We start from the raw sequence: 226,123 nt of genomic DNA on the forward strand, positions 1-226,123 counted from the left end.
CCAGCCGCACCAGCCAGGGCCCGAGTGCCAGCGCGAAATTGGCGATCAGCAGCGCCGGGATCGCCAGGCGCGCGGAGCGGAGGGGGACGGCCATTGGCGCTGACCGGCCCTAATAGCCGGCGATCATCGCCGCGCGGCGAAGAAGATATTTGTTATATTCACGCGCCAGCGCCGCCAGCCCGGGCTCGCCATGCACGCCATCGGGCAGGATCGCGATGTCGCGGCCCAGCACGCGCGTCAGCTCCAGCCGGGCGCGCCGCATGTGCCAGTCCGCGGTCACCAGCCGGATCGAATGGTAGCCGTTGTCCGCGATCCACGCCGCGGCCTCATCGGCGTTGGTGCGCGTATCGACCGCGCCACGGCCGAGATCTACGCGCGCCATCAGCACGTTCGGCACATGATAGGTGCGTGCGATCGCCTTGGCGCTGACCCGCGGATCGACCCCCGAGATCAGCAGCCGATCGGCCTTCTCCGCCTTCAGGATGCGCAGGCCCCGCGCCAGCCGCCCGGGGCCGCCGGTCAGCACGATGATGCCGTCGGTGCGGCGATCGTCGGCGGGCGGCGGGGTGGCGGTGACGAACAGCGCGAACCCCAGCGCCCAGGCGAGCGCGAGCAGGGCGATCAGCCGCAGCATCAGGCGGCCTTCGCCAGCCGGGCCATCACCACGACGCGCGTCATCGCCACGGCGGCGGCGCTCAGCAGCAGCGGGATCGCCGCCAGCACCGCCCAGTCGCCGAAGTGGAGGCTCGTTCCCGTCACTTGCCCCTTATCGAGGCCCTGGAGCTTCGCGGCAATGAACAGGATCGCGCCGCCGCCCATCAATGATCCGAGTACCGCGCCCGCCAGAGCCTCAAAGCCGATCCGCCGTTCCAGCAGCCGCGAAAGCTGGCGATCGGTCGCGCCGAGCGCGTGGAGAATATCCGCCGCCGCCTCGTGCGCGGCGAGCGCGGCGTGCGCGGCCAGCCCGCTCGCCAGCAGCGCCGATACTGCCGCGACCAACGCCACGCCCAGCGCGACATGATCGAGCGCCTCCAGCACCGCGGCCAGCGGCGCCAGCGTCTGCGCCTGGGGGAGCAAGCGCACGCCCGGAATGGGGAGAAGCTGGGCTGTGAGCGCATCGGCCGAAACGCCGGGCCGCAGCGTAACATCGATCAGCGTGGGCAGTTCCAGGCCGTCCTCGGCATCGGCGCCCAGTTGTTCGGCCAGCCGCGCGACCTCCGCTTGGCTCACAGGGGTCGCTGCGACAATCTCGGGGCGGCCGCGCAACAGCCGGAGCGCCGCCTCGGCATGACGCTCGCGCTCCACCGGATCGTCCGAACTCACCTCCACCGTCGCGCGGCCTGCGAGCGAGCCCGCCAGCGATCGCGCGCCATGATCGAGCGTCAATGCCGTCGCGCTCGCCAGCGTCGCAATCAAACAGATCGCGGCGATCACCCAGGCGAGCGGGCCGAGCAGGCGGCGTTGCGCGAGCAGATCGGGAGCAAGCCCGGTCATGGATAAGGCGCCTGGCGCGCGGGGGGATGGCGCAGCGCCCCGGTCGGATCGTCGAGCGTCCCCCGGTTGAGGCGCATCATCGCCGCCTGCGGAGCGCGGCCGATCAGGTGGATGTCGTGCGTGGCGATCAGCACCGTCGTGCCGAGCCGGTTGAGGCTTTCGAGCAGGTGGAAAATCCGCCCCGCCATCTCGGGATCGACATTGCCGGTGGGCTCGTCCGCCACGATCAGATCGGGCCGCGTGACCACCGCACGGGCGATCGCCACCCTCTGTTGCTCGCCGCCGGAGAGCATCGAGGGCAGCGCCCGCGCCCGCGCGTCGAGCCCGACCCAGGCGAGCAGCTCGGTGACGCTCGCGTCGATCTCATTGGGATGCGCGCCGACGATCCGCAAAGGCAGCGCGACATTCTCGAACACCGAGATCGAGGGAATCAGCCGGAAATCCTGATAGACGATCCCGATCCGCCGCCTGAAGGCGGGCAGGCGGGCACGATCGATCGTCACCACATCCTCGCCGAACAGCCGGATCAGCCCCCGGCTCGGCCGCCGCGCTAGCGTGATCAGGCTGAGCAAAGAACTCTTGCCCGCCCCCGATGGCCCGGTGAGGAGGTGAAACGAGCCGCGCTCCAGCACGAAATCGAGATCGGACAGCGTTTCGGCGCCACGCCCGTAGCGCAGCCCCACCTTCTGGAATTCCACGATCCCCGCCATGCCTGCCGCACGGCATCGCACGGGCGCCCCTTTGTCGACAAGCGCCGCTTGCGGGAAAGGCGAAGGGGGCGCTAGGTCTGCGATCGATGCGGATCGTCTGCCCCAATTGCGCCACCGGCTATGAGGTCGCGGAGACCGCGATCGGCCCCAACGGCCGCAAGGTCCGCTGCCGCGCATGCGACACGAGCTGGATCGAGCCGCCGCGATCGGTGCCGCAGCCGGTTGCCCCCGCGCCGATGCCCGCCGAAGACGTGCCGCCTGTGGTGGCGACCGAGCCTGCTGCGATAGCGCCCTCGGCCGAGGTCGGGGAGGTCTATGAGAAGGCGCGTCCGCGTCGCTCGATCGGGCGCTTCTTCCGCGGTCCGTTGGTGCTGGGCGGTCTCGCTCTGCTGGTCATCCTGCTCGGCCTGGCGATCGCCTTCGCCGCTTACGGGCCCAAGCAGGTGGCGAGCACCTTCGGCATCGGGCGGGGCAGGGTGCCGCTCGGCATCGCGATCACGCGGCAGCCCGATTGGCGGATGATCGCGGGTGGCAGTGAGCTGTTCGCGGTCACGGGCCGGATCTGGAACCCCACCGATCAGGTGCAGCCGATCCCGGACATCAAGGCCGAACTCAAGGATGCTGGCGGCAAGACCGTCTATGCCTGGACGATCGCCCGCCCGCAGGCCCAGCTCGCGCCCAAGGCGAGCGTCGATTTCGATGGCGCCGCGGTCGATGTCCCGCGAAGCTCGCAGCGCATCGCCGTGAGTCTCGCGACGGAGAAGGATTGATCGACCCACACCTGTTGCGGCCCTGAAAACTCCCTGCTAGGGGCACCCGCCTACCGGCGCCTCGGCTCTTTTCCGAGGCTCTCTTCGATGTGCGGTCGTGGCGGAATTGGTAGACGCGCAGCCTTGAGGTGGCTGTTCCCGAAAGGGAGTGGAAGTTCGAGTCTTCTCGACCGCACCAAGCTATCGAATTGAGACCGACGGTAGATCGTTCTATCAGCTACCGTGCCGTCCGATCAGCATTCCACCGCGAGCGCGCAGTCGCCATTCGTGTCTGTCTCGATCTGGATCGTCGAGTGCTGGATGCCGAAGCTCTTCTGGAGCGCGGTTGCGATATTGGCGGTGAAGGCATCGCCCTGAAATCCCGAGGGCGTCACCAGATGGACGGTCAAAGCAGTCTCCGTCGTGCTCATCGGCCAGACGTGCAGGTCGTGAATCGCCGCCACCTTGTCCTGGGCGAGCAGAAACGTGCCGATCCGATCCGGGTCCAGTCCCTCTGGTGCAGCCTGCAGACTGAGGTTCACCGAATCGCGCAGCAGCCCCCATGTGCCGGCGGCGATGATCGCGACCAGGATCAGGCTTGTCACCGGATCGATCCACGACCAGCCGGTGAGCAACACCAGCAGACCGGCCACGACCACGCCCGCCGAGATCAAGGCATCGGCCGCCATATGCGCGAAGGCCGCGCGCAGGTTCAGATCATGCTCGCGCCCGCGCATGAAGAGCAGGGCGGTGGTGCCGTTGATGGCGATGCCGATCGCCGCGACGATCATCATCGTCGTGCCCGAAACGGGCGCCGGTTCGAACAGCCGCCGGATCGCCTCGACCGCGATGATCCCCAGCGTGAACACCAGCATCAAGGCGTTGAGCAGCGCCGCGACGATCGATGAGCTTCTGAGGCCATAGGTGTAACGCCCGCCCGGACTGCGTCCGGCGAGAATGGCCGCCCCCCAGGCGATCAACAGGCCGAGCGCATCCCCGAAATTGTGCCCGGCATCGGCCATCAACGCGACCGATCCGCTCAACACGCCATAGATGGCTTCGACGATCACGAAGCCCAGGTTGAGCGTCGTACCGACCGCGAAGGCGAAGCCGAAGCTGCGTGGCGCATGGCTGTGGCCGTGTCCATGATGATGGCCATGGCCATGCGCGTGATCATGATCTGCGTGGTCATGGTCATGGTGATCGTGGGGCATGGCGGTATCTCAGGTCAGATAAGCGTGGACGATGGCGACGAGTTCTTCGCTGGCCTGGGTGCGGGGATCGTCGGCGCCTGCTGCCGGATCGATCATATGTTCGCGGATATGATCCTCGATCACCTCGGCGATGAACCCGTCCAAGGCGCCGCGACAGGCGGTCGCCTGCTGGAGGACGCGGGCGCATTCCGCGTCCGCCTCCACCGCGCGCTCGATCGCTTCCAGCTGGCCTTTCAGCCGCTTGAGACGGTTGAGCAATTTCTGCTTTTCCTTGGCGACGTGACTCACGGACGACCCTTGCTTGATACCATACCCCTATAGGGTATAGGCGCGGGTGTCGAGTCGCCGTCTCCAGCGGCTCGACGATGTCACCAGAGCGACTTTGACGGTTGATACCGGCAATCGACCTGCGGATGACCTGCGAGCCTGCCAGCGAGACGTGACATGAGCCCCGAGAGATTTTCCAATCGCGTGCTGCCGCCCTTCTCGCGGATGCTGCAGCTCACCCGCCCCAACAAAGCGGACGCGATCGCGTTCGTCATCTTGGCGGCATTGGCGCTGCTGGTGTTCCGCGGCGCCGAAGGGACGGTGCAGCCACTGGCCACGCTGCACCTTGAGCCGGTGACACTCGATCCCGCGTGGCTGCCTTATTATGCGCTGCGCACCGTGATGCGGATGTTCGCGGCGCTGGTCGCCTCGACCGTTTTCACCCTGATCGTCGCAACTGCCGCGGCGCGGAGCCGCCACGCCGGCCAGCTCATCGTGCCGGCGCTCGATATCCTGCAATCGGTTCCGATCCTCGGCTTCCTGACCTTTACCGTAACCTTCTTCATGGGGCTGTTTCCCGGCAATGTGCTGGGCGTCGAGCTGGCGGCGATCTTCGCGATCTTCACCAGCCAGGCCTGGAACATGGCGTTCAGTTTCTACCAGTCGCTGCGCTCGATCCCCGCGGATCTCGAAGAAGTTGCCCAGGGCTTCCACCTCTCGCCGATCCGCCGTTTCCTGAAACTGGACCTGCCCTTCGCCACCCCGGCGCTGGTGTGGAACGCGATGATGTCGATGTCGGGCGGCTGGTTCTTCGTCGTCGCCGCGGAAGCGATCACCGTCGGCAACACGACCGTGACGCTGCCCGGCATCGGATCGTGGCTGGCGATCGCGATCGAAAAGCAGGATTTTCGCGCGATCGGGATGGCGGTCGGGATGATGGCCGTGGTCATCCTGATCTACGATCAGCTCTTCTTCCGCCCGATCGTCGCCTGGGCCGATCGCTTTCGGTTCGAACAGACTGCCAGCGGTGACGGGCCGCAGAGCTGGGCCTACGATCTGCTCCGCCGCACCCGGCTGCTGCCGCTGGCGCTGGCGCCGCTGCAGGCGATCGGCCGGCTCCTGCTGCTGGCGTTCGATCGCGTCGTGACCGCGCCCAAGCCGAAGCGGGAGATCAGCGACAATCCGTGGATCGAGCGGCTCTATCGGGCACTGGTATTCGCCGCGCTGCTCGCCGCCGTCTGGTTCTCCGCGCGCTATGTGCTGGCGTCGCTGGGCCTGCGCGATATCGGCGAGGCGTTCGGGCTTGCGACGCTGACGATGCTCCGCGTCATCATCCTGATCGCGCTGGCGAGCATCGTCTGGGTGCCGATCGGGGTGTGGATCGGCCTGCATCCTGTCTGGGCCGAGCGGCTGCAGCCGGTCGCGCAGTTTCTCGCCGCCTTTCCGGCCAACGTGCTGTTTCCCTTCGCGGTGATCGTCATCGTCCACTGGAATCTGAGCCCGGATATCTGGCTGTCGCCACTGATGATCCTCGGCACGCAATGGTACATCTTGTTCAACATCATCGCCGGCGCGAGCGCGATCCCGAACGATCTGCGGGAGGTCGCCGATATGTTCGGGGTGCGGGGGTGGCAGTGGTGGCGCCAAGTCGCGCTGCCCGGCGTCTTTCCCTATTATGTCACGGGAGCACTGACCGCGAGCGGCGGATCGTGGAACGCCTCGATCGTCGCCGAGGCGGTGTCATGGGGAAATCGCCGCCTCGAAGCGCACGGCCTCGGCACCTATATCGCCAAGGCGACCGCGGCGGGCGACTACCCGCGTGTCGCGCTGGGTATTGCGGTGATGTCGATGTTCGTGCTGGGCTTCAACCGCCTGGTCTGGCGGCCGATGTACGCCTTCGCCGAACGCCGCCTTCGCCTCGCCTGATCTGGAGCCTCATCATGGCAACGCTCGCACCCGCCCGTCCCCTGGTCGAAATCCAGAGCCTTCGCCATTTCTACGGCGCACCGCCCGGCGGCCATCTCGTGCTCGATGATGTCAATATGACCTTGGTCGAAAATGAGGTGGTCGGCCTGCTCGGCCGTTCGGGCTCGGGCAAATCCACATTGCTGCGCTCGATCGCCGGACTGATCCGGCCGCGCGAGGGCGAAGTCCGCTTCCTTCCCAACGAGGATTGCCTCGATCCCAGCGTCGCGATGGTGTTCCAGACCTTCGCGCTTTTTCCCTGGCTGACTGTGCTCCAGAATGTCGAACTCGGGCTGGAGGCGCAGAAAGTGCCGGCCGACGAGCGCCGCACCCGCGCATTGGCCGCGATCGACCTGATCGGTCTCGATGGCTTCGAGAACGCCTATCCCAAGGAGCTTTCGGGCGGGATGCGCCAGCGCGTCGGGCTGGCGCGGGCATTGGTCGTCAATCCATCGCTGCTGCTGATGGACGAGCCTTTCTCGGCGCTCGATGTGCTGACGGCGGAGACGCTGCGCTCCGATCTGCTCGATCTCTGGTCGGAAGGGCGGATGCCGATCAAGTCGATCCTCATCGTCACGCACAATATCGAGGAAGCCGTGCTGATGTGCGACCGCATCCTGGTCTTCTCCTCCAATCCCGGGCGCGTCGTCGCGGAGATCAAGGTCGATCTGCCGCAGCCGCGCGATCGGCTCGATCCGTCGTTCCGCGCCCTGGTCGATGATATCTATGCGCGGATGACGGCGCGCGCGACCGCCGCGCAGGCGACGCGGGACGGCCTGTTTCCGGGTACGGGCACCGCCATGGTGCTGCCGCCCAAGGTCTCGACCAACAGCCTCGCCGGCCTGATCGAGGAGGTGGATGCCGCCCCGTTCGAGGGCCGCGCCAGCATGGCCGAGCTGGCGGACTCACTCCAGCTGGAGGCCGATGAGCTGTTCCCGATGGCCGAGACGCTACAGCTGCTGCGCTTTGCCGAACTGCGTGGCGCCGAGATGATCCTGACCCCGCTCGCGCGCCGCTATGCCCAGGGCGACGTCGATCAGCGCAAGGCGATCTTCGCGCAGGCGCTGCTCGCCCACGTCCCGCTCGCCCAGCATATCCGCCGTATCCTCGACGAGCGGTCCAGCCATTCCTGTCCCGCTCGCCGGTTCCGCGACGAACTCGAAGACCATATGTCGCCGGATTATGCCGACGAAACCCTGCGCACAGTAACCCACTGGGGGCGCTACGCGGAGGTCTTCACCTACGACGAGGATGCCGATCAGTTCAGCCTCGACAATCCCGAATGATCGCGGTCGTCGGGCATCGCGCCTAGAAGAACGATCCCCTGACGCCGATCCGGCCGATCAGATCATGATAGCCGTTCCGCGTCTCGTACGTGCCCGATGCGATGAACTTGAAATAATCGTTGCCGAACGTGGTGCGCACCGTGCCCACATAGCCGCTGGAGCGATCCTCACCATCGATCGTAAAGGGGTTGCCGCCGGCGAACTGCGCGGTGGTGGCGCCGACGTTGCTGCTCAGGATTTCGCGGCGTCCACCCTCCACTTCGAAGCGAGCGACGAGCGATTCGGGCAGCACCTGCTTGCCGAACTGCACGCCCAGCGCGATCTGGCCCGTCGCCGCGGTCTCGGTGCTCGTCCGGCGATCGACGCTGAGATCGAACGCCGCCCCCGCGTCGGTTTCGTTGTAGGCGTTCTCGCGCAGACGGAAGTAGGTCACCGATCCGTTCGGGCGAAGATAGACCGGGCCGAGGTGCGCTTCGTAGCTGCCCTTGGCGATCGCCGACAGCAGCAGCCCATGCCAATGCCCGTTGGTGCTGTAGAGCTGCGTGGTGGCCACCGCGCTGGTCAGATAGCGGCTCTCGGAGGCGGTGAGATAACCCGCCGCGCCGCTGGCGGAGAGATCGAGCCCACCCCAATGCCCGGTCCAATACGGCCCCACCTGGAAGACATTGGTGCGGACCTGATTATCAGTGCTGCCCTCGGTCAGCGTGCCGAACAGATAGCCGATCGAGACGCCGAGGCGCCCGAATACGCCGAGGCCATAATCCGCGCCTGCCGAAAGCCCCCAGCCGCTGCCCTTGTAGCCCGGCGTATTGTCGCTGTCCTGATGGACGGCGCTATAGGCCTGCTGCGCCCAGAGGCTGAGCCCGCCGGCATTGGCCAGCCGCTGCGCGCCTTCGCCCGGCGCGATCAGCCGAGAGAGGCTGGTGGTGAGATCGAACACGCCGCCGGCATGATCGGGCAGCATCTGCCGCAGCCGCAGCAAGGTGTTGGCGCGATCGGTGAAGCCCAGGAACAGCGTCGAGAGCGCGGAATTGCTGCCGATCTGCGCATAGAGCGCGTCATAGGCCTGCGCTTCGGATCGGACGAGGCCGATTGCCGCGGCCGATTTGCGCGCGATCGTCACGCTCACCGCGCCTGCGGCATCGCTGGCGTTGAGTGATCCGGTCAGCAGATAGGGCAGGGTGGTCGTCGTCAGGCTGAGGTTGCTGCTGCCCGTCAGTGTGCCGCTGGTCAGCACCGTGTAGGTGCCGGTCTGGAAGCCGATGTTGGCCAGCGTCGCGGCCAGCGTGGTGGCGCCGGTGATCGTGGTCGCGCCGGCAACATTGATCAGCGTGGCGGTGCCGGCCTGCGGATTGATCTGCACCCCCAGCGTACCGCCGCTGATCGCCAGGCTGGCGAGCGGGACGGCGCCGGTGTTGGTCAGGCTGAGCGTGCCGCCGGAGAGAGTGACCGCCAGGTTGGCCGCGCTGTTGGCGATCTGGCCGGAGAAGACCGCCGATCCCGAAAGGCTCAGGCGATCCGCGCCGCTGCCGGTGTTCAGCGTGCCGGAATAGCTGCTGGTGTCGGCCATGGTGATCGTGTCGTTGCCCGCGCCCGTCGTCACCGCGCCGGTCAACACCGCCGTGCCGCTGAGCGCGACCGTGTTGTTGCCCGCGCCGAGCGCGACGGCCGAGGTGATCGTGCCGCCCGATGCGATGATGGCATCATTGCCGCTGCCGGTCAGGATCGTGCCCGCGATCGTGCCGGCGGTCTGCGTCAGCGTGAACCCGCTGGTGTTCGCCGAGGCATCGATCGCGCGCGCGGTCGTCGTGCCGGCGTCATAGGAGGTGATCGTGCCTGAGTTGGTCAGTGAGGCGAGCGTGCCCGAAGCATCGGCGATGGCCGCCGCGGTGCCGCTGCCAACGGTGACAGTGGCTGAGATCGTGCCGCTGTTGGTGATCGCGGGCAGGGTGGCGCCCGCCGCGATGGTGATGCCCTGCGCCGATCCGCCCGCGGTCGTCGTCGATGCGCCGCTGATGCCGCCGCTGTTGGTGAGGCTGGCGACATTCGCGCCGCTGCCGATCAGGATACCCACGGCATTGCCGCCGTTAGCCGTCGCGCGTACCGCGCCGGTCACGTCCGCACCGCCGCTGACGGTCACCGTGCCGCCGAGACCGCCGAGCTGCATGCCCGTCGCATTGACGCCCGCATAGACGCCAGACCCAAGGACGGTGCCGTCGATCTCGATGCCATAGGTGCCGTTGGCGATCGGTCCGAGGGCGATCGGGTTGGTCGCCGAACCGACGATCAGCGCGGGGGCCGCGCCATAGGTGGTCAGCGTACCCGCGCCCTGGCCGACATCGGGCTGGCCATCGGCATCGGTATCCGCCGTCGTGTCCGTGGTCGTGGTCAGCGAAGCGCCGACGCGGATGCCGCCAGCGACATTGCCGCTCACCGCCAGCGCCGATCCGCCCTGGAGCAGATTGTCCGAGGTCAACGATGTCAGCGCGGTGGGAAGCGTGGTGGCGGTGTAGCCCGTGGTGGTGACCGTGCCATGGACCACCACCGATCCGCCGACATCGCCGGTCAGCGCATAGCCGACCGAATTGGCGCCGGTGACTGTGTTGGTGCCGCCGATCGCCACCGCACCGGTAACCGCGCCAAGATACACACCGTAATTGTTGTTGCCGGTGACGGTGATCGTGCCCGTGTTGGTGAAGGTGCCGCCGATCGGTGTGGAAACGGAGATGCCCGCCGAATTGTTGCCTTTCACCGTAATCGTGCCGCCGACATTGCCGACGTTGCCGGTGAAGGTGCCCGCGCCGTTGACGAGAATGCCGTAGCGGTCCGTGCCCTGCGCGAAGGCGCCATCGACCACGCCGTCGCCGTTGGTATCGGTCTGCGTATAGCTTTCGGTGGCGCTGATCGTGCCCGAGTTGGTGATGCCGCTGGCGAAGCCGCCCGTGCCCGCGATGCCGCGCACCGAGCTGATATCGGTGAAGGTGATCGATCCCGCGTTGCTGACCGTGTTGCTGCTGTTGATCGTGATCGCCGTGCCACCCGCCGGAGCGATCGAACCGGTGGAGGAGACGATGATATTGTCGGCCGCGCCGCCGTTGACCGTGGCGGTGGCGACGTTGCTCGTGGTGCTCGTGCCGATCGTGGTGTCGGCGATGGCGGAGGTAGCGAACGCCAGTGGGGCAAGGGCGGTGGTGGCAAGAAGGATACGGCGCATAGAGCTCCCCGGAGATTTTGGGGCGCTGTGGGCGCGGCGCCTTGCGGCTTTGTGTCCGGCTCTTTGCAGGCGATCGGCTGCGTTACGGTGCTGTAATCTTGGCGTGGCGGCCGTTTGGCGCTGCCTCCTCCTGAGGCTTGCCGCTGACGCGGGTTTCGCTTATAGCGCGCCGGTCCCGTGGGCGGTGCCCGCGGAGGATGGCGCGGATGGCGGGTTCCCAGGGAAACGCCGACGCGCCCTTTTCGCATTGGCGCTAAGCAACCTCCGCGTGATCGTACAGGGGATGCCGCATGGGCATTCGGCCTTTGCGGCGGATCGGCTGAAGACCTCCGGAGACAACCGGACGGCCGGACAAATGCACTGAAGGATTACCCCTGTTTATGGCCACTACGGCTTTTCCCTCACGCGATGATTTCGCGGCTCTCCTCAATGATACGCTCGGCGGCGAAAACAACGGCTTCGAAGGCCGCGTCGTCAAGGGCACGGTCACCGCGATCGAGAATGATGTTGCCGTCATCGATGTGGGCTTGAAGTCCGAAGGCCGCGTGGCGCTGCGCGAATTCGCGCCCGCGCCCGGCCAGAAGGCCGATCTCAAGGTGGGCGACGAGGTCGAGGTGTTCGTCGATCGCGTCGAGAACAGCCAGGGCGAAGCGATGCTCAGCCGCGATCGCGCCCGCCGTGAAGCCGCCTGGGACACGCTGGAGCATGAATTCGCCGCCGGCAGCCGTGTCGATGGCGTGATCTTCGGCCGCGTGAAGGGTGGCTTTACCGTCGATCTCAACGGCGCCGTCGCCTTCCTGCCCGGTTCGCAGGTCGATATCCGCCCGGTCCGCGACGTGCAGCCGCTGATGGATATTCCGCAGCCCTTCCAGATCCTCAAGATGGATCGCCGCCGCGGCAACATCGTCGTGTCGCGCCGTGCCGTTCTCGAAGAGACCCGCGCCGAGCAGCGCACCGGCCTGATCCAGAGCCTCGCCGAGGGTCAGATCGTCGACGGCGTCGTCAAGAACATCACGGATTACGGCGCGTTCGTGGATCTGGGCGGCATCGATGGCCTGCTCCACGTCACCGACATCAGCTACAAGCGCGTCAATCACCCGAGCGAGGCGATCAACATCGGCGATACCGTCCGTGTCCAGATCGTCCGCATCAACCGCGATACGCAGCGCATCAGCCTCGGCATGAAGCAGCTCGAGAGCGATCCGTGGGAAGGCGCATCGGCCAAATATCCGATCGGCGCCAAATTCTCGGGCCGCGTCACGAACATCACCGAATATGGTGCCTTCGTCGAGCTGGAGAGCGGGATCGAGGGCCTCGTCCACGTTTCCGAAATGAGCTGGACCAAGAAGAACGTCCATCCGGGCAAGATCGTCTCGACGTCTCAGGAAGTCGAAGTCGTCATTCTGGAAGTCGATGAGGACAAGCGCCGCATCAGCCTCGGCCTCAAGCAGGCCCAGAACAACCCGTGGGATGCTTTCGCCGAGACCCACCCCGTCGGCTCGACCGTTGAGGGCGAAGTCAAGAACGCCACCGAATTCGGCCTGTTCATCGGCCTCGACAACGATATCGACGGCATGGTCCACATGTCCGACATCGCCTGGGGCGTGACCGGCGAGGAAGCGCTGGCGCTGCACCACAAGGGTGAGACGATCAAGGCGCAAGTCCTGGCCGTTGAGCCCGACAAGGAGCGCATCAGCCTCGGCATCAAGCAGCTCGAGCGCGGCGGTGTTTCCGCCACGGCGGGCGGCACGGCTTCGGCGGGCGGAGTCAACAAGGGCCAGACCGTCACGGTCACCGTGCTCTCGGTTGGCGATGGCGGCCTCGATGTGCAGATCGGGGATGATGGCATCACCGGCTTCGTCAAGCGCGCCGATCTCGGCCGCGACCGCGATGAGCAGCGTCCGGAGCGTTTCCAGCCCGGCCAGAAGTTCGATGCGATGGTCACCGGCTTCGATCGCTCCAAGAAGCCGACTTTCTCCGTCAAGGCTTTGCAGATGGCCGAGGAGAAGCAGGCCGTTCAGCAATATGGCTCGTCCGATTCGGGCGCGTCGCTGGGCGACATTCTCGGCGCGGCTCTCAAGGCCCGCAACGAAGACGCCTAACCCTTTTACCAACCCGGCCTTCTTGTCTTTTTGGGCAGGAGGGCCGGGTCGGCATTGATCCATGTTGATAAAGTCGGCATAGCGTATCGTGATGATCGGATCGTAGGCGTAACGGTTTGCGGTCCTGGCTTGCGGATAAGGGGATAGGGGTTGATCAGGTCGGAGCTCGTCGCCGCCATCGGTCGCGATCACCCTGATCTTTCGCTCGCCGAAGTCGAGCGGATCGTCACCTGCATCTTCGATGCGATCAGCGAGCGGCTGGCCGAAAATGGCCGGGTCGAGCTGCGCGGCTTCGGCACATTCACCACCCGCGCCCGCGATGGCCGCACGGGCCGCAACCCGCGCACGGGTGAGCCCGTGGACGTTCAGCCCAAGCGCGTACCATACTTCAAGCCGGGCAAGGAAATGCGCGCCCGGCTGAACGTCAGCGACTCCTGACCGCCGTCACGTCGCGCGCCATCGCCCGAATTTAACCGGGCCGATCCACAGCAATATTGACCCACGCGGTCTTCCGGCGGAAAGCGTTCATGTGTGCGGACGTGGCGGAACGGTAGACGCTAGCGACTTAAAATCGCTTTCCTTCGGGAGTGCGGGTTCGAGTCCCGCCGTCCGCACCAATCAGCGGACAGGGGCCGCAGTCAGGCGGACCGGCGATCGGCCCGCGCGGCGATCGTTTCGAGCAAAGTTTCCAGCACCGCGCGCCAGGCGGGGATCATCCGCGCATCGGCCGCAGCCCCCAGTAGATCGCGCAATGCCCCGGCCAGCGCATCGCTCATCGAAGGGAGCCCAGTGCGAATCTGTTCGGCGCTGAGGTGTTGGGCAAAACGGACCGGTGTTTCGGCGGCGGAGAGCACAGCCTCGATCAGCGAATAGGGGCGGCCCTCAGCCCAGAACGGCTCGAACAGCAGCAGGCGCGCGTCGTCGTCGCTGGCGAGATGATGCCAGATCCGCAGCGTGATCGCGGCGCCCTGGGTACGAAGGAGGGGCGCCGTTCCGGCGAGAATCGCCGTCTGAGCCGTGTCGTCAGCGTTCAATTGTTTGGCTTTTACCGAGGAGCGTCGAGAGCGATTCACTCGTTCGACCGAGCATTCCCTATGCGTGCACTGCAGCAATGTCTTTGCGCTGCGACAATCTCGCGCGGCACGATGCCCGATTGTCGGACAGTCAGCGCATCCGCGTCGCGGAGAGGATGCGGACACGATGCACCAAAGTCTGGCCCATTGTCTCGGCCGAAAGCCCGCCCGGATAGGTGGGCATGACGAGGATGCGGCGGACGATCTCAATCCCGCTCACGACATGGCCGAAGGCGGCATAGCCGGGATAGCCAGGCGAGGCGTCGAGCGTCTCGGACGGCCCTAAGCAGATGAAGAAATCCCCCATCGCCGATCCGACATCGTGCCGCGCCATCGAGATCACGCCATCGCCATGATGGATGCCGGTGAGGCTGGTCGGCTCATGCTTGATCGGGAAGAAACTGTCCGAAATCTTGCTGTCGATCCCGCCCTGGACCAGGCCGACGCCGGGCCGCGTCTTGCTCCGCGCGGCGCGGTAGAAGGTCTTGCCATCGAACTTGTGGGCGTCGACATAGCGCAGGAAATTGCCGGCCGTGATCGGCGCGTGCTTGGTATCCACCGCGACGACGATCGGCCCCAATTCGGTCTTGAGCACCACCTTGACCAGGCCGGGGGCGGGCAGGGCGGCGGACGCGGGCGTGATCAGCAGCAGCAACAGCGCCGCGAACAATCGCCCGATCATCGATCGCCGTCATTGGCGGCCGGGTGCAGCGCGCGTTCGACGAGCAGGATCGCCGCCGCCACCGCTTCCTCGATGCCGAGCGCCGAGGTATCGAGCAGGCGCGCATCATCGGCCATGCGCAGCGGCGCCGCCGATCGCGCGCTATCCCGCTCGTCGCGGGCGCGGATGTCGGTCAGGACATGATCGCGCTCGACCGCGAGGCCGGCGCCAACAAGCTCCCGCCAGCGCCGATCGGCGCGGACTTCGGGCGTGGCGGTGACGAACAATTTGGCGGGGGCATGCGGGGCGATCACCGTGCCGATGTCGCGCCCGTCGAGCACCGCGCCGCCGGGCTGCGCGGCGAAATCCTGTTGCCGCGTGAACAAGGCCGCGCGCACTTCTGGATGCGCCGAGACGATCGATGCCGCCTTGCCCGCGGCTTCCGATTTGAGCTGCGGATCATGGAGCATCGCCTCCCCGAAGCCGCAGGCCGCCAGCGCCTCCGCCGGCACCGAAGGATCGCCGCCGGCGCGCAGCACGCCAATCCCGACCGCGCGATAGAGCAGCCCGGTATCGAGATGGGGAAGGCCGTAATGCGCCGCCAGCCGCCGCGCGATCGTCCCCTTGCCCGATGCCGCGGGCCCGTCCACGGCGATGATCATGCCGGCTTGCCCCCGCGCAGCGCTTTGATCAGCCCGAAGGCGGCGATCAGCCCCCAAGCGATCTCCAGCACCATCGAGGCGAGATTGAAATGCACCAGCAGCGATACGATCAGCAGCAGCGCGCCCAACAGGTTGATCGCATTGAACAGGCGGAAATCGATCGTCTTGGCAATATTGCTGTAAAGATAGCCGGCGATGAACACGGCGCTGCCGATCAGGCCGATTGCATCCGCCAGCGGTCCGCTCATCATGCCGCCGTCTCCGCGCCCAGCGACCGGAGCAGATCGGCGAAACCCGGGAAGCTGGTGTCGACCGGGCTCATATCGTCAACCGCGATGCCGTCGCGCGACGCGAAGCTGGCGATCGTGAAGCTCATCGCGATGCGGTGATCGAGATCGGCGGCGATTATTGGCCTATCGTTGGAGACGAACGGCGCCCCATCGCGGCCCTCGATCACCAGCCCATCCGCCCGCTCCTCGACAATGACTCCGCAGCGGGCAAGACCGCGCGCCATCAAAGCCAGCCGATCGCTTTCCTTGACGCGCAACTCCTCCAGCCCGCGCGTCACCGTCCGGCCCTTGGCCATAGCGGCAGCGACGAACAGGACGGGGAATTCGTCGATCATGCTCGGCGCGATCTCCGGAGGCACCTCGATGCCGGTGAGGTTGGATGCCTTAACGCGGAGATCGGCGACGGGTTCGCCGCCGACCTCGCGCCTCTTCTCCTCAAAGATCGATCCGCCCATCGCGCGCAGCATATCGAACAAAGCGGCGCGCGTCGGATTGAGGCCGACATTCTCGACCACGATCTCCGATCCGGGCACCAGCAGCGCGGCCACCACCGGGAAGGCGGCGGAGGAGGGGTCGCCGGGCACGACGATCTGCTGCGGCCGCAACTCGGCCTCGCCGCGGATGCTGATAATACGCGGGCCCTCTTCATAGCTGATCTCAAGATCGGCACCGAAACCCTTGAGCATCCGCTCGCTATGATCGCGCGTCGGCACCGGCTCGATCACCCGCGTGATGCCCGGCGCGTTGAGCCCCGCGAGCAGGATGGCGGACTTCACCTGCGCCGAAGCGACCGGCAGGCGATAGGCGATCGGCACCGCCGGGCAGAGCCCGCGCACCATCAGCGGCAGGGTGCCGCCCGGGCTCGCCGTGAAGTCCGCACCCATCAGCGAGAGCGGATCGATGACGCGCTTCATCGGCCGCCGGGAGAGCGAGGCATCGCCGATGAAGGTGGCGGTGATCGGATGGCTGGCGATCAGGCCCAGCAGCAGCCGCGTCGAGGTCCCCGAATTGCCCATATCGAGCGCGGTCGCCGGCTGCAGCAGCCCGCCAACGCCGACGCCATTGACCGTCCACGCGCCATCGCCGCCGCGCTCAATGCTGGCCCCCATCGCGCGCAGCGCGGCGGCGGTGGCGAGCACATCCTCGCCCTCAAGCAGCCCCTCGATCCGGCTGGTGCCCACCGCCAGCGCGGCCAGCATCAGCGAACGGTGCGAGATGCTCTTGTCGCCGGGCACGCGGACGCGGCCGGCAAGCGGGCGCGGGGCCTTGAAGACCGGAGGGTTCGTGCGCATCTCAAGCATAAGCGGCGGCTTTGACAGCGGCTCCTCCGTCTGGCAAGGCGCCCGCCACATCGTGGCCGGTCGCTCGCGCGCCAAGCCGCAATCTATCTTTATCGGAGCTTTGAAACCGTGGTGAAACCTGAGTGGGGCGCCAAGCGCACCTGTCCGAAATGCGGCACCCGCTTCTATGATCTCGGCAAGGAGGATCCTATCTCCTGCGTCGAATGCGGCACCAATTTCATGCCGGAAACGGTGCTGAAATCGAAGCAGCCGCTGCCGTTCGAAGCGGCGCAGCCGATCGCCAAGAAGGAAAAGGAAGGCGAGGATCTCGCCGATGAACTGTCCGGCGTCGAAGACGAGGAGCCCAATGCCGACGATGACGTCGATCTGGGCGATGATGACGATATCGGCGTCGCCACCGGCGCGGACGAAGACGAACATTGATCAACGGGCGGTGATCGCCCGTTGATCGCCGCGCAGTGATTTTTTGGGCGCGCCCCGGCTTGCAGGCTTAGCCCTGCTGCATTAGAGGGCGCGCTCCGCCACCGGCTCCCAGGCCGCGGCGATCAGGGAATGGGGCCGTAGCTCAGCTGGGAGAGCGTCGCGATGGCATTGCGAAGGTCTGGGGTTCGATCCCCCACGGCTCCACCAACCTTTCAAAGCCCGCCATCCGGCGGGTTTTTTTATTGGCTGAAGATTAGGGCTTGAGACCGTAGCCGACGAAGGTTTCGTCGATCTTGGAATTCGCGAGGCGCGCGGCGGCAAGATCGCTCTTGGCTTCATCGGCCTTGCCAAGATGCGTTTCGGCGATGCCCCGCCCGAAACGGCTCGTGTTTAGCTGAGGCATCTTGGCTAACGCCGCGTCATAATCGCTGATTGCTGCCGCCCATTCTCCGCGCTGGAGATGGACAAGGCCGCGGCTGTCAAAAAAGCCGCCTTCGGGCTGGAGTGATATAGCAGCATCGCAATCGATCATGGCTTTATCGAGCTCAATATTTTTTGTCGCGCGCGCCCAGCAGGCGTTGTTACGGAGGATCGCGTCCTTTGGGTGCGCCTCGATCGCCTGGGCGAAGCGTGCCATGCCGCGATCGCCATGACCAAAGCTGCTGTCCATATCGGCAGCGACTGAGATGAGCGATGCAGTCCATTCCGGATGTGCAGCGATGGCCTTGTCATAGGCAGATGAGAGTTGCTGATAAGCCAGTGGATCCTGTGCCAGGCTTTTAAATACTTTAGATGGGATCGGCTGGTTGGGCTCATGATCGATAATCCAGAGCACGGCGGAAAGCCTGGTCTTCTGGTCAGAGATCAGGTTGTGACTCAACTGGAGAAAATAGGCGGGCACATTGGGTGGATCGCATTCGATCGTTGGAGTTCGGTATAGGCATCCGAGTTTCGATTCATGGTAGCCAAGACCTGGCCGCGCAGCCAATGTGCTTGCGCGCTTTCAGGCGCGATTTTCAAAAGGTCGTCAGCCTGTTGAAGTGCTTCGTCGAACCGTTTGAAATGCAACAAGAGGTTGATCGCCAGGTTTCGAGCGTCGGGCCTATCCGGCAGCTTGCTCGTCGCGAGGAGAGCATCGGCGAGGGCGGGTTCAGGCCGATTCATCTGGTTTTTGAGCCTGGAGCGGAGGAGATATGGATCGCCCTGATCGGGGTAGATCAGCACAAGCCGATCCAAAAGAATCATAGCGTCGTCGTTCCGGTTGCGCCGTAGAAGAAGATTTACCTTGCCGAGAATGGCGAAATAGGATCGGCCATCCATCGCAAGAGCTTCGTCCAACAAGGCGTCGGCGTCGTCGGCCTTATTCAGCTGGGCAAGGATGCTCGCCTTCGTAGCGAGCAGCTGAGCAGTCTTCCCATATTTTGCCATGTGTGCATCAAGTGCAGCGATCGCCTCCGGGTTCTTTCGGTCCTGCATAAGGCTGGAGATCGCGGCAAGGCTCGCCTCCGGACCTTCCTTCTTTATCGGATTCTGCGCGCCTTCCTGAGCAGTGGGAGTGTAGTTCGATGGCAAATGGACATAGAGATTCTTGTTGAAAATCTCCGTCGCCTTTTCGTCAGCAGCCTTGGCGTCGGCCAGCGATAGTTCCTCCGCCTTGTTGCGTGTGGTGGCCATCATGGTGAAGGCGCCCTCCCGGATCGTGGCGGTGCGCTGATAATGGATGCCGCCTTCGGTGCGGTCGATCGCTTCTCCATCCACGTAGAACCCAGCGCCTTTGTTGGGCAGCAGGATCGTCTGGTGCGTCACCGTGTAGGTTTCGCCGACCTGTACGGGCGCCGCCGGCTCATCCGGGCTTCGTTGGGGAGCGACCAGCGTGCCTAGGAACGCCTTGTTGGCCTGGTAGCGATAACTGGCGTCGGCGCCCTTGGTGTTCCAGTCCATCTTGCCCGTGCCGGTGAAGCCGATCCGCACCTCGCCGCTCTTGTCGTCCACCGCATAGGTAACGGCCTTGATCTCCAACCAATCGTGGCGCTCGCTCCAGAGCTTGGTGAGCACTTGATCGCGCTGCGCGGGCGATAGGAAACTCATCATGGTGCGGAAGCCGCTCGCGCCATCGCCGCGGAGGATGCCGATGCCGGTGGCTTTCGCGGGCAGCGAGATGCCATCGCGCGCATCCAGGTCCAGCGTCCATTCCTCGGTCGGCCGCGCGGGTTCAGTCGCTATCAGCGGCACCAGCGCGCTGCCGGCGGCGGTGAGCGGCAGCGCCCATTGAAAGGCGGGCACGGCGAGGCTGTCGAGATCGCGATCGCCGATGCGCGTGCCATCGAGCCAATAGGCCTTACCCGCGATCGTGGCGCGCACGATGACATGATTGAAGCGGCCCGCGACCGGCAATGTCTTGTCGAGCCCGTCGCCGAGTTGGGTCGAGACCAGCGCAGGTTCGGCATCGATTCCCAGCCCGCGCAGGATCGCCGTGAGGAGTGCGGTCTTGCCTTTGCAATCGCCCGCCCGCTGCTTCCAGACATCATCTGCGGAGGCGGGCTGATAGCTGCCAAGCCCATCGAGGCGGGCAAGATAGCGTATCTGAGTCTGGACGAGCGCGAGCGCGGCCGACGCCCGCGCCTTGGGCTCGCTGGAGGCGGCGGCGATCCGTGCCACTTCCGCGCGCACCGGCGAATCAGGGGCGAGCGTGGCCGCTTTATCGAACAGGCCGGCAAACAGACGCGAGAGGCTCTGCCAATCGGGAAAATCCGTGACCGTCAATCGATTGGCATCGATGTAGCGGCTTGGCGCCAGCGGCGCGAGATAGTTACTCCGATCGATCGTGATCGCCGTGATGCCGTCTGCATTGGTTATGATCGGTCGCGGTAGCCCGTTCCCCACCAGCCAGTGCATCGGCAAGCTCTTCGCCCAACTGTGCCGCACAATCATGCGATCCAGCGGCAGCGCGCGGACCAGGGTGCTATCGCCTTCGAGATGACCGGCGAGGACCGGATTGAGGCTGTCGATCGTGTAAGCCAGTTCGATCTCGTCCCCGACGCGCAGGTCGGGAAGGGGCAGGGTTGCCGTTAGCCGGCCGTCGATCGTTGCGGCTTCCAGCCCTGCCTCGCGTCGGATGACCTGAATACCCGAACCATCCTTGAGCGCGTCGATCTCGGTGCCGTCACGGCGAATGCTGATCCGATGAAATGTCAGCTTGTCCGTCGCGGGCTGCCAGACCGCCCCGACCGTACCGAACGCCTGCACGGCCTGTGGTTGGAGCACGCGGACGATTTGGTGAGCATATTGATGCACTCCTTGCGTATCGTAGCGCGTCTGAATCTCGACCAAGCGTAGATCGGCGGCATTATCGCTGGCGACGATTGGGAGCGGCTGATTGGCGATCACCCAAGCGGCAGGGGGTGCAATCTTGAAATCCGCACTCCACGCGGCGCTGCTCAACACCAGCGCCAACAAACCCGTCTTTCGCATTCTCGCCGTGCCCCTTACCCTAAGGATTAGCCTACCGGGCGGTTTCAGAAAGGCAATTCGAGCGGCGACATTATCGGCGATACCGCATCCGCCCCCGCGGTTGACGCTTCGCCCCCGTCCGGCCAAAGAGCCCTTGCTTCGCAGTCTCGCGAATCCCCGGGCCTTTGTGCGCATTCTCCGGCACTTCGGCTGCCCTCCCAAAGGGCGGCCTCGATCGCGTCGGAGGCGGCGCTGTCATCTGTGGCCGTAGTAGGAGAAGGTCTTTGGCAAAGGTTGCCATCAACGGTTTCGGTCGCATCGGTCGCCTGGTGGCGCGCGCGATCCTCAAGAATCCCGATTGCGGGCTCGAACTCGTGGCGATCAACGATCTCGCCGACGCCAAGCATAACGCTTTGCTGTTCAAGCGCGATTCGGTCCACGGCGCCTGGGCGGGCGAGGTGAAGGCCGAGGGTGACAAGCTGATCATCGATGGCAAGGCGATCACCGTCACCGCCGAGCGCGATCCCGCCAACCTGCCGCACAAGGCTCTGGGCGTGGACATCGCGCTGGAATGCACCGGTTTCTTCACCGATCGCGCCTCCGCCGAAAAGCATATCGCCGCGGGCGCGAAGAAGGTGCTGATCTCGGCGCCCGCCAAAGGCCCGGACCTGACGGTGGTCTTCGGCGTAAATGACGACAAGCTGACCGCCGAGCACAACATCGTCTCGAACGCCTCCTGCACCACCAACTGCCTGGCGCCGATCGCCAAGGTGCTGAACGACAGCGTCGGCATCGAGCGCGGCCTGATGACCACGATCCACAGCTACACCAACGATCAGCGCATCCTCGATCAGATCCATTCGGACATGCGCCGCGCGCGCGCTGCCGCTATGAGCATGATTCCGACCACCACGGGCGCGGCCCGCGCGGTGGGCGAGGTGCTGCCGGAGCTCAAGGGCAAGCTCGACGGTTCCTCGATCCGCGTGCCGACGCCGGATGTCTCGGTGGTCGATCTCACCTTCACACCGAAGCGGGACACGACCGTCGAGGAGGTTAACAGCCTGCTCAAGGCGGCGTCCGAGAGCGGTCCGCTCAAGGGTATCCTCGAATATGTCGATGAGCCGCTTGTCTCGATCGATTTCCTCGGCAATCCGCACTCCTCGTCGGTCGATAGCCTCGAGACCGCTGTGATCGAGGGCAAGCTGGTCCGCGTGCTCAGCTGGTACGATAACGAATGGGGCTTCTCGAACCGGATGGTCGATACCGCCGGCGCGATGGCGAAGTTTCTGTAAAGCAGGCATTATCTAAGCGGCCGCTTCCCTAGGGGAGCGGCCGTTTTGCTGTAGGGGTAGCAATGAGCTTCAAGACGCTGGACGATATGGGCGATGTGCGCGGCAAGCGCGTGCTGGTGCGCGAGGATTTGAACGTGCCGATGGACGGCGCGCGCGTCACCGACGACACCCGCCTGCGCGCCGCCGCGCCGACGATCGCCGAGCTTTCGGACAAGGGCGCGATCGTGCTCGTCCTCGCGCACTTCGGCCGGCCCAAAGGCGAGCGTCATCCGGACATGAGCTTGGCGCTGGTCACCAACCCGCTGAGCGACGTGCTCGGCCGCGAGGTGCGCTTCATCGACGATTGCCAGGGCGCGGAGGCGGAGGCGGCGGTCGCCTCGCTGCAGCCGGGCGACATCGCGGTGCTGGAGAATACTCGCTTTCATAAGGGCGAAGAAACTAATGATACGGCCCTCGTCGATGCGATGGCCAAGCTTGGAGACCTCTACGTCAACGATGCTTTCTCCGCCGCGCATCGTGCCCACGCCTCCACTGAAGGGCTGGCGCATAAGCTGCCCGCTTATGCGGGGCGATCGATGGAAGCCGAACTCAAGGCGCTCGAAAAGGCGCTCGGTGTGCCCGAGCATCCGGTGATGGCGGTGGTCGGCGGTGCCAAGGTCTCGACCAAGCTTGATGTGCTGACCCAGATGGTAACCCAGGTCGATCATCTCGTGATCGGCGGCGGCATGGCCAACACCTTCCTCGCCGCGCGGGGCGTCGATGTCGGCAAATCGCTGTGCGAGCATGATCTCAAGGAGACGGCGCTGGCGATCCTGGATGCCGCCGACAAGGCCGATTGCACCGTGCATCTGCCCTACGATGTCGTGGTCTCGAAGGAGTTCAAGGCCAACCCGCCGACGCGCACTGTCAACGTCCACGAGGTGGCGGCGGACGAGATGATCCTCGACTGTGGCCCCGCCGCCAGCGAAGCGATCGCCGACGCGCTCAAGACTTGCAAGACGCTCGTCTGGAACGGCCCGCTCGGCGCGTTCGAAATACCGCCGTTCGATACCGCGACGATGGCGCTGGCGCATATGGCGGCGGCGCTGACCAAGTCCGGCGGCCTCGTTTCGGTAGCGGGTGGCGGCGATACGGTCGCGGCCGTGAATGTCGCCGGCGTCGCCGACGATCTGACCTTCGTCTCGACGGCGGGTGGCGCGTTTCTGGAGTGGATGGAAGGCAAGGAGCTGCCCGGCGTCGCAGCGTTGGAGAATTGAGGATTGCCGAAAGTGGGTTGAGCAAATCATTGCTGTCCGCGATGGTAATAAAGATGGCGCCGCAGGAAAACGGCGCCGAGGAACCGGACCGATGGCTCGATACGGCAAGCCTTTCAAAATTCGATTGCCCGAGGCGGCGGAGGATCGGGTGAGAGCGCTTGCGGCTCAAAAGGGCGTAACCGTCAGCCACCTCGTCCGATCGATCCTGGCCGAGCGGCTTGCATACCTTGTCCAAAGTTCTTCAAGCGGACATGGGGAGCAATCCGGATCATAAAGCTGTCGGCAAGCTTGGCCTGTAATCGCTAGCGTTTGGCTACGGACGCGCGGCTGGGTCGCTGGCTCGAACTCAAACCTAAGTTATTTCAAGCAGGGAAACATCATGGCTTCGATCGATCCGAACACGACCGCGAAGGTGCGAGCGGGCAAGGGCTTTATCGCCGCGCTAGATCAATCCGGCGGCTCCACGCCCAAGGCGCTGCAGGGCTATGGCATCGAGCCGTCCGAATATTCGGGCGACGAGGCGATGTTCGCCAAGATCCACGAGATGCGCGTGCGGATCATCACCTCGCCATCGTTCGCCAAAGGCAAGGTGCTGGGCGCGATCCTGTTCGAGAAGACGATGGACGGCCAGGCCGATGGCAAGCCCGTGCCGCAGGCGCTGATCGATCGCGGCGTGATCCCGTTCATCAAAGTCGACAAGGGCCTTGAGGACGAGAAGGACGGCGTGCAGCTGATGAAGCCGATGCCGGAGCTCGACGCGCTTGTCGCGCGCGCCAAGGCGCTGGGTGTGTACGGCACCAAGGAGCGTTCGGTGATCAACCTCGCCAATCCGGCGGGCATCGCGGCGATCGTCAAGCAGCAGTTCGAAGTGGGCGCCCAGATCCTCGCCGGCGGCCTGATGCCGATCCTCGAGCCCGAGGTGAACATCAAGAGCCCCGAGCGCGCCGAGGCCGACCAGATCCTGATGGACGAGATCCTGAAGGCGCTGGATGCGCTGCCTGGCGGCGACCAGGTGATGCTCAAGATGAGCCTGCCCAAGAACCATGGCCTGTTCCAGCCTCTGGTCGATCACTCCAAGGTGGTGAAGGTCGTGGCGCTGTCGGGCGGCTACAAGCGCCCCGAGGCCTGCATCCAGCTCGCCAAGAACCCCGGCATCATCGCCAGCTTCAGCCGCGCGCTGCTGGAGGATCTGCGCTACCAGATGAGCGATGCCGAGTTCGATCAGTTCCTGGGCGACGCGATCGACGAGATCTACGCGGCCTCGGTCGAAAAGGCGGCGTGAGCCGGACGATTTCGACCGGCTCGTAGGGATCAGGAAGAAAAATCTCGTCTCGTAACAAGCGCGTAAGCGGTTGGCTCTTTGGGGCGAGGCGCCTGGGAGGTCAGCGGCGCAACCCTTCCGCTTTTCTATCGTTGGAGGACCGTCATAAATGGAGAGTCCGATGAAAAAGCTCGCAATTGCCCTGCTGGCTGCCGCGGTTGCGGCGCCCGCCATCACCACCCCGGCCTTCGCCGATCATAATTACACCTACCGCGGCAGCGATGGCCGCTATTACCAACACTGCAAGAAGAGCAGCGGCACGACGGGCGCGGTCGCCGGCGGCGTCGGCGGTGCTGTGGTCGGTAATGCGATCGGTGGCGGCGTGCTCGGCACGGTCGCGGGTGGCGTCGGCGGCGCCCTGCTAGGCAAGCATCTCGACAAGAAGCATGACGCTGCGCAGAATCGCCGCAACGGCTGCTGATCGCTATAGATTTCGCCTTGGAGGCCCGGCTCGACGAACAGGTTGAGCCGGGCCTTTTCATTTGGGCCAATAACGGCGCGATTATTACTGCGCTTGTTCCCGGCGATCCATGATCCAGGTATGATTTTCCTCGATCTGCGAAACGACCGGATGCCCGCTGGGATCGTGCGACGGCTCAAACCGGAAGCGCTTTTCGATCAGCGCACATGTGACCTGATCGAGCGCCGCCGATCCGCTTGACGAGGTCACACTGCAATGGCTCGCCCGGCCATCGACATTGACTACATAGCGTACGCCGACATTGCCCTGCACGCCCGCCTCCCGCAGCTCATGTGGAACCGCGGAATAATCGAGTGAGCCTTTGATATGCTCGGGCGCCGTATAGCCGCCGCCGTCCCCATCGCCTGCGCCGCCGCTGCCTGTGCCATTGCCTTGTCCGCCCGCGCCGGTGCCCGGTCCCGGACGATCGGAAGCACCGGCGAGAGGTGCAAGGCCAAGCCCTGCGATCGGCGCTGCGCGCAGCTTGACGGGCGGGGGTGGCGTCAGCGGCTTTGGCGCGACGACCTCGCTCGGCGTGTTGCGTAGGTTGCGCGCCGAGGCCTTGCCCGCCTTGGCGCGCGATTTGGGCTCAGGGACGATATGCTCCTTTGGCGGCGGGGGCGTATCGACGGTCAGCAGCAAAGGCGTATCGATCTGCGGCAACCCGCGCCGCACGATCAGCCCGGCCAGCAGCGCATATCCCAGCAGCACCATCACCAGCGCCGTCCCGATCCCAGCCACGATGCGATCCCGCGCGGGTGTCTGATAGGTCGAAGCCATGGGGGAGCAACGCATGGGGCGATAGGGAGTGCCCTTGGCCGTATTTAGCGGCGCACGGTTAGCTCGGCAGCGATTTCGGCGAGTGCCTTGGCGATCCGTCCCGCGGCCTTGCCATCACCATAAGGAAAGACGGGCCGGGCGCGGCGGGCATATTCGTCCGGATCGTCGAGCAGCCGCCGCGCCTCGTCCACAATCCGCGCCGGATCGGTGCCGACCAGCGTAACGATCCCCGTCGCCAGCGCCTCGGGCCGCTCGGTCGTCTCGCGCATCACCAGCACGGGCTTGCCCAGCGCGGGCGCTTCCTCCTGGATGCCGCCGCTGTCGGTGAGGATCAGTTTGGCGCGCCGCATCAGCCAGACCATCTCGAAATAGTCCACGGGATCGATCAGCCGGATGTTGGGATGTCCGCCCAACCGCGCCTTCACCACGCCGCGCACCTCCGGATTGAGGTGGACGGGATAGACCATGCGGACATCGCCCCGCGCGGCAATCGCGCGCAGTCCGTCGCAGATACTTTGGAAACCCTTGCCGAAACTCTCGCGGCGGTGGCCGGTGACCAGCACCAGCGGCACGGCCTCATCGGCGAGCTCGGGATGCCGCACCGCGATCGACATGGTCCGCTCGGGCGACCGATCGAGCGTCTCGGCGGCAATCATCAGCGCATCGATACCCGTGTTGCCCGTGACGAAGATGCAGCTGCTGCGATTATATTCGTTTTCCAGATGGGCGCGCGCTCCTTCTGTCGGCGCAAACCTGTAATCGGCGATGCTGTCGATCGTGACGCGATTGAACTCCTCTGGCCATGGCTGCGTCAGATCGCCCGACCGCAAGCCCGCCTCAACATGGCCGATCCGAACCCCCGTATAGAAGGCCGCCATCGCCGCCGCCATGGCGCTGGTCGTGTCGCCATGGACCAGCACGATATCCGGCTTGAGGTCGGCATAGACGGCGGTCATCCGCTCCAGAACGGTCCTGGTGAGGGCAGGCAGCGACTGGCCGGGGGTCATGATCGCGAGATCATGATCCGCGCGCTCGCCGAACGCCTCGAACACCTGATCCAGCATTTCCCGATGCTGCCCGGTCGTCACGGAAATGAGCTCAAGCCCGGGCTTGGCGCGGATCGCCCGCATCACGGGGATCATCTTAATCGCTTCCGGCCGCGTGCCGACGATTGCCATAATGCGGGTAGCGGACCGATTCACCGCAACAGCATGGCACGCCTCACCTGCGGGATCACTCACCCATGATTGCCAATATGTTAGGTGGTGCCGCCTACAGGACTCGAACCTGTGACCCCCGCATTACGAATGCGATGCTCTACCAGCTGAGCTAAGGCGGCGTGGGCGTGGCCGTTAGCAGCGGTGGCGGCGCGGGACAAGCGCCTCGCGATTTACCATTCGTCAATCATAGCGGTTTAGTCCGTTCCGGGATGGATCGGGGAGGTCGCAGAGTCGCCATGGATGTGCATCAGGCTTCTGCAGGCCCCGCTTTATCGACGGATCGGCTCGATCCCGCATTGGAAACGCCCCCGGGCGCCGCGGCGGAGAGGCGGCTGCACGGGCGGGCGCATGCTTATTGGCGATCTTTGCTGGGCAGGACGCGCTTCCCGCTGATCGAAGATCTGGATCTGGCCGGCGTGCCGCGGCTGGCCGAGACGTCCTTGCTGTTCGGTGTCGATACCACCGAGGGCGAGCTTGAGATCAACCTCGTCGGCGCCTCGATCCGTGCCGCGTGGGAGGGGCCTGAGAGCGCGATGGCGCGGCTGATCGCGCAGGTGCGGCTGCGCCTGCCGGTGCTGACGGCGCACGGCAAGCCGATCGGCTTCGAGGCGGAACTGGCGGTCAGCGAGCGTGGCGATACCGCCTATCGCGGCATCCTGCTTCCGTTCGGACGGAGCGGGAACACGGTCGATTATGTACTGATGGTGGTCAGCTGGAAGGAGCGCGCCGATACGGTGCGCGATCCGGCTTTGCTTGCCGCCGGCCTTTATGCGGCGGAGAAAACGCCGGGCAACTTTACTCAAACACCTTGGGAAGCGGGCCAGCGGGTTGCAAATCCTTTGCCGCCCGCACCGCTCGAACAGAAACTGACCGCGGCGCGAACCTGGGCGGCGCTGGCGCGGACCGAGGCTGGCGCCAGCCACGAACGGCGCAACAAGGCCAGCGCCGCCGCTTACGCCTGCCTGCTCGACGACGCTCGCGCGACTCCGCTGGCCATGGTCGACAGCGTGTTCGGCGCCGATCTGCCGCGCCGCTGGCGCTGCGATCATGCCGCGACGCTGCGCTATGCGCGGCGGCTCTGCCTGTCACCCGCGCTGCTGCAGGAACTGCTCGACGATCTGGGCGGCGTGCCGGAAGTAGCGGCGATGGACCGGCGGGTACGCCGCGCACGATCCGATATTCGGTCGCCGCGCGGCGATCATTTCCGGCTGACCGAGCCGGTTCAGGCCGAGGATCGCTCCTTTTCGCCATGGCGCGGCCGCGATGCCGAGCCGATCGCGGTGGAGCATGTCATGCCACGGGCCCAGGCCGCGAAGGATTGAGCCGATTACCCCTGCGCGTTAAAGGGGGCGATACAAAAAGCGCAGACCGCGCTAAAAAACGATAAGAGCGGCTGAACGGGCCGCGCAGGAGCTGGAACCCATGCAAAGCGATACGCTCGCTCCGCCCCCCGCGGATTCCGGGGATATGCGTCTGACGCAGGCCTTCGCTGCGGCGCTGAAGACCGGCGCGCTGCCCGGCGAACTCGATGGCCTGGATGATGAGGCGCTGACGGCGGCGGCGGCTTTCGTGCTGGATACGGCGCAGGTGCGCCCGGCGGGTGCGCCTTCGGTGCGGCTGGAATCGCTCGGCGGGGATGGCGTGCGCCGGCGGATGCGGCTGGCGATCGTCAATGATGACATGCCCTTCCTGGTCGATTCGATCGCGGGCGCGCTGGCGGCGGCGGGGATCGGCATCCATCGCCTGCTGCACCCGGTGGTCGCCGCGCGGCGGGACGGCGATGGCCGGCTGACCACACTTTTGCCGAGCGATGCCAGCGGCGAGCGCCGCGAATCGGTGATCTATATCGAGGCGGACCGCGTCGATGCGCGCGAACGCCGCGCGATCGATGGCGAGCTCGGCCAAATTCTCGCCGACGTTCGCGCCGCCGTTACGGATTATCCGCGGCTCAAGGCCGGCCTGGGTGAGGCGGCGTCTCGTTTGCCCGACGGCGAAGGCGCCGCGCTGATGCGCTGGTTCCAGGACAATCATTTGACGATGCTGGGCAGGCATGTCGAGCAGCGCGATGGCACTGCCGCCGAGGGGCTGGGTATTCTGCGGGCCGCTGGCGAACCTTTATGGCCAGCCTCCGCGCGGGAAGCGGCGTGGCGCTGGTTCGAGGATGGCGGCGAGGCGCCGCTGCTGCTGAAAAGCGATCGCGTCGCCACGGTCCATCGCCGGGCCGCGCTCGATATGATCGTCGTGCCCGTGCGCGCCGAAGGCAAGGTCGCCGCGCTGGAGCTGCATGTCGGTCTGTGGACGAGCGCCGCATTGCGCGCGCCGTCGGCGCGCGTGCCCGTGCTGCGGACGCGGCTCGCCGCGATCGAGGAGCGCTACGGCTTCGATCCCGCCGCGCACGCCGGCAAGGCGCTGCATCACGTTCTTTCCGCGCTGCCGCATGATCTGCTGGCATCGCTTTCGGGCAGCGGGCTGGAGGAGGTGGCGCTCACCGCCATGTCGCTGGTCGATCGGCCGCGATCCAAGTTCATCGTGGTGCCGGGGCCGCTCGGCCGCCACCTGTTCGCTTTCGTCTGGCTGCCGCGCGAGGCGGTGACCACGGCGCGCCGCGAGGCGATACGGGAGATGCTGGAGCAGGCTTCGGGCGCCACCATATCGGGCTGGGCGCTGGATCTGGGCGAGGGCGATCTGGCGCTGCTGCGCTTCGTGCTCAACGCCGCGCCGGGGTGCCCGGTGCCCGATGTCACCGTGCTCGACGATGTGCTGGAGCGGATGCTGCGCGGCTGGGTGCCGGCGGTGGAGGCGGCGCTGTCGCGATCGCAAAACGCCACGCGCGCCGCGCGTCTTGCGCTCGATTGGGCGGAAAGCTTTCCCGCGACCTACCGCACCCATGGTGATCCCGAAGAGGCCGCGCGCGATATCATCCGCCTATGCGCGCTCGAGGGCGATGAGGATCGCGCGGTTCGCCTGTATCGCGCGGAGGAAGATGGTGCGCTCAGCCTGCGTGTGAAAATCTATCGGCTCGGCGCGCTGATCCCGCTTTCCGCCGCCGTACCGGTGTTCGAGAATTTCGGCTTCAGCGTTCTCGAGGAAATCCCGACCGCGCTCAGTGACGACCACGGCTATGTCCACGAATTCCTGCTCGAGGTGGGCGAGGGGACGGACATCGCGGCGTTGGCCGCGCGTGCCGAGGTGATCGAGCAGGCGATCGCCGGGACGCTCAAGGGCACTGCCGAAAATGATGCGTTCAACGCGCTGATCGTCCGCGTCGGCCTAGACGAGCGTGGCGCTTTGCTGTTCCGCGCCTGGTTTCGCTATCTCCGCCAGACGGGCTTCGTTTACGGGCTGCAGACGGTCGCCGATGCGCTGGCCCGTGCACCCGATGTCACCGCCGGCCTGATCGCTTTGTTCGATGCGCGGCTGGGCGGGAAGGGGGACGAGGGCGGCGCGCTCGCCTCGGTCGATGCCGCGCTCGCCGCCGTCGCGTCGATCGAGGACGATCGCATCCTTCGCCGCCTGCGCGGGCTGGTGCTGGCGATCCTGCGCACCAATCTCTTCACCCCCGCCGCCAGCGAGGCGCTGGCGTTCAAGCTCGACAGCGCCGAGGTGCCGGGTCTGCCCAAGCCGCTGCCGTGGCGCGAGATCTGGGTCTATTCTCCGCGCGTCGAAGGCATCCATCTGCGCGGCGGCCCGATCGCGCGCGGCGGGCTGCGCTGGTCCGATCGGCGCGACGATTTCCGCATCGAGATCCTCGGCCTGATGAAGGCGCAGGTCGTCAAGAATGCCGTCATCGTGCCCACCGGCGCCAAAGGCGGCTTCTATCCCAAGCAGCTGCCGTCACCCGCGACCAACCGCGATGCCTGGCTGGCCGAGGGCACGGAAAGCTATCGCGTCTTCATCCGCGCCCTGCTGTCGGTCACGGACAATGTCGTCGAGGGTGCGGTGGTGCATCCGCAGGGCGTGGCGATCCGCGACGGTGACGATCCCTATTTCGTCGTCGCCGCCGACAAGGGCACGGCGACTTTCTCCGACGTTGCCAACGCCATTTCGATCGAGCGCGGCTTCTGGCTGGGCGATGCTTTCGCCAGCGGCGGCAGCCAGGGCTATGACCATAAGGCGATGGGAATCACCGCACGCGGTGCCTGGGTCTCGGTCCAGCGCCACTTCGCCGAAATGGGCGTCGATGTGCAGAACGATCCCTTCACCGTCGTCGGCTGCGGCGATATGTCGGGCGATGTCTTCGGCAACGGCATGCTGCTGTCGAAGAGCTTGCGCCTGGTCGCGGCCTTCGATCATCGCCACATCTTCCTCGATCCCAACCCGGATGCGGCCAAGAGTTGGGCCGAACGCGCGCGGATGTTCGCCCTGCCGCGCTCGTCCTGGGCCGATTATGACGCGGGCCTGATCTCGGCCGGCGGTGGCGTCTTTCCGCGCACGCAGAAGGTCATTCCGCTTTCGCCCGAGATCCGCGCCGTGCTCGGCATCGCGGAAGAGGCGATCGATCCTTCGGGGCTGATCACCGCGATCCTCAAGGCCCCGGCCGATCTGCTGTGGTTCGGCGGCATCGGCACCTATGTGAAGTCTGCTGCCGAGAGCAATCTCGACGCCGGCGACGCCGCCAACGACGCCCACCGCGTTAATGGCGAGGAATTGCGCGTCCGCGTAATCGGCGAGGGTGCCAATTTGGGCGTCACTCAGGCGGGCCGCATTGCCTTCGCCGAGGCGAGCGGGCGCATCAATACCGACTTCATCGACAATTCAGCCGGCGTCGATTGCTCGGACAATGAGGTCAACATCAAGATCGCGCTCAACCGCGAGATGAACGAGGGCCGCTTGCCGTTCCAGGCGCGCAACGAATTGCTCGTCTCGATGACCGACGATGTCGCGGCCTTGGTGTTGGAGGACAACCGCCTCCAGACGCTCGGCCTGTCGCTCGCCGAGCGCGGCGGGGCGGAGGCACTGCCGGGCCAGGTCCGCGTCGTCGGCATCCTCGAAGCCTCGGGCCGCGTCGATCGCGCCGTCGACGGCATCGAATCCGATGAGGCGCTGCTGCGCCGCGGTCGCGAGGGCAGGGGCCTGACCCGTCCCGAACTCGCGATCCTGCTCAGCCACGGCAAGCTCGCGTTGCAGGCGGCGATCGAGGCGAGCGACGTCGCGTCCGATCCTCTGCTCGATCCCTTGCTCCACGCAGCGTTCCCGCAAGCGATGCAGCAGGGCTATGCCGCCGCGATCGAGGCGCACCGCCTGCGCGGCGAGATCATCGCCACCAAGATGGCCAACCGCATCGTCAACCGCATGGGCCTGGTCGCGCCGTTCGAGCTGGCCGAGGAGGAAGGCGCCAGCCTCGCGCAGATCGCCGCCGGCTATTTCGCGATCGATTCCCTGTTCGGGCTCGAGCCGCTGTTCCGCGCAATCGAAGCCGCACCGATGCTGGAGACGGGTCGCCTCGCGCTGTTGAGCGCCGCGGGCGCGGGCACACGCCTGCACCTCGCGGGCCTGATCCGCGCGCTGCCCGGCGATCATGCGCCCTCCCAGATTGCCGACGAACTTGCCGCGGGCATCGAGCGCCTGCGGGATGGACTCGATTCGCTGTTGCTTGCCGAAGCGCGCGCGCAATCGGCGGCGATGCGCGTGGGGCTTACCGCCACCGGCGCCGATCCGGCGCTGATCGATCAGGTCATCCGCCTGCACGAGCTCGACGGAGCGATCGGCAGCGCCGCGCTCGCCCATCGGCTCGGCGCCGAAGAGCTGGCGGTGACCGAGGCCTATGTCCGCCTCGGCGAAGCGCTGGGGCTCGATTGGGCCAAGGCGGCGGCGGCGCGCTTCGCGACGGTCGATCCCTGGGAGCGGTTGCTCGCCTCGGGCCTCGTCCGCGATTTCGAGCAACTTCGCCTCGAATTCATCGCGCGCCACGGCGGCACCGATCCGCTCGGCGAGGTCGATCGCTGGATCGCGGCGCAGGATCAGCGCGTCGCCCAGTTCCGGCGGATGCTGGATCGCGCGCGGCTGGCGCCGCACGTCAGCGCGGCGATGCTGGCCCAGGTCGCCGCGCAGGCGCGGGTGCTGCTGGGGCGGTAATGCCAACACGCTCTCCGTTTGTGTCGAGCGAAGTCGAGACACGTTCAGCTTTCGCACCTTGGGCACGTCCCTCGACTACGCTCGGGACGAACGGCATTTGAGACTGTTGCCCTAAATCTTCGGGAACTTCAGCCCGCCCGGCATCGGCGGCAGGCCGACTTCATTGTCGTCCACCTCCAGCGGCCGCCAGCCGCTCGGCGCCAGCCGTTCGATCGGGCGGAACTTGGTCTTATACTGCATCCGCGCCGAGCCCTTCACCCAATAGCCGAGATAGACATAGGGCAGGCGGTTGGCGCGGGCGCGCTGGATGTGATCGAGGATGATCAATGTGCCGAGCCCGCCGCGCGCGCTCTCCGGATCATAGAAACTGTAGACCATCGATAGCCCATCGGACTGGCGATCGGTGAGGCAGGCGCCGATCAGCTTGCCGGGCAGGCCGTTGTGCGAAGGCTCGCGATATTCGATGATGTAGGTGGTGACGGGTGTCTGCTCCACCATGTCGGCGAAATCATATTCGTCCATCTCGGCCATGCCGCCGCCGGGGTGGCGCGCGGCGAGATAGCGGCGGAGCAGGTCATATTGCTCCTCGGTCGTCCAGGGTTTGCAGGCGGTGATTTCAACATCGGCGTTGCGGCGCGTCAGCTTGCGCTGCGTGGCGTTGGCCTCGAACCGGCTCGCCACGACCCGCACCGAGACGCAGGCCTGGCATTCGATGCAGCTCGGCCGATAAGCAACGCTCTGGCTGCGGCGGAATCCTATGCGGCCCAGCGCTTCATTAAGCTCGCCGGCATGCGCGCCCGCCAGCTCCGTGAACACCTTCCGCTCGCTCCGGCCCGGAAGATACGGGCAAGGCGCCGGCGTCGTCACGAAGAAACGCGGAAATCTGAATTGCGCGCTCACGCTTTTCCCACACCCTTTCAGGTGAATTGCCCTGGGGGACTATGCCGATGCACGGGCCCCATGAAAAGCGCTTTTGCCGCTTAGGTGTTACGGTAAGGATAATAGCGCCCCAGCCAGTCTCGTCATCCTCCCCCGCCAGGGGGAGGTGGCTCCGAAGGAGACGGAGGGGGAGGATGCGGTTAACTATCGATGTTTCGCGTCCGCCCCCTCCGTCAGCTGCGCTGACACCTCCCCCTGGCGGGGGAGGATAAGAGATTAGGCCAGCTCCACCGGCGTCACTTCATAGCCCTCGGCCTCCAGCGCCCGCATCAGCCGATCGAGATGCGCCGCATCGCGGGTTTCGCATTCGATATCGGTGATCAGCCCCTTGGCCGGCAGCGTCGAGAAGATGCGCTGGTGATAGACTTCGATAATGTTGACCTGTTCCTGATCGAAGACCTTGGCAACATGGTAAAGCGCCCCGGGCCGGTCCTGCAGCTTGATCCGCAGCCGCGCCAGCCGCCCCGATCGCGCCAGATTGCGCAGCAGCACGTTGGCGAGCAGGCGCGGATCGATATTGCCGCCGCACAGCGGGATGCCCACCGTCCTGCCCGCGAAACGCTCCGGATAGGCCAGCATCGCGGCGAGCCCGGCGGCGCCCGCGCCTTCCACCACGGTCTTCTCGATCTGTAGCAGCAGCGCCACCGCTTCTTCCAGATAGCGTTCCGAGACCAGCACGATATCGTCGACCACGTCGGCGATGATCGCGGCGGTGATCGATCCCGGCTCCTTCACCGCGATGCCCTCGGCCAGCGTATCGCCATGGCAGGGCAAAGCGGTGCCGTTCATGCGGTTGTACATCGAAGGATACAGTTCGGCCTCGACGCCGATCACTTCGATCGCGCGATCCTGCGCCGTGGCCACCGTGCCGCAGCCCGAAATCAGCCCTCCGCCGCCGATCGGCACGATGAACGTATCGATCGCGGGCACGTCCTCCAGCATTTCGATCGCCACCGTACCCTGGCCGGCGATGACGTCGGGATCGTTGAAGGGGTGGACGATCGTCAGCCCCTGCTCGGCGGCAAGCTCGCGGGCATAGGCGAGCGCGTCATCCACCTGCTCGCCATGGAGGATAATCCGGGCGCCATGCCCCTCGGTCTGGCTGACCTTAACCGATGGCGTGTGGCGCGGCATCACGATGGTCACCGGGATCCCCAGCCGCGCGGCATGGTAGGCGAGGCCCTGCGCATGATTGCCCGCCGATGCCGCAATCACGCCGCGCGCCCGCGCCGCCTCATCGAGCTGCAGCAGCTTGTTGAGCGCGCCGCGCTCCTTGTAGGCGGCAGTGAACTGGAGATTCTCGAACTTGAGATAGACGGTCGCTCCCGTCAGCTGGCTGAGCGTTCGGCTGAGCAAGGTGGGGGTGCGCACGATGGACGGCTGCACCCGAATCGCGGCTGCGCGGACATCGTCCAGCGTGACGAGAGGCGTGGTTTCGGGTTTCGTGAGCGTAGCCATGGTGGCCCCCTACGCGCGTAGCAGCGGATTTAGAACCTGAAATCCTCCCCGGTACGGGGAGGGGGACCATGCGTAGCATGGTGGAGGGGGCTCCCAATCAAGTGCAGCGCTCGTGGAGAGCCCCCTCCGTCAGCCTCCGGCTGCCACCTCCCCGCGCCGGGGAGGATTGAGAAGCACGCACAGCGCCACTACACGCCGCTCATGGCAAAAATCGCATATATCGGGATGGGCGTGATGGGAGCGCCGATGGCGCGCCACCTCGCCTCGGCGGGACACACGCTGACGGTCTACAACCGCACCGAAGAGAAGGCGCAGGCCTGGGTGCAGGCCAACGGCGGAAAATCCGCCCCGACACCCGCCGCCGCCGCTGAAGAGGCGGACGCGGTATTCACATGCGTCGGCGCGGACCATGATCTCGAAGAGGTAACGCTCGGCGATCAGGGGGTCTTCCGGGCGATGCGCGAGGGCGCATTGTTCGTCGATCACACCACGGTTTCCGCCAATATCGCGCGCCGCTTGGCCGATGAGGGGCACGCGCGGGGGCTGCTGGTAGTCGATGCGCCGGTTTCGGGCGGACAGGCGGGCGCGGAAAATGGCAAGCTTTCCATCATGTGCGGCGGCACGATCGAGGCGCTGGCGCGCGCGCATCCGCTGATGGAGGCCTATGCCGCCAAGATCGTCCATGTCGGCCCGGCGGGCGCGGGGCAGCAGACCAAGATGTGCAACCAGATCGCCATCGCCGGCGTGATCCAGGGGGTGGCCGAGGCGCTGCGCTTCGCCCAGGCTTCGGGGCTGGAGACCGATAAGGTGTTCGAGGCGATCTCGGCAGGGGCGGCGGGCAGCTGGCAGATGCAGAACCGCTGGGCGACAATGGCCGCCGACAGTTTCGATTTCGGCTTTGCGGTCAATTGGATGCGCAAGGATCTTGGCCTGGCGCTCGAAGAAGCGCGCGGCAACGGCGCGACGATCCCGGTCGCGGCGCTGGTCGATCAATTCTATGCCGAGGTGCAGCACATGGGCGGCGGGCGGCAAGACACCAGCTCGATCGTGCGAAGGCTGGGCCGGTGACCCGCCTTGGTCGTGCTCCGGCGAAGGCCGGAGCGTTGAAAGTTCGAGTGCTGCGCTTCGCCGTCATCGCTCCGGCCTTCGGGCACCCAGCAAAGTATTACTTTGCTGGGACCCTCGCCGGAGCACTCCTATTTTCCGGATCAGCTCAAGCCCGCCGCGCCCCACCGCCCCCCGAAATTCCCCTCGCCGAACAGGGTCTGGTGGATAACGTCAACGGCTACACGATCGACTCGTCCGGCCAGCTCGATCATTTCACCGGCCTGCTGATCGATCGCCAGGGCAAGGTCGCCAAGCTCCTCCACGAAGGCGACGCCCGGCCGCAACGCCCCGATTTCCGCCTCGATGGCCAGCACAAAACATTGCTCCCCGGCCTGTTCGATGCGCACGGCCATATCTCGGACCTCGGGCTTCAGGCGCTCAGCCTCGATCTCACCGGCACCACCAGCCTCGCCGACGCGCAATCGAAGCTCGCCGCCTATAGCCAGCGCAACACCAAGACCGCGTGGATCCGTGGCGGCGGCTGGAATCAGGAGCTGTGGAAGCTCGGCCGCTATCCCACCGCCGCCGATCTCGATGCCGCGGTCAGGGATCGCCCTGTGCTGCTGGAGCGTGTCGATGGTCATGCCGTGCTCGCCAATTCGGCGGCGATGGCGGCGGCGGGGATCAGCGCGAAGACCCCCAACCCCACCGATGGCCGCATCGAGCGCGACGCCAAGGGCAACCCCACCGGCCTGTTCATCGATGGCGCGCGCCGCCTGATCGAGCGTGCCGCGCCGCCGATCCTGCCGCGCGAGCGCGACGAGGCCTTTGCCAAGGCGCAGGACATCCTGCTCTCGGATGGCGTCACCGCCACCTGCGACATGACCACCACGGTCGAGGATTGGGAGGCGATGCGCCGCGCCGGCGATCTCGGCCGTCTGCAAATTCGCGTCGTCAGCTATGCCAAGGGGCTCGAGCCTCTGCTTGCCATCGCCGGCAGCGGGCCGACGCCGTGGCTTTATGGCGGGCATCTGCGCATGGTCGGCGTCAAATTCTTCGCCGATGGCGCGCTGGGTTCGCGCGGCGCGTGGCTCAAGGCGCCCTATGCCGACGCCCCCGGCCAGCGCGGCACGCCCTTCCACGGCGATACCGAGCTCAAGAACCTCATGAGCCGCGCCGCGATGGACGATTTCCAGATCGCCGTCCACGCGATCGGTGACGCCGCCAACGCGCAGGTGCTGGACGCGATCGAGGAGCTTTCGGGCACCTACAAGGGCGATCGCCGCTGGCGGATCGAACATGCCCAGATCGTCGATCCCAAGGATCTGCCGCGCTTCGCCAAATATGGCACGATCGCCTCGATGCAGCCGACCCACGCGACCAGCGATCACGTCATGGCGGTCGCCCGGCTCGGGCCCGGGCGGTTGGTCGGCGCTTATGCCTGGAAGACGATGCTGGATGAGCACGTCCCGCTGGCGTTCGGCAGCGATTATCCGGTCGAAAGCCCGAACCCCTTTCCCGGCATGGCCGATGCGGTGACGCGGCAGGACGACCACGGCGATCCCCCTGGCGGCTTCACGCCCGATCAGCGCATCACGCTCCAACAGGCCTTCGCCGCCTTCACAACCGGCGCGGCCTACGCCGCCAAGGCCGAAGACCGCCTCGGCACGCTGGAGCCGGGGCATATGGCGGACTTCATCCTCCTCGACCGCGATCCCTTTCAAGTGGACCCGCAGGCCTTGCGCGGGACCAAAGTGCTGGAGACCTGGATCGGCGGGCAGAGGGCGTGGGTGCGGAAGGATTCGCAGCGTTAGCTCCTAGCCGAGGTGTCCCGCCGCTTGGTGCCTGGGGCGATGGTCATGCACCATGTCCTCCCCCGCCAGGGGGAGGTGGCGCCGAAGGCGACGGAGGGGGAGGACAGCGGTATCTCGGCGATTCTGCACTGCGCTCAACGGCCACCGCCATGATTCCAACCAAAACGCCATCCAAGTTCGTCAATATGTCGGAGGCGGAATAGCGGAGGACCATCAACCCCTGCGACGCCAGCCACCCATCGCGCTGCGCGTCCCTCTGAGGCCGATCGCCGAAATCATGCGCCTCACCGTCGACCTCGATTACCAACTGCGCCGGCGCACAATAGAAATCCAGAATATAATATCCTGCCGCATGTTGACGGCGGAACCGCAAACTCGCGGGGTTGCGCCGCAACGCCATCCAGAGCGCGATTTCGGGCGGTGTCATCTCACGCCGAAGTCGCCCGGCTAACGCGCGGGCATTGTTCGAGCCTGTTAGGCGCATCGCCGTCCTCCCCCTCCGTCACGCTGGCGCGTGCCACCTCCCCCTGGCGGGGGAGGATTTTCAAGCCAATCCCGCCAGCAATCCCGGCGTCAGCACCTGTGGCAATTCCCTCGGTTCGCCGCCGCCCGCAGGATAGAAGAGATAGAAGGGCACCCCCGATCGCCCGTGCGCGGCGAGGAAGCGGGTGATGGTGGGGTCGCCGCGGGTCCAGTCGCCGACCATCACGGCGACTTTCTTGGCGGCGAAGGCCTGGGTGACTTCGGATCGTTCGATCGCGGTCTTCTCATTGACTTTACAGGTCAGGCACCAGTCCGCTGTAAAGTATAGCAAAATAGGCCGCCCCTCCTGCCGCAAGGAGGCGAGGCGGGTTTCGTTGAAAGGTATGTTGCCGCCTTCCGCTACGGTCGCGGCTTGCGTCGGCCCGGCTTGCGGGACGAGGGCGACGAGCAGCCCCGCGACGATCAGCGCGGGCGCCACCGGCCACCAAGCACCCGGCTTCATCGCGGACTGCCGCCGGCCGACCCACCACAGGCCCAGCGCCAGCAGCAGCGCAGCGAGCAGGCCGATCGTCATGCCGTCCACCGCCGATTGCCGCCCCAGCACCCAGGCAAGGCCGAGCCCGGTCAGCAGCATCGGCACCGATAGGATGCGCCTGAGCGTATCCATCCACGCGCCGGGCTTCGGCAGCGCGCGGCGCAGCGCGGGGATGAAACCGAGCGCCAGGAAGGGCAGGGCAAGGCCGAGGCCGAGCCCCGCGAACACCGCCAGCCCCTCGGCGACGGGCAGCACCAGCGCCGCACCCAGGGCGATGCCGAGGAACGGTCCGGCGCAGGGCGTTGCGACGAAGGCGGCGAGCGCGCCCGTCCAGAAGGCGCCGCCGACGCCGCCCTGCTGTGCCAGCCCGCTGCCCGTCGAGATCACCGGCAGCTCGAACAACCCGGCCAGATTGAGCCCGATCGCCAAAACCAGCAGCATCAGCCCGGCGATCACCTTCGGGTTCTGCAGCTGGAACGCCCAGCCCACGCTGCTTCCCGCCGCGCGCAGCGCGAGGATCGCCACGCCGAGCGCGAGGCAGACCAGCACCACGCCCGCCGTATAGGCCAGCGCCTCCGATCGGGCATGGCTCTCCGTGCCCCCGGCGCGGGCGAGGCTCAGCGCCTTCAAACTGAGGATCGGGAAAACGCAGGGCATGATGTTGAGCAGCAGTCCGCCGAGCAGCGCGCCGCCCATCGCGAGCAGGAAGCCGCCCGCGCCATCGCCGCCCGATCGGCCCGCAGCGCCCGCGCCCGCCACGGCGGCGGCTACCTTGCCCGGCGTCGCGGTGAAGGACACGCCGCTGTCCGGCCCGATCTTGAGCACGCCGTCCAGCGTATCGAACTTGCCCGCCTGCGCATGCAGCGCGGTCTCGATCACGATCCGATCGCCATCGCGCGTGATCGTCTGCGGCGCGGCATAGTCGATCGTCTTGTCGGTGGCGGGGAAGAGATAGGGCTTATCCACCCCGGCGGCCGCGGGCAGGGGCAGCGCGATCCGGATGCGCTTGCCCGTCACTTCATAATGGCCGGGCGCGCCCAGCGGACGCGGCAGTGCCGCGCGCCATCTATCGAAATCGGCCACCCGCGCGGGATCGGGCGCGCCGTCGCCCACCGTCAGCGTGATGGCCAGCGTCGCCGTTTCGGGCACGCAGGTCGAAGGGTTGCACGCCAGCCAATCGAGCTTGACGCTGATCGGCAGCTTGGTTCCCGGTGCGAGCCCGGCGGGCACGTCCACCGTGACCAGCTCGCCATAATCGGCCTCGTAGACATAGTTCATCAGGCCCGAGAGCAGCAGGGTGCCCGGCACCGGATATTGGATCGGCCCGAAGACGAGGCCCTTGGGCGCCTCCCACGCGACGCGCGTCTCCAGGCCCGCATCGCCAGGATTCTTCCAATAGCCGTGCCAGGTCGGCGCCGGGTGCATCGCGAAGGCGAGCGTCGTCCGCGCGCCGGCCTTGGGCGTCAGGCTCTCGGCGACCAGGGTCGGCGTGATGTGGTTGGCCGCGCCCAGCGATTCGGCGGCCGCGGGTGCTGCCATGAGCAGGGCGAGGAGCAGACGGATAAAAGCCATGCCCGGCCGCGTAGCACGGCGCGGGGCAAGTCCGAAGAATGGCGTGGGCATATCGTCCTTACTCTCGGCCGAGGGGGGACAAAGCAGGTATGCCGTCGAATCCCACTTTTCACCCTCAATCTTCGCGCCGGGGCAATTTTGTGGGATCGATTGACAGCCGCGCGTTGCCGAGCCAGCGGGCGGCCATGTCCCTGCCGCGCTTCGCCCTGATCCTCGCCGCGCTCGCCGCGATGCCTGCGCGGGCCGAAGAGCAGAGCTGGGCGATCCATGGCCAGGCGACGGTCGTGCTGCAGGGCACGCCCGGCTTCCACGATCCCTATCAGGGCGCCAACAGCCTCACGCCCGATCAGCGCAAGGAAACCTTCGACGCCACCGCCTATATCGGCCTGCGCGGCTGGAAGGGGCTGGAACTGGGGGTGAACCCCGAGATCGATCAGGGCTTCGGGCTTTCCGATACGCTGGGCGTCGCCGGCTTCCCGAGTGCCGAGGCCTATAAGGTCGGCAAGAAGCATCCGTACTTTCGGCTGCAAAGGGCGTTCCTGCGCCAGACGATCGATCTTGGTGGTGACGATCAGGCGCTGGAAAGCGCCGTCAACCAGCTCGGCGGCCACCGCACCACCGATGCGCTGATCGTCACGATCGGCAAGTTCGGTGTCAACGATGTGTTCGATACCAACAAATATGCCCATGATGCCCGACACGACGTACTCAACTGGGCGCTCGTCGACGCCGGCAGCTTCGATTACGCCGCCGATGCCTGGGGCTATTCGACCGGCGCCTCGGCCGAACTCTACCGGGGCGACTGGACGCTGCGGCTGGGCGGCTTCAACCTCTCAAAAATCCCCAATGGCGAGGTACTCGAGCGCGGTTTCGGTCAGTATCAGATCGATGCCGAGGTGGAGCATCGCCATAAGATCGGCGGGCGCGATGGTGCGATGCGTGTCACCATCTTCCGCAACCGGGGCCAGTTTGGCCGCTTCGACGATGCGCTGGCGCTGGCGGCGATAACGGGCGCGGCGCCCGATACATCGCTGGTGCGGCGGCGGATGACGCGGGTGGGCGTCTCTCTCAATCTCGAGCAGGCGGTGAGCGATGCGATCGGTATATTTGCCCGCGCGGGCATCAACGATGGCGCGATCGAGCCCTATGATTTCACCGACGTCGATCGCACCGTCTCGGCGGGCGCGGCGATCGACGGCAAGGGCTGGGGCCGGGCGGGCGATACGATCGGCATCGCCTTCGTCGTCAACGGCATCGCGGCCGCGCACCAGCGCTATCTCGCGGCCGGCGGCACCGGCGTGCTGGTTGGTGACGGCAAGCTGCCGCATCCCGGCGCGGAGGCGATCGGCGAAGCTTATTATGCCTGGAAGCCGCTGAAGCCGATCGCGGTGACGCTGGATTATCAGCTGATCGGCAATCCGGGCTACAACCGCGATCGCGGGCCGGCCAATATCTTTGCGCTGCGGCTGCATGGCGAATTCTGAGAGGGAAATATGAATTTCGACGTCCTGATCGTGGGGGCCGGCCATGGCGGCGCGCAGGCAGCGATCGCGCTGCGCCAAGCCAAATATGAAGGCACGATCGCGATGATCGGCGACGAGCCCGAGCTGCCCTACGAACGACCGCCGCTGAGCAAGGAATATCTCGCCGGCGACAAGAGCTTCGAGCGGATCATGATCCGCCCCGCCGCTTTCTGGGTGGAGCGCAAGATCACCACCCTGCTCGGCAAGCGCGTCGTCGCGGTCGATGCCGAGGCGAAGCTGGTCCGCACGGCCGAGGGCGAGGAGATCGGCTATGGCGCGCTCGTCTGGGCGACCGGCGGCCCGCCGCGCGAATTGCCGGGCGAGGATCACAGCGTCTTCGGCCTCCACACCGTCCGCACCCGCGCGGACGCCGATCGCATGATGGCCGAACTGCCGGAGGTTAGCTGCGCGGTGGTGATCGGCGGCGGCTATATCGGGCTGGAGGCGGCCGCCGTGCTCGCCAAGTTCGGCAAGCATGTCACCGTGCTGGAGGCGCAGGATCGCGTCCTGGCCCGTGTTGCCGGTGAGGCGCTATCCCGCTTTTACGAAGCCGAGCATCGCGCGCACGGTGTCGATGTACGGGTGGAGGCGAAGGTCGATCGGATCGTCAACGAGACCGGCCGCGTCACCGGCGTACGCCTCCACGATGGTGAGGTGCTCCCGTGCGAGATGGTGATCGTCGGTATCGGCATCATTCCCGCGGTCGAGCCGCTGATCGCGGTGGGCGCGGCGGGGGGCAACGGCGTCAAGGTCGATCGCCAGTGCCGCACCAGCCTGCCCAACATCTATGCGATCGGCGATTGCGCGCTGCATGTGAATGACTTTGCTGATGGCGCCGAGATGCGCGTCGAATCGGTGCAGAATGCCAACGATCAGGCCAATGTCGTCGCCAAGGTGATTACGGGCGCGCCGGTCGATTATCATGCCGTGCCCTGGTTCTGGTCCAACCAATATGATCTGCGGCTGCAGACTGTCGGGCTGTCGGTGGGCTACGATCAGGCGATCACGCGCGGCGATCCGGCGGCGCGGAGCTTCTCGGTGGTCTATCTCAAGCAGGGCAAGGTCATCGCGCTCGATTGCGTCAACGCGACCAAGGATTATGTCCAGGGCAGGGCGCTCGTGGTGGATGGGGCGAGGCCGGATGTGGCGCGGCTGGCCGATGCTTCGGTGCCCTTGAAGGAAGTGATGGCTTAAATCCCTCTCCCGCTTTCGCGGGAGAGGGCTCAAAAGCTAGCGCACCGCCCCCTTCACAATCAGCCGTGGCAGCAACGCCATCGCCCCCAAAATCGGGAACCGCCGCTGCCAGGGCTTGATCGCCACCGGCTGCCCCGAATGGCGGCTGATCTTCCACGCCAGATAATCGATCCCGCCCGCATAAGTCGCACTCGCCTTGGCCAGCCGCGCCAGCGTGAGCGCCTTGCCCTCGCGCCGCCGCCGCCGCCAATCCCGCACGCCCTGCTTGCGTTCGGAATCGGAAAGCGGGCGATCGAAGGTCAGGTGATCGTCGTTGACATGCGCCGCGATCCCCGCCGAGGCGAGCGCGGGCAAAGTGAAGCGGCGGTAGCGGTCCGGATCGGCATCGACGACCGATGTGGCGCGCCCCTTGCGCTCGGCGCGCAGCTCCGCCGAATAGGTCAGCGCGAACGCCTGCCGCCACATGTCCAGCGGCGCGATCACGTCGGGCAGCGAGGCGCGGGCGGCACAGAGCAAGGCAGGGGCCGCGTGCGCCACGCCGGTCACGGCGGTCTCGATCGCGCGCTTGTCGGCGCTCCACACCAGGCGCGACGGTTGCGCGAACCGCGCCCAGACCGAGACGTTGCGCGTCTTTCTAGAGGCCAGCCGGGCGAAGTCCTTCTCGCTCAGCACGGCATATTTGGCGACCAGTCCCTCATGCTCGAACGGGAAAACGTTGGGCGGCAGCAAGCGGTTCGCCGCCGCCAGCCAGCGCGGCCCGAAAGCCTGGGAATAGTCACCGACGATCAGGTAGAAATCGAGCATCAGCCCATCGAGCTGCTGCTCGCGCAGACAGGAGCCATAGAAGAGCACCGCGCGCGCCGTGCGGTGGCGGGAGGCGATCGCCGCCGCCATCGCCGCAACCTCCGCCAGCACGGGCTGCTGCAGTTCCGCTTCGACCAGCGCCAACAGATCGGCCGTCGGCGCGGCCATGGCGATCAGGCAGCGAGACGGAGGAAGGCGAGGGGGCTGGTCTGGCGCAACACGATCGCCTGGCCTTTGCGCGCCTGAAAGATCTCACCATCGAGGATCACGCTGGACCGTTCGCCCTCGATCCGGATTTCGTCACCGCGCTCGACCTGCATGCCCGCGACCTTGCCCTTGCCAAGCTTCCCGGACGCCATCGCCAAGGCGGCGCGAACCAGCGACATCGGCTTTTGATCGACGACCATCAGCTGCAGCGCGCCGAGATTGCCCGTGCCGCCGAGCACATTGGCGCCCATCAGCATCTTCTTGAGCGTGGTGACGATCAGCAGCGAGAAGACGCCCTGGATCTGGCCTTCGCGGATCAGCGATACCTTCACCGCCGAAGGCTTGGGCGGCAGGAATGCGGCGCGCATCCCGAAGACGAGGCTGAGGAACAGCGCGAACAAGGTCAGCACATGGCTCAGCCCATTGGAGAGGCCGAGCGGATAGACCTTGTTGCGGCAATAGAGCATCGCATCAGCAAGCCCCGCGCCGCCCAGGAACATGCCCAGCACCGGCGCGACGCTGTCGTCGCCACTGGACAGCGCGATCAGCTCACGCTGGACGATATGGTCGGTCAATCCATTGCGGGCGAGTTCGAGCACGCGCTCCAGCGCGACGATCGGATCGCCGACCGCCCCTAGATCGAGCGCGATCAGATTGGTCTTGCCATTGGGCAGCACCGCCACGGGCGGCGGCGTCTCGCCAAAGCTGCGGCCATGGTAGAGCTGGGTCAGGATGGTCTGGACGGTGCCGTCACCGCCATTGATGACCAGTACCTGCGGGCGGACGCGCGCGATCGTGCGCAGTGCGGCGCCGATCTGATCGACATCCTCCACCTCATAATGGAAAATCTCGCTGTGCTGGGCGCAGAAGCTGCGGATCCGCGGCAGGATGGCGCGATTGCCCGTCGACCGCGGATTGGAAAGAAGCGCGACCCTGGTCATTTCGTTTCGGTAACGCCCGAAGACGCGATCGGACGCAGCTGGCCACCTTCGACATAATTCATCGTCACCGAAACATGCGCGACGCCGCTGACCTTCACCTGAACCTCGCCCGCCGGCGGCTTGCGCTTGAACATCGCGTCCATCAGCGACATGTTCGGATTGCCCGAAAAGCCCGCGCCATCGTTCATCGAAAACGCGCCGCCGCGTGAGTGGCGAACCGAGACGGCATAGAGGCCCGGCTTGGGCACAGGCAGGCACACTTCGATCGTATGCGCGGCGGGCGGCACGTCGACGCGCTCCAGATAGGCGCCCTTCTCGAACCACCCGGCGGGATCGCCGCCATAGGATTGGACGCGGACGAAGCCCTCGTGGCTCTTGAGGCCGACGATCTTCACCAGCATGCCGTTCTTGCCCGATCCCTCGGCGCAATCACCGGCATGCGGCCCCATCGCGGCCTGGGCCGCGCCGGCGAAAGCAAGCGGCGCCAGCAACACGAACAGAGCAACGGACGTTTTCAACATGACCTCGGCGCCTTCGGGGGCTATAGCCCGGCCCGCAATCGCGTGGTCGGCGGAAATTCCGCCCCCTTGTACCTCCGCAAATCGGGGGGGATTGCGGCCAGATGATGGTGATGGGGCGTCGGCAATTTGAATTCCGCTAAACTGGTAGACCGTTACCTCGCCCGCTTGATTGCCGTGCCGCTTGCTGCGTCGATGGTGATCGCGGCGATGCTGCTGTTGCTCGAGAAGATGCTCAATCTGTTCGATTTCGTCGCGCAGGAGGGCGGGCCGGTCAGCGTTGTGTGGCGGATGCTGGCGAACCTGATCCCGGAATATCTCAGCCTCGGCATCCCGATCGGGCTGATGCTGGGCATCCTGCTCGCTTTCCGCCGGCTGGCGGTCTCGTCGGAGCTGGACGTGCTGCTGGCGACGGGGTTCAGCTATCGCCGCCTGCTGCGCGTGCCCTATTTCTATGCGATCGGCCTCGCCCTGCTCAACCTGCTGATCGTCGGCTTCCTCAGCCCTTATTCCCGCTACGCCTATGAAGGCCTGCGCTATGAGCTGCGCACCGGCGCGCTGGGCAGTTCGATCAAGGTTGGGGAGTTCACCCATCTCGGCAAGGATATGACGCTCAGGGTCGAGCGCAGCGAGGATAGCGGTCGTGCGCTTTCGGGTATTTTTGTGATGGCCGAGCGGGACGGTGGGCGAAAACTCGCCGTCACCGCCGAGCATGGCCGCTTCATGGCGACCGACGATCCCAACACGATCATCCTGCGGCTGCGCAACGGCAGCCTGGTCCATGATCAGCCGAGCTTTTCGGCGCCGCGCGTCCTCACCTTCGCCAACCATGATCTGCCGATCGATCTTCCCAAGGAAGAAGCGTTTCGCATGCGCGGCGACAAGAATGCGGAGATGACGATACCCGAACTGGCGGTCTCCGGACATACCGACACGGTGGACAAGAAGACTAGGCGCAAGAGCCGCGCGGAGATGCATTTCCGGCTGACCGAAGTGGCGATGATGCTGCTACTGCCGCTGCTCGGCGTCGCGCTGGCGGTGCCGCCCAAAAGATCATCCTCAGCGGTCGGGGTCTTCCTCTCGGTAGTGATGATCGTCGCCTATTATAAAGTGAACGAATATATGGAGGCGCTCGGCGGGCGCGGCGGGGTCAGCCCCTTCTTCGCCTTGTGGGTGCCGTTCGCGCTGTTCGGCGCCTTGATCTGGTGGATGTACCGCACCCTGGCGCACAAGCCCGGCGGCCAGCCGATCGGCGCGCTCGAACGGCAGGCGAGCAAGATCGGCGGCGTCTTCCGCCGCTGGATGAAGAAGCGCAATCTGGGGGCGTCGGCATGAGGCCAAGCCTGAACTTCTTCGCCTCGCGCACCGTCAGCTGGTATATGGCGCGTACCTTCATCAGCCGCACCTTCGCGGTGCTGGCGGGGTTGGTGGTGATCCTGATGTCGCTCGATCTGCTCGGGGAGAGCGGTGACATTCTGGCGCAGCCCGGCAACGGCCAGGCGGCGATCTGGCATTATGTCTCGCTCCGGCTGCCGCAGATCATTCAGCGCTTCGTGCCTTTCGCCGCCTTGCTCGGCACTTTGGTGACGCTGGTGCGGATGAACCAGAACAGCGAGATCATCTCGATGAAGGCGGCGGGAATTTCGGCGCACCAGATCCTGGCCCCCTTGGTCGTCGCCAGCCTGGGCATCGCGGTTCTGAACTTCTGGTTCAACGATCATGTCGTCACGCGCGCCACCGCCGCGCTCAGCGCCTGGCAGGATGTGCAATATGGTCCGATTCCGGCCGAAAAGAGCCTGGTCAGCAATATCTGGGTGCGCTTCGGCGACGATCTCATCCATGTCGATGAGGTGACGGGCAAGGGCCGAGCGGCGGTGCTGCACAATGTCGCTTATTATGACCGCGAGAAGGATCGGCTGGTCGCCATCGCCAACGCCGCGACCGGCGTGCCCGCAGGCGATCGCTGGAAGCTGATCAACGTCAAACGCTTCGACGTTGCGACCGGTAACACCACGCAGCTCGACGCCGTGCTGATCGCGCAGGGGCTCGATCCCAGCCGCTTCACGCTGGCCAACGTCAACGGCGACAATCTCTCGTTCGGCGCGCTGGCGCATACGATCGAGCAGCTCCAGGCGGCGGGGCGGCCGACCACCGCGCTCCGCACGCAACTCTGGCACAAGATTTCCGGGCCCCTGTCGATCATCCTGATGCCGTTGCTGGCGGGGATTGCAGGCTTCGGTCTGGCGCGATCAGGGCGGCTGTTCATCCGCGTCATCGTCGGCATGGCACTGGGCTTCACCTATTTCGTGGCCGATAATTTCGCGCTGGCGATGGGCAATATCGGCGCCTACCCGCCCTTGCTCGCCGCCTGGGCACCGATGCTGCTGTTCCTGCTGATCGGCGAGGCGGTGCTCGTCCGCACCGAGGAGTGAGTGAAGCGGCGGACGCCGCGAGACGCAAGGCGGCCAAGGGCGCGTCTTCGGTAGCCCTGTCCAGGCTCGGCAATGTCATCGAGGTGGTGAGCCAACCAGCCTACACCTGGATGTTCGGGCTGGCGACGTATGGCCTCTACCAAGTGCTGTGGAGCCTGGTGAACATCGCCGAGAATATCTTCGATCTCGGTGTCACCAGCGGCCTGCAGCGCATCCTGCCGCGGCAGGAGACGATCGAGGACAAGGCACGGGCGGTCCGCGCTGCGCTGTTGCTGGGATTGCTGCCGAACGTAGCGGTGGCGGCGATCGCCTTCCTTGCGGCACCGTCGATCGCCGCGCATCTCAATGTCGCCGCGCAGGATCAGGGGCGGCTGGTGACGGCGGTGCGCGTCTTCGTGTTCGCTTTGCCTCTGTGGGCGGTGATCGAGGTTTCGACCTCGGCGGTGCGCGCCTCCCATGCGTTCGGGCCAGAGGTGCGGCTGCGGCTGATGTGGGAGCAGGTCGCGCGCCTGATTGCGGCGGCGGTGATGTGGGCCGCAGGTGTCCACACGCTCGGCTTGCTGATCGCCCACTTGGTTTCGCTGAGCATCACCGCCGCGGCCGCGTTGCGCCTGCTCAATCGCTACGTACCGTTGCGCGACATCATCGCCGTCCGCGCTGGCAAGGCGATGACGCGGGATATGCTGCTGTCCGGTCTGTCGGTGCTGCCCGCGAATATCCTCGGCCGCGTGTTCAGCGATGTCGCAACCGTGGCGGCGAACCTGCTCGCGCCGGGCGCGGCGGGGGCCAAGGCGTCGGCGATCTATGCCATCGCGCGCAAGGTGGCGAGCATCCCGCAGATCGTCCGCCAGACCTTCGGCTACGTGCTCGGCCCGATCGCCGCGGCGCAAAAGCGCGGCGACAAGGCGACGATCCAGGCGCTCTACGATTTCTCGGTCCGGCTCTCGCTGCTGCTCGCCGTTCCGACCTGCGCCGCGCTGATCGCCGCAGGGCCGGCGCTGCTCGGCCTGTTCAGCAAGGGTGCGGAGGCTGGGTTGCCGATCCTCGCTATCCTGACGATCGCGCGCGGGATCGAGGCGACGGTCGGCCCCGCGCCATCGATCCAGCAGGTGATCGGCCGCCGCTTCCTGCCTTTGCTCAACAGCCTGATCGCGGTGATGGCGGCGGCGGGGGTGCTGCTGCTGTTCGTCCGTGTCGCACCCGGCATCGCCATCGCGCTGGGTGTGGCGACGGGGCAGGTGGTCGTGGTGGTGCTCTCGATCGGTCAGCTGGCGCGGGAGGAGGGACTCCACGCCTTCCGCTGGCCGTTCCCGATTACCTTCGGCGTGGCCATTGCGGCGAGCGCGCTGCTGATCGCGGTCGGCTTCCTGACGCGCGGCGCACCCTATTGGGTGCAGGGCGTTGCGGTGCTGATCGCCTGGGCCGCCGCGCTCTGGACAACGATCCGCCTCGGCCTGCCGCGCGAGGATAAATTGGCGCTGGGCAAGCTGGGGCGGACGTTGCGCTTCGTTTGAACTTGCTCGGCTGACTCCAGCCCACCCGCTTGCCCTGAGCTTGTCGAAGGGCCGTCCTTCCTTACGCGGAAGAAGGACGGTGCTTCGACAAGCTCAGCACGAGCGGGTCGGTTAATTGAGCCTAGAACTTCCAGCCGAGCGTACCGCCCCAGGTTCGCGGCTCGCCGAGGAAGGCGCCGAATAGTTGGGTCGAACTCGAGCCAAACCGGCTCACCGCAGTCGCGGTGCCGGGCAGGCCGCCCGATCCGCCGCCCTGCAACGGCTCGCTGAACCCGACCTGCAGGTAATTTGTGTTGAACAGATTCTGCGCCCAGAATTCCAGCGACCAGCGCCGCCCTTCCAGCCCGATCCGCGCGTTCACCGTCGCGAAGGCCGCCTGTTCCTTTTCAACGAGGAGATCGGAGCCGGTGTTGAAGCGGCTCTGCCAACGGACGTCGGCGTAGAACAGGGCGCGCAGATCGTCGCTGACTGCGGGGTTCCAGCGTACCGATCCGGTGGCGGTATAAGCTGGCGCGTTAGAGAGATGCGAGCCGGGCAAGCGGAAGAGCACGACGGAGAGCGAGTTGTTGCCGGTCAGCGCATCGGGCGATCCGACGATATCGCCCCGGTAGCGCGTATCGGCATAGGTGAAGCCCGCGGTGAGGGTCACGTCGCCGACGGGACGCAGCGCAGCCTCCAGCTCGACGCCCTTCGAGACGACGCCGCTCTTGAGCGAGGAACAGGCGCTGTTGTTGCCGATGTTATCGCTATCGGTCGCGCCGAGCCCGGTGGTGCAGCCCTCGACGTTCGAGACGATGAAGTTGGTGCCCGTGTAGCTGTTGAGCTGGAAGTTGCGAAAGACCTGGTGGAACAGGGCGATATCGAGATCGAAGGCGCGGCGGTGGAGCTTGGCGCCGAGCTCGAAAGCATCGACTGTCTCGGGCTTGAAGTGCAGCGAATCGGTCGGAAGCTGGGTGAGCGCACCGCTATTGAATAGGGCGGCACGATCGAGATTGAAGCCGCCCGCCTTATAGCCACGCGACCAGCTCGCGTACGTTTCGACGTCCTGCGTCACGCGATACGAAAGCGCGGCGGTGCCCGATCCATTGTTCTCGACATGCGTGTCGCGGAAATTGCCGCTGACGCTGTTGATGTTGCACGGATAGCCCGCCAGCGGCGCGAGGATGCTATTGGCCAGCGTCGTCGCGGCGGCGGTGCCGAGCGCGCGTAGCCGGGCGATGTCGGCGACATAGATGCCGCAGCTGCTGGAGGAGGCGAGATCGGCGTTCAGGCTCTTGCGGTCCCGCGTCCAGCGTGCACCCAAAGTCAACGAAAGGCGATCGGTCAGGTGAACGATATCGTGCGTGAACAGCGCGACATTGGTATCGTGCTGGCGGAAACGATCGAGTTCGCCGGTGCCGGTGATCGGCACATTCTGCACCGCCGCCGCCACGGTTGGGCCGCCGAACGCATTGGCGAAGCCGTTGAGGTTGGCGAAGCCGTAGGTGGGGAAGGCGGCGAAGTTGCCGCCGAGCGCACCGATCCGCGCCGAGGCGAAGCGATCGTAATCGGCGCCGTAGCGCATGTTGTCCTGTAAGGTCAGATGCTCATCGCCGACATAGCCGCCGACCAGCCAATCCAAGCGATCGCGCAACGCCTTGCCGCGCAGCCGCACTTCCTGGCTGAAATTGCGGAAGCGGATGAAGCCGCTGCCGTCGCTCGCCCGCTCGATCAGATCGAGGCTGGAGAAATCGGCGTCCTGGCCCTTGATGAAGCGGTTGCCGCGCCAGGCGGTGATCGCGCTCAGCGTGATGCCGCCGAAGCTCTTCTCCACGTCCAGCGAAAGGCCGCCGTCGTGCACGTCCTGACGGAAGCTCTGGCCGGGGCTCAGCGCCACCTTGCGGGCATAGGGATTGGCGTCGAGCACCTGCCCGCCCTGCGCGCGGATCAGCGCGGCGATGGAAGACGGCGCGCCGATGATCGATCCGCCTGCCACGCCCGGCGTGCTGCTCTTGAGATCCTGCGTCGGCAGATAGACGCCCGCGCAGCATTCCTCCTTCCGGCGCTGGATATCGCCGATGAGGGTCGCCGAAAGCGTGTCGTCCGGCTTCCAAAGCAGTTTGCCGCGCACCAGCCAGCGATCGCGATTGTTGATGTGGCGGCCGGAGGTGACGTCCTCCATGAAGCCGCGCCGCTTCGAATACACCCCGTCGATCCGGAAGGCGAGGTTCGGCGCGATCGGCCCCGTGAGCCCGGCGTCGATCCGCTTCGCCGCATAATTGCCGAGGGTCAGATCGGCATAGCCGCCGGTGGTGAAACGGGGCGCGGGCGTGGTGATGCTGATCAGCCCGGCCGAGGCATTGCGTCCGAACAAAGTGCCCTGCGGCCCGCGCAGCACCTCGATCTGATCGACCGCGCCGAGCTCGGTCAGCGCCACCGCGGCGCGGGCGCGATAGACGCCGTCGACATAGGTCGCGACCGAGCTTTCCAGCCCGGCATTGTCCCCCACGGTGCCGATACCGCGAATGCGCGCGCCGCCTCCGCCCGCCTCGTTCGAGGAAGAGGAGACAAGCAGCGAGGGGACGAGCTGGCTGAGCTGGCGGATGTCGCTGGCGCCACTGTCGTGAAGGTCGGCGGCATCTTTCGCGGTGATCGCCAGCGGCACCTGGTCGATCGGCGTGGCGCGCTTGGTCGCGGTGACGACAATCGCGTGGGAATCGCTGTCGGTGGAAGCAGGCGCGAGGGCGGCAACCGCCAGACCCACGAGGGTAACGCCGATCATGAAAATCCCCTTGTCTTATATTCGTCCCGGCGCGAGGGGCCGAGCCGCCGCGTTCGGGCGGCGCGGCGGCTCCTTTCCACCGCCCCGGCGCGCATGCAAATGTGAATTTGCGAAATTGCGAACATCGTTTTTGCAGATTGGGATCCAGTTTATTGACGTCCGCTTTCCTTTCCAACGGTGGTGGATGTTGGGGCCGGCCAAGCAATTCTAGGGCAGCGTCGGTTGCGATGGCCAACATGCCTGTCTAGAGCCGGGCGCTTCCGAGTATCGCTAACGAGAATCCTGCATGTCCGCGCACGCCACCATCGCTCCGCTCGAGCCGACCGCCAGCCTGTCGGTGGAAAAAGTGCTGAGCGTGACGCACTGGAACGAGCATCTGTTCAGCTTCCGCATCGCGCGACCGGCGAGCTTCCGTTTCCGCTCGGGCGAGTTCGTGATGATTGGGCTGATGGGCGACAACGGCAAGCCGTTGCTCCGCGCTTACTCTGTCGCGTCTCCCGCCTGGGACGAGGAATTGGAATTCCTGTCGATCAAGGTGCCCGATGGCCCGCTGACTTCCAAGCTGCAGCAGATCAAGGTCGGCGACGAAATCTATCTCGGCCGCAAGCCGACCGGCACCTTGGTGGCCGATGCGCTGCTGCCGGGCCGCCGCTTGTTCCTGCTCGGCACGGGCACGGGTCTGGCGCCCTGGATGAGCCTGATCCGCGATCCCGATATCTACAGCCTGTTCGAAGAAGTGATCGTCGTGCATTCGGTGCGCCGGGTCAGCGATCTCGCCTATCGCGAGGTGCTCGAAAGCCTGCTCGCCGACGATCCATTGGTGGCCGAGGAGGCTGCTGCCAAGCTCACCTATGTGCCGACCGTGACGCGCGAGGATTTCCACACCACGGTGCGGATCGAAGGGCTGATCGAAAGCGGCAAATTGTTCGAAGGCGGCAGCGCCACGCCGCCGCATTTCGATCCCGATCATGATCGGGTGATGCTCTGCGGCAGCATGGCGATGATCAAGGAAACCGCCGAGATGCTGGAAGCGCGCGGCTTCACCGAAGGATCGAACGCCAAGCCCGGCGAATATGTGATCGAGCGAGCGTTCGTGGGGTGAGTTAAAGCCCCTCCCCTTCAGGGGAGGGGGTGGGGTGGGGGAGTCTTCTAATAAGCGTCAGGATGACTATCTGGCGGCAGTCCCCACCCCAACCCCTCCCCTGAAGGGGAGGGGCTATTTGCCTCCCATCCACAGCTTTCGTCGCAGCGCCGCTTGAAAAGCCCCGGGGCGACGGGCAACGCTATCATCCGTGGTATCCCTGCGTTTTCTCCTCGATCGAACCGCCATCCTGTTCCTCGGCATCGCTGCCGGGGTGGCGATCGGCTATGCGTTCGGCACGGGGAACGAGCAGAAGCAGGCGGTGGTGCTCGCCCCCGAAGCCGCGCCGATCCAGGCTGCCGGCCCCGCGGTAGCCCCGCCACCGCCGACCGCACCTGCCGCCGCCGACGCCAAGCCCGAGGCGCTCGCTACCCAGCCCAAGACCGAAGCGCCGATCATCGACGAACAGCCCAGGCCGGCGCTGGTCGAGGGCGTCAAGAACGGACGGGCGATCCGCGTCGGCGTGTTCGGGGACAGCTTCGGCGATGGCGTCTGGTCGGCACTTTACCGGCTGCTGCCGGCCTCGGCGGGGTTTCAGGTCACCAAGTTCAGCCAGGCCTCGACCGGCTTCACCCGCTACCGCAGCCTCAATCTCGAAGAGCATGACAGCGCCCAGATCGCCGATGCGCCGATCGACATCGCGGTGATCTCGTTCGGGGCCAACGATGCGCAGGGCGTGTGCGACGGCGGGCATTGCGGCGCCTTGATGAGCGCGTACTGGCAGAAGGTTATTTCGGCGCGCGTCGAAAGCTATGTGGCGATGCTGCGGCGGCATGGCGCGGCGATCTATTGGGTCGGCCTGCCGGTGATGCGCGATACCGGCTTCGACAGCGACGCGCGCGCGATGAACAGCTTTTACAAAGCGCTGATGGATCGGCTGGGGGTGCCTTTCGTCGACGTCCGCCCGCTGACCACCGCCGGTTCCGGCGGCTATGAGGCTTATTATCAGGACGCCGACGGCAGCCAGAAGCTGCTCCGCGCCAATGACGGCATCCACATGTCGATGAACGGCTATCTCCACATCTCGCGCGGGCTGGCCGCGCGGATCCGCTCCAGTGTCAGTGAGGCGAAAGTACAGCCCGCGCCATCTCCTGCTGCGTTCGATAACAGCACTGCGGCCCCGGATCCGGACAACAGCCAATGATCGTGCTTGCCGCTCTGGCGATGGCCGCGGCCTGCCCGCAAGGCCTGTGCAACGCCACCGCGCTGCGCCCCTATCTCGCCAAGCTCGCCGCGGCGCGGGGGCGGGACGGGCGGCCGGTCCACATCCTCCAGATCGGGGACAGCCACACCGCGGGCGATGCGATCAGCGGCGCGTGGCGCGATCTGCTCCAGACGCGGTACGGCAGCGGGGGCAGGGGCGTGCTGCCTCCGGGGCGGCCTTACGACGGCTATATCACCCATGGCGTGACGGTGACGGCATCTTCCGGCTGGGACGTCGCCGCCGATTTCGGGCGTGCCTCGGCCGATCCCAAGCCGCTTGGTCTCTCCGCCTACAGCCTCACCGCTTATGCGCCGGGCGCGACGATGGCGCTGGATGCCGAGCCGCAGGAGCGGTTCGATCGCGTCGTCGTCTGCGCTCTGTCGCGCCCGGGCGCGGGCAGCATCGTGATCCGCGCGGGCGAGAAGATCGAGCGGGTGGCGCTCAATTCGCCCACCGATCGGCCAGAGTGCGAAACGGTCAAGCTCGGTGCACCGGCACAGCATGTCGATCTCGCCACCGAAGATGGCCCGGTGACGATCACGTCTTGGGCCACCTTCCTCGATAATGGCGGCGTCGCGCTGTCCAATCTCGGCGTCGTCGGATCGCAATTGATCCATTTCTCGCGCACCGACGATATGGTGCTGGCCGAGGAACTGCGCGCCTATCAGCCCGATCTGATCGTCATTGCCTTCGGTACGAACGAAGGCTTTTCGCCCCGTTTCGCCGGGTTCGATTATGAAATCCTGCTCCGCAGCCAGATCGCGCGCATGCGGCGGCTGGCGGGGAATGTGCCGATCCTGCTGTTGGGTGCGCCCGATGCGCTGAGCCGGCGTCCCGATCTCAAGGCCAATGGCGCGGGCGATGCCTCGGCCTGTTCGGACAATCTCCCGCCGCTGACCCCACCACCCGCGCCGGTCGCGACCGAGGGCACGGGTTTCGCGGCGACGATGGCCAAGATCGGACAGTTCCTGGGCGTGACGGCGACAGGCGAGGCCAGCAACGCAGGGCCTGCCACCACCGGGCCTTCCTCGGCGACCAGCTATGCACCGATGCCCTCCAACGCGCCGCCGCCGGGCAAGCTAGCGCTGTTTCCGCCGCCGGCGCTGGATGCGGTGCGCGAGGTGCAGGCGCGCGTGGCGACTTCGCTCCACACGGGCTTTTGGGATTGGCAATATCGGATGGGCGGGCGCTGCACCGCGCTGCGCTGGGTCCGCGCCGCGCCGCCGCTGATGCGCGGCGATTACGTCCATTACACCAGCGCGGGCGGCCGCGAGATCGCGCAACGCCTGCAAGCGGACCTCGACGCCGCGGCAGCGAAGTGAGGGGGGAACCCTTGCTCCCTCTCCCGCAAGCGGGAGAGGGTTGGGGTGAGGGGCGAGGCGAAGCCGAGCATTCCGTCGTCAAAAAGAAGAAGGCCCTCATCCAACCCTTTCCCGCTGGCGGGAGTGGGCTAAGCGGTGGGGAGGGGCTTTAGATAATGCTCTTCCCAACCCTCACCTTCGGGCTGTTCTTCCTCGCCACGTTCGCGCTGATCTGGTCGGTCCGCGACAATGAATGGCGCAAGATCCTGCTGCTGCTGGCGAGCTGGGTCTTTTATGGCGCGTGGGATTGGCGGTTCGTGGCCCTGCTGATCGGCTCCGCGATCCTCAATTGGGGTGCGGCGCAGCTCATCGCCCATACGCCGGAAGAAGAGGAGGGCCGCCGCAAGGCGCTGTTGACGATCGGCGTGATCGCCAATCTCTGTATCCTCGGCGTCTTCAAATATTATGATTTCTTCCTGGAGCAGCTGGGCGTGCTGCTCGCCCAGGCCGGGATCGCACGCGATTTGCCGCTGATGCAGATCGTGCTGCCGGTCGGCGTGTCCTTCTTCACCTTCCAGGCGATGTCCTATCTCGTTGACGTCGCCAAAAAGCGGATCGCCGCCGCCGATCTGCTCGACGTGACGCTGCTGATGTCCTTCTTCCCCCACCTCGTCGCCGGGCCGATCGTGCGCGGATCGGATCTGCTGCCCCAGTTCCGCCAGCGCCCGGTGCTGACCCGCGACGCCGCGACGATGGGACTGGTGCTGATCGTCTGGGGCCTGTTCAAGAAAGCAGTGATCGCATCCGAGCTTTCGACGGGCCTGGTCGATCCGGTCTTCTTCGATCCGGCGGGCCATAGCCGCATCGATCTGATCGCCGCAGCTTATGGCTATGCGGTGCAGATCTACTGCGATTTCTCGGCCTATTCGGATATGGCGATCGGGCTTGCGGCGCTGCTCGGCTACCGCTTCCCGCTCAATTTCAACCAGCCCTATCGCGCCACAAGCCTGCAGGATTTCTGGCGGCGCTGGCACATCAGCCTTTCGAGCTGGCTGCGCGATTATCTCTACATCGATGCGCTCGGCGGCAATCGGAAGGGGTTCGCGCGCCAGTGCGCCAATCTGATGACCACCATGCTGCTCGGCGGCCTGTGGCATGGCGCCAAATGGACCTTCGTGATCTGGGGTGGGCTGCACGGCGGGGTGCTGGCGATCGAGCGTATCTGGGATCGCTGCCGGCCCGAAGGCTGGCCGCGCCTGCCGGCCTGGCTGGGGCTGGTGATCACCTTCCACATCGTCGTGCTCGGCTGGATCTTCTTCCGGGCCGAAAGCTTCGCGCAGGCGACCGCTTATCTTGGTGGTCTGTTCGCGGGCGGCGCGGGGCCGGGGCTGCCGCTACAGGTCACCCCGCTTACGGTGGTGCTGATTGTGTTCGGTGTTGCCATCCACGCCGCCCCGCATGATCTCGGCCAGCGGCTGGCGCTTCGGCTGCGTTTATTGCCATGGTGGGCGCTGGGGTTGATGCTCGGGCTGACGATCCTGATCGTCGATGCGATGCGTTTCGAAGGGGTTGCACCCTTCATCTACTATCAATTTTAGGGAAGAGGACGATGCCCCGCGAAACGCCATCCCCGATCGATCTCCCTGCCGAACCCATCTGGATGCCCGGTCTCGGCTGGACGAGCGGCGTCCTCGCGCTTGCATCGCTGGTCCTGCTCGCCTGCAACGCGGTCTCGCTGCGCGATTGGGCCGAAAGCCTGACGCCGGGGCCAAACCAGGCCCGTTTCGCCGAAATCACCGAACAATGGGCCGATCTCACCGATCGCGCCGGCATCGGCCTCGCCCGCGCCTGGCTGCACGCGCGCTGGAAAGCGGCGGAGGCGGCGCGGTTCGGCGGTCAGCCCGCCAAATAGTCCGCGGGATTAACGCCAAGCTCGCGCAACCGTTCTTCCCACCGCTCCAGCGCGTCATAATAATAATCGAAGATGCAGGGGGAACAGCCGCGTTCGCAGCATTCATAAGGCTCGGGCTTTTGCGGCGGGACCGGGAAGGGCGGCTCAGTCATCCGGACCGCATGAAATTTGGAGGCCCGAGCCGGAATCGAACCGGCGTGCAAGGATTTGCAGTCCTCTGCGTAACCACTCCGCCATCGGGCCTCGGAAGCGGGAGGCGGGCGATTGCGCGACTTTGCCGCTGACGTCAACCGGGCCGCTCATCACGACCTTCGATCTTATCCGGCCGGGGAGTGCTCGGCGATGGCGATATGGTGCCGCTCGGCCGCAACATCATGGAGAAGATGGGCGAGCCGGGCCGAAAGCAGGCGGCTCATCCTGTGCCCATCGATCAGATCGAGCGAACGGCGAAGCAGAATCTCACACTCGGCCAAAACGGCATCATTGTCGGGAAAGGTCACGCTCCAGGTCCACTAGCTCGAACCACCCCATCGGCCTTGTTCGCCGATTGTGGCACGGGGTCGATCCCGGATATCTACGGATGAGCAGATATCCGCCGTATCCGTACTTGGCGCTGGGACAGCCGCACGATAGATGTTGCACCTGGCGCAGGTGTATTGTAGCACTAGAACACTAATGAGAGATCAGGGCGTGACCGAGCAGAATTTCGATCAGATGCGCGCGGCGATGGTGGCCAGCCAGCTGCGCACCACGGGCGTTGATGATCCGCGTGTGCTTGGCGCGATGGCGGCGGTGCCGCGCGAGCGGTTTGTGCCCGGCGATCGGCGCGCGCTCGCTTATGCCGATGTTGCGACTCCGCTCGGGCAAGGCCGCGCGATGGCCGCACCCGCGGTGCTCGGTCGTCTGTTGACAGAGGCGCGGGTGCGCATCGGCGAGCATGTGCTCGTGATCGGCGCAGGGCCTGGTTATTCCGCGGCGGTGCTGGCGGCGCTCGGCTGCGACGTGATCGCGCTCGAAACGGCGGACGGGCCGGGTGCCGAAGCGCATCCCGCAGGCGTAACCGCCGTGAGCGGTGCGCTCGATGCCGGTTGGCCAGCTTCGGCGCCTTACAGCCTCATCCTATTCGATGGCGCGATCGAGCTTGTGCCGCAGGCGATCGTCGATCAGCTCGCCGAAGGCGGCCGTATCGCGGCGCCGTTGATCGAGCGCGGTGTCAGCCGTTTGGCGATTGGCATCAAGGCGGCAGGTGTGATCGGCTGGCGGCGGATCATCGAAGCCGCCGCACCCGCGCTCCCCGGCTTCGCGGCGCCAGCAACCTTCCGATTCTGATCAGGATGCTGATGCCCTGGACCAAGTGCGCCTTATTCGGAGGCGTTGCCCTGCTGCTCGCGCCCGCCGCGCAGGCCGATACGTTGCGCGAGGCGCTGCTGCAGGCCTATACGACCAGCCCGGTGCTGGCCCAGGCGCGTGCGCAGCTGCGCGGCGTCGACGAAGGCGTGCCGATCGCCAAGGCGAACAGCCGCCTGCAAGTGTCCGGTACGCTGGGCCTTACTCAGAGCGCCGACGGCATCACCAGCTATCAACACGGCGCGCGCACGCTGACCGGTGGCGTCAATTTGTCCTATCCGCTGTTCCAGGGCGGGCGGGTCAAAAATGCGATCAATGCCGCAGAGGCGCGCGTCATCGCCGGCCGCGCCGATCTGCGTACCACCGAGGGCAATTTCTTCACCGACGCGGTCACCGCTTATATGGACGTGATCCGCGATCAATCGGTGGTCGAGCTCAACGCCGGCAACGTCCGCGTGCTGGAAACCAATCTCCGCGCCTCGCGCGACCGTTTCCAGGTCGGCGATCTGACCCGCACCGATGTCGCGCAATCCGAAGCACGTCTCAGCATTGCGCGTAGCCAGCTCGCCAGCGCGCAGGGCAATCTGGTGCGCAGCCGCGAGACCTATCGCCGCGTGATCGGTGTGTGGCCGACCAATCTCCAGCCGCCGCCCGAACTGCCCAAGCTGCCCGCGACGCCGGACGAGGCGGTGGAAATCGCGCTCGGCAACAGTCCGTCGCTCGCGTCGGTGGCGGCCAACACCAAGGCCGCCGACTACGATATCAATTCAGCGCGCGCGCTGCGGATGCCGACGCTCTCGGCGGTCGGTGGGCCGAGCTATAGCGATTACCTCGGGACGCGCGCACAGGCGTCGGGACTACCGAGCAGCCAAAATTACCTGTTCAGCCAAACCGTGCAGCAATCCTCGGCGGGCCTGTCTCTGACCGTGCCGCTGTATCAGGGCGGCGGTGTCTCGGCGAAGGTGCGGCAGGCGCAGGCCAACCAGAATGCGGTGGTCGAGCAGGGTATCGATATTGAACGCCAGGTGATCGCCAACGCTCGCGCCGCCTACGCCATCTTCATCGCCGCCGGGCAGGCGATCGGCGCCTATGAGCAGGCGGCATCGGCCAACAAGCTCGCGCTGGAGGGCACGCGCGCGGAAAATAGCGCGGGATCGCGCACCGTGATCGAAGTGCTGAACGCCGAGCAGGAATATCTCAACGCGCAGGTCCAGCTCGTCACCGCCGAGCATGATCAATACGTCGCGGGCTTCAGTCTCCTGAACGCGATGGGCGTGGCGGAGGCGAGCAATCTCAATCTGGAGGGCGGCGCGCTCTACGATCCGGTCGCCAACTATAAGCGCGTCCGCAACCGCTTCGGCGACTGGAGCGACAACCCCAGATATCAATCCGTGTCGACTCGCACGACTGGCCCGACCCCGCGGGACGAGGACACGCAGCCGCTGCCGCCTGATCCCTTGCTCGGCAATGATACGCCGGGCCCGCAACTGCCCGGATCGCTGGTGCCAAGCCCTTCGAACCGTGATAAACCTCGGGACAAATGAGCGACCAGCCAATCCCGCCGATGGAAGAGATACTGGCCTCGATCCGCAAGATCATCGCTGAGGATAAGCCGATTGCGGCTCCGGCGATTGCGGAGAGTGAGGCGGAGGAGGATGTTCTGGAGCTGGGCGAGGCACCTGCGGAGCCAGCCCCGACCTATTTTCCGCCACCGCCCGTCGCCGTTTCTCCGCCGCCCGCTTCGCCTCTGATGTCCGGGGAGGCGGCGGCAGCGAGCCGCAAGGCTTTGTCCGCGCTCTCAAGCCTAAAGCTCGATCCCGATGCGCCTGCGGATACGCTCGACGGGCTGGTGCGCGAGATGCTGCGCCCGATGCTCAAGCAATGGCTCGATGCAAACCTGCCCGAGCTGGTGGAGCGCGTCGTCGCCCGCGAAATCGCCCGGCTGGGTGCGCGTTAGGCGTTAAGCCGACCGTCACCCCGGACATGTTCCGGGGTCCACCCCACCACCAAATCCGGAGCCGGAGGATAGGTGGATGCCGGAACAAGTCCGGCATGACGATTGGAGCGTTTGCCGCTAGGTCGCGTCCCATGAACACCAATCTCACCACCGATCGCCCCACCTTCGTCACGCACCTCGAATGCTCGATGACGGGCGAGCGCTATGAGGCGGACCAGCTTCACAATCTCTCGCGCGTCGGCCGGCCTCTGCTCGTCCGCTACGATCTCGATGGTGTGAAAGCCGCCGTCTCGCGCGATACGATCGCCGCGCGCGAAACCGATCTCTGGCGCTGGCGCGAGCTGCTGCCCGTTCGCAAGAGCGCCAGCATCGTCTCGCTGGGCGAGATCGAGACGCCGCTGGTGCCGATCCCGGCGTCCGGCGGCGCTAATGTGCTCGTCAAAGACGAAGGCCGTCTGCCCACTGGATCGTTCAAGGCGCGCGGGCTCGTCATGGCGGTGGCGATGGCGCGCGAGCTTGGTGTCACCCGGATCGCCATGCCCACCAACGGCAACGCCGGCGCGGCGCTCGCCGCTTATGCCAGCCGCTGCGGGATCGAGACGATCATCCTCGCGCCGCAGGAGACGCCTGAGATCAATATCCGGGAAATGGCGTTGCAGGGCGCGCGAGTCTATCGCGTCAACGGCCAGATCGACGATTGCGGCGCGATCGTCGGCAAGGGCGCCGCCGAAGGCCGCTGGTTCGATTTTTCGACGCTGAAGGAGCCCTACCGAATAGAGGGCAAGAAGACGATGGGACTGGAGCTCGCCGCGCAGATGGGCTGGGAGCTGCCCGACGCGATCTTCTATCCCACTGGCGGCGGCACCGGCCTGATCGGCATGTGGAAGGCGTTCGACGAACTGGAAAAGCTCGGCTGGATCGGCGCCAAGCGGCCGCGGATGTTTGCCGTGCAGGCAACTGGTTGCGCGCCGATCGTTCGCGCGTTCGAGAAGGGAGTAGACCATGCCGAGCGGTGGGAGAATGCGGCGACGGTGGCGGCGGGGATCCGCGTGCCGCGGGCGGTCGGTGACTTCCTGATCCTGCGCGCGGTGCGCGAAAGCGGGGGCACGGCGCTTGCGGTCGACGATGACGCGATCCTCGCGGCGGTGGATGCCTGCGCGAAACGGGATGGTGTGCTGATATGCCCTGAGGGCGGGGCGACGCTGGCGGCCTATCGCAAGGCGCTGGGGGAGGGGCTCGTCGATGCCGAGGAGCGCGTCATATTGTTCAACTGCGCGACGGGGCTCAAATATCCGATGCCCGCAGCGGGTGAGATGCTGGATCGCAATGCAGAGATTGATCTGGCCTCTCTCTAATTCCGTTTGCCCTGAGCCTGTCGAAGGGCTGCTCTTCTTCTCGACTGGGTAAAAAGAAAAGCAGTGCTTCGACAGGCTCAGCAAGACCGGTTTTGTCGGAGTTATGCCCCCAAAAACCGCACCGGCAGCGGCGTCTCGCTATACCCTGTCGGCGTCCGCACCAGCCGATAGGCGCCGGAGGTCTTCTTTCCCGAAACGATCTCCACCAGCTCCGTGCCATGATAGAGCACGCCGACATCCTGATCGAGCGCGATGCCCGGGCTATCGATCCCGCCGCTCGCGATCAGTTCGCGGTAGCGCGTCTTGCGATCGGGGCGGATTTCGTAGTGCGGGTTGGCTGATCCCGGCAGGAAGCCGGTGCCTTTCACCGCGCCCAACACCTTGGGATAGCTGTCGGTCAGTCCCGATTGGAACCAGCAGATCAGCCCTGCGCTGCCTCCTGTCATCACCACGCCGTTCTGCCAGGCCTGGTGCAGCGCCTTGTCGAACTCCCACTCGCGCCACAGCGCCATCAGGTTCTTGGTCGATCCACCGCCGACCATGATGATGTCCATGCTCATCAGATAATCGAGGAAATCGAGCGTCGCGGGCTGGTAGATATTGAAATGGTAGGTCGAACAATCGTGCGCCTGCCAGCCCTGCACGAAGCTCTCGAAACTATTGCTGTTTTCACCCGATGCCGCCCCAAGCCAGCAGATCTTGGGCGATTTCACCGGCGACAGTCCCAGCGCATATTCGGGGAAATACGAGGGCTGCCACGCTTGCGGAAACCAGCCGCCGCCGGTGGCGAAGATCGTCGGCTGCTTGGCCCGCGGTCGCGTCGCCGCACCCCCGGCGGCGGAGCTCGCCGCGACGGTCGTCATCGCCGCCGCGCCCAGCCCCGCACCGATCATCCCGCGCCGGCTAATTCCCGATTTTTCCGCCATTGTCTGTCCCCCACCGATCTGACGAGAGTGCGCTTTTGTGCGCGGGTGTCAATTGTCCTCCGTCACTCCGGACTTGTTCCGGGAGTCACGCCGCTACGAAGTCCGAGACTTGAGGACGGGTGGATGCCGAAACACGTCCGGCATGACAGCGGAGAGCTAGGCTACCGTCACGAAACTATCCAGCACGCGCTTGCGTCCCGCCTGCTCGAAATCGATTTCCAGCTTGTTGCCCTCGATCTCCGCCACCGCGCCATAGCCGAACTTGGTGTGGAAGACGCGCTGGCCGAGGGCGATGTCGCCACGCGGCTTGGCGGCGAAGCTGGCGGCGCTGTTCTTCACCTCGGTCAACCGCTGCGGCGACATGTCGAGCGGCTTGACCGCAGCGCGTTGCCAGCCGGGGCCGCGCTGCGCCGCGCGCGTGGCGTTGGCAGCGGCAAGATGGGCGAAGGGATCGCCTTGCTCGCTCCATTGCGCGCGCCAGAGCGATTCACCGCCGGTCATCGTCGTCTCGGTGGCCGTATGCTCGGGCGGGAGCTCGTTGACGAAGCGCGAGGGGATCGAGCTTGTCCACTGGCCGTAGATGCGGCGATTGGCGGCGTGGAAGATCACCGCCTGACGCCGGGCGCGCGTGATCGCGACATAGGCGAGGCGGCGCTCTTCCTCCAGGCTGGCGGTGCCGCCCTCGTCGAGCGCGCGCTGGGAAGGGAACAGGCCTTCTTCCCAGCCCGCGAGGAATACGGTGTCGAACTCCAGCCCCTTGGCGGCATGGATCGTCATGATCGTCACCTTGGCCTCATCGGCGTTGGCTTCGTTGTCCATGACCAGGCTGACATGTTCGAGGAAGGCGCCGAGCGTCTCATATTCCTCCATCGCGCGCGCCAGTTCGGTAAGGTTTTCGAGCCGGCCCGATGCTTCGGTCGATCGCTCGGCCTGGAGCATGGCGGTATAGCCGCTCTCGTCGAGCATCAGCCGCGCCAGCTCGGCATGGGGCAGTTCGCTGAGCTTGCCCCGCCAGCGCGCGATATCGCCGATCAGATTGCCCAAGGACCGGCGCGCCTGCGACGTCAGCTCATCGGTATCGAGCATCCGCGCGGCGGCGGCGGTGAGGGGCAGGCCCTCGGCGCGCGCCAGCTGGTGGATTTTGGCCACTGCCTTGTCGCCCAGACCGCGTTTGGGGACGTTGACGATGCGCTCGAACGCCAGATCGTCGGCGGGCTGGGCGATGACGCGGAGATAGGCGAGCGCGTCGCGGATTTCGGCGCGCTCGTAGAAACGGAAGCCGCCGACGATGCGATAGGGCATGCCGATCGCGATGAAGCGGTCCTCGAACTCGCGCGTCTGATGCTGGGCGCGGACGAGGATGGCGACATTGTCGATCCGCCCGCCCTTGTGCTGAAAGCTCTCGATCTCCTCGCCGACGCGGCGCGCCTCTTCGGGCCCATCCCAGACGCCGATTACCTTGACCTTCTCGCCCGCATCCTTGTCGGTCCACAAGGTTTTGCCGAGACGGCCGCCATTGTTGGCGATTACCCCGGAGGCGGCGGCGAGGATGTGCGGGGTGGATCGGTAATTCTGCTCCAGCCGGATCGTCTTGGCGCCGGGAAAATCGCGCTCGAAGCGGAGGATGTTCGCCACCTCGGCGCCACGCCACGAATAGATGCTCTGATCGTCATCGCCGACACAGCAGATGTTCTTGCGCTCCTGCGCGAGCAGCCGCAGCCAGAGATACTGGCTGGCGTTGGTATCCTGATATTCGTCGACCAGGATGTAGCGGAAGCGCTTCTGATAATCGGCGAGCACGTCGCAGTGCGTCTTCAGGATCACCAGCATGTGCAGCAACAGGTCGCCGAAATCGCAGGCGTTCACCGCCTTGAGGCGCGCCTGATAGGCGGCATAAAGTTCCTGGCCGCGCCCGCTGGCGAAAGCCTCGCTCTCGCCCGCGTCCACTTCCGCAGGCGTCCAGCCGCGATTTTTCCAGCGGTCGATCAGCCCGGCCAACGCGCGTGCCGTCCAGCGTTTCTCATCAATCTCAGCAGCTTGGATCAATTGCTTGAGGAGTCGTAGCTGATCGTCGGTATCGAGAATGGTGAAATTGCTCTGCAGCCCGACCAGCTCGGCATGCCGGCGGAGCATGCGCGCCGCAACCGAATGGAAAGTGCCGAGCCACGGCATCCCCTCCACCGCATCGCCGATCATCCGCCCGACGCGCTCGCGCATCTCGCGCGCCGCCTTGTTGGTGAAGGTGACGGCGAGCAACTCGCTCGGCCAGGCGCGGCGCGTTGCGATCAGGTGTGCCAGCCTTGCGGTGAGCGCCGCCGTTTTGCCCGTGCCGGCGCCCGCAAGCACCAATACGGGGCCATCGGTGGTCAGCACAGCCTCACGTTGCGGCGCATTTAATCCTCGCAAATAGGGCGGATCGTCGAGAGAGGGCGATAAGTCAGGGCTCACACCCGAACAGGTAGGGAACGCCGGCGTCCGGGGCAACCTTTGCGGCGGCGGCGGCGTTTCGGATACGCAACCAGTGCAACGCTTTTGCGTTCGGGCGGTGCGGAGCCGCTCCGGTGTGCTCGGTCAACGAAGGAGATCAAGATGAAAAAGACACTTCTGATGCTGGCATCGCTGGCTATCGGCACTGCCGCCATTGGGCAGACCACGCCGATGCAGAGCGCGCCCGCCACTACCAATACGCCTGCATCCACGCCCGACATGGCCCCCCAGACGACGCCCCCGGCTACGGATACGGCAACGCCGCCGGCGGCACCGGCCGCTCCGGCGCCTGATGCCAGCGCGATGCCGGCGCCGGCCACCACCTCGACGCCCGACGCATCGGCCATGGCGGCGCCCGCTCCTGCCGACACCAGCAACTATCCGGTCTGTTCGCGCACCGTCACTGACAAGTGCGTCCAGAAGGGCGCGACGAAGAAGATGCACCACAAGTAAGCGGTCGGCGAAAGCCCCGCTCAGCTCAGGCCGGTGTCTCCAATGGAGGCGCCGGCCTTCGCGCATAAAGGCCGAATGCGGCAATCACCGCATAGCATAGCGCGGGCACGCTTAGTGCCGTCCCGAGCCCAACGCGATCCGCCGCCGCGCCCGTGATCAGCGGCACAATCGCGCCGCCGACGATCGCCATGCAGATCAACCCCGATCCTTCGGCGGCGCGTTCGCCCAGCCGCTCGCTCGCAAGGGAGAAGATTGTCGGGAATTGGATCGCATTCATCGTGCCGACCAAAAGCAGCGCCCAGCCTGCGATCGGGCCGGAGAGATTGGCGGAGAGCAGCAGCAGGATGATGGCGGCGCTGGCCACTGTGGTCAGCACCACCGGCGGCCGCGCCTTCTGCAACACTGCCGCGCCTACGAAACGGCCGATCATCGCGCCGCCCCAATAATAAGAGATATATTTGCCCGCCGTCTCGGGATCGAAACCCATCGTGCGTGGCTGCATCAAATAACTGGCGAGCAGACTGCCGATCGAGACCTCGGCGCCGACGTAGAGAAAGATGCAAACCGACCCAAAGGCGAAGCGCCGGCGTTTAAGCAGACCGATGGCCTCACCGAGTTTGGCCGCCGGCCCTCTACCGCCGGCATAGGCATTGCGCCCGATCCAGATCGCGCCCGCCACCATCAGCAGCACGATGGCGATGCCGACATAGGCGTGGCCGATGATGTGCGCTTCGGCCGCTCGGAAAATGGCCAGAGCGCCGGGCTCGGAAGGCGGTGCCGCTTTGCTGATCGATCCCAGGATCAAGCTCGCGCCGATCCAGGGCATGATCGTCGTCCCCAGCGAATTGAACGCCTGCGCGAAGGTAAGGCGACTGGAGGCGGTCTCGGGTTTGCCCAGCGCCGATATGAGGGGATTGGCGACGACCTGGACGATGGTGATGCCCGCCGCGACCACGAACAGCGCGCCAAGGAAAGTGGGAAAGGCGCCCGAGGCCGAAGCGGGCACGAACAGCAAACAGCCCGCTGCCATCGTCGCCAATCCGACGACGGCCGCGCGCAAATAGCCGATGCGCTGCACCAGCAGACCCGCCGGAAAACTGACGATGAAATAGGCGCCGAAGAAGGCTGATTGCACCAGCATCGCCTCTCGGTAATCGAGCGAAAAGAGCCCTTTGAGCTTGGGGATCAGCACATCGTTGAGGCTGGTGATCCCGCCGAACAGGAAGAACAGCACGAGCACCGCGATCCGCAACCCCGCGATATTGCGGCCTTCGCCCGCCGTTTCCTCCACTGCGGGCGCGCTTTCAAAAGCCATCCTCGTCCTTTCCGTCTTTCCGCATGCTTGCGCGAAGCCCATGCTGGGATCAAGAGCAGGGGAGGAGGAGCAGAAATGGGGGCAATTTCGATGCAGGCACCATCGACACGGCGCGTCCTCGCGGCCAGCCTCGTCGGCACGAGCATCGAATTCTACGATTTCTACGTTTACACAACGGCTGCGGCGCTGGTTTTCGGCAAGCTCTTCTTTCCCGCGGCATCTCCCACCGCCCAGCAGCTTGCTGCCTTCGCCACGATCGGCGTCGCCTTCATCGCCCGGCCTTTGGGATCGCTCTTCTTCGGCCATTTCGGCGATCGCATCGGCCGCAAGTCGACTTTGGTCGCATCGCTCCTGACGATGGGCCTTTCGACGACCCTCGTCGCCTTTCTGCCGACCTACGCCACGATCGGCTGGGCCGCCGCGCTTCTGCTCTGCGTGCTGCGCTTCGGCCAGGGCTTCGGCCTCGGGGGCGAGTGGGGCGGAGCGGCCTTGCTGGCGGTGGAGCATGCGCCGCCGGGTTGGCGCGCGCGCTTCGGCATGTTCCCACAATTGGGCGCCCCGGTGGGGTTCATCGCCGCCAACGGGCTGTTCCTGTTGCTGGGCGTTGTACTGACGCCTGCGCAATTCTCCGATTGGGGTTGGCGCATTCCATTTCTGATCAGTGCGGTGCTGGTGATCTTCGGCCTGTGGATCCGGCTCAAGCTCGCCGAGACGCCGGAATTCTGCGCGTCTATCGAGGATGCGCCGCCGCCGCTCATCCCGTTCGCGGAGCTGATTGGGCAGCATTTCGGCAAATTGGTGGTGGGGACGTTCGGCGGCATCGCCTGCTTCGCGCTTTATTATGTCAGCACCGCTTTCGCGTTGGGCTATGGCGTCAAGACGCTCGGCTATCCGATGGCCGATTTTCTTGCCGTGCAGCTCGGCGCGATCCTGTTCATGGCGCTGGGAATCGTCGTCTCGGCCTATGGTGCCGATCGCCACTGGGATGAGCGGCGGGTGCTGATGGGCGGCTGCGTCGCCACGATCCTCTGCGGCTTCCTGATGGCGCCGCTGATGGGATCGGGGTCGCTCGCGCTTGTGTTCGCCTATCTCGCGCTGTCGCTGTTGTGCATGGGCTTTGTTTACGGGCCCCTCGGGGCGTGGCTACCGAGCCTGTTTCCGGCGCGCGTCCGCTACACAGGGGCCTCAATGACCTTCAACCTTGCGGGCGTGCTGGGCGGCGCGCTCACGCCGATCGCGGCGCAGGCGCTGGCGGCGAGGGGCGGGCTCGCACCGGTCGGCCTCTATGCCAGCGCCGCCGCGGCGATCAGTCTGGTGACGCTGACGGTTGCCGGGCGAGCACGGTGAGCCGCGCCTTGCCGTAGGTGCGTGTCGCATCGATATTCCAACCGCCCGCGCTGACTTCTTCATTCGCCGCCGTCTCGATCGCCGCCCAGGCGGACGGCGATGCCCACCCGAGCCGGGTCATCTTTTCCAGCAACGCGCCCGCACCGCCGCTGCCGTAGGGTGGATCGAAAAACAGGATATCGCATTCCGAGCGTGCCTTGCCGATCAGGGAAACCGCAATCGGCAAAATATCCCCGCTCGCTCCGAATGTGGCGACATTTCTGCGGATCGCGGCGATCGCATGGATATCGTGATCGATGAAAATAGCATGCGCCGCGCCCCGCGATTGCGCCTCCAGTCCCAAGGCGCCGGTCCCGGCAAAGACGTCGGCGATACGCAAATCCTCGAAGCTGCCGATGCGGCTGGTCAGCATCGAAAACAACGCTTCCCGAGTCCGATCGCTGGTCGGCCGCGTCGTCGCCCCCAACGGTGCGGCGAGAACGCGCCCACGCCACTTCCCCGCGATGATCCTCACTAAAACTGCTCCCCGGGACGGTGGCGTATCATTTCAGCGTTTTCCTGAACACCACCAGATCGTGCTGGCGCACTTCATCCACCCCTCCGACCGGCAGATCGGCGAGGACGAACGGGCCATAAGCGGTGCGGATCAGGCGGCTGACCTTGAGACCGAGATGTTCGAGCACGCGGCGCACCTCGCGGTTCTTGCCCTCGGTCAGCTTCATCTCGATCCAGGTATTGGCGCCGGTGCGCCGTTCGAGATTGGCATCGATCGATCCATAGCGCACGCCCTCGATCTCGATCCCTTCGATCAGATTCTCGAGCTGTTCCTGGCTGACGTTCCCATACGCCCGCGCACGATAGGTGCGGGTGACGCCGGTCGCGGGCAATTCGAGCTGGCGCTTCAATTCGCCATCGGTGGTCAGCAGCAGCAGCCCCTCCGTATTGAGATCGAGGCGGCCGACTGGCACCACGCGCGGCAGCTCCGGGGGCAATTTGTCGTAGATCGTCGGGCGGCCCTTGGGATCGCGCTCGGTGGTCAGCAGCCCGCTCGGCTTGTGGAACAGGAACAGGCGGGCAGGGGCGGGCTCCTTGACCGGCTTGCCGTCGACGGTGACGCCGCGCAGCGAGGTGAGGATCGTCGCGGGGGTTTCCAGCGGTACGCCATCGAGCGCGATCCGCCGTTCCTCGATCATCCGCTCGATCTCACGCCGGCTGGCGATACCCGCGCGGGCGAGCAGCTTGGCGATGCGGTCCCCGGTCTTGGGTGTGCTCTCATGGCGGATGCCCTGGGGCTCGACCCGCGGCTTGGCGGTCACCCGATGAAAGGCGCGTCGGTCTTTGGCGGCGGCGGGCTTCTTGGGAGCGTTCATGCTTCCCGCGCTACCGTCACCACGGGGATCGGTCCATCGCCCAGCACGCCCTCCCACTTGGCGACGACGCTCGCCGCCACCGCATTGCCGATCACGCTGGTCGCGGAGCGTCCCATGTCGAGGAAGTGATCGACCGCCAGGATCAGCAGCAGGCCGCCTTCGGGGATGTGAAAGAAGCTCAATGTCGAGGCGATCACCACCAGGCTGGCGCGGGGGACGCCCGCCACGCCCTTCGATGTCACCATCAGCACGAGCAGCATCACCACCTGCTGGCCGATGCTGATATCGATGCCATAGGCCTGCGCGATGAACATCGTGGCGAAGGTGCAGTAGAGCATCGTGCCATCGAGGTTGAACGAATAGCCGAGCGGCAGCACGAAGCCTGCCACCCGCTCGGGCACGCCAAACCGTTCCAGCGCCTCCAGCGTCCGCGGGAAGGCGCTTTCGGACGACGCGGTGGTGAAGGCGACGAGGAAGGGCTCGCGCAGATAGCCGAACAGCCGCTTGGTGGAGGGGCCGACGATCAGCCACGAGACGCCGAACAGCAACGCCAGCAGGATCGCGATCGCTATATAGAAGCCGATGATGAAGAAGCCGAAGGTGGCGAGGATGCCGATGCCCTGCTTGGCCACCGCGCTGGACGCTGCCGCGAACACCGCGACCGGCGCGAATCGCATCACATAGCCCGTCACCTTGAGCATCACCGCCGACAGCGCCTCGACGCCCTTCAGGATCGGCGCCCCCGCCTCACCGATCGCCGCCAGCCCAACGCCGAAGAACAAGGCAAAGATCACGATCGGCAGAATGTCGTTCTTCGCCATCGCATCCACCACCGAGGCGGGGACGATGTGCGTGAAGAAATCATGCAGCGAGAAAGCTGCGGTGGAAACGCCGGTCGCGGCGCTGGCGGCAGGCAGCCGCAGGTTGAGCCCCACACCCGGCTTCAGGATGTTGACCACGATCAGGCCCAGCGTCAGCGACACCAGGCTGGCGAGGATGAACCACCCGATCGTCCGCCCGCCGATCCGTCCCAAAGCCGCCGTATCGCCCATATGCGCGACGCCCGCGACCAGCGTTGCGAACACCAGAGGCGCGATGATCATCTTTATCAGCCGCAGGAACATATCGGTCAGGATCGAAAGATCATCGGTGATCGTTACGAGGGCAGCAGGATCGGCTATCAACCGATTCAAAGCGAACCCGACCGCGATGCCGATGAGCAGCGCAAGGAGGATGAAAAGGGTCAGTCGCCTGGCCACGCGGCACTCCGGTACGAGGAGGGCCGGTGGTCGGGGAGAAGTGTGAGGTCGTCAACCCCGGGCCGATCCCGGCAGATTGGAAGCGTGAAGACGGAAATGCTGTTCGCCAAGCGTGCCCGCAAGATCCACCGCATCCTCATCGTCGAGGATGAGCCGCTGGTGGCGTTCGACAACGAACATTTCCTGCGGGATGCGGGCTATGAGATCGTCGCGACCGTCGATACCGTGCCGGAAGCCGCCGCGCATATCGCCGCGCACAAGCCCGATCTGGTACTGGCCGACGTCAGCCTGTCGGATGGCGGCAACGGCCTGGACATCGCGCGCGCCGCCAAAGCCAAGAAGATACCGGTGATCTTCGTTACCGGCTCCAATCTGGACGGCGAAGCCAAGCTGGCGATGGGCGTGCTCGCCAAACCCTACAATCAGCGCGATCTGCTCGCGACGATCGAGGCGGTGGACGCCAAGCTCGGCGGCGGGAAACCCAAGCGCGTGCCGAAGGGCCTCACGCTCTTCGATTAAGCCGATGAGAGTTCAGCCGGGCCCGCGCCGATAATCCTCGTCGCTAACCTTTTCCATCCAATCGACCATCCTGCCGTCGATGCCCTCCTGAATGGCGATATGGGTCATCGCCGTGGTCGGGGTTGCGCCGTGCCAGTGGCGGTGGCCGGGCGGGCACCAGACGACGTCGCCGGCACGGATTGCCACGATCGGCTCGCCTTCGCACTGCGTCCAGCCGCTGCCCGCGGTGACGACCAGAGTCTGGCCGAGCGGATGCGTGTGCCATGCGGTGCGCGCGCCAGGCTCGAACGTCACCGCGGCGCAGGCGTGGCGGGCAGGGGCGGGCGCGGTGTTGAGCGGATCGATCCGGACGGCGCCGGTGAACCATTCCGCAGGGCCGACTTGCGACGGCTGCGATCCGGCGGGCTTGAGGATCATAGTATCGTCCTTTCGGGATCAGCGGTTAACGTGGCGGTTGTAGCTGGCAGCGTACCGCTCGCCCTGCACTTCGATACCGCCCAACGCTTGCTCGATTGCGTCCAAGTCCGCTGCCGAAAGCGTGATCTCCGCAGCGCCGAGATTTTCATCGAGACGGCTGAGCTTGGTCGTGCCGGGGATTGGGGCGATCCATGGCTTCTGTGCGAGAAGCCAGGCAATCGCGATCTGCGCGCGGGTCGCGCGCTTGCCATCGGCAATGGCCCCCAAAGCGTCGACGATCCGCTGGTTGGCGTTGCGCGCGTCCTTGGCAAAGCGCGGAACCGTGTTGCGGAAATCGCCGGCCTCGAACTTCGTGTCCGCGGTAATCGCGCCGGTGAGAAAGCCCTTGCCCAGCGGGCTGAACGGCACAAAGCCGATGCCGAGCTCGTCCAGCGCTGACAGGATTTTCTGCTCTGGCTCCCGCCACCAAAGGCTATATTCGCTCTGCAGCGCCGCGACCGGCTGCACGGCATGGGCGCGCCGAATCGTTTCGACGCCTGCTTCGGACAGGCCGAAATATTTGACCTTGCCCTCTTTGATCAGGTCGCGAACCGTGCCCGCCACATCCTCGATCGGTACGGCCGGGTCGACGCGGTGCTGATAGAGAATATCGATAAAATCGGTGCCGAGCCGCTTGAGCGACGCCTCGGTGACAGCGCGGATATGCTCGGGCCGGCTGTCGACGCCCTCGGTCGGCACGCCATTCTTGAACCCGAACTTGGTGGCGATCACCACCTTGTCGCGAATCGGCGCCAGCGCTTCGCCAACGAGGTCCTCATTGACGTTGGGACCGTAAGCCTCGGCGGTATCGAAAAAGGTTACGCCGCGATCGTAAGCTGCACGGATCAGCGCGATGCCTTCGTCCTTGCCTATGCCCGAACCCAGCCCGAAGCTGATGCCCATACAGCCAAGCCCAATCGCCGAAACCTCGAGCCCGCTTTTGCCCAACTGCCGCTTTTCCATGAGTATCTCCTTATCGTTCGAGGCGGGAGATAAGAGCGGAACACTTGCCGGATTAGGCGCAAAGTGCTGCATGAGCTTATGAAGGCTGTTCATGAATAGCGGTTTACGGCGTGAGGATCTTGGCGATCTCACAGCCTTTCTCACCGTGGCGGAGGGAGGGGAGCTTCACCCGAGCCGCGGCGAGGCTCAATGTCTCCCAATCGGCTCTGAGCCACACGATGCTGCGGCTGGAAACACGCCTCGGCCTTCGCTTGCTGATGCGCACCACACGCAACGTCTCGCCGACCGAAGCGGGGGCGCGGTTGATCGAAACGCTTGGCCCGGCAATCGATGATATCCGGGCGCGGCTGGCAGCGATCACCGAGCTGCGCGAAAAGCCCTCCGGCACGGTGCGAATAACCACCTCCGATCACGCCGCACGCACCATTCTCTGGCCCGCGGCGCGGCGATTGTTGCCACTCTATCCAGACATCACGATCGAAATATCGGCCGAGTCCGCCCTCACGGACATTGTCGCCGAACGCTTCGATGCCGGCATCCGTCTTGGCGAGAATGTCGCCAAGGATATGATCGCGGTGCCGGTCGGGCCGCAGTTGCGAATGGCGGCAGTCGCCAGCCCCGCCTATCTCGCGCAGGCTTGTACTCCACTGACGCCGCAGGATTTAGCTCATCACAATTGCATCAACCTGCGGCTGTCGCGGGCGCGCGGTCTCTATTCCTGGGAATTCGAGAAGGACGGGCGCGAGCTGCGCGTGCGGGTCGAGGGGCAGCTCATCGTTAACCGATCTGATCTGGGCATCCAGGCGGCCATTGACGGACTGGGCATCTTCTTCGGTGTTGAAGATGAGGCACTGGAGCCGATCGCCGAGGGGCGGCTGGTTCGCTTCCTCGAAGATTGGACGCCGCCGTTCGCGGGCTATTATCTCTATTATCCAAGCCGCCGCCAGCCGACACCCGCTTTCACGATTCTGCTGGAGGCGCTCCGGTATCGATCCTGATGCCAAGAGGCGCTCAGGCTAGGTCGGCTTCCATACGGCGGCTGCGGCGCAATGCCGTGCCCACGAGCCCGAACCCACCGATCATCATCGCCCAGGTCGCGGGCTCCGGCACGGGGGCCGTGGTGATACGCACATTATCGATGCCAACATCGGCATCACCGCTGGATGCTGAACCGACGAAGGTCAATGTGCCGGTGGTGCTGTTCGCTCTGAACGTGGGCGTAGTGTAAGTCGACCAAATCGTACTGGTGATATCGTAGGAGCCGATTTGTGAACCGCCTACGGATACGGTGAAAGGATTGTCGCTATAGCCGCCGGGACGCGCCGCGCCGGCAAACACGATCTGATAGACCTGACCGACGGTAAGACCGGTTAGAGCAAAATCGATCTGTCCGATGTAGCTCGACGTGCTCTGAATGAAGGCCGTCTGCGTGCCATCGGGCGCATCGGCAAAGGCCCAGGCGCTGCCGTTATGCTGTACGCCGGATCCGGCATTGAAGGTGACCCCGGTCACCGTGGGATTGTAGACAAAGGAGCTTGTAGCCGGCGTCTCGAAAGATCCATCCGGAATGACCACGGCCTGAGCCGCGGTGCCGAGCATGACAATAGCCGCTGCCGTCAATAACCTGTTAATCATCTAGCAAACCTTAAATACTCGTACCGTTCATCCGCAGTATCAGACAAGCGAGCGAACACAAGGCACGCAGATCCTAAAACGCTTGTTGTTAACATTTGTTCACATAGGATTTGGTATTTTCACCTGGTAAACCATAAAAATTTGTTAACTATCGAAGTGATTGCGCGGATCGAGCTTGCTCACTCTTAATTCAAATCCGCTATTCCAATTTTCATCCGGCGGTTTTGGCTTGTTTCGGCGGTATTTGCTTTGCAGCTACAGCGAGGTTCTGGAACCGACTGACCTGCTGGACTTGAACCTGGTGAGGGATCAAGATCATTAGCGACGTGATTTTGAGGGGTAGCTTGTTGAGGACGGTGAAGGGGGAGCAAGGACACAAGCGGCGCACCATCGCGATACTGGGTGAATTGCGCCGTCCCAAAATCGCGACGATGCTGGCGCTGGGCTTTTCCTCGGGCCTGCCGTTCATGCTGGTCGGCAATACATTCGGCTTCTGGCTGCGCGATGAGGGCATCGGCCTGACGACGATCGGCTTCCTGTCCTGGGTCGGGCTCGCTTATTCGCTCAAGGTCTTCTGGTCGCCGATCATCGATCGGACGGACGTGCCGCTGCTCGGGCGCCTCGGGCGCAGGCGCGGCTGGATGCTTTTGACGCAGCTGACCGTCGCCATCGGGCTGCTGGGCATGGCGGTGACCGGGCCGAAGGGCGGCTTGACCGCGGTTGCGGTGATGTCGCTGATCACCGCCTTCGCAGCGGCGAGCCAGGATGTCGTGATCGATGCGTGGCGGATCGAGATTGCCGACAATGATGGCGAAATCGGACTGCTGACCTCCGCCTCCGCGCTTGGCTACCGTATCGCTTTGCTGATCACCGATGCGCTGATCATATCGCTGGCCGGCCATCTCGGCTGGCCGATCTCCTATACTCTGATGGCGATCCTGATGGTCGTCGGCATCGGCGCCACGCTGTTCGCGGCGGAGCCGGAACGCGCCGACACGGTGCTAGAGGCCAAGGCGCCGCTCTGGACCGCGCGCGGGTTTGGCGATGCGATCGTCGGCCCGTTCATCGCTTTCTTCTCGAAATACAAGGCGTTGGCCGCGTTGATCCTCGCCGCCGTCGCTTTCTATCGGCTGCCCGATTTCATCATGGGGCCGATGTACAACCCTTATTATCACGATCTCGGCATTTCCAAGGATATGGTCGGCGGGATGCGTAGCACGGTCGGTCTGATCGCGGCTGTGGTGGGCACCGCATTCGGCGGCGTCTCGTCGGTTCGCTTTGGCGTGATGCCGAGCTTGATTGCCGGGGCGGTGCTGCAGGGGCTCGGGACGGCGGCCTTCGCGCTGCTCGCGATCGATCATGGCCCGCTCACGTTCGGCGCGGTGATGGCGTTCGATAATCTGGCGCAAGGCTATGCCGGCGTCGTCCTGATCGCCTACATGTCGAGCCTGACGAGCCTCGGCTACACCGCCACCCAATATGCCCTGCTGTCATCGACCTACGCGCTGCCGGGGAAATTCTTCAAAGGCTTCTCGGGCGCCGCGGTTGAAGGGCTGCAGCCTACGCACGGCCTGATCGGCGCCTATTCCTTCGCCTTCATCGGTGCAGGGCTGATCGCGCTGCCGTCGCTGGTCCTGTTCCTGCTGCTCAAGCGCCTCAGCCCCGCAACCTCAGATCCTCCCCGGCACGGGGAGGGGGACGGTGCGTAGCACGATCAAGGGGCCGTCCACCGATACTGCGCTGGATTGTGAGCCCCCTCCGTCATCGCTGCGCGATGCCACCTCCCGTGCCGGGGAGGATCAGGACTGAAACACCCGATCGAAGATCGTATCGACCTGCTTGAAATGATAGCCGAGATCGAACAGCGCCTCGAGCTCCGCATCCGATAGCGTCAACTCATCGTCGCCCTTGAGCAGTTCGAGCAAAGACAATTCGCCGTCGCTCTCCCAAACCTGCATCGCATTGCGCTGGACCAGCCGGTACGAATCCTCGCGGCTGACCCCGGCCTGCGTCAGCGCCAGCAGCACGCGCTGCGAATGGACGAGGCCGCCCATGCGATCGAGGTTCTTCTGCATCCGGGCCGGATAGACGACGAGCTTGTCCATCACACCCGTCAGCCGCGCGAGCGCGAAATCAAGCGTGATCGTCGCATCCGGCCCGATGTAGCGCTCCACGGACGAATGACTGATGTCCCGCTCATGCCACAGCGCGACATTCTCCATTGCGGGGATGGTCGCGCTCCGCACCATGCGCGCGAGACCGGTGAGGTTCTCGGTCAGCACCGGATTGCGCTTGTGCGGCATCGCCGAGGAGCCTTTCTGCCCCGGCGAGAAATATTCCTCCGCTTCCAACACTTCGGTGCGCTGCAGGTGGCGCACCTCGATCGCCAGCCGCTCGATCGAGGAGGCGATCACGCCCAGCGTTGCGAAGAACATCGCGTGCCGATCGCGCGGGATCACCTGCGTCGAAACCGGCTCGATCGCGAGCCCGAGCTTCTCCGCGACGTGCGCCTCCACCCGCGGATCGATATTGGCGAAGGTGCCCACCGCGCCCGAAATCGCGCAGGTCGCGATATCCTCACGCGCCGCCACCAGCCGCTTCCGCGCGCGGGCGAACTCGGCATAGGCCTCGGCCAGCTTGAGGCCGAAGGTGACGGGTTCGGCATGGATGCCGTGGCTGCGGCCGATCGTTGGGGTCAATTTATGTTGGAACGCGCGGCGTTTGAGCACCTCCAGCAGCGCATCGAGATCGGCGAGCAAGATGTCCGAGGCCCGCGCCAGCTGCACCGCGAGGCAGGTATCGAGCACATCGCTGCTGGTCATGCCCTGGTGCATGAACCGCGCCTCGTCGCCGACATTCTCGGCCACCCAGGTGAGGAAAGCGATCACATCATGCTTGGTCACCGCCTCGATCGCATCGATCCGCGCGACATCGATCACCGGCTTGGTTGCCCACCAGTCCCACAGTGCCTTGGCCGCACTCCGGGGCACCACGCCCAGCTCGGCGAGCGCGTCGGTGGCGTGCGCCTCGATCTCGAACCAGATCGCGAAGCGCGTCTCGGGCGCCCACAGCGAGACCATCTCGGGGCGGGAATAGCGGGGGATCATGGGCCGGGCCTTCGGACGGGAGGGAGTGCTGCCGCTAGCAGCGGTCCAGCGTTCGCCGCAAGCGCGCGATTCTGCGCCGCTTGGGCCTTGAGCGCCGCCTGTGGAGGCCGTAACGACCGCTGCTCAAGGGCAAGCGGGGCGCGGCGTGAACAATGAAGCGGAGCTCATCGGGCGGATTGCGGCGCTGCGCCAGGAGCATCGCGATCTGGATGCCGCGATCGACGCGCTGACCTTCGCGCCGGCCTCCGATCAGCTCCAGATCGCGCGGCTGAAGAAACGCAAGCTCGCGCTGAAGGACGAGATCGCGCACCTCGAAGATCAGCTCATCCCCGACATCATCGCCTGATAGCAAAACGCCCCCACTCCGCGAGGAGCAGGGGCGTCCGCTCTCGCCGCGATGGGCGAGGAAGGCTGCTTAGGCGGCCTTGCGATCGTTGACCGCTTCGAGCGTCGGCTGCTGGCCGTCGATCGCGATCGTGCGCGGTTTCTTGTGCTCGGGCACTTCGCGGACCAGCTCGATGTTGAGCAGACCGTCGGCATAGCCGGCGCCGGTCACGCGGATCGTGTCGGCGAGCTGGAAGCGGCGCTCGAACGCGCGCTTGCCGATCCCGCGGTGCAAAAACTCGCGACCGGGCTCACCTTCGCTGGGCTCGGCGCGGCCCGTGACGATCAGAACATTGTCCTGCGCGGTCAGCTCCAGCTCGTCGCGGGTGAAACCGGCGGTGGCCATCGAGATGCGATAGGCGTCTTCGCCGACCTTCTCGATGTTGTAAGGCGGATAGCTGTCGCCTTCGCCGCGAGTAGCGAGATCGACGAGGCGGTTGATATTCTCGAAACCGATCGAGCTGCGGAGCAGTGGGGCAAAATCGAACGTACGCATAAAGTCTCCAATCCTTCGTATAAGCGATTGAAACAGCCGGTGGCAGCGCCCCCGGTCGTGCCGCGCCCGCCCCATGAGGCGACGGGGTCGGCGGCGTAGAGATAGGGCGGGCAAAACCGGCTTCAAGATACCTTGCGGAGCGACCGCATCGATCCGACGTTAGGGGTCGACGCCGCTCGGCCTGCAAGGATAGGGCGGGGCGGTAATCAAGACAGGATGTGCACGCATGGCCCAATATGACGTCGACCTTTTCGTGATCGGCGCCGGATCGGGCGGGACGCGCGCCAGCCGGATTGCGGCGGCGCACGGCGCGAAGGTGGCGGTGGCGGAGGAATATCGCGTCGGCGGCACGTGCGTGATCCGCGGCTGTGTGCCAAAGAAGCTGCTCGTCTACGGGGCGCACTTCGCCGAGGATCTCGCCGATGCGCGCCGCTTCGGCTGGAACGTACCCGATTGCGATTTCGAATGGACCACGTTGCGCGACAATGTGCTGAACGAGGTCAAGCGGCTCGAGGGCGTCTATGGCGAGACTTTGGTCAACAATAAGGTCGAGGTGATCCGCGAGCGCGCGGAGATCACCGGGCCGCACGGCATCCGGCTGGCGAGCGGGCGCGAGCTAACTGCCAAATATATTCTCGTTGCCACCGGCGCGACGCCGGATATTCCGACATGCCCCGGCCACCAATATGGAATCACCTCCAACGAGGCGTTCGATCTCGACGCCGTGCCCAGGCGCATCGTGATCGCCGGCGCGGGTTATATCGCCAACGAATTCGCCGGCATCTTCCACCAGTTCGGTAGCCATGTGACGATGGTCAACCGCACCGACGTGATCCTGCGCGGCTATGACGAACAGATCCGCGATCGCTTGATCCAGATCGCAACAACGAAGGGCATTACCTTCAAATTCCACGCGGCTTTCGAGAAAGTGGTGAAGCAGGAGGATGGCTCCTTGCTCGTGCATGTCACCGGCGATCATGAGCCGATCGCGTGTGATGTGCTGATGTTTGCGACCGGCCGCCGGCCCTTGACCGATGGCCTTGGTCTCGAGAGCGCGGGCATCACGCTGGATGAGAGAGGCGCGATCCCGGTCGATGAGGATAGCAAAACCAGCTGCGATAGCATCTATGCGGTCGGCGATGTCACCAACCGCGTCCAGCTCACCCCGGTCGCGATCCGCGAAGGCCAAGCCTTTGCCGATACCGTTTTCGGCAACAAGCCGCACCGCGTCGATTACGATTGCATTCCAAGCGCGGTCTTCAGCCATCCGCCGATCGGAGCGGTCGGCCTGACCGAAGCGCAGGGACGGAATAAATATGGCTCGGTAAAGACTTATACGTCAGACTTCAGGCCGATGAAGAATGTGCTGGCCGGTCGCAACGAGCGCTCGCTCTATAAATTGGTCGTCCATGCCGAGACCGATGTGGTGCTGGGCATTCATATGATCGGCCCTGACGCGCCGGAAATTCTTCAGGCGGCGGCGATCGCCGTGAAGGCCGGGCTGACCAAGGCGCAGTTCGATGAGACGGTGGCCTTGCACCCTAGCATGGCCGAAGAACTGGTGCTGATGCGGTAGTAGGCCCCACCGCTGGAAGAGGCTTACTTCCCCCGGTTCTTCCGATGCTCGGCCATGTCGAGAACGGTATTCTCGCCCTCGGGCAACAGGCCCAGCCGCCGCGCGATTTCCTGATAGGCTTCGACCTCGCCGCCGAGATCCTGGCGGAAGCGATCCTTGTCGAGCTTTTCGTTGGTGGTCATGTCCCACAGGCGGCAGCCGTCGGGGCTGATCTCGTCGGCCAGGATGATGCGGCTGTAATCATTGTCGTAAACGCGGCCGAATTCGAGCTTGAAGTCCACGAGCCGCACGTTGACCCCCGCAAACAGCCCGCTCATGAAATCGTTCACGCGGATCGCCATATCGGCGATGTCGTGCATCTCCTCTTGGCTGGCCCAGCCGAAGCAGGCGATATGCTCCTCGCTCACCAGTGGATCGCCGAGCGCATCGTCCTTGTAATAATATTCTATGATCGTGCGCGGAAGCTGCAGACCTTCCTCAAGCCCCAGCCGCTTGGCGAGGCTGCCCGCCGCGACGTTGCGGATCACGACCTCGATAGGCACGATCTCAACCTGGCGGATCAGCTGCTCGCGCATGTTGAGGCGGCGGATGAAATGGGTCGGCACGCCGATATTGCCGAGCAGGGTGAAGACATGCTCGCTGATGCGATTGTTGAGCACGCCCTTGCCGCTGATCGTGCCCTTCTTCTGGGCGTTGAACGCGGTGGCGTCGTCCTTGAAATATTGGATCAACGTGCCCGGTTCGGGGCCCTCATAGAGAATCTTGGCTTTGCCTTCGTAGATCTGGCGGCGGCGGGTCATCGCGCTCTCCGGACGTGGCCCGATCGGGCCGAAAGAGAAAAACCCCGGCGCGCTGGGCCAAACCGGCGGCGCGTTCGGGGTGTGTTGCCGGGCCTATACGGGATCGCCGGCCCATCCGCAACGGAAAGGCCCGCCGCCCTTTGGAGGCGGGCCTTTCACATCGGGCCAAGCGGGAATCAGGCCGCAGCCATCGCCTTTTCGAGATTCTGGACGATCGCTTCGAAGAATTGTTCGGTGGTCATCCACGCCTGATCGGGGCCGATCAGGATGGCGAGATCCTTGGTCATCTTGCCCTCTTCCACGGTCTGGATGCAGGCGCGCTCCAGCACCTCGGCGAACCTGGTGACCTCGGGCGTGTCATCGAACTTGCCGCGGAACTTGAGGCCGCCGGTCCAGGCGAAGATCGAGGCGATCGGGTTGGTCGATGTCGCCTTGCCCTGCTGGAACTGGCGATAGTGGCGCGTCACCGTGCCGTGCGCGGCTTCGGCCTCGATCGTCTTGCCGTCGGGCGTCATCAGCACGGAGGTCATAAGGCCGAGGCTGCCAAAGCCCTGCGCCACCTGATCGGACTGAACGTCGCCATCATAATTTTTGCAGGCCCAGACGAACTTGCCGCTCCACTTGAGCGCCGAGGCAACCATGTCATCGATCAGGCGATGCTCATAGATGATGCCCGCAGCGGTGAACTTGTCCTTGAATTCCTTCTCATAAACCTCGGCGAACAGATCCTTGAAGCGGCCGTCATAGGCCTTGAGGATCGTATTCTTGGTCGAGAGGTAGAGCGGCCAGCGGCGATCCAGCGCATAGTTCATGCTGGCGCGCGCGAAATCGGCGATCGAATCGTCGAGATTGTACATGCCCATCGTCACGCCCGACGAAGGGAAGTCGAACACCTCCTTCTCGATCGTCTTGCCGTCGGTGCCGGTCCAGACCATCTTGAGCTTGCCGGGGCCGGGTACGAGGAAATCGGTGGCGCGATACTGATCGCCATAGGCATGACGGCCGACTACGATAGGATCGGTCCAGCCCGGAATCAGTCGGGGCACATTCTTGATGACGATCGGCTCGCGGAAGATCGTGCCGCCCAAGATGTTGCGGATCGTGCCGTTCGGCGATTTCCACATGCTCTTGAGCTTGAATTCCTCGACGCGCTGTTCGTCGGGGGTGATCGTCGCGCATTTCACGCCGACGCCATATTGTTTGATCGCGTTGGCGCTGTCGATCGTGATCTGATCGTTGGTCTCGTCGCGCTTCTCGACCGAAAGGTCGTAATATTTCAGATCGATATCGAGGTAGGGGAGGATCAGGCGCTCGCGGATCCATTGCCAGATGATCCGCGTCATCTCGTCCCCGTCGAGCTCCACGACCGGGGTCTTCACCTTGATCTTCGCCATGCGTCTGCTTTCCAATGTGGGAGGTTTGGGCGCCTCCTAAGACGCAGGGGCGGGGGTTTCAACCGCGACGGTTGCGACAGCCGTGTTGATATAAGGGGACGCCTGCCCGTAGAGAGGAGCGATGAGCTCCCTCGAAAAACGTCCGGAAACCACGCCAACCGTCGAATGGCGCTTCCCCTCGGTCCATCCCGAAGGGCGCAAGTTTGCGCTGATATCGGCAGGCATCACCTTGGTGATGTTCCTGTTCGTCTCGCACTTCCTCGGCTGGATCATGGTCGGCATCACCGCCTGGGTCGCCGCTTTCTTCCGTGATCCGATCCGCGCGGTGCCGCAGGGGCAGGGGGTTATCGTGGCCCCCGCCGATGGGCTGATCACCTTGATCCAGCAGGTTTCGCCGCCGCGCGAACTGATGGGCGAGGATGGGCTCGGGCCGGAGCCGCTGATCCGCGTCTCGATCTTCATGAGCGTGTTCGACGTCCACATCAATCGATCGCCGATCGCGGGGGTAATCCGCCGCGTGGTCTATATTTCGGGCAAATTCGTCAACGCCAGCCTTGATAAGGCGAGCGAGGAGAATGAACGCCAGCACCTGCTGGTCGAGGGGCCGGACGGCACGAAGATCGGCTTCACCCAGATTGCGGGCCTCGTCGCGCGGCGGATCATGCCGTTCGTCAAGCCCGGCGATACGGTGGCGGCGGGGCAGCGCATCGGCCTGATCCGCTTCGGCAGCCGCGTCGACGTCTATCTGCCCGCGGGCGCCGCGCCCAAGGTGGCCTTGGGTCAACGCTCGATCGCCGGCGAAACGGTGCTGGCGCGATTGGGCGAGACCGAAGCCGCGCGGGCTGTGCCGCTCTGAGGATCGCATCCTGCCCATAAACCGCCCCATCCGCATGCGGCGCGAGCTCGCGCTCCGCACCATTCCGCCCAACGCGATCACCGCGCTGGCGCTCTGCTTCGGCCTGACCGGGGTGCGCTTCGCAATCACCGGCGAATGGCAGAATGCGGTCGGCGCAATCCTGGTCTCGGCAGTGCTGGATGCACTCGATGGCCGGATCGCGCGGATGCTGCGCGCGGACAGCCGCTTCGGCGCCGAGCTCGATTCGCTTTCGGACGTGATCGCCTTCGGGGTCTCGCCTGCGATCATCCTTTTCCTGTGGTCGCTATCGTTCGTGCCCAAATATGGCTGGGTGATCGCGCTGACCCATGCGGTGTGCTGCGCCTCGCGGCTGGCGCGCTTCAACTCGCAGCTCGATGCGGGCAATCCCAAGAAGTCCGCCGGCTATTTCACCGGGACGCCCGCGCCCGCCGGTGCCGCTTTGGCACTGCTGCCGCTGATCCTATGGCTCTCAACCGGGATGGAGATTTTCCAGCGGACCTACGTCGTCGCTCCCTGGACGATCATCGTCGCGTTACTGATGATTTCGGATCTGCCGACCTACGGCTGGACCAGCTTCCGCCTGCGCAAGGGCTGGCGGCAGACCGCGCTGTTACTCATCGCACTGGTCGGTACGTCGCTCTTCATCGCGCCCTGGCCGACACTGAGCGCGCTGATCATTCTTTATGCGGTGATGATCCCGTTCGCCTCGCGCAGCTACGCGAAAGTCACGCGGCGCGTCGCAGCGGAGTCGCTTCCATCCTGACATAGGTCGCGCGGCGCGAATTGACGCGATAGCGCGGCGGCAGGGGCGTGAACTCGCTGGGTGCTTTACCGAACCCAAGCGCGCCGACAACCGCATGCCAATCCTGGGCCAAGACCCGTGCGATCAGCAGAACAGCGCCGATCGCGATGGCGGTAAAGGCAAGGGTAGCAAAGGCTTGCATCATACTACTGACTCCCGCTCGCGGCACCTTCACGAACGGAAGGGAAACCGACTTTGTAGACCTCGGTTCCCATGTTCCACCGATGTTCCTACCGGTCAAGCACATATTCGCCCTATGTTCCGTTTCGCGTGCCTTGATATTGCCGCGCGGCGGCTGTAATGGGCGGCACATTCCACATGTGGGGCATCCATACCGGTGCTGCTCGGGGTTCTCCTCAAGCGGTTCCTGCCCTGCAGAGGTTCAACCGGGTTAGGAGACTTATCATGGCGGCACCGTCCGTTTCCATGCAGGCGTTGCTCGACGCGGGCGCGCATTTCGGACACCAGACTCACCGCTGGAATCCGAAGATGAAGCCTTACATTTTCGGCGATCGCAACGGCATCCACATCATCGATCTCTCGCAGACCGTGCCGCTAATGGCGCGCGCGCTGGAGTTCATCAGTTCCACGGTCGGCGCGGGTGGCAAGGTGCTGTTCGTCGGCACCAAGCGCCAGGCGCAGGATCCGATCGCGGATGCGGCGCGCGCTTCGGGTCAGCATTTCGTCAATCATCGCTGGCTGGGCGGCATGCTCACCAACTGGAAGACGATCTCGGGCTCGATCAAGCGCTTCAAGGCGCTGGAAGAGCAGCTTTCGGGCGACACGCACGGCCTCACCAAGAAGGAAGTGCTGCAGCTCACCCGTGAGCGCGACAAGCTTGAGCTCAGCCTCGGTGGCATCAAGGACATGGGCGGCGTTCCCGACATCATGTTCGTGATCGACGCCAACAAGGAAGAGCTGGCGATCAAGGAAGCCAACACGCTGGGCATCCCGGTCGTCGCGATCCTCGATTCGAACGTCTCGCCCGATGGTATCGCCTTCCCGATCCCGGCGAATGACGATGCCAGCCGCGCGATCCGCCTCTATTGCGATGCCGTCGCCACAGCAGCGACGCGCGGCAACGCCCAGGGCCGTCGCGACAGCGGCGAGGATCTCGGCGCCGCTGAGGCTCCGCCGGCTGAGGAAGCGCTGGCTTAAGACACCCGCGGCCCGTTCGTCCCGAGCAAAGTCGAGGGACGTTCGCGCTGTCATCAACGTGTCTCGACTTCGCTCGACACGAACGGTCAGGGGAAGGTGCGCCTTCCCCGCCGAACACTTGAAAGGATAGCAAAATGGCGGACATTACCGCTGCTGCCGTGAAGGACCTGCGCGAGCGCTCGGGCGCCGGCATGATGGATTGCAAGAAGGCGCTGACCGAAACCAACGGCGATCAGGAAGCCGCGATCGATTGGCTGCGTACCAAAGGCCTCGCCACCGCCGCCAAGAAGAGCGGCCGTACCGCGGCCGAGGGCCTCGTCGGCGTTGTCGTCGAGGGCAAGAAGGGCGCGGCCGTCGAGGTCAACTCCGAGACCGATTTCGTCGCCAAGAACGAACAGTTCCAGGATTTCGTCCGTACCGCCACCAAGCTGGCGCTGACCACGGGCGACAGCATCGACGCGCTCGCCGCGGCCGCCTATCCCGGCGGCGGTACGGTGCAGGAGAAGCTGACCGCCAACATCGCCACGATCGGCGAAAATCAGCAGCTCCGTCGCGCCAAGCTCGTTTCGGTGAACGAGGGCGCAGTCGTCTCCTACGTCCATAACGCTGCCGGCACCGGTATCGGCAAGATCGGCGTGCTGGTCGCCCTCGAGGGTTCGGCTCCGGTCGAGAAGATCGAGGCGCTGGGCAAGAGCCTCGCGATGCACATCGCCGCCGCCAATCCGCAAGCGCTGCACGAAGAGGGCCTCGACGAGGCGCTCGTCGAGCGTGAGCGTGCGATCGCGATGGAAAAGGCCTCCACCAGCGGCAAGCCGCAGAACATCATCGAGAAGATGGTGGACGGCGCCATCGCCAAGTTCCGCAAGGAGAATGCGCTGCTCAGCCAGGTCTTCGTGATAGACAATAAGACGCCGATCAAGGACGTGATCGCAGCGGCGGCCAAGGACGCCGGCGGCTCGATCGCGCTGACCGATTATGTCCGCTTTCAGCTGGGCGAGGGCATCGAGAAGGAAACGTCGGACTTCGCCGCCGAAGTCGCTGCCGCCTCGGGCGTCCCGCAGCCGGTCGCTTAATGCCTAATCCTCCTCTGCCAGGGGGAGGTGTCGGGCGCAGCCTGACGGAAGGGGAGGACGCGGCGCGCTATCTGGTTCACCGCCGTCCTCCCCCTCCGACGCCTTCGGCGCCACCTCCCCCTGGCGGGGGAGGAATTTTGTTACCGCAATTCGCCCTCTGGGGAGGGTTTTCAGGAACGGCGCCCCCCTCTAAGGTGGGCGCCGTTTCCACATCAGGATCGGGTTTCCAGCCGCATGCCGCAGCCGCCGTACAAGCGCATCCTCTTGAAGCTGTCCGGCGAAGTGCTGATGGGCCAGAGCGGCCTGTCGATCGATCCAGCGGTCACCGCGCGCGTTGCCGATGAGATCGCCAACGCCAAGACGATGGGCTTCGAACTGTGCGTCGTGGTCGGCGGCGGCAACATCTTCCGGGGCATGGCGGGCGCTGCGCGCGGCATGGAGCGCGCCACCGGCGATTATATGGGTATGCTGGCGACGGTAATGAACGCGCTCGCCGTGCAGAATGCACTGGAGCAGATCGGGGTAGAGACCCGCGTCCAGTCCGCCATTCCTATGTCTTCGGTGGCTGAGCCGTTCATCCGCCGCCGGGCGCTGCGGCACCTTGAGAAGGGCCGGGTGGTGATTTTCGCGGCCGGAGTCGGCAGCCCTTTCTTCACGACCGACACGGGTGCCGCGCTGCGCGCCGCCGAAATGGGCTGCGATGCCTTGTTCAAGGGCACTTCGGTGGATGGCGTCTACGATGCCGATCCGAAACTGGTGCCGACGGCAAAGCGTTATGAAACAGTCACCTTCAGCCGGGTGCTCTCGGATAATCTGAAGGTGATGGATGCATCCGCGGTTGCCTTGTGCCGCGATAACAATATTCCGATCGTCGTTTTCAACATACGCGAGCAAGGCAATCTCGCGCAGGTGTTGTCGGGCCACGGCGTCGCGACGATCGTACAGAATGAGGGAGAGTAGAAATGCCCGCCTATAACAAGGCCGATCTGGAGCGCCGCATGGCCGGCGCGATCGAGGCACTGAAGCATGATTTGCAGGGGCTGCGCACCGGCCGCGCCTCGACCAGCCTGCTCGATACCATCACCTGCGAAGTGTACGGGTCGCACATGCCGCTCAACCAGGTCGCCACCGTCTCGACACCGGATTCGCGGATGCTGGCGGTGCAGGTGTGGGACAAGGGCAATGTCGGCGTGGTCGATAAGGCGATCCGTTCGGCAGGGCTGGGGCTCAATCCTATCGTCGACGGGCAGAACCTTCGCATTCCGATTCCGGACCTGACCGAAGACCGCCGCAAGGAACTCGCCAAGCTCGCCGGTTCTTATTCGGAAAAGGCCAAGATCGCGGTCCGCAACGTCCGCCGGGACGGCATGGACGCGCTCAAGACCGACGAGAAGAAGGGCGAGATCAGCGAAGACGAGCGCAAGCGCCTGGAAGCCGAGGTCCAGAAGCTGACCGACAGCGCCGTCGCCGATCTCGATGCCGCCACCGCCGCGAAGGAAAAGGAAATCCTCGCCAAGTGAGCACGCAGGCCGCCAGTCCGGTCGTCGCGTCGGGAGGCGTCGCCGTGGGCGGCGCGCGCCATGTCGCGATCATCATGGACGGCAACGGCCGCTGGGCGAAGAAGCGCTTTCTGCCCCGCCTCGCGGGCCATCGTGCCGGCATCGAGGCGGTGCGCCGGACGATCACCGCCGCCGGCGAAATCGGGCTGCAGGCGCTGACCCTCTACGCTTTCTCCTCGGAGAATTGGCGCCGGCCCGCGACCGAGGTTTCGGACCTGATGGGGCTGCTGGGCCATTATCTGCGCCGCGAGATCGATGCGCTCGACCGCAACAATGTTCAGTTGCGGCTGATCGGCGAGTGGCGGAAGTTCGAGGCCGATCTGGTCAACCAACTGCTAGAGGCGTGCGAGCGGCTGTCCAAGAACGACGGCCTGATCGTGACATTGGCGCTCAACTACGGCGCGCAGGACGAGCTGGTCCGTGCGATGCGCAAGCTGGCCGAGGAAGCGCGGGCCGGGGCGATCGATCCGGAGACAATCGACACGCAGGCGATCGAGGCCCGTCTCGATACCGCCGATCTGCCGCCGCTCGATCTGGTCATCCGCACCTCGGGCGAGAGCCGGCTGTCCAATTTTCTGCTGTGGCAGGCCGCTTACGCCGAGCTGTTGTTCACCGAGACTTTGTGGCCCGATTTCGATCGCGCGGCGCTGGAGAGCGCGCTGGAATGCTTCGTACAGCGCGAGCGCCGGTTCGGCGGGCTGTGAGCGGGATGGGCGATCTCAAGCTTCGGGCGACGGTCGGCGTCGGCCTCGCCGCGGTGGCGATCCTCGCACTGGTGCTCGGCGGCATCGCCTGGTGGGTCCTGGCGGCGCTGATGGGGTTGGGTATGCTCGCCGAATGGTGCGGCCTCGCCAAGGCCAGCGCGCCGCGGCTGACTGTCGCGCTGGCCGGCATGGCGGCGGGTCTAGCGCTGGCCTTTCCGCTATGGTGGGGCGCCGATCGTTCCACGGTGGCGGCGTTCGTGGGGCTGGCGCTGGTCGTCGGCCTGCTCACCAACAGCGGACGGATCGGCACGGGGCTTTGCTATGCGGGCTTTCCGATCGTGGCGTTGCTGTTCCTGCGCGATGGGCAGCACGGGATCGCGGTGACTTTGTGGACGCTGCTGATCGTCTGGGCGACCGACATCGGCGCCTATTTCGCGGGCCGTTCGATCGGCGGGCCGCTGCTCGCGCCCAAGCTCAGCCCCAAGAAGACATGGGCCGGGCTTGGCGGCGGCGTGATCGCGGCGCTGGTGATCGGGGCACTGGTCGCGTTCGGCGTGCGGCTCGGCCTGGCTTATTATTGGCTGGGTGCGCCGCTTGCGGTGGTGGCGCAGCTGGGCGATATCTATGAAAGTGCTTTGAAAAGGCGTGCCGAGGTCAAGGATTCGGGGCGTTTGCTGCCGGGGCATGGCGGGTTGCTCGATCGCTTGGATGGGCTGGTGCCCGTCGCCGTGGTGGTCGGTGCGCTGGTCGCCAACGGCAATCTCGCGGGGTAGGTGTTTGAGCGTTCGCAGTATCACGATCCTGGGGGCGACCGGCTCGATCGGCACCTCGACGCTCGACCTGATCGAGCGCGAGCCCGAACGCTTTCAGGTCCGCGCGCTGACCGCGCACCGCGACGTCGCAAAGCTCGCCGCCGCCGCGATCCGCACCAATGCCGAGATTGCGGTGGTCGCCGACGAGACCTGCCTGCCCGCGCTGCGCGAGGCGCTCGCAGGGACGGGGATCGCAACTGCGGGCGGTGACGATGCCGTGATCGAGGCGGCAGCACGCGGCGCCGACTGGACGATGGGCGCGATCGTCGGCTGCACCGGGCTCAAGCCGATCATGGCGGCGATCGCCGGCGGCAAGACCGTGGTGCTGGCCAACAAGGAGCCGCTGGTGGCGGCGGGCGATATCGTGCTCGCGGCAGCAAAGGCGCATGGTGCGACATTGCTGCCCGCCGATTCCGAACATAACGCCATCTTCCAATGCTTCGATTTCGCGCGGCCGGAACGGGTGCGGCGAATCATCCTCACCGCCAGCGGCGGCCCGTTCCGGGACAGCACGCTGGAGCAGATGCGCCACGTCACGCGGGCCGAGGCCGTCGCGCATCCCAATTGGACGATGGGCGCCAAGATCTCGGTCGATAGCGCGACGATGATGAACAAGGGGCTCGAGATCATCGAGGCGGCGCGGCTGTTCCCGATCCCGCACGATCGGATCGAGGTGCTGATTCACCGCCAATCGATCATCCATTCGATCGTCGATTATATCGATGGATCGATGCTTGCCCAGCTTGGTCCGTCCGACATGCGCGTGCCGATCGCGCACACGCTGGCGTGGCCCGATCGCATGGCGACGCCGATGGCGCCGCTCGATCTTGCCCGCGTCGGCCGTCTCGATTTCGAGGAGCCCGATCTCGATCGTTTCCCCGCGCTCCGCCTCGCGATGGATGCGCTGGAGGCGGGGGGCGCCGATCCCGCCGTGCTCAACGCCGCCAATGAGGTGGCGGTCGACGCCTTCCTCAACGATCGCGCGCGCTTTCTCGATATCCCCTTAATCGTCGGGAAAGTGCTCGAAGCCTATAGGCCGGTCGCGCCCGACACGATCGATGACGTGCTGGCGATCGACAGCGAGGCGCGGATTCGCGCGCGCGAGCGGGTGGAGATGGTGACGGCATGATCCTTCTGGCGCTCTTCGGCTTCCTGATCGTGATCGGGCCTTTGGTCTTCGTGCATGAGCTTGGCCATTATTGGGTGGGCAGGCTGTTCGGAATCAAGGCCGAGGTCTTCTCGATCGGCATGGGCCGCGAGATCACCGGCTGGAACGACAAGCGCGGCACGCGCTGGAAGCTATCGATGCTGCCGATCGGCGGCTATGTGAAGTTCGCGGGCGACATGGGGCCTTCGGGCCGCAGCGATCCTGCCTGGCTGCGCTTGCCGCCGGCAGAGCGCGCGCAGACCTTCCAGGCCAAGCCTTTGTGGCAGCGTTTTCTTGTCGTCGCGGCGGGGCCGGTAACCAACTTCCTGCTCGCCATCGCGATCTTCGCGGGCTTCTTTGCCGCATTCGGTGTGCCGCGCACGCCGGCGGTGATCCGCATCGTCCTGCCGCATTCGGCGGCGGAAAGGGCCGGGCTGCACGTGGGTGACCGCATCACGCGCGTCGGCGATCGGGAGGTCGATCGGTTCGAGGATATCGCGCAGTTCGTCGCCTTCCGTCCCGGCGAGGCGATGACGATCGAGGCGATGCGCGGCGGCAGGCTGATCACGCTCTCGGCAGTCGCGGGCACGGATAAGCAGACCGATCGCTTCGGCAACGTCATGGAGCGCGGGCTGCTGGGGATCGCGCCCGGTCCGGCGGAGATCGCGCCCGCCGGCCCGATCGAGATTGCCAGGGCGTCGGCCGATCACACCTTCGGGATCGTCCGCACGATGGTGGACGTGATCGGCCAGATCGTCACCGGACGGCGATCGGCCAAGGAATTGGGCGGCCCGATCCAGATCGCCAAATTCTCCGGCGAGCAGGTTTCGATGGGCCCGCTGGCGGTGATCGAGTTCATGGCGATGATCTCGATTAATCTCGGCTTCATCAACCTCTTGCCAATCCCCATGCTGGATGGTGGGCACCTTTTCTTCTATCTGTTCGAGGGCGTCCGGCGGCGGCCATTGCCCGAATGGGTGCAGGAATGGGCATTTCGTTCAGGCTTGGTGCTGCTGCTCGGCTTCATGGCCTTCGTGACGCTCAACGATCTGGGCTCGCTTGGTCTCTGGCAAAAGCTTGCCGGCTTGATCGGTTGAAGAGGATGGGGCAGGGCGGCACCGCCGGACCGGGGCCCCGGTAAAGACTTAATCAAAAGGCTGACGGGTGATCTTTTCGTACAAGACCGGCGGATTCCGCCATCGGCAGCGCCTAGCCGCCATGCTGTTGATCGGCACGACGCTGGGCGGCCTGCCCGCCGAATCGATCGCCGCGCCCAAGAAACCCGCCAAGGCGGAAGCGGTTCCCGTACCCGCACCCGCCGACGTGCCGCCGACGCCGAGCGTCACCGGCAACGGCATCGTCCGATCGATTTCGGTGCAGGGCGCCCAGCGCCTCGAGCCCGACACGGTACGCTCGTACATCAAACTCGCGCCTGGCCAGCCTTACACGCGCGAACAGCTCGATCAGGCGATCAAGGATCTTTACGGTTCCGAACTGTTCGCCGATGCCTTCATCTCGGGCGCCGATACCGGCGATCTGGTGATCCACGTCCGCGAAAATCCGGTGGTCAACCGCATCGTGCTGGAGGGCAACAAGCGGGTCAAAGAGGATAAGATCCGGCCCGAGATCAAGCTTGCGCCGCGCCAGATCTTCACGCGCTCCAAGGTTCGCGCCGATGTCGCCCGGATCATCGAGCTCTATCGCCGCCAGGGCCGCTTCGCCGCCAATGTCGATCCCAAGATGGTTCTGCTCGATCAGAACCGCGTCGACATCGTGTTTGAGATCCACGAGGGCGCCAAGAGCCGCGTCCGCAAGATCAACATCATCGGCAACGAGCATTTCTCGGACGGCCGCCTGCGCAGCGAGATGGCGACCAAGCAGACCGGGATCACCAAGATCTTCTCGTCGGGCACCAGCTACGATCCCGATCGTCTCGCTTATGATCAGCAGAAGATGCGTCAGTTCTATCTGACCAACGGCTATGCCGATTTCCATGTCGTCTCGGCGGTCGCCGAGCTGACGCCGGACAAGCGCGATTTCATCATCACTTATGTGGTAGAAGAGGGGAAGCGCTATCATTTCGGCGATCTCAACGTGGATAGCCAGATCCGCGATCTCAAATCCGATCGCCTCAAATATCTGATCCATTTCAAGAAGGGCGATTGGTACAACGCCAAGGCGGTCGAGGATACCGTCGATACGATGAATGAGACGGCGGGCCTGCTCGGCTACGCTTTTGCCGACACGCGCCCCAACTTTCAGCGCGACAAGGAAACGCTCACGATGAGCGTGACCTTCCAGATCGCGGACGCGCCGCGCGTCTATGTCGAGCGGATCGACATCAACGGCAACACGATCACCCGCGACAAGGTCGTCCGCCGCGAATTCCGCCTGGCGGAGGGCGATGCGTTTAACGGCTTCCGCGTCAAGCGCTCGCGCGATCGCATCCAGAGCCTCGGCTATTTCCAGGATAAGCTCGAAGTCGAGCAGAAGCCCGGCTCCGCGCCTGATCGCGTGATCCTCGAGACCAATCTCGAGGAAAAGCCGACCGGGCAGCTCCAGGTCTCGGCGGGCTATTCCAGCCTCGAGAAATTCATCCTCTCGGGTTCGATCACCCAGTCCAACTTCATGGGCAAGGGGCAGGAAGTCCGTACCAGCGCCGATTATTCGATCTATTCGAAATCGGTCAGCGTCGGCTTCACCGAACCCTATCTGTTCGATCGCAGCATCGCGGTGGGCGGCGATATCTTCCGCCGCGAATTAAATTCGTTCAATTATACCGACGAATCGCGCAAATCGACCTATGATCAGACCACGGTCGGCTTCCAGATCCGCGCGGGTCTGCCGCTGACCGAATTCTGGAGCCTCGCGCTGCGCTACGGCCTCAGCCAGGACAAGATCGGCCTCGATAAGAGCACTTATTATTCGGACTATGATCCGGCGACGGGCCTTGAGAATCCTACCGGGGCGCTGGCCTGCGATCCCTTGTTGGCTGGCCGCTATCTTTGTGACGCGATCGGCAACCGCACGACCTCGTCGGTCGGCTACAGTTTGGTCTATGACAATCTCAACGATCGCCGCCACCCGAGTTCGGGCCGAAAATTCGTGTTCAGCCAGGATTTCGCGGGGCTGGGCGGCAGCGTGCGCTATATCCGCACCAAGGCCGAAGGGCATCAATATTATCAGCCGCTCAAGGGCTTCATCCTCTCGCTGAACGGCGAGGGCGGCTATATCAAAACGCTGGAAAAGCAGCGCGTGCCCGGTGAGGATCCGGTGCGGCTGACCGATCGCTGGTATCTCGGCCAGCCGGATTTCTCGGGCTTCGATATCCGCGGCATCGGCCCGCGCGTGCTGCGCTACAGCTACAACAGCGACGGCACCTTGGATACCGACCGCAAGAATGCCTCCGACGATGCGCTCGGAGGCCGCGCCTATTATCTGTTCAAGGCCGAACTGGAGCTGCCGCTGGGCAATGGCGCGCGCGAGCTGGGTCTTCGCCCGTCGATCTTCGCCATCGCCGGTTCGGTGTTCGGCATCGATCAGCCGATCCTTCAGAATATCGGTTCGGGTGGCCAGTTCCGTGAGACGCCGACGACTGACGCATCGGGCAATGTCGTCCGCACCTGCTATGATCCGGCCGGCACCCTCGCCTCGGTCACGGTGCCGAGAAACACCGCCTGCCCAGGCGGCCTGTCAGTCTACGGTCAGACTATTCCAGGCTTCCAGGAATTCTTCTATGGCAATACATGGAAGCCGCGCATCTCTGTCGGCTTCGGTATCAACTGGAATTCGCCCTTCGGTCCCTTCCGCATCGATATCGCGAAGGCACTGGTCAAATATAAGGGCGACGATCCCAAGCTCTTCACTTTCAACGTAGGAACGCAATTCTGATGAAGACCATGTTCAAGGGCGCCGCAGCCGCCGCGCTTCTCGCCACAGCCGCCGTGCCCGCGCTGGCGCAATCGACCGGCCCGGTGCTGACGATCGATCTCGAGCGGATCTACGCCGAGTCCGCCGCGGGCAAGTCCGCCGTGGCGCAGCTGCAGGCCAAGTTCGCGCAGCCCAGCCAGCAGATCAACGCGGCGATCACCTCGGCGCGCACCGCCTATGAGACGCAAGCCCAGGCCGCGCAGAAGCTGTCGCCGACTGGCGACGCGAGCAAGCTGCCCCCCGCGACGCGCCAGGCGCTGGGCGAGGCACAGGAGCGTTTCGAGGCCGCACGCGCGCAGGCCGCGCAGTTGGAGCAGGCGATCAGTGCTTCGCAGGGCTATGTCCGCGATCAGATCGTCCAGGCCGTGCTGCCGATCGCCGAGCAGGTGCGCAATGAGAAGCGCGGCGCCGTGGTCCTGCCCAAGGGCACGATCCTCGCCTCCGATGCTTCGAACGACGTGACCAGCGTCGTGCTGCCGCGCCTCGATGCCGCGCTGCCGACCGCGCAGATCGCGCCACCGCAGCAGGCTGCCGCAGCGGCCCCTGCCACCGCGCCACGCCCGGCCGGCAAGCCCGCGACCCAGGGCCGCTAAGGCTCCCGGTGAGCGAGGAGGCTCCGCAAAGGCCCGCCATCGGTCCGCTCGATATCGGGCGGGTGATGGCGGCGCTGCCGCATCGCTATCCGATGCTGCTCGTCGATCGGGTCGAGGAGATCATTCCCGACAAATCGATCACCGCAACCAAGGCGGTGACGATCAACGAGGGCTTCTTCCAGGGCCATTTCCCCGGCCGCCCGATCATGCCCGGCGTGCTGATCGTCGAGGCGTTGGCGCAGGCTGCCGGCATCCTCGCGGTCGAAAGCCTCGGCCTCGCGGGGACGGGCAAGCTGGTCTATTTCATGGCGATCGATGAGGCCAAGTTCCGCAAGCCCGTAGAGCCCGGCGTGCTGCTGACGCTCAAGGTGGAGTTCGTGCAGAAGCGATCGAGCGTCTGCAAGTTCAAGGGCCAGGCTTTCCTCGGCGATGTCCTCGCCGCCGAAGCCAGCTTCACCGCAATGATCGCCGATCCACCGAAGGCTTAGCGTAGCCCCTCCCCTTCAGGGGAGGGGTTGGGGTGGGGTAGTCCGGCTGAAACATTCGACGGCAGTGCGGATTGAGAAGGCCCCACCCCCAACCCCTCCCCTGAAGGGGAGGGGCTTCTCCTTGCCGAAGCTTGATCTTCCACCCCCACACCGCTAAGCGCGCCGCTTCCTTCAGGCTGGTCGGAACCAGCCATCTCCAGGAGCTATTTCATGAAGTCCGGCATCCATCCCGATTATCACGCCATCAAGGTCCAGATGACCGATGGCACCGTGTACGAAACCCGCTCCACCTGGGGCAAGGAAGGCGACACGCTGCAGCTCGACATCGATCCCACCGTCCACCCGGCCTGGACCGGCGGCAAGCAGCAGATCTCCGAAGGCGGCCAGGTCGCGCGCTTCAACAAGCGCTTCGGCGGCCTCTCGCTCGCCAAGAAGTAAGCCTTTAGCCCTCTCCCTTGAGGGAGAGGGTTGGGTGAGGGTGGCCCACCGTTGTGCTGGGGCGCTACCCCCGGAAAGCCCTGACCATCCCGGCCGCGATCGAAAGCGCGATCTCGGCCGGGCCAAGCGCGCCGATCGGCAAGCCCGCCGGCGCGTCGATCCGCGCAAATTGCGCCGCATCCACACCCGCGGCGGTAAGCCGTTCGAGCCGCTTGGCGTGGCTGCGCGTAGAGCCCAGCGCTGCGATATAGCCTGCCGGGGAGGCGAGGGCGGCGATCAGCGCGGGATCGTCGATCTTCGGATCGTGGCTCAAGGTAATGATCGCGGTCGCGGCGTTGGGCGCATAAGCAGCAACCGCCTCATCCGGCCAGCGATCGTCCAGCTCGACGCCCGGAAACCGCTCCTCTGTCAAAAACCGCCCCCTGGGATCGATGACGATCGGCCGTGCATCGATCTGCGCGGCGATCTGCGCCAGCGCCTGCGCGATCTGCACCGCGCCGATGATCAGTACCCGCCGGGGCGGGGCGTAACGGTTGAGAAACAGATCGGCGCGTGCCTCCGCAAGACTGCTGACGCCGCTGTCGAGATCGGTCGCCACCTCCAGAGCCCGCCCGCCGCCGCGCGCTTCGCCGATGGCATCGAACAATGCGGGGGCAAACCCGCCTTCGCCGACCGGCTGCACCAGGATCGCGATTTCGCCGCCGCACGGCAGGCCGACTTCCCAGGCACGATCGTCGGCCACGCCGAACTGTAGCCGGCGCGGCCGGCCATCGGCGATCGTCTCGGCCGCGGCCGCCAGCACCTGGCCCTCGACACAGCCGCCGGATACCGATCCCTCGAACCGGCCATCGGCGTGGACCAGCATGTGGCTGCCGCGCGGCCGAGGCGCCGAACCCCAGGTCGCGGTGACGGTGGCGATCGCCATCGGCGCTCCGGCCCAGCCCCGCGCGGCGGCGATCAGGCGATCGATTTCGGCGTCCGGCATCCCCGTGAGATAAAGCGAGGAACCCCGGACGCAAGCCGATTGTCGTGCAGGGATGACGCTGTTAGCCTTGCCTTGCTCATGAATATCGCGCCGATCCGCACCGCCTGCCGCATCCTCTTCGTGATTGCCGCGCTCTTCGCTTATGTCTGCGCGATCATCCCGCAACGCCCGGAGATCTTTGGCTCCGATAAGGATAACCACATCCTCGCCTTCTTCACGCTCGCCTTCCTCGCCCGGCTTGGCTGGCCGCGGCGGCAGGCGCTGTGGGTCGCCTTTGCGCTGGTCGGCTTCGGCGGCTTCATCGAGATCAGCCAAGCTACGCCGATCATCCACCGCGATCCCGAATGGAACGACGTCTTCGCCGATTGCATCGGCATCGCGGGCGGCATGGCACTCGGCCAATTAGTGCTCGGCTTCTATCGTCGGTTTTTGGCGCGGGGCTGAGGGCAACCGATTTCGGTGGCGCACCTCTAGCCGGCGATAAATCTGGCGGACAGGGTGGGATTCGAACCCACGGTACGGTTCCCCGCACGGCGGTTTTCAAGACCGCTGCCTTAAACCACTCGGCCACCTGTCCTCGTGATGCGCTTAGCTGTGGATGAAGCGGCAGGGAAGACTTGTCGCCGATGCGCGCGCGGTGGCACAGGGGGCGGATGCCGAGTTTTGCCGCGTTCGCCCTTGCCTTGATCGCCGCGCAAACGCCGCAGCTGCCCTATGATTTGCCGGCATCGCCCGCGCCGACGGTAGCAACGCCACCGGCGCCGACGATCGATTCCCAGCAAGCAGCGTTTACCGCCTTCATCGCGGGGCTCAGGCCACGGGCGATCGCTGCGGGGGTCAATCCGGCTACTTTCGATCGCGAAACCACGGGCCTGACGATCAACCCGCGCGTGATCCGCGCCGATCGCAATCAGCCGGGCGGCCCCGCGCTCGGCGCGCCATCGGGCAATCTCAACTTCGCGCCCTATCGCGCCCAGCATTTCGATGCCGCACATATTGCCGGCGGCCAGCGACGGTATGTTACGCTTCGTCCCCTGCTGAGTTCGATCGAGCAGCAGACGGGGGTGCCCGAGGCGATGATGCTGTCGCTCTATGGCCATGAGACGGGTTACGGCAGCTTCAGCGGCAATCTCGATCTGTTGCAGAGTTTCGCCACACTGGCGTGGGACGGGCGGCGGCGCGAGCTCTTCACGGTCGAGCTGATCGATACGCTCAAGCTGATCGATCGCGGTATCCCGCGCTCGACGCTCAAGGGCAGTTGGGCGGGGGCGACGGGCTATCCGCAATTCCTGCCGAGCGTCTATCTCCGCCTTGCCAAGGACGGCGATGGCGATGGCAAGGCCGATATCTGGCGCAGCGAGCCCGATGCATTGGCCTCGATCGCCAATTATCTGGTCGATGCGGGGTGGAAGCCCAATGTCGTCTGGGGCGTGGCGGTGCAGCTGCCCGCCGATTTCGATCGGGCGTCCATCCGCTCGCCGCTCATTAGCCCGCGCTGCCCGCGCGTCCACGCCCGCCTCAGCCGCTGGCAGACTTTCGCCGAGTGGAAGGCGAGGGGCGTGATCCCGCTCGCCTTTCCCGGTCTGCGCGATGACGAGCAGATGACGCTGATCGAACCCGATGGTCCCGGTGCGCGCGCTTATCTCCTCAGCAGCAATTATCAGGTGATCCTCGACTACAATTGCTCGAACTTCTACGGCCTCGCCGCCGGCCTGCTCGCCGATGCGATTACCCGCTAGCGGAATAATCCTCCCCCGCCAGGGGGAGGTGGCGCCTTCAGGCGTCGGAGGGGGAGGTTGCGGAACAGCTGCAAATGCGCCGCTTCCTCCCCCTCCGTCAGCTGCGCTGCCACCTCCCCCTGGCGGGGGAGGATTATGGTGCGCGGTTCTGGCGACAAGCCTCCTGCTTGCGGGCTGCGCGGGGCCGAGCCATCGCATGGTCGCCGATACGCCGGTCAAGATCGGCAGGCCTTATCAGGTGCGGGGCGTCACCTACACGCCCGCCGACGACGCGCATTATGACGAGACCGGGCTCGCCTCCTGGTATGGCCCGCAGGGCCAGCACGGCACCACCGCCAATGGCGAACGCTTCGATGGCCGCCGCGTCGGCGCCGCGCACAAGACCCTGCCGCTGCCGAGCTATGTCGAGGTGACCGCGCTTGCCAGCGGGCGCCGCATCCTCGTCCGCGTCAACGATCGCGGGCCGTTCGTGGCGGGGCGGATCATCGATCTGTCTTATGGCGCGGCCGAGCTGCTCGGCATCGCCCGTGCCGGCACCGCCCGGGTTCGCGTCCGCCGCGTCTATCCGTCCGAGAGTGACCGCCGTCTGCTTCGCTCCGGCCGCCCTGCCTTGGCGCTGCCGAGCGTCTCCAACCCGCTGGCGCAGGCCTTGCCGCCCGGCTATCCGCCGCCGAACACCCCAGAACAGAGGATCGACCAGAACCCATGATGCGCACCCGTTTCCTAGGCTTGATACTTGGCATCGCCGGCATCGCGCTTCCCACCCAGGCCGCGGCGCCACCGTTCGAGACGAGCGCGCCGATCGCGTATATGGTCGATCTCTCCTCGGGCGCTGTGCTCTATTCGAAGAACCCCGATCAGCGCATGCCGCCGGCGTCGCTCGCCAAGATGATGACCGTCTATGTCGCGTTCGACATGATCAAGCACGGCCAGATCAAGCTTTCGGATATGGCGACGGTGCGCCCCGAGACCTGGCAGAAATGGCACGGCCCGGCCGCCGGATCGACGATGTTCCTCTCGGTCGGCGAGCAGGTGTCGATCGCCAATCTGCTCTATGGCATCATCACTCTTTCGGGGAACGACGCCTGCGTCGTGCTCGCCGAGCAGATCGCCGGCACCGAGCCCGCGTTCGTGGCGATCATGAACAAGAAGGCGCAGGAAATCGGCCTCACCAACAGCCATTTCGGCACATCGAACGGTTGGCCCGATGCCGGGCAGACCTATGTCACCGCGCGCGATCTGGCGAAGCTCGCCACCGCGACGATCCAGAATTATCCCGATCTCTACAAGACTTTCTACAGCCGCCCCAATTTCACCTGGGGCAAGACGATGGGATCGGGCGCGGACATCACCCAGGCCAACCGCGATCCTCTGCTCGGCCGCGTGCCCGGCGCCGATGGCCTCAAGACCGGGCATACCGACGAGGCCGGCTATGGCTTCACCGGGTCCGCCGAGCAGAACGGGCGGCGGCTGGTGATGGTGATCGCCGGGCTGCATTCGTTCAACGAGAGGATCGAGCAATCAGTGGCCTTCATGAACTGGGGCCTCCACGCCTGGACGGCCAAACCCTTGTTCGCGGCGGGCAAGACCGTGGACAGCGTGCCTGTCCAGCTCGGCAGCGCGCGCACTGTCGCGGTGGTCGCGCCGCGCGATCTGGCGGTGACGGTGCCGGTCGGCCTCGGCGGCGATGTGAAGACTTTCATTGCCTATGACGGGCCGGTGAAGGCGCCGATCGCCAAGGGCGCCCACGTCGCCGATCTGGTCGTGAAGACCTCGGACGGGCCGCCGCAGGTGATGCCGCTGGTCGCCGCCAATGATGTGCCCGCTGCGGGCTTCTTCGGCCACATCGGCAACGGCATCGGTCGCCTGTTCGGGCGGTGACGGGACGCTTCATCAGCCTGGAGGGCGGGGAGGGCGTCGGCAAGTCCACCCAGGCGCGCCTGTTCGCCGCAGCCCTGCGCGAACGCGGGGTGGAGGTGGTCGAGACCCGCGAGCCCGGCGGCAGCCCCGGCGCCGAGGCGATCCGCGCGCTGTTGCTGCAGGGCGAGGCCGAACGCTGGACCGCGCGCACCGAAGCCCTGCTCTTCGCCGCCGCGCGCGCCGATCATGTCGCGCGGACGATTCGGCCCGCGTTGGCGGCCGACAAATGGGTGGTCTGCGATCGGTTTCTCGACAGCTCGCTCGCCTATCAGGGCGGCGCGGACGGCTTGGGAGAGGATCTCATTCGCGCGCTGCATGCTATTGGCTCGGAAGGCTTTCTCCCCGATCGCACGCTCTTGCTGGCGCTGCCCGAGGCGGTGGCGATGGAGCGCGAGGCGATCCGCGACGCGGGGCGCCCAGATCGCTTCGGCGCGCGCGATCCCGAGTATCACCGCAAGGTGACGGCCACCTTCCGCCGGCTGGCCGATGCTGAACCGGCGCGCTGGCGGATCATCGACGCCTCCGGAGAAGCGGATATGGTCACCCCGCGCCTCGTCGAATCGGTCTCCGAATGGCTATGAGCCTGATCGGCCATGACGAGGCGATCGCCGCGTTCATGGAGGCCGCTCGCAGCGATCGTCTGCACCACGCCTGGTTGCTCGCCGGCCCCGAAGGCGTCGGCAAGGCGAGCTTCGCGCAGCTGGCCGCGCGCTGGCTGCTGGCAGGTGCGCCCGAGAGCTTTGCGATTTCGGACGAGCATCAGACCTCGCACCTGCTCGCTGCCGGATCACACCCCGATTTCAAGCTGTTGGAGCGGCTTTTCAAAGACAAGAGCGAAGAACGGACGCGATCGATCACCGTCGATCAGGTCCGGCAGCTCCAGCCGCTGTTCGCCACCACGCCCAGCCTCTCCCCACGCCGCGTCGTAGTCATCGACGCAATCGACGATCTTGAACGCGGCGGCGCCAACGCTTTGCTCAAGAATCTCGAGGAACCGCCGAGCGGGACGATCTTCCTGCTCGTCAGCCATGCGCTGGGCCGCCTGCTGCCGACGATCCGCTCGCGCTGCCGCCTGCTGCGCTTCGGCAAGCTCGATCTCGCGCAAACCGAGACGGTGCTCCGCCGCGTCGTCGACCAAAGTGAAGATGTCGCCGCGCTCGCCGCCGCGGCCGATGGCGCGCCGGGGCGGGCGCTGGATTTCGTTGGGCTGGACATCGCCAGCATCGATGCCTCGATCGAACGGCTGGCGACGCAAGGCGATCCAGGCAATGCGCTCCGCTCGCAGCTCGCCAAGCTGCTCGGCACCAAGGCCGCGCAGCCCCGCTACGAGGCCTTTCTCGCCCGCGTGCCCCGGCGGATCGCCAAGGCAGCGCGCGCCGGGGGGCCGGATATGCCGGAGCGCATCGCTTTATGGAGCGAAGCGCGCCGCATCGCCGATCTCGCGCAGCGCCAATCGATGGACCCGCAGATGACGGTGTTCGAACTGGCGGGGTTGGTGGCGAGCCTTGCTGCGCCTCCCCTCCCTGGAAGGGAGGGGCCGGGGGTGGGTTAAAGCCCGCGATGCCGCGGACGGGAAGCGCCTTGGCCAGAAGCTGGTCGTTGCGAGCTTGGCGACCCACCCCCAACCCCTCCCTTTCAGGGAGGGGAGTCATGTTGCCCCACCGCGCCACCGCCCCTAAAGCCCGCTCGTGCCCCAGCCTTATTACATCACCACCGCGATCAGCTACCCCAACGGGCGCCCGCATATCGGCCACGCCTATGAGGCGATCGCCACCGATGCCATCGCGCGCTACCACCGCCTCGCCGGGCGCGACGTCTATTTCACCACCGGCACCGATGAGCATGGCCTCAAGATGGTGCAGGCAGCGCGCGCGCAGGATATGACGCCACAGGCACTCGCCGATGAGATGTCGAACATTTTCCGTGAGATGGATGATGCTCTCAACATCTCCTATGATCGTTTCATCCGCACCACCGAGCGCGATCATTATATCGCCAGTCAGGCGATCTGGCGCGCGATGCAGGCCAAGGGCGATATCTATCTCGATCGCTACGAAGGCTGGTACTCGGTTCGCGACGAGGCCTATTATGCTGACGATGAGCTGATCGGTGGGGAAGGGGGCGAGAAGCTCTCGCCCCAAGGCACGCCCGTCGAATGGACCGTCGAGGAAAGCTGGTTCTTCCGCCTCTCGGCCTATGCCGACAAATTGCTCGCTTATTATGAGGCGAACCCCGATTTCATCCGCCCCGAAAGCCGGCGCAATGAGGTGGTGCGCTTCGTCGAGGGTGGGCTGACCGATCTTTCGATCTCGCGCACCAGCTTCGATTGGGGTGTGCCGGTGCCGGACGCTCCCGGCCATGTCATGTACGTCTGGGTCGATGCGCTGACCAATTACCTGACCAGCGCAGGCTATCCCGACGACCCCGCGCGCTGGCCCGCCGATCTGCACGTCATCGGCAAGGACATCATCCGTTTCCACGCAGTCTATTGGCCCGCCTTCCTGATGTCGGCGGAGCTGGCACTGCCACGCCAAGTGTTCGGCCACGGCTTCCTGCTCAACCGCGGCGAGAAGATGTCCAAGTCGGTCGGCAATGTCGCCGATCCGCTGGCGCTTTCGGAGGCGTTCGGTGTCGATGCGTTGCGCTATTTCCTGTTGCGCGAAGTCAGCTTCGGGCAGGACGGCAGCTATTCGGACGAAGCGATCGTCACCCGCGCCAACGCCGATCTCTCCAACAGCTTCGGCAATCTCGCCCAGCGCACGCTGACGCAAATCTTCAAGAATTGCGAGGCCAGCCCGCCGCGCATCAACGGCCATACCGAAGCTGACGAGGCGCTGTTCACGCTGATCGACACGATCGTGCGCAAGGATATGCCCGCCGCCTTCGCCGATCTCGCACTTAGCCAGGCGGCTGAAGCGTGGATGCAGGGCGTCTTCGCCTGCAACGCCTATATCGACGAGCAAGCGCCTTGGGCGCTGCGCAAGACCGACTTCGCGCGGATGGAGACGGTGCTCGCCACGCTCTATATCTGCATCGCGCAGCTGGCGGTGGCGATCCAGCCGATCATTCCGGGCAGCGCCGAAACCCTGCTCGATCGCATGGGCATCGCGCCCGAACTGCGCACCTTCGAGGGCATCGCGGGCCATTGGTATTCGCCGCTCGCCGAAAGCGATTTCCGCCTCGCGCAGCCGACGCCGCTGTTCCCGCGCCTAGAGCTTCCGGCTGAGCCCGCCTGATGCTTCCCGCGCCCAACCCCACCTCCAACCCCGTTCGTGCTGAGCTTGTCGAAGCATCGTTCTTCTTTAGACCGGCTGAAAGAAGTACGCCCCTTCGACAAGCTCAGGGCAAACGGTTGTTTTTACCCCTGTGGCCACCATGCTGATCGATAGCCACTGCCACCTCAACTATAAGGGCTTGGTCGAGGAGCAGGCCGAAGTCCTGGCCCGCGCCCGCGCGCGCGGCGTCACCGGGATGCTCAATATCTCGACCCGCGAGCGGGAATGGGCCGAGATCATCGCCACCGCCGAACGCGAGCCCGATGTCTGGGCCTCGGTCGGCATCCATCCGCATGAGGCGGACGCGCATCCGGATGTGGATACCGAGAAACTGGTCGCCGCCGCGCAGCATCCCAAGGTGATCGCCATTGGCGAGAGCGGGCTCGATTATTATTATGATCATTCGGATCGGGATCGGCAGCGGGCCAGCTTCCGCGCGCATATCGGCGCCGCGCGCGAAACCGGGCTGCCGCTGATCATCCACACCCGCGATGCGGAGGAGGATACTGCCGCGATCGTTGCCGAGGAGATGGGGAAGGGGGCGTTTCCGGCGCTGATCCACTGCTTCACGGCGAGCGAAGCGTTCGGCAATCAGATGCTGGAATTAGGCCTGTCGATCTCGATCTCGGGCATCGTCACCTTCAAGAATGCCAGGGATTTGCAGGCGACCGCCGCCAGGCTGCCCGCCGATCGGCTGCTGATCGAGACCGACGCGCCGTTCCTGGCGCCGGTGCCGCATCGGGGCAAGCCCGGCGAGCCGGCGTTCGTGGCGGATACGGCGGCGTTTCTGGCGCAATTGCGCGGCGTCGAAGTTGAAACATTGCAGGAAGAGACCGCCGCCAACTTCTTCAGACTGTTCAGCAAAGCGAGCCTGTGAGGGCTTCGGCATGAAAGTCACGATACTCGGCTCCGGCACATCATCCGGCGTGCCGCGCATCGACAATGATTGGGGCGCCTGCGATCCGGGCGATCCGCGCAACCGCCGCACGCGCGCATCGATCCTCGTCCAGAGCGACACCACCACGATCCTGGTCGATAGCGGCCCGGACATGCGGGCGCAGCTGTTGGCCGCCGATGTCTCCGCGATCGATGCGGTGATCTGGACCCACGATCATGCCGATCATTGTCACGGCATCGATGATCTCCGGCAACTGTTCCATATCCGCGGCACGCCGGTGCCCGGCTATGCGCGCGCCGAGACGCTGCGCTTGCTCGAGAAGCGCTTCGCGTATGTTTTCCAGGGCCGTGATGGCTATCCGCCGACCACGGACGCGCAGGTGCTGGCCGAGGACATGGTGATCGGCGACATCCGCGTGCGATCGGTGGACATGCCGCATGGCAATATCTTCTCGACCGGTATGCGCTTCGAACAGAGCGTATCGTCGATCGGATATGCCACCGATTTCAACGTGGTGACGCCCGATATGCTCACGCTATTCGAAGGTGTCGACATCTGGATCGCCGATGCCTTGCGGAAAGCGCCGCATCCGACGCATCCGCATCTGGCGATGACGCTGGAGGCCGCCGCACGGATCGGCGCGCATCGCACTGTGCTGACCCATATGGATCAGACGATGGATTATGCGGCCTTGGCGGCCGAACTGCCGCTCGGCGTCGAACCCGGCCATGATGGCCTCATGATCGATCTGCCATGACCGATGATCAGATGATCGGCGTGATAACCATCGTCTGCGCGCTGATCCTCGTCGGCAGCGGGATCGCGCGGCGGCGGCTGGACCAGCGATCGATGCTCGGCCTGATCGGCATTTGGGTGGCGATCATCCTGGCCGGCGTGGCGCTGGCAAGGCTCTGGATCGCTCATCATCCATAGTATCAGCTTTACATAATATATATTATCAGATTGGAGGTGCGATATGGGCGACCTTAGTGAAGATACCCCCCTCAGCCGCCTCCTCACCGTCATGGCCAGGCTTCGCGATCCCGATACCGGCTGTCCGTGGGACGTCGCCCAGACCTTCGGCTCCATCGCGCCCTACACGATCGAGGAAGCCTACGAAGTCGCCGACGCCTGCGAGACTGGCGACATGGCCGCGTTGCGTGACGAGCTCGGCGATCTGCTGTTCCAGGTCGTCTTCCACGCCCGCATGGCCGAAGAGCAAGGCGCCTTCGCCTTCGCCGATGTCGCCACCGCGATCGCCGACAAGATGGAACGCCGCCATCCGCACGTCTTCGGCGATCATCCCAATCGCAACGACCATGCGCAATGGGAAGCGATCAAGGCATCCGAACGCGCCGGCAAGACCGATCCCAGCGCGCTCGCCGGTGTCGCCGGCGCCCTTCCCGCGCTGATGCGCGCGGAGAAGCTCCAGAAGCGCGCCGCCCGCACCGGTTTCGATTGGCCCGACCCGCAGGGCGCGCTCGACAAGATTCACGAGGAGCTGGCCGAAGTGGCCGCCGCGACCAACGAAGCCGAGCGCACAGACGAGATCGGCGATCTGCTGTTCGCCGTCGTCAACTACGCCCGTAAGCTCGGCATCGAACCCGAAGCGGCGCTGCGGGGCGCCAACGCCAAGTTCGAACGCCGCTTCCGCCATGCCGAGCAGGCCGGTGGCGACGGTTTCGTGGGCCTGCCGCTCGATGCCAAGGAAGCGCTCTGGCAAGCCGCCAAACGCGCCTGATTACTCGGCCGCTTCGGGCAAATCCTTCCAGCTCAGCACCGGCTTCCGCGCCGCCGCCGTTTCGTCCAACCTCCGCCTTGGCGCGTAGATCGGCGCGGCCTTGAGGCTCTGATCCCCCGCCTGCGCCCGCTCCGCCACCGCCTTCAGCGCGCCGATAAATTGGTCGAGGCTGGCCTTGCTCTCCGTCTCGGTCGGCTCGATCAGCATCGCGCCATGGACGACGAGCGGGAAATAGACCGTCATCGGATGATAGCCCTCGTCGATCAGCCCTTTGGCGATATCGAGCGTGGTGATGCCGCCCCCTAGCCCATTATCGGTAAACAGAGCCTCATGCATGCAGGGCCCACTCGCCGCGAACGGCGCTTCCAGAACGCCCTCCAGGCTGCGCAGCACATAATTGGCGTTGAGCACGGCATCCTCGGCGACCCGTGCCAGGCCATCGGCGCCATGGCTAAGGATATAGCTGAGCGCGCGGGTGAACATCCCCATCTGGCCATGGAAGGCTGCCATCCGCCCGAAGGCGTGTGGATGATCCTCTCCCGCAGTCTCCTCCTCGACCAGCTCGTAACGGCCATCCGCGTGGAGCCCGACGAACGGCAGCGGTCCGAAGGGTGCAAGCGCTTCGGACAGTACCACCGGCCCCGCACCCGGACCGCCGCCGCCATGCGGAGTCGAGAAGGTCTTGTGGAGATTGATGTGCATCGCATCGATGCCGAGATCGCCGGGACGGACCTTGCCGACGATCGCGTTGAAATTGGCGCCGTCGCAATAGACGTAAGCGCCCACCGCATGCACCGCGTCCGAGATCGCCTTGAGGTCGCGTTCGAACAAGCCGCAGGTGTTGGGATTGGTGATCATCACCGCGGCAACATCCGGCCGCAGCCGCGCTTTGAGCGCCTCGAAATCCACACGACCCTCGCCCGTCGCCGGGATCGTTTCCACCGCATAGCCGCAGAAAGCCGCCGTCGCGGGGTTGGTGCCGTGCGCGCTTTCGGGTACGAGGACCACTTGGCGGACGTCACCCCTCGCCTCAAGCGCGGCGCGGATTGCCAGCAGCCCACACAGTTCGCCATGCGCGCCGGCCTTGGGGCTCATCGCCACGCCGTACATGCCGGTGAGCTTGATCAGCCATACGGCAAGGTTCTGGATCACCGCATAGGCGCCCTGCACCGTTTCCTGCGGCTGCAACGGATGCACATCCGCGAAGCCGGGTAGCCGCGCGATCTTCTCGTTGATCCGCGGATTATGCTTCATCGTGCACGAGCCGAGCGGGAACAGACCAAGATCGATCGCGTAGTTCTGCCGGCTAAGGCGCGTGAAATGACGCACGGTCTCGGGTTCGGAAAGGCCATAGCAGCCGATCGGCGCGGTGCGATCGAGCCCGCCGAGGCGGTTGGCCCCCGACGGCGCCTCGCCGAAATCGACGCCGGTCGTGGTCGTGCTGCCGATCTCGAAGATCAATGGCTCTTCCAGCATCAGCGCGCGATTGCCGGTGAAGGTCGGTGCCCTGCCCGTATCGTTTGCCACGCCCTGCTCGGGCCGCCAGCCGCTCGGATTGATCGTCATGCCAGCGCATCCTCAAGTGCGGAGGCAAGCGCCTCGACATCCTCCGATGTGGTGGTTTCGGTGACGGCGAGGACGAGGCCATTGGCCAGCGCCTCGATGCCCGGATAGAGCCTGCCCAGCGAGACCCCGCCCAAGACTCCCTTTTCCGCCATCGCCCGCACGACAGGCCGCGCTTCCCTCGGCAGGCGCAGCGTGAATTCGTTGAAGAAGGACGGTGTCACCAATTCGACACCGTCGATCTCGACAAGCCGATCCGCGGCAGCGACCGCCTTGGCATGGTTGAGCAACGCCAATTTACGCAACCCCGCCTCGCCGAGCAAACTCATATGGACCGTGAACGCCAGCGCACAAAGCCCTGCATTGGTGCAGATATTGCTCGTCGCTTTCTCACGGCGGATATGCTGTTCGCGGGTCGAAAGCGTCAGCACGAAGCCGCGCTTGCCATCGGCGTCGGTTGTCTCGCCGCAGAGACGGCCCGGCATCTGGCGGACATATTTCTCGCGCGTTGCGAACAGCCCGACATAAGGCCCGCCGAAATTGAGGCCGACACCGATCGACTGGCCCTCCCCCACCACGATATCCGCGCCCATCTCGCCTGGCGATTTAATTGCGCCGAGTGAGACTGGCTCGGTGACGACGACGATCAATAGCGCGCCCTTGGCATGACAGGCCTCCGCCAGTGCGGACCAGTCACCGATATGGCCGAGAATCGAAGGTGTCTGGACGACGACGCAGCTCGTCTCCCCATCCACCGCCGCGACTAGTCGGGCGAGTTCCTTAGCAGGCGCTTCCGGATCGAGCGTCGGAAGGGCTGTTTCCAGCGTATCGCCGGTGAACTTCGCCATCGTCGTGCAGACCGAAACATAATGCGGATGCAGCCCGGCGGAAAGAATCGCCTTCTTTTTCCGCGTGATCCGCCGCGCCATGCCGATCGCTTCCCAGCAGGCGGTCGAGCCATCGTACATTGAGGCATTGGCGACTTCGCAGCCGAACATCGCCGCGACCTGCGTCTGGAATTCAAAGAGGGCCTGCAGCGTGCCTTGCGCGATCTCCGGCTGATAGGGCGTGTAACTGGTGAGGAATTCGCCGCGCTGGATTATGTGATCGACGGTCGCTGGGATGTGGTGGCGGTAGGCGCCGCAGCCGAGGAAAAAGGGCACATCGCCCGCGACCATATTATTGGCTGCCAACGCCTTGAGTTGCCGCTCGACCGCCATTTCCGAAACATGCAGCGGCAGTCCCTCGATCGGCTGCTTCAGAAGCAAATCTTGCGGCACGTCGGCGAACAGCGCCTCGATCGTGGGGGCGCCGATCACCTCCAGCATCTCGGCGCGATCGTCGTCGGTCAGCGGCAGAAAACGCATCAGGTGGGCTTCCTCATCGAAAAACGGAGGCGGACATAATCGGCGATCCAGCTGCCATCGGACTGGCGGAGCCGGCCTTCGAGACGACGCTCGGCACCTTCGGCAATGGCGCTCTGCTCGCTTTCGGATATCTGTTCGGTGTTCATCAAACCGGAGCGGAAGGTCTTGATCCAGCCGGTAATACCGGTCGGCAACGATGTCGGCCGCGGTATCAGCCGCGCCTCGATGTCGGTGAAACCGGCGGCTTGATACGTATCGGTGAAATCGGCGATGCTGGGATACCAATGCGTGCCCGTGGAGCGGACTTCATGACCGCGCGCCGCCAGTTCGGCACGGATCGCCACCCAGATCGCAGCGACATTCCCCTCCCCGCCCATCTCACCGACAAAGCGCCCGCCAGGTTTCAGCGCAGCAAAAGCACCGCACGCGACGCCCTGCTTATCGAGCATCCAGTGCAGCGCGGCGTTGGAGAAAGCGGCATCGAAGTCCGGGCCGAAGGCAAGCGCCTGGCAATCCTGGACCCGCGCGTCGATTCCCTTGGCGCGCGCCGTAGCGACCATCTCAGGCGACGCATCCACGCCTATGACTTCTGCGCCCGTCGCGATGATCTTCTTGGTCAGCACGCCATCGCCACAGCCGATATCGAGGATGCGTTCGCCAGCCTGAGGCGCGAGCAGCTCCAGCACCGGCGCGCCCATTGCGGGCACGAATGCGGCGTTGGCGGCATAATCCGCAGGGTTCCAGCGGCTGGCGTCGTTGACGCTCACAGACCGTCCACGAAGGCCTTGTAGGCGGCGTCATCCATCAGCCCGGCAAGTTCGCCTTCGTTTGAGAGCGTCAATTTGAAGAACCAGCCCTCGCCCTCCGGCGAAGTGTTAACCAGCGCGGGGTCGGCTTCGAGCGCGCCGTTGCCCTCGATCACCTCGCCCGAAACCGGCGCATAGACGTCCGATGCGGCCTTCACCGATTCTACGACTGCGGCCTCCTTGCCCTTCTCCACCTGCGTTCCCGCCGGCGGCACTTCGACGAACACGACGTCACCCAATTGCGCCTGGGCGTAATCGGTAATGCCGACGGTAGCGGTGCTACCCTCGACCGCGATCCATTCATGATCCTTGGTGAAATAGGTCGGCATATGGTCAGGCTCCCTTGCGGTGATAGCGGTGGGGGACGAAGGGCATCGGCACGACGGTGGCGGCGAGCCGCTTGCCGCGAACATCGATCTCAAGTGTGCGACCGAGCGGTGCGCTACCGACGCTGACAATGGCCATCGCGATCGGCGCCTGCAGACTGGGGCTGAAGCCGCCGGACGTGACCGTCCCGACTTGAGCATCGCCGTCATAAACCAACGCGCCTTCCCGCGCGGGTTGCCGCCCTTCGATGCTCAGCCCGATTCGCTTGGCGGGCGCGCCGTGCTTGAGATAGCCGAGGATCTTGTCGGCCCCGGGAAAGCCGCCCTCGCCGCGCCGCCGCTTGGAGATGGCGAACTTGAGGTCGGTCGAGACGGGATCGATCTGCTCGTTGAGGTCATGCCCATAGAGAGGCAGCCCTGCTTCCAGCCGCAGCGAATCGCGCGCGCCGAGGCCGATCGGCTTCACCTCGGGCTGGGCGAGCAAAGCGTTGGCCACAGCCTCGACATCACCGGCATCGACCGAGATTTCGAAGCCATCCTCGCCGGTATAGCCAGAGCGGCTGATATGCGCGTCGACACCATCGATCTGAAAGCGGCCGCCGGTCATGAACACCAACGCCTCAAGCGGAGTTTCGCCGCTCACCAGCCGCTTGAGCGCATCAAACGCCTTGGGGCCCTGCAGCGCCAGTAGCGCGCGCGCGTCCATATGATTGAGCGTGATTGCGTCGGGCAGATGCTCGTGGAGGTGGCCGATATCGTCCCACTTGGTCGCCCCGTTGACGACCATGTAAATGCCGTCGCGCCAGCGCGTGAGCATCAGATCGTCGAGAATGCCGCCCTCTTCATTGAGCAGCAGCGAATAGCGCATCTGGCCGAGCGTGAGGCTCTCGATATCGGCGGGCAGCAAGGCCTCCAGCGCGCCGTCCAGCCCGTCCCCCGACAGGAACAGCTGGCCCATATGGCTGACATCGAACAGCCCGGCGCTCTCGCGAGTCCAGAGGTGCTCGGCGATGATGCCTTCATATTGTATCGGCATGTGATAGCCAGCAAAGGGCACCATCCGCGCACCCTGCGCGCGATGCCAGCTATCGAGCGGCAGCGTCTCGATAATGTCGGGCGCGGTGTCTTCGCTCATGCTCGTCCCCATCAGAAGTGCAACGGCCGCGCCATCGGTCAAGCCGATGACGTGGATCGCTGCCCCCTCTGTCACGGAACCTGAGAGCTTTCCCTCGGGGTGAGCCCAAGGTTACACCTTCGGTGGGACAGGCCCGAGGGCGCATCCGCTTTCCAGAGCGTCGCTTACGAGTCGCGCGGTCCGTTGACCTGAGAGATTCCGGGGCGGTTGCTCCTTCGGCGATGGCGGTCTCTTGCCCAGATCGAACCACCGGCAAGCCGGCTACGATCTGGGAGATTCCCGCCATCTTCTCCCGCGCGTCCGCCCGCCGGTTGCCCGGCGGCGACGGGTCAGGGGATGGCGTGCCCGGGCGCGGGAGTCAACGCCGAAGCAGTCAGTGCGAAACGTTATAGGCCAGTTGATCTTTGGTAAGCTGAAAGCCGATCAGCAATTCGAAATTGGCCTGGTCTACGGCCCGGCGGATGCGCGGATCGGACATGGGATCGATCGAGGCATCGGCGTCGCCCGCCTTGCGCTTGCGGTTGAGCCGCTGCGAAACACTGCTCGGCAGCGATGCGGCGGCCTTGTCCACCGTCGCGGCGGCGCCTGCCGTCCCCTGCCCGCGCAATTGCCCATCGGCGAAGTGGACCTGAACGTTCGAGACTTGCTTGGAAAGGATCTTGGTCCCTGCCTGCAGCACGGTCCAATAATAAGGCAGCAGGATATCGCGTTCGCCGCGCGGATTGGCGCGCGTGGCGACGACATCGAAGGTGACGTTGGCGCGCACCGGCGATCCGGTTTCATCGCATTGGGTACGCAGATTGGTGATCGTCGCGGTTACGTCGAGCGCGCGCGCGTCACGGCTTTGCTCGGGGCTGAACAGCGATACGTCCCCCGTATAGGCCGGGATCGCCACCGCCGGGCAGGTCGATCGCGTGATCTTCTGGCCGAGCGTCTCATCAAGATCCGATTTGCCATGCGAGCAGCCGGCGACCAGCAGCAACAGGCCCAGCGGGAGCAGAACGGAACGAACCAACGGGTGAGACCTCGTGCGATGAGCGGTTTCGCTCCATAGGAACCGGCTTCCCGCGAAGCAAGCGAACGCATAGGGGGATGCGATGGACTGCGGGCGGGGCGATTGAGCAATGGCGGTTTACACGCAGGTGCCCGCCGAAGCGCTGGCCGATTTTCTCGGCCGGTTCGATGTCGGCACGCTGGTCTCGGTGAAGGGCATTGCCGAGGGCGTTGAGAACAGCAATTATCTCGTCGATACAACCGATAACCGGTTCATCCTAACATTGTATGAGAAACGTGTGGCGGAGGGCGATCTGCCGTTCTTCATGGCGTTGCTCGATCATCTTGCCGCACGGGGCAATCCGGTGCCACCCGCGATTCCCGATCGCGAGGGGCGTCTGATCCACGAATTGGAAGGACGGCCAGCCTGCCTGATCCGTTTCCTGCCCGGCGTCTCGGTCACGCGCCCCACCCCGCCCCAGGCCCGCGCCGCCGGGCGGGCAATGGCCGGGATGCATGCGGCGTTGGCCGATTTTATCGGCGAGCGGCCTAATACGCTCGGCTATGAGGCCTGGATGCCGCTGTTCGATCGCTGCGGCAGCGATCTCGACACGATTGACCCTGCGTTGCGGCCAGTGCTCGCGGCGGCGCTCGAGCAGGTTGTGCCACGGTGGCCAAAGGGTGGCGATCAGATGGTGATCCATGCCGATCTCTTTCCCGATAATGTGCTGATGCGCGGCGATATCGTCACCGGCTTGATCGATTTCTACTTCGCCTGCACCGATCTCAGGCTCTACGATCTGGCGATCATGCATTCTGCCTGGTGCTTCGATCCGCCTGGAAATCACTACCAGGCCGATGTCGGACAGGCGCTGATCGAAGGCTATGCGGAGCGATTTCCGCTAAGCATGGGCGAGCGCGCGATCCTGCCGACGCTGGCGATGGGTGCCTGCATCCGCTTCGCGCTGACCCGCGCCTGGGACTGGCTCAACACCCCCGCCGACGCGCTCGTGACGCGCAAGGATCCGCGCGCCTACACGCGCCGCCTGGCTTTCTACGCCAACAACGGCGGACAGGTTTTTCTATGACCGAACTTAGCCATGTCGAGATCGCCACCGATGGCGCGTGCAAGGGCAATCCCGGCCAAGGCGGATGGGCGGCAATCATCCGATCGGCCGGCCATGAGAAAGAGATCTCAGGCGGTGAGCGAGAGACGACCAATAACCGTATGGAATTGCGGGCCGCAATCGAAGGCTTGAACGCGCTCAAACGCCCCTGCCGCGTGACGCTGTCGACCGATAGCCGCTATGTGATGGATGGTCTTACCAAATGGGTCGCCGGTTGGCAGCGTAACGGTTGGAAGACCGCAGCCAGGCAGCCGGTGAAGAATGAAGACCTTTGGCGCGCCCTGCTCGATGCCGCCAAACCACACCGAATCGAATGGGTCTGGGTCAAGGGCCATGCCGGCCATCCCGATAATGAGCGTGCCGATAAGCTCGCCTGCGCCGAAGCGTTGGTTTTCGCACGGAAACCTGCGCGCGCTGCGCCGTTCTCCGCTTGAAGGAGAAACGAAAGTGAGCGTCGCATTCCGTCGCGAGAGTGACGAGGAGCATAAGGAGCCGCGGTTCGAACTGCCGATTCCGCCCGGGCCCAATCTGGTGACGCCGCGCGGCCTATCGCTGATCCAGGCGCGCGTCGCGGAACTGGAGGCGGAGGACGGCGGCGATGAAGCGGCGCTGGCCGATCGCGCACGCGATCTGCGCTATTGGCGGCAGCGGTTGGCGACCGCCCGGCCCGCTCCGCCGCCGCCTGAGGACGAAGTCGCTTTCGGATCGAAGGTGAAGTTCAGGCTCAACAAAGCCATCCAGACGATTGAGATCGTTGGTGATGATGAAGCTGATCCCGCACAAGGCCGGGTATCGTTCGCCGCGCCTCTGGCGCGCGCGATGATCGGCGGCGGCGTGGGTGACATGGTCGAGTTCGCCGGCCGCGAGGACGCGATCGAAGTTCTGGCCATCCTGAAATAGCCCGTCTTTATCGAAACCGACCGGGTGCGTAGGGCTCGAGATCGATGTGCGCGACCCAGTCCGGCATCGGCTGCTCCAGAAGCAGGGCCGCGCCGATCGCGGCAGCGGCGGGGGCGGTCTGGATACCGAAACCGCCCTGCCCGGCGAACCAGAAGAACCCCGGCGCCTGTGGGTCGAAGCCGTAGATGGGCGCTCGATCGGGCGCGAAGCTTCGCAGCCCCGCCCAGGCGCGCTCCCGCTTGACGACTTGCCACGTCATCGCCTGCTGGAAGCGATCGATGGCGACCGCAATATCGATCTCCTCGGGTGCGACATCATGCGCCGGGCAGGCGGTTTCGTCATGCGGCGTCAGCCAGATTCGTCCGCCCGCCTCCGGCTTGAAATAGAAGCGACCGGCGGCGTCCATCACCAGCGGCAGATCCGCCGCCGCCGGTGGATCGGTGAGCAGCTGGATAACCGTGCGGCGGTGCGGTGTCACGGCAATGGCCATCGCCCCTGCCATCCGCGCGATCGTGGTGGCCCATGCGCCAGCGGCGTTGACGACGAGCCCCGCCGCCACATCCCCCGCCCGTGTTGTCAGACGCCAGCCGCTGCCGGTGCGAGCAGCCTCCCTGACGGGCGCGTTGAGGAGTAGACCGACACCCGCGTGACGGGCCTCCGTGAGTATGGCGGTGTGATATGCGGCGACATCGATGTCTTGGCAGCTAGGCTCGAACAGAGCGCGTCCGAATTGTGGCGCCAAGCCGGGCAGAAGGGCGTGCAGCGCGGCGGGCCCAACCGGCTCCAGGAGAGGCGCGCCTCCCGCAAATTCCGCCGCCAGCGCCGCAAGTGCCCCATCCCCTTCCGGATCGGCGATGTGGAGGCAGCCGCGGGGGCTAAGATAGGGCGCCAGCGCAGCCGCCGATGCGGTTGTCAGCGGCTGCACGGCCGGCCCGCCATAGCTTTCGGACCAGAAGGCAGCCGATCGTCCCGTGGCATGATAACCCGGCTGCGCTTCCGCCTCGATCAGCAACACGCGCGCACGGCGTCCGATCGCTGCGGCTAGGCTCGCGCCTGCGATGCCGGCCCCGATGATCGCAATGTCCGTACTGTGCATCGGCCGCGGTTACGGTTTCGCAAGGCCTGTCGTCTAGCGGTTCGGCAATGAACGCGGTTCAAATCGTCCTGCTGGCGTTGCTCGCCGCGCTGCTCGTGACCGCGGTGGTGACCGATCTGCGCGCGCGGACGATCGCGAATCGCCTCAATCTGGCAGTGGCCGCGCTCGGCATCGTCTGGTGGTTCGCATCCGGCTTGGGCCTCGCGGTCATCGGATTACAGGTGGCCGGCGCGCTGGCCGTGCTGCTGCTCTTCGGTCTCGCCTTTGCGCTGGGCGCCATGGGCGGGGGCGACGTCAAGCTGATCGCGGCGCTGGCGCTCTGGCTGCCGCCCCTGCTCCTGATCAAATTGCTCATCCTGATGAGCATCGGTGGCGGCCTGCTGACGCTGGTGATGATCGCCGTGAAGATCGGCCGCCGTAGCGAGGGAGGAATCGAAATCCCCTATGGCGTGGCGATCTCAGGAGCAGCCCTGATGGTCATGGCCAACGATATCTTAACCATCCCCCGCCCATAACGCGCTTTGCTTGCCACGGGGTGAGCGAGTGAAGGGTGTTTGAGGCATGAATCCTCGCAAGGTAATGGTCATGGCAGGCGCGCTGATTTTCGCGCTTTGCTGCGCTTTATTCGCGCGCAATCTGGTGAGCGGAGAAGCCGCTGCACCGGCCAATGCGGCTTTGCCCGCGCCTGCACCGCTCGGCCCCGAAGTGCTTGTCGCGATTCGCACGCTCACCCCCGGCACGATCGTCACCCCCGATGCCTTCCGGTATCAGCCCTGGCCCAAAGATCTGGTCGAGAAGGCCTATTTTGTGCGCGGCGAGCAGGCTGTCCAGTCGATCAACGGCTCGGTCGTTCGCTATCCGGTCACCGCAGGCCAACCGCTGACGCAGGGCGCGCTGGTTTCGCCTGGCGATCGCGGCTTCCTTGCCGCGGCGCTCGGCCCGGGGATGCGCGCGGTCACGATCTCGGTTTCCGCGCAGAGCGGCGTCGCGGGCTTCATCTTCCCGGGCGATCGCGTCGATCTCTTGCTCACGCAGACAGTGAACGGCGGCGGCGACGGACAGCCGCTGCGCACGACCGAGACAATCGTTCAGAACATGCGTGTGCTGGCGACCGATCAGCATACCGACAAGACCGTGAACGATGCGGGCAAGACGCAGGTGGCCATCTTCTCGAACGTCACCGTCGAGGCCACGCCCAAGATCGGTGAGAAGATCGCCGTGGCGCAGGCGCTCGGCACGCTCAGCCTCGCGCTCCGCCCGATTGCCGACGATCGCATGGAGCTCGAGCGGCAGATCGCCGCGGGTGAGATCAATGTCCCCGAGGTCAATAATGGCAAGGCCGAACAGCAGATGCTGCTGCAGGTCGCATCCCGCCCGATCGAAAGCGACACGGTGACAACCGGCGCGGATGTAAGCCGCTTCCAGCGGAGTAACGTGCCGGGAAAAGCTTCGGCGCCGGTAGCGGCGCCGGCCCCGACAGCACCGAGCCTCTTCCGCCCCCGCGGCGGCACCATCGCCATCGCGCGCGGCCAGACCGTGACCGAAACGCCCGTGGGGGGAATGAACTGATGCGCGTTACCATCAATCGTGGCGTATTGCTCGCCGCCGCCATGGCAATGCCTGCTCCCGCTGATGCCGCCCCGGCCGACAAGGCCGACGCCGTTGCGATCGGCGCAGCCGATGCCGCCACCGTGCTGGTGCCCAGCGATAGCGCGAACCCGACTCATGCCGAGCTGCCCGCTCGCGCCATCGCGCTCTCGATCGGCACCGGCCAGCTGATCCGTCTTCCTCGTCCGATTTCCGGCATGTTCATTGCGGACGACAAGATCGCCGACGTCCAGGTTAAGAGCACGACGCAGGTCTATCTCTTCGCCAAGGCCGCGGGCGAAACCAGCGTGTTCGCCACCGACAAAAGCGGTGCCGTCGTCTGGTCCGCCACCGTGCGCGTCGGCAACAATATCGCGGGCGTGGGTTCTATTCTCCGTGCGGCAATGCCCGATAACGACGTCACCGCGACGCCGATCGGCGCAAACGTCGTGCTGCTTACCGGCACCGTCCTCGGTCCCAAGGACGCCGAAGAGGCGCAGACGCTTGCCGAGGCCTATCTCGGCAAGGATGCGACCGTGCTCAACCATCTCAAGGTGGCTACGCCGCAGCAGGTGAGCTTGCATGTCAAGATCGCAGAGGTCAGCCGTTCGGTAGCGCGTGATATCGGCGTCAACATTACGAACCGCGGACATGGCAATCCGATCTTCAGCATCGGTCAAGGTAGCCCAGGCACGATTTCGACCAACGCGAACAATACCGTGGATCCCGCCAGTGGCGCTACGCCCGGATCGACGATCTACAGCTTTGCGCAGGGCGCGCTCGGCACCACGCTGGGTCTTGCCGGGCATGCGTTCGGCGCAGATATCCTTTCGACGCTCAATCTGGCCGAGCAGAGCGGCCTGGTCACGACGCTCGCCGAGCCGAATCTCGTCGCCATGTCGGGCGAGACGGCGAGTTTCTTGGCGGGCGGCGAAATCCCGATTCCGCAGAGCCAGGGTCTCGGCGCTGTTTCGGTTCAGTATAAGGAGTATGGTGTAAGCCTTTCTTTTACGCCAGTTGTCATGTCAAGCGGCCGCATCTCGATCCGCGTTCGCCCCGAGGTTTCCGAGCTGTCTGACGCCGGCTCGGTCAAACTCAACGGCTTTACCATCCCGTCCCTCACCACCCGCCGGGTCGAAACGACGGTAGAGCTGGGATCCGGTCAAAGCTTCGCGATCGGCGGTCTGTTGCAGAACACCCACAATAACAGCCTGGATAAGGCGCCGATGCTGGGTGATCTGCCGGTGATTGGCGCTCTCTTCCGCTCGAACAGCTTCCGCAAGCAGGAGACCGAGCTGGTGGTTGTCGTCACGCCTTATATCGTGAAGCCGGTAGATGCGGCGCGGATCGCTCTTCCCACCGATGGCTACCGTTCGCCGACGACCGCGGACCGCGTGTTGCTCGGCAAGATGAGCGATGCCGCGCCTCCTCCGCCCGTGCCGGTCGCCGTGCCCAGCCCGGGCTTGCAGTGATGGAACTCTTCATGCGCCTACCGTACCGTTTCGCTATCATGATGCCGTTGATCGCGCTTTCCGCCTGTTCGGCAGGCGAGCGCGGCATGAACTCCCCGCATCAGCCGCTGGTGAGCCCGCAGGCCGCCACCGTGCCGAACTGTCCGGATTGGAGCGACAAGGATCGCCCGACCACAGACGCGCAAGCTGCCAATTACGGATGCGCAACCGCGGTGAATCTGGCGGCGATGATCGCGGATCCCACCGATCTGCTGCACGGCAAGAATGAAAACGGATCGCGGGTGGAGGTATCGGTCCGTGCGATACGCTCTTGGCGTAAGGTCGCGCCGACCATTGAGGCGGGAATCGAAAAAGTTTCCTCGAAGGGCGGCAACTAATGAATGCTCCCTTTTCCGGGCGCGTTCAGCCACGCGATCCCTTCAGCGCATTTCTGAGCGACCATGAATCCGAAAACGCCTCACGCGGCGTCGCCGGCACGCTTGGCTGGCCTGCCGAACGCATTCACAACGGTGGCATCCGCTATGCGATCCAGACGCTTGCGGTAACAGCCAGCCCCAGCGTTTTGCTTGTCGATCTGTCCGAAGCTGCCAATCCGCTGGAAGAGGTCGATGCATTGGCCGAAGTCTGCGAACCTGGCACGATCGTGATAACCTGCGGCACCACCAACGATGTACGCCTGTACCGGGAGCTGATCAATTTCGGCATTCACGATTATCTGGTGAAGCCCTTCTCTCAAGAGCAACTGCATGAAGTCATCATGCAGGCCCAGCTTCAGCAGAGCGAGGCGCAAGAGCGCGTCGAAGTCGCAAAAACCCCGCACAATCTGACGGCGGTGATCGGCGTGCGCGGCGGTGTCGGCGCGACCACGATTGCGGTGTCGCTCGCATGGCTGCTGGCCGAGCACAAGCAGCGCAACACCGCTCTCCTCGATCTCGACGTCCATTTCGGCACAGGGGCACTGTCCTTCGATATCGAGCCCGGCCGCGGGCTTACCGACGCGATCGAGAACCCGAGCCGCATCGACGGTCTGTTCATCGAACGCGCGCTGGTAAAGGCGCACCCTCGGCTCGGTGTGCTCTCCGCCGAGGCGCCGATGCACACGCCACTGAACGGCGAAAGCGATGCTTTCCTTCAGTTGCAGGAGGAGCTGCGCAACGCTTTTCCGTTCACCATCGTCGATCTGCCGCGGCACATGCTGATCCAGCATCCCGCGCTGATGCAGATCGTGAATGTCGCCATCGTCGTCACCGATCTCACGCTGGCCGCAACGCGCGATACCATTCGCCTACTGTCCTGGCTGAAGAGCAATGCGCCTTCGAGCCAGGTTGTGCTCGTCGCCAATCATGTTTCGAGCGGCGCCGTGGACGAGATCGATCGCAAATCGTTCGAAGCTTCGATCGAACGTTCCGTCGATATCCTTGTCGCAGCTGAACCCAAGCTGGCGGTGCAGGCAGCCAAGCTCGGCAAGCCCTTCATCGAGATTGCGCGCTCCAGCAAGGCCGGCAGCGCCCTTACCGCCCTCGTCGACCGGCTCAGCAGCGAAGAGGCGCCTACCAAGAAGGCCGGCTCGCTGCTGGATAAGCTCGCCGATTTACGCAAGTTGCTCGACAAGGGTGGGAAGAAGCCTGCCGCCAAATGATGATCGTAGCGGTCCTCTTCGTTTTGGGCAGCGGGCTCACGCTGGGCGCGCTGCTCAGCGGCAGCGGTGCCGATAAGGCTCGCAAGCGGCGACTGGAAGCGCTGCGTGCCCGCCATGTCGAAGGCAATGTCGAAACCCAGATGCGCCGGATATCGGCCAACCGTCAGAACAACGTCACCGGCATCTGGGCGCTGCTCCCGCGCCGTGAGTTGCTTGAGCGACGGTTGGCGGCTACCGGCAAGCCCTGGACCGTCACCAATTATATGATCGCCTCTGGGGTGCTGGTCGTCGTCGCCTGGGCCATTCTTCTCATGCGGGGCATGCCGCTGCTGATCACCTTCAGCCTCGGCATCGTGATCGGCGCCGGCCTGCCGCACTGGCTGATCGGTCGCATGGGCAAGCGCCGCGCCGCCAAGTTCGTCGCCAAATTCCCGGACGCGATCGAGCTTCTGGTGCGCGGTCTGCGATCGGGGCTGCCGATTTCCGAGACGATCGGCGTTGTCGGGCGTGAAGTCCCCGATCCCGTCGGCACCGAATTCCGCACTGTCGCCGACAAGATGAAGATCGGCCGCACCATGGACGCCGCACTGCAGGATAGCGCGGACCGGCTGCAAACCTCGGAATTTCAATTCTTCGTGATCAGCCTGGCGATCCAGCGCGAAACCGGCGGCAACCTAGCCGAGACGCTTTCCAACCTTGCGGAGGTGCTGCGCAAGCGGATGCAGATGAAGCTCAAGGTTGCGGCGATGTCGTCCGAATCCAAGGCATCTGCCTACATCATCGGCTCGCTGCCCTTCATCGTCTTCGGCCTGATCATGTGGATCAACCCGACATATATGGGGGGCTTCTTCCATGACCCGCGGCTGATGATCGCGGCCGGCGGCGGCGCGGTCTGGATGGGGCTCGGCGTGTTCATCATGGCCAAGATGATCAATTTCGAGATCTGATCGGATGGGCTTTTTCACCTCGATCAACATGACGTGGATCGCGACATTTATGTCGGTCGCGGCACTCGGCAGCCTTATCGTCTTTTTCTGGGCGGCGACGACCGCGCGCGATCCGATGACGCGGCGCGTGAAGGCGCTCAACGCCCGGCGCGAGCAATTGAAAGCCGGTATCACCGCCTCCACCCGCAAGCGCACACCGCTCAACAAGAAGAGCCAGTCGACCGATCGGATGCGGAAGATCCTTGCCTCGCTCAAGGTGCTGCAAGGCACGCAGATACGCGAAGCGCAGATCAAACTCGCCCAGGCCGGTATCCGCACCAAGGATACGGCGATCACGGTGATCTTCGGCCGCCTCGTGCTGCCCGTGGTGCTGGGCGGGGGTGTCGTCATCGCGGTTTATGGGTTCGGCTGCTTTTCCGATTGGAGCTGGATCAAGCGCTATCTGCTCGTCGCGGGCAGCTTGATCGGCAGCTACAAGGCGCCGGACATCTATCTCAAGAACCTGATCACCAAACGTACCGCCGCGATCCACAAGGGCATCGCCGATGCGCTCGATCTGCTGGTGATTTGCGCCGAGGCTGGCCTCACCGTCGATGCCGCCTTCGCCCGCGTGGCGCGGGAGCTGGGCAAAGGCTATCCGGAGCTTGCCGACGAGATGGCGCTGACCTCGATCGAGCTCGGTTTCCTCACCGATCGCCGCCAGGCGTTTGAAAATCTCACCTCGCGCGTGAAGCTCGAATCCTTGCGCGGGGTCGTCACGACGATGATCCAGACCGAGAAGTACGGCACCCCGCTTGCCTCTGCGCTGCGTGTCCTCACCGCCGAATTCCGCCATGAGCGAATGATGAAGGCCGAAGAAAAGGCCGCGCGCCTGCCCGCGATCATGACCGTGCCGCTGATTCTCTTCATCCTGCCGGTGTTGTTCATCGTGATCCTGGGGCCGGCCGCCTGCTCGATATCGGACAATATGTTCAAGAATTGAGGCGCCGGTTGACGGAGCGCGGCGACGGCTTAGTCGTAGGTCAGCGCAATATTGTCGGAGAGCCTCCATGCCCACCTTCACGACCAACCAGTGGGTCGTCGTCTTTCTCGTCCTTTTGCTCGGCTGGCTACTGGGGCTGATCTCGCGCTCGGGCGGTGCCAAGTGGCGGCGCGCCTATGAAGCCGAACGCGACGGCCGGATCGAGGAAAACCGCGAGCATGCCGCCGCCCTCGAGGCCGCCAACGCGCGCATCGCCGAACTGGAGCGCACGCGGCCCGTGGTGACCAAGGCTCCCGTCGCGGCACCCTTGGCAAGCACCGAAACGCTGGACCTCACCCGCGACGATCTGGCGCGTATCCGCGGCGTCGGCGCGGCGGGGCAGCGGCGGCTCAACGATGTCGGCATCTATCGCTACGCCGACATCGCCTCGCTGACGCCCGCCGATGAGACGGCGCTGGAGGAGAAGCTCGGCGCCGATCCCGGCTATATCGAGCAGGAAGGTTGGCGCGAGCAGGCCGCTTTGCTCGCTGATGGTAAGCTCGACGAGCACCAGACCCGCTTCGGCTGAGCGTCTTACTCCCGCGGCGGCTTCATGCCGTGCTTCGGCGGACGCGCGGCGCGATTGTCGCCCCCGCCCAGCTTGGGCAGTTCGTCGCGGGTGATCGCGCCATCGTGATTGACGTCGAGCAAGGCGAAGCGGCGTGAGGCCGCGGCCAGGAACTCCTGTTCGCTGACGCCGCGGTTGAAATCGGTATCGGCTGCAATCACCGGTTCGGGCAGCGCCAGATAGGAATATGGCGTCACGCCTTGTCCGGCGGGATCGAACTTGGGCTTGGATTCGGGCGCGCTGCCATCGCCATTGTCCTGAATTGGGTGGCCGAAATTCTCGTCGATCGGGCCGCCGCCGGTGATGCCGGTTTCCGGCGCAATCACCTGCTCATAATGCTCGATCTCCTCAGGCCCGATCTCATGATCATGATCCCGGTCGAGGATCGCAAAAAAGCGCATCGCATCGGCGCGGAACTCGGCGAGCGTGATCTTGCCGTCATGATTGGTATCGGCCTGGGCGAACCATGCTTCGGCATTATCGGGCGCGTCGCGGAACGGCTCGCCCATCGGGCTGAAGAACAGGCGCCCGGCATGCTCGTGCGGCACAGGCTGGGCGAGCGCCGAGGTGGCGGCGCCGATCAGCGCGATCAGGGGGAGGGTTGCTTTGGTCACGCCCGCCCATCTGCCATTGGACGCGGCGGCAAGGAAGGGCAAAGCTGCGTTGGCTCCACGGATCTGGTCACTCGCTGGGCGCCAGAGCCTTGGATCCATGTCGCCCTCGCGGTGGACCGATACCGCCGCCGTCAAGCTTGGGCAATTCATCGAAGGTGATGATGCCATCGTGATTGGGATCGAGCAGGGCGAAGCGGCGTGAGGCGGCGGCGAGGAATTCCTGTTCGCTGACGCCGCGGTTGAAATCGGTGTCGGCGGCAATCACCGGTTCGGGCAGCGCCAGATAGGAAAAGCGTGCGGCGCCCTGTTTGGAGGGATCGAAGGCGGGCGCGCTCGGATGATCGCTACCGCTCGCGCTATCCGGCGAAGCGCCGCCGCCCATCCCGCCGCCTCGGCCGCCGCCGCCCATACCCCCACCATGTCCGCCGCCCATGCCGCCTCGTCCGCCGCCGCGATGCCCGCCGCCTTGTTGTCCGCCAGACCTTGGCGCGCCGTCCCCGAAACCGCCCCCGCTTGCCGTCTCGGGGGCGATCACCTGCTCGTAATGGTCGATCTCCTCGGGCCCGATCTCATGATCGTGATCAGTATCGAGCGTGGCGAAGAAGCGCAGCGCATCGGCGCGGAATTCGGCCAGCGTCAGGCGTCCGTCATGGTCGGCATCGGCCTGGGCGAACCAGGCGGCGGCATTGTCGGGCGAGTCGCGGAACGGCTCGCCCATCGGGCTGATGAACAGCCGTCCGCCGTGCTGTCCGCCATAACCGTGATGAAAGCCCTCCGGCGGCGGCGCGGATTGCGCGGCCAGCGGCGCCGCCGATCCCAGGAGAGCAGCGGCGACGAGCGCGCGGGGACTCACCGCCGCCAGCCGTTGGCCTGTGCGGTGAGGAAGGAGAAGGAGGCCTGGCCGGTCTGGCCGATCGGTACGGTGGTGCTGCCCCAGAGCGCGCGGTGGCCGCCGGTGCCGACCTCCATCCCCATTTCGCCATGGATCTTGCGCGGATTGCCGTTGAGCGGGAGCGTGTCATCGCCCTCCGCCGCGCGATCGAGCACCGCAGCGCGCTCCGCCGGGCTTAACGCCACCACCGCATTATCGGCGTGCGCGGCCGCAGCCGTTATAGTCAGTATCATCGCACCCAACACGCCACGCATTCCGGCACCTCCGACGATCCATCCAAGCTCGCCCGCCCCTGACGGACGGCTGAACGAAGCTGAAGGGAGCCCCTTTTGAACAGCACGCATTGATTGCCCGCCGTACTCGGCTAGCATGGTCCTATGCGCATCCCCTCCCTGCTCCTAGCCACCGCCCTTCCCGCCATCGTCGCCGCTCAGCCGGCATCACCCCCCTCGCCGCGCGCCGCGGCCTGGTGGGGCGACATATCGGTGTTGGCCGATGATAAGATGGAGGGGCGGCTGACCGGATCGCCCGGTTATCTGCGTGCCGCTGCCCATGTCGAGGCACGGATGAAGGCGCTGGGGCTGCAGCCTGCGGGCGAGGCAGGCGGCTATCGCCAGTCCGTCGCGTTCGAACAGCAGCGGATCGATGCGGCGAGATCGAAGGCATCGCTGCTGGGCGCGGACGGCAAGGTGACGCCGCTGCCGATCGGTGACGCGATGATCATCGGCGCGGGCGGCGGCCCCCGCCCCGTCCACGTCGATGCGCCGTTGGTGTTCGTCGGCTACGGCCTGCGTCTGCCGCAATCGGGCTATGACGATTTCAAGGGGCTGGACCTCAGGGGCAAGATCGCGGTGGTGATCGCGGGTGGTCCCGCCGATCTGCCCGGCCCCGCCAAATCGGCGGCGCGCAATGCCCGCAACGCCTTGCTCGGGGAACTCGGCGCGGTGGGTGTGATCGGGCTGACGCCGCCCAAGCAGGTCGAGATTCCCTGGGCGAGGACCAGAGTGCTGGCCTCGCAGAGCGGCATGTATCTTGCCGACAAGGCCTTGCGGGAAACGCCCGATGACTTTCTGAGCGCCAGCTTCGATCCCGCGCAGAGCGAAGCGCTGTTCGCCGGATCGGGCCACAGCTTTGCCGAGCTGGCGGCGGTTTCCGACGCGAGCGGAGCGATGCCTACCTTCGCGCTGCCGGCGCGGCTGCAAGCGACGATTGCCGCGTCGCGATCCACGCTGACCTCGCCCAACGTGATCGCCAAGCTGGAGGGATCGGATCCCAAGCTGCGCGATCAATATGTCGTGCTTTCCGCGCATCTCGATCATCTCGGCATCGGCGAGCCGATCGCGGGCGACCGGATCTACAATGGCGCGATGGACGATGCTTCCGGCGTGGCGAGCGTGCTCGACATCGCCGAGCGGATCGCCAAGGGGCCGCGGCCGAAACGATCGATCCTGTTCGTGATCGTCACCGCCGAGGAGAAAGGCCTGCTGGGATCGACCTATTATGCCCGCCGCCCGACCGTGCCCAAGACCGCGATCGTCGCCGATCTCAATTTCGATATGCCGCTGCCGCTGTGGCCGCTGAAGACCGTGCTGGTGCAGGGCGATCACGAAAGCACGCTCGGCGATCCGGCGCGCGCCGTCGCCGCCGCGCAGGGGCTGCGGCTGATCGCGGACCCCCTGCCCAACCGCAACAGCTTCGTGCGCACCGATCAGTTCAGCTTCGTCAAGGCGGGCGTCCCCGCGCTGTCGTTCAAGTTCGGCTTCGAGCCCGGCACGCCCGAATTCCAGATCGAACATGATTGGCGCGCCACCCGCTATCACGCCCCATCCGACGATCTTAACCAGCCGGTGATGAAGGAGGAGGCGATCAAGCTCGACGATTATGTCGCCGCGCTCGCGGTGGCGGTGGCCAACGATCCGGCGCGGCCGGCCTGGCTTCCGACCAGTCCGTTCCGCGCTTACGCCGAAGCGAAGTAACGGGGGTCAGCAGCCGCCGTTCCTGAGCGCATTCCCTCCAATCCTTCCCCGCCAGGGGGAGGTGGCGCCGAAGGCGTCGGAGGGGGAGGACGGAGGCCAACCATCATGGAACGTCGCGTCTTCCCCCTCCGTCAACTCCGTTGACACCTCCCCCTGACGGGGGAGGATTGATGGTCAACGTCTCCGACCTAGACCTTTTAGAGGTCGTCATCTTCCGACGGGCCGACCATCAGCGCATCGGCGACATCGTCGGTCTTGCCGCGGATCGCCTTTTCGAGGCGTTCGCAGATCTCGGGATTTTCGCGGAGATAGACTTTTGAATTCTCGCGGCCCTGGCCGATGCGGATGCTGTCATAGCTGAACCAGGCGCCCGATTTCTCGACCACGCCCGCCTTGACGCCAAGATCGAGGATCTCGCCGACCTTGCTGATCCCCTCGCCATACATGATATCGAATTCGACCTGCTTGAACGGCGGCGCGACCTTGTTCTTGACCACCTTCACGCGCGTCGTGTTGCCAACGATATCGTCACGGTCCTTGATCTGGCCGGTGCGGCGGATATCGAGACGGACTGAGGCATAAAACTTCAAGGCGTTGCCGCCCGTGGTCGTCTCCGGATTGCCGTACATCACGCCGATCTTCATGCGCAGTTGGTTGATGAAGATGACCAGCGTCTTGGACCGCGAGATCGAGCCGGTGATCTTGCGCAGGGCCTGGCTCATCAGCCGCGCCTGCAGGCCGACATGGCTATCGCCCATCTCGCCCTCGATCTCGGCCCTCGGCACCAGCGCCGCGACCGAATCGACCACCAGCACATCGATCGCGTTGGACCGGATAAGCGTATCGGTGATCTCCAGCGCCTGTTCGCCGGTATCGGGCTGCGACACGACCAGCTCATCGACATCGACGCCCAGCTTCTTGGCATAGACGGGATCGAGCGCATGTTCGGCATCGACGAAGGCGGCGGTGCCGCCGGCCTTCTGCGCCTCAGCAATCACGTGGAGCGCCAGCGTGGTCTTGCCCGAGCTTTCCGGCCCGTAGATTTCGATGATGCGGCCACGCGGTAGGCCACCGATACCGAGCGCGATATCCAACCCCAGGCTACCCGTGGAGATCGACTCGATCTCGACCTTCTCGCGGCTGCCCAGCTTCATCGCCGAACCTTTGCCGAACGCGCGATCGATCTGCGCGAGCGCGGCTTCCAATGCTTTCTGCTTATCCATCTCGGCCTTTTCGCGCTCCCCGCCGATCAGTTTCAACTGTGCCGCCATGATGTCGCTCCTTGCCCGAATCCGTCGAGGAGCATCATATACCGCAAATGTTCCAGAAGAACAAGAGTAGAACTAACCCGTCTTTCCCACTTTTTCGAGCGCCACGCGCACACCCTCCATCGTGAAGGGCTTGGAGAGCTGCGGGCGATCGGCATGCTCCGCCGGCGGCGGCGAGACATGGCCGCCGGTCGCCAGCACGAAGGGCTTGCCCGCCGCCGCCAGCGCATCGGCCACCGGCCAGCACGGCCCATCCCGCAAATTCACATCGAGGATCGCAACATCGAAGCCGCCTTCCGCAACGCGCGGCACGCCATCGGCAACGCTGTCGACCGTGCCTGCGAATTTATGGTCGAGAATGTCGATGAAATCTTCGATCATCATGGCGATCAGAGGTTCGTCCTCGATCACCAATACGGAAAGCGGCGTCGTCATGGATGCGCTCTTAGCGGCGTCGGCGCCGGAGGCCAATCCATTAGGCCGGCATCAGCGCATCGTGCGCGGCCTGGCCGATCTGCTGGACGGAGAAGGGCTTGGGCAGGAAGGCGACATCTTTCAGCTCGATCGAGCTGCGCAGTTGCTCCTCGGCATAGCCGGACATGAAGATGATCTTCATCTCCGGGAAACGCTGCCGGGCATGGCTGACAAGCGTGGGCCCGTCCATCGCGGGCATGACGACATCGGTGATCAGCAGATCGAACCGCTCGCCACCGATATCGTCCAGCAGCTCCAGCGCCTCCTCGCCGTTGGTGGCGGTGAGCACGCGATAGCCCTGCCGCGTCAGCGCGCGCTCGGCGACGGCGCGGACCATCGTCTCATCCTCGACGAGCAGGATCGTCCCCGATCCCCAGAGCTCGCCGGCCTGGCCCTCGACGCGGACCGGCGCGGCCTCGGCCTCGCCCGCGTCCGCCGCACCGGCTTCGTGAACCGGAAGGTACATTACGAAGCTGGTGCCGTGCCCAACGTCCGATTCGGCGAAGATGAAGCCGTCGGTCTGCTTGACGATGCCGTAGACGGTGGAAAGCCCCAGCCCCGTGCCCTTGCCCACCTCCTTGGTGGTGAAGAAGGGCTCGAAGATCTTGGAGAGATTGTCCTGCGGGATGCCGAAGCCGGTATCGGAGACCTTGAGCGCGGTATAATCCTGGATCGGCATGATGTCGCTGCGCATCCGCCGCACATCGCGCGCCGGGACGGCGAAGGTCTCGAGCGTCACGCGGCCCCCTTCGGGCATGGCGTCGCGGGCGTTGACCGCGAGATTGACGATCACCTGCTCCAGCTGCCCGGGATCGGCGCGGACCGTGCCGAGGTTGCGGCCATGCTTGACCTCCAGCCGTACGGTCTCACCGAGCAGGCGGCGGAGCAGGTTGGTGATCTCGGAAATGACCTCGGGCAGCTGCAGGAGCTGGGGCCGCAGCGTCTGCTGGCGCGAGAAGGCGAGCAGTTGGCGCGTCAGAGCGGCGGCGCGGTTCGAATTGTGCTTGATCTGCTGGATATCGTCATAATCGATATCGCCGGGCATGTGGCGCATCGCCATCAGATCGCAGTGGCCGATGATCGCGGTCAGGATGTTGTTGAAATCGTGCGCGACGCCACCGGCGAGCTGGCCCACCGCCTGCATCTTGGTCGCCTGCGCGATCTGGCGCTTGAGCTTCGATTCCTCGCTATTGTCCTTGAGGCTGAGCAGCACCGCCGCCTCGCCCAGGCCCTTGGCGTTGGCGATGGTTAGCGCGACAGGCTCGTCGGGTTTGGAGGCGAGCCGCACCGCGAGATCGCCGGGCAACGCTCGGCCGGCGGTGAAGCGGCGCACCGCCTCGATCACCGCAGCCTTGTCCTCCTTGACGACCAGATCGCTCGGGTAAACCGCGGCATCGGGGCGGGCGAGACCGGCGGCGCGCGCGAAGGCTTCGTTCAGGAACAGGAAGCGCCCGTCGCGCTCGGCAAGCGCGATGCCCAGCGGCAGCATCGCCAGCAGTTCGTGAAGGTGGCCGGTGGCGGCGCGGCGCGCGGCGGCGGCGGTCAGCGCATCGGGATCCTCGTCGAGCAGCAGGAAGGCGGTGGCGCCCGCGATCGGCGTCTCGCCATCATTCTCGCTCTCGCCCGACTCCTGCGTCTCGAGCGGGATGGCGACGACGCGCAGCGGCGCCGAATCCTCCCCCTCCCGGGTCAGGCGGATCTGGCCCTCCTCGCTCATTTCGATCAGGCCGGTGAGCGGCAGGCCGGCGATCGCGGCATCGTCCTGTCCCGTTGCGCGGCGGCGGAAGCCCTCGTTGCCGCCGATCAGGCTGCCCCCGGCATCGACCAGCGCGAGCATCACTCCGGCGTGGCCCAGCCGATCGCCCATCAGGCCGTTCGCCATCGCCAGCGTCGCCTCGACCAGATCGTGGCGGTGCGACGGGCGCAGTCGCCAGATCAGATATTCCTCGCCGCGGCCGCAGCGGCGCAGCCAGCCGACATAAGGCCGGCCGTTGACTTCCAGCTCCTCGACACGCGCCGTTCCGTCGCGCCAGGCGGTGCGCGCCGCCTCGATCAGCCGGCCCGATGCCTCGGGCACCAGCGGCAGATCACGTGGCGCCGGCAGACCGCCGAACATCTCCTCCCAGGCCGGGTTGGCGCAGACCATCCGCCCCATCCGCGTGGTGATCGCGGTCGGCGAGACTGCGTCTTCCAGCACGGTGCGGATGAGCGGCCAATCGGCGGCGGGGATCGCCCCCGCCACCGCGCGCGCCGGCCGCGTCAGCATCACGCCGGCCACCAGCCCTGCCCCCCCGAAGAAGCTGGCGAGCGGCACCGCCAGATCCATAGGCGCCAGCAATAGGCAGGCGCAGGCCGCCGAGAGCAAGGCCGCGCCGATCACGCCCGCAATCAGCAGGCGATCGTCCCGCCGCTGATCGGGGGAGGCCCAGAGGATCGGCGCGCTGCTCGCCATTTACCAGACCAGAACGCGCTGCTCGGGGGTCAGGTAGAGCTTGGTGCCGGGCGCGGGCTTGAAGGCATCGTACCAGGGCGCGAGATTGCGGACGATGTCGGTGCGCTGCGGCGAAGGCGAATGCGGATCCGTCAGCAGCCGCTGGCGCAGGTTCGCCTCGCGATAGTTGCGCCGCCACACTTGCGCCCAGCCGAGATAGAAACGCTGATCGCCCGTGAAGCCGTCGATCACCGGCGCCGCCTTGCCGTTCAGTGATTTGTGATAGGCATCGTAGGCGATCGTCAGCCCGGCGAGATCGGCCATATTCTCGCCAAGCGTCAACGCGCCCTTCACATGCATGCCGGGCAGCGGCTCATACTGATCATATTCGGCGACAAGCTTGCCCGTCATCGCCTTGAAGTTGCTCACATCCTGATCGGTCCACCAATTGGTCAGGCGGCCGTGCAGGTCATATTTGGCGCCCTGATCGTCGAAATGATGGCTGAGCTCATGGCCGATCACGGCACCGATGCCGCCGTAATTGACCGCCGGATCGGCATGCGGATCGAAGAAGGGCGGCTGCAGGATCGCGGCCGGGAAGACGATCTCGACCATGCCGAAATTGGCATAAGCGTTGATCGTCATCGGGGTCATGCCCCATTCCCAGCGATAGATCGGCTTGCCGAGCTTGTTCGCCTCATAATCGCTGTGCCATTCGCTCGAGCGCCAGCGGTTGCCGAAAGCGTCGCCTGCGGTGATCTCCAGCGAAGAATAGTCGTTCCAGCGTGACGGATAGCCGATCTTGGGGGTGAAGGCGGCGAGCTTGGCATGCGCCTTGACCTTGGTTTCCGGCGCCATCCACGTCAGCTTGTCGATCCGCGCGTCCATCGCGGCGATGATGTTCTTCACCAGTCGATCGGCCGCCGCCTTGGTCTCCGGCGGGAAATATTTGGCGACGTAGAGCTTGCCGACATCGTCCGTCAGCGCGCCGCTGGTGAAGGCCACCGCGCGCTTCCAGCGATCCTGCTGCTGCGGCACGCCCGAAAGCGCGGTGCCGGCGAAGGCGAACTGCTCCTGATCGAACGCGCGCGGCAGCACCGAGGCGTAACCGTCGATCGAACGGACGAGCAATTGATCCCTGAGCACGCCGATCGGCGCATCGGCGATCAGCTTGGCGATGCCGGAGACCGCGCTCGGCTCCGAGACGATCACCGTATCGACGGGTGTCTTCTGCTCGCGCAGGACGGTGACAAAATCAAAGCCAGGCGCGCTCTGGGTTAGCTGGGCGACGGTCATCTTGTTATAGGTCTTGTCGGCATCGCGTCGGTCGATCCGCGTCCAGCTGACCTTGGCGATCGCGGTTTCGAAATCGACGATCGCCTGCGCCCGAGCAGCGGCATCCTGCTCGCCCGCCAGCGTCAGCACTCTGGTCAGGTGGGTAAGATAGGCGGCCTTGGTCTGCGCGAGTTTGGGATCGGTGCTGAGGTAATAGTCACGGTCGGGCATACCCAGGCCGGACTGCGACACCTCCACCACGTAGACGTCCGGATTCTTGCTGTCCTGGCCGACGCCGGTATCGATCGGCGTGCCGATGCCGTGGCGGGAGGCATCGGCGGCGAGCGCGGCATAGCCGGCCTTGGTCTTGAGGCCCTTGATCTTGTCGAGCCAGGGCTGGATCGGCGTCAGCCCCTTGGATTCGATCGTGTTGGTATCGAGATAGGTGGCGTAAGCGATGCCGATCTTGCTGCTCGGATCGCCCTTCGCGGTTTCGAGGATGTCATGCGTGCGCTGATCGGAAAGATCACCAAGCACCTCGAACGAACCGTAGTTGGATTTGTCGGCGGGAATCTCGGTGGTCTTGCCCCAGGTGCCATTGCCATAAGCGTAAAAATCGTCGCCGGGCGCGACCGACTTGTCCATGCCGGCCTCGTCGAAGCCGAAGCTGCCGATCTGGGGTTTGTCACTAGCAAGCGCGGCCTGCTGGCCCTTCACCGGGCCGACAGCGGCGCCGACCGGTTTCTTCGCAATTTCCTTGGGCGTTTGCGCGATGGCGGGGACAGTCAGTGCGCTCGCGGCGAGCAGGAGGAACAAGGTCTTCGACATGTGGGGGCAACCCTCTTATTTTGTGATGCCCGAGCCTAGTCCCCGATGTTTAACAAGGAAATAGCGGGCTTATCCCCGTTCGCGCATCAATCGCTGCTGATCGCGCTTCCAATCACGGTCCTTCACCGTTTCGCGTTTGTCGTGAAGCTTCTTGCCCTTGGCGAGCGCGAGTTCGACCTTCGCCCGGCCGCGGCCGTTGAAATAGACCGCCATCGGGATCAGCGTCATGCCCTCGCGGCTGAGCGCCTTGTGCATCTTCTCGATCTCGCGCTCGTGCAGCAGCAGTTTGCGCGGGCGCCGCGGCTCGTGATTGAAGCGGTTGCCGAAATTATATTCGGGGATGTTGGCGTTGATCAGGCTGACCTGCCCATCCTTCACATCGGCATAGGCCTCCGCGATCGATCCCTCGCCGAAGCGCAGCGACTTTACCTCGGTGCCGGTCAGCGCGATGCCCGCTTCGAAAAACTCCTCAAGGAAAAACTCGAACCGCGCGCGCCGATTCTCGGCGACCACCTTCTTCTTCTCGAATTCCTGCGGGCGGGGACGGGCCATTTCAGAGGTATAACAAAACGAGCGGCACGATGGTGCCCGCAACCAGCAACACGAGCGAAATACGCCGCGTGGCCCGGCTGTTGATCGCGATGGTGACACCGAGAAGGGTCGAGCAGAATAGACCGACAGACAACAATGTAACGAAAATCTGCAGCGGCAGCTTGTTGTGCTTGGGCGGCGTCACAGCGTCCGGCTTGGCGCCGTTTCCTGTCGCGGCACCCGCCTTGGCAGGCTCATCCGGCTTCTTTGGCTTGCGCGCATGGGGCAGCGCCTGATCCTTGTGGACGGACGCCATCCATTTGATCCAACCCGGCGCGGCGGGCTGATCGGGCACGCGATAGGTCTGCACAGCACCGCTGACCGAAAACAGCAGCAGCATCGGGGCGAAGAACAGCCCCAGATACAGGTGCCATTCGCGGATCGACCGCAGCGTCGATGCCCTGAACGCCATCAAACGAGCCCGGCATGCGCAAGCGCGGCGTCCACCGCCTTGCGACTCGCGTCGCTCGGCCAGGTCATTGGCAGGCGGATGTCCTGCGGGAACTCGGGATGGAGCTTGCAAAGCGCATATTTCACCGGGCCGGGCGAGGCATCGCTGAACAAAGCGGTGTGGAGCGGGAACAGGCGATCCTGCAGCGCCAGCGCGTCCTGCCACCGGCCTTCGCGGCAGGCGGCCTGGAAATCGGCGCAGAGGCGCGGTGCGATATTGGCCGTTACCGAGATGCAGCCGGCCCCGCCCATCGCCATATGCGCGAGCGAGGTCTCGTCATTGCCGGAAAGCTGACAGAAATCGGGCCCGATCGCGAGGCGGTGGCCCGTCACGCGCTCCAGCTTGCCGCTGGCATCCTTGATGCCGACCACCGTCGGCAGCTTGGCGACCTCGGCCAGGGTCTCCACGCTGATGTCGGTCACGGTACGGCCCGGCACGTTATACACCACGATCGGCAGATCGCAGTGCTCGGCCAGATAGGTGAAGTGGGCGATGATGCCCTGCTGGTTGGGGCGGTTGTAATAGGGCAGCACGACCAGCGCGGCATCCGCGCCCGCCGCCTTGGCGCGCTGCATATGGCCGAGTGCGACGGTGGTGTGGTTCGATCCGCAGCCAGCGATCACCGGCACCCGCCCCGCCGATTGCTCGACGCAGAGCGCGACGACGCGATCATGCTCCTCGATCGACATGGTCGCCGCCTCGCCGGTGGTGCCGCAGGGCACCAGACCCGCCGAGCCGCTATCGATCTGCCAATCGACGAAGCGGCGGAAGGCCTCCTCATCCACCTTATCGTCCCGGATCGGCGTGACGAGGGCGGGAATCGAGCCGAAAAACATGGGTCTTCTCTTCACGTTGGGCGTAGGGAGCGCCATATTGGGCGCGCATGGACTCCAAGGAAGACCCCGCGCGGCGCCCGCCAGATAGGGAAGTGCCCCCTGCCCTGTCCAGCGGCGGCGCGCGCTGGACGCGCGTGCTGGCCCCGGCTGTGGTGCTCGCCTCGGTCGCCGCCGCCGCCGCGACGCTGACGCTCCAGCAGCCGAGCCCTCCCGCTGCGGACGCCATGGCGCCTCCGCCCGCTGCCGCCGCCTTACCGTCCCCGGCGCTCAACGATCCGCTGTGGCCGGTGATCGGCGAATGGAACCGGCTGCGCCAGAGCGACGGCCTGCCCTTCTCGAACTACGCTACCTTCCTGATCGCGCATCGCGGCTGGCCGGGCGAGACCGCGATGCGCCGCGCTGCCGAGCGTACCCTGCGCCCCGACACCGATCCGCAAACCGCCGCCGCTTATTTCGCGCTCTATCCGCCGCTGACCTCGGGTGGGCGCGTGCGCTATGCCGAAGCGCTGGCGGCGCTGGGCCGTACCGACGAGGCCAAGGCCGCGGCAGTCACGGCCTGGGCCGCAGGCGCGCTCTCCGCGGACGACGAGGGCCGCCTGACCGCCCGCTTCGCCACGGATTTCACGCTGGCCGATCAGGATCGGCGGATGGAGCGGCTGCTGTGGGATGGCGCGATCGGATCGGCGCAGCGCCAGCTCGCTTTGGTCTCGCCGGGACGGCGGCCGATCTATGCCGCGCGGCTCGGTTTCCAGACCAAGGCCCCCGATGCGCAAATCACCGCGGCCGCGGTCGGGCCAGGCGCGGACCGCGATCCGGGCTATGCGATCGATCGTGCCAACTGGCTGCGCAACACCGCGCAAAGCGACGCCGCACGGGCTTACCTTGCCGGCCTCGGCAGCTTCGACGCGCCGCCGCTCGATGCCAAGATTTTCCTGCAGAACCTCCTCACCATAGCGAGCGGCGCGGCGCATGATGGCCAATCGCAGCTCGCTTATCAGATCGCCCTACTGGCCGACGCCGCTTATCCGGCGGGCGCCTCCGTTCGGGATCAGCCTTTGGCCTCGCGCGATCCTTACACCAGCCTGGTCTGGCTCGGCGGTCAGGTCGCGCTCAAGAAGCTCGCCCGGCCCAAGGACGCCGAGGCGATGTTCGCGCGCTACACCGCCGCTTCGGCTTCGCCGGGAAGCCAGGCGAAGGGGGAGTATTGGGCAGGCCGCGCCGCCCAGGCCGCAGGCAACGCGCCGGGATCGCAGGCGCATTTCGCCACCGCCGCGCGCCAGATCGATCAGTTCTACGGTCAGCTCGCCACCGAGCGGCTGGGCCAGACAATCGCGGTGCCGCCCCCACCCCCGCCTGTCGTCATCGCCGACGATGCCCGCACGGCCTTTGCCAATCGTGAGGTGGTGCGCGCCGCCAAATTGCTCGGCGCGCAGGGCCGCTGGCTCGATCAGACCCAGTTCGTCCGCCAGATCGCGAGCGACGCCAAGAGCGACAGTGACCATGTCTTGGCCGACGAGCTTGCGCTGAGCCTCGGCCGCCCCGATCTCGCGGTCATCGTCTCGCGCAACGCACGTACGTCCGGGGCGCGCGATCCGATCCGCAGCGGTTTCCCGACGATCGCGGTGCCGCCGGCCTGGATCACGCACTGGACGATGATTCATGCCCTCTCCCGTCAGGAAAGCCAGTTCGATCGCGCGGCGCTGAGCGGTGCCGGTGCGCGCGGCCTGATGCAGCTGATGCCCGCCACGGCGCGCGAGCAGGCGGGCAAGCTCGGCCTGCCCTGGGATCCGGCGCGGCTGACGCAGGATCCCGGCTACAATGTGATGATCGGCGCCTCCTTCTTCGATCGAATGATGAGCTATTATTCCGGCAGCTATGTGCTGGCGGTGGCGAGCTACAATGCCGGACCGGGTAATGTGAACCGCTTCATCCGCGATAATGGCGATCCCAGGCTCCCGGGGGTGGACGTGGTCGATTGGATCGAGGCGATCCCGCTTTCCGAGACCCGCACCTATGTCCAGAAGGTGCTGGAGAATGCGGTGATCTACGATCTGTTCAATCCGGCGCGCGCCAAGACGCCGGAGCGGAACCGATTGAGCCATTATCTCGGCAAGCAAAGCGCGGGTTGATCTCACAAGCCGTCACCCCGGCCTTGTGCCGGGGTCCACGCCTCAGTCCCTCGTGGCGCCTGAGGATGGGTGGACCCCGGAACAAGTCCGGGGTGACGAGGTTGGCATAGAATGCGCCTCCTCCCCCTCATCGCCCTGATCGCCACCCCCGCAATGGCGGGCGAGGTCGATATCCACTCCGTTTCCGGGATGCAGGACCATTACCGCGTCCTCCTCGCCTTCGCGCCGCATCTCAACGATCCCCGCCTTCACGCCCAAAGCGGCGAGATGGCCAAGTTCGGTCCGGGCGCAGCGGAGCGCGATCTGCTGTTCGTGCAGGTGGCGGACGACAAGGTGCTCGGCGCGCACGACAAGGCCGCCAAGCTCCGCGCCAAATATCATGTCGGCCCGAACGACTATCGCGCCTTCCTGATCGGCAAGGACGGCAATGCCGCGATGGAGGCCAACGGCCCGATACCTGCCGCAAGGCTGCAGGCGGCAATCGACGCGATGCCGATGCGCAAAGCCGAAATGGCGCGGGCGCACGCAGGGCTGGGTAAGCCCAAACCCTAAGCGGGGTGACGATGCGGCGATGTGCCGCTAGGCTCGCGCGCAATGGCCGACGATCTCTTCGCATCCGCTTCCAAAACAACCGGTGACTATGACGCCTCCTCGATCGAGGTGCTTGAGGGGCTGGAGCCCGTGCGCCGCCGTCCCGGCATGTACATCGGCGGCATCGACGAGCGCGCCTTCCACCATCTCGCCGCCGAAGTACTCGACAATGCGATGGACGAGGCGGTGGCGGGCCATGCGACGCGGATCGAGGTGACGCTGGGCCAAGGCAATCGCCTGACGATCACCGACAATGGCCGCGGCATCCCGATCGACGAGCATCCCCGCTATCCCGGCAAATCGGCGCTGGAGGTCATCCTGACCACGCTGCATTCCGGCGGCAAATTTTCGAACAAGGCCTATGCCACCAGCGGCGGCCTCCACGGCGTCGGCATCAGCGTGGTGAACGCACTCTCGACCGATACGGTCATCGAGGTGGCGCGCGATCGCCAGCTCTATCGCCAGACCTTCGCCAAAGGCCTCGCCACCTCCGCCCTGCAGCAGATCGGCGCGGCGCCCAACCGGCGCGGCACCAGCGTCGCCTTCACGCCGGACACCGAAATCTTCGGCGAGGCGATGCGCTTCAAGCCAACGCGGCTCTATCGCCTCGCCCGCTCCAAGGCCTATCTCTACGCGGGCGTCGAGATCCGCTGGCATTGCGATCCCGAGCTGATCGGTGACGACACCCCCGCCGAGGCCGTGTTCCAGTTCCCCGGCGGCCTTTCCGATCACCTCAAGGAGCAGCTCGGCGAGCGGGCCTGTGCCACCGCCGAACCGTTCGCGGGGCGGCAGGATTTTCCCGATGGGCAGGGCTCGGTCGAATGGGCGGTGGCGTGGCCGCTGCATTCGGACGGCAGCTATTCCTATTATTGCAACACCATCCCGACCCCCGACGGCGGCACCCACGAGCAGGGTCTGCGCGCGGCGTTGGTGAAAGCGATCCGCGGGTTTGGCGAACTGGTCGGCAACAAGAAGGCCAAGGATATCGCGCCGGAGGACGTCACCACCGAGATCGAGCTGATGCTCTCGGTGTTCGTCCGCGATCCGCAGTTCCAGAGCCAGACCAAGGACCGCCTCACGTCACCCGAGGCGGCGCGGCTGGTCGAAAATGGCGTGCGTGACCATTTCGATCATTTCCTTTCGGACAATATGGAGCGCGGCAAGGCGCTGCTCGGCTTCGTCATGGATCGCATGGACGATCGCCTGCGCCGCAAGGCCGAACGCGAGGTCAAGCGCAAGACGGCGACCTCCGGCCGCAAGGTCCGCCTCCCCGGCAAGCTCACAGATTGTGCCAACGATAGCCCAGAAGGCACCGAATTATTTATCGTCGAGGGCGATAGCGCGGGCGGATCGGCCAAGCAGGCGCGCGATCGCAAGACGCAGGCGATCCTGCCGATCCGCGGCAAGATCCTCAACGTCGCCTCGGCCAACGCGCAAAAGATCAGCGCCAATCAGGAGATCGCAGATCTCGGCCTCGCACTCGGGTGCGGCCTGCGCGACCGATGCGATGCGGCAGCGCTGCGCTACGAGCGGATCGTGATCATGACCGATGCCGACGTCGACGGCGCCCATATCGCCACGCTGTTGATGACCTTCTTCTTTCAGGAAATGGCGGCGATCGTCCGCGACGGCCGCATCTTCCTCGCTCAACCGCCGCTCTATCGCCTGACTGCGGGTGGCAAGAGCCTCTACGCCAAGGATGAAGAGGCCCGCGCCGCGATCGAGGCAGGTCCATTCAAGGGCAAGAAAGTCGAGGTCTCGCGCTTCAAGGGTCTCGGTGAGATGAACCCGCAGCAGCTCCGCGAAACCACCATGGACCCCAAGACCCGCACCCTACTTCGCATCACCCTACCGCAGGAATATGAGGAGCGCGCGGTCACCCGCGATCTGGTCGAGCGGCTGATGGGCAAGAACCCGGAGCATCGCTTTGCTTTCATCCAGGCCAACGCGAGCGCGGTGGAAGAAGATGCGATCGATGCGTGATATTTGGCGCTCAGCTACCCGCTACCGTTTGCCCTGAGCTTGTCGAAGGGCTGCTCTTTCTCGCAAACCCCAGATCAAGAAGTACGGTGCTTCGACAAGCTCAGCATCCACGGATATTTGATGGGCAGCGAAAGAAGAGGGGGGAATTACGCCGTCAGCGCCGCCACGAGCGCCTTGACCTTCTTCTGCCGCCATTGTGGCACGGGCGCGATCAACCAGTAGCCGCGTTCGGCTTCGATATTCCCGAAACTGGTCAAGCGCCCTGCTTCGATTTCCGCTTCGGCGACCAGCGCGGGGACGATCGCGCGGCCGAAACCCGCTGCCGCGGCATCCAGCGCTAAGCCCGCGTCGCCCACAGATAATACTACCGGCAGGCTGGGACTCGGCGCGCCGGGCCAGGTGATCGCGGCTTCGGGGGAATCGGGGAGCCCAACCAGCACATGACGGAAATCGCCGAGCGCCACGCCCTCGTTGCTGCCCTTCGAGGCTCCGAAGCAGACCGCAAGATCGAGATTAGCCTCGGTGAAATCGAGCGGCACGTCTGCCGGGATGATCGTGAAACTGAGTTCGGGATCGCTTTTGCCATAAGCCGCCAGCCTTGGGCCCAGCCATTTGGCGGTGATCCCGCGCGGGGCGGCGATGGTCAGCGTCTTGCTGCTCTGCCCCGCCTGCATCGCGCGCACCGCTTCCTCGAACTCTAGGAAGCCCTGGCGCAGCGCATCGAGCCCGCGCTCGCCCTCGGGCGTCAGCTCCAGCCCCTTGGCGGTGCGGCGGAACAGGACGACGCCGAGCGTATCCTCCAGCGCGCGGATCTGCTGGCCGACGGCGGCAGGGGTCACCGCCAGCTCATCGGCGGCGCGGGTGAAGCTCAGGTGGCGCGCGGCGGCGTCCAGCACGCGCAGGCCGTTGAGCGGCAGCAGCGTGCGCTTCATTGCAAAGTCTCGGCCGAGCTCAGCGGGAAATGCGGGATCGCGACCTCCAGCATGCCGCCGCCGCTTCCCGCCATCTGATAGGCGCCCTCCATCGTGCCACTCGGTGTCTCCAGCGGACAGCCGGAAACATAATCATAGGCTTCGCCCGGCGCGATCACCGGCTGCTCGCCGATCACGCCCTCGCCTTCGACGCGCTGGCGGTTGCCGTGCGCGTCGGTGATGATCCAGCGCCGCGTCATCAGCTGAACGGGCGCGGTGCCCTGATTTTCGATGCGGATATGGTAAGCCCAGAACCAGCGGCCCTGCCGGGGATCGGACTGATCCTCCAGATAGGACACCGAAACGCGCACGACGATGCCCTGCGTCACCGCCTTGTAGGGGAAGAAAATATCGAGCGCGCCCGAGGCCATCAGAGCCCGGCCCTGGTTAGCGCTTGATCGAGATCGTCGATCACGTCCTGCGGATCGTCGAGGCCCACGTTGAGCCGCAGCATTCCCTCGACCACGCCCATGCTCTCGCGCGTCTCGGGCGAAAGGCCCGCGTGGGTGGTGGAGGCGGGATGCGTCATCAGCGAGCGCGAATCGCCGATGTTGTTGGAGATGTCGACAAGTTCCAGCGCATCGAGCAGGGCATGCGCCTGCGCGCGGCCGCCGTCGACGATCATCGCCATGATCGTGCCGCCCGCCTTCATCTGCTTTTGCGCCAGAGCAAATTGCGGATGACTCGGCAGGCCGGGATAGAGCAAGGTCGGCACACGGCTTTCCAGGAAACGCGCGACCGCGAGCGCATTCTCGCTCTGGCGCATGATGCGCAGCTCCAGCGTCTCCAGCCCCTTCAGCACGACCCAGGCGTTGAACGGCGCCAGCGTCGGCCCGGTGTTGCGCGTGAAGGAAAGAAGCGTGTTCTCGATGAACTGCTCGGTGCCGCAAACCGCGCCTGCCAGGACACGGCCTTGCCCGTCCATCATCTTGGTCGCCGAATACGCCACGACATCGGCACCATATTCCAGCGGCCGCTGGAGGAGCGGGGTGGCGAAGGCGTTATCGACAACGCTGGTGATGCCGTGCTTCCGGGCGATGTCGCACACCGCCTCCAGATCGACCAGCTCCATCGTGGGATTGGCGGGGGTCTCGAAGAAGAAAACCTTGGTGTTGGGGCGGACCGCGTCCACCCAGGCCTGGTTATCGGTGCCATCGACGATCGTCGTCTCGATCCCGAACTTGGGCAGCAGCGTATCGGTCAGCCAGCGGCACGATCCGAACGCCGCGCGTCCACCGACGAGATGATCGCCCTGCTGCAATTGGCACAGCAACGCCGCCGTCATCGCCGCCATGCCGGTCGCCATCGCGCGGCAGGCTTCGGCGCCCTCCATCAGCGCGATCCGCTCTTCCAGCATCTGCACGGTGGGGTTCTGGAGCCGTGAATAGGTCATGCCCTCGGCCTCGCCCGCAAAGCGCGCGGCGACTTCGGCGGCATTATCGTAGCTGTAGCCCGAAGTGATAAAGAGCGCCTCGCTCGTCTCGCCCCACTCGGAACGCGCGGTGCCGCCGCGCACGGCGAGCGTAGCCGGGCGCCAGTGCTGCGTGATCGATCGATCCTGTCCGGCCTTGCGCTTCATGCCGCTCCCTTGGATAGGACACGCGGCGCCGTCAATGGCGCGCCCGTGACGGAGACCATCGATGACCGCGATCCAGGACGTGCCGCTCAAGACGATCAAGGGGCAGGACAGCAGCCTCGCCGATTATGCGGGGCAGGTGCTGCTGGTGGTCAATGTCGCCTCAAAATGCGGGCTGACGCCGCAATATGAAGGACTTGAGGCCCTCTATGCGAAATATAAGGATCAGGGCTTCGCGGTGCTGGGGTTCCCCGCCAACGATTTCGCGGGCCAGGAGCCGGACAGCAACGAGGATATCGCCACCTTCTGCACCACTAACTTCGGCGCGACTTTTCCGATGTTCGAGAAGAGCAGCATCGTCGGGCCGGACAAGCACCCGCTCTATCGCGAACTCACTGCGGCCATTCCGGCGGCGGCGGGCGATAGCGCGATGCGCGAGAAGCTTGCCGGCTACGGCATGACGCCCAACCCAGCGCCCGAAGTGCTGTGGAACTTCGAGAAGTTCTTGATCGGCCGCGATGGCGAGCCCGTGGCGCGTTTTGCTCCTGACACCGCCCCTGACGACGACAAGCTGGTGACGGCGATCGAGAAGGAATTGTTCGCCAGCGAGTGAGGTCTCGCCGCTGGCCCGCTCCGCGGCTGGCCAGCGGACGAGGATCAGCGCTCCGGTGGCACGCCGCGCTGGATCTCGTCGATATTGCGCTCGCGCTGGTTTTCCATAGCATGGCGGTGCGACGGCTTGCGCAAGAAGCGTATTAAAAGAAAGATCGCTATCACCAGGGCGATACCGAGCGTGGCGAACACAAGGGTCGAAACTGCGGTCGAATTATGCATGGCCTATCTCCGGGTTCCTGCCTGAAAGAAGCCCGAGCAAATAGCGTTCCATCAAGGACTTAGCGCGATGTTGCGACAGGTGCGGAGGGCCCGGCGTTCAGAGTTGGCGTAGTACCGCCTCTCCCATTTCAGCGGTGCGCATCGTACCGCCAAGATCGGCCGTACGCGCACCGCCAGCCAAGGCCTTCGCCACCGCCGCCTCGATCCGATCCGCTTCCGCCGCCATGCCCAGCGAATAGCGCAGCATCATCGCGGCCGAGAGGATCGTCGCCAGCGGGTTGGCCTTGCCCTGGCCGGCGATATCGGGCGCCGAGCCGTGGATCGGTTCGTACAGGCCCTTGGCGTTCGCATCGAGGCTGGCCGAGGGCAGCAGGCCGATCGAGCCTACGCACATGCTCGCCTGATCGGAGAGGATGTCGCCGAACAGATTGCCGGTGACGACCACGTCGAACTGGCCCGGATTGCGCACCAGCTGCATCGCGGCATTATCGACGTACATGTGGCTGAGCTCGACATCGGGATAATCGGCCGAAAGCTCGATCACCACGTCGCGCCACAGCTGCGAGGTTTCGAGGACGTTGGCCTTGTCCACCGAGCAGAGCTTGCCGCGCCGCGCCCGCGCGGTTTCGAATCCGACGCGGGCGATGCGCGCCACCTCATCCTCATCGTAGGACATGATGTCATAGCCTTGGCGCCGGCCGGCATCGGTCTTCCGCATGCCCTTTTCGCCGAAATAGACGTCGCCATTAAGCTCACGGACGATCAGCAGATCGATCGCGCCCGCGATCTCCGGGCGCAGGGCGGATTCGTTGACCAGCTCCTTGAAGCCTTTCGCGGGGCGAAGGTTCGCGAACAGGCCGAGTTCGGCGCGCAGACCGAGGATCGCCTGCTCGGGCCGCAGTTTACGCTCCAGGCTGTCGCAATCGGGATCGCCGACCGCACCGAACAGGATCGCATCGGCGCGTCTGGCGATAGCGAGTGTCTCGGGCGGCAAGGGATGGCCCATCGCCTTGTAGGCCGCGCCACCGACCAAGGCCTCCTCATAGGTCAGCCGATCGCCGCACACCGCGTCGAGCACGCGCCGCGTCTCGGTGATGACTTCTAGGCCGATCCCGTCGCCGGGCAGCAAGGCAATGAGCATTGTTTTTCCTCGATCCTCCCCGGAACGGGGAGGGGGGCCGACGCGAAGCGGCGGTGGAGGGGGCTCTCCGCATGGCGATTCGCTGGTGGAGAGCCCCCTCCACCAGCCTTCGGCTGGTCCCCCTCCCCGTTCCGGGGAGGATTTTCAAGTTCCGACTCGCCTTATCCGCTCCACCAGCCGCTCCCGTGCCGCCAGTATATCCGCCGCGCGGCCATGCAGGAGATCGCGTTCGAGAAATGTGCCGGTAAGCTTGAGTCCATCTAGGACGTCGGGCCAATCGGCGCTGCCACCCTCGATCAGGAACGACGGCAACGGCAGCAATCGATCGCGATACGGCGCGCCCGCCGCCGCGCTCACCGCGCCGCCGTTCTTCGGGCTGACGAAGGCAAGCGCCCCCTCCCCGCCCGCGACGCAGCCCGAAAGATCGAGCCCGAAGCCCAGTTCGGCGAGCATCAGCAGTTCGTAGCGCACCAGCGCCGTCGCCCAGCCGCGCGCGGCAGGCGCCGCCGCCACCGCCGCGAGCACGCCATCGAGCGCGGCATAAAGGCGCGGATAGGCCTGTCCTTCGGGCAAGGCCACCGCCGCGAGCGCGGTCCCCCAATCGATCGCCGCGGCGGGCAGCGCCTCGCCGAGCAGCGCCGCACGGCTCTCGATCAGCTCCACGGTCAACGCGGGCAATTGCTCGTCGGTGCGCGCGCGCCAGTCGCCCCGCACGAGGTTGCCCGGCACCAGCACGGGCTTGAGCCGCCGTGACCGGCCGCCGCGCACATAGCCTGCGATCAGTCCCGTCTCGGCGGTCAGCGCGCGCACGATCGCGCCATGCTCGCCATGAGCCCGGACCGCGCAGACGATCGCTTGCGTCTCAATGTGCATGAAAGCCGAGTAGGCTGCCTTTTCCCTTACGTCACCCCGGCCGGCCTAGGGGGGATAAGCAGCCGACCGGGGTGGCATCGGGAAAGGCACGCCACTCATACTAGGGCGGTCTGTGCCGCCGCTGAACTCTCTCTAGCGCGGGACCGTGACCGTTCGGCTAAAAGGCAAGGTTAACCGCGCGGATGGAAATGATCGTGGATCGCGCGCGCCATCGCCGCCGATACGCCGGGCACACGCTGCAGATCCTCCAGCGCCGCACCCCGTACCGCCTTGGCCGTACCGAAATGCATCAGCAGCGCCTTCTTGCGCGCAGGACCGATGCCGGGAACCTCATCGAGCGGGCTGCTGGTTAACGCCGCCGCGCGGCGCGTGCGGTGCGCGCCGATGGCGAATCGGTGCGCCTCGTCGCGCAGGCGCTGGAGATAGAAGAGCACCGGCGATCCCGGCGGCAGCATCGATTCGCGGCCATCGGGCAGATGGAAATGCTCGCGCCCGGCGTTGCGATCGGGGCCCTTGGAGATGCCGACGATCGGGACATCGTGGACGCCCAATTCCTCCATCGTCTTGTAGACCGCCGAGACCTGGCCCTTGCCGCCGTCGATCAGCAGCAGATCGGGCCATTCGCCGGATTTGCGATCGGGATCGTCACGCTCCAGCCGCGCGAACCGCCGCTCCAGCACCTCGCGCATCATCGCGAAATCGTCGCCGGGGGCGGTGTCGGGGCGCTTGATATTGAATTTCCGATATTGGCCGGGGCGAAAACCCTCCGGCCCCGCGACGATCATCCCGCCGACCATGTTGGTGCCCATGATGTGGCTGTTGTCATAGACCTCGATGCGACCGGGCACGGCCTCCAGCTCGAACAGATCCGCGACCTCGCGAAGCAGCTTGGATTGCGTCGCGCCCTCCGCGAGGCGACGATCCAGCGCCTCCTCGGCATTGCGCGTCGCCTGGGCGAGGAGCTTGCGTTGCTCGCCGCGCTGGGGGGTCTTGAGCTGCACCTTGCGTTCGGCGCGCTCGCTCAGCGCCTCGGCGATCAGCTCCCGCTCGGGCAGTTCGCGATCGACGAGGATCAGGCGCGGCGGCGGCACCTCCTCGTAGAACTGCATCATAAAGCTCGCCAATACCTCATCCTCGGGCACTTCGGCGGTGTGCGTCGGGAAGAAGGCGCGATGCCCCCAGTTCTGGCCGCCGCGGATGAAGAAGGCCTGGATGCCGATCTGGCCCTGACGGCAGGCGAGCGCGAACAGATCGGCGTCCTGCACGCCCTCGGCATTGATCGTCTGCGTGCCCTGGATGAAGGTCAGCGCACGGAGCCGATCGCGCATGACCGCCGCCGATTCGAAATCCATCGCCTCGGCCGCCGCCGCCATCTGAGCACCCAGCTTCTGCTGCACCTTGGTCGATTTACCGCAGAGGAAATCGGCGGCATCGCCGACCAGCTCGGCATAATCCGCCGCGCTGATCCGGTCGACGCACGGCGCCGAGCAGCGCTTGATCTGGTAGAGCAGGCAGGGCCGATCGCGATTGTTGAAGAAGCTGTCCGTACAGGAGCGCAGCAGGAACAGTTTCTGCAACGCGGTCAGCGTCTTGCGCACCGCCCCCGCCCCCGCGAATGGGCCGAAATATTGCCCCTTCGCGCGCCGCGCGCCGCGATGGAGCTGGACGCGCGGGAAGGCATGATCCTCGCGCAGCAGGATGAAGGGGAAGCTTTTGTCGTCGCGCAGCAGCACATTGTAGGGTGGCCGGAACCGCTTGATCAGCTGCGCCTCCAGCAGCAGCGCCTCGGCCTCGGTATTGGTCGTCACAACCGTCAGCCCGCGCGTCTGCGCGACCATGCGGCTGAGCCGCCGGGGCAGCCGCGCGACTTGGGTGTAATTGGTGACGCGGTTCTTGAGGGCGCGCGCCTTGCCGACATAGAGTACGTCGCCCCGCGCATCGGTCATGCGATAGACCCCAGGCCGCGCCGGCAGCGTCTTCAAAACGTTGCGAATTGCCGCGACCCCCGCCTCGATATCGGGCGCCTCGGCACCCTTTACGGCGTAGGCCGCCTTCTCTTCGTTGAAGCGGTCGCTGGTCTCGGTCACGGGGCTGATTTAAGGAGCCGAACGGCCCCGCGCCAGCACCGGAGAGCATATGAGCGAAGCGCCCGAACTTCCCGAGATCGACGAGAGCCTGATCCACGACAAACGGCTCAACCGCTGCGTGGCGACGACGGTGGTGATTCTCAGCGTCTCGATGGCGCTGGTCAACATCAAGGACGGCAATATCGTCCAGAATATGGAGCAGGCGCAGGCCAACCGCATCGATACCTGGAACGAATATCAGGCGACGCGGGTCAAGCTCCACATGGAGGAGATTGCGGCGGCGAGCGGCGGGGCCGCAGCGGCCAAGGCGCAGGTCGAGACCGCGAAATATCAGAAGGAATCAGCCGATCTGAAGCAGGCCGCCCAGGCAGCACAGGACGATTACGACCATAACAATTACCGGGACGACCAATTCGATCTCTCGGACGGCCTCGCCTCGATCGCGCTGGCGACGACCGCGATCGCCGCCTTGGTCGAGTTGTGGGGGCTGCTCTATTTCGGCTGGGCGACCGGCGCGCTGTCGATCCTGTTCGCGGTCGCGGGCTTCGCGCAGCTGCCGATCCATCCGAACATGATTATCGGCTGGCTGACGTAATAGAGCGCGTCAGTTCAGCCGCTGACCCAAGCCGGTGATGGTCTTGTCGACCATCGCCTTGTCGCTGCCCGCATCGTGGGTTTCGGCGATGAGGGTGGCGGCGGCGGCGGCGGCGGCGGTCGCCGCTTTGGCGCGGAGTTCGGCGATCGCGGCGCGCTCGGCGGCAGCGATCTTGTCTTCGGCCATGCGGCCACGGCGCGCGACCAGGGTCTCGGCGTCTTCCTTGGCCTTGGCGACGATCAGCGCGGCTTCCGCTTGGGCGTGATCGAGGATCGATTGGGCGTCGGCATCGGCCTGCCGGGCCTTGGTCTCATATTCGGCCTTGAGCGCTTCGGCGTCGGCGCGGAGCTTGCTGGCTTCATCGAGCTGAGTGCGGATCGCGGCGATCTGGCGATCGAGTGCGGCGCCGATCGCGGCGGGCACCTTCTTCCAGATGACGATCGCCAGCACGACGATCATCGACAGCGCGACCCAGCCGCCGGGCGGCAGGCCGAGCGCGGTCATTTCCGCATGCTCGATCTTTTCGGGCTGTGCGACCGTGGTCGCGTTGAGCTGGGTGCCGGTGACGTGTGCCATCTGCTCTTCCTCAGCCCCGAACCATTGCGTCGGCAACCGCCGCCGCTGCTGATTTGTGATCGACCGCCTTGCCCGTAATCCGCGCGACGATCTCCTGCGCGGCTTCGATCGCCACGCCCTCGATCTCGCCGAGCGCCGCATCGCGCCGATCGGCCAAGGCCCGCTCGGCATGGAAGGTGCGTTCGGCGATCTGCGCGTCGGCACTCTTGAGCCGCTGCTCGGTGGCCAGCGTCGCCTGCGCCTTGGCGGCGGCGGCCTGAGCCTGGGCCTTGCCGCGGCTGTCATTCAACTTAGCGAGGTAGGCGCCCTCGGCAGCATCCGCCGCAGCCCGCGCCGCTTCGGCCGCAGCAAGATCGCCGCTGATCTTGGCGGAGCGATCGTCGACCGTCCGCTGGATCTTCGGCAGCATCGCCCTGCCGATGCCGAAATAGATGAGCGCGAACACCAGCACGAGCCAGAAGAGCTGGCTCGCATAGATGGCGGCGATCTGGTCTATTTGAGGCATCGGATTCCCGGGCTGACTACCTAAGGTGAGGCGAAAGGGAGGCCAACGCGGCCCCTCCGCCCAAGCTTACTTGACGACGAACAGGATCAGGATTGCGACGACGAACGCGATCAGGCCCAGAAGCTCGGCGGCGGCGAAGCCGATGAACAGGCGGCCCTGCTGGCCGTCAGCCGCGCCCGGATTGCGCAGCGCGCCCTCGAGGAACGAGCCGAAAACGTTGCCCACGCCGATCGCGGCCATGCCGACGCCGATCGCCGCGAGACCGGCGCCGATGACCTTTGCTGATGCGAGATCCATTGTAAGTCTTCCCTTCTAACTATCTGATATATCAGTGGAGGTTGATCGCGTCGTTCAGATAGAGCGACGTGAGGAGCGCGAACACATAAGCCTGGATCGCCGCGACCAGCAGCTCGAGCGCGGAAACGCCGACGATCATGACGAAGGAGAGCAGGCTGACCACCCAGCCGATGCCGGGACCGGCATTGAGCCCCTGCACGACGAAGCTGGCGAACACATCGAGCAGGATGTGTCCGGCGGTCATCGCAACGAACAGTCGCAGTCCGAGGCTGAACGGCCGCACCAGAAAGCTCATGAACTCGATCGGCGCGACGAGGATGGCGATGTACCAGGGCGTGCCGTGCGGCACGAACAGCGAGAAGAAGTGCAGGCCATGCTTGGCGAAGCCGACGACGACGACGATGCCGAAGCTGAAGAAAGCGAGGATCGCGGTCAGCGAGATATGGCTGGTGATGGTGAACGGATGCAAGCCGGGCACGATGCCGAGCGGGAACAGGCCGATCAGATTGGCGAACAGGATGAACATGAACAGCGAAAAGACATAGGGCGTGAACTTGCGCCCGTTCGGCCCGATGTTGGTATCCATCATGTTGGTGACGAAGGTGGTGACGCCTTCCACCGCGGCCTGCCAGCGGCCGGGAACCAGCGCGCGCCGCATGCCGCCGAGCATGAATACCCACAGCGCCACGAAGACGATGACCATGAACAGCGCCGAATTGGTGAAGCTTATGTCATAGCCGCCGACGACCAGGCGGTGCCCCATCATGGGCTCTACCAGGAATTGGTGCATCGGATCGATACCGGGCCCCTCAGCCGCCACGCTTGCTTCCCTATTCTTGTCAGAGCAGCGCCCGGATCACTCCGGACGCTGGCTCGAATTCTTGACGATGATCCAGATGGCGGCCACCGATCCGAGGATCAGCAATACCAAAAGGAGCCAGGGCGAGGTGCCGAACCAGCCATCTAACTGCCAGCCGAGCACTCCTCCGCCGACCGGACCCGCGATCAATTCGGCGAGCACGCGGCTTCCCTGTTTATAGCCCTTGTCAGGGCCGGGTCGCATCGTGCCGCTTCTGATCTTCTCGGTCTTGGCGGCGGCTTTGAGCCGCGCATCAAGCTCGGTCAGCCGAGCGTCCCCACCGATCGGATCCTGTCCGGTTGTATCCTCCGGCATGCCGTAACCTCTCCTGTCGCCGGGGAGGTCTGGCCGCACCGGCGGGCACTCCCGTCAGGCGCCGTCCCTTTAGCAAGGGTCACCCTCAAGTCAACTTACTGTGACGATCGGCGGATGCGCGCCGTCGCCGGTCAGAGCCCTGCGGCGGTGCGAAGTGCGGTGTAGCGGGGGGTATCCGGCGCATAGATCGTATCCAGCGATCCCCACGGTCCATATTCGGACAGCAGATTTACGTCGTCGTAATTCTCCATCAACTGGCCACCGTTGGCCGAGAAATCCTGCAGCCAGCGCGTATAAAGCTGTCCCATCCGTGGATCGGCGATCAGCCGGGCAAAGAAATTGGTGAGGATCGGCTTGGTCGCCGGATCGGCCATGAAATAATAGAAGGACAGACCGCCTTCATAGCCGACCAGCGCGAGGCCATTGGCCTTGGCCCAGGCAGCGTGCTTGGGCTCATAATTATATTTGGCATCGTCCAGCGACGTCCCCGCCGCCTGCAGCAGGCCGCCATGTGCCAGCTGCTGAAACGCCTGGGTGAGGCCGTTGCCTGTCGTATCGTTGGCCCAGCCCAGCACTACGGCGCGATCCGCCTCATTGCCTGGCTGCGCGCCCAGCGCATCGCCGAAATAGACCGCGACCGCATATTCGCGGAACAGGCTGCCGATCGTGCCGACGTTGGCGAAACTGACACCCTTGGCCATCGCATCGGTGACTTCGGTGCCCGTCCAGCCGTACCAGCCGCCGAGGACCGGGCGGAATTGTGCCGATCCGCTGCCGAAGATGCTCCAGCCGATCGAAGCGATCTGCGCAGCGCGATAGCCATAATAGGTGTTCGCGGCCCACTGCGTGGTCTGCCACATCGTCTGCGCCTGCTGCGCCGCCCACCGATTTTGTTCAAAACTGCCGTTCCACACCTCATTGCTATATTCGAGGTGGAGCTTGAGCGTGGGCGAAAGGTTCGCCTTGATATAGCTCAGCGTCTGGCGGACGTAATCGTCACTGGCGTGCGCGGGGATCGTCTTCCAAAGATCGACGCCCGCCTCATTGGCCAGCCGCACCTCCAATTCCAGCGGCATCCGCGTCCAGAGCGCATCGCCTGGCTTCTGCCGATCGGCCCAATTGATCTCCTGGCTGTTGTTGATCTGGTCCCAATCCATTGTGCGGAAAGCGGCGAAGGGCTTGACCACACGATTGACGAAATCGGGCGTGAAGACCTTACCTGAGTCATAATCGGCGACCTGATCCGAGCGGAGCACGGTGATATCGCGGATCGGATCGTTGGGATCGGTGGCAGTAATGTCGATCAGCGCCGAGCCATAAACATTGACGAACTTCAGCTGATGATCGCCGCGCGATTCGACATTGACGATCCCCGCAACGACGGTGCCGGTGCCCTTCCACCGGACGACATATTCGGTGGAGGTGTTGGCGGAAAGCGGATCGAGCGGAATGTTGATCTCCCAATAGCCGGTGGCGGGCATGGCGATCGGCCAGCCGTCACCGTTCAGCTGGCTGGGATCGACAGCGCCGCCGCCGCGTACAATCCACGCCCCGCCCATCTTAAAGCGGTCCATCAGCGGCAGTTCGCCGCTGTAATTGGCCAGCGCGGCAAGGTTCATGCCCGTTTTCGGATAGAGCGGGTTGACCCCCGGCAGACCGACGACCGAGCCGACCGCAGAAACCGCTGTCGTCACGGATTTATTGGTGCCGGCGATGTGCAAGGCTCCGGAGCCACATGCCGCGACAAGCAAGCCGACGATCACGGCAACGGGTTTTCTGACCGGGGCGGGCATGATCAATCCTTTGTGACGAGTACGAAACCTACATCTATTGGCGAAATACTTTTATTACCCAACGGTATAAACCGCCGGTTAACTAATTTGTTCGCTAGAGATTCGGGGATCTTTTCTTGGACAATGCCTATAGCCTATCAATTTACCAATCAATAACGTCGATCTTCGGTCTAGCGCAGAGTCGACTCGCACCGTCCCGCGACGCTAGGATTTCGCGATGAGCGAGATCGATCCCGGCCATGACGCGAGCGGCCATCGCGCGCGGCTGCGCGAACGGCTGGTGGAGGGCGGGCCGGAGGCTCTGCTCGATCACGAGCTGATCGAATATCTGCTGATGATCGCCATTCCACGGCGCGATACAAAGCCGATCGCGCGGCGGCTGATCGCCGAATTCGGCACGCTGGGCGCCTTGCTCACCGCCGATACGCCGACCTTGCGCGCCGCGGGCGTTTCGGAAGCCGCGATCGGCGTGCTCAAGATCGCGCAGGCCTCGGCGCTCAGGCTGTTGAAGCAGCAGGCGGCCGATCGGCCCGTCCTTTCGAGTTGGCAGGCGCTGACAGACTATCTCCACGCCGCGATGGCGCACCGCATGACCGAGAGTGCGCGCGTCCTGCACCTGAACACGCGCAACATGCTGATCCGCGACGAGATGGTTTCGGAAGGATCGGTCGATCAGGCGGCGATCTATGTGCGGGAGGTGGCGCGGCGCGCGCTGGAGATCGGATCGGCGGCGATCATCCTGGTCCACAACCATCCCAGCGGCGATCCTGCTCCCTCCCGGCAAGACATTGCCCTGACCCGCGAGATGGTGGCGGCGCTGAAGCCGCTCGGCATCCAGGTCCACGATCATGTCGTGATCGGCGCAAGCGGTCATGCCAGCCTGCGTGGCCTCGGGCTGATTTAGCGATCGACCTTATCCTCCCGGGCAAGGGAAGGTGGCAGGCCGAAGGCCTGGCGGAGGGGTGTCCCCCGCACGATTGCGGGATACCCCTCCGACGCGCTTCGCGCCACCTCCCCTTGCAGGGAGGAATTCGATGACGGCTATCCGCCTTCTGTCCGCGGCGCTGATCGCGCGTTCGATCCATGTCATCGCAATGCCATAAAACGCGCGAGACAGCGGGCCCGAAGCGTGATTTACTCACTCCCCCTTGAGCATAGGAGGAATGAGTCGATGAGCGATTCCCATTCAGCCGCACTGGTTGCCAAACACGCCTCTCTGGACGCCCGCATCGCGAGCGAATCGCGCCGGCCGCGCCCCGACGAGGTGCTGATGCACATGCTGAAAAAGCAGAAGCTCAAGATCAAGGAAGCCCTGGCGCGGCTCTGATAGTCGGCCGGTCTGCCGCCCCACGCTCCGAGACGAGCGGCGGGGGCGGCGGCTCCATCAATTCTTCAATTTCCAGCCGCGGCGGAGCAGCACGTAGCACAGCACGCCGAGCACGACATTGACGCTTACCAGCACCAGCGATCCCGTCGCGACATTGCTGTCCGTCGATCCCAGAACGCCGTAGCGGAAGCCCGAGATCACATAGAAGAACGGATTGGCGTGGCTGAAGGCGCGGAAGGCGCCGTGCAGCCCTTCGATCGAATAAAAGGTGCCGGACAGCAAAGACAGCGGCTGGACAATGAAATTTGTCACCGTCGCATTGTGATCGAACTTGTCCGCCCAGATCGAGGTGAGCACGCCGAGCAGCGACAGCATCAGCGCGCCGAGCAGCCCGAACAGGATCGCGATCAGAGGATGGACCGGGATCAGCCGCGTTTCCGGCCAGAACAGCATCGCCATCCAAAGGACGAGCCCGACGAGGATCGCCCGCGTCATCGCCGCCCCGGTCAGCGCCGCCAGCAGCTCGCCGCTCGACAGCGGGGGCATGAGATAATCGACGATAGTGCCCTGCATCTTGCCGACCAGCAGCGAGAAGCTGGCGTTGGCGAACGCCGCCTGCATGATCGCCATCGCGATCAGCCCGGGCGCGGCGAACGCCCCGAACGGCACGCCCATCACTTTCTGCCCCGATCGCCCGAACGCGATCGAGAAAACCGTCAGCAGCAGCAGCGCGGAAAAGGCCGGCGCCCAGACAGTTTGGAGTTGCACCTTGAAGAAACGCCGCACCTCCTTCACATAGAGGGCGGAAAGTCCCCCCCAGTTTATGACAGGGATCACCGGTACGCCGGGTGCGGGACGCTGTGGATTTACCGAGGTTTCGGGCATGGAGCGCGCCTAAGCGCGCCCGCACCCGGCGGCAAGCCTCATGAACAAGGCAAGGAAGCCAAAAATGTCGTGGACGGACGAACGGATCGAACAGCTTAGGCAGATGTGGGAGGGCGGAATGACCGCCAGCCAGATCGCTGAGGCGCTGACCGGCGTCAGCCGCAACGCGGTGATCGGCAAGGCGCACCGCCTGGGCCTGCAGTCGCGTCCCTCGCCCGTGAAGGGCGGCGAGGCCGCGTCCGCAGCCGAGGCCGAGGTTGAAGCAGCCCCGCCAGCGCCTAAGCCTGCGCCCGTCGCCGCGGTGAGCGCACCGGAGCCCGTGGCGCCCAAGCCCGCGCCGCCCGCTGCGGCCCCTGCCGCGCCGGCAAGCGCGCCGGTCTCCGATGCGCCGCCCGCGCCTGTGATGCGCTCGATCGGCCCCGGTGGCTTCCAGCGCCAGAATCCGCATGAGCAGCAGGCTCCGATCCCACCCGCGCCGCCGCGCCGCCTGGTCCCGGCCAAGCCCTCGGCGGAGATCGCCAGCAAGACCAGCCTGCTCGAACTCAACGACCGCATCTGCAAATGGCCGCTGGGCCATCCCGGCGAGCCCGATTTTCACTTTTGCGGCGATCAGGTGAACCCGGGCTTCCCCTATTGCCTGGCGCACTGCTCGGTCGCGTACCAGGCGCAGCTCCCTCGCCGCGACCGCCGCCCGCCCCCGCCCCTGCCCTACGGCGCGCCGCGGGTACGCTAAGGTCCTCCCCATGGTCCGTTTGTCCCGAGCGAAGTCGAGGGACGTGTCTCGACTACGCTCGACACGAACGGTGGTGAGAGCAGGCGTCGATGGCTGACGAGCCCCGCGAGGCCAGCCCGATCACCCCCGCCGGCTACGCCGCGCTGCGCGCCCGCTATGAGCAACTGTTTAGCGATGAGCGCCCCAAGCTGGTCGAGGTGATCAGCTGGGCGGCGCGCAATGGCGATCGTTCCGAGAATGGCGACTATATCTACGGCCGCAAGAAGCTGCGCGAGATCGATCGCGAACTCAACCACCTCGCCCGCCGGATGAAGGCGGTGAAGCTGGTCGATCCGGCGCAGCAGGCAGACAAGGCCCGCGTCTGGTTCGGCGCGACGGTTACGATCACCGACGAGGATGATAACCACCGCACCCTGACCCTGATCGGCGAAGACGAAGCCGATGCCACCGCAGGCCGGATCAGCTGGCGCTCGCCCATCGCGCGTGCGTTGCGCGGGGCTGTGGTGGGCGATCTGCGCCGGGTGACATTGCCCGGTGGCGAGAAGGAATATGAGGTCGTGGCGATCCGATATCGGGCGTGATTGCGGTAGTCGCCTCATCTTATGGGCGGAGAGAATGGCAGCTATCGGCGACCGTTCCATGCAGGTGGAATGATGGTTGGGTTAGCTTCCTTAAAACTGCAAGGCGGCGGGTGTTCAAGGTTTCCCACGTCCCCTCGGATAGTGTTGCACATCGCCCGGCATTGTGACCCATGCGTGCATAGTTTGCTCCCAAACCGATCGCACTGGTGTCGGAAAGCTGGGATCAGCGATCGCGCCGATAGGAATGCCAATCTTCGTCGGGTGCTTTCCTGACTTAACGTAAACTGTTGATCCACAGTTGGGGCAGAAATAGGCCTCAAAGCGATTGCCTTCATCGGTCGATCGCGCAAACCGCTTCGCCTCGCCAGTGGCGACGATCTGATCTGCCGAATAATAAGCGACAACACCGAATGGCGATCCTGTGCGCCGCTGGCACGCGACACAGTGACAAACTACTGGTCCCGGTGCGGGTACTGTATCAGAACACACGACGGAGAGCTGGCCGCATTGGCATTCCGCATTCATACTGTGCCTCTTAAATCTTCAACCGAGGATGAGCTGATCGCAGTCGGTCTGCAATCCACAGCGTTAGATGCGGACATGCCGACAGATTTGGGTCATTTGCTGATTGTCCGATACAAGCAGGCTCACCCGGCGTCGGGCGCGACCACCTGCGGCACGGGCTTGGCCACCGGCTGCTCGACCACCCGCACCCCCAGCTCGCGCAGCTGCTTCATGCTAGCCAATGAAGGCGCGCCCATCAGCAGATCTTCTGCGCGCTGGTTCATCGGGAAGAGCGTGATTTCGCGGAGATTGTGGACGCCGCAGAGCAGCATCACGATGCGGTCGACCCCCGCGGCCATGCCGCCGTGGGGCGGCGCGCCATATTGGAAGGCGCGGTAGAGGCCGCCGAAGCGTTCCTCGACGTCCGCCTGGCTGAGGCCGACGAGCTCGAACGCCTTGACCATCGTCTCGGGCGATTCGTTGCGGATCGATCCGCTTGCGATCTCATAGCCGTTGCAGACCATATCATATTGATATGCCTTGAGACTGAGCGGATCCTGCATCTGCAGCGCCTCCAAGCCGCCTTGCGGCATCGAGAAGGGGTTGTGTGCGAAATCGACCTTTTTCTCCTCTTCGTCATACTCATAGAAGGGGAAATCGACGATCCAGCACAGCGCGAAGCGATCCTTGTCGATCAGGTTGAGCTGCTCGCCGGTACGAGTGCGCGCGAGGCCGGCGAGCTTGGCGGCCTGCGCTTCCTTGCCCGCGGCGAAGAACACGCCGTCATTGGGGCCGAGACCGAGCGCGGCGATCAGTTTGGCAGTTGCTTCCGGGCCGTGATTCTTGGCGATCGGGCCGCCGGGCTCGCCATCCTTGATGTTGATGTAGCCGAGCCCCGAATAGCCTTCGCCGCGCGCCCAGACGTTCATGTCATCGAAAAATTTGCGGCTGCCCGCGCCCGCGCCTGGCGCCGGGATGGCGCGGATCACGCCGCCACCCTCGACGATGCCGGCGAAGATGCCGAAGCCCGAGCCGACGAAATGATCGGTGACGTCGGTGATCTCGATCGGGTTGCGCAGATCGGGCTTGTCCGATCCGTACTTCAGCAGCGCCTCGCTGTGCGGGATGCGCGGGAAGCTGCCTGCGGGCGTCACCGGCTTGCCCTCGGCGAACGCCTCGAACACGCCCGCGATCACCGGCTCCATCGTGTTCCAGACGTCTTCCTGGGTGACGAAGCTCATCTCGAGATCGAGCTGGTAGAATTCGCCGGGCAGGCGATCGGCGCGGGGGTCTTCGTCGCGGAAGCAGGGCGCGATCTGGAAGTAACGATCGAAACCCGCGACCATCAGTAACTGCTTATATTGCTGGGGCGCCTGGGGCAGCGCGTAGAATTTGCCCTGATGGATGCGGCTCGGCACCAGGAAATCGCGCGCGCCCTCGGGCGAGGAGGCGGTGAGGATCGGCGTCGAATATTCGGTGAAGCCCACCTCCGTCATTCGCGCGCGCATGTCCGCGATGATCTTGGTGCGCTTGACGATGTTGGCGTGGAGCGTGTCGCGGCGCAGATCGAGGAAGCGGTAGCGCAGGCGGATATCCTCGGGATAATCGGCCTCGCTCGCCACCGGCAGGGGCAGTTCCTGCGCTGCGGAAAGCACGGTCACGCTCTTTGCGAACACCTCGATTTCGCCGGTGGCAAGGTTCGCGTTCACCGTCGCGGCGTTGCGTGCCTTGACCACGCCATTGATCGTCACGACCGATTCCACGCGCACGCTCTCCAGCACGGGCAGGGCGGGCGAATCGCTGTCGGCGACGATTTGGGTCAGCCCATAATGATCGCGCAGATCGATGAAGAGCACGCCGCCATGATCGCGCTTGCGATGCACCCAGCCGGAGAGGCGGACCTCTTGCCCGACATAGGAGGCGCTCAAAGCGGCGCAGGTGTGGGTACGGTAGGCGTGCATGTCTAAATTTCCGTTCGGCGCGCCGTCGCCGCGCTATCGACGGACCGGCACAAGGGATTCCCGCCGACGCGGGAATGACGATTTAAGATGGTGCGGCGCTTTCCGCTCCACCCCCCGTTTGTCAACCCGCCAGCGCGCGCTATGGGAGGGATGACATGCAAATCCATCCGCTGATTACCGATTCCGCCGCCCTCGCCGCCCTCTGCCAGCGCCTCGCCAAGAGCGATTACGTGGCAGTCGATACCGAATTCATGCGCGAGAACACCTATTGGCCCGAACTTTGCCTCGTCCAGATCGCCGATGACAAGGAAGCCGCGGCGATCGATCCGCTGGCGCCGGGAATTGATCTGCAGCCTTTGCTCGATCTGCTGGTGAAGAATGAGGATGTGCTCAAGGTCGTCCACGCGGGCGGGCAGGATCTCGAGATCGTCTACAATCTCACCGGCACCACGCCGCACCCTCTGTTCGATACCCAGATCGCGGCGATGGCGCTGGGGATGGGCGAGCAGGTCGGCTATTCGAACCTCGTCGAGAGCATGACCGGCGTGAAGCTCGACAAGGGCGCGCGCTTCACGGACTGGAGCCGCCGCCCGCTCGACAAGCGGCAGATCGATTATGCGATCGGCGACGTCACGCACCTCGTGAAGATTTTCCCGCGCATGCTGGAGAAATTGCGCAAGACCGGGCGCGGCGCCTGGCTCGATCAGGAGATGGAGCGGATCGCCGACCCCGCCCATTATGTCAACGATCCCGATCTGGCCTGGCAGCGCGTCAAGGTGCCGACCCGCAAGGCCGATGTGCTGGGCCGGCTCAAGGCGATTGCGGGCTTCCGTGAGCGCGAGGCGCGCAAGAAGAATCTGCCGCGCGGCCGGCTGATCAAGGATGAGACGATCGCGGATCTCGCCATGCACCCGCCGCGCAGTCAGGCGGATCTGGCGAAGGTGCGCGGGCTGGCATCGAGCTGGGCGGGCAATGACATCGGCGCGCGGCTGATCGCGGCGATCGAGGGCGCCAAGCCGCTGTCCGAAGAGGAAATGCCCGCGCGCGAGGATCGCCGCCCCGGCCTCGGCAAGGATGGTGCGCTGGTGGCGGACCTGTTGAAGCTGCTGCTCAAGGTGCGATCGCGCGATGCCGATGTCGCCTCCAAACTGATCGCGCGCAGCGACGACATCGATGCGCTTGCCGCCGGCCAGCGCGAGGGTTTGGCGATCCTGGAGGGCTGGCGCTACGAGGTGTTCGGCAAGGATGCGCTGGCGCTGGTGGAAGGCCGCACGGGCTTTAGCGTCAAGGGCGGCAAGATGGTGATGAGCGAGCTGGGGTAACCTCGATATCCCCCTCCCTGTAAGGGAGGGGTTAGGGGGTGGGTTGCAGAGTGACGGGCTCGATGCCCCGAACGTAGCTTTGGCGAGCGTTTGAGGATTCTTTGGGCGCGCAGACGCGCGCACCCACCCCTCAATCCCCTCCCTTGCAGGGAGGGGAGGTCAGGTGATCCGCCGCACCACCGCGCGCCGCCCGAAGCTCGCCGCCAGCGTCTTGTGCCGCCGCTCCACCGCCTCACCGTACAGCGCGACATCCTCGCCGCGCAGTTCCAGCACCAGGCTTTCCTGATCGATCTGCAGCCGGCTTTCCCTGAGCGGCCCCGCGACGCCGCCCGAGAGCCGCTGGCCGAGCCGCATCGCCAGCCCCCAGCGCATCCCGCGATTGCAAAGATCGGCGCTGATCATCTCAGCGACGCGCGGCGCCAGACCCTCGCCGCCGAAATGAGTGAACAACGCCTGGCTCATCAAGGCGCGGCCCGGAGCATCCACGCCCACCCAATTGCCGTGCAGCGCGGTCTCGACGCCGCGTTCGGCGCGGAATTCGGGATGCGCGCGCCAGCCGACGTCGGCGAGCAGGCAGCTTGCGTGCCGCAGCCGCGCCAATTCCTGCGGCTCGCCCGCGAACAAGGGTGCGATCCATTGATCGAGCAGATCGCCATGCTCCGGGAAACGGCCCTGCCGCATGCCCTCGTCGCGCGTGGCACATAGCAAGGGATCCTGCGCGCGGACATCGGCGGGCAGGCTGCGGTGGAGCAGGCCCTCGCGCAGGCCGTAGGAGGAGACGATCAGCTCCGAAGGCTCGATCCGCCGGACCAGCGCGGCGAGCAGGCTGGCGGCGGGGCCGAGGGTCGCGACGCGCGAGGAGGCGATGCCCGCCAACTCCTTGATCCGCTTGGAATCGAACTGACCGAGCGCGCGGACCAGCCGCCGCGCCTCGCTGGGCGCGAAAGCATAATGGTGGATGATCGGCAGCGGATAATCGCTCAGCACCATGTGCAGCCGGGCGAGCGCGCGCCATGATCCGCCGACGAGGTAGAAAGGCTTGCCGCGCGCATCCTCCCGCCAGCCGCCCTTGGTGAGCATCTTGTCCAGCGTGCGATCGACCCGCGCCGAATCGAGCTTGAGCGCGCTCAGCCGCAGCACGCCGAGCGGCATCGATATCCCCTCGCCCACTTCGCCGCGCCGGACGCGGATCAGCTCCAGACTGCCGCCGCCAAGATCGCCGACGATGCCGTCCGCCTCTGGAATCGCCGCGAGCACGCCGTGGCCCGCGAGCTTGGCTTCCTCGCCGCCGGTGATGAGCTCCACCGGCAGGCCCATCGCGCCTAGCTCATCGATGAACGCCCGGCCGTTACTGGCGTCACGCACCGCGGCGGTGGCAACGGTGCGCAGCAGCCCGACGCCCATATCCTCAGCCAGACGGCGGAAGCGGGCCAGGGCGGCCAGCGCGCGCTCCACCGCTTCGGGATCGAGGGCGCCGTTTTTGGCCAGCCCGCGGCCGAGCCCGGCCATGATCTTCTCATTGAACAGGATCGATGGGATGCGGTTGGCGCCCTCGTAGATCACGAGGCGGATCGAATTGGAGCCGATATCGATGATGCCGAGCGGACCGGCATGGGCCTTCGGCTTAAGGAGCGGGATGGCGGCCATGCGTAACCCAGGTTAGCGGGCAAAAGCGCCGGGCGAAAGCTATGATCAGTCGCGGTTGAGCTTCAGCTTGGGCACCGCCCCGCCCCGCTTGCGCGCCGCACCCCGGCCGGAAAGCGAGGGATTGGTCATGAAATAGCGGTGGAGGTTGAAGCTGCGCTTGGCGGGCGCGGCGCGTTCATAGCTGCCGTCGGCCTCCAGCCACCAGCTCTGCTCATCGTCCATCAGATTGGCGACCATCACCTGATCGAGCACCTGCGCGTGGACCGTGTCATTCTCGATCGGCAGCAGATATTCGACGCGGCGATCGAAATTGCGCGGCATCCAGTCGGCCGAGGAGATGTAGATCTTGGCATCCGGATTGGGCAGATCCGCGCCGTTGCCGAAGCACATGATGCGGCTATGCTCCAGGAAGCGGCCGACGATCGATTTGACGCGGATATTGTCGGACAGGCCGGGCACGCCCGGGCGCAGGCAGCAGATACCGCGCACCACCAGATCGATCTCCACGCCCGCCGCACTGGCGCGATAGAGTTTCTCGATGATCGCGGGATCGACCAGGCTGTTGAGCTTGGCCCAGATCGCCGCCTCGCGCCCGGCGCGGGCGTGATCGATTTCGGCATCGATCAGATCGGAAAGCTTGTCGCGCAGGCCGTGCGGCGAGAGCGTGAGCATCTCGAGGTTGCGCGGCTCGACATAGCCAGTGACGTAGTTGAACAATTGCGCGGCATCGCGGCCCGCGCGCGGATCGGCGGTGAAGAAGCTCAGATCGGTGTAGATGCGCGCGGTGATCGGGTGATAATTGCCTGTGCCGAAGTGGCAGTAGGTGCGGAATTGATCACCCTCGCGCCGCACCACCATCGATACTTTGGCGTGCGTCTTCCAATCGATGAAGCCGTAAACCACCTGGACGCCCGCGCGCTCCAGCGCTTCGGCCCAGTTGATATTCTGCTCCTCATCGAAGCGCGCCTTGAGCTCGACCACCGCGGTGACCGATTTGCCCGCCTCGGCGGCATCGATCAGCGCGCGGATCACCGCCGATTGCTTGCCGGCGCGGTACAGCGTCTGCTTGATCGCGACGACATCGGGATCGGCGGCGGCCTGGCGGAGGAAGGCGAGGACGACATCGAACGATTCGTACGGGTGCTGGACGATGATGTCCTTGGCTTTGATCGCAGCGAAACAATCGCCGCCATGTTCGCGAATTCGCTCGGGAAAGCGCGCCGTGTAGGGCGGGAATTTGAGATCGGGCCGGTCTTCCTCGACCAGCTCGGCGAGATCGGTGATGCCGAGAAATTCCTGTGTATCGACGATCACGTCCTCCGCCGTGCCGATCTCCTCGCGCACCAGAGTGGCGAGCGCCTCGGGCATGTTGGGGGTGGGTTCGAGGCGGATGATCCGGCCCCGCCGCCGCGCCTTGATCGCCGAACGGAAGTAGAGGACCAGATCCTCGGCCTCCTCCTCCACTTCCAGATCGCTGTCGCGGATCACGCGGAAGCTGGTCTCGCCGAGCATTTCGTAGCCGGGAAAGAGGATATCGGTGAAGCGGCTGATCAAGGTCTCGATCGCAACATAGCGCGCGGTATCGCCCGGCAGGCGGACGAAGCGCTTGATCGTCGAGGGCAGCATGATCAGCTCGCGCGTCGGCTCGCCATCGGACAGCCGTTTGAGATCGAACAGCAGCGTGAAGCCCTTGTTGGGGATGAAGGGGAACGGGTGCGATGGATCGAGCGCCTGGGGGGTGAGGATCGGGAAGATCTGCTCGCGGAAATGCTTCTCCAGCCAGGCCGCGGTCTCGCCGACGAGCTGATCCTTTACCAGCACCGCGACGCCGGCGGCGGCGAGCTGTTCGCGCAGGGTCAACCAGACGGTCTGCTGCACGTCGGTCAGCAGATCCGCCTGTTCGGCGACCACCGCGAGCTGCTGCGAAGGCGTCAGCCCATCGGGCGAGCGATCCTCGATGCCTTGCATCTGCTGGCCCTTGAGGCCGGCGACCCGAACCATGAAGAATTCGTCGAGATTGTTGCCGGAGATGGAGAGGAAGCGCAGGCGCTCCAGCAACGGATGCGCGGGATTGCACGCCTCATCCAGCACGCGCCGGTTGAACTCGATCCACGAAAGCTCGCGGTTGAAATAGCGCTCCTTGAGGGGGAGCGGCGGCGGCGGCGCGTCGTCGGCGGCGCCATCATCCTGAATGGGAACCGGATTGATGTGATCCATAGCCCCCAGTCTAGCCGTTTGCGTGCGACTCGTCGATGACGCCCATCGCGATCAGCGCCCGCCGCGCGAGCGGGACGGTCAGGCCCTGCCGCCGTTGGAGTGCGAGTTCGTCGAGCGCCTCCAGCGTGTGGTGGATGCCGAGATAGCTGCGTTCGATCCGGGGACCGAGATAGCGAAGCAGTTCGGGCGGCGCGGCCAGGCCGCGGTCATGCGCCATCTTCTCGATCAGCCGGGTCGCCAATTCCTCATCCGGATCGGGGATCGAGACCACCGGCGTCGCGGCGATCCGCGAGCGCAGATCGGGCAGCGCGATCGTCCATTCCGGCGGCAGACGATCCGCGATCAGGATCAGCGGGCGTCTGCGCTCCTGCGCGCGGTTCCAGGCATGGAACAGCGTCTCCTCGTCCACAACCTCGGCATTGTCATAGAGTTCGCCGCCGGTTCGCGCGGCGACGATGCGGCCGAGCAGGCTGCGGCCCGATTTGCGCGGGCCGGTCAGCACGGTCGCCATCACCGGCCACAGCGACCAATGTTCGAAATGCCGGACAACCGCCGTGTTGGAGGCCGAGACGACATAATCGCGCTCGTCATCCCCGGCGGGCCAATCGAGCGGCAGCGCGATCTGGCCGGCCGCTAAGCTCATTGCCGCCGCAGCCTCAGCGTTCCATTGTCATCGCGCAACTGCAGCCCCGCGCCGAAGGCGGCGGCGCGCAGCGCGGCGACGTCTCCGGCGAATTCGACGCGCATCAGCGAGACGCCGCCGAGCGCGAGACTGGGGGTAGTTGCGGATTTGACGCCGGGCAGGCCGCGCACCGCCTGCTCGATCGCGCTTTCGGTGGCGGCGTCGGGGGTTTCGACCTGGATGGTGAAGGTCTGCACCGGGCCGCCGGTCGCGGGCGCGGCGGTCGCACCAGCATCACCGGTCTCCTCGGTCGCAGCTTCCTCGCCGAGATCCTTCACCGCAGCAGGTTCGGCGACCAATGTGGGATCGGCGATCAGGCCGCCTTCGCGGAAAGTGTCGGCATAGGCTTGATCGATCCGCCGCACGCCTTCGTCCAGCATCCGCGCCAGATCGTTGCTGTCGCGTGCGACGAGATCGAACCGCGCGACCTCCTTCGAATCGGGGCCGTGATAGGCGATGAAGTGGGCGATCACCGGGCCGCCGGGGAAGCGCCGCTCGAGATGGACGGTCGGCACGACCACGTCCGAAGCGCCATATTGATCGAGGATCATCCGCCACCAGCCGCGCCCGGGCCGTCCCGCCTGCGCGACGTTGAGCAGCAGCGGATCGAGCCCGGTGCCCACCGGCCGGATATAATCAATCGGGCTGCCGCCGGAGCGGAAGCGCGCCCAGGCCTTCTGCCAATCGGTGCGATGCTCGAAGCTCTGCGCGACACCGCCGGACCACATCACGGGAATCACCAAGGTCGGTGCCGATCGCGGCCCGCCGCCGTGCGCGCCGAGCAGATCGCCCGCGCGCCCGCGATCGAACAATACGCCCAGCCGCGCGATATAGCGGTGCGCGCCGATCTGTTCGTCTTCGACCGAAACGCCGGCGACGACCTGATCGAGCTGGCCATCGGAAAGGTTGGGCGCCTGGTTCGCAGGCAGATTGTTCGCCTTGGCCCAGAGCTGCTGCCAGCCGCGCCGCTGCGCCAGCCGCCAGCCGACCATCCGCGCCTGCTCGGCCGTTTTGCCGACGACATCGACCTGAATACCGCCGACTTCATAATTGGCGGCGCTGTCGATCGGCGGCACGCCGCGATCGCTACCTTCGATCTGCGCGAGCCCCCAGGCGGCCAGACCGAGGGCGACCGCCGTTCCCGTGGCGAGGATTATGCGGCGGCGGCGCGTCATTCGGATGTGCTTCTGGCGAAACGCCCGTGGAAATCCAAGGGGGATGTGTCTAGGGGCGGTCAGATTGATCCTCCCCTGCAAGGGGAGGGGGACCATGCGCAGCATGGTGGAGGGGTATTCCGCTCTCGAGAGGGCGATACCCCTCCGTCATCGCTTCGCGATGCCACCTCCCCCTACGTGGGAGGATTGGAGATAGATGACCGAAGATTCCTATTCTTACGCCAAGGCCGGCGTCTCGATCGCGGCAGGCAATGCGCTGGTGAAGGCTATCGCGCCGCTGGTGCGCGCCACCAGGCGGCCCGGCGCGGATGCCGAGATCGGCGGGTTCGGCGGCTTTTTCGATCTCAAGGCGGCGGGCTATTCCGATCCGCTGCTGGTGGCCGCAAACGATGGCGTCGGCACCAAGCTCAAGCTGGCGATCGACAGCGGGCGCCACGATACGGTCGGCATCGATCTCGTCGCGATGTGTGTAAACGATCTGATCGTGCAGGGCGCCGAGCCCTTGTTCTTCCTCGATTATTTCGCCTGCGCCAAGCTGGACAACGGCATTGCCGAGCGCGTGATCGCGGGAATCGCCGAAGGCTGCCGCATCGCCGGCTGCGCGCTGATCGGCGGCGAGACCGCCGAGATGCCGGGCATGTATGCCGAGGGCGACTATGACCTCGCCGGCTTTTCGGTGGGCGCTGTGGAGCGCGCGCAGGCGTTGACGGGGACTAAAGTGCAAGCGGGCGATGTGCTGCTCGGGCTGGCGTCCTCGGGCGTCCATTCCAACGGCTTCTCGCTGGTGCGGCGGCTGGCGGCGGACAAGGGCTGGAAGCTCGATCGCCCCGCGCTGTTCGATCCGGACCGGTTGCTGATCGATTGGCTGATGGAGCCGACGCGCATCTACGTGAAGAGCCTGCTGCCGCTCGTGCGTGAAGGCCGGATCGCGGCGCTGGCGCATATCACCGGCGGCGGCTTGCTGGAAAATGTGCCCCGCGTGCTGCCCGAGGGGCTGCGCGCCGAGATCGACGCCGATCGCTGGCCCCTGCCCCGCCTGATGGCGTTCCTGCAGGCGCAGGGAAATATCGAGTCGGAGGAAATGGCGCGAACCTTCAACTGCGGCATCGGCATGGTCGCGGTGGTGCGCGCGGATGAGGTGGATGCCGTGGCCGCGGCGCTGGAGGCGGCGGGGGAGACGGTGTTCGGGATCGGTGAGATCGTGGAAGGGCAGCGCGGCTGTTCGGTGAAGGGCTCCGTCGAAACTTGGAGCGCGCGCGCCGATTGGCGCGCCGAACATCATGCCTAAGCGCACCAGAACTCCCTCTCCCCTTGTGGGAGAGGGGATCGGGCGGACGGGCTCGATGCCCGTTCGCTCGATAGATGGCGGCGCACTTCCCTATTCGCGCAATCGGGCATCGAGCCCGCTTGCGCGATCCCCTCTCCCTTCCCTCTCCCACAAGGGGAGAGGGTAAGTGGGAAAGGCCCGCGTCGGTATCCTCATCTCGGGGCGGGGATCCAACATGGCGGCGCTGATCGAGGCGTCGCATGCATCCGACTGCCCCTACGAGGTCGCGCTGGTCGTCTCCAACGTGCCCGATGCGGCGGGGCTGGCCTATGCCGCCGCCAACGGCATCCCCCAGTTCGCCGCCTCGCACAAAGGCATGAAGCGCGCCGAATTCGATGCGCTGGTCGATGGCGCGCTGCGCGATGCGGGTGTCGAATATGTTGCGCTGGCTGGTTACATGCGGCTGCTCTCGCCCGCCTTCGTCGATCGCTGGGCGGGGCGGATGGTCAACATTCACCCGTCGCTGCTTCCTGCCTACAAGGGCCTCGATACCCACCAGCGTGTGCTCGACGCCGGCGAGACGCGGCATGGCGCGACCGTCCATCTCGTCACCGCCGAGCTCGATGACGGCCCGATCCTCGCCCAGGCCGAAGTGCCCGTGCTGGAAGGGGACGATGCCGAGGCGCTCGCCCGGCGCGTGCTGATCGAGGAGCATAAGCTCTATCCGCAGGCGCTCGCCGAGCTGATCCGCCGATGAGTCCCGATCCCGAAGCCGATCTCGTCAAACTGCGCGCGATCGCGCTGGCGCTGCCGCACGCCGCCGAAAAGCTCTCGCACGGCCAGCCGGTGTTCTTCATCGAGAAAGGCAAATTGTTCGCCCAATATTGGCACGATCATCACCATGACGATGCCAGCGCGGTGATGGTCAAGCTCTCGGGCATCGAGGAGCAGGAGATGCTGATCGATCTGGATCCCGAGCTTTATTATCGCCCGGCCTACATCGGGCATTCAGGCTGGATCGCTATCCGTACCGATGTGATGGGGACGGATTGGGACATGATCGCAGACAAGGTCGCGGCAAGCTGGCGCAACGTCGCGCCCGCGAAGCTATTGCGCGAATGAGCGAGACGCCGCGTGAAAAGGCGGAAGCCGCGCGCGTCCGCCGCCGCTGGCTGACGCTCGGCGAGTTGCTCGGCATCGCCGCCGTGGTCATCTCGGCCCTGACCTTCTGGAACAGCTACCGCGAACGCACCACCAGCGAGGCGCAGCATCAGGCGGAGCAGGCCAAGGGCAGCAAGCTCGCCGCCACGCTGCTGCTCAAGGGCACCCCGGCGCATGATGGCCGCGTTCTCGAGCTCGCAGCGCGGGCCGAGGGGCAGAGCATCGATTCGCAGACCATCCATTTTCCCGCCGCGCTGGGCATCGATCCGATCGAGACCTCGGGCGATCCCCGGATCGAGCGCGACTGGTTTGCCAGCGCCGTCGCCAAGGCGCGCCATGCCGCCGGGCTCAAGGACGAGACCGGCGACGCGCGCCTGCCCGTGTTGATCGAGAGCCGCTTCACCGCCGATGGCGATTCGCGCACCGCGCTCGATCGCTACGTAATCGGCTATACCACCGACACGAGCTTCCTTTCCGGAACGCGGATCAAGCTCCACGGCTTGTCGCGGACCGCCGCCTCTAAAGACATTCGCAGCGGCCAGAAGGCGATCGATGCGGCCTGGAAAACGGAGCTTTCGTCAGGGCGCTAAGGACTGCGGCGGCCGCTCGCGGCCAAGGATACGGACCAGAACGGGTACTGCTAGAAAGCCGAACATCGAAACCCTCGGCCAAAAGAAGCAGCCAACGATGGCAATCCCCGCCGCGATCGGCACGCTCAACGATCGGCGCATGATCGCAGCGACCTGCGCATCGCTGACTTCCGGCAAGCGGTTCTCGGCGCGCAATGCCAGCCGGAACAGCCGGATCTGCAGCAATGCGATAACGATCAGGCAGCACGAGTAGAAGATATTCGGGAAGGATTGTTCGACATTCTCGCTCATGAAGGCGGTCGCGAACGGCAGAAAGGCGATCATCATCAACAGGTGCAGATTGGCCCAGACCAGATGCGGATCGTGCCGGGCGAGCAGACCGAACACGCGGTGGTGCGCGTTCCAGAAGGCGCCGATCACCAGGAAGCTGACGAAGAAGCCCGCGAACTTGGGCGTCTCGCTTGCCAGCGCCTGCAGCGCGCGCTGGGTGGCGTCCGGGCCGGGGGCTACGTGCGGAACATTGAGTTCGACGACGAGCAGGGTGATCGCGATCGCAAAGACGGCGTCGGAGAAAAAGACCAGCCGTTCGAGCAGTTTGGATTGCATATCGTCCCCCCGGTCAGCGCGACGCTAACCGGGGAGCATTGGAAAAGCCAAGCTTAGCCGACGATTTCTTCGGGCTTGAAGAAATAGGCGATCTCGATCGCGGCATTCTCGTCGCTGTCAGACCCGTGGACCGAGTTCGCCTCGATCGATTCGGCCAGTTCCTTGCGGATCGTGCCGGCTTCGGCGTTGGCGGGGTTGGTCGCGCCCATGATGTCACGGTTGCGCTGCATCGCATTCTCGCCCTCGAGCACCTGCACGACGACCGGGCCGGAGATCATGAAGCTGACGAGATCGTTGAAGAACGGACGCTCCTTATGGACCGCGTAGAAGCCCTCGGCCTGCTCCTTGGTCATCTGGATACGCTTGGAGGCGACGACGCGCAGGCCGCCATCCTCCAGCATCTTGGTAACGGCGCCGGTCAGGTTGCGCCGCGTGGCATCGGGCTTGATGATCGAAAAGGTGCGGGTCGTCGCCATGGCGATCCGTTACTCCATATAGGTCTTGTTGAGATGGGCGCGCCTCTAGCGGGGGGGTCGGACGGTGGCAACCCGTGCGATGCTGAGGATCACCCCTCGAGCACGTCCCGAACCCATTGATCGAGCAGGCGGACGCCATAGCCGGTCGCGCCCTTATCGTAGAGCGCGGCGGGCTTGGCGGCCCAGACCATGCCGGCGATATCGAGGTGCGCCCATTTCACGCCATCATCGATGAAGCGTTTGATGAATTGCGCGGCGGTGATCGATCCGGCTTCGCGCGGGCCGATATTCTTCATGTCGGCGATGGGGCTTTCCAGCATCTTGTCATAGGCATCGCCCATCGGCATCCGCCAGAGTTTCTCGCCCGCCGTCTTGCCCGCGGCCGTCAGCTGTTCGGCGAGAGTGTCATCGTTGGAAAAGATGCCGCCATATTCATGGCCGAGGCTGACGATCATCGCGCCGGTCAGCGTCGCCAGATCGACGATCGTCTTGGGAGCGAACCTTTTCTGCACCCAGGTCAGCGCATCGCACAGCACCAGCCGACCCTCGGCATCGGTGTTGAGCACCTCCACCGTCTGGCCCGACATGGTGGTGACGACATCGCCCGGCCGCTGGGCCTTGCCGTCGGGCATATTCTCGACCAGCCCGCAGATGCCGACGACATGGACCGGCGCCTTGCGCGCCGCCAGCGCGCGCATCACGCCGGTGACGGCGCCCGCGCCGCCCATATCCCACTTCATATCCTCCATGCCCGGCCCAGGCTTTAGGCTGATGCCGCCGGTATCGAAGGTGACGCCCTTGCCGACGAAGGCGGTCGGTTCCTTGACCGCGCCGTTGGTGCCGTCCCATTTCATGACGAGCAGCTGCGCCTCACGCTCCGAACCCTGCGCGACGCCGAGCAGCGCGCCCATGCCCGCCAGGCGCATCTCGCGCTCGCCCAGCACCTCGATCTCGAGTCCGAGCTCGCGGCCCGACATCGCCAGTTCGACGAAGCTTTGCGGATAGAGCAGATTGGCGGGCTCGGTGACCAGCATCCGCGTGAAGGCGGCGCCTTCGACCACCGCCTCGCGGCTTTTCCAGGCGGCCTTGGCCTCCTCGATACGATCGCCCGCGACGATCGTGAGCTCGGTGAGGCTGGGCTTCTGCTTGTCGGTGAGCTTGGTGCGGTAGGTGTCCAGCCGCCAACTGCGCAGGCTCGCGGCCTCGGCGATGCCCGCGGCGAGCGCGGCGCGATCCGCGGTGGCGATGTGCGAAAGATCGACGACCGCGCCGGCGGCGCCCGAGGTCAGCAACCTGGCGACGATCGCGCCGCCGGCCTTCAGGCCATCGCGCGCCGCGCCGACGCCGACGATCAGCAGGTGGGTGACGCCAGCGCCCTCCGGCAGGTGCAGCTCGACCAGGCTCCCCGCCTCGCCGGTGAAGCGCGCGCTAGCGATCGCCGCCGCCACCACTGCTTCGCCGCCCTTCAGCGACGCCGGCAGCGCCCGCCCCGCGCCCTCACCCGAAAGCACGGGCAGGACGACGACAGGAGCCGCCTGGGGACGATCAACAGCGAAACGGATGGTAAGCAAGCAAGGGCCTTTCAGCGATCAAGCGCGCGTTCTTAGGCCTCTCGCCTCGCCTGTCAAAGCGGTTCGGCGCGTGGACGATTGCGGGCGCTTCGGGGCTGGGTTAGGGCGCCGCCGATGAAAGGGGTTTCGGTAGCGCGCTGGCGCACGGGCGCGCTTGCAAGCGCCGCATGGATCGCGTGCGCCGCGTCGCCGGCCCTTGCGCAGCAGCTCCAGGATCCTGCCGGTCCTCCCCCGCCCCCACTGGGCGCCGCCGGACTGCCGAGCAGCGACACAGCGGACAAGGTCGATTTCGCCGCCGACAATCTCGATTATGACGACAAGGCCGATATCGTCACCGCCACCGGCGATGTGCGGATGCTTCGCGCCGGCAGCCGCCTGCGCGCCGACAAGGTCGTCTGGAACCGCAATACGGGCCAAGTGACCGCCACCGGCCATATCGCGACGATCAATTCGGCGGGCGATACTTTGTACGGCGACAGCGCCGTGCTGACCGACGATTTCAAGAACGGCGTCGTCCAGAACATGCTCTACGTGCTGGCCGACGGCGGACGGCTGGCGGCCGAGCGCGGTGAGCGCAAGGACAAGATCCAGATCCTGGAACATGCCGCTTATTCGCCATGCCGCGTCACCGATGACGACGGCTGCCCCAAGCGGCCGAGCTGGCAGATCACCGCGCTGCGCATCGTGCGCGACGGCAATCGCCATCGCATCTTCTACAAGGATGCGCGCTTCAGCCTGTTCGGCCTCCCGATCCTTTGGCTGCCCGCCTTCTCGCATCCCGACGGCAGCCAGCAGGGCGGCGGCGGATCGGGGCTGCTGCTGCCCAATTTCCAATATAGCAAGACCGTCGGCGCCGAACTTGAACTACCCTACTACCGGCGTTTCGGCCCCAATCGCGACATCACGATCACGCCGCATATCTACACCGCGGTCGCGCCCGCACTGGAGGTGGATTATCGTGCGCTGGAGGGCCATGGCGCCTATGAAGCCAAGGGCATGATCACCTATGGATCGCGCCTGCCCGCCGTGACCACGACCCAATCGCTCAACACCGACAAGGGCGTCCGCGGATATGTCGATCTGCACGGCACCTATCAGCTCGGCACCTATTGGACGCTGACCGGCCAGATCCGCGCCGAATCCGACAAGACCTTCATGTATCGCTATGCGATCAACAATGATGATCGCCTGCGGTCCACGCTGGAGGCCGATCGCATCGATGACAACAGCCTGCTGACCATCGCGGGCTGGTTCACGCAAACGGTTCGCGCGGATGAGAAGCAAAGCCAGCAGCCGATCGCTTTGCCCGCGATCGATTACCGCCGCCGCATCCAGGATCCCTGGGCGGGCGGCGTCTTCCAGGTCGAGCTCAACAGCTTGGCGCTGACCCGGACCGAAGGCCAGGACACGCAGCGCGTGTTCGCGGGCATCGAATGGGATCTGCGCAAGATCACCCCGCTCGGCCAGGAAGTGACCTTCACCGCGCTCGGCCGCGTCGATGGCTACCATACCGATCAGGTCGATCAGACCAGCACTGTCGTCTACCGCGGCCTGCCCGGCTGGCAGGCGCGCGGCGTCGCCGCGATTGCGGCCGATATGCGCTGGCCGTTCATCGGCACTTTGTGGGGCGGCACCCAGCAGATCGTGCCCCGCATCCAGCTGGTCGGCACGCCGCACACCAAGAACCTTTCGATTCCGGACGAGGATTCGCGCGCGGTCGATCTCGAGGACACAAATCTGTTCTCGATCAACCGCTTTTCGGGCTACGATCGCTGGGAGGACAGCAGCCGCGTCACCTACGGCTTCGAATATAATTATCAGCGGCCCAAGCTCGATGTTCAAACGGTGCTCGGCCAGAGCTACCGCCTCGATACCGAACCTTCGATCCTGCCCGAGGGCACCGGCCTCACCGGCCGCTTCTCCGATTATGTCGGCCGCATCAGCGTGAAATACGGGCCGTGGTTCGAAGTGACCGAACGCTTCCGGCTCGACAAGACCACCTTCCGCCTGCACCGCAACGAGATAGACGCGGCCATCGGCACGAAGCGCACCTATCTGCTCGTCGGCTACCTCCTGCTCGATCGCAATATCGATCCCTCGCTCGAAGATCTGATGGATCGGCAGGAGCTGCGGCTGGGCGGGCGCGTGCAGCTCGCGCGCTACTGGTCGGTCTACGGATCGACGGTGATCGATCTCACCACCAAATCACAGGATCCGACCTCGACCGGCGACGGCTTCTCCCCCGTGCGCGAACGGCTGGGCCTGCAATATGAAAATGAGTGCATCACGCTCGGCATCTCGTGGCGGCGGGACTATAATCCGATCGGTGATGCGCGGCGCGGCAACACGTTCAGCTTCCGGCTGGCCTTGAAGAACATCGGACGCTAAGCAGCGGTTCAGCCGCTGGGGAGCAGTCCGGCTTTTCCCTCAATCATCGAACGGACGGAATGCACGTGATCGGAGTTGGTAAGCGGTTGGGCATTGCGGCCGCGGGCATCTTGACGCTGGCATGGGCCGGCGCACTCGGCGCCCAGGATGCCGCGCAAGATGAGCCGCTCAACCTGCCGGCCAACGTCTCGATTCTCGAACATAAGGATCCGTCCGTCCGCAAGGCGACCGCGATCGTCAATGGCACGGTGCTGACCGATACCGATGTCGATCAGCGTCTCGCGCTGGTGCTTGCCGCCAACAAGGGCGAGCCTTCCGCCGAGGAACGCAAGCAGCTCCGCCTGCAGGTGCTTTCCAACCTGATCGACGAGACGCTGGAAATCCAGGAAGCCGCGGCCAACAAGATCACCATCGACAAGAGCGAGATCCAGCAGACCTTCGATCGCGTCGCCGGCCAGTTCAAGCAGGCGCCGGGCGGCTTCATCGGCTATCTGAAATCGAAGGGCACGTCCGAGGCTTCTATGAAGAGGCAGATCGAGGGCGAGCTGGCATGGCGGCGGCTGCTCGGCCGCGAGGTCGAGCCGTTCGTCAATGTCAGCGACGACGAGGTCAATCAGGTGATCGCGCGGCTCAAGGCCTCCAAGGGCACCGCGGAATATCACGTCGCCGAAATCTATCTCTCGGCAACGCCGATCAATCAGGCGCAGGTGCTGGCGAAGGCCAATGATCTGGTCGACAAGATCCGTCGCGGCTCATCCTTCGTCGCTTATGCGCACGAATTTTCGGAAGCTTCGACCAAGGCGGTGGGCGGCGATCTCGGTTGGGTACGCGCCGAGCAGTTGCCCGATCAGATCGCGGCGACGATGCAGCAGATGCCGACAAACGCGGTCAGCGACCCGATCCCGGTCAACGGCGGCTTCTCGATCATCGCCCTGATCGACAAGCGCGCGGTGCTGACCGCCGACCCGCGCGATGCGCAGCTCTCGCTCAAGCAGATGACGATCACCCTGCCCCCCGGCTCGACACGCGAGAGCGCCGAGCCCAAGCTGCGCATGTTCAGCGACGCGCTGAAGACACTCAAGGGCTGCGGCGATGCCGAGGCGGTCGGTCTGAAGGTCGGCGCCGAGGTGGTGGCCAACGATCAGCTCAAGGTGCGCGATCTGCCGCCGCAGCTGCAGCAGGTCGTTCTCGATATGCAGGTGGGCGAGGCGACGCCGCCGTTCGGATCGATGACCGAGGGCATTCGCGCGCTGGTGCTGTGCGGCCGGGACGCTCCCGAAGCCGTCGATCTGCCGAACTTCGAACAGATCCAGTCGCAGATGCAGGATGAGCGCGTCAATCTGCGCGCCCGACGTTACCTGCGCGATCTGCGGCGCGATGCCGTCATTGAATATCGCTGAACCCCGCCACGATCGGGGCACCGCGTGAGCCTCCCGCTGGCGATTTCGCTCGGCGATCCTTCGGGTATCGGGCCCGAGATTACCGCGCGCGCCTGGGAGCGGCGGGTGGCGGAAGGGCTGCTCCCCTTCTTCGCGGTCGGCGATCCCCGATCGATCGAGGCGGTGTGGGACGGGCCGATCGCGCGCATCGCGGGGCCTGACGAAGCGATCGCCGCCTTCGAAACCGGACTGCCGGTGCTGGCCATCGAGGATGCGGCCGAGATCGTGCCCGGCGCGCCCAACGTCGCGGGGGCGCGTTGCGCGCTCGACGCGCTGGAGATGGCGGTGGGGCTGACGCGATCGGGCGCTGCGGCGGGACTCGTCACCGGGCCGGTGGCGAAGTCACGGCTTTACGAGATCGGCTTTACCCATCCCGGCCAGACCGAATTCGTCGCCGAACGCTGCGGGGTCGCGCCGGTGAACGTCGCGATGATGCTGGCGGGGCCGACGCTGCGCACCGTGCCGATCACCATGCACCTCGCGCTGCGCGAGGCGATCGATGCGGTTTCGGTCGACCTCATCCTGGTCCGCGCGCGGACCGTGGAGCGCGGCCTGATCCGCGATTTCGGGATCGAACAGCCAAGGATCGCCGTCGCGGGGCTTAACCCTCACGCGGGTGAGCAGGGTGCGCTTGGCCGCGAGGAGATCGAGATCGTGACGCCCGCGATCCGGCGCCTGCAGGACGAGGGCATGAACGTGATCGGCCCGCTTTCGCCCGATACGATGTTCCACCCCCGCGCCCGGGCGCAATATGATATCGCGCTGTGCCTCTATCACGATCAGGCGCTGATCCCGCTGAAGACGCTGCATTTCGATGAAGGCGTCAACATCACGCTGGGCCTGCCGATCGTCCGCACCGCGCCCGATCACGGCACCGCGTTCAATATCGCGGGCCAGGGGCTGGCCAATCCCGGCGCGATGATCGCGGCGATCCGGCTGGCGGGCGAAAGCGCGGAGAATCGCGCCAGAGCGGCGTGACTCTCGACGATCTTCCGCCGCTGCGCGCAGTTATCGCGCAATATGGCCTGAGCGCCGAAAAGAGCCTCGGTCAGAATTTCCTGTTCGATAGCCAGCTGCTCGATCGCATCGCGCGCGTGCCGGGGCCGCTGGAAGGCGAGCGCGTCTATGAGGTCGGTCCCGGTCCCGGAGGACTGACGCGGGCGCTGCTCCGCGCAGGGGCGCAGGTGACAGCGGTCGAGCGCGATCGGCGCTGCCTCCCCGCGCTGGCGGAGATTGCGGACGCGGCCGAAGGGCGGCTGAACGTCCTCTCCGGCGATGCACTGGCGATCGACGAAGCGGCGCAGTTGGGCCGCGGCGTCCACATCGTCGCCAACCTGCCCTACAATGTCGGCACCGCTTTGCTCGTCCGCTGGCTGAGCATTGAGGACTGGCCGCCGTGGTGGGCCTCGCTGACGCTGATGTTTCAGAAAGAGGTGGCGGAGCGGATCGTCGCTTCACCCGACAGCGATCATTATGGACGGCTGGCGGTGCTCACCCAGTGGCGCGCGCAGCCTAAGATCGCCTTCGCGGTCAATCGCGCCGCCTTCGTGCCACCGCCCAAGGTGACATCGGCGGTGGTCCATATCGTCCCGGGCGAGGTGCCTGCGGGCGTTCGGCCGAAGACATTGGAACGGCTGACCGAAGCGGCGTTCGGTCAGCGCCGCAAGATGCTGCGGCAGAGCCTCAAAGGCCTGCCCGGCGCGCTGGAGGCGCTTGCGGCGTTGGACATCGATCCCGCACGCCGCGCCGAGACGCTCTCGGTTGCCGATTTCGTCGCGGTGGCGCGGCTGCTGACGGCCCGCGCTTAGTCCGGCTTGACCGCTTCCTTGCCCTTGGGCGGCACGACCTTGGCATTCTGCGCCGCGACGAGCGTGGCAGGTGGCCCCTTGGTGATCGCCGCGGCCAGCGTCACTGCCGGCGGGCAATCGGCCTTGCACAGCGTGCGGATGCGCGCGAGATTGGCCTTGGCGGGATCGAGCGCACCCTTCTGCACCATCGCCACGCCCTCGCCCGAAAGCGCTGCGGTGTCGTTGGGCTCCATGGTCAGCGCCTCCCGATAGAAGCGGATCGCCTTGCCGGGCAGCTGCTGCGCGGTTGCGACCTCGCCCATCGTCACATAAGCGGCGCGGTTGCGCGGATCGACGGCGAGCGCGGTTTCCAGCAAATCCTCGGCGCTTGCGAAATTGCCGGCTTTATAGGCGGCCTGCGCCTGACCGAGCAGCGCCAGGCTGCGCGCATCGATCTGCGTATCGGGGCGCTGGCCCATGCTGCTGGAGGACAGGGTTGCGAGCGCCAGGGAAAGAGCGAGCGCAGGTGCCGAAAAACGCATCAACTTCTCCAGATAAGGCGATCGGGCCGTTCCTATCATGCACGAAGGAGGCGTGCGACGAAAAAGCCGTCCGTCCCATCCTGTGCGGGGGTCAGCATAACCCCTTCGCCTGAACGGCACCCGAAGGCGAGCGCATCGGCGCGAAAATCGGCGTGCAGGCCGAGAAAGCGATCGATCTGCACAGGCCCCTCCTCCGGCAGCAGCGAGCAGGTGGCGTAGACGAGCGTACCGCCCGGCTTCACGCAGTCCGCGCCGATCGCCAGAACCTGCGCCTGCAATTTCGTCAGCCGCTCCAGCGTCGCGGGCGTGAGCCGCCAGCGCGCTTCGGGATTGCGCCGCCAGGTGCCGCTGCCCGAGCAGGGCGCATCGACCAGCACGAGGTCCGCAGCGCCGATCAGATCGGCAAGCCCTCCCCGCTCGCGGCCGCCGTCCAGCAACCTTTGCTCAATCATCGCCCCGGCCCGCTCGGCCCGCGGCGCCAGCCCCGCCAGCCTGCCCCGATCGACATCGCAGGCAATCAGCCGCCCTTCGTTGCGCATCGCCGCCGCCAACGCCAGCGTCTTGCCCCCTGCCCCAGCGCAAAGATCGACCGCCACCATGCGGGGCTGGGCGCCGCACGCCTGGACGATCAGCTGGCTGCCCTCATCCTGGATCTCGAACAGCCCCTGCTGCCATTCGGGCAGAAGATCGACTTGTGTGCCTTCGGGCAGGCGGAAGGCATCTAGGCCATGCTCTCCGGCCCGCGCACCCGGCAGCGCGGCGAGCAGGGTGTCGCGGTCCGTCTTGAGGCGATTGGCACGCAGGTCGAGCGGCGCGCGCTCGAGCAGGGCCGGGAATTCGGATCGATCAAGGTGGACCGAAAGCTTCTCTGCCAGCCAGGCGGGCAAGGCCGAGGCCGGGGCGCCGACATCGCCCGCACCGATCGGTGCCGGGCCATGCGCCGAGCCATCGAACAGCACCCTCAGCTCGGGCCGATCCGCCGCAAGTCCCATCAGCGCGGCACGGCCGCTCGCCGGCACCTCGCCCGCGCGGCGGATCGCAGCATAGACAAGCTCCCGCACCGCGCGCCGATCCTTCGATCCGGCATAACGACGCTCGCGGAAATAGCGCTGGATCAGAGTATCGGCGGCCGCTCCGCCGGCGCGTGCGGCACCGATAACGGCGTCAACGATCTCGATCGCGGCCTGAAGGCGGGCGGCGGGGGTCATAGGCTCTGCCCCTCATTCCGTTCGTGATGAACCTGTCGAAGCACTGTTCTTCTTCGCTGAGGTCAAAAAGAAAAACCGCCCTTCGACAAGCTCAGGGCAAACGGAGAAAGCCTATCACCCGAAGCTGGGATAATTCGGCGCTTCGCGCGTGATCGCGACATCGTGGACGTGGCTTTCGCGCAGCCCCGCATTGGTGATGCGGATGAATTTCGCGCGCTCGCGCAGATCCTGCAACGTCGCGGCGCCGGTATAGCCCATCGCCGCCTTTACGCCGCCGACCAGCTGATGGATCACCTCCTTGGCCGATCCCTTGTACGGCACCTGGCCCTCGATTCCCTCGGGCACCAGCTTGAGTTGATCCTGGACATCGCCCTGGAAATAGCGATCCGCCGATCCGCGCCCCATCGCGCCGACAGAGCCCATGCCGCGATAGGATTTGAACGAGCGCCCCTGATAGAGGAAGGTTTCGCCGGGCGCCTCGTCGGTGCCCGCAAGCAGGCTGCCGACCATCACGCACGACGCGCCCGCCGCCAGCGCCTTGGCGAGATCGCCCGAGGTGCGCAGGCCGCCATCGGCGATCACCGGCACGTTGCTCTTCCACGCCTCCTCGGCCGCCTCCATTACCGCGGTGAGCTGCGGCACACCGACGCCTGCGACGACGCGCGTGGTACAGATCGATCCGGGACCGATGCCGACCTTGATGCCGTCCGCGCCCGCATCGATTAGCGCGCGCGTCGCCTCAGCGGTGGCGACGTTGCCCGCCACCACCTGTACCGAATTGGAGATGCGCTTCACCCGCTCCACCGCGCGCGCGACATCGATGTTGTGGCCATGCGCGGTATCGATCACGATCAGATCGCATTCGGCATCGATCAGCGCCTCGGTGCGCGCGAAGCCCTTGTCTCCCACCGTGGTCGCCGCGGCGACGCGCAGGCGGCCCGAACCGTCCTTGGTGGCGTCGGGATAGTTCACGGCCTTCTCGATATCCTTGACCGTAATCAGGCCGACGCAGCGATAGGCATCGTCCACCACCAGCAATTTCTCGATCCGCCGCTGATGGAGCAGCCGTCGCGCCTCCTCATGGCCGACGCCTTCGCGCACGGTGGCAAGGTTCTGGCTGGTCATCAGCTCGCGCACCGGCTGATCCATCCGCTCGGCGAAGCGGACGTCGCGATTGGTGACGATACCGACGAGCGTGCCGCTGGCCTCGACCACCGGAATGCCCGAGATGCGATGCCGCTGCATCAGCGCGAGCGCATCGGCCAAGGTGGCATCGGGCACCACGGTGATCGGGTTGACGACCATGCCCGCCTCGAACCGTTTGACCGCGCGCACCGCCGCCGCCTGTTCGTCCACCTCGAGGTTGCGGTGAAGCACGCCGATGCCGCCCAGCTGCGCCATGACGATCGCCATGTCCGCCTCGGTCACCGTGTCCATCGCGGCGGAGATGATCGGGATGTTGAGCGCGATATCGCGGGTCAGCCGGGTGCGCGGATCGGCGGAGGTCGGCAGCACTTCAGACGGGCCGGGCCGCAGCAGCACGTCATCGAAGGTAAGGCCGAGCTCGATCATGCGAATCCTTATGCGGGCTGGAGGATTCGCGCCGATATAGGCAGAGCCGCGGCGCCGCGCCAGCTATCGGGCGCGGGCGATGGTGCGATGCGCCTGCGCGACGTGCATCGCCTCGATCATCCGCCCGCGAAACCGCTCCGCGCCGCCGGTCGCCGCGGCGATCAGCGCCTGCGCATCCTCCAGCTCGGCGGTGTCGGGGCCGAACAGGCGGTTGCAGGTCTCGATCTGGTTGGGGTGAATCAGGGTCTTGGCCTCGAAGCCGAGCGCGCGGCCTTGGGCACAATCCTCCGCGAAGCCATCGGCATCGTCCAGCCGGTTCCAGACTCCGTCCAGCGCGATGCCGCCAGCGGCGCGCGCGGCGAGGAGGATCATCTGTAAGGCTAGAGCAAGGCCTTCCCGTCCCTGCCTTGGCGGCAGCCGCAGCTCCGCTGCAAGATCGTTGCTGCCCGCGATCAGGCCGACGACGCCCGGCTCGGCGGCGATATCGCGTGCAGCATAAAGGCCTTTGGGGGTCTCGATCATCGCCAGCAGCGGCCTGCCCAGCGCCTTACGGACGACCGCGAGATCGTCCGCGCGCTCGACCTTGGGCACGACGATCACGTCAGCCGGCACTCCGGCAAGCGCGGCCAGATCCTTGGCGTGCTCGGGACGATCGGGGGCATTGACGCGGATCGCCAGCAACGGCGTCCAGTCGGTCGCCGCCGCCGCTACGGCGGCTACGCGCGCCTCTTCCTTTAACTCGGCAGGCACCGCATCCTCCAGATCGAGGATCACCAGATCGGCCGCGAGCCGCTGCGCCTTCTCGATCGCGCGGGCGTTCGATGCAGGGAGAAACAGGGCCGAGCGGACGAGAGGCAGGCGGTCGTCAATCATGCACTTGCCCCTAAGCAAAAAGCGTTAATGCCTAAGCCCGTTCGTGCTGAGCCTGTCGAAGCACTGCCCCTCTTGGTCCGGTACATAGAGAAGGACAGCCCTTCGACAAGCTCAGGGCAAACGGAAACACCATAGCGGATCGTGTTGCGAGTTATTCGCATTAGCTATTGCGAGCTTTCTCTGGCTTGGCTAGGCGCACGATGTGAACGAAGCCTCCCCCGCTGCGATGAAGACCGCCGCTGCGCCCAAAAAACCGAAATGGAGAAGCCGGGGCTGGTGGATGCGCCAGCTCCACACCTGGCATTATATGAGCGCCGCGGTCAGTCTGGTCGGCATCCTTGCTTTCGCGATCACCGGCTTCCTGCTCAATCACGGCGAGTTGATCCCGGCGCACCCGATCGTCGCCCATAAGGAGGCGCAGCTGGCGCCCTCGCTGCTCGCCGAACTCAAGACACCCGCCACCAGTGACGCGCCGCTGCCCGCCGCGGTCGCCGATGCGGTGCGGCAGGCGGTGAAGCTCGATCCGGCCGGGCGCCCCGGCGAGTGGAGCGACAGCGATGTCTATGTCGCCCTCCCCCGCCCCGGCGGCGATGCCTGGGTGAGCGTCGATCGCGCCTCGGGCAAGATCAGCTCCGAGAAAACCGATCAGGGCTGGATTTCCTACCTCAACGATCTCCACAAGGGCCGGAACACCGGGCCGGGCTGGCGCTGGTTCATCGATGTCTTCGCCGCCGCCTGCATCGTCTTTTCGGTGACGGGCCTGTTCCTGCTGCAGTTCCTCGCCCGCAATCGCCCGCTGACCTGGCCGCTCGTCGGGCTCGGTCTCGCCATTCCCGTCCTCATCGCCATTCTCTTCATCCACTAGGAACCGAATATGCGCCTCTCCCCCTTCGCTCCCTCGCTGGCGGTGCTCACCGGTCTCGCCGCAGCGCCGACGATGGCCGCGACAGTGACCGTCACCATCCCGCGCCAATCGGTCGCCGAATATCAGAAGCCTTATGTCGCCGTGTATCTGGAGCCGACGGCGGGCGGCCCTGCGAAGACGGTGGCGCTCTGGTATGCAATGAACAAGCCGGACGGCGATCATGGCACCAAATGGCTCAACGAGGTGCGCGCCTGGTGGCGCAAGGGCGGCCGCAGCCTCTCGCTGCCCGCCGACGGCATTTCGGGCGCGACGCGCGCGCCGGGCACCTACAGCATCCCCTTGCCCGCCGATGCGCTCTCCGGTGCCTATAAGCTGACAATCGAGGCGGCGCGCGAGCATGGTGGGCGCGAATTCGTCACCATCGCCGCCAAGGCGGGCGCGTCCGGGAGCGGCAAGACAGAGCTCGGCGCGGTCGCGGTCCGCTGAACCGGAGAGACAAGATGAAGCTCAAGATCCTGCTGGCGCTTTCGATCGCCACCCTCGCCGCTTCTTCTGCGCTGGCCGATCATGCCTTCCTGATGCCGTCCTTCTCCAATTTCTCGGGCGTGCAGAGCGTGGTGCAGATCGATGCGGCGCAGGCGGACAATATCTTCCAGTTCGATCATCGCCCGATCCAGCTCGATCAGATCAAGGTCTATCGCCCCGATGGCAGCGAGGCGGAGAAGCCGCAGGGCAGCACCAGCCGCTTCCGCTCCACCTTCGATCTCAAGCTGGATGCGCCGGGCACGTGGAAGATCGCGGCGCTCAATGTGATGGTAAGCGGGACTGCGGTGATTGGCGGTGAAGAGCGGCGCGTGTCCTCCATGCGCTTCGGCCGGCGCCCCGGCGGGCCGGGTGGTCCGGCAATGCAGCGACCTGACGGCCCACCGCGTGCTCCCGGGGCGCCCGGCGAACCGCGCCGCCAGCCGCCGATCCTGCTCGCCGATCTGCCCGCCGACGCCACCGATCTCAAGCTCACCGAGATCGTCGGCCGCACCGAGGTGTTCGTCACGGTCAACGCACCGACGACGCAGGTGTTCGGCGGCGATCCGCGCGGGATCACGTTGCAGCCGATCACCCACCCCACCGATCTCGTCTCGAACGAGCCTGCCAAGTTCAAATTCCTGATCGATGGCCAGCCTGCGGCGAAGCTCAAGGTCACATTGATCGCCGGCGGACAACGCTTCCGCGATAGCGAGGCGGGGATCGACTTCACGACCGATGCGCAGGGCGTCGTGACGATCAAATGGCCGGCACCCGGCTACTATCTGCTCACCGCATCGGCCGAGGACAATAAGGCGGCGGAGAAGCGCGCCACGGTGCGACGGCTGAGCTACGGCGCCACGCTGGAAGTCGCGGCGCCCTGACCGAGACGCGGATCGCCCTGCCCGCGCAGATCGAGCCGCGGGCGCCGCCGCGCGGGCCGATCGTCCGGCTCGGCGGCGAGACGATGGGGACGGCGTGGTTGGCGGCCTATGTGGCGCCAGAGCTCGATCCCGAAGAGGTTCGCGCGCGGATCATCGGGCGGCTGGCGGCGTTCGTCGCCGAGTTGAGCCATTGGGAGCCGGTCTCCCTGCTCTCGCGCTTCAATGCGCTCCCTGCGGGCGAATGGATGGCGCTGCCCGCAGATTTCGCGGCGGTGATTGCGGCGGGGCTCGACATGGCCGCGCTAAGCAACGGCGCCTTTGATCCGACGATCGGGCGCGTGGTCGATCTGCTCGGCTTCGGGCCTTCTGGACTCCAAGCCCCGCCATCACCGGAGGCTCTGACGGCGGCCCGCACCAACTCCGGATACCAGCGTCTGGCATTCGATCGCCAAGCGCGGCGCTTGCGCCAGCCGGGAGGCCTATCGCTCGACTTCTCGGGCATCGCCAAGGGCCATGCCGTCGATATGCTCGGCGATTTCCTCACCGCGCTCGGCGCGCGGGACTGGCTGGTGGAGATCGGCGGCGAACTTAAAGGCTCAGGAATGCGCCCCGATGCCGATCCCTGGTGGGTCGATTGCGAAGACCCGCCGGGCGCGACGCTGCCGCCGCTCCGCATCGCGCTCCATGGTCTCGCCATCGCCACCTCGGGCGATTACCGGCGCGGCAGCCACACCATCGATCCCCGCAGCGGCGCACCCGCCGCGAACGACATTCACTCGGTAAGCGTGATCCACGCCAAGGCGATGCTGGCCGATGCGTGGGCGACCACGCTGACCGTGCTGGGCGTGGATGCGGGTCTGGCCCTAGCGGCTAAACATGGCATCGCGGCGCGCATCGTGGCGGCGGCGGAGGAGCATCTTACGCCCGCTTTTTTGGCGATGCTAACCGACTAAGGACCGGCGTCCATAGATCCTCCCCTGCAAGGGGAGGTGGCGCGCGTAGCGCGTCGGAGGGGTGTCGCGCCATCGTGAGGGTAACACCCCTCCGTCAGCCCTGCGGGCTGCCACCTCCCCTTCTAGGGGAGGAATTTCTATCGCGTCAGCTTCTTATACGCACTCGCTCCCGGGCGATCCGCAGCGTCACCCAGCCTCCGCCGCTTGTCTTCCTCATAGCTTTCGAAATTGCCCTCAAACCATTCGACATGGCCGTCGCCCTCGAACGCCAGGATGTGCGTGGCGAGGCGATCGAGGAAGAAGCGATCGTGGCTGATCACCACCGCGCAGCCCGCGAAATTCTCGATCGCTTCCTCCAGCGCGCCCAAGGTCTCGACATCGAGATCGTTGGTCGGCTCGTCGAGCAGCAGCACGTTGCCGCCGCGCTTGAGCATCTTGGCGATATTGACGCGGTTGCGCTCACCGCCCGAAAGCTTCCCGACGTTCTTCTGCTGGTCCTGCCCCTTGAAGTTGAACGCGCCGACATAGCCGCGCGTCGACATGTCCTGGCCGTTGACCTTCATATAATCGAGCCCGTCCGAGATTTCCTCCCAGACGTTCTTCTTGGGATCGAGGTGATCGCGGCTCTGATCGACATAGCCGAGATGGACGGTCGATCCCTTTTCGATCGTGCCGCTATCGGGCGTTTCCTGGCCGGTGATCATCTTGAACAAGGTCGATTTACCGGCGCCGTTCGGGCCGATCACGCCGACGATGCCGCCGGGGGGGAGCATGAAGGAGAGATCCTTGATCAGCTCCTTGTCGCCGAAGCTTTTGCACAGATTCTGGACCTCGATGACCTTGCCGCCGAGCCGTTCGGGCACCTGGATGACGATCTGCGCCTTGCCGATCACGCGGTTCTTCTGCTGTTCGACGAGCTGATCGAATTTGGCGATACGCGCCTTCGATTTGGTCTGGCGGGCCTTGGCGCCCTGTCGAATCCATTCCAGCTCATCCTTGATCGCCTTCTGGCGGCCGGATTCCTCGCGCTCCTCCTGCTCCATCCGCTTCGACTTCTTTTCGAGGTAGGTCGAATAATTGCCTTCGTAAGGAAAATACTTCCCGCGATCGATCTCGAGGATCCAGCCGACGACATTGTCGAGGAAGTAGCGATCGTGGGTGATCATCAGCACCGCGCCGGCATATTCCTTGAGGTGATGCTCCAGCCACTGCACGCTTTCGGCATCGAGATGGTTGGTGGGCTCGTCGAGCAGGAGGATCGAGGGCTTCTGGATCAGCAGGCGGGTGAGCGCGATGCGGCGCTTTTCACCGCCTGAAAGCTTTTCCACCGGCCAGTCACCGGGCGGGCAGCTCAGCGCTTCCATTGCGATCTCGAGTTGATTGTCGAGCGTCCAGCCGTCGGCGGCGTCGATCTTCTCCTGAAGGACGCCCATCTCCTCCATCAGCGCATCGAAATCGGTATCGTCTTGTGGATCGCCCATTTCGGCCGAGATGGCGTTGAAGCGATCGACCATGTCGGCCACCTCGCGCGCGCCATCCTTGACGTTTTCGAGCACAGTCTTGGAAGGGTCGAGCTGCGGCTCCTGCTCCAGATAGCCGACGGTGATGTTCTCGCCCGGCCACGCCTCGCCGGTGAACTCCTTGTCGACGCCCGCCATGATCTTCATCAGCGTCGATTTGCCGGCGCCATTGGGGCCGACGATGCCGATCTTGGCGCCCTGGTAGAATTGCAGATTGATGTTGCTCAACACCGGCTTGGGCGTGCCGGGGAAGGCTTTGGTCATATCCTTCATGACATAGGCATATTGCGCGGACATGGGGGTGCGGCTCCGGAGAATTCGAGGCTTTTGGATGTGGCGCGCCGATAGCTCGGCAGGCTGTGCTTGGCAAACAGTGGTGCGGCGTGGCACCTCTCCAACCCATGACAAAAATCGCTCTGCTGCTTTCCGCCGCCGCCCTTTCTTTCCCCGCCCTTGCAGCACCACCGCCGGAAGACGTTGGCTATGCGGTGCTCGAAGGGCTGACGACCGAGATCGGCCCGCGCCTCGCCGCCACCGAAGCCGAGGCGCGGGCACGGGACTGGGCGGTCAAGCGGCTGAAGGCGCTGGGCTTCGCCAACGTCCATATCGAAACCTACGACATGCCTTCGTGGGAGCGCGGCATCGGCACCGCTGAGGTGATCGCGCCCTATCCGCAGAAACTGGTGATCGCGGCGCTGGGCAACAGCGGATCGACCCCGCCCGGCGGCGTCACCGCCGAAGTGGTGGGCTTCCCCAGCATCGAGGCCTTGCAGGCCGCGCCCGAGAGCGCCGTGAAAGGCAAGATCGTGTTCGTCTGGCATCGCATGGCGGTGACGCAGGACGCCAGCTCTTATGAGGCCAACGTTCCGGTGCGCTACGCTACCGCCTCCATCGCATCGAAGAAGGGCGCGGTCGCCGCTTTGGTCCGCTCGATCGGCACCGATCACCACCGGGTGGCGCATACCGGCGTGCAGGCCTGGATTGACGGCGCGACACCGATCGCCGCCGCCGCGCTCTCGGTGCCCGATGCCGATCAGCTCGAACGCATGCTCGCGTTGGGCAAGCCGGTCACGCTGCATGTCGAGGTCACCGCGCACATGACCGGCACGCACCAATCGGGCAACGTCATCGCCGAGGTGCCGGGCCGCGATCCCAAGGCGGGGATCGTGCTGATCGGCGGCCATCTCGATAGCTGGGATCTCGGCACGGGCGCGATCGACGATGGCGCGGGCGTGGCGATCACCACCGGCGCCGCCAAGGCGATGCTCGAAGGCCCCAGGCCGAAACACACGATCCGCCTCGTCTGGTTCGGCGCGGAGGAGCCGGGCGGCTTCGGTGGCAAGGCCTATGCCGCCGCGCACGGCAAGGAGAAGCACATCCTCGCCGCCGAATCAGATCTCGGCGCCGATCGCGTCTGGTCGTTTCGGCTGGCGCTGGCCGATCCCAAGGCGCCGATCATCACCGATCTCAGCCGCGCGCTGGCACCACTCGGCATCGGTTTTGCTGCCGGGCCGGCGTTCGGCGGCACCGATGTCGAACCAACCGGCGCGACCGGCGTGGTCTTGATGGATCTCGTACAGGATGCGACGCGCTATTTCGACATCCACCACACCGCGGACGATACGCTCGACAAGATTGATCGCGCGCAGTTCGATCAGAATGTCGCGGCGTGGACCGCGATGCTCAAGGTCGTGACGAACAGCGATGCCGATTTGACCCCCGCCCCCGGCCCGGCGCCGCACGAATGAGGCTGGCCGCCCTCGCCCTGGCCTTGGCCGCACCGGCTCTCGCGCAGCCGGTGAGCCCCAATGCGGAGGTGCTGGCCGCCGCCCACGCCTTCGACGACGCGCAACTGCACGGCGACCGCGCTACGCTGGAACGGATGCTCGCCCCCGAATATCGCGTCGCCCACGCCTCGGGCCGGATCGGCGATCGCCGCGAGTTCATCGAAGGCTTTGCCGCACCGGGCCACACGCTGGAGCCGTTCCAGATCGTCGAACCGCTCTTCCTGCGCGTCGCCCCCGATGTCGCGATCGTCGGCGGCGAGACGACCTTCAAGGGCACCGAGGGCGGCACCGCGTTCACCCAGCACTACCGCTATGCCGACACGCTGGTGAAACGCGATGGGCGGTGGCTGGTGATTTACACTCAAGTAACGCCGCTGCCGTGATTTGCTCCCCTCCCTGGAAGGGAGGGGCTGGGGCGGGTCGACGCTCGCGCGCGTTCTCCAAGCCGACCCAAATACGATGCGCCCGCCCAAACACAGAAAGCAGCGGCGCCGCGGGTCGCCACCCACCCGCAACCCCTCCCTTTCAGGGAGGGGAGTAAGATCAGTCCATCGCCTCGATCATCGACTTCACCGAGACGAAAGCGAACGCGACCGAGCTGTCCGCCACGCCGTAAGGCAGGAACAGCAGATCATCGACCAGCATCCCCCCGCACGAATAGACCACGTTGGGCACATAGCCCTCACGATCCGCATCCATCGCAGCGAGCAGCGGCGATGAGGTGCGGCCGATCACTTTGCTCGGATCCTCCTTGTCGAGCAGCACCGCGCCGATCGAATATTTGCGCATCGCGCCGACGCCGTGGGTCAGCAGCAGCCAACCCTCGTCCAGCTCGATCGGCGATCCGCAATTGCCGAGCTGCACCATCTCCCAGGGATATTTAGGAGTCAGCAGCAGTTCGCCCTCGCCCCAATGATCGAGGCGATCGGATTTGATGATGAAGACGTTCTCGCCATCCTGACGGCCGATCATGTAATAGAAGCCACCGATCTTGCGCGGGAACAGCGCCATGCCCTTGTTGCGCGCAGCCGAGCCCGCGATCGGCGCCAGCGTGAAGGCGCGGAAATCGAAGGTGCGCAGCATCTCGGAGCGGATCGTCGCGCCATTATAGGCGGTATAGCTGCCCAGCCATTCAAACGTCCCGTCGTCATGCTGGAAGCGGACGAGGCGGAGATCCTCCAGCCCCTTGCTCTGCGCCGCGGTCATCGGGAACAGCACCGTGCCCGAAAGCGAGCTATCGTGATGGCGGCGCACCCGAATCGCGCCATTGGCTTCCTCGGTCGCGCCATCGGCGGCGGTGGCGAATGGCGGCTCGGGCATCAGCTCCAGCACGGGGCCCGGGCCGATGATCCCCTCGCGGAAGGCGATTGAGGAGATATGTCCTTCACCCACCGCGCGCAGCGACATGGCGATGCGGACAGCGCCTTCGGACAGGCCCGATTGATCGGGATGCGGCACCACACTGGGGTTCATCAGCGCGGCGGCGGCATAGCTATATTCGTGACAGAAATAGGCGCCGATCAACTGGCGCTTCACGTTGGAGATCTTGGCGCTTTCCAGCCCGAGCGCCTCGCGGATCGCATCGTAGCGCGTCAGGAAGACAGCGCGCGTCTGCCAGTGCCGCGCCTCGAAATCCCGGAGCACCAGCTCCAGCTCGATCTCGGCCGCTTCGTCATCGAGTGCGAGAACGGCATCGGCGATGCGACGGACGCGGCCCGGCATGCCGGGCACGGACGATGCCTCGATCGGAATGTGAAACGGACGAACCACGACACGTGCCGGATCGGCCTGCAACCGCAGCGCGGTGTGAATGATATCGAGCAAATCTGCGCCCCCGGATACAGGCTTTGGTTTTGTGCGGGTTCCCCAACCGGCACAGGCTGTATCGCGGCTTAGTTAAGCTTTTAACCCCAAAAATTCAGGCAATGCGCTTTTGCCTGCGCATCGATCGCACGTTGATGGCCGCTCAGCCGGTAACCAAACGGGTCTTCGCCGTCTTGGGCGTGCCCACCGCGCGCGCCGCCATGGCCCGAGTCATTGTCGCGCAGGCGAACTGATAGGCGAGGATCGATTCCGCGCCCTGATTGAGGTTGACGCGATCGCTCATCAGCCCGTCATAGCATCCGCCCGTCGCGGGCGTAGCGATCGGGATGCCGAGATCGTTGGCGCCGAGATACCAGGCATAAGCCCGCCACGCCGTCTCCAGCCAGCGATCGTCGCCGGTAATGCCATGCGCGTAGATCGCGGCATCCACCGTCGCCCAGGCTTCCAGCGGCTGCTGATCGAACGGCAGCGGCTTTTCGTAGGGACGTCCAAAACTATCGGTGCCGACCGCCCGGAATTGATCGGATTCGTTGGTTTGCATGCCATCGAGCCAATCGAAGGCGGCGAGCGCGTCGGCGCGCATAGCGTCATCGCCAAGAAAGACTGCGCCGCGCAGCAGCGCCTCGGGCAGGCGGGCATTGTCATAAGCGAGGCTCGGCTCGAACCAGTTCCAATCGTCCCGGCGCTCGCGCTTGAGCAGGGCGTGCAGGCGCCCGGCATATTCGGTGACGAGGTGCCGCGCGATCGGATGATCGGGATGCGCCGAGAGCACCGCGTCCGCCCCGAGCAGCGCGAAGGCCCAGGTGCGCGGCGCGTTGAGATCGAGCGAATTGGCCGCGACCTGATCGAACAAGGCCAGCGCCCAATGGCGCAGATCACGCTGCCGCGCCTCGGCGACGGTGACGCCGATCGTCCATACCGAGCGTCCGAAGCTGTCCTCCGAACCCTCTTCCTCCAGCCAGCTGCGATCGAAAGCCATGAAGTTGCGGAACCGGCCGCGCGATCCGTTCCAGGCGTGCTGGACAAACGAGGCGTAAATGCGTGCCAGTTCATCGGCGCGGACCTGATGATCGTCGACGCGGTGCATCAGCATCAGCGCGCGGCAATTATCATCGACGCAATAGCCGTGCTGGCGGTCGGGCACGGCGAAGATCGAATGCTGGATGATGCCGCAGCCGTCGCTCATCCCTTCGATCGCCTCGAGGCGGGGACGGTGAAGCTCGCGCGTCGCGGCAGCCGAAAGCCCACGGGTCTGCGCCAATCGCACCGGCTTCTTGGCAACCGCCTGGCGGGCGATTTCCAGGTAGGAAGCGGCGAGCTTCTCCCAAATCATGCCGCGCCCCAGAGCATATGCGCGCTTGCCCGCTTGGGAGAGAAGATCAGGATCGGCCAGCAGATTGTTGATCGCAGAGGCAAATCCTGCATCATCCCCGAACGGCACCAGCGTGACGACGTTCTGCTCGGCAAGCTCCACCGCATGCCAGTAAGGCGAGGACACCACCGCTTTGCCGAGTGCCACCGAATAGGACAGCGTTCCGCTCGTGATCTGCGTTTCGGAAAGATAGGGCGTGACGTAGATATCGCTCGATTGCAGATAATCGAGCAACGTCTGCTGCTCGAGAAAGCCATCGATGAAGCGGACGTTGGCGCTGACGCCCTGCGCCTCGGCAAGCGCGATCAGGCTTTCGCGATAGGCTTCGCCCTCGCGGGCCACGAGATGCGGGTGCGTCGCGCCGAGCACGACGTAGAGGACGTCGGGGTTTGCCGCGACGATCGTCGGCAGCGCGCGGATCATCGTCTCGATGCCCTTGTTCGGCGACAGCAGGCCGAAGGTGAGCAGCACGCGATGGCCGGCGAAACCGAAGCGGCGCTTGAACGGCTCGCTCGGCTCAAACGCGCGATCGGGGACGCCGTGCGGCACCACCGCGATCTTGTCGTTCGCCACGCCATGAACGCGGCGGAGGATATCGCGGCCCTTTTCAGCCATCACGATCAGCTTGGAAGCCCGGCGGACCAGCCCTTCGATCACCGCGCGCTGATCGGCGTTGGGGGTTTCCAGCACGGTGTGCAGCGTCACCAGCACAGGTGCATCGACGCGATCGAGCAGTCGCAACAGCAGCGCGCCGGCCGGGCCACCGAAGATACCATATTCATGCTGCACCAGCACGATATCCGCGCCGCTCTCGTTGATCCGGCGCGCCGCCTGCAGATAGTCGCGCAGATCGTCCTGATCGATCGAGCAGGTCACCTCAGGCCCATATTTGTGGGCGGAGCCGGGATCGTTCATCGCGTAAAGATCGAGCGCGATATCGGGGAAGGCGGCGTTCAAGGCTTGGGCGACATCCCGCGTGAAAGTCGCAATTCCGCACAGACGCGGCGGGGAATTCCCGATCAGTGCAACCCGCTTGATCGAAACCGCCTTATCCGACGCCGCCATCATTGATCCTTCCAACAGCGCACCTGCATACACACAGTTAGCGCTCATCTACGGTTAATAATGCGTGGACACGCAAATGGTTGCGGGAATTTGTGCAGCGCAGCGCGCCACGCTCTGGGTGGAACGAGCCGGAACGAATAGCGTTGACGCACTTCCCGAGACCGCTACAGGGGCCTCTGGGACGGCATCGGGCCGGACCCGTAATATTAATTTGGAGCAACGGAATGAAGAAGGTTGTCTTTGTTCTCGCGGCTGCCGGCCTGATGTCTTTGGCCGCTTGCAGCAAGCAGACCCCCGCCGAGAACTCCGCTGACGCGACCGCGAATGCGCTCGACAATGCGGGCGAAAATCTTGAGGATATGGCCGACAACACCTCGAACGACGCCGCTGCGGCCTCGCTCGACAATGCGGCGGACAACCTCCACGCGGCGGCCGACAACGTCGAAGATTCCAAGAAGTAATCGGTTCGCCGCCCTTCCAGGCGGCATAGCTGGTTCAGCTGGCGGGCGTCCGGTATCGGGCGCCCGTTTTGCGTTCCGGTACAACGACATCCCCCACCGTTCGTGCTGAGCTTGTCGAAGCACCGTCCTTCTGTTTCAGCGGCAAACGGTAGGGCAACCCTTCGACAAGCTCGGGGCAAACGGGAATATAAGGCGAATGTCGATAGCAGCCCCAACGGAGTCCGGAATGCCCCAAGGCGTGGCCCTGACGCTCTTCAACAGCCTGACGCGGGCCATGGAGACGTTTCAGCCGATCGATCCGGCGATGGTCCGGCTCTACAGCTGCGGGCCCACGGTCTATAATTTCGCCCATCTCGGCAATCTCCGGGCCTATGTCTTCACCGATACGCTGCGCCGCACGCTCAACTGGAAGGGCTGGCCGACCAATCATGTCATCAACATCACCGATGTCGGCCATCTGACCTCCGACGCCGACGCCGGCGACGACAAAATGGAAGCCGCCGCCAAAGCGCAGGCACGGTCGATCTGGGATATCGCGGCTTTCTACACCGCAGCCTTCAAGATCGATCTCGCCCACCTCAACATCCTGCACCCGACGCTCTGGTCGGTCGCCACCGATCATATCCAGGATATGATCGCCTTCGGACGCACGCTCGAAACGCATGGCGCGACCTACGAGCTGGAAGGTGGCCTCTACTTCGATACCAGCACGGTGCCCGATTACGGCCGCCTCGCCGGAGCGCGTCCTGACGAAGCGATCGGCCGCATCGCCGATGTCGAGGGCAAGCGACACCCCGCCGATTTCGCCGTGTGGCGCTCCTCGCCTGAAGGGGCGCAGCGCCAAATGGAGTGGCAATCGCCCTGGGGACCGGGCGCGCCGGGCTGGCACCTCGAATGCTCGGTGATGAGTCTCAAATATCTGGGCGAGCAGTTCGATATCCACACCGGCGGCATCGATCACCGCGAAATCCACCATTGCAACGAGATTGCACAGAATCAGGCTTTCACCGGATCTGCGCAGACCGGCGCAAATATCTGGATGCACAATAACTTCCTGGTCGATCGCGGCGCGAAGATGTCCAAGAGCGCGGGCGGTTTCGCTACGCTATCGGGGCTGATCGAGCGCGGCATCCACCCCCTCGCCTATCGCTTGCTCTGCCTCTCGGCGCATTACCGGTCCGAGCTCGAATTTTCGGGCGACATCGTCGCGGCGTCGCTGGTCCGGCTCAAGCGGCTGCTGATCGCGATCGAGCAGCTTCGCGCCAAGGCCGGCGATCTGCCGTGGCTGCGCATCGTCCGCGAGGCGAAGGACAGCCGCGGCGCGGATTTCGCCTATCAGCGCAGTGTTTTGGAAGATGGCCTCGATAAACGCAGCGCGGCACTGATCGCGCGATTCGATGAGGCGCTGTCCAATGATCTGATGGTGCCGCAGGCGCTGCCTCTGCTCGATGAGGCCGTCGCCGACAAGGCGATCAGCCCGGAGATGCGGCTGCGGGTGATCGCCAGCATGGATCTGGCCCTCGGCCTGGATCTGCTCGCCATCGACCGCCGCAGCCTGTCGCTGCGCCCCAAGGAGGCCGCGATTGAGACGGAAGAGATCGAAGCCCTACTCGATCAGCGCCAGGCCGCGCGCGCCGCCAAAGACTTCGCCGCGTCGGATGCGGTGCGCGATCGGCTCAACGCTGCGGGCATCGAGGTGATGGACGGCGATCCGCTGCGCTGGGAGTGGCGGCCGATCCTCAGCTGAGCGGCCCTTGCCGCTGGGCCTTCCTAGGCTTAGCTACAGCCCGTGGACGCCCTTCCCGCCCCTTTGATCGACAATTTCGGCAGACGCATCACCTATTTGCGCGTGTCGGTGACCGATCGCTGCGATCTGCGCTGCCGCTATTGCATGAACGAGGCGATGACCTTCCTGCCGCGGACTGCGGTGATGACGCTCGAGGAAATCGCCGCGATCGCCGATGCCTTCATCGATCGCGGCGTCACACGCATCCGCCTGACCGGCGGCGAGCCGCTCGTCAGGCGCGGCGTGCCCGATCTGGCGCGGATGATCGGCCGGCGGATCGGCGACGGCCTTGGCGAGCTGACGCTGACCACCAACGGCACCCGACTGGCCGACCATGCCGCGGCGCTGCACGATGCGGGGATCCGCCGCATCAACGTCAGCCTCGACAGCCGCGATCCCGATCGCTTCCGCCACATCACGCGCACCGGCGATGTCTCCCAGGTGCTCCAAGGCATTGCCGCGGCGCGCGCCGCCCGCCTCAAGATCAAGATCAATATGGTCGCGCTCAAAGGCTTCAACGCGGATGAGATCGCGCCCATGCTCGAATGGTGCGCGGGCGAATGCCATGATCTGTCGCTGATCGAGACGATGCCGCTGGGCCAGATCGCCGACGATCGCGCCGATCGCTATCTGCCGCTCGATCAAGTGAAAGCACAGCTCGAGGAACGCTACACCCTGCTCCCCATCGCCGAGCGGACCGGCGGACCGGCGCGCTATTATCAGGTAACCGAGCTTGGCGTGCGGATCGGCTTCATCACGCCGATGTCCGAGAATTTCTGCGCGGGCTGCAACCGCGTCCGCCTGACCGCCGCGGGCGAGCTGTTTCTCTGCCTGGGCGCCGAGACCAAGGTCGATCTGCGGCAGGCCTATCGTGAAGGCGGGCCCGCCGCGCTCGATCGCGCGCTTGATCACGCCATGCAGATCAAGCCGCTCCGCCACGATTTTGCCATCGCGCGCGGCGCGGCGCCCACTCTGCAGCGCCACATGAGCGTCACTGGCGGATGACCGGGGAGAAACGGCTGGCGCTGACCGCGTCGCCTACCCCCGCGGCGCAGGCCGCCGAGGCCGAGCTGCGCAAACGCTATGAATGGGTGGCGCTCGATAAGGCGGATATCATCGTGGCGCTCGGCGGCGATGGTTTCCTGTTGCAGACCTTGCACACGATGCTGGAACGCCACCGCGCCGTGCCGGTCTTCGGCATGAACCTCGGCACGGTCGGCTTCCTGATGAACGAATATTCGGCCGATCTGCTCGAGAACCGGCTGACGCACGCCAAATCGATTCGCGTATCACCGCTGCGAATGGAAGCGACGACGGTTTCGGGCGAACGCATCGAGAGCCCGGCGATCAACGAGGTTTCGCTGCTCCGCGAGACGCGCCAAACGGCCTGGATCGAGGTCAAGGTCGATGGCCGGGTCGTGCTGCCCGAACTGGTTTGCGATGGCGTGCTCGTCGCTTCCCCCGCCGGCTCCACGGCCTATAATTTCTCCGTGCAGGGGCCGATCCTGCCGCTCGATAGCTCGCTGGTGGCGCTGACCCCGATCAGCCCCTTCCGCCCCCGGCGCTGGCGCGGCGCGATCCTGCCCGATCGCACCAGGATCAGCTTTCGCATCCTCGATCCGATCAAGCGCCCGGTCAGCGCGGTCGCCGATCAGCGCGAGGTGCGCGATGTCGCGACGGTGGAGATCAGCGTCGATCGCGGCAGCCCGCTCACATTGCTGTTCGATCCCGAACATGCGCTGGACGATCGCATCGCGCGCGAGCAATTCACCTTCTGATTAAAGGCCTGCGGAGGCTTGCCACCGCTGAAAGCCCGCTGCTATAGGCCCGCCTCCGCGATGTTCCCTGATAGCTCAGCGGTAGAGCTCTCGACTGTTAATCGAGCGGCCGTAGGTTCGAATCCTACTCAGGGAGCCACTTCTTTCAGCTAAGCGCGCTGCGGATATCGGTCTGCGCGAAACCCTTGCCGATGTAGAGCAACAGGCAATCCCGTTCCTTGGCTAGCGCATAGGAAAAGCAATCGCCGTAATTGAGAGCGGCGGAATGAAATCCCTTCCCCCAGCGCTGATAGGCCTCACTGCTTTGCAGCGCGCCCTTGGCAGTGACCGTGACGATCTCCGCCCGAAGACCTTCGACCAATTGGACCATTGGCAGATGGAGTTTGTTTCGGGCGGCAACGATCAGCGCCTCTGCCAACGTGCCGGCAGATATCAGCCGATTACGTGTCTGCGCTAAAGCGGTGGCGCAATCAGCGGCCCCCGGTACTTCCAATAAGATCGCCATCAGCGCCGACGTATCGACGACGATCATGCAGGCAGGCCATGCTCATCATAGAGGAAATCCTGGCTGCGCGCGGCGTCAATGCCTTTGATGCCCATCGCGGCTACCGACATTTGAACTGCTTTGATCGCAGCCAAAATACTTTGCTCATCGGATACCGGCTCGATCGGCACGATCTTCGCCGCGGGATGCCCATGCCGCGTTAGGATAACCTCGTCTCCTTCTTCGACACGCCGCACCAGATCGGTGAGCTGAGCCTTCGCGTTGGTGACAGAGATGTGCATTGGAAATTTTCCAGCGATCGGGCAAAGTTTAGACTATCGGGTGGTCCAATTCAAGGAAGAATTGATCGTCAGCAAGCCGCGCTCATCGTCACCTTGGTGCCCACACCCTCATCGACGTAAGCGAGGGTCGATCCCAGCGAGTTGGCCATCGATCGGATCAGCTTCGATCCAAGGCCGGTGCCCTTGATGCTGCCGTCGGCGGGCATGCCGCAGCCATCGTCTTCGACGCGCAACTCGAAGCGGCCGTCATCCTCGCTGCGCAGCCGCACGCGGATTTCGCCGTCGCGATCGGCCGCATAGGCATATTTGCAGGCGTTGCTGATCAGTTCGTTGACGATCACGCCCACCGCCACCGCGCGATCGGTACTCAGGCGGACGGGTTCGGCGAACAGCTTGAGATCGCGTCTGGCGGCGCTGGTCGACCAGGTCTGGCCGAGTTCCTCGACGAGGCTGGCGAGATATTCGTCCATCGCCACCGTCTCGACATCGTCGGAGGTGTAGAGGCGGCGGTGGACCTGCGCGATCGCACTGATCCGCCGCTGGGTATCCTCCAGCGCGGCGCGGGCGGCCTGATCGGGCAGCGAGCGCGCCTGCAGCTGAACGAAGGCGGTGACGAGCTGAAGGCTGTTGGCGACGCGGTGATTGACCTCGCGGAGCAGCACCTGCAGTTGCTGGTTGCTCGCGGCAAGCTGATCGGCACTCCTCGCCGCCGCCTGTTCCAGCCGCTGTGTATTGAGCGCCTGGGCGATCGCACTGGCCAGCAGATCGAAATAATCGTCCGATGCGGCCTTCACCACATAATCGATCGCACCCGCTTTCAGCGCCGCCACCGCGATGCGGCTCTCCTCCGATCCCGTGACGTAGATCACCGGCGGCGCGTCAGGCAGCGCCCGGATCTGCTTCATCGTCTCGAGGCCGTCCTGCCCCGGCATATAATGATCGACGGTGACGAGATCGAAGCCGCCTTCGGCCGCTTTGGCGATGCCCTCCGCGCCGCTCGTCACCACTTCCACCTCATAGCCGCGCCGGCCCAGCGCCCGGCGTGTCAGCACGCCGAGGCCCTCATCGTCATCGATGTAGAGAACGGACGGCCGGTCGTTCATCAATCGCCCTTGATTTCCGGGAGCTGGATCACGGAAAGGAACAGGCCGAGCTGGCGGATAGCTTCCGCGAAGCTTTCATAATTGACCGGCTTGGTGATGTAGACGTTGCAGCCGAGATCGTAGCAGCGCTGGATTTCCACCTTGTCATCGGTGGTGGTGAGCACCACCACGGGCGTGCGCTTCAGCGGATTGCCGTCGGCCTTGATGCGCCCAAGGATATCGGTGCCGCTCATGTCCGGCAGGTTGAGATCGAGCAGGATCAGAGCCGGGCCGTTCTGCGCCGGGCCGTTTGGATCCTCGTACAAAAAATTGAGCGCCGAGGTGCCATCGGTGAAATGGCGGATCGGGTTGGAGATGCCCGCGCGGCGGATGTTCTTCTCTATGAGGCGCGCATGCCCCTCATCATCTTCGATCATCACGATGTTGACGGGAATATGCGCCATCATTTCGCTTGTTCCTTTTCGCCGGTGAACACGGCTGGCAGTGTGAGGATGAAGGTAGCGCCCTGATCCAGCGCCGAGCGCACGTCGATCAGGCCGCCGAGACGATAGACCAGCGCGCGAACGTTTGCGAGGCCGATGCCCTCGCCCGGCTGATCCTGCACGCCCGATCGGCGGAAAAGATCGAACACGCGCGCGTGATCGCGGGGATCGATGCCGCGGCCGTTGTCCTGAATTTCGTAGATAATCTGCGCTCCCAGCGCCCGGCCGCGGATATCGATCTCGCCGGGCCGGCCCTTCTTGAGATATTTGACCGCATTTTCAACGAGATTCGAGAAGACCTGCTCGATCGCCAGCCGATCGCTGATAATCGGGGGAAGATTCGATGCGACGCGGACCGTAATCCCCTCCTCGTCGATGCGGTGCTTGATCGCGCCGATGACCCCATCGACCAGCGCATTCATGTCGATCCGCTCGGGCGCGACCGTGCGCGATCCCTCGCGCGACAAGCGCAGGATGGCGTTGATCAGCCGATCCATCTTCTGCGTCGAGGTGCGGATGAAGCCGATCGCCTCGGGCAGATCCTCGCGCACCGCCAGCCGGGCACTCTCCTCGACGATCTGCGGCGCCTCGGCCTCGGCGCGCTCGATCAGGGCATCGAGCGGCTTGAGCGCCGAGCTCAGCTCTGAAGTGAAGCCGAGTACGTTGACCAAAGGCGAGCGCAGATCATGGCTGACGATATAGGCGAAGCGCTGGATCTCGTCGTTCGCGCGCTGGAGATCTGCGGTGCGATCGCGCACCATATCTTCCAGCCCCGCGTTCAGCTTCTGCAGTTCGTCACGCGAACCGGCGAGATCAACCGTGTAGCGGCGGATCACGGTCACCGATCCGATCGCGACGATCACCAGCAGGATGCCGGCGGCGGTCAGCACTTTCCAGAAGATCGCAATACTGGCGCGCTCATTGGCGATGCGCAGACTGAGGAGGTGTTGCTCCTCCCCAAAAAGACCGACCGTCAGCACCTGGAGCTGCTCGAACAGATGATTGTTGACCTGCGGCACCGGATCGGCAGGCCCGATGAATGTACCGGGCGCGCTGACCGCGACATAGCGTTGCAGCCAGATATGGAATGCGGCCAGCCGCTCCGCTTGCCGCGGATTATCCCGCGTCAGGCGGGCAAGTGAATCCAGCTTGGTGTGAATGTTCCGATAGGTGTTGGCATAGTCTGCCGCTTCCGGACTGTTCAGCGCATTCTGGTGCCGCAGCCGATTGAGCGCGCGCGACGTGCGCAGGTTCTGCAGATCGAGCGCCAGCGATTGCACCTGCTGCTGAACCTGGAACGTATGTTCGACCCAGCCGGTATCGGTCTGCACGCGGCCGACCAGCAGGCCCGCGGAGATGCCCGCGGCCAGCACCGCAAGAAAGCCAAGCGCGACCAGCGCCAGCACTTTGTAGCCAAAGTTACGCTGTGACAGCGTTGTGGCGCGGGCGGGCGCATCCGGGGAAGCGGCCGAGGATTCCGGGCTTGTATCCAACATCTTGGGCGGTTTTACCTCGGGCACAGGCCTTGGCCTTTAGGCGCCGTGATCGCCGGCGTCGAGACCCGCGCGTCAACCGTGTTCGGCGGTCTGCCAGAAGGCGACGACGAGGCCGCCGGCGACGATCAGCGCGCCGCCGATCAGGGTGGAGACGCCGGGCACGGTGCGGAAGGCGATGAAGCTGACGATCTGCCAGACGACGAACAAAGTGGCGATATAGAGACCGACCACCTTCTCGAACGCGATCGGTGCCGAATTCAGCGCATAGCCATATCCGAACAGCAGGGCCGCGCCGCCGATGAAATAAAGCAGCTTGGTCCAGCCCGTCTGGGTCAGCCCCATCCGCACGATCGCATCGCCCGTCACCTCCATCGTGGTGGCGAGAATGAGGAAGCCGAGAATGATCAGGCGGGTGGTGCCGCTCATCAATCGCCCGTCAAGATACGGTCGACCAATTGCTTGACCGAGGGGACGAAGCCGTTGGAATAAAACGGATCCTGCTTGAACTTGTAGGCGGCGTGACCGGCGAACATCAAATTGTGATCGATGTCGCCCTCATGCGCGATCGCCTGGAGCGTCTTCTGGATGCAGAAGCTGCGCGGATCGGCGAGCCGGCCGGTGGAATTGCCTTCGGTATCCGACCAGGCCGAGAAGCTGCATTGGCTGAGGCAGCCCATGCAATCGGATTGATCCTTGCGAATCCTCTGCATCTCGCTGGGCTCGACGAACACCAACGTATTGTCCGGCGTCTTGAGCGCCGAACTATAGCCGCGGCCGACCCATTCGCGCGCGCGGTGAAGATCGCCCAGCGTCACCCAAAAGCTCTTGCCCTTGACGCCGACGTCCAGCTGGAACTGGTGATCACCGGCCGCTTCCATCGAAAAGGCGATTTGCCGTTCGGAGCGATATTCAAGATTGCGGAGGAAGTCATTGCGAACGGCTGAAGAATAGAAGCCAGTCGGGCTGAAGCGGTGGAGCAGGATATCGCCCTCGTCGAGCGTCGTCAGCCGATCCTTCCACTGCTGGCTGATCGGGCTCTCCTGCGTCAGCAACGGCCGCGTGCCGAACTGGAAGGCGATTGCGCCGAGCTCGGGATTGTCGATCCAGTCGTTCCAGTCGCGCAGATGCCAGACGCCGCCGGCCATGATGATCGGCACATCTTCGGAGACGCCGCCGGCGCGCATCGTCTCACGCAACGCCTTCACGCGCGGATAGGGATCCTGGGGCGCGCGCGGATCTTCGGCATTGGAGAGGCCATTGTGGCCGCCCGCGAGCCAGGGATCTTCATAGACCACGCCCGCCAGCCACTCGGCGGCCTTCGAATAGGCCCGCTTCCACAACGCATTAAACGCGCGGCCCGAGCTGACGATCGGCAGATAGTTGACGCCGTAAGAGGCTGCGATCTCGGACAATTTATAGGGCATGCCCGCGCCGCAGGTAACGCCCGCGACCATGCCGCGCGTCCTCTCCAGCACACCATGGAGCACGCGCTGCGCGCCACCCATTTCCCATAGTACGTTGATGTTGATCGCGCCCTTGCCGCCCGCGATCTCGAACGCCTTCTTCACCTGCGTCACCGCGCCATCGATGGCGTATTGGACCAGTTCCTCGTGCCGATCGCGCCGGGTCAGCGCGTGATAGATTTGCGGAATGATCTTGCCGTCGGGATCGTAGCTGTCCGCATTCACCGCGGAGACGGTGCCGATGCCGCCGGCCGCCGCCCAGGCGCCCGCGCTCTTATGGTTCGATACCGCGACGCCCTTGCCGCCTTCGATCAGCGGCCAAACCTCGCGGCCGCCATAGCGCATCGGACGCAAACCCTTAAACAACGTGCAACCTCCGGTGGTGAGGCCGGCGCTATAGCGCAATCGGCGGCGATTGCGCGGGAAAACGTCTCGGTTGGCGTCCGGGCCTCCGCACGCCATATCGGACGGCATGAACCCGCTCGTCCCCTACCGCCCTTCCCGCGCGATCGACGAGGTGGCAGATTTCCTCGCCGATCCGGTCGGCCCGGCCGACTTTCCCGAGACCATCCTGCGCTTCCGCAACGATCGCGCGGCGGCGGAGGTCGGCCTCGAGACGCTCAGCGACGCGGAATGGATCGCGCATTTCGGCCGCTTCGAGCCGCTGCCCGGCAGCCTGCCGCAGCCGCTGGCGCTGCGCTACCACGGCCACCAGTTCCGCATCTACAATCCCGACCTCGGTGACGGCCGCGGCTTCCTGTTCGCGCAGCTCGAGGACGGGCAAGGCCGCCTGCTCGATCTCGCCACCAAGGGATCGGGCACCACGCCCTGGAGCCGTTCGGGCGACGGGCGGTTGACGCTCAAGGGCGGCGTCCGCGAAATATTGGCGACCGAGATGCTGGAGGCGCTGGGCGTTGAAACCTCGCGCACCTTCTCGATCATCGAGACCGGCGAACGCCTCTATCGGGGTGACGAGCCCTCCCCCACCCGATCGGCGGTGATGGTGCGGCTGAGCCACGGCCATATCCGCATCGGCAGTTTCCAGCGCCTCGCCATGCTCGAACAGCCCGACGAACTCCGCTGCCTCGCCGCCTACGTCCTGCGCCATCTCTACCGCGAGGACCCCGGCGAGGAGCCTGCATTGCGCCTGCTCGATCATGTCGTGCGCCGCACCGCGCGGCTGGCGGCGTCTTACATGGCGGCGGGCTTCGTCCACGGCGTGCTCAACAGCGACAATATCAACACCACCGGCGAGAGTTTCGACTACGGCCCGTGGCGCTTTACACCGCATTGGGAGCCGGGCTTCACCGCGGCTTATTTCGATCACCAGAGCCTCTATGCCTTCGGGCGGCAGGCGCAGGCGATCCATTGGGACGTGGTGCAGCTGGCGATCGCGCTTGCCAAAGTCGCCGATATCGAGGCGCTGGCGCCGATCCTCGATACCTTTCCCGAACGCTACGAACAGCAGCACCGCGCCGCGATGCTCCGCCGCCTCGGCGTTGCTCCGCGGGACGAGCCCGGCGATCTCGCATTGGTCGAGACGATCGAACGGGGTTTGGCGGCGGGCAATGTCACGATCGACCGCTTCTTCTTCGATTGGCGCGGCGGCGCGCGGCGCGGCTCTTCGCCCGCTGACGAGGTTTACGCCCGAGACTTCGCGGGCTTCGCGGATCAGCTATCGGCCTATCAGGGCACCGCTCTCACCCATCCCTACTGGCAGGACGCCGAACCCTGCTCGATGCATATCGATGAGGTGGAAGCGATCTGGTCGGCGATAGCGGAGCGAGACGACTGGATACCGCTCCACGCCAAGGTCGCTGCTATCCGCCGTATGGGTGAGGCGATGATTACCTGACCGGCCCCTAACTCCCCTCCCTGGAAGGGAGGGGGCGGGGGTGGGTAGATGCTCGCGAAGTCGCATAGAGTAGCGCGATGTATAGCAACGCCGCGAAAGGGGTACTCCGTTTCGGAAACGACGGCGCGGGTGGCAACCCACCCCCAACCCCTCCCTTCCAGGGAGGGGAGTTGCGTCACCCCACCCTTCCAGGCCGCCCGATCCCCATCCGCGCAAATTCGCGCTGACGATCGATAAACTGGTGCTTCAGCGCGCCGACGATGTGCAGGAAGAGCAGAGCCAGCATCACATAGCCGCCGAGGCCGTGGAAGGTCTCGATCTGCTCATGCTTCTCCTTCTGCGCGGCCACGCCCTCGGGCGTCCGGCCTATATCCTGCAGCGGCTTGATCAGCGGCAGCTTGACGAGATTCCAGAACATCGGCGGGCCGCGCCGCTTGGCGGACGGCGGCGCCGCCGGTTTGTTGGCATCGGGAAGCGCCGCGGCGGCGGCGGGCGGCTTTGGCGCCTTGATCGAGTCGGCATAGGCCGCGCCCGGCGATCCGGCCGGCGGATTGGCCGAGATCATCGCCCAGCCCGAGAGTGGCAGCAGCAGCATCGATGCGTAGAGGCAGAAATGGACCAGATGCGCGAGGCCGCGCTCCCAGTTCGGCATATCGGAGGGGTAAGGTGGCGGCCGGTGCGTCAGCCGCCAGAAAATCCGCACCACTGACAGGATCAGCACGGTGATCCCCGAAGAGACATGAAACGCGAACACGGCGCGCGGCACGCTGTCATGCAGCAAGCCGGTGAACAGATTGAACAGGATCAGCAACGCGATCGCCCAATGCAGGATGATCGCCACCTGCGAATAGCGCGACAGCGGGGCCCCTGCCTCCCAAATCGCCCGTCCTGCCATGTTTTCGTCCCGCCAATGTTGCGGGCGGAGCATGGCCAGCAGGATTCGGACCGTCAATGGCAGCGATCCTCCCCGGCACGGGGAGGTGGCACGCGAAGCGTGACGGAGGGGGCTCTCCACCGGCGTCACGCTTGATGGAGGCCCCCTCCACCATACTGCGGATGGTCCCCCTCCCCGTGCCGGGGAGGATCTTGCCTGGCCAAGTTCCGCTAACCGCGCGCCAAGCAGAAGTGCATTGCCGTTCGCCCCGCACCGCGCCATCTGCCCGGCATGGCTACGCTTCTCGATCCTCAAGCACGCGGCCGCGTGATCCTGGTCGGCGCCGGCCCGGGTGATCCGGGGCTGCTGACGGTGCGCGCGGTCGAAGCGCTCGGCCAAGCCGATGTCGTGGTTCATGATGGGCTGATCGATCCGGCGGTGCTGGATCATGCTCCTGCCGAGGCGCAGCGCATATCGGTCGCCAAGCAGCGTGCCCGGCATACCTTGCCGCAGGACGCGATCAACGCGCTGATCATCGCGCATGTGAAGGCGGGATCGATCGTCGTGCGCCTCAAGGGCGGCGATCCCTTCATCTTCGGTCGCGGCGGTGAAGAGGTCGAGGCGGTGCGCGCGGCGGGTCTGCCGGTCGAGGTCATTCCCGGGGTTTCGGCGGCGCTCGGCTGCGCGGCGGAAGCATTCCTGCCGCTCACGCATCGCGATTGGTCGAGCGCGGTCAGCTTCGTTGCGGGCCAGTGCAAGGGCCTGTCGGATCAGGACTGGTCCGGTCTCGCCGGCAAGGGTCGCACCTTGGTGATCTACATGGGCGTGGCGAGCGGCGACGCGATCGCCAACAAATTAATGGCCGATGGCTGCGCGCCGGAACTGCCCGTGGCGGTGCTGGAGCGTGGGACGCTCAAGGGCGCGCGGGCGCTGCGCACCGTGCTCGCCGATCTCGGCGGGCTGCTGGCTCGCGAGACCGTGAAGAGCCCAGCGATCATCGTCGTCGGCGAAGTCGTGCTGCTGTCGGATGCCGAGGATCGCTTGCTGAGCTTCGCCAAGACCGCCGAGGCCTTGGCATGAGGCTGGTCACGGGCAACGATCTCATCACCGGCGACGTGACCTGGTGGGCGGGCCGCGAATGGTCGCGCCATGTCGCCGAGGCTGTCGACGCGGGCACCGATGCCGAAGCCATCGCCCAGCGCGAGGAAGCCGCGCTGCGCGTCAACGCGCCCTATATCGTTGACGCCGCCCCCAGCCCAACCGGCCCCACCCCGCTCCACATCAAGGACCGCATCCGCGCGACAGGACCGACCGTCCGCCCGGATCTCGCGGTCAAACCCGCCGACGCGAGCGTGGGGAGTTACCAGATATGAGCTACATCGACATCCTCCCCATCGCAGATGGGGAGGGGGACCGCTCGAAGAGCGGTGGAGGGGAAATGCGCGATGGTTGGATTTTCCCCTCCACCGTCCTACGGACGGTCCCCCTCCCCACGCTTCGCGCAGGGAGGATGTAAAATGTACAAATATGACGAATATGACCGGGCGCTTGTCGATGCGCGCGTCGAGGAATTCCGCGATCAGGTGCAGCGCCGTCTCTCGGGCGCGCTCACAGAGGATCAGTTCAAGCCGCTCCGGCTGATGAACGGCCTCTATCTGCAGCTCCACGCCTACATGCTGCGCGTCGCCATCCCCTATGGCACGCTGGACAGCCGCCAGACGCGGATGCTGGCGCACATCGCGCGCAAATATGATCGCGGCTACGGCCATTTCACCACCCGCCAGAACCTCCAATATAATTGGATCAAGCTGGACGACACGCCCGACATCCTCGCCGAGCTGGCGACGGTGGAGATGCACGCCATCCAGACCAGCGGCAACTGCATCCGCAACATCTCGTCCGATCAATATGCCGGCGCGGCGGCGGACGAGGTTGCGGACCCCCGCCCCTATGCCGAGCTGTTGCGCCAGTGGAGCACGTTCCATCCCGAGTTCAGCCTGCTGCCGCGCAAGTTCAAGATCGCGGTAATCGCCGCGGACGAGGATCGGGCGGCGATGAAGCTGCACGATATCGGGCTTAAACTGGTGCGCCGCGATGGGGCCTTGGGCTTCGAAGTCTATGTCGGCGGTGGCCAGGGCCGCACCCCGATGGTGGCGCCGCTGATCCGCAAATTCCTGCCTGCCGACGAACTGGTCAGCTATCTCGAGGCCTGCCTGCGCGTCTACAATCGCTACGGGCGGCGCGACAATATCTACAAGGCGCGGATCAAGATCCTGATCCACGAGATCGGCGCGGACCAGTATCGCGCCGAGGTCGAGGAGGAATATCTCCATGTGAAGGCGCTGGGGATCGATCCGCCCGCCGCCGAGCTGGAGCGTATCCAGGCGATGTTCGCGCCGCCGCCGCTGGTTCGTGACGATAGCGTAACGATCGACCGCAGCAATCCTGCCTTCGCGCTGTGGCTCGATCATCAGGTCGTCAAGCACAAGGTGCCGGGCCACGCGATCGTCACGATCAGCCTCAAGCCGATCGGCGGCATCCCCGGTGACGCCTCCGCCGATCAGATCGACGTCATCGCCGATCTCGCCGAGCGCTTCAGCCACGATGAGCTGCGCATCACCCACGCCCAGAACGTCGTACTTCCACATGTTCATATGGGCGACCTTGCTGAAGTTTGGGCCGCCCTCACCGCCGCCGGTCTGGCAACTCCCAACCTCGATCTGATCAGCGATATCATCGCTTGCCCCGGCCTCGATTATTGCAGCCTCGCCAACGCCCGCTCGATCCCGCTCGCGCAGAAGCTCTCGGAACGCTTCGCCGATATGGATCGCCAGCGCGATCTCGGCGAGGTGAAGCTCAAGATATCGGGCTGCATCAACGCCTGCGGCCACCATCACGCCGGCCACATCGGAATCCTCGGCGTCGATCGGAAGGGCGAGGAGAATTACCAGCTCTCATTCGGCGGATCGGGTGCCGAAGATGCCAGCGTAGGTCGCATCATCGGCCCGGGCTTTTCCGAAGACGGCGTGGTCGATGCGGTCGAGACCGCACTCGAAACCTATCGCTCCCTGCGGACCGAAGGCGAACGCTTCCTCGATACCTATCGCCGCATCGGCGCCGAACCTTTCAAGGCGGCGATCTATGCGTAGCGTTTTGGCCCATCGTCACCCCGGACTTGTTCCGGGGTCCACCCCACAACGATTTCCGGATCTTGCGGATGGGTGGATGCCGGAACACGTCCGGCATGACGGCGCTAGCGGGTGCAAGGCATGACCCTGATCCGCTTCCGCAGCGATGCCGCGCATGAGGAACCGGGCGTCACGCTCGATGGCTTCCTCGGCCAATCGAACGCCACCGCCGTGCGCATCGAATCGGGCGAGGACGTGCGCCTGCTGCTGCCCTATCTCGATCGGCTGCAGCTGATCGAGATCGCCTTCCCGACCTTCCGCGACGGCCGCGGCTATTCCTCCGCCCGCATCCTCCGCGAGGCGGGCTACACCGGCGAACTGCGCGCGCAGGGCGATGTGCTGATCGATCAGGTGGTGTTCCTGCGCCGCTGCGGCTTCGATGCGCTCTCCAGCGAGAAGCCGCTCGATGAGGCTGCGGTAGAACAGGCGCTCGCCCGCTTCCCCTATTTCTATCAGAAGGCCGCCGAGCCGCGCGCGCCGGTGTGGAAATTGCGGCATGGCTGAGGCGGCGCGCCAGCTCGATACGCTCGACCTGCGCCCGGCGTTCACCGCCGAGGACGTCGCCGCGCTCAACGCACGCTTCGCGGGCGTGCCGACGCAGGCGATCCTGCGCGAACTGCTGACCGGCGAACTGGCAGGCCGCACTGCACTGGTCTCCTCCTTTGGCGCCGAATCGGCGGTGCTGCTGCATATCGTCTCCGAGATCGACACCGACATTCCGCTAATCTTCACCAACACGCAGAAGATGTTCGGCGAGACCCTCGCCTATCGCGACGAGCTTTCCGAACGCCTCGGCTTCACCGATCTGCGCGTCTATCGCCCCGATCCGCACCTGCTGGCCGCCAAGGACAAGACCGGACTGCGCTGGAGCTACGATCCCGATGGCTGCTGCGATCTCCGCAAGGTCGAACCGCTGAAGCGCGCACTGACGGGGTTCGATGCCTGGATCTCCGGCCGCAAGGGTTTCCAGGCGGGCACCCGCTTGGCGCTGCCGATGTTTGAACTCGATGTCGCCGACGCCGCCGTCACCGGCCCCAAGCTTAAGATCAATCCGCTCGCCGGCTGGTCGAAGGACGAACTCAACGCCTATTTCGCGGCGCACGATCTGCCGCGCCACCCGCTGGAGGCGCAGGGCTATCTCTCGATCGGCTGCTCGCCCTGCACCAGCAAGGTAATGCCCGGCGAGGATCCGCGCTCCGGCCGCTGGCGCGGCTGGGACAAGGTGGAGTGCGGCATCCATCAGCCGATAAGGCCTGATGAGGAGCCGGCTTTCTAAAGCCCTGTCCTTCGCACCTACAGAGCCGCCATCTCCGCGAAAACACTGAACAAATGCTGCAGCCCCCATTCCACGCTCATTCAGCGCGACTCGCCTAGAACCAGCCTATCCCAAAAGCAGGGAATGGAAGTTGGAGGCGTGTGATGCGTAATGGTTTCAAGGCTTTGATCGCGGCTTCGGCGATCGGTGCGGCCTCGCTGGCCGCCGTTCAACCGGCAGAGGCGCGCTATTACCATGGCGGTGGCGGCGGCGCGGTCGTGGCCGGTATCATCGGCCTGGGCGTCGGCGCAGCGATCGCGTCCTCGGCTGATCACCATCGTTATTATGATGGCTATGCCTATGCGCCGCCCCTTCCGCCGCCGCCGGTCTATTACGAAGGCGGCTACTATGAGGGCGCCCCGGTGGTCTACGCGCCAGCCTATTACCGCGGTTATTACGGCCGTCCGCACTACGGCTACCGTTATGGATGGGGCCGCTAAGCTTCAGCCGTCAAGAAAGGGCGCTCCGGTCGGCCGGGGCGCCCGTTTCGTATCAGCCGGGATGGACGAAGCGATAGAGCGCGGTGATCGCCCAAGCGGTCGCGCCTCCGACGGCAACGGTGGCGACGAACAGGATGGAAAGCAGAGCGGACATGCTGCGTCTTTAGGGGGCGCGACATTGCTCCAAGATTACAGCCGTATGTCAACGCCGAAGCTGGCGCCTATTCCGCGAGATCCGAGAAGCGGGTGATCTTACTTTCGAAGCGCAGCTTGACCTTGCCGGTGGCGCCATGGCGCTGCTTGGCGACGATCAGCTCGCACAGTCCCATCGCCTGATCATATTCGGCACGCCATTCGTCATAGGCCTGGAACGCCTGCGCGGTATCGCCGGGCACGGGCATCTTGGGCTCACGCGCCTGCAGATAATAATCCTCGCGGTAGATGAAGAGCACGATATCCGCATCCTGCTCGATCGATCCCGATTCGCGCAGATCCGAAAGCTGCGGCCGCTTGTCCTCGCGTTGCTCAACCGCTCGACTAAGCTGCGAGAGCGCGATCACCGGCACGTTGAGCTCCTTGGCGAGCTGCTTGAGGCCGCGGCTGATCTCCGAAATCTCCTGCACGCGATTTTGGTCGCCACCCGGCTTGCCGCCACCCTGCAGCAACTGGAGATAATCGACCACGATCATGCCGATGCCCCGCTGGCGCTTCAGCCGCCGCGCGCGGGTGCGCAGCGCCGCGATCGTCAGCGCCGGCGTGTCATCGATGAACAACGGCAGATTCTGCAGCTCGGCGGCGGCCCGCGCGAGGTTGCGGAACTCGACCTGGCTGATCTTGCCCATGCGGAGGTTCTCGGACGAAATGCCCGATTGTTCCGAAAGGATGCGCGTCGCCAGCTGATCGGACGACATTTCGAGATTGAAGATCGCCACCGGCGCGCCGACCGACTTCGCGGCGTCGATCCCATCTTCCTGATCCCGGATGAAGCGCCGCGCCGCGTTGAACGCGACGTTGGTGGCCAGCGAACTCTTGCCCATCCCCGGGCGGCCGGCGAGGATGATGAGATCGGACGGGTGGAAGCCGCCGATCTTGCTATTGATGCTGTCCAACCCCGAGGTGATGCCCGAGACGTGGCCGCCTGAATTGAGCGCGCGCTCGGCCATTTCGATCGCCAGCTTGGTCGCCTGCGCGAAGGTCTTGACGCCGCCCTGCTCGCCGCCCTGTTCGGCGACGCGGTACAGCGCGACCTCGGCCTCCTCGATCTGGCCCTTGGGATCGACGCTTTCGGAGGTATCGATCGCTTTCTCGACCATGTCGCGGCCGACGCCGATCAGCGCGCGCAGCAGGGCGAGATCATAAACCTGCGTCGCAAAATCGCGCGCACCGATCAGCGCCGCTCCAGACCCGGTGAGCTGCGCGAGATAGCCTGGACCGCCCAGTTCCTTCAGCGCCTCGTCGCCCTCGAACATCGGGCGCAGGGTCACTGGATTGGCGATCATGTTCTTGTCGACCAGCTTCAGGATCGCGTCGTAAATCCGCTGGTGCGCGGGCTCGTAGAAATGATCGCCCTTCAGCTTGAGCTGGACGTCCTCGACCAGCCGATTGTCGATCATCAGCGCACCGAGCAGCGCCGCCTCCGCCTCGACATTGTGCGGCAGCGCGGTCTGCGCCGGTTCGGCAGAGGAGATGAGTCGGATCGGTTCGGCCATCCGCGCACTATCGGCCCGGCCCGCCGCCCCCTCAACCCGGCCGCCATAATAAAGCGCTGGGCGGTTCTGTGGAAAAGTGGGCCTGATGGCCCGACCGACTTCATGCGCCAGTAGCCAGCGGGGCGCAGGCTGGATAGACCGGGGCATGGCCGACCCGCGCCTCATTTCAATCGACCTCGACGAACGCACGATCCTGTGGCGTTCGGACGAGATCGAGCAGGAGCGGCGGATCGCGATCCTCGATCTGCTGGACCGAAACCATTTCGAGCCGCTCAGGCGCTATCCGGAAGGCTATGCCGGCCCATATCGGCTGGCGCTGAGCGTGCAGGACGGGCGGCTGGTCCTCGATATCTCCAGCGAGAATCAACAGCGGCTGGAAACGATCATCCTCGCGTTGGGCGGTCTGCGCCGCCCGATCCGCGATTATTTCGCGATGTGCGACGCTTATTACAAGGCGATCGCCAAGGTGACGCCCGAGCAACTCGAGCCGATCGATATGGCGCGCCGCGCGCTCCACAACGAAGCTGCCGGCTTGCTGATCGATCGGCTCAAGGGCAAGATCGAGGTCGATTTCGATACCGCGCGGCGGCTGTTCACGCTCGTCTGCGTGCTGCACATCAGGGGATAGAGTTTTGGCCGAAGTGCCGATCGAGGATGTTGCGGCGGGCGTGCTGATCGAGGCGGCGCGCGAGGCCGCGCTAAACGCCCATGCGCCTTATTCCAGATTTGCCGTGGGCGCGGCGCTGCTGCTGGATGACGGCACCATCATCCCCGGCACCAATTTCGAGAACGCCAGCTATGGCCTCTCGCTTTGCGCCGAGACGGTGGCGCTGGCCTCCGCCAACGTCGCCGGGCGGCTCAAGGACGTCGTCGCGGTCGGCGTGATCGGCGGCGCGATCCAGCCCGGCGGTGGTCCCGGTGGCGCGGACGTGGTCTATCCGTGCGGCCGCTGCCGCCAGGTGCTCAACGAAGCCGCTCAACTGGGTGGCCGCGACCTCGTCATCTATTGCGCGAGCGGTGACGGCGCCAAGATCGAGCGGCTAATGCTCTCCGAACTGCTGCCCAAGGCGTTCGGGCCTGCCGATCTGGGGATTGGCTGACTTGCAGTTCGCGCGCATCGCGGCGAAAGCCTCCCGCGGGAGGGAAACATCATGTCCGTAATGTCCGATCGCTGGATCCGCGAGCAGGCGACCGCGCATGGCATGATCGAGCCGTTCGTCGAGGCGCAGCGGCGAGATGGCTGCATCAGCTATGGCCTCTCCAGCTATGGCTATGACGCGCGCGTCGCCGACGAGTTCAAGATTTTCACCAATGTTGATTCGGCGACGGTGGATCCCAAGGATTTCGCCGCCAACAGCTTCGTCGATCGCAAGACCGATTGCTGCATTATCCCGCCCAACAGCTTCGCGCTGGCCCGCACGGTGGAATATTTCCGCGTGCCGCGCGATGTGCTGGTGATCTGCCTCGGCAAATCGACCTATGCGCGCTGCGGGATCATCGTCAACGTGACGCCACTGGAGCCCGGCTGGGAAGGGCACGTCACGCTGGAGTTTTCCAACACCACGCCCCTGCCTGCCAAGATTTACGCCAACGAAGGCGCCTGCCAGTTTCTGTTCTTGCAGGGCAATGAGCCCTGTGAGGTGAGCTATGCCGATCGCGCGGGCAAATATATGGGACAGCAGGGTGTGACGCTGCCGAGGTTATAGCGCGGCCTAACCCAGATCCGTTCGTGCTGAGCTTGTCGAAGCACCGCCCTTCTTCATCCGGAAGGAGACGAAGGACGGCCCTTCGACAAGCTCAGGGTAAACGGAAAATTGAACGGCAGCTCAGAGCTGCCGCTCAACCTCCATCTTCTTGATCTCGGCAATCGCGCGGGCGGGGCTAAGGCCCTTGGGGCAGACGTTAGCGCAGTTCATGATCGTATGGCAGCGATAGAGACGGAAGGGGTCTTCCAGCTCGTCCAGCCGCTCGCCGGTATATTCGTCGCGGCTGTCGGCCAGCCAGCGATAGGCCTGGAGCAGGATCGCCGGCCCCAGAAATTTGTCGCTGTTCCACCAGTAACTGGGGCAGCTTGTCGAGCAGCATGCGCACAGGATGCACTCATACAGGCCGTCAAGCTCGGCGCGCTGCTCGGGCGACTGGAGACGCTCCTTGCCCGAAGGCGGCGGCGTCACCGTCTGCAGCCACGGCTTGATCGAGGCATATTGCGCGTAGAAGTGCGTGAAATCGGGAACGAGATCCTTGATCACATCCATATGCGGCAGCGGCGTGATCTTCACCTCGCCCTTGCAATCCTCGATCGCGGTGGTGCAGGCGAGGCCGTTCTTGCCGTCGATGTTCATCGAGCAGGAACCGCAGATGCCCTCCCGGCAAGAGCGGCGGAAGGTCAGCGTGCTATCGACCTCATTCTTGATCTTGATAAGCGCGTCGAGCACCATCGGGCCCGTCTCTTCGAGATCGAGCTCATACGTATCGTACCGCGGATTGGCGCCGGTATCGGGATCGTAGCGATAGATCTTGAAGGCGCGCTTGTTCTTGGCGCCGTCCGCCGCATTAACCTTGCGGTTGCCCTTGATAACGCTGTTCTTTGGGAGAGCGAACTCGGCCATTGTGATCCTTCCGTTGGCAAGGCCGATAGCGAAGCCTTTTCGCAGATGCAAAAGGTTCGGCGGTTCGCGGGTGGAATGATGGCCTTTGATAGGATCAAATTGCCATTCTTCCATTACGAGAAACGCGCGGTAGGATAGCCCTCGACGAAATCGCTTTGGGGGGGCGAGATGTTTTGTACTGAATGCGGAAAGTCCATTCCCGAAGACTCCAGCTACTGCCGGTTTTGCGGCGCTAAACAGCAGCCAACCGAAAAAAGAAGCGGTGACCTCGACGCCGCCGGCCTCCGAAACGGAAAGTCTAAGTGATCCACGCCCTCCCTCAAAGCACTCAGGCTTTGGGTCCAATTTCCGTATCATTGCCATCATAATCATTGGCTTGATCGTCTTGCTAGCGCTCAGCCAACCTAAACACTTAACAGCATCGGAAAATGCCGCCGACGCAACCGCCAACGCTTTAGACCAGGCTGGCGAAAACCTTGAGGAAATGGCCAACAATATTGCGAAGGCCGCCCCTGATACCAAACTTGTTCAGGCATCGCAGGCGTGGTCCTACGACACCGATGAGGATAAAATTTCCGGCGACACCATCTATTACGCTCGCACGACAAGTACGAACTCTGTTTTCCAATCATCGCCTTATGACTCGAATACTACTATGCGCTTGGTCGTACGGACCTCGAAACGAAAGGGGTTGGATATCATGTTCATCATCAGCTCCGGCCAAATGATGTGCCCATCTTACGAAGGGTGCTCGGCGAAAGTTCGCTTCGATAAGGGACCGGCTCAGCACGTTTCGCTTTTGGGTCCGGCAGATAGCAGCAGCGAAGTGGTTTTTGTTGAAGGCGCCCGGGCATTTCTCGCAAAACTCAAGCGCGCTAAACATGTAGTGGTCGAAAAAACGCTCTACGATGCCGGCAACCCACAATTTGAATTCGACGTCTCGGGACTAAACTGGTCACACTGACCGCGACTCAAAATCATATACCCTGCACGAAGGATGGTATCCGAACGATCAGCCGCTAAAGGGCGTCAGGCCGATTCTTGGAGTCTCCAGCGTGTCAAAACGGATAGTCATCGCATCGGACCATGCCGCCGTGACGCTCAAGACTGAACTGGTCGCCATGCTTCAGGAGCAGGGTTTTCCTATTGAGGACCTGGGCCCGTTCGATACCAGCTCGGTCGATTATCCCGATTATGGCTATAAGCTGGCGCGCGCCATCGCCGGGGGCCGCGCAGATTTCGGCGTCGCGCTGTGCGGATCGGGGATCGGCATTTCGATCGCTGTCAATCGCGAACCCGCCTGCCGCTGTGCGCTCGTTTCCGAGCCGCTAGCCGCTCAATTCGCCCGCACGCACAATGACGCCAACGTCATCGCGATGGGCGCGCGCATGATCGGCCAGGAAATGGCCAAGGCCTGCCTCACCACCTTCCTTTCGACCCCTTTCGAGGGCGGCCGCCATCAAGGCCGCGTCGATAAGCTTTCCGCACCCACGCTCCAACCGATCGAGGCCTGACATGAGCAGCAACCCCGCCACCCTCGCTGATGTTCAGCCCGACGGCTTCTTCTCACGCGGCCTGGCCGAAACCGATCCCGCGGTCTTCGCCGGTCTGGAACGCGAAATCGCGCGCGAGAAGAAGCAGATCGAACTGATCGCCAGCGAGAACATCGTCTCCAAGGCGGTGCTGGAGGCGCAGGGATCGGTCTTCACCAACAAATATGCCGAGGGCTATCCGGGCAAGCGTTACTATCAGGGCTGCGCGCCCTCCGACACGGTCGAGCAACTGGCGATTGATCGCGCCAAGCAGATCTTCGGCTGCGGCTTCGTCAACGTCCAGCCGCATTCGGGGGCGCAGGCCAATGGCGCGGTGATGCTGGCGCTGGTCAAGCCCGGTGAGACGATTCTCGGCATGAGCCTCGATGCCGGCGGCCACCTCACCCACGGCGCGCGCGCGGCGATGAGCGGCAAATGGTTCAACGCGATCCAATATGGCGTCACCCCCGATACGCATTTGATCGATTATGACGAGGTCGAGCGGCTGGCGCGCGAGCATAATCCCAAGCTGATCATCGCCGGCGGCTCCGCCTACCCCCGCCAGATCGATTTCGCGCGTTTCCGCCAGATCGCGGACGCCGTGGGCGCCATCTTCATGGTCGATATGGCGCATTTCGCCGGGCTGGTGGCGGGCGGCTGCCACCCCTCGCCCTTCGGTCACGCGCACGTCGTGACCACGACGACGCACAAGACGCTGCGCGGGCCGCGCGGCGGAATGATCATGACCGATGACGAAGCGCTGGCGAAGAAGATCAACTCGGCGGTCTTCCCCGGCCTGCAGGGTGGCCCGCTGATGCATGTCATCGCCGCCAAGGCAGTGGCGTTCGGCGAGGCGCTACAGCCCGATTTCAAGACCTACGCCCGCGCCGTAATCGAAAATGCCAAGGCGCTGGCGGCCCGGCTTGAGGAGCGCGGCGCCAAGGTGGTTTCAGGGGGCACCGATACGCATCTCGCGCTGATCGATCTCACGCCGCTCGGCGTCACCGGTCGTGATGCCGATGAGGCGCTGGAGCGCGCGGGCATCACCTGCAACAAGAATGGCATTCCCTTCGATCCGTTGCCCCCGGTCAAGACCAGCGGCATCCGCGTCGGCTCGCCGGCCGGGACCACACGCGGCTTCGGCCCCGCCGAATTCCGCGATATCGCTGACATGATCGCCGATGTGCTCGATGGGCTGCGCGGCAATGGCGAAGGCGGCAATCCGCTCGTCGAAGCCGCGGTGAAAACCCGCGTCGAAGCGCTCTGCGAACGCTTTCCCATCTACCCGGAGCTGTGAACACTCTCTCTCCCCGCCGGCGGGGAGAGGGCCGGGGAGAGGGGGAGTCGGCAGTCGCCAACGCATCCCTCACCTTTTCCCGTAGCCCCCTCTCCCAACCCTCTCCCCGCAAGCGGGGAGAGGGCTAGTGCGTTGCCCCTTTTGCGGACATAATGACAGCCAGGTGAAGGATAGCCGGCCGGCGGATGATGGCTCGGCGATCCGGCGGCGGCGGCAGTGCGAGGATTGCGGGGCGCGCTTTTCGACCTTCGAGCGCGTCCAGCTGCGCGAGCTGACCGTGGTAAAGAAGGACGGCGTCCGTCAGGCCTTCGATCGCCAGAAGCTGGAACGCGCCATCTCAACTGCTGCCCGCAAGCGCCCGATTGCGCCCGAGCAGATCGAACGCCTCGTCAGCCGCATCCAGCGCGCCTTGGAAACGAGCGGCGAAAGCGAGGTTTCGGCGACGCGGATCGGCGAGGAAGTCATGGCGGGCCTCCAGCGCCTCGACAGCGTCGCCTATATCCGCTTCGCCAGCGTCTATAAGGACTTCCGCGAGGCCAAGGATTTCGAGGATTTCGCGGGAAGCGTCGAGTGAGCGGCGCGCCCCAGCCCGCGATCATTCTCGTCCGCCCACAGCTTGGCGAAAACATCGGCAAGGCGGCGCGGGCGATGCTCAATTTCGGGCTGACCGATCTGCGGCTGGTGTCTCCGCGCGACGGCTGGCCCAATCCTTCCGCAGGCCCCGCAGCATCGGGCGCGGATGTCGTGCTGGAGCGGGCGCGCGTGTTCGAGAGCGTGGCGGAGGCGGCCGCGGATTGCGCGCACGTCTATGCCACCACGGTGCGCAAACGCGGCGTGACCAAGCCGGTGATCACGCCCGAAATTGCCGCCAGGGCGATCCATTCCGAAACCGGAGGCAGCGCGATCCTGTTCGGCCCCGAGCGCTCTGGGCTCGAGACCGATGATGTCGCGGTTGCGCGCACGATCATCACCGTGCCGATCAACCCCGCGTTCGGATCGCTCAATCTTGCGCAGGCGGTGATCCTCGTCGCCTATGAATGGTCGAAGCATGAGGCACTGGCCTCACCGCCCATCACGGACCTCGGCGCCCCTGCCTCCCAGGAGGAACTGGACGGAATGATAGCGCAGCTGGATGCGATGCTCGTCGATGCCGGTTATTTCTTCCCGCCCGATCGCACGCCCGTCGTCCGCCGCACGCTGCGGACCTTGCTCACCAAGCCCGGCTGGAATGCTCAGGAGGTGCGCACGGTGCGCGGCGTGCTCTCCGCACTCACGAAGGATCGGCCGCGCGGTCAGGCGCGCGAATCGAAGGCGTCCAGTTCGTAAGCGATCGACGCCTCCACCAGTTGATCCCAAAGAACGGCTGCGATTTTTGGCGGAAAGCCCTCCATCGCCGCGTGCAGCGTAACATTGTCGACGACCTGGGCCTTGCGCGCCTCATCCCGCACCATGGCGCGTTCGGGCTTGATGCGGGCAGCGGCGCGCATGTAGCCGAACCGCAGACCGAGCAGCGCCACCATTTCGCGATCTACCGAGTCCACGCCCGCGCGGACCTCGGCCATGGTGGTGCAGTGTTCGGGCGCGGGTGGTTGGGTCATCGCTGCCGCATAGAGGCGAGGCGGGTGGGCCTGCAACCTTGACTTGGAAAGAGCATCTGCTATCCGCGCGGCCTCGCAATTGGACCCGCACGCTCGGTGAAGCGGTGTCCCTGCCCCTCCTTATCCGGTGGTCAGCAGAGCGGTCCCGGGCTTTTGCCTCGTTTCGGCCGATTGGTTGGGATTAGGCGCCACGCAATTGAGGAACTATCATGTCAAAGCGCAACAGCGCCAAGTATAAGCTCGATCGCCGCATGGGCGAGAACATCTGGGGCCGTCCGAAGTCCCCGGTGAACAAGCGCGAGTATGGCCCCGGCCAGCACGGCCAGCGCCGCAAGGGCAAGGCCACCGATTTCGGGATCCAGCTCCGCGCCAAGCAGAAGCTCAAGGGCTATTACGGCGACGTCACCGAAAAGCAGTTCAAGAAGGCCTATGCCGAGGCGGACCGCATGAAGGGCGATACCGGCCAGAATTTGATCGGCCTGCTCGAGCGCCGCCTGGACGCGGTGGTCTATCGTTCCAAGTTCACGCCCACCATCTGGTCGGCGCGTCAGCTCGTCAGCCATGGCCACGTTCGCGTCAACGGCGTGAAGTGCAACATCGCCAGCCGTCTGGTGAAGCCGGGCGACGAGATCACGCTGGGCAGCAAGGCGCAGGAAATGGCGCTGGTGATGGAAGCGCAGAGCCTCTCCGAGCGCGAAATCCCCGAGTACATCGCCCCCGATGGCGCCGCCAAGGTCGCCTTCATCCGCGTGCCGACGCTGGACGAAGTGCCCTATCCGGTGAAGATGGAACCGAACCTGGTCGTCGAGTTCTACTCCCGCTGATCGGATCCTGATCGAACAAAAGGGGCGGCTACCAGATGCGGTGGCCGCCCTTTTTTCTGGCCGTCGCCCCGCAATCCGTTCGCCCTGAGCTTGTCGAAGGGCTGTCCTTCTTGGCAGGTTCAAAAGAAGGACGGTGCTTCGACAAGCTCAGCAAGAACGGAAGGATTATTCTGTACCTGGCATCTCGCGGATCATAGCCAGGATGCGATCTGCGGCCTCGGGGCGGCAGATCAGCAGATCGGGGAGATAGGGGTTCTCGCTATTGTAGGTGAGCGGAGAGCCGTCGGCGCGGGACACGTGCAAGCCTGCCGCCTTGGCGACAGCCGCCGGAGCGCAATTGTCCCATTCATATTGGCCGCCGGTGTGGAGGTAGATATCGGCCTCGCCGCGCACCACCGCCATCGCCTTGGCGCCCGCCGATCCCATCGGCAGCACCTCCGCGCCCAGCTTTTCCGCCAATGCCAATGCCTCTTTCGCGGGACGCGAGCGGCTGACGACCATGCGGGGGCGCCCCGCGTTGACCGCCGGCCCTGCACAGGCATCTGAGGAGAGCGTCGCGCCGAGCGCGGGCAGCGCCACCGCGCCGATCGCGGGTTCGCCATCGATAGACAGCGCGATATGCACCGCCCAGTCACTGCGCCCCTCGCCATATTCGCGCGTGCCGTCGAGCGGATCGACGATCCACACCCGGCTGACCGCACAGCGCGCGATATCGTTGACCTCTTCCTCGGAGAGGATGCCGTCCTCAGGACGCGCGGCCTTCAGCGCCTCGATAATGAAGGCGTTGGCGGTGCGATCCCCGGCCTGCCCCAGCGCCTTGCCTTCGAAGAGCCCGGAATCGCGCAGGGTCAGCAGAAGTTTGCCGGCGGTTGTCGCGATCTTGGTAGCGAGAGCGGCGTCGGTCAGCGGCGCGGTCATGGAATGAGGCGCTTGATGATCAGATCGGCGGCTTCGTCGGGGGTCATCACCGCGGTGTCGATGCGCAGCTCGGGGTGCTCCGGCGGCTCGTAGGGGCTGTCGATGCCAGTGAAATTCTTGAGCTGGCCGCTGCGCGCCTTGGCGTAGAGGCCCTTCACATCGCGCTGCTCCGCATCGGCCAAGCTGGTATCGATGAAGATCTCGATGAACTCGCCCTCCGCCATCATGCTCCGCACCAGCTCCCGTTCGGCCCCGAAGGGTGAGATGAAGGCGGTAATGACGATCAGACCCGCATCGGTCATCAGCCGTGCAACCTCGCCGACGCGGCGGATATTCTCGACGCGATCGGCATCGGTGAAGCCGAGATCCTTGTTGAGCCCGTGGCGGACATTATCGCCGTCCAGCAGGAAGGTGTGGCGGTTCATCCGCGCCAGTTTCTGTTCGACGAGATTGGCGATCGTCGATTTGCCCGCACCCGAAAGTCCCGTGAACCACAGCACCGCGGGCTTCTGCCGCATCAGACCGGCACGCTGCTCGCGGCTGATGTCGGTCGCCTGCCAGTGGACATTCTGCGCGCGGCGGAGCGAGAAATGGATCATCCCCGCCGCGACGGTGGCGTTGGTGAATTTGTCGATCAGGATGAAGCCGCCGAGCTGGCGATTGTCGTCATAAGCTTCGAAGACGATCGGCCGATCGGTGGTGAAATTGGCGACGCCGATCGCATTCAACTCCAGCGTCTTGGCAGCAAGATGCTCCATCGTGTTGACATTGATCTGATATTTCGGCGCTTGCACGGTCGCCGATACGGTCTGCGTGCCGAGCTTCAGCCAATAGGCACGTCCCGGCAGCATCTCCTCGTCCGCCATCCAGACGATCGTCGCCTCGAACTGATCGGCAGCCTGCGGCGGATCGGCGGCGAGCGCGATGACATCCCCCCGGCTGCAATCCACCTCATCCTTGAAAGTGAGCGTTACAGACTGGCCGGCGCCCGCTTCCTCCAGATCACCGTCGAACGTAACGATGCGCGTTATCTCGGATGTCTTGCCCGATGGCAGCACCCGGATCGCATCGCCGGGCTTCACCGTGCCGCTGGCAATCAGCCCGGAGAAACCCCGGAAATCGAGGTTGGGCCGGTTGACCCACTGTACCGGCATCCGGAACGGCTTGGCGCGATCCGCCTCGCTATCCACCGCAACACTTTCGAGATGCTCCATCAGCGTCAGGCCATCGTACCATGGCGTGTTGGGCGAGCGGCTGGTGATGTTATCGCCCTTGAAGCCTGAGATCGGCATGGGCGTGAAGGCATCTATGCCGATACTTTCGGCGAAGGCACGATAGTCGGCGACGATCGCATCATATTTGGCCTGATCGTAACCGATCAAATCCATCTTGTTCACCGCCAGCACCAGATTCCGGATGCCAAGCAAGTGGGCAAGATAGCTATGCCGCCGCGTCTGCGTCAGCACGCCCTTGCGCGCATCGATCAGGATCACGGCGAGATCGGCGGTGGAGGCGCCGGTCACCATGTTGCGTGTATATTGTTCGTGGCCGGGGGTATCGGCGACGATGAACTTGCGTTTTTCGGTGGCGAAGAAGCGGTACGCGACGTCGATCGTAATCCCCTGCTCGCGCTCGGCGGCCAGGCCATCGACCAGCAGCGCGAAATCAATCTCCTGCCCCTGCGTACCGACGCGCTTGCTGTCCGCCTCCAGCGCGGCGAACTGATCCTCGAAGATCATCTTGCTGTCGTAAAGCAGGCGCCCGATCAGCGTGGACTTGCCATCGTCGACCGATCCGCAGGTGATGAAGCGCAGCAAAGTCTTGTTGCGATGCTGTTCGAGGTACGCGTCGATATCCTCGGCGATGAGGGCATCGGTCTGATAGATGGGATCCTGCGCGGTCATACGAACGCCCCCACAACACCGTTCGTCCCGAGCGAAGTCGAGGGACGTACCGCAAGCGGCGCAGCAACGTGTCTCGACTTCGCTCGACACGAACGGAGTGGGTTTGGCCGGTGGGGCATCAGAAATACCCCTCCTGCTTTTTCTTCTCCATGCCCGCCCCGCCGCTATCCTTGTCGATCGCCCGCCCCTGCCGTTCGCTCGTCGTGGTAAGCAGCATCTCCTGGATTACCTCGCTCAACGTCGCCGCCTCGCTCTCGATCGCGCCGGTTAGCGGGTAGCAGCCCAAAGTCCGGAAGCGAATCGAGCGATCGACCGGCACCTCGCCGGGCCCCAGCGGAAAGCGGTCGTCATCGACCATCAGCAGCATGCCGTCGCGCTCCACGGTCGGCCGAGGCGCGGAGAAATAGAGCGGGACGATCGGGATGTCGTTGAGCTGGATATATTGCCAAATATCCAGCTCCGTCCAGTTGGAGATCGGGAAGACACGGATGCTCTCGCCCTTCGCCTTGCGGGCATTGTAGAGGTTCCAGAGTTCGGGCCGTTGGTTCTTGGGATCCCAGCGATGATTGGCCGATCGGAAGCTGAACACCCGCTCCTTCGCGCGGCTCTTCTCCTCATCGCGCCGCGCGCCCCCGAACGCCGCATCGAAGCCGTAGAGATCGAGCGCCTGCTTGAGCCCCTCGGTCTTCCACATATCGGTGTGCAACGCGCCATGATCGAAGGGGTTGATACCCTTCTCCCTGGCCTCCGGGTTTTGATAGACGAGCAATTCCATGCCCGCATCCTTCGCCGCTTTGTCGCGCAGCTCATACATCGCCCTGAACTTCCAGGTCGTATCGACGTGGAGCAAAGGAAACGGCGGCGGCGAGGGATAGAAGGCCTTGCGCGCGAGATGAAGCATCACCGCGCTATCCTTGCCCACCGAATAGAGCATCACCGGCTTCTCGCATTCGGCGACGACTTCGCGGAGGATATGGATGCTTTCCGCCTCGAGCCTTTCGAGATGGGTCAGATGCGTCACCATGCTGCCTTGTGAACGTCCCTAAGCGCTTTCGCAAAGCTCCTAGGGCGAACGCGCGCCAATGGGCACGAAGATTAGGTATCAGGCGAGAAAGACGTCGCCCGCATGGATGGTGACGATGGCGCCGTCTGCGCGGCGCAGGCGGAGCGCGCCCTCCGCATCAAGGCCCTCGAACAGCCCCTCGATCTTCTCGTCACCAAGCGCCGCCTGCAGCGCGGTGCCGATCGGATGCGCAGCGGCCAGCCAGGCGGCGCGGATGGGTGCGAGCCCCTCCCCCCGCCAGCGCGCGATCCAGCGCGCGAGGCTTTGGGTGAGGTCTTCGAGAAAGGCGGCGGGATCTGGCGCCGCGCCTAACGCGGAAAGCGCGATGGTCGCGCGATCGGGCAGCGATGGCGCTTCGGCAAGATTGACGCCAAGGCCGATCACCACCGCATCCCCTTCCCGCTCCAGCAGGACACCCGCGAGCTTGATGCCGTTGGCAAGGAGGTCGTTGGGCCATTTGATGGAAAGGCGGCGCGCCTCCGTCCCGGCCCAAGCGGCGGCAGTCTCATGAAGCGCGACGGCAGTGACCAAAGCCAGCGTCGCGGGCGTAGGCTCTCCCGGATGTACGTGGACGATGGTGCTGGCATAGAGATTGCCGCGCGGCGACTGCCACCCGCGCCCCGTGCGGCCCCTGCCCTGGCTCTGGCGCTCGGCGCGGAGCCATGTGCCTTCGGGCGCCCCCGCGCAGGCTGCGGTGAGGAGATCGGCGTTGGTCGAGCCTGTCTCTTCAACCGTGCGGATCTGGATCAGAACAGGGCTCGCGCGGCCGCCATAGTCCAGGCGGTGAGCAAGGGAATCGCCAGATAGCCCAGCGGCGAAATGGCGATGGCGGAGAGCGCAATCAGGCCGCCTTCGATCGGCTCGCGATGGTCGCTGAACGGCACAGCAGGCTCATCGAAGTACATGGTCTTGATGATCTTCAGATAATAATAAGCGCCGACAACCGATCCCACCGCACCCGCAACCGCTAGCCAGAACAGCCCGGCCACCGTAGCCGCCTGAAAGACCGCGAACTTGGGATAGAAGCCGAACAGCGGTGGGATGCCCGCTAGGCTGAACATGAACATCGCCAGCGCCGCCGCCAAACCCGGCCGGGTTCGCGACAGGCCGGAGAGCGCCGCGATTTCCTCGACATAAGCGCCGTCGGCATCGCGCATCGCCAGCACGCAGAGGAAGCTGCCGAGCGTCATGACGATATAGACGGTCATATAGACCAGCACCGACGACACGCCTGCCTGCGTGCCGGCTGCCAATCCGATCAGCGCGAAGCCGATGTTGTTGATCGAAGAGTAGGCCAGCAGCCGCTTGATATTGGTCTGGCCGATCGCCGCGACCGCGCCCAGCACGATCGAGGTCAGCGCCATGAAGATGATGATCTGGCGCCACTCAAAGGTGGCAGGACCCATCGCCTCGACCGCGACGCGGGTCAGCAGCGCCATCGCTGCAACCTTGGGGGCAGAGGCGAAGAAGGCGGTGACGGGGGTCGGCGCACCTTCGTAGACGTCCGGCGTCCACATATGGAACGGCACGGCGGCGATCTTGAAGGCGAGGCCGGCGAGCGTGAAGACCATGCCGAACAGCAACCCGGTCTGAACGCCGCGCGCCGCAATCGCCGCGTGAATGCCGCCGAACTGGGTGGTGCCGGTAAAGCCGTAGAGCAAGGCGATGCCGTAGAGCAGAATGCCCGATGCTAGCGCGCCGAGGATGAAATATTTGAGTCCCGCCTCAGCTGAGCGAATGTCCCGCCGCATGAAACTGGCCAGCACGTAGGCCGCGAGGCTCTGCAGCTCGAGTCCGACATAGAGAGTCAGAAGATCGGCGGCGGAGACCATCATCCCCATGCCGACGGCGGAGAGCAGGATCAGGATCGGATATTCGGCGCGCACCGCGCCCATCCGCTCGAAATAGCTCGGCGAGAGCAGGATCGAGACGATCGCCGCGCCATAGATCAGCACCTTGGCAAAGCCCGCGAAGGCATCGGCATGATAGAGCCCGCCGAACACCAGCCCGCCGTGGCTCGCCGCGCCGACAAGTGACAGGCCCGCCAGCGCCAGCAGCACCACCGCAGCCCAGCCGATCGCCTTGGTCGCGCTATCCCCGACCCAGCCGGCAACAAGCAGCAGAACCATCGCGCCGACCGAGAGGATCAGCTCGGGCAATGTATAGATAAGGTTGCCCATCAGCGCGCCCCCTCGCCCGAGACAGGCTCGGCCGCGGGCTTGGCCGCGCCCTTCGCCAGACGGCTGTCGCCACCGGGCCAGGCCGGGTTCACGCGGCTCAGCACGTAGCCCACATCCTTGCGCATCGGCGCCATGAAGCTCTCCGGATAGACGCCCATCCACATCACCACCGCGGCGATCGGCGCCAGCAGCAGCAGTTCGCGTGGGGAGAGATCGGACATCGCCGCGACATCGGGCTTATCGAGCGGCCCCTGCGCCACGCGGCGGAACAGATAGAGCATGTAGGCCGCGCCGAGGATGATACCGGTGGTTGCGAAGAAGGCCGCCCAGGTCGAGGCGCCATAAATACCCATCATGCTCAGAAATTCACCGACGAAACCGCTCGTCCCCGGCAGGCCGACCGAGGCCATCGTGAACAGCAGGAAGAAGACCGCATAGCGCGGCATATTGTTGGCGACGCCGCCGTAGCGCGCGATCTCGCGCGTGTGCAGGCGATCGTAGACCACGCCGACGCACAGGAAGAGCGCGCCCGAGACGAGGCCATGGCTCAGCATCACCAGCAGCGAACCCTCAAGCCCCTGCCGATTGAAGGCGAACAGGCCAAAAGTGACGAACGCCATATGCGCCACCGAAGAATAAGCGATCAGCTTCTTCATGTCCTGCTGCACCAGCGCGACGAGGCTGGTGTAAACGATCGCCACCGAAGACAGCAGCGCGATCAGCCAGAACAGTTGCGCCGAGGCTTGCGGGAACATCGGCAGCGAGAAGCGGATGAAGCCGTATCCGCCCATCTTGAGCAGCACGCCGGCCAGGATCACCGAACCGGCAGTCGGCGCCTGGACGTGCGCATCGGGCAGCCAGGTGTGCACCGGCCACATCGGCATCTTCACCGCAAAGCTGCAGAAGAAGGCCAGGAACAGCAGGGTCTGAACGTGAACCGGGAAGTTGGTCGCCATCAGCACGGGGATGCTGGTCGAGTGCGCGTAATTCGCCATCCA

221 protein-coding genes, 7 tRNA genes, 1 pseudogene and 2 riboswitches (2 of these 231 running past the window's edge) are annotated in these 226,123 nt (G+C 65.1%); of the genes and pseudogenes, 122 read left to right on the top strand and 107 right to left on the bottom strand.

Going from position 1 to position 226,123, the window contains the following annotated elements:
* The 4 genes in view from FHS31_RS02365 to ftsE are tightly spaced (at most 15 nt apart) and all read right to left on the bottom strand, a layout consistent with a single transcriptional unit that may run on beyond the window.
* On the bottom strand, positions 1-94 hold the beginning of the coding sequence (locus FHS31_RS02365; RefSeq protein ID WP_167071626.1) for a DMT family transporter. The gene continues 827 nt to the left of window position 1, outside the view; only the first 94 of its 921 coding nucleotides appear in the window; the start codon lies at positions 92-94; its stop codon lies beyond the left edge, outside the window.
* A 15-nt stretch (positions 95-109) separates the two neighbouring features.
* The gene (locus FHS31_RS02370) at positions 110-634 is read right to left on the bottom strand and encodes a YdcF family protein (protein WP_341786267.1); all 525 of its coding nucleotides are present in this window, start codon (positions 632-634) and stop codon (positions 110-112) included.
* Complete coding sequence (locus FHS31_RS02375) at positions 634-1,494, bottom strand: cell division FtsX domain-containing protein (RefSeq protein ID WP_167071628.1); 861 nt, start codon at positions 1,492-1,494, stop codon at positions 634-636. Before FHS31_RS02375 ends, FHS31_RS02370 begins: the two co-directional genes overlap by 1 nt.
* Entirely contained in the window at positions 1,491-2,204 is a 714-nt protein-coding gene (gene ftsE / locus FHS31_RS02380; RefSeq protein ID WP_167071630.1) for a cell division ATP-binding protein FtsE, read from the bottom strand. Before ftsE ends, FHS31_RS02375 begins: the two co-directional genes overlap by 4 nt.
* An 86-nt stretch (positions 2,205-2,290) precedes the next feature.
* On the opposite strand from ftsE, the gene FHS31_RS02385 reads away from it, so the two are divergent.
* Both FHS31_RS02385 and FHS31_RS02390 read left to right on the top strand, forming a co-directional pair.
* Entirely contained in the window at positions 2,291-2,974 is a 684-nt protein-coding gene (locus FHS31_RS02385) for a zinc-ribbon domain-containing protein (protein WP_167071632.1), read from the top strand.
* Between the two features lie 91 nt (positions 2,975-3,065).
* A tRNA-Leu gene (locus tag FHS31_RS02390) sits at positions 3,066-3,152 on the top strand.
* A gap of 55 nt (positions 3,153-3,207) precedes the next feature.
* Here the strand turns inward: FHS31_RS02390 and FHS31_RS02395 are convergent.
* Entirely contained in the window at positions 3,208-4,167 is a 960-nt protein-coding gene (locus FHS31_RS02395) for a cation diffusion facilitator family transporter (protein ID WP_167071634.1), read from the bottom strand.
* Positions 4,168-4,176: 9 nt separating this feature from the next.
* Positions 4,177-4,455, bottom strand: coding sequence for a metal-sensing transcriptional repressor (locus tag FHS31_RS02400; protein WP_167071636.1), 279 nt, complete (start codon positions 4,453-4,455; stop codon positions 4,177-4,179).
* 156 nt (positions 4,456-4,611) lie between these two features.
* Between FHS31_RS02400 and FHS31_RS02405 the strand changes: the two genes are divergently transcribed.
* Both FHS31_RS02405 and FHS31_RS02410 read left to right on the top strand, forming a co-directional pair.
* The gene (locus FHS31_RS02405) at positions 4,612-6,360 is read left to right on the top strand and encodes an ABC transporter permease (RefSeq protein ID WP_167071639.1); all 1,749 of its coding nucleotides are present in this window, start codon (positions 4,612-4,614) and stop codon (positions 6,358-6,360) included.
* A 14-nt stretch (positions 6,361-6,374) separates the two neighbouring features.
* Complete coding sequence (locus FHS31_RS02410; RefSeq protein ID WP_167071641.1) at positions 6,375-7,685, top strand: ABC transporter ATP-binding protein; 1,311 nt, start codon at positions 6,375-6,377, stop codon at positions 7,683-7,685.
* Between the two features lie 22 nt (positions 7,686-7,707).
* Here FHS31_RS02410 and FHS31_RS02415 read toward each other — a convergent pair whose 3' ends face one another.
* Positions 7,708-10,899 (bottom strand): autotransporter outer membrane beta-barrel domain-containing protein, encoded by a 3,192-nt coding sequence (locus FHS31_RS02415; RefSeq protein WP_167071651.1) that lies wholly within the window; start codon positions 10,897-10,899, stop codon positions 7,708-7,710.
* A gap of 380 nt (positions 10,900-11,279) precedes the next feature.
* Between FHS31_RS02415 and rpsA the strand changes: the two genes are divergently transcribed.
* From rpsA to FHS31_RS02430, 3 genes are all read left to right on the top strand, one after another.
* A complete protein-coding gene (gene rpsA, locus FHS31_RS02420; protein WP_167071653.1) occupies positions 11,280-13,001 on the top strand; it encodes a 30S ribosomal protein S1 in 1,722 nt (573 codons plus the stop codon).
* Positions 13,002-13,151: 150 nt separating this feature from the next.
* Positions 13,152-13,439, top strand: coding sequence for an HU family DNA-binding protein (locus FHS31_RS02425; RefSeq protein WP_167071655.1), 288 nt, complete (start codon positions 13,152-13,154; stop codon positions 13,437-13,439).
* A 95-nt stretch (positions 13,440-13,534) separates the two neighbouring features.
* Positions 13,535-13,618 (top strand) — tRNA-Leu (locus FHS31_RS02430).
* 21 nt (positions 13,619-13,639) lie between these two features.
* Here FHS31_RS02430 and FHS31_RS02435 read toward each other — a convergent pair.
* From FHS31_RS02435 to aroA, 5 genes are all read right to left on the bottom strand, one after another.
* The gene (locus tag FHS31_RS02435; RefSeq protein ID WP_167071657.1) at positions 13,640-14,035 is read right to left on the bottom strand and encodes a globin family protein; all 396 of its coding nucleotides are present in this window, start codon (positions 14,033-14,035) and stop codon (positions 13,640-13,642) included.
* Positions 14,036-14,165: 130 nt separating this feature from the next.
* Entirely contained in the window at positions 14,166-14,756 is a 591-nt protein-coding gene (locus FHS31_RS02440; RefSeq protein WP_167071659.1) for a peptidylprolyl isomerase, read from the bottom strand.
* Positions 14,753-15,397, bottom strand: a complete 645-nt coding sequence (locus FHS31_RS02445; RefSeq protein ID WP_167071661.1) for a (d)CMP kinase — start codon at positions 15,395-15,397, stop codon at positions 14,753-14,755. The genes FHS31_RS02440 and FHS31_RS02445 overlap by 4 nt, the downstream gene beginning before the upstream one ends.
* Positions 15,394-15,648, bottom strand: coding sequence for a CBU_0592 family membrane protein (locus FHS31_RS02450; RefSeq protein ID WP_341786268.1), 255 nt, complete (start codon positions 15,646-15,648; stop codon positions 15,394-15,396). The genes FHS31_RS02445 and FHS31_RS02450 overlap by 4 nt, the downstream gene beginning before the upstream one ends.
* Positions 15,645-16,988, bottom strand: a complete 1,344-nt coding sequence (gene aroA, locus FHS31_RS02455; RefSeq protein ID WP_167071663.1) for a 3-phosphoshikimate 1-carboxyvinyltransferase — start codon at positions 16,986-16,988, stop codon at positions 15,645-15,647. The genes FHS31_RS02450 and aroA overlap by 4 nt, the downstream gene beginning before the upstream one ends.
* A gap of 108 nt (positions 16,989-17,096) precedes the next feature.
* On the opposite strand from aroA, the gene FHS31_RS02460 reads away from it, so the two are divergent.
* Positions 17,097-17,411 carry a TIGR02300 family protein gene (locus FHS31_RS02460; protein WP_167071665.1) on the top strand — a complete coding sequence of 105 codons (315 nt, stop codon included), beginning with the start codon at positions 17,097-17,099 and terminating at the stop codon, positions 17,409-17,411.
* Positions 17,412-17,542: 131 nt separating this feature from the next.
* Positions 17,543-17,618 (top strand) — tRNA-Ala (locus FHS31_RS02465).
* A 46-nt stretch (positions 17,619-17,664) separates the two neighbouring features.
* On the opposite strand, the gene FHS31_RS02470 is transcribed toward FHS31_RS02465, so the two are convergent.
* Complete coding sequence (locus FHS31_RS02470) at positions 17,665-18,291, bottom strand: tetratricopeptide repeat protein (protein WP_167071667.1); 627 nt, start codon at positions 18,289-18,291, stop codon at positions 17,665-17,667.
* The gene (locus FHS31_RS02475) at positions 18,288-20,882 is read right to left on the bottom strand and encodes a DUF3857 domain-containing transglutaminase family protein (RefSeq protein WP_167071669.1); all 2,595 of its coding nucleotides are present in this window, start codon (positions 20,880-20,882) and stop codon (positions 18,288-18,290) included. The genes FHS31_RS02470 and FHS31_RS02475 overlap by 4 nt, the downstream gene beginning before the upstream one ends.
* 263 nt (positions 20,883-21,145) lie before the next feature.
* Here FHS31_RS02475 and gap point away from each other — a divergent pair, with 263 nt between their 5' ends.
* From gap to FHS31_RS02495, 4 genes are all read left to right on the top strand, one after another.
* The gene (gene gap, locus FHS31_RS02480; RefSeq protein WP_167071671.1) at positions 21,146-22,153 is read left to right on the top strand and encodes a type I glyceraldehyde-3-phosphate dehydrogenase; all 1,008 of its coding nucleotides are present in this window, start codon (positions 21,146-21,148) and stop codon (positions 22,151-22,153) included.
* A 62-nt stretch (positions 22,154-22,215) separates the two neighbouring features.
* On the top strand, positions 22,216-23,409 hold the full coding sequence (locus tag FHS31_RS02485) for a phosphoglycerate kinase (protein ID WP_167071673.1): 1,194 nt from the start codon (positions 22,216-22,218) through the stop codon (positions 23,407-23,409).
* Between the two features lie 379 nt (positions 23,410-23,788).
* Positions 23,789-24,691: a fructose bisphosphate aldolase gene (locus FHS31_RS02490; RefSeq protein WP_167071675.1), complete on the top strand. Its 903-nt coding sequence runs from the start codon at positions 23,789-23,791 to the stop codon at positions 24,689-24,691.
* A gap of 160 nt (positions 24,692-24,851) precedes the next feature.
* Complete coding sequence (locus FHS31_RS02495; protein ID WP_167071677.1) at positions 24,852-25,151, top strand: hypothetical protein; 300 nt, start codon at positions 24,852-24,854, stop codon at positions 25,149-25,151.
* Between the two features lie 84 nt (positions 25,152-25,235).
* Here the strand turns inward: FHS31_RS02495 and FHS31_RS02500 are convergent, their stop codons facing one another.
* The 3 genes from FHS31_RS02500 to FHS31_RS02510 form a co-directional block, all read right to left on the bottom strand.
* On the bottom strand, positions 25,236-25,970 hold the full coding sequence (locus tag FHS31_RS02500) for an energy transducer TonB (RefSeq protein WP_167071678.1): 735 nt from the start codon (positions 25,968-25,970) through the stop codon (positions 25,236-25,238).
* Between the two features lie 44 nt (positions 25,971-26,014).
* A complete protein-coding gene (gene wecB, locus FHS31_RS02505) occupies positions 26,015-27,148 on the bottom strand; it encodes a non-hydrolyzing UDP-N-acetylglucosamine 2-epimerase (protein WP_167071680.1) in 1,134 nt (377 codons plus the stop codon).
* 85 nt (positions 27,149-27,233) lie between these two features.
* Positions 27,234-27,309 (bottom strand) — tRNA-Thr (locus FHS31_RS02510).
* A gap of 177 nt (positions 27,310-27,486) precedes the next feature.
* Between FHS31_RS02510 and FHS31_RS02515 the strand changes: the two genes are divergently transcribed.
* Both FHS31_RS02515 and FHS31_RS02520 read left to right on the top strand, forming a co-directional pair.
* Positions 27,487-28,512 carry a PAS domain-containing protein gene (locus FHS31_RS02515; protein WP_167071682.1) on the top strand — a complete coding sequence of 342 codons (1,026 nt, stop codon included), beginning with the start codon at positions 27,487-27,489 and terminating at the stop codon, positions 28,510-28,512.
* A 145-nt stretch (positions 28,513-28,657) separates the two neighbouring features.
* Positions 28,658-33,265 (top strand): NAD-glutamate dehydrogenase, encoded by a 4,608-nt coding sequence (locus FHS31_RS02520; RefSeq protein ID WP_243843207.1) that lies wholly within the window; start codon positions 28,658-28,660, stop codon positions 33,263-33,265.
* A gap of 111 nt (positions 33,266-33,376) precedes the next feature.
* Here FHS31_RS02520 and FHS31_RS02525 read toward each other — a convergent pair whose 3' ends face one another.
* Together FHS31_RS02525 and FHS31_RS02530 are read right to left on the bottom strand one after the other, a co-directional pair.
* A complete protein-coding gene (locus tag FHS31_RS02525; RefSeq protein WP_167071686.1) occupies positions 33,377-34,165 on the bottom strand; it encodes an arginyltransferase in 789 nt (262 codons plus the stop codon).
* 255 nt (positions 34,166-34,420) lie between these two features.
* Positions 34,421-35,662, bottom strand: a complete 1,242-nt coding sequence (locus tag FHS31_RS02530) for a threonine ammonia-lyase (protein ID WP_167071688.1) — start codon at positions 35,660-35,662, stop codon at positions 34,421-34,423.
* A 201-nt stretch (positions 35,663-35,863) separates the two neighbouring features.
* Between FHS31_RS02530 and FHS31_RS02535 the strand changes: the two genes are divergently transcribed.
* Complete coding sequence (locus FHS31_RS02535; protein ID WP_167071690.1) at positions 35,864-36,730, top strand: NAD(P)-dependent oxidoreductase; 867 nt, start codon at positions 35,864-35,866, stop codon at positions 36,728-36,730.
* A gap of 176 nt (positions 36,731-36,906) precedes the next feature.
* Complete coding sequence (locus FHS31_RS02540; protein ID WP_167072038.1) at positions 36,907-38,523, top strand: amidohydrolase family protein; 1,617 nt, start codon at positions 36,907-36,909, stop codon at positions 38,521-38,523.
* 43 nt (positions 38,524-38,566) lie between these two features.
* On the opposite strand, the gene FHS31_RS02545 is transcribed toward FHS31_RS02540, so the two are convergent.
* Both FHS31_RS02545 and FHS31_RS02550 read right to left on the bottom strand, forming a co-directional pair.
* Positions 38,567-39,007, bottom strand: coding sequence for an endonuclease domain-containing protein (locus FHS31_RS02545; protein ID WP_167071692.1), 441 nt, complete (start codon positions 39,005-39,007; stop codon positions 38,567-38,569).
* A gap of 60 nt (positions 39,008-39,067) precedes the next feature.
* Complete coding sequence (locus FHS31_RS02550) at positions 39,068-41,113, bottom strand: protein-disulfide reductase DsbD family protein (protein ID WP_167071694.1); 2,046 nt, start codon at positions 41,111-41,113, stop codon at positions 39,068-39,070.
* 185 nt (positions 41,114-41,298) lie between these two features.
* Here FHS31_RS02550 and FHS31_RS02555 point away from each other — a divergent pair, with 185 nt between their 5' ends.
* Together FHS31_RS02555 and FHS31_RS02560 are read left to right on the top strand one after the other, a co-directional pair.
* Positions 41,299-42,597 carry a carbohydrate porin gene (locus FHS31_RS02555; protein WP_167071696.1) on the top strand — a complete coding sequence of 433 codons (1,299 nt, stop codon included), beginning with the start codon at positions 41,299-41,301 and terminating at the stop codon, positions 42,595-42,597.
* 9 nt (positions 42,598-42,606) lie between these two features.
* Positions 42,607-43,830: an NAD(P)/FAD-dependent oxidoreductase gene (locus tag FHS31_RS02560; protein WP_167071698.1), complete on the top strand. Its 1,224-nt coding sequence runs from the start codon at positions 42,607-42,609 to the stop codon at positions 43,828-43,830.
* Positions 43,831-43,866: 36 nt separating this feature from the next.
* Here the strand turns inward: FHS31_RS02560 and FHS31_RS02565 are convergent, their stop codons facing one another.
* From FHS31_RS02565 to FHS31_RS02575, 3 genes are read right to left on the bottom strand one after another with little or no spacing between them, the layout of a single operon-like run.
* The gene (locus FHS31_RS02565; protein WP_167071700.1) at positions 43,867-44,802 is read right to left on the bottom strand and encodes a hypothetical protein; all 936 of its coding nucleotides are present in this window, start codon (positions 44,800-44,802) and stop codon (positions 43,867-43,869) included.
* 5 nt (positions 44,803-44,807) lie between these two features.
* A complete protein-coding gene (locus FHS31_RS02570; protein WP_167071702.1) occupies positions 44,808-45,782 on the bottom strand; it encodes a diacylglycerol/lipid kinase family protein in 975 nt (324 codons plus the stop codon).
* The gene (locus FHS31_RS02575; protein ID WP_243843208.1) at positions 45,779-46,303 is read right to left on the bottom strand and encodes a DUF2141 domain-containing protein; all 525 of its coding nucleotides are present in this window, start codon (positions 46,301-46,303) and stop codon (positions 45,779-45,781) included. Before FHS31_RS02575 ends, FHS31_RS02570 begins: the two co-directional genes overlap by 4 nt.
* 126 nt (positions 46,304-46,429) lie before the next feature.
* Between FHS31_RS02575 and lptF the strand changes: the two genes are divergently transcribed.
* The 3 genes from lptF to FHS31_RS02590 are packed head-to-tail and all read left to right on the top strand — an operon-like array spanning position 46,430 to position 50,246.
* On the top strand, positions 46,430-47,635 hold the full coding sequence (lptF, locus tag FHS31_RS02580) for an LPS export ABC transporter permease LptF (protein WP_167071704.1): 1,206 nt from the start codon (positions 46,430-46,432) through the stop codon (positions 47,633-47,635).
* Positions 47,632-48,732, top strand: coding sequence for an LPS export ABC transporter permease LptG (lptG, locus tag FHS31_RS02585; protein ID WP_167071706.1), 1,101 nt, complete (start codon positions 47,632-47,634; stop codon positions 48,730-48,732). Before lptF ends, lptG begins: the two co-directional genes overlap by 4 nt.
* Positions 48,729-50,246 (top strand): oligosaccharide flippase family protein, encoded by a 1,518-nt coding sequence (locus FHS31_RS02590; RefSeq protein ID WP_167071708.1) that lies wholly within the window; start codon positions 48,729-48,731, stop codon positions 50,244-50,246. The genes lptG and FHS31_RS02590 overlap by 4 nt, the downstream gene beginning before the upstream one ends.
* Before the next feature lie 121 nt (positions 50,247-50,367).
* Here FHS31_RS02590 and FHS31_RS02595 read toward each other — a convergent pair whose 3' ends face one another.
* Positions 50,368-53,007 carry a TonB-dependent receptor gene (locus FHS31_RS02595; protein ID WP_167071709.1) on the bottom strand — a complete coding sequence of 880 codons (2,640 nt, stop codon included), beginning with the start codon at positions 53,005-53,007 and terminating at the stop codon, positions 50,368-50,370.
* 286 nt (positions 53,008-53,293) lie between these two features.
* Between FHS31_RS02595 and FHS31_RS02600 the strand changes: the two genes are divergently transcribed.
* The 5 genes from FHS31_RS02600 to FHS31_RS02620 all read left to right on the top strand — a co-directional run bounded on the left by FHS31_RS02600 (position 53,294) and on the right by FHS31_RS02620 (position 58,565).
* The gene (locus FHS31_RS02600) at positions 53,294-54,109 is read left to right on the top strand and encodes a ferredoxin--NADP reductase (RefSeq protein WP_167071711.1); all 816 of its coding nucleotides are present in this window, start codon (positions 53,294-53,296) and stop codon (positions 54,107-54,109) included.
* 190 nt (positions 54,110-54,299) lie between these two features.
* Entirely contained in the window at positions 54,300-55,292 is a 993-nt protein-coding gene (locus FHS31_RS02605; protein WP_341786269.1) for an SGNH/GDSL hydrolase family protein, read from the top strand.
* Complete coding sequence (locus tag FHS31_RS02610; protein WP_167071713.1) at positions 55,289-56,674, top strand: SGNH/GDSL hydrolase family protein; 1,386 nt, start codon at positions 55,289-55,291, stop codon at positions 56,672-56,674. The genes FHS31_RS02605 and FHS31_RS02610 overlap by 4 nt, the downstream gene beginning before the upstream one ends.
* 155 nt (positions 56,675-56,829) lie before the next feature.
* A complete protein-coding gene (locus tag FHS31_RS02615) occupies positions 56,830-58,251 on the top strand; it encodes an MBOAT family O-acyltransferase (RefSeq protein WP_167071715.1) in 1,422 nt (473 codons plus the stop codon).
* Between the two features lie 11 nt (positions 58,252-58,262).
* Positions 58,263-58,565, top strand: a complete 303-nt coding sequence (locus tag FHS31_RS02620) for a hypothetical protein (RefSeq protein WP_167071717.1) — start codon at positions 58,263-58,265, stop codon at positions 58,563-58,565.
* Here the strand turns inward: FHS31_RS02620 and FHS31_RS02625 are convergent.
* Positions 58,550-58,717, bottom strand: a complete 168-nt coding sequence (locus FHS31_RS02625) for an oxidoreductase-like domain-containing protein (protein ID WP_167071719.1) — start codon at positions 58,715-58,717, stop codon at positions 58,550-58,552. The genes FHS31_RS02620 and FHS31_RS02625 overlap by 16 nt on opposite strands.
* A 17-nt stretch (positions 58,718-58,734) precedes the next feature.
* Positions 58,735-58,808 (bottom strand) — tRNA-Cys (locus tag FHS31_RS02630).
* Positions 58,809-58,915: 107 nt separating this feature from the next.
* On the opposite strand from FHS31_RS02630, the gene FHS31_RS02635 reads away from it, so the two are divergent.
* The 5 genes from FHS31_RS02635 to FHS31_RS02655 all read left to right on the top strand — a co-directional run bounded on the left by FHS31_RS02635 (position 58,916) and on the right by FHS31_RS02655 (position 63,224).
* Positions 58,916-59,149 (top strand): hypothetical protein, encoded by a 234-nt coding sequence (locus FHS31_RS02635; protein ID WP_167071721.1) that lies wholly within the window; start codon positions 58,916-58,918, stop codon positions 59,147-59,149.
* Between the two features lie 106 nt (positions 59,150-59,255).
* Positions 59,256-59,894: a protein-L-isoaspartate O-methyltransferase gene (locus tag FHS31_RS02640; RefSeq protein WP_167071723.1), complete on the top strand. Its 639-nt coding sequence runs from the start codon at positions 59,256-59,258 to the stop codon at positions 59,892-59,894.
* Between the two features lie 11 nt (positions 59,895-59,905).
* Positions 59,906-61,456 (top strand): TolC family outer membrane protein, encoded by a 1,551-nt coding sequence (locus FHS31_RS02645; protein WP_167071725.1) that lies wholly within the window; start codon positions 59,906-59,908, stop codon positions 61,454-61,456.
* Positions 61,453-61,869, top strand: a complete 417-nt coding sequence (locus tag FHS31_RS02650) for a DUF2497 domain-containing protein (protein ID WP_167071727.1) — start codon at positions 61,453-61,455, stop codon at positions 61,867-61,869. Before FHS31_RS02645 ends, FHS31_RS02650 begins: the two co-directional genes overlap by 4 nt.
* A gap of 131 nt (positions 61,870-62,000) precedes the next feature.
* Entirely contained in the window at positions 62,001-63,224 is a 1,224-nt protein-coding gene (locus tag FHS31_RS02655; RefSeq protein ID WP_167071728.1) for a threonine synthase, read from the top strand.
* 101 nt (positions 63,225-63,325) lie between these two features.
* Here FHS31_RS02655 and FHS31_RS02660 read toward each other — a convergent pair whose 3' ends face one another.
* Together FHS31_RS02660 and FHS31_RS02665 are read right to left on the bottom strand one after the other, a co-directional pair.
* Entirely contained in the window at positions 63,326-64,150 is an 825-nt protein-coding gene (locus tag FHS31_RS02660) for a Type 1 glutamine amidotransferase-like domain-containing protein (protein WP_167071730.1), read from the bottom strand.
* Between the two features lie 156 nt (positions 64,151-64,306).
* Entirely contained in the window at positions 64,307-66,598 is a 2,292-nt protein-coding gene (locus FHS31_RS02665) for a UvrD-helicase domain-containing protein (RefSeq protein WP_167071732.1), read from the bottom strand.
* A gap of 141 nt (positions 66,599-66,739) precedes the next feature.
* On the opposite strand from FHS31_RS02665, the gene FHS31_RS02670 reads away from it, so the two are divergent.
* A complete protein-coding gene (locus FHS31_RS02670) occupies positions 66,740-67,090 on the top strand; it encodes a hypothetical protein (RefSeq protein ID WP_167071734.1) in 351 nt (116 codons plus the stop codon).
* Positions 67,091-67,115: 25 nt separating this feature from the next.
* Here the strand turns inward: FHS31_RS02670 and FHS31_RS02675 are convergent, their stop codons facing one another.
* Positions 67,116-68,405 carry a sugar MFS transporter gene (locus tag FHS31_RS02675; protein ID WP_167071736.1) on the bottom strand — a complete coding sequence of 430 codons (1,290 nt, stop codon included), beginning with the start codon at positions 68,403-68,405 and terminating at the stop codon, positions 67,116-67,118.
* A 75-nt stretch (positions 68,406-68,480) separates the two neighbouring features.
* Here FHS31_RS02675 and FHS31_RS02680 point away from each other — a divergent pair, with 75 nt between their 5' ends.
* Entirely contained in the window at positions 68,481-69,752 is a 1,272-nt protein-coding gene (locus FHS31_RS02680; protein ID WP_167071738.1) for an MFS transporter, read from the top strand.
* Here FHS31_RS02680 and rsmD read toward each other — a convergent pair.
* Genes rsmD through FHS31_RS02695 form a run of 3 tightly spaced genes read right to left on the bottom strand, consistent with a single transcriptional unit; the run spans position 69,712 to position 72,381 of the window.
* A complete protein-coding gene (rsmD, locus tag FHS31_RS02685) occupies positions 69,712-70,266 on the bottom strand; it encodes a 16S rRNA (guanine(966)-N(2))-methyltransferase RsmD (RefSeq protein ID WP_167071740.1) in 555 nt (184 codons plus the stop codon). The two genes, FHS31_RS02680 and rsmD, sit on opposite strands and share 41 nt — an antisense overlap.
* A gap of 28 nt (positions 70,267-70,294) precedes the next feature.
* The gene (locus FHS31_RS02690; protein WP_167071742.1) at positions 70,295-71,122 is read right to left on the bottom strand and encodes a pseudouridine synthase; all 828 of its coding nucleotides are present in this window, start codon (positions 71,120-71,122) and stop codon (positions 70,295-70,297) included.
* Entirely contained in the window at positions 71,119-72,381 is a 1,263-nt protein-coding gene (locus FHS31_RS02695) for a cation:dicarboxylate symporter family transporter (RefSeq protein WP_167071744.1), read from the bottom strand. The genes FHS31_RS02690 and FHS31_RS02695 overlap by 4 nt, the downstream gene beginning before the upstream one ends.
* A 96-nt stretch (positions 72,382-72,477) precedes the next feature.
* Between FHS31_RS02695 and FHS31_RS02700 the strand changes: the two genes are divergently transcribed.
* Positions 72,478-72,900, top strand: a complete 423-nt coding sequence (locus FHS31_RS02700; protein ID WP_167072041.1) for a response regulator — start codon at positions 72,478-72,480, stop codon at positions 72,898-72,900.
* A 12-nt stretch (positions 72,901-72,912) separates the two neighbouring features.
* Here FHS31_RS02700 and FHS31_RS02705 read toward each other — a convergent pair whose 3' ends face one another.
* Both FHS31_RS02705 and FHS31_RS02710 read right to left on the bottom strand, forming a co-directional pair.
* Positions 72,913-73,317, bottom strand: a complete 405-nt coding sequence (locus FHS31_RS02705; RefSeq protein ID WP_167071746.1) for a (R)-mandelonitrile lyase — start codon at positions 73,315-73,317, stop codon at positions 72,913-72,915.
* An 18-nt stretch (positions 73,318-73,335) separates the two neighbouring features.
* Positions 73,336-74,319 carry an aldo/keto reductase gene (locus FHS31_RS02710; protein WP_167071748.1) on the bottom strand — a complete coding sequence of 328 codons (984 nt, stop codon included), beginning with the start codon at positions 74,317-74,319 and terminating at the stop codon, positions 73,336-73,338.
* 91 nt (positions 74,320-74,410) lie between these two features.
* On the opposite strand from FHS31_RS02710, the pseudogene FHS31_RS02715 reads away from it, so the two are divergent.
* A pseudogene (locus tag FHS31_RS02715) lies at positions 74,411-75,317 on the top strand (LysR family transcriptional regulator).
* A gap of 13 nt (positions 75,318-75,330) precedes the next feature.
* Here FHS31_RS02715 and FHS31_RS16335 read toward each other — a convergent pair.
* The gene (locus FHS31_RS16335) at positions 75,331-75,954 is read right to left on the bottom strand and encodes a PEPxxWA-CTERM sorting domain-containing protein (protein ID WP_167071752.1); all 624 of its coding nucleotides are present in this window, start codon (positions 75,952-75,954) and stop codon (positions 75,331-75,333) included.
* Positions 75,955-76,361: 407 nt separating this feature from the next.
* On the opposite strand from FHS31_RS16335, the gene FHS31_RS02725 reads away from it, so the two are divergent.
* Complete coding sequence (locus FHS31_RS02725) at positions 76,362-77,663, top strand: AmpG family muropeptide MFS transporter (protein WP_208408494.1); 1,302 nt, start codon at positions 76,362-76,364, stop codon at positions 77,661-77,663.
* A 90-nt stretch (positions 77,664-77,753) separates the two neighbouring features.
* Here FHS31_RS02725 and purB read toward each other — a convergent pair whose 3' ends face one another.
* Positions 77,754-79,061 (bottom strand): adenylosuccinate lyase, encoded by a 1,308-nt coding sequence (gene purB, locus FHS31_RS02730; RefSeq protein WP_167071755.1) that lies wholly within the window; start codon positions 79,059-79,061, stop codon positions 77,754-77,756.
* A 145-nt stretch (positions 79,062-79,206) separates the two neighbouring features.
* On the opposite strand from purB, the gene FHS31_RS02735 reads away from it, so the two are divergent.
* Positions 79,207-79,407 (top strand): DUF465 domain-containing protein, encoded by a 201-nt coding sequence (locus FHS31_RS02735; RefSeq protein ID WP_167071758.1) that lies wholly within the window; start codon positions 79,207-79,209, stop codon positions 79,405-79,407.
* Positions 79,408-79,476: 69 nt separating this feature from the next.
* Here FHS31_RS02735 and FHS31_RS02740 read toward each other — a convergent pair whose 3' ends face one another.
* The gene (locus FHS31_RS02740; RefSeq protein WP_167071762.1) at positions 79,477-79,941 is read right to left on the bottom strand and encodes an Hsp20 family protein; all 465 of its coding nucleotides are present in this window, start codon (positions 79,939-79,941) and stop codon (positions 79,477-79,479) included.
* A 226-nt stretch (positions 79,942-80,167) separates the two neighbouring features.
* On the opposite strand from FHS31_RS02740, the gene gorA reads away from it, so the two are divergent.
* A complete protein-coding gene (gorA, locus tag FHS31_RS02745) occupies positions 80,168-81,517 on the top strand; it encodes a glutathione-disulfide reductase (RefSeq protein ID WP_167071771.1) in 1,350 nt (449 codons plus the stop codon).
* Positions 81,518-81,540: 23 nt separating this feature from the next.
* Here the strand turns inward: gorA and purC are convergent, their stop codons facing one another.
* Positions 81,541-82,317, bottom strand: a complete 777-nt coding sequence (purC, locus tag FHS31_RS02750) for a phosphoribosylaminoimidazolesuccinocarboxamide synthase (protein ID WP_167071774.1) — start codon at positions 82,315-82,317, stop codon at positions 81,541-81,543.
* 176 nt (positions 82,318-82,493) lie between these two features.
* Entirely contained in the window at positions 82,494-83,711 is a 1,218-nt protein-coding gene (locus FHS31_RS02755) for an NADP-dependent isocitrate dehydrogenase (protein ID WP_167071776.1), read from the bottom strand.
* Positions 83,712-83,832: 121 nt separating this feature from the next.
* On the opposite strand from FHS31_RS02755, the gene FHS31_RS02760 reads away from it, so the two are divergent.
* Both FHS31_RS02760 and FHS31_RS02765 read left to right on the top strand, forming a co-directional pair.
* Positions 83,833-84,567, top strand: a complete 735-nt coding sequence (locus tag FHS31_RS02760; protein WP_167071778.1) for a phosphatidylserine decarboxylase — start codon at positions 83,833-83,835, stop codon at positions 84,565-84,567.
* Positions 84,568-84,601: 34 nt separating this feature from the next.
* A complete protein-coding gene (locus FHS31_RS02765) occupies positions 84,602-85,351 on the top strand; it encodes a CDP-alcohol phosphatidyltransferase family protein (RefSeq protein ID WP_167071780.1) in 750 nt (249 codons plus the stop codon).
* Here FHS31_RS02765 and FHS31_RS02770 read toward each other — a convergent pair.
* A complete protein-coding gene (locus tag FHS31_RS02770) occupies positions 85,314-85,535 on the bottom strand; it encodes a hypothetical protein (RefSeq protein ID WP_167071782.1) in 222 nt (73 codons plus the stop codon). The two genes, FHS31_RS02765 and FHS31_RS02770, sit on opposite strands and share 38 nt — an antisense overlap.
* 260 nt (positions 85,536-85,795) lie before the next feature.
* Here FHS31_RS02770 and rpsB point away from each other — a divergent pair, with 260 nt between their 5' ends.
* The 12 genes from rpsB (at position 85,796) to rpmE (ending at position 97,292) form a co-directional block, all read left to right on the top strand.
* A complete protein-coding gene (gene rpsB, locus FHS31_RS02775; RefSeq protein ID WP_167071784.1) occupies positions 85,796-86,548 on the top strand; it encodes a 30S ribosomal protein S2 in 753 nt (250 codons plus the stop codon).
* 134 nt (positions 86,549-86,682) lie between these two features.
* On the top strand, positions 86,683-87,621 hold the full coding sequence (gene tsf, locus FHS31_RS02780) for a translation elongation factor Ts (protein WP_167071786.1): 939 nt from the start codon (positions 86,683-86,685) through the stop codon (positions 87,619-87,621).
* Positions 87,622-87,855: 234 nt separating this feature from the next.
* Complete coding sequence (gene pyrH / locus FHS31_RS02785; RefSeq protein WP_167071788.1) at positions 87,856-88,581, top strand: UMP kinase; 726 nt, start codon at positions 87,856-87,858, stop codon at positions 88,579-88,581.
* 2 nt (positions 88,582-88,583) lie between these two features.
* Positions 88,584-89,141 carry a ribosome recycling factor gene (gene frr / locus FHS31_RS02790; RefSeq protein WP_167071790.1) on the top strand — a complete coding sequence of 186 codons (558 nt, stop codon included), beginning with the start codon at positions 88,584-88,586 and terminating at the stop codon, positions 89,139-89,141.
* Complete coding sequence (locus tag FHS31_RS02795; protein WP_167071792.1) at positions 89,138-89,884, top strand: isoprenyl transferase; 747 nt, start codon at positions 89,138-89,140, stop codon at positions 89,882-89,884. Before frr ends, FHS31_RS02795 begins: the two co-directional genes overlap by 4 nt.
* 5 nt (positions 89,885-89,889) lie before the next feature.
* Positions 89,890-90,657, top strand: a complete 768-nt coding sequence (locus FHS31_RS02800) for a phosphatidate cytidylyltransferase (RefSeq protein ID WP_167072043.1) — start codon at positions 89,890-89,892, stop codon at positions 90,655-90,657.
* 4 nt (positions 90,658-90,661) lie between these two features.
* Positions 90,662-91,825, top strand: a complete 1,164-nt coding sequence (locus FHS31_RS02805; RefSeq protein ID WP_243843209.1) for a 1-deoxy-D-xylulose-5-phosphate reductoisomerase — start codon at positions 90,662-90,664, stop codon at positions 91,823-91,825.
* Positions 91,822-92,940: an RIP metalloprotease RseP gene (gene rseP / locus FHS31_RS02810; protein WP_167071794.1), complete on the top strand. Its 1,119-nt coding sequence runs from the start codon at positions 91,822-91,824 to the stop codon at positions 92,938-92,940. Before FHS31_RS02805 ends, rseP begins: the two co-directional genes overlap by 4 nt.
* Positions 92,941-93,061: 121 nt before the next feature.
* Positions 93,062-95,734, top strand: coding sequence for an outer membrane protein assembly factor BamA (bamA, locus tag FHS31_RS02815; RefSeq protein ID WP_167072044.1), 2,673 nt, complete (start codon positions 93,062-93,064; stop codon positions 95,732-95,734).
* Positions 95,734-96,366, top strand: a complete 633-nt coding sequence (locus FHS31_RS02820; protein WP_167071795.1) for an OmpH family outer membrane protein — start codon at positions 95,734-95,736, stop codon at positions 96,364-96,366. Before bamA ends, FHS31_RS02820 begins: the two co-directional genes overlap by 1 nt.
* Positions 96,367-96,374: 8 nt before the next feature.
* Positions 96,375-96,854, top strand: coding sequence for a 3-hydroxyacyl-ACP dehydratase FabZ (fabZ, locus tag FHS31_RS02825; RefSeq protein WP_167071796.1), 480 nt, complete (start codon positions 96,375-96,377; stop codon positions 96,852-96,854).
* Positions 96,855-97,064: 210 nt separating this feature from the next.
* Positions 97,065-97,292, top strand: coding sequence for a 50S ribosomal protein L31 (gene rpmE, locus FHS31_RS02830; RefSeq protein WP_167071797.1), 228 nt, complete (start codon positions 97,065-97,067; stop codon positions 97,290-97,292).
* Positions 97,293-97,356: 64 nt separating this feature from the next.
* Here the strand turns inward: rpmE and FHS31_RS02835 are convergent, their stop codons facing one another.
* Positions 97,357-98,277 carry an XdhC family protein gene (locus tag FHS31_RS02835; RefSeq protein ID WP_167071798.1) on the bottom strand — a complete coding sequence of 307 codons (921 nt, stop codon included), beginning with the start codon at positions 98,275-98,277 and terminating at the stop codon, positions 97,357-97,359.
* A 78-nt stretch (positions 98,278-98,355) separates the two neighbouring features.
* Between FHS31_RS02835 and FHS31_RS02840 the strand changes: the two genes are divergently transcribed.
* The gene (locus FHS31_RS02840) at positions 98,356-98,721 is read left to right on the top strand and encodes a VanZ family protein (RefSeq protein WP_167071799.1); all 366 of its coding nucleotides are present in this window, start codon (positions 98,356-98,358) and stop codon (positions 98,719-98,721) included.
* A gap of 43 nt (positions 98,722-98,764) precedes the next feature.
* Here the strand turns inward: FHS31_RS02840 and FHS31_RS02845 are convergent.
* A tRNA-Ser gene (locus FHS31_RS02845) sits at positions 98,765-98,854 on the bottom strand.
* Between the two features lie 76 nt (positions 98,855-98,930).
* Between FHS31_RS02845 and FHS31_RS02850 the strand changes: the two genes are divergently transcribed.
* The 10 genes from FHS31_RS02850 (at position 98,931) to mazG (ending at position 107,850) form a co-directional block, all read left to right on the top strand.
* Positions 98,931-100,016 carry a lytic murein transglycosylase gene (locus FHS31_RS02850; RefSeq protein ID WP_208408495.1) on the top strand — a complete coding sequence of 362 codons (1,086 nt, stop codon included), beginning with the start codon at positions 98,931-98,933 and terminating at the stop codon, positions 100,014-100,016.
* A 196-nt stretch (positions 100,017-100,212) separates the two neighbouring features.
* Positions 100,213-100,725, top strand: a complete 513-nt coding sequence (locus FHS31_RS02855) for a septal ring lytic transglycosylase RlpA family protein (protein WP_167071801.1) — start codon at positions 100,213-100,215, stop codon at positions 100,723-100,725.
* Positions 100,725-101,897, top strand: coding sequence for a D-alanyl-D-alanine carboxypeptidase family protein (locus FHS31_RS02860; RefSeq protein WP_167072045.1), 1,173 nt, complete (start codon positions 100,725-100,727; stop codon positions 101,895-101,897). The genes FHS31_RS02855 and FHS31_RS02860 overlap by 1 nt, the downstream gene beginning before the upstream one ends.
* The gene (tmk, locus tag FHS31_RS02865; RefSeq protein ID WP_167071802.1) at positions 101,894-102,517 is read left to right on the top strand and encodes a dTMP kinase; all 624 of its coding nucleotides are present in this window, start codon (positions 101,894-101,896) and stop codon (positions 102,515-102,517) included. The genes FHS31_RS02860 and tmk overlap by 4 nt, the downstream gene beginning before the upstream one ends.
* The gene (locus tag FHS31_RS02870) at positions 102,514-103,488 is read left to right on the top strand and encodes an AAA family ATPase (protein ID WP_167072046.1); all 975 of its coding nucleotides are present in this window, start codon (positions 102,514-102,516) and stop codon (positions 103,486-103,488) included. Before tmk ends, FHS31_RS02870 begins: the two co-directional genes overlap by 4 nt.
* A 136-nt stretch (positions 103,489-103,624) precedes the next feature.
* Positions 103,625-105,172 (top strand): methionine--tRNA ligase, encoded by a 1,548-nt coding sequence (metG, locus tag FHS31_RS02875; protein WP_167071803.1) that lies wholly within the window; start codon positions 103,625-103,627, stop codon positions 105,170-105,172.
* A 139-nt stretch (positions 105,173-105,311) separates the two neighbouring features.
* On the top strand, positions 105,312-106,088 hold the full coding sequence (locus FHS31_RS02880; RefSeq protein ID WP_167072047.1) for a TatD family hydrolase: 777 nt from the start codon (positions 105,312-105,314) through the stop codon (positions 106,086-106,088).
* A 10-nt stretch (positions 106,089-106,098) separates the two neighbouring features.
* Positions 106,099-106,866, top strand: coding sequence for an MBL fold metallo-hydrolase (locus FHS31_RS02885; protein WP_167071804.1), 768 nt, complete (start codon positions 106,099-106,101; stop codon positions 106,864-106,866).
* Positions 106,863-107,042, top strand: coding sequence for a hypothetical protein (locus tag FHS31_RS02890; protein ID WP_167071805.1), 180 nt, complete (start codon positions 106,863-106,865; stop codon positions 107,040-107,042). The genes FHS31_RS02885 and FHS31_RS02890 overlap by 4 nt, the downstream gene beginning before the upstream one ends.
* A 43-nt stretch (positions 107,043-107,085) precedes the next feature.
* Positions 107,086-107,850, top strand: coding sequence for a nucleoside triphosphate pyrophosphohydrolase (gene mazG / locus FHS31_RS02895; protein WP_167071806.1), 765 nt, complete (start codon positions 107,086-107,088; stop codon positions 107,848-107,850).
* On the opposite strand, the gene gcvPB is transcribed toward mazG, so the two are convergent.
* From gcvPB to FHS31_RS02925, 6 genes are all read right to left on the bottom strand, one after another.
* Entirely contained in the window at positions 107,851-109,416 is a 1,566-nt protein-coding gene (gene gcvPB, locus FHS31_RS02900) for an aminomethyl-transferring glycine dehydrogenase subunit GcvPB (RefSeq protein WP_167071807.1), read from the bottom strand. It lies immediately after the preceding gene.
* The gene (gene gcvPA / locus FHS31_RS02905; protein ID WP_167071808.1) at positions 109,413-110,780 is read right to left on the bottom strand and encodes an aminomethyl-transferring glycine dehydrogenase subunit GcvPA; all 1,368 of its coding nucleotides are present in this window, start codon (positions 110,778-110,780) and stop codon (positions 109,413-109,415) included. The genes gcvPB and gcvPA overlap by 4 nt, the downstream gene beginning before the upstream one ends.
* Positions 110,780-111,547: a class I SAM-dependent methyltransferase gene (locus FHS31_RS02910; RefSeq protein ID WP_341786271.1), complete on the bottom strand. Its 768-nt coding sequence runs from the start codon at positions 111,545-111,547 to the stop codon at positions 110,780-110,782. Before FHS31_RS02910 ends, gcvPA begins: the two co-directional genes overlap by 1 nt.
* Positions 111,544-111,915: a glycine cleavage system protein GcvH gene (gcvH, locus tag FHS31_RS02915; RefSeq protein ID WP_167071809.1), complete on the bottom strand. Its 372-nt coding sequence runs from the start codon at positions 111,913-111,915 to the stop codon at positions 111,544-111,546. The genes FHS31_RS02910 and gcvH overlap by 4 nt, the downstream gene beginning before the upstream one ends.
* 4 nt (positions 111,916-111,919) lie before the next feature.
* A complete protein-coding gene (gene gcvT / locus FHS31_RS02920) occupies positions 111,920-113,047 on the bottom strand; it encodes a glycine cleavage system aminomethyltransferase GcvT (protein WP_167071810.1) in 1,128 nt (375 codons plus the stop codon).
* Positions 113,048-113,105: 58 nt separating this feature from the next.
* A riboswitch (glycine riboswitch) is annotated at positions 113,106-113,213 on the bottom strand.
* Positions 113,214-113,352: riboswitch (glycine riboswitch) on the bottom strand.
* A 68-nt stretch (positions 113,353-113,420) separates the two neighbouring features.
* Positions 113,421-114,062 carry a hypothetical protein gene (locus tag FHS31_RS02925; protein WP_167071811.1) on the bottom strand — a complete coding sequence of 214 codons (642 nt, stop codon included), beginning with the start codon at positions 114,060-114,062 and terminating at the stop codon, positions 113,421-113,423.
* A gap of 109 nt (positions 114,063-114,171) precedes the next feature.
* On the opposite strand from FHS31_RS02925, the gene thrB reads away from it, so the two are divergent.
* From thrB to FHS31_RS02940, 3 genes are read left to right on the top strand one after another with little or no spacing between them, the layout of a single operon-like run.
* Entirely contained in the window at positions 114,172-115,128 is a 957-nt protein-coding gene (gene thrB / locus FHS31_RS02930; RefSeq protein ID WP_167071812.1) for a homoserine kinase, read from the top strand.
* On the top strand, positions 115,125-115,601 hold the full coding sequence (gene rnhA, locus FHS31_RS02935) for a ribonuclease HI (RefSeq protein WP_167071813.1): 477 nt from the start codon (positions 115,125-115,127) through the stop codon (positions 115,599-115,601). The genes thrB and rnhA overlap by 4 nt, the downstream gene beginning before the upstream one ends.
* A gap of 13 nt (positions 115,602-115,614) precedes the next feature.
* The gene (locus tag FHS31_RS02940) at positions 115,615-116,067 is read left to right on the top strand and encodes a GreA/GreB family elongation factor (protein WP_167071814.1); all 453 of its coding nucleotides are present in this window, start codon (positions 115,615-115,617) and stop codon (positions 116,065-116,067) included.
* 7 nt (positions 116,068-116,074) lie between these two features.
* Here FHS31_RS02940 and FHS31_RS02945 read toward each other — a convergent pair whose 3' ends face one another.
* Positions 116,075-117,163 (bottom strand): NAD(P)/FAD-dependent oxidoreductase, encoded by a 1,089-nt coding sequence (locus FHS31_RS02945; RefSeq protein WP_167071815.1) that lies wholly within the window; start codon positions 117,161-117,163, stop codon positions 116,075-116,077.
* Positions 117,164-117,210: 47 nt separating this feature from the next.
* On the opposite strand from FHS31_RS02945, the gene FHS31_RS02950 reads away from it, so the two are divergent.
* From FHS31_RS02950 to FHS31_RS02985, 8 genes are all read left to right on the top strand, one after another.
* Positions 117,211-117,678: a prepilin peptidase gene (locus FHS31_RS02950; protein WP_167071816.1), complete on the top strand. Its 468-nt coding sequence runs from the start codon at positions 117,211-117,213 to the stop codon at positions 117,676-117,678.
* Positions 117,679-117,724: 46 nt separating this feature from the next.
* Complete coding sequence (gene cpaB / locus FHS31_RS02955) at positions 117,725-118,732, top strand: Flp pilus assembly protein CpaB (RefSeq protein WP_167071817.1); 1,008 nt, start codon at positions 117,725-117,727, stop codon at positions 118,730-118,732.
* Complete coding sequence (locus tag FHS31_RS02960; RefSeq protein WP_243843210.1) at positions 118,732-120,222, top strand: type II and III secretion system protein family protein; 1,491 nt, start codon at positions 118,732-118,734, stop codon at positions 120,220-120,222. The genes cpaB and FHS31_RS02960 overlap by 1 nt, the downstream gene beginning before the upstream one ends.
* Positions 120,223-120,233: 11 nt before the next feature.
* A complete protein-coding gene (locus FHS31_RS02965; protein ID WP_167071818.1) occupies positions 120,234-120,599 on the top strand; it encodes a CpaD family pilus assembly lipoprotein in 366 nt (121 codons plus the stop codon).
* On the top strand, positions 120,599-121,861 hold the full coding sequence (locus tag FHS31_RS02970; RefSeq protein ID WP_167071819.1) for a cellulose synthase operon protein YhjQ/BcsQ: 1,263 nt from the start codon (positions 120,599-120,601) through the stop codon (positions 121,859-121,861). Before FHS31_RS02965 ends, FHS31_RS02970 begins: the two co-directional genes overlap by 1 nt.
* Positions 121,858-122,808, top strand: coding sequence for a type II secretion system F family protein (locus FHS31_RS02975; RefSeq protein WP_167071820.1), 951 nt, complete (start codon positions 121,858-121,860; stop codon positions 122,806-122,808). Before FHS31_RS02970 ends, FHS31_RS02975 begins: the two co-directional genes overlap by 4 nt.
* A gap of 4 nt (positions 122,809-122,812) precedes the next feature.
* On the top strand, positions 122,813-123,790 hold the full coding sequence (locus FHS31_RS02980; protein ID WP_167071821.1) for a type II secretion system F family protein: 978 nt from the start codon (positions 122,813-122,815) through the stop codon (positions 123,788-123,790).
* 67 nt (positions 123,791-123,857) lie between these two features.
* Positions 123,858-124,358, top strand: coding sequence for a hypothetical protein (locus FHS31_RS02985; RefSeq protein ID WP_167071822.1), 501 nt, complete (start codon positions 123,858-123,860; stop codon positions 124,356-124,358).
* A 5-nt stretch (positions 124,359-124,363) separates the two neighbouring features.
* On the opposite strand, the gene FHS31_RS02990 is transcribed toward FHS31_RS02985, so the two are convergent.
* The 3 genes from FHS31_RS02990 to FHS31_RS03000 all read right to left on the bottom strand — a co-directional run bounded on the left by FHS31_RS02990 (position 124,364) and on the right by FHS31_RS03000 (position 126,136).
* Positions 124,364-125,011: an EF-hand domain-containing protein gene (locus tag FHS31_RS02990; protein WP_167071823.1), complete on the bottom strand. Its 648-nt coding sequence runs from the start codon at positions 125,009-125,011 to the stop codon at positions 124,364-124,366.
* Between the two features lie 67 nt (positions 125,012-125,078).
* Entirely contained in the window at positions 125,079-125,864 is a 786-nt protein-coding gene (locus tag FHS31_RS02995) for an EF-hand domain-containing protein (RefSeq protein ID WP_341786272.1), read from the bottom strand.
* Complete coding sequence (locus FHS31_RS03000; protein ID WP_167071824.1) at positions 125,861-126,136, bottom strand: hypothetical protein; 276 nt, start codon at positions 126,134-126,136, stop codon at positions 125,861-125,863. Before FHS31_RS03000 ends, FHS31_RS02995 begins: the two co-directional genes overlap by 4 nt.
* A 144-nt stretch (positions 126,137-126,280) precedes the next feature.
* Between FHS31_RS03000 and FHS31_RS03005 the strand changes: the two genes are divergently transcribed.
* Positions 126,281-127,879 (top strand): M28 family metallopeptidase, encoded by a 1,599-nt coding sequence (locus tag FHS31_RS03005; RefSeq protein WP_167071825.1) that lies wholly within the window; start codon positions 126,281-126,283, stop codon positions 127,877-127,879.
* 197 nt (positions 127,880-128,076) lie between these two features.
* On the opposite strand, the gene recA is transcribed toward FHS31_RS03005, so the two are convergent.
* From recA to dapA, 7 genes are all read right to left on the bottom strand, one after another.
* The gene (recA, locus tag FHS31_RS03010) at positions 128,077-129,150 is read right to left on the bottom strand and encodes a recombinase RecA (RefSeq protein ID WP_167071826.1); all 1,074 of its coding nucleotides are present in this window, start codon (positions 129,148-129,150) and stop codon (positions 128,077-128,079) included.
* Positions 129,151-129,222: 72 nt separating this feature from the next.
* Positions 129,223-129,582 (bottom strand): response regulator, encoded by a 360-nt coding sequence (locus FHS31_RS03015; protein WP_167071827.1) that lies wholly within the window; start codon positions 129,580-129,582, stop codon positions 129,223-129,225.
* A gap of 40 nt (positions 129,583-129,622) precedes the next feature.
* Entirely contained in the window at positions 129,623-132,073 is a 2,451-nt protein-coding gene (locus FHS31_RS03020) for a hybrid sensor histidine kinase/response regulator (protein ID WP_167071828.1), read from the bottom strand.
* Positions 132,074-134,155 carry a M13 family metallopeptidase gene (locus FHS31_RS03025; RefSeq protein WP_167071829.1) on the bottom strand — a complete coding sequence of 694 codons (2,082 nt, stop codon included), beginning with the start codon at positions 134,153-134,155 and terminating at the stop codon, positions 132,074-132,076.
* 69 nt (positions 134,156-134,224) lie between these two features.
* Positions 134,225-134,707: an SsrA-binding protein SmpB gene (gene smpB / locus FHS31_RS03030; RefSeq protein WP_167071830.1), complete on the bottom strand. Its 483-nt coding sequence runs from the start codon at positions 134,705-134,707 to the stop codon at positions 134,225-134,227.
* A 1-nt stretch (position 134,708) separates the two neighbouring features.
* Positions 134,709-135,158, bottom strand: coding sequence for a hypothetical protein (locus tag FHS31_RS03035; protein WP_243843211.1), 450 nt, complete (start codon positions 135,156-135,158; stop codon positions 134,709-134,711).
* A complete protein-coding gene (gene dapA / locus FHS31_RS03040; RefSeq protein ID WP_167071831.1) occupies positions 135,158-136,033 on the bottom strand; it encodes a 4-hydroxy-tetrahydrodipicolinate synthase in 876 nt (291 codons plus the stop codon). Before dapA ends, FHS31_RS03035 begins: the two co-directional genes overlap by 1 nt.
* Positions 136,034-136,125: 92 nt before the next feature.
* Here dapA and FHS31_RS03045 point away from each other — a divergent pair, with 92 nt between their 5' ends.
* From FHS31_RS03045 to parE, 3 genes are all read left to right on the top strand, one after another.
* Positions 136,126-138,162, top strand: coding sequence for a lytic transglycosylase domain-containing protein (locus FHS31_RS03045; RefSeq protein WP_341786273.1), 2,037 nt, complete (start codon positions 136,126-136,128; stop codon positions 138,160-138,162).
* 111 nt (positions 138,163-138,273) lie between these two features.
* Positions 138,274-138,714, top strand: a complete 441-nt coding sequence (locus FHS31_RS03050; protein ID WP_208408497.1) for a DUF4174 domain-containing protein — start codon at positions 138,274-138,276, stop codon at positions 138,712-138,714.
* 42 nt (positions 138,715-138,756) lie between these two features.
* Positions 138,757-140,736, top strand: a complete 1,980-nt coding sequence (gene parE / locus FHS31_RS03055) for a DNA topoisomerase IV subunit B (protein WP_167071834.1) — start codon at positions 138,757-138,759, stop codon at positions 140,734-140,736.
* 146 nt (positions 140,737-140,882) lie between these two features.
* Here parE and FHS31_RS03060 read toward each other — a convergent pair whose 3' ends face one another.
* Genes FHS31_RS03060 through FHS31_RS03070 form a run of 3 tightly spaced genes read right to left on the bottom strand, consistent with a single transcriptional unit; the run spans position 140,883 to position 143,286 of the window.
* A complete protein-coding gene (locus FHS31_RS03060; RefSeq protein WP_167071835.1) occupies positions 140,883-141,668 on the bottom strand; it encodes a LysR family transcriptional regulator in 786 nt (261 codons plus the stop codon).
* Positions 141,665-142,078, bottom strand: coding sequence for a Co2+/Mg2+ efflux protein ApaG (gene apaG / locus FHS31_RS03065; protein ID WP_167071836.1), 414 nt, complete (start codon positions 142,076-142,078; stop codon positions 141,665-141,667). The genes FHS31_RS03060 and apaG overlap by 4 nt, the downstream gene beginning before the upstream one ends.
* Positions 142,078-143,286 (bottom strand): trans-sulfuration enzyme family protein, encoded by a 1,209-nt coding sequence (locus FHS31_RS03070; RefSeq protein WP_167071837.1) that lies wholly within the window; start codon positions 143,284-143,286, stop codon positions 142,078-142,080. Before FHS31_RS03070 ends, apaG begins: the two co-directional genes overlap by 1 nt.
* 61 nt (positions 143,287-143,347) lie before the next feature.
* Between FHS31_RS03070 and FHS31_RS03075 the strand changes: the two genes are divergently transcribed.
* Positions 143,348-143,896: a glutathione peroxidase gene (locus FHS31_RS03075; RefSeq protein WP_167071838.1), complete on the top strand. Its 549-nt coding sequence runs from the start codon at positions 143,348-143,350 to the stop codon at positions 143,894-143,896.
* A gap of 44 nt (positions 143,897-143,940) precedes the next feature.
* Here the strand turns inward: FHS31_RS03075 and FHS31_RS03080 are convergent, their stop codons facing one another.
* The 4 genes from FHS31_RS03080 to uvrC form a co-directional block, all read right to left on the bottom strand.
* Positions 143,941-144,117, bottom strand: coding sequence for a hypothetical protein (locus tag FHS31_RS03080; protein WP_167071839.1), 177 nt, complete (start codon positions 144,115-144,117; stop codon positions 143,941-143,943).
* A 97-nt stretch (positions 144,118-144,214) separates the two neighbouring features.
* Positions 144,215-145,258, bottom strand: a complete 1,044-nt coding sequence (gene leuB, locus FHS31_RS03085; RefSeq protein WP_167071840.1) for a 3-isopropylmalate dehydrogenase — start codon at positions 145,256-145,258, stop codon at positions 144,215-144,217.
* A gap of 144 nt (positions 145,259-145,402) precedes the next feature.
* Positions 145,403-146,131: a DNA repair protein RecO gene (recO, locus tag FHS31_RS03090; protein WP_167071841.1), complete on the bottom strand. Its 729-nt coding sequence runs from the start codon at positions 146,129-146,131 to the stop codon at positions 145,403-145,405.
* Between the two features lie 170 nt (positions 146,132-146,301).
* Positions 146,302-148,218 (bottom strand): excinuclease ABC subunit UvrC, encoded by a 1,917-nt coding sequence (uvrC, locus tag FHS31_RS03095; protein ID WP_167071842.1) that lies wholly within the window; start codon positions 148,216-148,218, stop codon positions 146,302-146,304.
* A 49-nt stretch (positions 148,219-148,267) separates the two neighbouring features.
* Between uvrC and FHS31_RS03100 the strand changes: the two genes are divergently transcribed.
* Positions 148,268-148,813 carry a DUF4337 family protein gene (locus tag FHS31_RS03100; protein WP_167071843.1) on the top strand — a complete coding sequence of 182 codons (546 nt, stop codon included), beginning with the start codon at positions 148,268-148,270 and terminating at the stop codon, positions 148,811-148,813.
* Between the two features lie 9 nt (positions 148,814-148,822).
* Here the strand turns inward: FHS31_RS03100 and FHS31_RS03105 are convergent, their stop codons facing one another.
* The 6 genes from FHS31_RS03105 to FHS31_RS03130 form a co-directional block, all read right to left on the bottom strand.
* The gene (locus FHS31_RS03105; RefSeq protein WP_167071844.1) at positions 148,823-149,389 is read right to left on the bottom strand and encodes a F0F1 ATP synthase subunit B family protein; all 567 of its coding nucleotides are present in this window, start codon (positions 149,387-149,389) and stop codon (positions 148,823-148,825) included.
* A 10-nt stretch (positions 149,390-149,399) separates the two neighbouring features.
* The gene (locus tag FHS31_RS03110; RefSeq protein WP_167071845.1) at positions 149,400-149,894 is read right to left on the bottom strand and encodes a F0F1 ATP synthase subunit B family protein; all 495 of its coding nucleotides are present in this window, start codon (positions 149,892-149,894) and stop codon (positions 149,400-149,402) included.
* Positions 149,895-149,960: 66 nt separating this feature from the next.
* The gene (locus tag FHS31_RS03115; protein WP_167071846.1) at positions 149,961-150,191 is read right to left on the bottom strand and encodes a F0F1 ATP synthase subunit C; all 231 of its coding nucleotides are present in this window, start codon (positions 150,189-150,191) and stop codon (positions 149,961-149,963) included.
* Between the two features lie 31 nt (positions 150,192-150,222).
* Positions 150,223-151,011: a F0F1 ATP synthase subunit A gene (locus FHS31_RS03120; protein WP_167071847.1), complete on the bottom strand. Its 789-nt coding sequence runs from the start codon at positions 151,009-151,011 to the stop codon at positions 150,223-150,225.
* Between the two features lie 36 nt (positions 151,012-151,047).
* Positions 151,048-151,365, bottom strand: a complete 318-nt coding sequence (locus FHS31_RS03125; protein WP_167071848.1) for an AtpZ/AtpI family protein — start codon at positions 151,363-151,365, stop codon at positions 151,048-151,050.
* A gap of 131 nt (positions 151,366-151,496) precedes the next feature.
* A complete protein-coding gene (locus FHS31_RS03130; protein WP_167071849.1) occupies positions 151,497-153,158 on the bottom strand; it encodes a hypothetical protein in 1,662 nt (553 codons plus the stop codon).
* Positions 153,159-153,375: 217 nt separating this feature from the next.
* On the opposite strand from FHS31_RS03130, the gene radC reads away from it, so the two are divergent.
* Positions 153,376-154,062, top strand: coding sequence for a RadC family protein (gene radC / locus FHS31_RS03135; RefSeq protein ID WP_167071850.1), 687 nt, complete (start codon positions 153,376-153,378; stop codon positions 154,060-154,062).
* A 267-nt stretch (positions 154,063-154,329) separates the two neighbouring features.
* The gene (locus FHS31_RS03140; RefSeq protein ID WP_167071851.1) at positions 154,330-154,485 is read left to right on the top strand and encodes a YdcH family protein; all 156 of its coding nucleotides are present in this window, start codon (positions 154,330-154,332) and stop codon (positions 154,483-154,485) included.
* 57 nt (positions 154,486-154,542) lie between these two features.
* On the opposite strand, the gene FHS31_RS03145 is transcribed toward FHS31_RS03140, so the two are convergent.
* Positions 154,543-155,370 (bottom strand): ABC transporter permease, encoded by an 828-nt coding sequence (locus FHS31_RS03145; protein ID WP_167071852.1) that lies wholly within the window; start codon positions 155,368-155,370, stop codon positions 154,543-154,545.
* 64 nt (positions 155,371-155,434) lie between these two features.
* On the opposite strand from FHS31_RS03145, the gene FHS31_RS03150 reads away from it, so the two are divergent.
* Both FHS31_RS03150 and FHS31_RS03155 read left to right on the top strand, forming a co-directional pair.
* Positions 155,435-156,103, top strand: a complete 669-nt coding sequence (locus FHS31_RS03150; protein WP_167071853.1) for a GcrA family cell cycle regulator — start codon at positions 155,435-155,437, stop codon at positions 156,101-156,103.
* Positions 156,104-156,192: 89 nt separating this feature from the next.
* Positions 156,193-156,684: a GreA/GreB family elongation factor gene (locus tag FHS31_RS03155; RefSeq protein ID WP_167071854.1), complete on the top strand. Its 492-nt coding sequence runs from the start codon at positions 156,193-156,195 to the stop codon at positions 156,682-156,684.
* 114 nt (positions 156,685-156,798) lie between these two features.
* On the opposite strand, the gene FHS31_RS16780 is transcribed toward FHS31_RS03155, so the two are convergent.
* Together FHS31_RS16780 and aspS are read right to left on the bottom strand one after the other, a co-directional pair.
* On the bottom strand, positions 156,799-157,209 hold the full coding sequence (locus tag FHS31_RS16780; RefSeq protein WP_167071855.1) for a GFA family protein: 411 nt from the start codon (positions 157,207-157,209) through the stop codon (positions 156,799-156,801).
* A gap of 122 nt (positions 157,210-157,331) precedes the next feature.
* Positions 157,332-159,149 carry an aspartate--tRNA ligase gene (gene aspS / locus FHS31_RS03165; RefSeq protein WP_167071856.1) on the bottom strand — a complete coding sequence of 606 codons (1,818 nt, stop codon included), beginning with the start codon at positions 159,147-159,149 and terminating at the stop codon, positions 157,332-157,334.
* Positions 159,150-159,304: 155 nt separating this feature from the next.
* Here aspS and rnd point away from each other — a divergent pair, with 155 nt between their 5' ends.
* Positions 159,305-160,471: a ribonuclease D gene (gene rnd / locus FHS31_RS03170; RefSeq protein WP_167071857.1), complete on the top strand. Its 1,167-nt coding sequence runs from the start codon at positions 159,305-159,307 to the stop codon at positions 160,469-160,471.
* 159 nt (positions 160,472-160,630) lie between these two features.
* Here the strand turns inward: rnd and FHS31_RS03175 are convergent, their stop codons facing one another.
* From FHS31_RS03175 to FHS31_RS03190, 4 genes are read right to left on the bottom strand one after another with little or no spacing between them, the layout of a single operon-like run.
* Positions 160,631-162,118, bottom strand: a complete 1,488-nt coding sequence (locus FHS31_RS03175) for a Ppx/GppA family phosphatase (RefSeq protein WP_167071858.1) — start codon at positions 162,116-162,118, stop codon at positions 160,631-160,633.
* A 45-nt stretch (positions 162,119-162,163) separates the two neighbouring features.
* A complete protein-coding gene (locus tag FHS31_RS03180; RefSeq protein ID WP_167071859.1) occupies positions 162,164-164,335 on the bottom strand; it encodes an RNA degradosome polyphosphate kinase in 2,172 nt (723 codons plus the stop codon).
* A 10-nt stretch (positions 164,336-164,345) separates the two neighbouring features.
* A complete protein-coding gene (locus FHS31_RS03185) occupies positions 164,346-164,978 on the bottom strand; it encodes an HdaA/DnaA family protein (RefSeq protein WP_167071860.1) in 633 nt (210 codons plus the stop codon).
* Positions 164,975-166,192: a heavy-metal-associated domain-containing protein gene (locus FHS31_RS03190; protein ID WP_167071861.1), complete on the bottom strand. Its 1,218-nt coding sequence runs from the start codon at positions 166,190-166,192 to the stop codon at positions 164,975-164,977. Before FHS31_RS03190 ends, FHS31_RS03185 begins: the two co-directional genes overlap by 4 nt.
* A gap of 196 nt (positions 166,193-166,388) precedes the next feature.
* Here FHS31_RS03190 and purM point away from each other — a divergent pair, with 196 nt between their 5' ends.
* The 4 genes from purM to FHS31_RS03210 all read left to right on the top strand — a co-directional run bounded on the left by purM (position 166,389) and on the right by FHS31_RS03210 (position 169,210).
* Positions 166,389-167,480 (top strand): phosphoribosylformylglycinamidine cyclo-ligase, encoded by a 1,092-nt coding sequence (gene purM / locus FHS31_RS03195; RefSeq protein ID WP_167071862.1) that lies wholly within the window; start codon positions 166,389-166,391, stop codon positions 167,478-167,480.
* A 166-nt stretch (positions 167,481-167,646) separates the two neighbouring features.
* Complete coding sequence (gene purN, locus FHS31_RS16700) at positions 167,647-168,216, top strand: phosphoribosylglycinamide formyltransferase (RefSeq protein ID WP_341786274.1); 570 nt, start codon at positions 167,647-167,649, stop codon at positions 168,214-168,216.
* Positions 168,213-168,581, top strand: coding sequence for an MmcQ/YjbR family DNA-binding protein (locus FHS31_RS16705; protein ID WP_167071863.1), 369 nt, complete (start codon positions 168,213-168,215; stop codon positions 168,579-168,581). Before purN ends, FHS31_RS16705 begins: the two co-directional genes overlap by 4 nt.
* Positions 168,578-169,210: a hypothetical protein gene (locus FHS31_RS03210; protein WP_167071864.1), complete on the top strand. Its 633-nt coding sequence runs from the start codon at positions 168,578-168,580 to the stop codon at positions 169,208-169,210. Before FHS31_RS16705 ends, FHS31_RS03210 begins: the two co-directional genes overlap by 4 nt.
* Here FHS31_RS03210 and FHS31_RS03215 read toward each other — a convergent pair.
* The 3 genes from FHS31_RS03215 to FHS31_RS03225 all read right to left on the bottom strand — a co-directional run bounded on the left by FHS31_RS03215 (position 169,199) and on the right by FHS31_RS03225 (position 171,863).
* Complete coding sequence (locus FHS31_RS03215) at positions 169,199-169,816, bottom strand: TMEM175 family protein (RefSeq protein ID WP_167071865.1); 618 nt, start codon at positions 169,814-169,816, stop codon at positions 169,199-169,201. The genes FHS31_RS03210 and FHS31_RS03215 overlap by 12 nt on opposite strands.
* 53 nt (positions 169,817-169,869) lie before the next feature.
* Positions 169,870-170,292 carry a nucleoside-diphosphate kinase gene (gene ndk / locus FHS31_RS03220; RefSeq protein WP_167071866.1) on the bottom strand — a complete coding sequence of 141 codons (423 nt, stop codon included), beginning with the start codon at positions 170,290-170,292 and terminating at the stop codon, positions 169,870-169,872.
* Between the two features lie 89 nt (positions 170,293-170,381).
* Positions 170,382-171,863, bottom strand: a complete 1,482-nt coding sequence (locus FHS31_RS03225; RefSeq protein WP_167071867.1) for a leucyl aminopeptidase — start codon at positions 171,861-171,863, stop codon at positions 170,382-170,384.
* A 114-nt stretch (positions 171,864-171,977) separates the two neighbouring features.
* Between FHS31_RS03225 and FHS31_RS03230 the strand changes: the two genes are divergently transcribed.
* The 4 genes from FHS31_RS03230 (at position 171,978) to rsmA (ending at position 177,498) form a co-directional block, all read left to right on the top strand.
* The gene (locus FHS31_RS03230) at positions 171,978-174,251 is read left to right on the top strand and encodes an LPS-assembly protein LptD (RefSeq protein ID WP_167071868.1); all 2,274 of its coding nucleotides are present in this window, start codon (positions 171,978-171,980) and stop codon (positions 174,249-174,251) included.
* 110 nt (positions 174,252-174,361) lie between these two features.
* On the top strand, positions 174,362-175,651 hold the full coding sequence (locus tag FHS31_RS03235) for a peptidylprolyl isomerase (protein ID WP_243843212.1): 1,290 nt from the start codon (positions 174,362-174,364) through the stop codon (positions 175,649-175,651).
* A gap of 24 nt (positions 175,652-175,675) precedes the next feature.
* Positions 175,676-176,668: a 4-hydroxythreonine-4-phosphate dehydrogenase PdxA gene (gene pdxA, locus FHS31_RS03240; RefSeq protein WP_167071870.1), complete on the top strand. Its 993-nt coding sequence runs from the start codon at positions 175,676-175,678 to the stop codon at positions 176,666-176,668.
* Entirely contained in the window at positions 176,665-177,498 is an 834-nt protein-coding gene (rsmA, locus tag FHS31_RS03245; RefSeq protein ID WP_167071871.1) for a 16S rRNA (adenine(1518)-N(6)/adenine(1519)-N(6))-dimethyltransferase RsmA, read from the top strand. The genes pdxA and rsmA overlap by 4 nt, the downstream gene beginning before the upstream one ends.
* On the opposite strand, the gene FHS31_RS03250 is transcribed toward rsmA, so the two are convergent.
* The 4 genes from FHS31_RS03250 to FHS31_RS03265 all read right to left on the bottom strand — a co-directional run bounded on the left by FHS31_RS03250 (position 177,495) and on the right by FHS31_RS03265 (position 181,672).
* Positions 177,495-178,019 (bottom strand): tetratricopeptide repeat protein, encoded by a 525-nt coding sequence (locus tag FHS31_RS03250; protein ID WP_167071872.1) that lies wholly within the window; start codon positions 178,017-178,019, stop codon positions 177,495-177,497. The genes rsmA and FHS31_RS03250 overlap by 4 nt on opposite strands.
* 35 nt (positions 178,020-178,054) lie before the next feature.
* The gene (locus FHS31_RS03255) at positions 178,055-179,227 is read right to left on the bottom strand and encodes an RsmB/NOP family class I SAM-dependent RNA methyltransferase (RefSeq protein ID WP_167071873.1); all 1,173 of its coding nucleotides are present in this window, start codon (positions 179,225-179,227) and stop codon (positions 178,055-178,057) included.
* A 114-nt stretch (positions 179,228-179,341) separates the two neighbouring features.
* Positions 179,342-180,799: an IMP dehydrogenase gene (guaB, locus tag FHS31_RS03260; protein WP_167071874.1), complete on the bottom strand. Its 1,458-nt coding sequence runs from the start codon at positions 180,797-180,799 to the stop codon at positions 179,342-179,344.
* Positions 180,800-180,862: 63 nt separating this feature from the next.
* Positions 180,863-181,672 (bottom strand): HpcH/HpaI aldolase/citrate lyase family protein, encoded by an 810-nt coding sequence (locus FHS31_RS03265; RefSeq protein ID WP_167071875.1) that lies wholly within the window; start codon positions 181,670-181,672, stop codon positions 180,863-180,865.
* 226 nt (positions 181,673-181,898) lie between these two features.
* Here FHS31_RS03265 and FHS31_RS03270 point away from each other — a divergent pair, with 226 nt between their 5' ends.
* The 4 genes from FHS31_RS03270 to FHS31_RS03285 all read left to right on the top strand — a co-directional run bounded on the left by FHS31_RS03270 (position 181,899) and on the right by FHS31_RS03285 (position 184,896).
* The gene (locus FHS31_RS03270) at positions 181,899-182,537 is read left to right on the top strand and encodes a PepSY-associated TM helix domain-containing protein (protein ID WP_167072053.1); all 639 of its coding nucleotides are present in this window, start codon (positions 181,899-181,901) and stop codon (positions 182,535-182,537) included.
* A gap of 9 nt (positions 182,538-182,546) precedes the next feature.
* Positions 182,547-183,023 carry a DUF2271 domain-containing protein gene (locus FHS31_RS03275; RefSeq protein WP_167071876.1) on the top strand — a complete coding sequence of 159 codons (477 nt, stop codon included), beginning with the start codon at positions 182,547-182,549 and terminating at the stop codon, positions 183,021-183,023.
* A gap of 14 nt (positions 183,024-183,037) precedes the next feature.
* Positions 183,038-183,943: a DUF4198 domain-containing protein gene (locus FHS31_RS03280; RefSeq protein ID WP_167071877.1), complete on the top strand. Its 906-nt coding sequence runs from the start codon at positions 183,038-183,040 to the stop codon at positions 183,941-183,943.
* An 83-nt stretch (positions 183,944-184,026) separates the two neighbouring features.
* On the top strand, positions 184,027-184,896 hold the full coding sequence (locus FHS31_RS03285; RefSeq protein ID WP_167071878.1) for an FAD:protein FMN transferase: 870 nt from the start codon (positions 184,027-184,029) through the stop codon (positions 184,894-184,896).
* A 137-nt stretch (positions 184,897-185,033) separates the two neighbouring features.
* Here the strand turns inward: FHS31_RS03285 and ettA are convergent, their stop codons facing one another.
* Positions 185,034-186,713, bottom strand: coding sequence for an energy-dependent translational throttle protein EttA (gene ettA, locus FHS31_RS03290; RefSeq protein WP_167071879.1), 1,680 nt, complete (start codon positions 186,711-186,713; stop codon positions 185,034-185,036).
* A 104-nt stretch (positions 186,714-186,817) separates the two neighbouring features.
* On the opposite strand from ettA, the gene FHS31_RS03295 reads away from it, so the two are divergent.
* On the top strand, positions 186,818-188,164 hold the full coding sequence (locus FHS31_RS03295) for a M20/M25/M40 family metallo-hydrolase (protein ID WP_167071880.1): 1,347 nt from the start codon (positions 186,818-186,820) through the stop codon (positions 188,162-188,164).
* Positions 188,161-188,586 (top strand): nuclear transport factor 2 family protein, encoded by a 426-nt coding sequence (locus FHS31_RS03300; protein WP_167071881.1) that lies wholly within the window; start codon positions 188,161-188,163, stop codon positions 188,584-188,586. The genes FHS31_RS03295 and FHS31_RS03300 overlap by 4 nt, the downstream gene beginning before the upstream one ends.
* 160 nt (positions 188,587-188,746) lie before the next feature.
* Here the strand turns inward: FHS31_RS03300 and FHS31_RS03305 are convergent, their stop codons facing one another.
* Both FHS31_RS03305 and FHS31_RS03310 read right to left on the bottom strand, forming a co-directional pair.
* Entirely contained in the window at positions 188,747-190,027 is a 1,281-nt protein-coding gene (locus tag FHS31_RS03305; protein WP_167071882.1) for a glycoside hydrolase family 130 protein, read from the bottom strand.
* 142 nt (positions 190,028-190,169) lie between these two features.
* Complete coding sequence (locus tag FHS31_RS03310; protein WP_167071883.1) at positions 190,170-192,467, bottom strand: glycosyltransferase family 4 protein; 2,298 nt, start codon at positions 192,465-192,467, stop codon at positions 190,170-190,172.
* 221 nt (positions 192,468-192,688) lie between these two features.
* Between FHS31_RS03310 and FHS31_RS03315 the strand changes: the two genes are divergently transcribed.
* From FHS31_RS03315 to FHS31_RS03335, 5 genes are all read left to right on the top strand, one after another.
* A complete protein-coding gene (locus FHS31_RS03315) occupies positions 192,689-192,925 on the top strand; it encodes a hypothetical protein (protein ID WP_167071884.1) in 237 nt (78 codons plus the stop codon).
* Between the two features lie 226 nt (positions 192,926-193,151).
* Entirely contained in the window at positions 193,152-194,672 is a 1,521-nt protein-coding gene (gene cysS / locus FHS31_RS03320) for a cysteine--tRNA ligase (protein WP_167071885.1), read from the top strand.
* A gap of 42 nt (positions 194,673-194,714) precedes the next feature.
* The gene (gene moaA / locus FHS31_RS03325; RefSeq protein ID WP_341786276.1) at positions 194,715-195,716 is read left to right on the top strand and encodes a GTP 3',8-cyclase MoaA; all 1,002 of its coding nucleotides are present in this window, start codon (positions 194,715-194,717) and stop codon (positions 195,714-195,716) included.
* Entirely contained in the window at positions 195,713-196,489 is a 777-nt protein-coding gene (locus tag FHS31_RS03330) for an NAD kinase (protein ID WP_167071886.1), read from the top strand. The genes moaA and FHS31_RS03330 overlap by 4 nt, the downstream gene beginning before the upstream one ends.
* Before the next feature lie 64 nt (positions 196,490-196,553).
* A tRNA-Asn gene (locus FHS31_RS03335) sits at positions 196,554-196,628 on the top strand.
* A gap of 6 nt (positions 196,629-196,634) precedes the next feature.
* Here the strand turns inward: FHS31_RS03335 and FHS31_RS03340 are convergent.
* From FHS31_RS03340 to FHS31_RS03370, 7 genes are all read right to left on the bottom strand, one after another.
* Positions 196,635-197,021, bottom strand: a complete 387-nt coding sequence (locus FHS31_RS03340; protein ID WP_167071887.1) for a type II toxin-antitoxin system VapC family toxin — start codon at positions 197,019-197,021, stop codon at positions 196,635-196,637.
* Positions 197,018-197,275 (bottom strand): type II toxin-antitoxin system Phd/YefM family antitoxin, encoded by a 258-nt coding sequence (locus FHS31_RS03345; protein ID WP_167071888.1) that lies wholly within the window; start codon positions 197,273-197,275, stop codon positions 197,018-197,020. Before FHS31_RS03345 ends, FHS31_RS03340 begins: the two co-directional genes overlap by 4 nt.
* Positions 197,276-197,343: 68 nt before the next feature.
* The gene (locus FHS31_RS03350; protein WP_167071889.1) at positions 197,344-198,378 is read right to left on the bottom strand and encodes a histidine kinase dimerization/phosphoacceptor domain -containing protein; all 1,035 of its coding nucleotides are present in this window, start codon (positions 198,376-198,378) and stop codon (positions 197,344-197,346) included.
* Complete coding sequence (locus tag FHS31_RS03355) at positions 198,378-198,824, bottom strand: response regulator (RefSeq protein WP_167071890.1); 447 nt, start codon at positions 198,822-198,824, stop codon at positions 198,378-198,380. The genes FHS31_RS03350 and FHS31_RS03355 overlap by 1 nt, the downstream gene beginning before the upstream one ends.
* Positions 198,821-200,356 carry a sensor histidine kinase gene (locus FHS31_RS03360; protein ID WP_167071891.1) on the bottom strand — a complete coding sequence of 512 codons (1,536 nt, stop codon included), beginning with the start codon at positions 200,354-200,356 and terminating at the stop codon, positions 198,821-198,823. Before FHS31_RS03360 ends, FHS31_RS03355 begins: the two co-directional genes overlap by 4 nt.
* A 72-nt stretch (positions 200,357-200,428) precedes the next feature.
* Positions 200,429-200,782 (bottom strand): hypothetical protein, encoded by a 354-nt coding sequence (locus tag FHS31_RS03365; RefSeq protein ID WP_208408498.1) that lies wholly within the window; start codon positions 200,780-200,782, stop codon positions 200,429-200,431.
* On the bottom strand, positions 200,782-202,185 hold the full coding sequence (locus FHS31_RS03370) for an NAD(P)H-dependent flavin oxidoreductase (RefSeq protein ID WP_167071892.1): 1,404 nt from the start codon (positions 202,183-202,185) through the stop codon (positions 200,782-200,784). Before FHS31_RS03370 ends, FHS31_RS03365 begins: the two co-directional genes overlap by 1 nt.
* A 106-nt stretch (positions 202,186-202,291) precedes the next feature.
* Here FHS31_RS03370 and FHS31_RS03375 point away from each other — a divergent pair, with 106 nt between their 5' ends.
* The gene (locus FHS31_RS03375; RefSeq protein ID WP_167071893.1) at positions 202,292-203,674 is read left to right on the top strand and encodes a protein adenylyltransferase SelO; all 1,383 of its coding nucleotides are present in this window, start codon (positions 202,292-202,294) and stop codon (positions 203,672-203,674) included.
* A gap of 175 nt (positions 203,675-203,849) precedes the next feature.
* Here the strand turns inward: FHS31_RS03375 and FHS31_RS03380 are convergent, their stop codons facing one another.
* Positions 203,850-204,626 carry a cytochrome b gene (locus tag FHS31_RS03380; protein WP_167071894.1) on the bottom strand — a complete coding sequence of 259 codons (777 nt, stop codon included), beginning with the start codon at positions 204,624-204,626 and terminating at the stop codon, positions 203,850-203,852.
* 213 nt (positions 204,627-204,839) lie between these two features.
* Between FHS31_RS03380 and cobA the strand changes: the two genes are divergently transcribed.
* The 6 genes from cobA (at position 204,840) to FHS31_RS03410 (ending at position 209,491) form a co-directional block, all read left to right on the top strand.
* The gene (gene cobA, locus FHS31_RS03385; RefSeq protein WP_167071895.1) at positions 204,840-205,628 is read left to right on the top strand and encodes a uroporphyrinogen-III C-methyltransferase; all 789 of its coding nucleotides are present in this window, start codon (positions 204,840-204,842) and stop codon (positions 205,626-205,628) included.
* Positions 205,625-205,921, top strand: a complete 297-nt coding sequence (locus FHS31_RS03390; protein WP_167071896.1) for a DUF2849 domain-containing protein — start codon at positions 205,625-205,627, stop codon at positions 205,919-205,921. Before cobA ends, FHS31_RS03390 begins: the two co-directional genes overlap by 4 nt.
* A 144-nt stretch (positions 205,922-206,065) precedes the next feature.
* Positions 206,066-207,697, top strand: a complete 1,632-nt coding sequence (locus FHS31_RS03395) for a nitrite/sulfite reductase (RefSeq protein WP_167071897.1) — start codon at positions 206,066-206,068, stop codon at positions 207,695-207,697.
* A gap of 120 nt (positions 207,698-207,817) precedes the next feature.
* Complete coding sequence (locus FHS31_RS03400) at positions 207,818-208,240, top strand: DUF934 domain-containing protein (protein WP_167071898.1); 423 nt, start codon at positions 207,818-207,820, stop codon at positions 208,238-208,240.
* Entirely contained in the window at positions 208,233-209,012 is a 780-nt protein-coding gene (locus FHS31_RS03405) for a phosphoadenylyl-sulfate reductase (RefSeq protein WP_167071899.1), read from the top strand. Before FHS31_RS03400 ends, FHS31_RS03405 begins: the two co-directional genes overlap by 8 nt.
* Positions 209,013-209,155: 143 nt before the next feature.
* Complete coding sequence (locus FHS31_RS03410; RefSeq protein WP_167071900.1) at positions 209,156-209,491, top strand: hypothetical protein; 336 nt, start codon at positions 209,156-209,158, stop codon at positions 209,489-209,491.
* Positions 209,492-209,712: 221 nt separating this feature from the next.
* On the opposite strand, the gene FHS31_RS03415 is transcribed toward FHS31_RS03410, so the two are convergent.
* Positions 209,713-211,200 carry a replicative DNA helicase gene (locus FHS31_RS03415; RefSeq protein ID WP_167071901.1) on the bottom strand — a complete coding sequence of 496 codons (1,488 nt, stop codon included), beginning with the start codon at positions 211,198-211,200 and terminating at the stop codon, positions 209,713-209,715.
* A gap of 145 nt (positions 211,201-211,345) precedes the next feature.
* Between FHS31_RS03415 and FHS31_RS03420 the strand changes: the two genes are divergently transcribed.
* The 3 genes from FHS31_RS03420 to dcd are packed head-to-tail and all read left to right on the top strand — an operon-like array spanning position 211,346 to position 212,906.
* Positions 211,346-211,828 (top strand): UPF0262 family protein, encoded by a 483-nt coding sequence (locus tag FHS31_RS03420; RefSeq protein WP_167071902.1) that lies wholly within the window; start codon positions 211,346-211,348, stop codon positions 211,826-211,828.
* A 4-nt stretch (positions 211,829-211,832) separates the two neighbouring features.
* Entirely contained in the window at positions 211,833-212,300 is a 468-nt protein-coding gene (locus FHS31_RS03425) for a cytidine deaminase (RefSeq protein ID WP_208408499.1), read from the top strand.
* A 51-nt stretch (positions 212,301-212,351) separates the two neighbouring features.
* Positions 212,352-212,906 (top strand): dCTP deaminase, encoded by a 555-nt coding sequence (dcd, locus tag FHS31_RS03430; RefSeq protein WP_167071903.1) that lies wholly within the window; start codon positions 212,352-212,354, stop codon positions 212,904-212,906.
* Positions 212,907-213,026: 120 nt separating this feature from the next.
* Here the strand turns inward: dcd and FHS31_RS03435 are convergent, their stop codons facing one another.
* A complete protein-coding gene (locus FHS31_RS03435) occupies positions 213,027-213,809 on the bottom strand; it encodes a succinate dehydrogenase iron-sulfur subunit (RefSeq protein ID WP_167071904.1) in 783 nt (260 codons plus the stop codon).
* Between the two features lie 168 nt (positions 213,810-213,977).
* Here FHS31_RS03435 and FHS31_RS16785 point away from each other — a divergent pair, with 168 nt between their 5' ends.
* The 6 genes from FHS31_RS16785 to FHS31_RS03465 all read left to right on the top strand — a co-directional run bounded on the left by FHS31_RS16785 (position 213,978) and on the right by FHS31_RS03465 (position 217,964).
* On the top strand, positions 213,978-214,115 hold the full coding sequence (locus tag FHS31_RS16785; protein ID WP_167071905.1) for a zinc-ribbon domain-containing protein: 138 nt from the start codon (positions 213,978-213,980) through the stop codon (positions 214,113-214,115).
* Between the two features lie 70 nt (positions 214,116-214,185).
* Positions 214,186-214,773, top strand: a complete 588-nt coding sequence (locus tag FHS31_RS03445; RefSeq protein WP_167071906.1) for a hypothetical protein — start codon at positions 214,186-214,188, stop codon at positions 214,771-214,773.
* A gap of 91 nt (positions 214,774-214,864) precedes the next feature.
* Positions 214,865-215,323 (top strand): ribose 5-phosphate isomerase B, encoded by a 459-nt coding sequence (gene rpiB / locus FHS31_RS03450; protein ID WP_167071907.1) that lies wholly within the window; start codon positions 214,865-214,867, stop codon positions 215,321-215,323.
* A gap of 1 nt (position 215,324) precedes the next feature.
* Positions 215,325-216,638 (top strand): serine hydroxymethyltransferase, encoded by a 1,314-nt coding sequence (gene glyA, locus FHS31_RS03455; protein WP_167071908.1) that lies wholly within the window; start codon positions 215,325-215,327, stop codon positions 216,636-216,638.
* A gap of 127 nt (positions 216,639-216,765) precedes the next feature.
* The gene (gene nrdR, locus FHS31_RS03460; RefSeq protein ID WP_167071909.1) at positions 216,766-217,212 is read left to right on the top strand and encodes a transcriptional regulator NrdR; all 447 of its coding nucleotides are present in this window, start codon (positions 216,766-216,768) and stop codon (positions 217,210-217,212) included.
* Complete coding sequence (locus FHS31_RS03465) at positions 217,209-217,964, top strand: TrmH family RNA methyltransferase (protein WP_167071910.1); 756 nt, start codon at positions 217,209-217,211, stop codon at positions 217,962-217,964. The genes nrdR and FHS31_RS03465 overlap by 4 nt, the downstream gene beginning before the upstream one ends.
* Here the strand turns inward: FHS31_RS03465 and FHS31_RS03470 are convergent.
* The gene (locus FHS31_RS03470) at positions 217,931-218,236 is read right to left on the bottom strand and encodes a chorismate mutase (RefSeq protein ID WP_167071911.1); all 306 of its coding nucleotides are present in this window, start codon (positions 218,234-218,236) and stop codon (positions 217,931-217,933) included. The genes FHS31_RS03465 and FHS31_RS03470 overlap by 34 nt on opposite strands.
* Before the next feature lie 209 nt (positions 218,237-218,445).
* Between FHS31_RS03470 and rpsD the strand changes: the two genes are divergently transcribed.
* On the top strand, positions 218,446-219,060 hold the full coding sequence (gene rpsD / locus FHS31_RS03475; RefSeq protein ID WP_167071912.1) for a 30S ribosomal protein S4: 615 nt from the start codon (positions 218,446-218,448) through the stop codon (positions 219,058-219,060).
* A 165-nt stretch (positions 219,061-219,225) separates the two neighbouring features.
* Here rpsD and FHS31_RS03480 read toward each other — a convergent pair whose 3' ends face one another.
* From FHS31_RS03480 to FHS31_RS03505, 6 genes are all read right to left on the bottom strand, one after another.
* Positions 219,226-219,978, bottom strand: a complete 753-nt coding sequence (locus FHS31_RS03480; protein WP_167071913.1) for a 3'(2'),5'-bisphosphate nucleotidase CysQ — start codon at positions 219,976-219,978, stop codon at positions 219,226-219,228.
* Positions 219,975-221,882, bottom strand: coding sequence for a sulfate adenylyltransferase subunit CysN (cysN, locus tag FHS31_RS03485; RefSeq protein ID WP_167071914.1), 1,908 nt, complete (start codon positions 221,880-221,882; stop codon positions 219,975-219,977). Before cysN ends, FHS31_RS03480 begins: the two co-directional genes overlap by 4 nt.
* 118 nt (positions 221,883-222,000) lie before the next feature.
* Positions 222,001-222,906 carry a sulfate adenylyltransferase subunit CysD gene (gene cysD / locus FHS31_RS03490; protein WP_167071915.1) on the bottom strand — a complete coding sequence of 302 codons (906 nt, stop codon included), beginning with the start codon at positions 222,904-222,906 and terminating at the stop codon, positions 222,001-222,003.
* Between the two features lie 78 nt (positions 222,907-222,984).
* Complete coding sequence (locus tag FHS31_RS03495; RefSeq protein ID WP_341786281.1) at positions 222,985-223,725, bottom strand: biotin--[acetyl-CoA-carboxylase] ligase; 741 nt, start codon at positions 223,723-223,725, stop codon at positions 222,985-222,987.
* Positions 223,692-225,125 carry an NADH-quinone oxidoreductase subunit NuoN gene (nuoN, locus tag FHS31_RS03500; protein ID WP_167071916.1) on the bottom strand — a complete coding sequence of 478 codons (1,434 nt, stop codon included), beginning with the start codon at positions 225,123-225,125 and terminating at the stop codon, positions 223,692-223,694. The genes FHS31_RS03495 and nuoN overlap by 34 nt, the downstream gene beginning before the upstream one ends.
* On the bottom strand, positions 225,125-226,123 hold the 3' portion of the coding sequence (locus tag FHS31_RS03505) for an NADH-quinone oxidoreductase subunit M (RefSeq protein ID WP_167071917.1). The gene runs 540 nt beyond the window's last position; the window shows 999 of its 1,539 coding nt (coding positions 541-1,539); the start codon falls outside the window, past its right edge; the stop codon is at positions 225,125-225,127. Before FHS31_RS03505 ends, nuoN begins: the two co-directional genes overlap by 1 nt.

The sequence above is a fragment of the Sphingomonas vulcanisoli genome, assembly GCF_011761305.1.
Lineage (GTDB): Bacteria > Pseudomonadota > Alphaproteobacteria > Sphingomonadales > Sphingomonadaceae > Sphingomonas_I > Sphingomonas_I vulcanisoli.

Coding starts and splice junctions, on each gene's coding strand:
- FHS31_RS03250 (WP_167071872.1), bottom strand. CDS start 178,019: ATGCGTTTTTCGGCACCTGCGCTCGCTCTTTCCCTGGCGCTCGCAACC.
- FHS31_RS02770 (WP_167071782.1), bottom strand. CDS start 85,535: ATGATGCAAGCCTTTGCTACCCTTGCCTTTACCGCCATCGCGATCGGC.
- FHS31_RS02680 (WP_167071738.1), top strand. CDS start 68,481: ATGGGGGCAATTTCGATGCAGGCACCATCGACACGGCGCGTCCTCGCG.
- FHS31_RS02760 (WP_167071778.1), top strand. CDS start 83,833: ATGAGCTCCCTCGAAAAACGTCCGGAAACCACGCCAACCGTCGAATGG.
- FHS31_RS03310 (WP_167071883.1), bottom strand. CDS start 192,467: ATGATGGCGGCGTCGGATAAGGCGGTTTCGATCAAGCGGGTTGCACTG.
- FHS31_RS02670 (WP_167071734.1), top strand. CDS start 66,740: ATGAAAAAGACACTTCTGATGCTGGCATCGCTGGCTATCGGCACTGCC.
- frr (WP_167071790.1), top strand. CDS start 88,584: ATGCCCGCCTATAACAAGGCCGATCTGGAGCGCCGCATGGCCGGCGCG.
- FHS31_RS02645 (WP_167071725.1), top strand. CDS start 59,906: ATGCCCTGGACCAAGTGCGCCTTATTCGGAGGCGTTGCCCTGCTGCTC.
- FHS31_RS03355 (WP_167071890.1), bottom strand. CDS start 198,824: ATGATGGCGCATATTCCCGTCAACATCGTGATGATCGAAGATGATGAG.
- rseP (WP_167071794.1), top strand. CDS start 91,822: ATGATCCTTCTGGCGCTCTTCGGCTTCCTGATCGTGATCGGGCCTTTG.
- FHS31_RS02490 (WP_167071675.1), top strand. CDS start 23,789: ATGGCTTCGATCGATCCGAACACGACCGCGAAGGTGCGAGCGGGCAAG.
- FHS31_RS02405 (WP_167071639.1), top strand. CDS start 4,612: ATGAGCCCCGAGAGATTTTCCAATCGCGTGCTGCCGCCCTTCTCGCGG.
- FHS31_RS02500 (WP_167071678.1), bottom strand. CDS start 25,970: ATGGCTTCGACCTATCAGACACCCGCGCGGGATCGCATCGTGGCTGGG.
- radC (WP_167071850.1), top strand. CDS start 153,376: ATGAGCGAGATCGATCCCGGCCATGACGCGAGCGGCCATCGCGCGCGG.
- FHS31_RS03230 (WP_167071868.1), top strand. CDS start 171,978: ATGAAAGGGGTTTCGGTAGCGCGCTGGCGCACGGGCGCGCTTGCAAGC.
- FHS31_RS02885 (WP_167071804.1), top strand. CDS start 106,099: ATGAAAGTCACGATACTCGGCTCCGGCACATCATCCGGCGTGCCGCGC.
- FHS31_RS02595 (WP_167071709.1), bottom strand. CDS start 53,007: ATGATCGGCGTTACCCTCGTGGGTCTGGCGGTTGCCGCCCTCGCGCCT.
- FHS31_RS02765 (WP_167071780.1), top strand. CDS start 84,602: ATGCGGCGCGAGCTCGCGCTCCGCACCATTCCGCCCAACGCGATCACC.
- FHS31_RS03070 (WP_167071837.1), bottom strand. CDS start 143,286: ATGAAGCGCAAGGCCGGACAGGATCGATCGATCACGCAGCACTGGCGC.
- FHS31_RS02690 (WP_167071742.1), bottom strand. CDS start 71,122: ATGAACGCTCCCAAGAAGCCCGCCGCCGCCAAAGACCGACGCGCCTTT.
- aspS (WP_167071856.1), bottom strand. CDS start 159,149: ATGCACGCCTACCGTACCCACACCTGCGCCGCTTTGAGCGCCTCCTAT.
- FHS31_RS02575 (WP_243843208.1), bottom strand. CDS start 46,303: ATGTTGAAAACGTCCGTTGCTCTGTTCGTGTTGCTGGCGCCGCTTGCT.
- rnhA (WP_167071813.1), top strand. CDS start 115,125: ATGACCGAACTTAGCCATGTCGAGATCGCCACCGATGGCGCGTGCAAG.
- FHS31_RS03015 (WP_167071827.1), bottom strand. CDS start 129,582: ATGACGACGCCGCTTTCCGTATTGGTGATCGAGGACGAACCTCTGATC.
- glyA (WP_167071908.1), top strand. CDS start 215,325: ATGAGCAGCAACCCCGCCACCCTCGCTGATGTTCAGCCCGACGGCTTC.
- FHS31_RS03150 (WP_167071853.1), top strand. CDS start 155,435: ATGTCGTGGACGGACGAACGGATCGAACAGCTTAGGCAGATGTGGGAG.
- FHS31_RS03115 (WP_167071846.1), bottom strand. CDS start 150,191: ATGGATCTCGCATCAGCAAAGGTCATCGGCGCCGGTCTCGCGGCGATC.
- FHS31_RS03360 (WP_167071891.1), bottom strand. CDS start 200,356: ATGTTGGATACAAGCCCGGAATCCTCGGCCGCTTCCCCGGATGCGCCC.
- gcvPA (WP_167071808.1), bottom strand. CDS start 110,780: ATGCGTTTTCTGCCGCTGACCGACGACGATCGCGCCGAGATGCTGGAG.
- FHS31_RS02880 (WP_167072047.1), top strand. CDS start 105,312: ATGCTGATCGATAGCCACTGCCACCTCAACTATAAGGGCTTGGTCGAG.
- FHS31_RS03255 (WP_167071873.1), bottom strand. CDS start 179,227: ATGACCCCCGCCGCCCGCCTTCAGGCCGCGATCGAGATCGTTGACGCC.
- FHS31_RS02850 (WP_208408495.1), top strand. CDS start 98,931: ATGCCGAGTTTTGCCGCGTTCGCCCTTGCCTTGATCGCCGCGCAAACG.
- FHS31_RS02625 (WP_167071719.1), bottom strand. CDS start 58,717: ATGACTGAGCCGCCCTTCCCGGTCCCGCCGCAAAAGCCCGAGCCTTAT.
- FHS31_RS02560 (WP_167071698.1), top strand. CDS start 42,607: ATGAATTTCGACGTCCTGATCGTGGGGGCCGGCCATGGCGGCGCGCAG.
- FHS31_RS02545 (WP_167071692.1), bottom strand. CDS start 39,007: ATGCGCCTAACAGGCTCGAACAATGCCCGCGCGTTAGCCGGGCGACTT.
- rpsB (WP_167071784.1), top strand. CDS start 85,796: ATGGCGGCACCGTCCGTTTCCATGCAGGCGTTGCTCGACGCGGGCGCG.
- FHS31_RS03000 (WP_167071824.1), bottom strand. CDS start 126,136: ATGATACTGACTATAACGGCTGCGGCCGCGCACGCCGATAATGCGGTG.
- FHS31_RS02635 (WP_167071721.1), top strand. CDS start 58,916: ATGGTGCCGCTCGGCCGCAACATCATGGAGAAGATGGGCGAGCCGGGC.
- FHS31_RS16705 (WP_167071863.1), top strand. CDS start 168,213: ATGAGTCCCGATCCCGAAGCCGATCTCGTCAAACTGCGCGCGATCGCG.
- FHS31_RS02755 (WP_167071776.1), bottom strand. CDS start 83,711: ATGGCGAAGATCAAGGTGAAGACCCCGGTCGTGGAGCTCGACGGGGAC.
- leuB (WP_167071840.1), bottom strand. CDS start 145,258: ATGCTCATTGCCTTGCTGCCCGGCGACGGGATCGGCCTAGAAGTCATC.
- FHS31_RS02870 (WP_167072046.1), top strand. CDS start 102,514: ATGAGCCTGATCGGCCATGACGAGGCGATCGCCGCGTTCATGGAGGCC.
- FHS31_RS02375 (WP_167071628.1), bottom strand. CDS start 1,494: ATGACCGGGCTTGCTCCCGATCTGCTCGCGCAACGCCGCCTGCTCGGC.
- FHS31_RS03405 (WP_167071899.1), top strand. CDS start 208,233: ATGGCTGAGGCGGCGCGCCAGCTCGATACGCTCGACCTGCGCCCGGCG.
- FHS31_RS02975 (WP_167071820.1), top strand. CDS start 121,858: ATGATGATCGTAGCGGTCCTCTTCGTTTTGGGCAGCGGGCTCACGCTG.
- FHS31_RS02950 (WP_167071816.1), top strand. CDS start 117,211: ATGAACGCGGTTCAAATCGTCCTGCTGGCGTTGCTCGCCGCGCTGCTC.
- gcvT (WP_167071810.1), bottom strand. CDS start 113,047: ATGAGCGAAGACACCGCGCCCGACATTATCGAGACGCTGCCGCTCGAT.
- FHS31_RS02415 (WP_167071651.1), bottom strand. CDS start 10,899: ATGCGCCGTATCCTTCTTGCCACCACCGCCCTTGCCCCACTGGCGTTC.
- FHS31_RS03145 (WP_167071852.1), bottom strand. CDS start 155,370: ATGCCCGAAACCTCGGTAAATCCACAGCGTCCCGCACCCGGCGTACCG.
- FHS31_RS03005 (WP_167071825.1), top strand. CDS start 126,281: ATGCGCATCCCCTCCCTGCTCCTAGCCACCGCCCTTCCCGCCATCGTC.
- FHS31_RS03105 (WP_167071844.1), bottom strand. CDS start 149,389: ATGGCACACGTCACCGGCACCCAGCTCAACGCGACCACGGTCGCACAG.
- FHS31_RS02555 (WP_167071696.1), top strand. CDS start 41,299: ATGTCCCTGCCGCGCTTCGCCCTGATCCTCGCCGCGCTCGCCGCGATG.
- FHS31_RS03075 (WP_167071838.1), top strand. CDS start 143,348: ATGACCGCGATCCAGGACGTGCCGCTCAAGACGATCAAGGGGCAGGAC.
- FHS31_RS03025 (WP_167071829.1), bottom strand. CDS start 134,155: ATGTCGAAGACCTTGTTCCTCCTGCTCGCCGCGAGCGCACTGACTGTC.
- FHS31_RS02600 (WP_167071711.1), top strand. CDS start 53,294: ATGTCCGCGCACGCCACCATCGCTCCGCTCGAGCCGACCGCCAGCCTG.
- cpaB (WP_167071817.1), top strand. CDS start 117,725: ATGAATCCTCGCAAGGTAATGGTCATGGCAGGCGCGCTGATTTTCGCG.
- rpsD (WP_167071912.1), top strand. CDS start 218,446: ATGTCAAAGCGCAACAGCGCCAAGTATAAGCTCGATCGCCGCATGGGC.
- cysS (WP_167071885.1), top strand. CDS start 193,152: ATGCCCCAAGGCGTGGCCCTGACGCTCTTCAACAGCCTGACGCGGGCC.
- dapA (WP_167071831.1), bottom strand. CDS start 136,033: ATGTTTTTCGGCTCGATTCCCGCCCTCGTCACGCCGATCCGGGACGAT.
- FHS31_RS02370 (WP_341786267.1), bottom strand. CDS start 634: ATGCTGCGGCTGATCGCCCTGCTCGCGCTCGCCTGGGCGCTGGGGTTC.
- FHS31_RS02535 (WP_167071690.1), top strand. CDS start 35,864: ATGGCAAAAATCGCATATATCGGGATGGGCGTGATGGGAGCGCCGATG.
- wecB (WP_167071680.1), bottom strand. CDS start 27,148: ATGGCAATCGTCGGCACGCGGCCGGAAGCGATTAAGATGATCCCCGTG.
- FHS31_RS03410 (WP_167071900.1), top strand. CDS start 209,156: ATGCGTAATGGTTTCAAGGCTTTGATCGCGGCTTCGGCGATCGGTGCG.
- nuoN (WP_167071916.1), bottom strand. CDS start 225,125: ATGGGCAACCTTATCTATACATTGCCCGAGCTGATCCTCTCGGTCGGC.
- FHS31_RS02410 (WP_167071641.1), top strand. CDS start 6,375: ATGGCAACGCTCGCACCCGCCCGTCCCCTGGTCGAAATCCAGAGCCTT.
- FHS31_RS03175 (WP_167071858.1), bottom strand. CDS start 162,118: ATGGCCGCCATCCCGCTCCTTAAGCCGAAGGCCCATGCCGGTCCGCTC.
- FHS31_RS02835 (WP_167071798.1), bottom strand. CDS start 98,277: ATGCCGGACGCCGAAATCGATCGCCTGATCGCCGCCGCGCGGGGCTGG.
- FHS31_RS02610 (WP_167071713.1), top strand. CDS start 55,289: ATGATCGTGCTTGCCGCTCTGGCGATGGCCGCGGCCTGCCCGCAAGGC.
- FHS31_RS02650 (WP_167071727.1), top strand. CDS start 61,453: ATGAGCGACCAGCCAATCCCGCCGATGGAAGAGATACTGGCCTCGATC.
- FHS31_RS02395 (WP_167071634.1), bottom strand. CDS start 4,167: ATGCCCCACGATCACCATGACCATGACCACGCAGATCATGATCACGCG.
- FHS31_RS02565 (WP_167071700.1), bottom strand. CDS start 44,802: ATGGCCGCGCCGACGGCCGATCTGTTGGCGCTGGTCGAAGCGGAACTG.
- FHS31_RS03140 (WP_167071851.1), top strand. CDS start 154,330: ATGAGCGATTCCCATTCAGCCGCACTGGTTGCCAAACACGCCTCTCTG.
- rpmE (WP_167071797.1), top strand. CDS start 97,065: ATGAAGTCCGGCATCCATCCCGATTATCACGCCATCAAGGTCCAGATG.
- purM (WP_167071862.1), top strand. CDS start 166,389: ATGACCGAAGATTCCTATTCTTACGCCAAGGCCGGCGTCTCGATCGCG.
- FHS31_RS03210 (WP_167071864.1), top strand. CDS start 168,578: ATGAGCGAGACGCCGCGTGAAAAGGCGGAAGCCGCGCGCGTCCGCCGC.
- FHS31_RS03020 (WP_167071828.1), bottom strand. CDS start 132,073: ATGGCGAGCAGCGCGCCGATCCTCTGGGCCTCCCCCGATCAGCGGCGG.
- mazG (WP_167071806.1), top strand. CDS start 107,086: ATGGGCGACCTTAGTGAAGATACCCCCCTCAGCCGCCTCCTCACCGTC.
- FHS31_RS02980 (WP_167071821.1), top strand. CDS start 122,813: ATGGGCTTTTTCACCTCGATCAACATGACGTGGATCGCGACATTTATG.
- FHS31_RS16785 (WP_167071905.1), top strand. CDS start 213,978: ATGTTTTGTACTGAATGCGGAAAGTCCATTCCCGAAGACTCCAGCTAC.
- cysD (WP_167071915.1), bottom strand. CDS start 222,906: ATGGTGACGCATCTGACCCATCTCGAAAGGCTCGAGGCGGAAAGCATC.
- FHS31_RS03420 (WP_167071902.1), top strand. CDS start 211,346: ATGGCCGACCCGCGCCTCATTTCAATCGACCTCGACGAACGCACGATC.
- FHS31_RS03035 (WP_243843211.1), bottom strand. CDS start 135,158: ATGGCGTTCAGGGCATCGACGCTGCGGTCGATCCGCGAATGGCACCTG.
- FHS31_RS02740 (WP_167071762.1), bottom strand. CDS start 79,941: ATGCGTACGTTCGATTTTGCCCCACTGCTCCGCAGCTCGATCGGTTTC.
- purB (WP_167071755.1), bottom strand. CDS start 79,061: ATGATCCCCCGCTATTCCCGCCCCGAGATGGTCTCGCTGTGGGCGCCC.
- FHS31_RS02530 (WP_167071688.1), bottom strand. CDS start 35,662: ATGGCTACGCTCACGAAACCCGAAACCACGCCTCTCGTCACGCTGGAC.
- pyrH (WP_167071788.1), top strand. CDS start 87,856: ATGCCGCAGCCGCCGTACAAGCGCATCCTCTTGAAGCTGTCCGGCGAA.
- FHS31_RS03400 (WP_167071898.1), top strand. CDS start 207,818: ATGACCCTGATCCGCTTCCGCAGCGATGCCGCGCATGAGGAACCGGGC.
- FHS31_RS03300 (WP_167071881.1), top strand. CDS start 188,161: ATGAGGCTGGCCGCCCTCGCCCTGGCCTTGGCCGCACCGGCTCTCGCG.
- FHS31_RS02800 (WP_167072043.1), top strand. CDS start 89,890: ATGGGCGATCTCAAGCTTCGGGCGACGGTCGGCGTCGGCCTCGCCGCG.
- ftsE (WP_167071630.1), bottom strand. CDS start 2,204: ATGGCGGGGATCGTGGAATTCCAGAAGGTGGGGCTGCGCTACGGGCGT.
- FHS31_RS02450 (WP_341786268.1), bottom strand. CDS start 15,648: ATGATGAGCGGACCGCTGGCGGATGCAATCGGCCTGATCGGCAGCGCC.
- tsf (WP_167071786.1), top strand. CDS start 86,683: ATGGCGGACATTACCGCTGCTGCCGTGAAGGACCTGCGCGAGCGCTCG.
- FHS31_RS03350 (WP_167071889.1), bottom strand. CDS start 198,378: ATGAACGACCGGCCGTCCGTTCTCTACATCGATGACGATGAGGGCCTC.
- FHS31_RS02655 (WP_167071728.1), top strand. CDS start 62,001: ATGAACACCAATCTCACCACCGATCGCCCCACCTTCGTCACGCACCTC.
- FHS31_RS03435 (WP_167071904.1), bottom strand. CDS start 213,809: ATGGCCGAGTTCGCTCTCCCAAAGAACAGCGTTATCAAGGGCAACCGC.
- gorA (WP_167071771.1), top strand. CDS start 80,168: ATGGCCCAATATGACGTCGACCTTTTCGTGATCGGCGCCGGATCGGGC.
- parE (WP_167071834.1), top strand. CDS start 138,757: ATGGCCGACGATCTCTTCGCATCCGCTTCCAAAACAACCGGTGACTAT.
- FHS31_RS02620 (WP_167071717.1), top strand. CDS start 58,263: ATGCCCCGCGAAACGCCATCCCCGATCGATCTCCCTGCCGAACCCATC.
- FHS31_RS03395 (WP_167071897.1), top strand. CDS start 206,066: ATGTACAAATATGACGAATATGACCGGGCGCTTGTCGATGCGCGCGTC.
- recO (WP_167071841.1), bottom strand. CDS start 146,131: ATGCACATTGAGACGCAAGCGATCGTCTGCGCGGTCCGGGCTCATGGC.
- FHS31_RS03415 (WP_167071901.1), bottom strand. CDS start 211,200: ATGGCCGAACCGATCCGACTCATCTCCTCTGCCGAACCGGCGCAGACC.
- bamA (WP_167072044.1), top strand. CDS start 93,062: ATGCTGTTGATCGGCACGACGCTGGGCGGCCTGCCCGCCGAATCGATC.
- FHS31_RS03345 (WP_167071888.1), bottom strand. CDS start 197,275: ATGCACATCTCTGTCACCAACGCGAAGGCTCAGCTCACCGATCTGGTG.
- FHS31_RS02820 (WP_167071795.1), top strand. CDS start 95,734: ATGAAGACCATGTTCAAGGGCGCCGCAGCCGCCGCGCTTCTCGCCACA.
- FHS31_RS02445 (WP_167071661.1), bottom strand. CDS start 15,397: ATGATCATCGCCGTGGACGGGCCCGCGGCATCGGGCAAGGGGACGATC.
- FHS31_RS02960 (WP_243843210.1), top strand. CDS start 118,732: ATGCGCGTTACCATCAATCGTGGCGTATTGCTCGCCGCCGCCATGGCA.
- FHS31_RS02970 (WP_167071819.1), top strand. CDS start 120,599: ATGAATGCTCCCTTTTCCGGGCGCGTTCAGCCACGCGATCCCTTCAGC.
- lptG (WP_167071706.1), top strand. CDS start 47,632: ATGAGGCCAAGCCTGAACTTCTTCGCCTCGCGCACCGTCAGCTGGTAT.
- cysN (WP_167071914.1), bottom strand. CDS start 221,882: ATGACCGCGCAGGATCCCATCTATCAGACCGATGCCCTCATCGCCGAG.
- gcvPB (WP_167071807.1), bottom strand. CDS start 109,416: ATGACGATCAATCCGAGCGGCTGGCGGCCCGAGCAGGGCGTGGCAAAC.
- FHS31_RS03340 (WP_167071887.1), bottom strand. CDS start 197,021: ATGATCGTCGTCGATACGTCGGCGCTGATGGCGATCTTATTGGAAGTA.
- FHS31_RS03110 (WP_167071845.1), bottom strand. CDS start 149,894: ATGCCTCAAATAGACCAGATCGCCGCCATCTATGCGAGCCAGCTCTTC.
- recA (WP_167071826.1), bottom strand. CDS start 129,150: ATGGCGGCACAGTTGAAACTGATCGGCGGGGAGCGCGAAAAGGCCGAG.
- FHS31_RS02965 (WP_167071818.1), top strand. CDS start 120,234: ATGCGCCTACCGTACCGTTTCGCTATCATGATGCCGTTGATCGCGCTT.
- FHS31_RS03390 (WP_167071896.1), top strand. CDS start 205,625: ATGAGGCTGGTCACGGGCAACGATCTCATCACCGGCGACGTGACCTGG.
- FHS31_RS16335 (WP_167071752.1), bottom strand. CDS start 75,954: ATGATTAACAGGTTATTGACGGCAGCGGCTATTGTCATGCTCGGCACC.
- FHS31_RS03480 (WP_167071913.1), bottom strand. CDS start 219,978: ATGACCGCGCCGCTGACCGACGCCGCTCTCGCTACCAAGATCGCGACA.
- FHS31_RS16780 (WP_167071855.1), bottom strand. CDS start 157,209: ATGAATGCGGAATGCCAATGCGGCCAGCTCTCCGTCGTGTGTTCTGAT.
- FHS31_RS02710 (WP_167071748.1), bottom strand. CDS start 74,319: ATGGAAAAGCGGCAGTTGGGCAAAAGCGGGCTCGAGGTTTCGGCGATT.
- thrB (WP_167071812.1), top strand. CDS start 114,172: ATGGCGGTTTACACGCAGGTGCCCGCCGAAGCGCTGGCCGATTTTCTC.
- ndk (WP_167071866.1), bottom strand. CDS start 170,292: ATGGCGACGACCCGCACCTTTTCGATCATCAAGCCCGATGCCACGCGG.
- FHS31_RS02520 (WP_243843207.1), top strand. CDS start 28,658: ATGCGTCTGACGCAGGCCTTCGCTGCGGCGCTGAAGACCGGCGCGCTG.
- FHS31_RS02385 (WP_167071632.1), top strand. CDS start 2,291: ATGCGGATCGTCTGCCCCAATTGCGCCACCGGCTATGAGGTCGCGGAG.
- FHS31_RS02475 (WP_167071669.1), bottom strand. CDS start 20,882: ATGCGAAAGACGGGTTTGTTGGCGCTGGTGTTGAGCAGCGCCGCGTGG.
- FHS31_RS03050 (WP_208408497.1), top strand. CDS start 138,274: ATGCGCCTCCTCCCCCTCATCGCCCTGATCGCCACCCCCGCAATGGCG.
- ettA (WP_167071879.1), bottom strand. CDS start 186,713: ATGTCCGCGCAATATGCCTATGTCATGAAGGATATGACCAAAGCCTTC.
- FHS31_RS02700 (WP_167072041.1), top strand. CDS start 72,478: ATGCTGTTCGCCAAGCGTGCCCGCAAGATCCACCGCATCCTCATCGTC.
- FHS31_RS02855 (WP_167071801.1), top strand. CDS start 100,213: ATGGTCGCCGATACGCCGGTCAAGATCGGCAGGCCTTATCAGGTGCGG.
- FHS31_RS02495 (WP_167071677.1), top strand. CDS start 24,852: ATGAAAAAGCTCGCAATTGCCCTGCTGGCTGCCGCGGTTGCGGCGCCC.
- rpsA (WP_167071653.1), top strand. CDS start 11,280: ATGGCCACTACGGCTTTTCCCTCACGCGATGATTTCGCGGCTCTCCTC.
- FHS31_RS03265 (WP_167071875.1), bottom strand. CDS start 181,672: ATGATTGACGACCGCCTGCCTCTCGTCCGCTCGGCCCTGTTTCTCCCT.
- FHS31_RS03315 (WP_167071884.1), top strand. CDS start 192,689: ATGAAGAAGGTTGTCTTTGTTCTCGCGGCTGCCGGCCTGATGTCTTTG.
- FHS31_RS02615 (WP_167071715.1), top strand. CDS start 56,830: ATGCTCTTCCCAACCCTCACCTTCGGGCTGTTCTTCCTCGCCACGTTC.
- dcd (WP_167071903.1), top strand. CDS start 212,352: ATGTCCGTAATGTCCGATCGCTGGATCCGCGAGCAGGCGACCGCGCAT.
- FHS31_RS03185 (WP_167071860.1), bottom strand. CDS start 164,978: ATGAGCTTAGCGGCCGGCCAGATCGCGCTGCCGCTCGATTGGCCCGCC.
- FHS31_RS03295 (WP_167071880.1), top strand. CDS start 186,818: ATGACAAAAATCGCTCTGCTGCTTTCCGCCGCCGCCCTTTCTTTCCCC.
- FHS31_RS02485 (WP_167071673.1), top strand. CDS start 22,216: ATGAGCTTCAAGACGCTGGACGATATGGGCGATGTGCGCGGCAAGCGC.
- FHS31_RS02550 (WP_167071694.1), bottom strand. CDS start 41,113: ATGGCTTTTATCCGTCTGCTCCTCGCCCTGCTCATGGCAGCACCCGCG.
- FHS31_RS02985 (WP_167071822.1), top strand. CDS start 123,858: ATGCCCACCTTCACGACCAACCAGTGGGTCGTCGTCTTTCTCGTCCTT.
- FHS31_RS03280 (WP_167071877.1), top strand. CDS start 183,038: ATGAAGCTCAAGATCCTGCTGGCGCTTTCGATCGCCACCCTCGCCGCT.
- FHS31_RS03180 (WP_167071859.1), bottom strand. CDS start 164,335: ATGGATCACATCAATCCGGTTCCCATTCAGGATGATGGCGCCGCCGAC.
- cobA (WP_167071895.1), top strand. CDS start 204,840: ATGGCTACGCTTCTCGATCCTCAAGCACGCGGCCGCGTGATCCTGGTC.
- FHS31_RS03190 (WP_167071861.1), bottom strand. CDS start 166,192: ATGACGCGCCGCCGCCGCATAATCCTCGCCACGGGAACGGCGGTCGCC.
- FHS31_RS03080 (WP_167071839.1), bottom strand. CDS start 144,117: ATGCATAATTCGACCGCAGTTTCGACCCTTGTGTTCGCCACGCTCGGT.
- FHS31_RS03365 (WP_208408498.1), bottom strand. CDS start 200,782: ATGAGCGGCACCACCCGCCTGATCATTCTCGGCTTCCTCATTCTCGCC.
- FHS31_RS02570 (WP_167071702.1), bottom strand. CDS start 45,782: ATGACCAGGGTCGCGCTTCTTTCCAATCCGCGGTCGACGGGCAATCGC.
- apaG (WP_167071836.1), bottom strand. CDS start 142,078: ATGGCCTCGGGCGCGCTCGATATTTTCTTCCCCTACAAGGCGGTGACG.
- FHS31_RS02890 (WP_167071805.1), top strand. CDS start 106,863: ATGACCGATGATCAGATGATCGGCGTGATAACCATCGTCTGCGCGCTG.
- FHS31_RS03130 (WP_167071849.1), bottom strand. CDS start 153,158: ATGCCCGCCCCGGTCAGAAAACCCGTTGCCGTGATCGTCGGCTTGCTT.
- FHS31_RS03375 (WP_167071893.1), top strand. CDS start 202,292: ATGAACCCGCTCGTCCCCTACCGCCCTTCCCGCGCGATCGACGAGGTG.
- gcvH (WP_167071809.1), bottom strand. CDS start 111,915: ATGCCGACCTATTTCACCAAGGATCATGAATGGATCGCGGTCGAGGGT.
- FHS31_RS03060 (WP_167071835.1), bottom strand. CDS start 141,668: ATGAAGCGCACGCTGCTGCCGCTCAACGGCCTGCGCGTGCTGGACGCC.
- FHS31_RS03285 (WP_167071878.1), top strand. CDS start 184,027: ATGGGGACGGCGTGGTTGGCGGCCTATGTGGCGCCAGAGCTCGATCCC.
- FHS31_RS02840 (WP_167071799.1), top strand. CDS start 98,356: ATGAATATCGCGCCGATCCGCACCGCCTGCCGCATCCTCTTCGTGATT.
- aroA (WP_167071663.1), bottom strand. CDS start 16,988: ATGCTTGAGATGCGCACGAACCCTCCGGTCTTCAAGGCCCCGCGCCCG.
- FHS31_RS03330 (WP_167071886.1), top strand. CDS start 195,713: ATGACCGGGGAGAAACGGCTGGCGCTGACCGCGTCGCCTACCCCCGCG.
- FHS31_RS02440 (WP_167071659.1), bottom strand. CDS start 14,756: ATGATCGGGCGATTGTTCGCGGCGCTGTTGCTGCTGCTGATCACGCCC.
- FHS31_RS03125 (WP_167071848.1), bottom strand. CDS start 151,365: ATGCCGGAGGATACAACCGGACAGGATCCGATCGGTGGGGACGCTCGG.
- purC (WP_167071774.1), bottom strand. CDS start 82,317: ATGACCCGCCGCCGCCAGATCTACGAAGGCAAAGCCAAGATTCTCTAT.
- FHS31_RS02705 (WP_167071746.1), bottom strand. CDS start 73,317: ATGATCCTCAAGCCCGCCGGATCGCAGCCGTCGCAAGTCGGCCCTGCG.
- FHS31_RS02945 (WP_167071815.1), bottom strand. CDS start 117,163: ATGCACAGTACGGACATTGCGATCATCGGGGCCGGCATCGCAGGCGCG.
- FHS31_RS03155 (WP_167071854.1), top strand. CDS start 156,193: ATGGCTGACGAGCCCCGCGAGGCCAGCCCGATCACCCCCGCCGGCTAC.
- rnd (WP_167071857.1), top strand. CDS start 159,305: ATGCAAATCCATCCGCTGATTACCGATTCCGCCGCCCTCGCCGCCCTC.
- guaB (WP_167071874.1), bottom strand. CDS start 180,799: ATGATCGAGCTCGGCCTTACCTTCGATGACGTGCTGCTGCGGCCCGGC.
- smpB (WP_167071830.1), bottom strand. CDS start 134,707: ATGGCCCGTCCCCGCCCGCAGGAATTCGAGAAGAAGAAGGTGGTCGCC.
- FHS31_RS02860 (WP_167072045.1), top strand. CDS start 100,725: ATGCGCACCCGTTTCCTAGGCTTGATACTTGGCATCGCCGGCATCGCG.
- FHS31_RS03270 (WP_167072053.1), top strand. CDS start 181,899: ATGAAGACCGCCGCTGCGCCCAAAAAACCGAAATGGAGAAGCCGGGGC.
- FHS31_RS03275 (WP_167071876.1), top strand. CDS start 182,547: ATGCGCCTCTCCCCCTTCGCTCCCTCGCTGGCGGTGCTCACCGGTCTC.
- FHS31_RS03470 (WP_167071911.1), bottom strand. CDS start 218,236: ATGACCCAACCACCCGCGCCCGAACACTGCACCACCATGGCCGAGGTC.
- FHS31_RS03215 (WP_167071865.1), bottom strand. CDS start 169,816: ATGCAATCCAAACTGCTCGAACGGCTGGTCTTTTTCTCCGACGCCGTC.
- FHS31_RS02675 (WP_167071736.1), bottom strand. CDS start 68,405: ATGGCTTTTGAAAGCGCGCCCGCAGTGGAGGAAACGGCGGGCGAAGGC.
- FHS31_RS02660 (WP_167071730.1), bottom strand. CDS start 64,150: ATGGCGGAAAAATCGGGAATTAGCCGGCGCGGGATGATCGGTGCGGGG.
- FHS31_RS03100 (WP_167071843.1), top strand. CDS start 148,268: ATGAGCGAAGCGCCCGAACTTCCCGAGATCGACGAGAGCCTGATCCAC.